The organism is Micromonospora sp. NPDC004551 (assembly GCF_040609975.1).
Classification (GTDB): domain Bacteria; phylum Actinomycetota; class Actinomycetes; order Mycobacteriales; family Micromonosporaceae; genus Micromonospora.
This window is the reverse complement of record NZ_JBEXLM010000011.1, coordinates 56,688-220,296: the sequence shown is the minus strand read 5'-3', so window position 1 is coordinate 220,296 and position 163,609 is coordinate 56,688. Positions and strand designations below refer to the sequence as shown.

Annotated in this window: 144 protein-coding genes (1 of these 144 running past the window's edge); 83 read left to right on the top strand and 61 right to left on the bottom strand. The window is 72.0% G+C overall.

The features are described from left to right. Together ABZW14_RS16165 and ABZW14_RS16160 are read left to right on the top strand one after the other, a co-directional pair. Positions 1-501, top strand: a 501-nt coding sequence (locus tag ABZW14_RS16165; protein ID WP_355346271.1) for a hypothetical protein, incomplete at its 5' end; no start/stop codon positions are given. Between the two features lie 203 nt (positions 502-704). After that, positions 705-1,181, top strand: a complete 477-nt coding sequence (locus ABZW14_RS16160) for a hypothetical protein (RefSeq protein WP_355346289.1) — start codon at positions 705-707, stop codon at positions 1,179-1,181. Between the two features lie 9 nt (positions 1,182-1,190). Here the strand turns inward: ABZW14_RS16160 and ABZW14_RS16155 are convergent, their stop codons facing one another. Continuing rightward, on the bottom strand, positions 1,191-2,192 hold the full coding sequence (locus tag ABZW14_RS16155) for a helix-turn-helix domain-containing protein (protein WP_355346268.1): 1,002 nt from the start codon (positions 2,190-2,192) through the stop codon (positions 1,191-1,193). A gap of 52 nt (positions 2,193-2,244) precedes the next feature. On the opposite strand from ABZW14_RS16155, the gene ABZW14_RS16150 reads away from it, so the two are divergent. Beyond that, positions 2,245-3,540 (top strand): MFS transporter, encoded by a 1,296-nt coding sequence (locus ABZW14_RS16150; protein WP_355346265.1) that lies wholly within the window; start codon positions 2,245-2,247, stop codon positions 3,538-3,540. A gap of 4 nt (positions 3,541-3,544) precedes the next feature. On the opposite strand, the gene ABZW14_RS16145 is transcribed toward ABZW14_RS16150, so the two are convergent. Genes ABZW14_RS16145 through ABZW14_RS16135 form a run of 3 tightly spaced genes read right to left on the bottom strand, consistent with a single transcriptional unit; the run spans position 3,545 to position 5,118 of the window. Continuing rightward, the gene (locus ABZW14_RS16145) at positions 3,545-4,264 is read right to left on the bottom strand and encodes an RICIN domain-containing protein (RefSeq protein WP_355346262.1); all 720 of its coding nucleotides are present in this window, start codon (positions 4,262-4,264) and stop codon (positions 3,545-3,547) included. 58 nt (positions 4,265-4,322) lie between these two features. After that, on the bottom strand, positions 4,323-4,607 hold the full coding sequence (locus ABZW14_RS16140; protein WP_355346259.1) for a DUF427 domain-containing protein: 285 nt from the start codon (positions 4,605-4,607) through the stop codon (positions 4,323-4,325). A 40-nt stretch (positions 4,608-4,647) separates the two neighbouring features. Continuing rightward, positions 4,648-5,118: a YbaK/EbsC family protein gene (locus tag ABZW14_RS16135; protein WP_355346256.1), complete on the bottom strand. Its 471-nt coding sequence runs from the start codon at positions 5,116-5,118 to the stop codon at positions 4,648-4,650. 93 nt (positions 5,119-5,211) lie between these two features. Between ABZW14_RS16135 and ABZW14_RS16130 the strand changes: the two genes are divergently transcribed. The 8 genes from ABZW14_RS16130 (at position 5,212) to ABZW14_RS16095 (ending at position 12,524) form a co-directional block, all read left to right on the top strand. Further along, positions 5,212-6,597, top strand: a complete 1,386-nt coding sequence (locus ABZW14_RS16130) for an FAD-binding oxidoreductase (protein WP_355346253.1) — start codon at positions 5,212-5,214, stop codon at positions 6,595-6,597. Further along, on the top strand, positions 6,594-7,937 hold the full coding sequence (locus ABZW14_RS16125) for a class I SAM-dependent methyltransferase (protein ID WP_355346250.1): 1,344 nt from the start codon (positions 6,594-6,596) through the stop codon (positions 7,935-7,937). Before ABZW14_RS16130 ends, ABZW14_RS16125 begins: the two co-directional genes overlap by 4 nt. A gap of 121 nt (positions 7,938-8,058) precedes the next feature. Further along, positions 8,059-8,580, top strand: a complete 522-nt coding sequence (locus ABZW14_RS16120; RefSeq protein ID WP_355346247.1) for a SigE family RNA polymerase sigma factor — start codon at positions 8,059-8,061, stop codon at positions 8,578-8,580. Continuing rightward, a complete protein-coding gene (locus ABZW14_RS16115; RefSeq protein ID WP_355346244.1) occupies positions 8,577-9,515 on the top strand; it encodes a hypothetical protein in 939 nt (312 codons plus the stop codon). The genes ABZW14_RS16120 and ABZW14_RS16115 overlap by 4 nt, the downstream gene beginning before the upstream one ends. Before the next feature lie 84 nt (positions 9,516-9,599). Then, positions 9,600-10,160: a helix-turn-helix domain-containing protein gene (locus ABZW14_RS16110; protein WP_151465244.1), complete on the top strand. Its 561-nt coding sequence runs from the start codon at positions 9,600-9,602 to the stop codon at positions 10,158-10,160. Then, entirely contained in the window at positions 10,153-11,004 is an 852-nt protein-coding gene (locus tag ABZW14_RS16105; protein WP_355346241.1) for an SRPBCC family protein, read from the top strand. Before ABZW14_RS16110 ends, ABZW14_RS16105 begins: the two co-directional genes overlap by 8 nt. 126 nt (positions 11,005-11,130) lie before the next feature. Then, positions 11,131-11,547 (top strand): hypothetical protein, encoded by a 417-nt coding sequence (locus ABZW14_RS16100; protein WP_355346238.1) that lies wholly within the window; start codon positions 11,131-11,133, stop codon positions 11,545-11,547. After that, the gene (locus ABZW14_RS16095) at positions 11,544-12,524 is read left to right on the top strand and encodes a trypsin-like peptidase domain-containing protein (protein WP_355346235.1); all 981 of its coding nucleotides are present in this window, start codon (positions 11,544-11,546) and stop codon (positions 12,522-12,524) included. The genes ABZW14_RS16100 and ABZW14_RS16095 overlap by 4 nt, the downstream gene beginning before the upstream one ends. 16 nt (positions 12,525-12,540) lie before the next feature. Here ABZW14_RS16095 and ABZW14_RS16090 read toward each other — a convergent pair whose 3' ends face one another. Continuing rightward, positions 12,541-13,743: a sigma-70 family RNA polymerase sigma factor gene (locus tag ABZW14_RS16090; RefSeq protein ID WP_355346232.1), complete on the bottom strand. Its 1,203-nt coding sequence runs from the start codon at positions 13,741-13,743 to the stop codon at positions 12,541-12,543. A 5-nt stretch (positions 13,744-13,748) separates the two neighbouring features. Continuing rightward, complete coding sequence (locus tag ABZW14_RS16085; protein ID WP_355346229.1) at positions 13,749-14,078, bottom strand: YciI family protein; 330 nt, start codon at positions 14,076-14,078, stop codon at positions 13,749-13,751. Between the two features lie 121 nt (positions 14,079-14,199). On the opposite strand from ABZW14_RS16085, the gene ABZW14_RS16080 reads away from it, so the two are divergent. The 3 genes from ABZW14_RS16080 (at position 14,200) to ABZW14_RS16070 (ending at position 17,299) form a co-directional block, all read left to right on the top strand. Beyond that, on the top strand, positions 14,200-14,433 hold the full coding sequence (locus ABZW14_RS16080; RefSeq protein WP_355346226.1) for a zinc-ribbon domain-containing protein: 234 nt from the start codon (positions 14,200-14,202) through the stop codon (positions 14,431-14,433). A gap of 219 nt (positions 14,434-14,652) precedes the next feature. Next, a complete protein-coding gene (locus ABZW14_RS16075) occupies positions 14,653-15,732 on the top strand; it encodes a hypothetical protein (RefSeq protein WP_355346223.1) in 1,080 nt (359 codons plus the stop codon). A 67-nt stretch (positions 15,733-15,799) separates the two neighbouring features. Next, on the top strand, positions 15,800-17,299 hold the full coding sequence (locus tag ABZW14_RS16070; protein WP_355346220.1) for a hypothetical protein: 1,500 nt from the start codon (positions 15,800-15,802) through the stop codon (positions 17,297-17,299). A 4-nt stretch (positions 17,300-17,303) separates the two neighbouring features. On the opposite strand, the gene ABZW14_RS16065 is transcribed toward ABZW14_RS16070, so the two are convergent. Then, positions 17,304-18,248 (bottom strand): S41 family peptidase, encoded by a 945-nt coding sequence (locus ABZW14_RS16065; RefSeq protein ID WP_355346217.1) that lies wholly within the window; start codon positions 18,246-18,248, stop codon positions 17,304-17,306. A 56-nt stretch (positions 18,249-18,304) separates the two neighbouring features. Here ABZW14_RS16065 and ABZW14_RS16060 point away from each other — a divergent pair, with 56 nt between their 5' ends. The 5 genes from ABZW14_RS16060 to ABZW14_RS16040 all read left to right on the top strand — a co-directional run bounded on the left by ABZW14_RS16060 (position 18,305) and on the right by ABZW14_RS16040 (position 23,246). Further along, positions 18,305-18,823 carry an ArsR family transcriptional regulator gene (locus ABZW14_RS16060; RefSeq protein ID WP_355346214.1) on the top strand — a complete coding sequence of 173 codons (519 nt, stop codon included), beginning with the start codon at positions 18,305-18,307 and terminating at the stop codon, positions 18,821-18,823. 137 nt (positions 18,824-18,960) lie between these two features. Next, positions 18,961-21,240 carry an EAL domain-containing protein gene (locus tag ABZW14_RS16055; RefSeq protein WP_355346211.1) on the top strand — a complete coding sequence of 760 codons (2,280 nt, stop codon included), beginning with the start codon at positions 18,961-18,963 and terminating at the stop codon, positions 21,238-21,240. Between the two features lie 128 nt (positions 21,241-21,368). Next, positions 21,369-22,001 carry a hypothetical protein gene (locus ABZW14_RS16050; RefSeq protein ID WP_355346208.1) on the top strand — a complete coding sequence of 211 codons (633 nt, stop codon included), beginning with the start codon at positions 21,369-21,371 and terminating at the stop codon, positions 21,999-22,001. A 151-nt stretch (positions 22,002-22,152) separates the two neighbouring features. Further along, positions 22,153-22,911, top strand: coding sequence for a MerR family transcriptional regulator (locus tag ABZW14_RS16045; RefSeq protein WP_355346205.1), 759 nt, complete (start codon positions 22,153-22,155; stop codon positions 22,909-22,911). A 50-nt stretch (positions 22,912-22,961) separates the two neighbouring features. After that, positions 22,962-23,246, top strand: a complete 285-nt coding sequence (locus ABZW14_RS16040; RefSeq protein ID WP_355346202.1) for an antibiotic biosynthesis monooxygenase family protein — start codon at positions 22,962-22,964, stop codon at positions 23,244-23,246. 48 nt (positions 23,247-23,294) lie between these two features. On the opposite strand, the gene ABZW14_RS16035 is transcribed toward ABZW14_RS16040, so the two are convergent. Beyond that, positions 23,295-24,812, bottom strand: a complete 1,518-nt coding sequence (locus ABZW14_RS16035; protein ID WP_355346199.1) for an SLC13 family permease — start codon at positions 24,810-24,812, stop codon at positions 23,295-23,297. Positions 24,813-24,858: 46 nt separating this feature from the next. Then, positions 24,859-26,400 carry a gluconokinase gene (locus ABZW14_RS16030; RefSeq protein ID WP_355346196.1) on the bottom strand — a complete coding sequence of 514 codons (1,542 nt, stop codon included), beginning with the start codon at positions 26,398-26,400 and terminating at the stop codon, positions 24,859-24,861. A 171-nt stretch (positions 26,401-26,571) separates the two neighbouring features. Between ABZW14_RS16030 and ABZW14_RS16025 the strand changes: the two genes are divergently transcribed. Beyond that, positions 26,572-26,769 carry a hypothetical protein gene (locus ABZW14_RS16025; RefSeq protein ID WP_355346194.1) on the top strand — a complete coding sequence of 66 codons (198 nt, stop codon included), beginning with the start codon at positions 26,572-26,574 and terminating at the stop codon, positions 26,767-26,769. 148 nt (positions 26,770-26,917) lie between these two features. Beyond that, complete coding sequence (locus ABZW14_RS16020) at positions 26,918-28,081, top strand: hypothetical protein (protein WP_355346191.1); 1,164 nt, start codon at positions 26,918-26,920, stop codon at positions 28,079-28,081. A 17-nt stretch (positions 28,082-28,098) separates the two neighbouring features. Here ABZW14_RS16020 and ABZW14_RS16015 read toward each other — a convergent pair whose 3' ends face one another. Continuing rightward, positions 28,099-28,677, bottom strand: a complete 579-nt coding sequence (locus tag ABZW14_RS16015) for a hypothetical protein (protein ID WP_355346188.1) — start codon at positions 28,675-28,677, stop codon at positions 28,099-28,101. A gap of 108 nt (positions 28,678-28,785) precedes the next feature. On the opposite strand from ABZW14_RS16015, the gene ABZW14_RS16010 reads away from it, so the two are divergent. Both ABZW14_RS16010 and yidD read left to right on the top strand, forming a co-directional pair. Then, positions 28,786-29,955 carry an aminoglycoside phosphotransferase family protein gene (locus ABZW14_RS16010; protein ID WP_355346185.1) on the top strand — a complete coding sequence of 390 codons (1,170 nt, stop codon included), beginning with the start codon at positions 28,786-28,788 and terminating at the stop codon, positions 29,953-29,955. Between the two features lie 50 nt (positions 29,956-30,005). Then, a complete protein-coding gene (yidD, locus tag ABZW14_RS16005; protein WP_355346286.1) occupies positions 30,006-30,368 on the top strand; it encodes a membrane protein insertion efficiency factor YidD in 363 nt (120 codons plus the stop codon). A 116-nt stretch (positions 30,369-30,484) separates the two neighbouring features. Here the strand turns inward: yidD and ABZW14_RS16000 are convergent, their stop codons facing one another. The 5 genes from ABZW14_RS16000 to ABZW14_RS15980 form a co-directional block, all read right to left on the bottom strand. Continuing rightward, positions 30,485-34,687 (bottom strand): LamG-like jellyroll fold domain-containing protein, encoded by a 4,203-nt coding sequence (locus tag ABZW14_RS16000; RefSeq protein ID WP_355346182.1) that lies wholly within the window; start codon positions 34,685-34,687, stop codon positions 30,485-30,487. 71 nt (positions 34,688-34,758) lie between these two features. Beyond that, a complete protein-coding gene (locus ABZW14_RS15995) occupies positions 34,759-35,601 on the bottom strand; it encodes a cobalt transporter (protein WP_355346179.1) in 843 nt (280 codons plus the stop codon). A 3-nt stretch (positions 35,602-35,604) separates the two neighbouring features. After that, positions 35,605-36,306 (bottom strand): hypothetical protein, encoded by a 702-nt coding sequence (locus ABZW14_RS15990; protein ID WP_355346176.1) that lies wholly within the window; start codon positions 36,304-36,306, stop codon positions 35,605-35,607. Between the two features lie 274 nt (positions 36,307-36,580). Next, complete coding sequence (locus ABZW14_RS15985; RefSeq protein WP_355346174.1) at positions 36,581-37,315, bottom strand: DUF2071 domain-containing protein; 735 nt, start codon at positions 37,313-37,315, stop codon at positions 36,581-36,583. A 22-nt stretch (positions 37,316-37,337) separates the two neighbouring features. Next, positions 37,338-37,706: a VOC family protein gene (locus ABZW14_RS15980; protein ID WP_355346171.1), complete on the bottom strand. Its 369-nt coding sequence runs from the start codon at positions 37,704-37,706 to the stop codon at positions 37,338-37,340. 138 nt (positions 37,707-37,844) lie between these two features. Between ABZW14_RS15980 and ABZW14_RS15975 the strand changes: the two genes are divergently transcribed. From ABZW14_RS15975 to ABZW14_RS15930, 10 genes are all read left to right on the top strand, one after another. Then, on the top strand, positions 37,845-39,092 hold the full coding sequence (locus ABZW14_RS15975) for an RNA polymerase sigma factor (protein WP_355346168.1): 1,248 nt from the start codon (positions 37,845-37,847) through the stop codon (positions 39,090-39,092). A gap of 77 nt (positions 39,093-39,169) precedes the next feature. Further along, positions 39,170-39,820, top strand: coding sequence for a DUF998 domain-containing protein (locus ABZW14_RS15970; RefSeq protein ID WP_355346165.1), 651 nt, complete (start codon positions 39,170-39,172; stop codon positions 39,818-39,820). A gap of 1 nt (position 39,821) precedes the next feature. Continuing rightward, a complete protein-coding gene (locus ABZW14_RS15965; protein WP_355346162.1) occupies positions 39,822-40,193 on the top strand; it encodes a YciI family protein in 372 nt (123 codons plus the stop codon). A 57-nt stretch (positions 40,194-40,250) separates the two neighbouring features. After that, complete coding sequence (locus ABZW14_RS15960; RefSeq protein ID WP_355346159.1) at positions 40,251-41,024, top strand: PPOX class F420-dependent oxidoreductase; 774 nt, start codon at positions 40,251-40,253, stop codon at positions 41,022-41,024. Positions 41,025-41,065: 41 nt separating this feature from the next. After that, positions 41,066-41,590: a PadR family transcriptional regulator gene (locus ABZW14_RS15955; RefSeq protein ID WP_355346156.1), complete on the top strand. Its 525-nt coding sequence runs from the start codon at positions 41,066-41,068 to the stop codon at positions 41,588-41,590. Next, on the top strand, positions 41,587-42,258 hold the full coding sequence (locus ABZW14_RS15950) for an ABC transporter ATP-binding protein (RefSeq protein WP_355346153.1): 672 nt from the start codon (positions 41,587-41,589) through the stop codon (positions 42,256-42,258). The genes ABZW14_RS15955 and ABZW14_RS15950 overlap by 4 nt, the downstream gene beginning before the upstream one ends. After that, positions 42,255-44,507: an FtsX-like permease family protein gene (locus tag ABZW14_RS15945; RefSeq protein ID WP_355346150.1), complete on the top strand. Its 2,253-nt coding sequence runs from the start codon at positions 42,255-42,257 to the stop codon at positions 44,505-44,507. The genes ABZW14_RS15950 and ABZW14_RS15945 overlap by 4 nt, the downstream gene beginning before the upstream one ends. A 107-nt stretch (positions 44,508-44,614) precedes the next feature. Next, complete coding sequence (locus ABZW14_RS15940) at positions 44,615-47,575, top strand: AAA family ATPase (protein WP_355346148.1); 2,961 nt, start codon at positions 44,615-44,617, stop codon at positions 47,573-47,575. 73 nt (positions 47,576-47,648) lie between these two features. Then, positions 47,649-47,810 carry a hypothetical protein gene (locus ABZW14_RS15935; protein ID WP_355346145.1) on the top strand — a complete coding sequence of 54 codons (162 nt, stop codon included), beginning with the start codon at positions 47,649-47,651 and terminating at the stop codon, positions 47,808-47,810. A 15-nt stretch (positions 47,811-47,825) separates the two neighbouring features. Then, a complete protein-coding gene (locus tag ABZW14_RS15930) occupies positions 47,826-54,014 on the top strand; it encodes a S8 family serine peptidase (RefSeq protein WP_355346142.1) in 6,189 nt (2,062 codons plus the stop codon). Between the two features lie 51 nt (positions 54,015-54,065). Here ABZW14_RS15930 and ABZW14_RS15925 read toward each other — a convergent pair whose 3' ends face one another. After that, positions 54,066-54,419: a nitroreductase/quinone reductase family protein gene (locus tag ABZW14_RS15925; protein ID WP_091269488.1), complete on the bottom strand. Its 354-nt coding sequence runs from the start codon at positions 54,417-54,419 to the stop codon at positions 54,066-54,068. Between the two features lie 173 nt (positions 54,420-54,592). Between ABZW14_RS15925 and ABZW14_RS15920 the strand changes: the two genes are divergently transcribed. From ABZW14_RS15920 to ABZW14_RS15890, 7 genes are all read left to right on the top strand, one after another. Continuing rightward, positions 54,593-55,774 (top strand): L-histidine N(alpha)-methyltransferase, encoded by a 1,182-nt coding sequence (locus tag ABZW14_RS15920; RefSeq protein WP_355346138.1) that lies wholly within the window; start codon positions 54,593-54,595, stop codon positions 55,772-55,774. A gap of 38 nt (positions 55,775-55,812) precedes the next feature. After that, positions 55,813-56,403, top strand: coding sequence for a hypothetical protein (locus ABZW14_RS15915; RefSeq protein WP_355346135.1), 591 nt, complete (start codon positions 55,813-55,815; stop codon positions 56,401-56,403). 152 nt (positions 56,404-56,555) lie between these two features. Beyond that, a complete protein-coding gene (locus tag ABZW14_RS15910) occupies positions 56,556-58,709 on the top strand; it encodes an MMPL family transporter (protein ID WP_355346132.1) in 2,154 nt (717 codons plus the stop codon). A 94-nt stretch (positions 58,710-58,803) separates the two neighbouring features. Continuing rightward, positions 58,804-59,700: a hypothetical protein gene (locus ABZW14_RS15905; protein WP_355346129.1), complete on the top strand. Its 897-nt coding sequence runs from the start codon at positions 58,804-58,806 to the stop codon at positions 59,698-59,700. A 301-nt stretch (positions 59,701-60,001) separates the two neighbouring features. Next, positions 60,002-62,443: a M14 family zinc carboxypeptidase gene (locus ABZW14_RS15900; RefSeq protein WP_355346126.1), complete on the top strand. Its 2,442-nt coding sequence runs from the start codon at positions 60,002-60,004 to the stop codon at positions 62,441-62,443. A gap of 392 nt (positions 62,444-62,835) precedes the next feature. Then, positions 62,836-67,536, top strand: coding sequence for an AAA domain-containing protein (locus ABZW14_RS15895; RefSeq protein WP_355346123.1), 4,701 nt, complete (start codon positions 62,836-62,838; stop codon positions 67,534-67,536). Positions 67,537-68,167: 631 nt separating this feature from the next. Continuing rightward, a complete protein-coding gene (locus tag ABZW14_RS15890; protein ID WP_355346120.1) occupies positions 68,168-68,494 on the top strand; it encodes a hypothetical protein in 327 nt (108 codons plus the stop codon). A 71-nt stretch (positions 68,495-68,565) separates the two neighbouring features. Here ABZW14_RS15890 and ABZW14_RS15885 read toward each other — a convergent pair whose 3' ends face one another. Genes ABZW14_RS15885 through ABZW14_RS15865 form a run of 5 tightly spaced genes read right to left on the bottom strand, consistent with a single transcriptional unit; the run spans position 68,566 to position 78,730 of the window. Beyond that, a complete protein-coding gene (locus ABZW14_RS15885) occupies positions 68,566-71,361 on the bottom strand; it encodes a sigma factor-like helix-turn-helix DNA-binding protein (RefSeq protein WP_355346117.1) in 2,796 nt (931 codons plus the stop codon). A 38-nt stretch (positions 71,362-71,399) separates the two neighbouring features. Beyond that, positions 71,400-73,409: an AIPR family protein gene (locus ABZW14_RS15880; RefSeq protein ID WP_355346114.1), complete on the bottom strand. Its 2,010-nt coding sequence runs from the start codon at positions 73,407-73,409 to the stop codon at positions 71,400-71,402. Next, entirely contained in the window at positions 73,406-74,413 is a 1,008-nt protein-coding gene (locus ABZW14_RS15875) for a PD-(D/E)XK motif protein (RefSeq protein WP_355346111.1), read from the bottom strand. The genes ABZW14_RS15880 and ABZW14_RS15875 overlap by 4 nt, the downstream gene beginning before the upstream one ends. Beyond that, positions 74,410-77,202, bottom strand: coding sequence for a Z1 domain-containing protein (locus ABZW14_RS15870; RefSeq protein WP_355346108.1), 2,793 nt, complete (start codon positions 77,200-77,202; stop codon positions 74,410-74,412). Before ABZW14_RS15870 ends, ABZW14_RS15875 begins: the two co-directional genes overlap by 4 nt. 49 nt (positions 77,203-77,251) lie before the next feature. Beyond that, the gene (locus tag ABZW14_RS15865) at positions 77,252-78,730 is read right to left on the bottom strand and encodes an ATP-binding protein (RefSeq protein WP_355346105.1); all 1,479 of its coding nucleotides are present in this window, start codon (positions 78,728-78,730) and stop codon (positions 77,252-77,254) included. Positions 78,731-79,066: 336 nt separating this feature from the next. Between ABZW14_RS15865 and dcm the strand changes: the two genes are divergently transcribed. Beyond that, complete coding sequence (dcm, locus tag ABZW14_RS15860; protein WP_355346102.1) at positions 79,067-81,016, top strand: DNA (cytosine-5-)-methyltransferase; 1,950 nt, start codon at positions 79,067-79,069, stop codon at positions 81,014-81,016. Positions 81,017-81,033: 17 nt separating this feature from the next. On the opposite strand, the gene ABZW14_RS15855 is transcribed toward dcm, so the two are convergent. Together ABZW14_RS15855 and ABZW14_RS15850 are read right to left on the bottom strand one after the other, a co-directional pair. Further along, the gene (locus ABZW14_RS15855) at positions 81,034-82,404 is read right to left on the bottom strand and encodes an ATP-binding protein (RefSeq protein WP_355346099.1); all 1,371 of its coding nucleotides are present in this window, start codon (positions 82,402-82,404) and stop codon (positions 81,034-81,036) included. Continuing rightward, positions 82,379-82,783 carry a very short patch repair endonuclease gene (locus ABZW14_RS15850; protein ID WP_355346096.1) on the bottom strand — a complete coding sequence of 135 codons (405 nt, stop codon included), beginning with the start codon at positions 82,781-82,783 and terminating at the stop codon, positions 82,379-82,381. The genes ABZW14_RS15855 and ABZW14_RS15850 overlap by 26 nt, the downstream gene beginning before the upstream one ends. A 915-nt stretch (positions 82,784-83,698) precedes the next feature. On the opposite strand from ABZW14_RS15850, the gene ABZW14_RS15845 reads away from it, so the two are divergent. Then, on the top strand, positions 83,699-85,957 hold the full coding sequence (locus tag ABZW14_RS15845; protein WP_355346093.1) for a hypothetical protein: 2,259 nt from the start codon (positions 83,699-83,701) through the stop codon (positions 85,955-85,957). Between the two features lie 91 nt (positions 85,958-86,048). Here ABZW14_RS15845 and ABZW14_RS15840 read toward each other — a convergent pair whose 3' ends face one another. Beyond that, complete coding sequence (locus ABZW14_RS15840; RefSeq protein ID WP_355346090.1) at positions 86,049-86,543, bottom strand: flavoprotein; 495 nt, start codon at positions 86,541-86,543, stop codon at positions 86,049-86,051. Next, complete coding sequence (locus ABZW14_RS15835) at positions 86,540-87,778, bottom strand: helix-turn-helix transcriptional regulator (protein WP_355346087.1); 1,239 nt, start codon at positions 87,776-87,778, stop codon at positions 86,540-86,542. Before ABZW14_RS15835 ends, ABZW14_RS15840 begins: the two co-directional genes overlap by 4 nt. A 249-nt stretch (positions 87,779-88,027) precedes the next feature. Here ABZW14_RS15835 and ABZW14_RS15830 point away from each other — a divergent pair, with 249 nt between their 5' ends. The 3 genes from ABZW14_RS15830 to ABZW14_RS15820 are packed head-to-tail and all read left to right on the top strand — an operon-like array spanning position 88,028 to position 89,654. Next, a complete protein-coding gene (locus tag ABZW14_RS15830; protein WP_355346085.1) occupies positions 88,028-88,249 on the top strand; it encodes a hypothetical protein in 222 nt (73 codons plus the stop codon). A 41-nt stretch (positions 88,250-88,290) separates the two neighbouring features. Next, positions 88,291-89,403: an FAD-binding oxidoreductase gene (locus tag ABZW14_RS15825; protein ID WP_355346082.1), complete on the top strand. Its 1,113-nt coding sequence runs from the start codon at positions 88,291-88,293 to the stop codon at positions 89,401-89,403. After that, positions 89,400-89,654 (top strand): hypothetical protein, encoded by a 255-nt coding sequence (locus ABZW14_RS15820; protein ID WP_355346079.1) that lies wholly within the window; start codon positions 89,400-89,402, stop codon positions 89,652-89,654. Before ABZW14_RS15825 ends, ABZW14_RS15820 begins: the two co-directional genes overlap by 4 nt. 124 nt (positions 89,655-89,778) lie before the next feature. Here ABZW14_RS15820 and ABZW14_RS15815 read toward each other — a convergent pair whose 3' ends face one another. Then, positions 89,779-90,717 carry a replication-relaxation family protein gene (locus ABZW14_RS15815; RefSeq protein ID WP_355346076.1) on the bottom strand — a complete coding sequence of 313 codons (939 nt, stop codon included), beginning with the start codon at positions 90,715-90,717 and terminating at the stop codon, positions 89,779-89,781. 363 nt (positions 90,718-91,080) lie between these two features. Next, positions 91,081-91,854, bottom strand: a complete 774-nt coding sequence (locus ABZW14_RS15810) for a DUF2637 domain-containing protein (RefSeq protein WP_355346283.1) — start codon at positions 91,852-91,854, stop codon at positions 91,081-91,083. Between the two features lie 981 nt (positions 91,855-92,835). Here ABZW14_RS15810 and ABZW14_RS15805 point away from each other — a divergent pair. Then, on the top strand, positions 92,836-93,393 hold the full coding sequence (locus ABZW14_RS15805) for a hypothetical protein (RefSeq protein WP_355346073.1): 558 nt from the start codon (positions 92,836-92,838) through the stop codon (positions 93,391-93,393). Between the two features lie 199 nt (positions 93,394-93,592). On the opposite strand, the gene ABZW14_RS15800 is transcribed toward ABZW14_RS15805, so the two are convergent. Then, positions 93,593-93,925, bottom strand: a complete 333-nt coding sequence (locus ABZW14_RS15800; RefSeq protein WP_355346070.1) for a YciI family protein — start codon at positions 93,923-93,925, stop codon at positions 93,593-93,595. Between the two features lie 172 nt (positions 93,926-94,097). On the opposite strand from ABZW14_RS15800, the gene ABZW14_RS15795 reads away from it, so the two are divergent. Then, positions 94,098-94,961 (top strand): aldo/keto reductase family oxidoreductase, encoded by an 864-nt coding sequence (locus tag ABZW14_RS15795; protein ID WP_355346067.1) that lies wholly within the window; start codon positions 94,098-94,100, stop codon positions 94,959-94,961. Positions 94,962-95,016: 55 nt separating this feature from the next. Here ABZW14_RS15795 and ABZW14_RS15790 read toward each other — a convergent pair whose 3' ends face one another. Both ABZW14_RS15790 and ABZW14_RS15785 read right to left on the bottom strand, forming a co-directional pair. Continuing rightward, on the bottom strand, positions 95,017-95,943 hold the full coding sequence (locus ABZW14_RS15790; protein WP_355346064.1) for an NAD(P)-dependent oxidoreductase: 927 nt from the start codon (positions 95,941-95,943) through the stop codon (positions 95,017-95,019). 364 nt (positions 95,944-96,307) lie between these two features. Further along, positions 96,308-96,673 carry a VOC family protein gene (locus tag ABZW14_RS15785; RefSeq protein WP_355346061.1) on the bottom strand — a complete coding sequence of 122 codons (366 nt, stop codon included), beginning with the start codon at positions 96,671-96,673 and terminating at the stop codon, positions 96,308-96,310. Positions 96,674-96,915: 242 nt separating this feature from the next. Between ABZW14_RS15785 and ABZW14_RS15780 the strand changes: the two genes are divergently transcribed. Both ABZW14_RS15780 and ABZW14_RS15775 read left to right on the top strand, forming a co-directional pair. Beyond that, positions 96,916-97,545: a hypothetical protein gene (locus tag ABZW14_RS15780; RefSeq protein ID WP_355346058.1), complete on the top strand. Its 630-nt coding sequence runs from the start codon at positions 96,916-96,918 to the stop codon at positions 97,543-97,545. Between the two features lie 90 nt (positions 97,546-97,635). Continuing rightward, on the top strand, positions 97,636-98,958 hold the full coding sequence (locus ABZW14_RS15775; RefSeq protein ID WP_355346055.1) for an AAA family ATPase: 1,323 nt from the start codon (positions 97,636-97,638) through the stop codon (positions 98,956-98,958). Between the two features lie 10 nt (positions 98,959-98,968). Here ABZW14_RS15775 and ABZW14_RS15770 read toward each other — a convergent pair whose 3' ends face one another. Continuing rightward, positions 98,969-99,733: an SDR family NAD(P)-dependent oxidoreductase gene (locus tag ABZW14_RS15770; RefSeq protein ID WP_355346052.1), complete on the bottom strand. Its 765-nt coding sequence runs from the start codon at positions 99,731-99,733 to the stop codon at positions 98,969-98,971. Positions 99,734-99,832: 99 nt separating this feature from the next. Between ABZW14_RS15770 and ABZW14_RS15765 the strand changes: the two genes are divergently transcribed. From ABZW14_RS15765 to ABZW14_RS15735, 7 genes are all read left to right on the top strand, one after another. After that, positions 99,833-100,687 carry a helix-turn-helix transcriptional regulator gene (locus ABZW14_RS15765; RefSeq protein WP_355346049.1) on the top strand — a complete coding sequence of 285 codons (855 nt, stop codon included), beginning with the start codon at positions 99,833-99,835 and terminating at the stop codon, positions 100,685-100,687. A 448-nt stretch (positions 100,688-101,135) separates the two neighbouring features. After that, entirely contained in the window at positions 101,136-101,681 is a 546-nt protein-coding gene (locus ABZW14_RS15760; protein WP_355346046.1) for a sigma-70 family RNA polymerase sigma factor, read from the top strand. A 10-nt stretch (positions 101,682-101,691) separates the two neighbouring features. After that, entirely contained in the window at positions 101,692-102,867 is a 1,176-nt protein-coding gene (locus ABZW14_RS15755) for a CU044_5270 family protein (RefSeq protein WP_355346043.1), read from the top strand. Between the two features lie 71 nt (positions 102,868-102,938). Further along, on the top strand, positions 102,939-106,337 hold the full coding sequence (locus ABZW14_RS15750) for a S8 family serine peptidase (RefSeq protein ID WP_355346040.1): 3,399 nt from the start codon (positions 102,939-102,941) through the stop codon (positions 106,335-106,337). Positions 106,338-106,586: 249 nt separating this feature from the next. Next, positions 106,587-107,297 carry a hypothetical protein gene (locus tag ABZW14_RS15745; protein ID WP_355346037.1) on the top strand — a complete coding sequence of 237 codons (711 nt, stop codon included), beginning with the start codon at positions 106,587-106,589 and terminating at the stop codon, positions 107,295-107,297. Positions 107,298-107,310: 13 nt separating this feature from the next. Continuing rightward, the gene (locus ABZW14_RS15740) at positions 107,311-107,571 is read left to right on the top strand and encodes a hypothetical protein (protein WP_355346034.1); all 261 of its coding nucleotides are present in this window, start codon (positions 107,311-107,313) and stop codon (positions 107,569-107,571) included. Then, positions 107,568-107,972 (top strand): hypothetical protein, encoded by a 405-nt coding sequence (locus tag ABZW14_RS15735; RefSeq protein ID WP_355346031.1) that lies wholly within the window; start codon positions 107,568-107,570, stop codon positions 107,970-107,972. The genes ABZW14_RS15740 and ABZW14_RS15735 overlap by 4 nt, the downstream gene beginning before the upstream one ends. Before the next feature lie 3 nt (positions 107,973-107,975). Here the strand turns inward: ABZW14_RS15735 and ABZW14_RS15730 are convergent, their stop codons facing one another. After that, positions 107,976-108,296, bottom strand: a complete 321-nt coding sequence (locus ABZW14_RS15730) for a GYD domain-containing protein (RefSeq protein ID WP_355346028.1) — start codon at positions 108,294-108,296, stop codon at positions 107,976-107,978. Between the two features lies 1 nt (position 108,297). Then, positions 108,298-108,519: a hypothetical protein gene (locus ABZW14_RS15725; RefSeq protein WP_355346025.1), complete on the bottom strand. Its 222-nt coding sequence runs from the start codon at positions 108,517-108,519 to the stop codon at positions 108,298-108,300. Between the two features lie 95 nt (positions 108,520-108,614). On the opposite strand from ABZW14_RS15725, the gene ABZW14_RS15720 reads away from it, so the two are divergent. Together ABZW14_RS15720 and ABZW14_RS15715 are read left to right on the top strand one after the other, a co-directional pair. Beyond that, positions 108,615-108,815, top strand: a complete 201-nt coding sequence (locus ABZW14_RS15720) for a hypothetical protein (protein WP_355346022.1) — start codon at positions 108,615-108,617, stop codon at positions 108,813-108,815. Between the two features lie 199 nt (positions 108,816-109,014). Then, a complete protein-coding gene (locus tag ABZW14_RS15715; protein ID WP_355346020.1) occupies positions 109,015-112,533 on the top strand; it encodes an AAA family ATPase in 3,519 nt (1,172 codons plus the stop codon). Positions 112,534-112,639: 106 nt separating this feature from the next. On the opposite strand, the gene ABZW14_RS15710 is transcribed toward ABZW14_RS15715, so the two are convergent. Genes ABZW14_RS15710 through ABZW14_RS15700 form a run of 3 tightly spaced genes read right to left on the bottom strand, consistent with a single transcriptional unit; the run spans position 112,640 to position 115,086 of the window. Further along, positions 112,640-113,494, bottom strand: coding sequence for an ABC transporter permease (locus ABZW14_RS15710; protein WP_355346017.1), 855 nt, complete (start codon positions 113,492-113,494; stop codon positions 112,640-112,642). Next, positions 113,491-114,504, bottom strand: a complete 1,014-nt coding sequence (locus ABZW14_RS15705) for an ATP-binding cassette domain-containing protein (protein WP_355346014.1) — start codon at positions 114,502-114,504, stop codon at positions 113,491-113,493. The genes ABZW14_RS15710 and ABZW14_RS15705 overlap by 4 nt, the downstream gene beginning before the upstream one ends. A gap of 27 nt (positions 114,505-114,531) precedes the next feature. After that, complete coding sequence (locus ABZW14_RS15700; protein WP_355346011.1) at positions 114,532-115,086, bottom strand: NAD(P)H-dependent oxidoreductase; 555 nt, start codon at positions 115,084-115,086, stop codon at positions 114,532-114,534. Between the two features lie 130 nt (positions 115,087-115,216). On the opposite strand from ABZW14_RS15700, the gene ABZW14_RS15695 reads away from it, so the two are divergent. Further along, on the top strand, positions 115,217-115,723 hold the full coding sequence (locus ABZW14_RS15695) for a GNAT family N-acetyltransferase (RefSeq protein ID WP_355346008.1): 507 nt from the start codon (positions 115,217-115,219) through the stop codon (positions 115,721-115,723). Between the two features lie 183 nt (positions 115,724-115,906). Next, entirely contained in the window at positions 115,907-117,451 is a 1,545-nt protein-coding gene (locus tag ABZW14_RS15690) for a hypothetical protein (RefSeq protein ID WP_355346005.1), read from the top strand. A gap of 77 nt (positions 117,452-117,528) precedes the next feature. Here ABZW14_RS15690 and ABZW14_RS15685 read toward each other — a convergent pair whose 3' ends face one another. From ABZW14_RS15685 to ABZW14_RS15670, 4 genes are all read right to left on the bottom strand, one after another. Then, positions 117,529-117,699: a hypothetical protein gene (locus ABZW14_RS15685; protein WP_355346002.1), complete on the bottom strand. Its 171-nt coding sequence runs from the start codon at positions 117,697-117,699 to the stop codon at positions 117,529-117,531. Positions 117,700-117,716: 17 nt separating this feature from the next. Then, complete coding sequence (locus ABZW14_RS15680; protein ID WP_355345999.1) at positions 117,717-118,793, bottom strand: glycosyltransferase family 2 protein; 1,077 nt, start codon at positions 118,791-118,793, stop codon at positions 117,717-117,719. Positions 118,794-118,966: 173 nt separating this feature from the next. Then, positions 118,967-119,950: an aldo/keto reductase gene (locus tag ABZW14_RS15675; RefSeq protein WP_355345996.1), complete on the bottom strand. Its 984-nt coding sequence runs from the start codon at positions 119,948-119,950 to the stop codon at positions 118,967-118,969. Between the two features lie 64 nt (positions 119,951-120,014). Then, positions 120,015-120,764, bottom strand: a complete 750-nt coding sequence (locus tag ABZW14_RS15670; protein ID WP_355345993.1) for an SDR family oxidoreductase — start codon at positions 120,762-120,764, stop codon at positions 120,015-120,017. 103 nt (positions 120,765-120,867) lie between these two features. On the opposite strand from ABZW14_RS15670, the gene ABZW14_RS15665 reads away from it, so the two are divergent. Further along, positions 120,868-121,704 (top strand): helix-turn-helix transcriptional regulator, encoded by an 837-nt coding sequence (locus ABZW14_RS15665; RefSeq protein WP_355345990.1) that lies wholly within the window; start codon positions 120,868-120,870, stop codon positions 121,702-121,704. A 49-nt stretch (positions 121,705-121,753) separates the two neighbouring features. Here the strand turns inward: ABZW14_RS15665 and ABZW14_RS15660 are convergent, their stop codons facing one another. After that, entirely contained in the window at positions 121,754-122,608 is an 855-nt protein-coding gene (locus ABZW14_RS15660; protein ID WP_355345987.1) for an aldo/keto reductase, read from the bottom strand. Positions 122,609-122,775: 167 nt separating this feature from the next. Continuing rightward, positions 122,776-123,963: an endonuclease gene (locus tag ABZW14_RS15655; RefSeq protein WP_355345984.1), complete on the bottom strand. Its 1,188-nt coding sequence runs from the start codon at positions 123,961-123,963 to the stop codon at positions 122,776-122,778. Between the two features lie 218 nt (positions 123,964-124,181). On the opposite strand from ABZW14_RS15655, the gene ABZW14_RS15650 reads away from it, so the two are divergent. Continuing rightward, a complete protein-coding gene (locus ABZW14_RS15650) occupies positions 124,182-124,685 on the top strand; it encodes a hypothetical protein (RefSeq protein ID WP_355345981.1) in 504 nt (167 codons plus the stop codon). Here the strand turns inward: ABZW14_RS15650 and ABZW14_RS15645 are convergent. Then, the gene (locus ABZW14_RS15645; protein WP_355345978.1) at positions 124,667-125,659 is read right to left on the bottom strand and encodes a LysR substrate-binding domain-containing protein; all 993 of its coding nucleotides are present in this window, start codon (positions 125,657-125,659) and stop codon (positions 124,667-124,669) included. The two genes, ABZW14_RS15650 and ABZW14_RS15645, sit on opposite strands and share 19 nt — an antisense overlap. A 48-nt stretch (positions 125,660-125,707) precedes the next feature. On the opposite strand from ABZW14_RS15645, the gene ABZW14_RS15640 reads away from it, so the two are divergent. After that, positions 125,708-126,589, top strand: a complete 882-nt coding sequence (locus ABZW14_RS15640; protein ID WP_355345975.1) for a serine hydrolase — start codon at positions 125,708-125,710, stop codon at positions 126,587-126,589. Between the two features lie 154 nt (positions 126,590-126,743). Then, a complete protein-coding gene (locus tag ABZW14_RS15635) occupies positions 126,744-127,727 on the top strand; it encodes an MBL fold metallo-hydrolase (RefSeq protein WP_355345972.1) in 984 nt (327 codons plus the stop codon). Between the two features lie 44 nt (positions 127,728-127,771). Here ABZW14_RS15635 and ABZW14_RS15630 read toward each other — a convergent pair whose 3' ends face one another. Continuing rightward, positions 127,772-128,311 carry a DUF1697 domain-containing protein gene (locus ABZW14_RS15630; protein ID WP_355345969.1) on the bottom strand — a complete coding sequence of 180 codons (540 nt, stop codon included), beginning with the start codon at positions 128,309-128,311 and terminating at the stop codon, positions 127,772-127,774. A 370-nt stretch (positions 128,312-128,681) separates the two neighbouring features. Between ABZW14_RS15630 and ABZW14_RS15625 the strand changes: the two genes are divergently transcribed. Together ABZW14_RS15625 and ABZW14_RS15620 are read left to right on the top strand one after the other, a co-directional pair. Beyond that, on the top strand, positions 128,682-130,805 hold the full coding sequence (locus ABZW14_RS15625) for a hypothetical protein (protein WP_355345966.1): 2,124 nt from the start codon (positions 128,682-128,684) through the stop codon (positions 130,803-130,805). Positions 130,806-130,968: 163 nt separating this feature from the next. Then, positions 130,969-132,678: a helix-turn-helix transcriptional regulator gene (locus ABZW14_RS15620; RefSeq protein WP_355345963.1), complete on the top strand. Its 1,710-nt coding sequence runs from the start codon at positions 130,969-130,971 to the stop codon at positions 132,676-132,678. Here ABZW14_RS15620 and ABZW14_RS15615 read toward each other — a convergent pair. The 3 genes from ABZW14_RS15615 to ABZW14_RS15605 form a co-directional block, all read right to left on the bottom strand. Continuing rightward, positions 132,617-133,756, bottom strand: coding sequence for an oxalate decarboxylase family bicupin (locus tag ABZW14_RS15615; RefSeq protein WP_355345960.1), 1,140 nt, complete (start codon positions 133,754-133,756; stop codon positions 132,617-132,619). The genes ABZW14_RS15620 and ABZW14_RS15615 overlap by 62 nt on opposite strands. Positions 133,757-133,889: 133 nt before the next feature. After that, positions 133,890-134,384 carry a hypothetical protein gene (locus tag ABZW14_RS15610; protein ID WP_355345957.1) on the bottom strand — a complete coding sequence of 165 codons (495 nt, stop codon included), beginning with the start codon at positions 134,382-134,384 and terminating at the stop codon, positions 133,890-133,892. Between the two features lie 71 nt (positions 134,385-134,455). After that, a complete protein-coding gene (locus ABZW14_RS15605) occupies positions 134,456-134,998 on the bottom strand; it encodes a heme-binding protein (protein ID WP_355345954.1) in 543 nt (180 codons plus the stop codon). A 294-nt stretch (positions 134,999-135,292) separates the two neighbouring features. On the opposite strand from ABZW14_RS15605, the gene ABZW14_RS15600 reads away from it, so the two are divergent. Continuing rightward, the gene (locus tag ABZW14_RS15600; protein ID WP_355345951.1) at positions 135,293-135,745 is read left to right on the top strand and encodes a hypothetical protein; all 453 of its coding nucleotides are present in this window, start codon (positions 135,293-135,295) and stop codon (positions 135,743-135,745) included. 128 nt (positions 135,746-135,873) lie between these two features. Here the strand turns inward: ABZW14_RS15600 and ABZW14_RS15595 are convergent, their stop codons facing one another. Continuing rightward, complete coding sequence (locus ABZW14_RS15595) at positions 135,874-136,650, bottom strand: D-Ala-D-Ala carboxypeptidase family metallohydrolase (protein ID WP_355345948.1); 777 nt, start codon at positions 136,648-136,650, stop codon at positions 135,874-135,876. A 292-nt stretch (positions 136,651-136,942) separates the two neighbouring features. On the opposite strand from ABZW14_RS15595, the gene ABZW14_RS15590 reads away from it, so the two are divergent. Beyond that, a complete protein-coding gene (locus tag ABZW14_RS15590) occupies positions 136,943-137,584 on the top strand; it encodes a hypothetical protein (protein WP_355345946.1) in 642 nt (213 codons plus the stop codon). Positions 137,585-137,616: 32 nt separating this feature from the next. Next, on the top strand, positions 137,617-138,081 hold the full coding sequence (locus tag ABZW14_RS15585; RefSeq protein WP_355345943.1) for a PPOX class F420-dependent oxidoreductase: 465 nt from the start codon (positions 137,617-137,619) through the stop codon (positions 138,079-138,081). Between the two features lie 2 nt (positions 138,082-138,083). Here ABZW14_RS15585 and ABZW14_RS15580 read toward each other — a convergent pair whose 3' ends face one another. Together ABZW14_RS15580 and ABZW14_RS15575 are read right to left on the bottom strand one after the other, a co-directional pair. Continuing rightward, positions 138,084-138,725: an NAD(P)H-binding protein gene (locus ABZW14_RS15580; protein WP_355345940.1), complete on the bottom strand. Its 642-nt coding sequence runs from the start codon at positions 138,723-138,725 to the stop codon at positions 138,084-138,086. A 68-nt stretch (positions 138,726-138,793) separates the two neighbouring features. Further along, on the bottom strand, positions 138,794-140,026 hold the full coding sequence (locus tag ABZW14_RS15575) for a serine hydrolase domain-containing protein (protein ID WP_355345937.1): 1,233 nt from the start codon (positions 140,024-140,026) through the stop codon (positions 138,794-138,796). A 66-nt stretch (positions 140,027-140,092) separates the two neighbouring features. On the opposite strand from ABZW14_RS15575, the gene ABZW14_RS15570 reads away from it, so the two are divergent. The 6 genes from ABZW14_RS15570 (at position 140,093) to ABZW14_RS15545 (ending at position 144,570) form a co-directional block, all read left to right on the top strand. Beyond that, entirely contained in the window at positions 140,093-140,686 is a 594-nt protein-coding gene (locus ABZW14_RS15570; protein WP_355345934.1) for a pentapeptide repeat-containing protein, read from the top strand. 53 nt (positions 140,687-140,739) lie between these two features. Beyond that, positions 140,740-141,192, top strand: a complete 453-nt coding sequence (locus ABZW14_RS15565; RefSeq protein ID WP_355345931.1) for a pyridoxamine 5'-phosphate oxidase family protein — start codon at positions 140,740-140,742, stop codon at positions 141,190-141,192. Between the two features lie 118 nt (positions 141,193-141,310). Then, positions 141,311-142,651 (top strand): hypothetical protein, encoded by a 1,341-nt coding sequence (locus ABZW14_RS15560; protein ID WP_355345928.1) that lies wholly within the window; start codon positions 141,311-141,313, stop codon positions 142,649-142,651. A gap of 118 nt (positions 142,652-142,769) precedes the next feature. Continuing rightward, complete coding sequence (locus ABZW14_RS15555; RefSeq protein WP_355345925.1) at positions 142,770-143,648, top strand: hypothetical protein; 879 nt, start codon at positions 142,770-142,772, stop codon at positions 143,646-143,648. Positions 143,649-143,728: 80 nt separating this feature from the next. Next, complete coding sequence (locus ABZW14_RS15550; RefSeq protein WP_355345922.1) at positions 143,729-144,166, top strand: nitroreductase family deazaflavin-dependent oxidoreductase; 438 nt, start codon at positions 143,729-143,731, stop codon at positions 144,164-144,166. Between the two features lie 92 nt (positions 144,167-144,258). Beyond that, on the top strand, positions 144,259-144,570 hold the full coding sequence (locus ABZW14_RS15545) for a hypothetical protein (RefSeq protein ID WP_355345919.1): 312 nt from the start codon (positions 144,259-144,261) through the stop codon (positions 144,568-144,570). 43 nt (positions 144,571-144,613) lie between these two features. On the opposite strand, the gene dacB is transcribed toward ABZW14_RS15545, so the two are convergent. Further along, positions 144,614-146,197 (bottom strand): D-alanyl-D-alanine carboxypeptidase/D-alanyl-D-alanine-endopeptidase, encoded by a 1,584-nt coding sequence (gene dacB / locus ABZW14_RS15540; RefSeq protein WP_355345916.1) that lies wholly within the window; start codon positions 146,195-146,197, stop codon positions 144,614-144,616. Between the two features lie 305 nt (positions 146,198-146,502). On the opposite strand from dacB, the gene ABZW14_RS15535 reads away from it, so the two are divergent. Beyond that, positions 146,503-146,784: an iron-sulfur cluster biosynthesis family protein gene (locus ABZW14_RS15535; protein ID WP_091269551.1), complete on the top strand. Its 282-nt coding sequence runs from the start codon at positions 146,503-146,505 to the stop codon at positions 146,782-146,784. Position 146,785: 1 nt separating this feature from the next. Here ABZW14_RS15535 and ABZW14_RS15530 read toward each other — a convergent pair whose 3' ends face one another. The 4 genes from ABZW14_RS15530 to ABZW14_RS15515 form a co-directional block, all read right to left on the bottom strand. Next, positions 146,786-147,889 carry a hypothetical protein gene (locus tag ABZW14_RS15530; RefSeq protein ID WP_355345912.1) on the bottom strand — a complete coding sequence of 368 codons (1,104 nt, stop codon included), beginning with the start codon at positions 147,887-147,889 and terminating at the stop codon, positions 146,786-146,788. A gap of 126 nt (positions 147,890-148,015) precedes the next feature. Further along, a complete protein-coding gene (locus tag ABZW14_RS15525; protein WP_355345909.1) occupies positions 148,016-148,606 on the bottom strand; it encodes a PepSY domain-containing protein in 591 nt (196 codons plus the stop codon). Between the two features lie 59 nt (positions 148,607-148,665). Continuing rightward, a complete protein-coding gene (locus ABZW14_RS15520; protein WP_355345906.1) occupies positions 148,666-149,952 on the bottom strand; it encodes a HAMP domain-containing sensor histidine kinase in 1,287 nt (428 codons plus the stop codon). After that, entirely contained in the window at positions 149,949-150,641 is a 693-nt protein-coding gene (locus ABZW14_RS15515) for a response regulator transcription factor (RefSeq protein WP_355345903.1), read from the bottom strand. Before ABZW14_RS15515 ends, ABZW14_RS15520 begins: the two co-directional genes overlap by 4 nt. A gap of 103 nt (positions 150,642-150,744) precedes the next feature. Between ABZW14_RS15515 and ABZW14_RS15510 the strand changes: the two genes are divergently transcribed. From ABZW14_RS15510 to ABZW14_RS15500, 3 genes are all read left to right on the top strand, one after another. Then, positions 150,745-151,224, top strand: coding sequence for a septum formation initiator (locus tag ABZW14_RS15510; RefSeq protein ID WP_355345900.1), 480 nt, complete (start codon positions 150,745-150,747; stop codon positions 151,222-151,224). A 252-nt stretch (positions 151,225-151,476) separates the two neighbouring features. Then, positions 151,477-152,259: a hypothetical protein gene (locus ABZW14_RS15505; protein WP_355345897.1), complete on the top strand. Its 783-nt coding sequence runs from the start codon at positions 151,477-151,479 to the stop codon at positions 152,257-152,259. Between the two features lie 202 nt (positions 152,260-152,461). Beyond that, positions 152,462-152,854 (top strand): cupin domain-containing protein, encoded by a 393-nt coding sequence (locus ABZW14_RS15500; RefSeq protein WP_355345894.1) that lies wholly within the window; start codon positions 152,462-152,464, stop codon positions 152,852-152,854. Between the two features lie 148 nt (positions 152,855-153,002). On the opposite strand, the gene ABZW14_RS15495 is transcribed toward ABZW14_RS15500, so the two are convergent. Together ABZW14_RS15495 and ABZW14_RS15490 are read right to left on the bottom strand one after the other, a co-directional pair. After that, positions 153,003-154,190: a threonine synthase gene (locus ABZW14_RS15495; RefSeq protein WP_355345891.1), complete on the bottom strand. Its 1,188-nt coding sequence runs from the start codon at positions 154,188-154,190 to the stop codon at positions 153,003-153,005. 8 nt (positions 154,191-154,198) lie between these two features. Then, entirely contained in the window at positions 154,199-155,233 is a 1,035-nt protein-coding gene (locus tag ABZW14_RS15490; protein ID WP_355345888.1) for a DNA polymerase ligase N-terminal domain-containing protein, read from the bottom strand. 118 nt (positions 155,234-155,351) lie between these two features. On the opposite strand from ABZW14_RS15490, the gene ABZW14_RS15485 reads away from it, so the two are divergent. Beyond that, positions 155,352-156,134: an aldo/keto reductase gene (locus ABZW14_RS15485; protein ID WP_355345885.1), complete on the top strand. Its 783-nt coding sequence runs from the start codon at positions 155,352-155,354 to the stop codon at positions 156,132-156,134. 5 nt (positions 156,135-156,139) lie between these two features. Then, a complete protein-coding gene (locus ABZW14_RS15480; RefSeq protein ID WP_355345882.1) occupies positions 156,140-156,424 on the top strand; it encodes a hypothetical protein in 285 nt (94 codons plus the stop codon). Between the two features lie 46 nt (positions 156,425-156,470). Here the strand turns inward: ABZW14_RS15480 and ABZW14_RS15475 are convergent, their stop codons facing one another. After that, the gene (locus ABZW14_RS15475; protein ID WP_355345879.1) at positions 156,471-157,595 is read right to left on the bottom strand and encodes a cellulose binding domain-containing protein; all 1,125 of its coding nucleotides are present in this window, start codon (positions 157,593-157,595) and stop codon (positions 156,471-156,473) included. A 341-nt stretch (positions 157,596-157,936) separates the two neighbouring features. On the opposite strand from ABZW14_RS15475, the gene ABZW14_RS15470 reads away from it, so the two are divergent. Together ABZW14_RS15470 and ctaD are read left to right on the top strand one after the other, a co-directional pair. After that, entirely contained in the window at positions 157,937-159,043 is a 1,107-nt protein-coding gene (locus ABZW14_RS15470; protein ID WP_355345876.1) for an FAD-dependent monooxygenase, read from the top strand. A 128-nt stretch (positions 159,044-159,171) separates the two neighbouring features. Then, complete coding sequence (ctaD, locus tag ABZW14_RS15465; protein WP_355345873.1) at positions 159,172-160,929, top strand: cytochrome c oxidase subunit I; 1,758 nt, start codon at positions 159,172-159,174, stop codon at positions 160,927-160,929. 348 nt (positions 160,930-161,277) lie between these two features. On the opposite strand, the gene ABZW14_RS15460 is transcribed toward ctaD, so the two are convergent. The 3 genes from ABZW14_RS15460 to ABZW14_RS15450 form a co-directional block, all read right to left on the bottom strand. Next, complete coding sequence (locus tag ABZW14_RS15460; protein ID WP_355345870.1) at positions 161,278-162,489, bottom strand: MFS transporter; 1,212 nt, start codon at positions 162,487-162,489, stop codon at positions 161,278-161,280. Between the two features lie 64 nt (positions 162,490-162,553). Further along, on the bottom strand, positions 162,554-163,135 hold the full coding sequence (locus tag ABZW14_RS15455) for an isochorismatase family protein (RefSeq protein WP_355345867.1): 582 nt from the start codon (positions 163,133-163,135) through the stop codon (positions 162,554-162,556). 10 nt (positions 163,136-163,145) lie between these two features. Next, positions 163,146-163,609: the 3' portion of a nicotinate phosphoribosyltransferase gene (locus ABZW14_RS15450; RefSeq protein ID WP_355345864.1), read on the bottom strand. Its footprint extends 823 nt past the window's final position; 464 of the gene's 1,287 nt are visible here — the last part of the coding sequence; its start codon lies beyond the right edge, outside the window; the stop codon is at positions 163,146-163,148.

Below are 163,609 nucleotides of genomic sequence, written 5' to 3'. Positions count from 1 at the left end.
GTCGCCGCTCACGCCGACGCCCGCCCGGTCGAGGGCAAGCCGGCCGCGGTCGCGGTGCAGGGTGACAAGCTGATCCCGCACGGTGTGCAGGGCGCGCAGTCGAAGATCGACCTGAACGGCGAGCAGCTGGCTAACGCGAAGGCGATCATCGCGGCGACGAAGAAGGCTGGTCTGCCGGAGCGGGCCGCGGTGATCTCGATCGCCACGTCGCTGCAGGAGTCGAAGCTGGAGAACCTGGGTCACCTGGGCGACAAGAACGATCATGACTCGCTGGGCCTGTTCCAGCAGCGCCCCTCGAGTGGTTGGGGCACGCCGGAGCAGATCACCGACCCCGAGTACGCCACCCTGGCGTTCGAGAAGGGTCTGAAGCAGGTCGACGGCTGGCAGGACATGCCGCTGACCGAGGCCGCCCAGACCGTGCAGGTCTCGGCCTACCCGGACGCCTACGCCCAGTGGGAGCAGCAGGCCGCCGACATCGTCGGCCAGCACTGGAACAGCTGACCCTAGAACGAACCGCTGGCCGGCACCCCGAACGATGGGGTGCCGGCCAGCGGCGTTTCCGGATCTTGGCTAGTTGTTGTCCGTAGGTGGCGAACGGCAACTTGCCATGATCGCGACACGTCGGCAGCCCCATCCGGGTGAACGCGGCGGCGTACCTGCAGTGGGGGCGTCGCGGGCGGGGGTTGGATGCGGGCATGGACGAGGTGGACGCCGCGGCGTTGCGGCGGGCGTACGAGTCGGTGCTCGCGGAGGTGGACACGGGCGGGTTCGGGCCGCCCCCGGACGGGGAGTTGAGCGCCGAGCAGATCGTGGCGCACCTCGCCGCCAACGACGAGCTGATGAGCGAGGCGACCGAGGCGGTGCTGGCCGGCTCGCCGTTCGCCTACTACGACCTGGAGACGATCCACCGGCCGCAGCTCGACGCGCTGGTCTCCGAGTGCGGCGGCCTGGACGGGCTCGCGGCACTGCTCCGGGCCACCAGCCAGAAGCTGTGCGTCCTCGCCGACCGGCTCGGCCCGGCCGCCGAGACCCCGGTCGACACCGTGCTGCGGGAGGGCTTCGACCTGGACGTGGATGAGTCCCTGCCCTGGGGGCGGGCGCTCGACCTGCACACCCGCGTCCACCTTCCCATGCACCTGGCCCAGCTCCGCGCCCTCCGCCGCCAGCCCCACCTCGCCTGATAACGACGACTAGGCGGGGGCGGGGACCCCGCGGAAGGTGCGGCGGTAGGCCGTCGGGGCGACCCCGACCCGGGAGTGGAAGTGCTGGCGCAGGGCGGCGGTGGTGCCGAAGCCGGCGTGCCGGGCGATCTGGTCGATCGTCAGATCCGTGCTCTCCAGCAGCACCCGGGCGTGTTCGGTGCGCTGCTGGAGCAGCCACTGCGCCGGGCTCAGCCCGGTCTCGGAGCGGAAGTGCCGGGTGAAGGTGCGCACGCTCATCCGCGCGTGTGCGGCCAGTTCCCGCAGGGCTACCGGTTCGTGCAGGCGCTGCCGGGCCCACTCCCGGGTGGCCGCGGTGCCGGTCTCGGCGGTCCGCGGCACGGGGCGCTCGATGTACTGGGCCTGGCCGCCGTCGCGCCACGGGGGCACCACGCAGCGCCGGGCCGCCCGGTTGGCCACGGCACTGCCGTGGTCGGTGCGGATGACGTGCAGGCAGAGGTCGATGCCGGCGGCCACGCCGGCCGAGGTGAGCACGTCGCCGTTGTCGAGGAAGAGCACGTCCGGGTCGAGGTCCACGTGGGGGTGGAACCGGCGGAACCGGTCCGCGTACGCCCAGTGGGTGGTCGCCCGCCGGCCGTCGAGCAGGCCGGCGGCGGCCAGCACGAACGCGCCCGTGCAGATCGACATGATGCGGGCGCCCCGGTCGTGGGCCGCGCGCAGCGCCGCCGCCACCTCCGGGTCCAGTGTCCCGTCGGTCAGTGGCGGGCCGTCGTGGATGCCGGGGACGAGAACCGTGTCGGCGGTGTCCAGCAGCTCCAGTCCGTGGTCGGGCACGACCTGGAAGCCGGCGGTGCTGCGGATGGGCCGGCCGCCCGGGGTGCAGACCTCGACGCGGTAGAGCGGCGTCAGGTCCCCGGTGCGGGCGGTGCCGAAGACCTGGGACGGGGTGCCCAGGTCGAGGCCGACCACGTCGTCGAGGGCGAGCACCGCGATCCGGTGCGGCACGACAGTCATGGCCCGATTATTGCGCATGATGGCTTTCCGGCCACTCGTCGCGCGGGGCCGCCCCGCCGAGACTCGGAACGTGACCCGACACCGTCTGCATCCGGCCTGGCTCGTGGCCGGCGTCTCGTTCGTCGCCCTGGTCGGCGCCGCCGGATTCCGCGCCACCCCGGGCGTGCTGCTGCACCCGCTGCACGCCGAGTTCGGCTGGCCGCTGGCCACCATCTCCGCCGCCGTCTCGGTCAACCTCATGCTCTACGGGCTCACCGCCCCGTTCGCCGCCGCGCTGATGGACCGGTTCGGCATCCGACGGGTGGTCGCCGGCGCGCTGCTGCTGGTGGCCCTGGGCAGCGCGCTGACCGTGGGGATGACCGCGAGCTGGCAGCTGATCCTCTGCTGGGGCGTGCTGGTGGGGCTGGGCACCGGCTCGATGGCGCTGGCCTTCGTGGCGACGGTCACCGGGCGCTGGTTCGTCAAGCGTCGCGGTCTGGTCACCGGCGTGCTCACCGCGGGTGGTGCCGCGGGCCAGCTGGTGTTCCTCCCGCTGGTCGCCGTGCTGGTGCGCGACCACGGCTGGCGGGTGGCGGCGCTGGTCGTGGCCGGGGCCGCGCTGGCGGTCGTACCCCTGGTGGTGTGGCTGCTCCGCGAGCACCCGGCGGATCTCGGGCAGCCCGCCTACGGCGGAACCGAGGTGGTGGCCCCCGCGCCGCCGGCCGGCGGGGCGGCGGCCCGGGCGGTCGGCGCGCTGGCCGCCGCCGCGCGAACCCGGCCGTTCTGGCTGCTCGCGGGAGGCTTCGCGATCTGTGGGGCGACCACCAACGGCCTGGTCGGCACCCACTTCGTGCCGGCGGCGCACGACCACGGCATGACGGAGACCACCGCGGCCGGCCTGCTCGCCCTGGTCGGGCTCTTCGACATCGTCGGCACGGTGGCCTCCGGCTGGCTCACCGACCGGGTGGACAGCCGGCTGCTGCTCGGCGCCTACTACGCGCTGCGCGGCGCCTCGCTGCTGGTGCTGCCGAGCCTCTTCGCCGACTCCGCGCAGCCGAGCATGCTGGTCTTCATCGTCTTCTACGGCCTGGACTGGGTGGCCACCGTGCCGCCCACCGTGGCGCTGTGCCGGGAGTGGTTCGGCGCGTCCGGCGCGGTGGTCTTCGGCTGGGTGTTCGCTGCCCACCAGGTCGGCGCGGCGCTCGCCGCGACTGGGGCCGGCCTGGTCCGCGACCGGCTCGGCGACTACGCCCCGGCCTGGTACGTGGCCGGGGCCCTGTCGATCGGCGCGGCTGGGCTCTCCCTGCTGCTGCGCCGCCGGGGGGACGAGCCCGCGTTCGCCCTGCCCGTCGCGGTCGGCCGCCGGGCCTGGAGCTACCGGGGCTGACGGGTCAGCTGAGCGCCCACTGCTGCTCGGGGGCGCCGTTGCAGGGGGCCTGTTCGAGCTTGCTCCCGGCCTGGGTGCCGGCGTCGTCGACCTGCGCGCACTTGCCGCTGTGCACGGCGACCAGCAGCACCGGGCCGGACCCGGTCGGGTTGAGCTTCCACTGCTGGTTGGCCTGGCCGTTGCAGGACCACTGCACCAGTTGGGTGCCGTCGTCGGTGCCCTGCCCGTAGACGTCCAGGCACTTGCTGCTGGCCGCGTTGACCAGGAAGTAGGTGTCGGCGGCCACCGGGGTGACGACCCACTGCTGCTCCGGCCCGCCGGAGCAGTCGGCCAGCGCGGCGTTCGCGCCCTCCGGGTCCTCGCCGGTCACACCGAGGCAGAGGTTGGAGGGGACCCCGCGGATCACCTTCGGGGTGGCCACGGGTGCCGCCGGTGTGGTCGGCGCGGCGCTCGGCGAGGGCGCGGCCGTGGTGGGGGCGGGCGCCGTCGTGGCCGCGGCCGGGCTCGACTCGCTCGCCGCCGGGGTCGGCACGGCCGCGGCCGGCACCACCGGCTCGTCCCCGCCGCCGCCGAGCACGCCGGTGGCGAAGAACACCCCCAGGAGTACGCCGACCACGGCGACGCCCAGCGCGATCCGCATCAGCGGGTCCTGCGGCAGCCTGCGGCGGGCCGGCCGGCGACCGCCGTAGACGGTGCCGGACGGATCGGAGCGCGGGTCGGTCATGGGGGCATCCTGACCCACCGGACCGCTCGAGAGCCAGTCGCCCCGGCGGCCGGGTGACTCAGTCGACGACCTTTACGTCCTTCCAGAACGCCACCCGGTCGCGCACCATCTCGGCCTCCGGCTTCGGCTCCGGGTAGTACCAGACGGCGTCCGGGCTGGTGGCGCCCGCGTGTTCAAGCGTGTAGTAGGAGGCGGTGCCCTTCCACGGGCAGACCGTGTGGGTGTCGGAGTCGCGGATCAGGTCGTCGCGCAGGGCCGAACGGGGGAAGTAGTGGTTGCCCTCGACCAGCACGGTGTCGTCACTCTCCGCGACGACCAGGTCGTTCCAGACGGCTTTCGGCATGCCCCCAACGCTATGCCGGGGTTCGGGCGGCGGCCACCGCTCAGCGTGCCGGTTCCGGATCGGTGACGTCGGCGACGGTCGCGTCGAGCGCGGCGAGGGCGGCGTCGGCGTCCACCGCCACGGCCACCCCGTGCTCGCCCGCGCCGAGGGTGATCTCCCGCCCGCGCAGCCGTTCGTCGGCGACCACGGGCCACGCGGTGCTGGCGCCGAACGGGGTGATGGTGCCCCGCTCGTAGCCGGTGGCCGCCCGGGCCGCCGCCGCGTCCGGCATGGACATCCGGCTCACCCCGAGCAGTTGGCGCAGCTTCGGCCAGGAGACCACCCGGTCGCCGGGGGTGAGCACGAACAGGTGATCGTCCTGGCCGCGGCGGACCACGATCGTCTTGACCACGTCAGGGACCGCGACGCCGCGTGCCGCCGCCGCCTCGGCGAGGCTGCCCACCGGGCCGTGCCGGATCACCCGGTAGGGCAGGCCGGCGGCGTCCAGGGCGGTGAGCGCGGGGGAGGACATGCCCGCCACGGTAACCCGCGGATCTCCGGGCGGCCTCGAAAAGGCCACCGTGGACATCCCACGAATTGTCGTACCCAGGCGTAAGGTCATCTCATGCACGCTGTCCGTGATCATGAGCGGGCGGTGGGCGCGCTGCGGCGGTCATACGCCGCGGTGCCCGCCGGAGAACCCGTACGGCTGGCCAAGCAGACCTCCAACCTCTTCCGACCCCGATCCGCGCCGCGCACCCCGGGCCTGGATGTGAGTGGGCTCACCGGGGTGCTGTCCGTCGACCCGGATGCCCGCACCGCCGACGTGCAGGGCATGTGCACCTACGAGGACCTGGTCGACGCGACCCTGCCGCACAACCTGATGCCGCTGGTCGTGCCGCAGCTGCGCACGATCACCCTGGGCGGGGCGGTGACCGGGCTGGGCATCGAGTCCACCTCGTTCCGCAACGGCCTGCCGCACGAGTCGGTGACCGAGCTGGACATCCTCACCGGCGATGGTGAGCTGGTCACGGCCCGGCCGGTGGGCGAGCACGCCGACCTGTTCCGGGCCTTCCCCAACTCGCTGGGCAGCCTCGGCTACTCCACCCGGCTGCGCATCGAGCTGCAACCCGTCCGCCGCTACGTGGCGCTGCGCAACATCCGGTTCAGCCGGCTGGAGGAGCTGACCGACGCGATCGCCGAGGTGGTCGCCAAGGGCTCCTGGGAGGGTGAGCCGGTCGACGCGATGGACGGGGTGGTGTTCAGCCCCGGCGAGGCGTACCTGGTGCTGGCCACGTTCACCGACGAGGCCGACGGCCGGCCCAGCGACTACACCGGCCAGGACATCTACTACCGCTCGCTGCGCCGGCGCACCCGCGACGTGCTCACCACCTACGACTACCTGTGGCGCTGGGACACCGACTGGTTCTGGTGCTCGGCGGCGTTCGGGGTGCAGCACCCGGTGGTCCGCCGGCTCTGGCCGCAGCGCTACCGGCGCAGCGACTTCTACCACCGGCTGGTGCGGCTGGAACACCGGCACCAGGTGGCCGCCCGGATCGACCGCTGGCGGGGCCGGCCGGCCCGGGAGCGGGTCGTGCAGGACGTGGAGATCCCGCTCGCCGGCACCGCCGACTTCCTGCGCTGGTTCGCCCGGACGGTGCAGATGACGCCGGTGTGGCTCTGCCCGCTGCGGCTGCGGGAGCCGGCCGGCCCGGGATCCGCCCGGGCCTGGCCGCTGTATCCCCTCCAGCCGGGCGAAACCTATGTGAACATCGGTTTCTGGGGGAGCGTGCCGATCGCCGAGGGCGCCGCCGACGGTGACGTCAACCGGGAGATCGAGCGCGCGGTGTCGGAGGCGGGCGGGCACAAGTCGCTCTACTCCGACGCGTACTACGACCGGGCGGCGTTCGACCGGCTCTACGGCGGGGAGACCTGGCGCGCGGTGAAGGAACGCTACGACCCGGACCACCGGCTGACCGGACTGTACGAGAAGGCGGTAGCGAGAGCATGAGTCTGACCGACCGAACTCCCGGGGCGGCGAGTGCCCCGGCCGGCCCGCCGGCGGGGGGCCGGCGTGGCGGACCGACCGTGGCGGATGTGGTCCGCGCGGTCACCACGGGCGACCTGCCCGTGCGCATCACCGGATACGACGGCAGCGCGGTCGGCCCGGCCGACGCCGGGATCACCCTTGCGATCCGCACCGAGCGCGGGCTGTCCTACCTGCTCACCGCACCGGGCGACCTGGGCATGGCCCGGGCCTACGTGAGCGGCGACCTCGGGCTGGAGGGCGTCCACCCGGGCGACCCCTACGAGGCGTTGCGTGTGCTCAAGGACGAGATGCCGCTGCGGATGCCGCCGGTGGGCGAGGCGCTCGCCCTGGTCAAGGGCCTCGGCTGGGAGCGTCTGCTGCCCCCGCCGCCCCCGCCGCAGGAGGCCGCGCCGCGCTGGAAGCGGGTGGTGAACGGGCTGCGCCACTCCCGGGTCCGCGACAGCAATGCCATCTCCCATCACTACGACGTCTCGAACGCCTTCTACGAGAAGGTGCTCGGCCCGTCGATGACGTACACCTGCGCGGTCTTCCGCAGCCCCACCGACACCCTCGAGGAGGCGCAGCGGGCCAAGTACGACCTGGTCGCCGGCAAGCTGGCGCTGAAGCCGGGGATGCGGCTGCTCGACGTCGGCTGCGGCTGGGGCGGCATGGTCCGGCACGCGGCGCGCGAGTACGGCGTCAAGGCGCTCGGTGTCACCCTGTCGCGGGCGCAGGCCGAGTGGGCGCAGGCCGCGATCGAGCGGGAGGGGCTGGGTGACCTGGCCGAGGTGCGCCACCTCGACTACCGGGACGCCCCGCGCGAGCAGTTCGACGCGATCTCCTCGATCGGGTTGACCGAGCACATCGGGGTGCGCAACTACCCGGCCTACTTCGGGGCGCTGCGCAGCCGGCTCAAGCCGGGCGGCCGGCTGCTCAACCACTGCATCACCCGGGCGGACAACCGGGCCCCGCACCGCTCCGGCGCGTTCATCGACCGGTACGTCTTCCCCGACGGCGAGCTGGCCGGCCCGGGCCGCCTGATCAGCGAGATCCACGACGCCGGGCTCGAGGTGCACCACGAGGAGAACCTGCGCCAGCACTACGCGCTGACGCTGGCCGGCTGGTGCCGCAACCTCGTCGAGCACTGGGACTTCTGCGTGGGCGAGGTGGGCGCGGGCACCGCCCGGGTCTGGGGCCTCTACATGGCCGGCTCCCGGATGGCCTTCGAGCGCAACGGCATCCAGCTGCACCAGGTGCTCGCCACCCACAACGGCCCGGACGGGGTGAACGGCTACCCGCTGCGTCCCGACTGGACGCCCTGACGTACCCCGTTCCGACGAGAGGCCGCGCGGACCGCGCGGCCTTTCGTCGTGAAATCGGCGGTGCGGCCGGTCAACCTTCGGGCGGGTCCCGTCGTCCTTGGTGACGACGAGAGGAGCGCCGGTGTGGCGGAAGAGAAGCTTCGAAGGGCTGGACGCCCTCGTCGCGGAGCGTGGCGGTGCGCTGCTCGCGACGGCGGTGCTGCTGACCGGTAGCCGGGTCGCCGGGGAGGACCTGGTGCAGGCGGCGCTGGAACGGCTGATGCGCAACTGGCACCGGGTGCACGGCGACCGGGAGGGCTACCTGCGCCGCACGCTGTACCACCTGGCGGTGGACCGCTGGCGGCTGCGCCGGCGCCGGCCGGAGGTGCTGGCCGAGGTGGAACCACCGGGCCAGCCGGACGGCACCGAGGCGCTGCACCTGCGGCAGGCGCTCGTGCAGGCGCTGAACCTGCTGCCGCCTCGGCAGCGGGCCGTGCTCGTGCTGCGCTACTGGGAGCAGTTGAGCGAGGCGGAGGCCGCCGAGGTGCTCGGCTGCTCCGTCGGCACGGTCAAGTCGACCGCCTCCCGGGGGCTGACCCGGCTACGTGAACTCACCGCGGACTGGGCGCTCGAAGGCGCCGGGATGAATGGAGCACGCAGATGACCATCGACATCGAGGACCAGCTCGCCGCCGGGATGCGGGAGCAGGCCACCGACCTGACGCTCACGCGCGACGTGCTCGGCGCGGCCACCCGCCGTCACCGGCGGCGTACCGCCCTGCACCGCACCGCGTACGCCGCGGGGGTGGTAGGTGTGGCCGGTGCGCTGACGGCGGCGCTGACCGTCGGTGCCCCCGGCGACACCGGCTCGTCCGGGCCGGTCGCCGGACGGTCGGCACCCGCGGCGGCCCAGCAGTCGCCGCAGCTGCGCCTGGCCGCCGCTGCGGCGGCCAGCGAGAACATCAGCTACCGGGTGAAGGTCACCACCACCAACAAGGACAAGCTTCCGCCGTCGGGTGAACTGCCCGAGCCGGTGCTCAGGAGCTGGGTGACGAAGGGCGCGCTCGATCCGGCGACGGCCACCGGCTACCTGGAGAAGGTGACCACCGGAGGGCTCGTTCCGCCCATGTACACCAGCTTCCCCCACGAGCGCCTGGTCGATGGCGTCAAGTACGTCGGTGCTCCGAACGGCAGCGTGGGAAGCAAGGGCGAGATCGTCTGGACCCGGGAGAAGGGGAAGCAGGACAGCCTCGACTACGACCTTGCGATGGGCGGCAAGCTGGGCGCCTCGGCGGATCCGGGGGAGCTGTTCCGGGTGCTGCGGCAGGCCGGGGCCACGGTCAGCGACAACCCCGGCGGTGGCTACCACTTCGAGGTCACGGTGCATGACACCGCCCAGGGGGTCGCCGACGACAAGCTGGTCGGCGACGTGACGATCGGCGCGGACAAGCGGATCAAGACGGTGGCCTACGACCGTGTGGCGCGGTGGCAACTCAATGGCGACTTCACCTACCACCTGCATGTGCTGGTGGAGTTCTCGGACTACGGTCTCCCGGTGAAGGTCGAGGTGCCGGCGAACGCTCTGGTCCTCGGCAAGTAGCTGCCACGAAAGGCCGCGCGGACCGCGCGGCCTTTCGTCAAACCTATTGACGAAGAAGTTTTGTACGTACAAACTGATTTTGCCATGAGAGACGTCCTGTACCTGGAAGAGCGCGAGCAGGCCGAAGCCCTGCTCAAGCCGCAGCGCATCGAGGTGCTGCGGCAGCTCGCCGAACCCCGCACCTGCACCGAGATCGCGGCCCGGCTCGAGCAGACGCCGCAGCGCGTCTACTACCACGTCAAGCAGCTGGTCGCGGCCGGGCTGGCCGAGCAGGTCGCCGAGCGGCGGGTGCGCGGCATCAGCGAGGGCATCTACCAGGCCGTCGCCCGGTCCTACTGGCTCTCGCCCCGGCTGGTCGGCCGGATCGGCGGCGCACGCCGGGCGCAGGACGAGCTGAGCCTGGGCTACCTGCTCGATCTCATGGAGGAGGTCCAGGCGGACGTGGCCGCGCTGGACCGCACCGCCCCCGAGTTGCCGTCGATCGGTGTCTCCGGCGAGATCCGGGTGCCCGCCGAGCGGCGGCAGGAGTTCCTGCACGACCTGCAGTCGACGCTGCGGGACCTTTTCACGCGCTACGGCGGCGCTGAGGGGGATGCCTTCAAGCTCGCCGTGGCCTGCTACCCGAAGGGCGACAACCATGAGTGACCTGCTGACCGTCCGGGCCCGCCTCGCCGCGCCGGTCGAGACCGTGCGCAACGCGCTGACCGACCCGGCCGAGCTGCGCGTGTGGCTCGCCGAGCACGCCGAGGTCGAGCTGCCCCGGCGCTACGAGTTCTGGGGCCGTTACACGCCCGAGGGCGCCGAGCCGCACCAGCGCCTGCTGCACGCCGACGAGCGGACGCTGCGCTTCGCCTGGACGCTCGACGGGGTGGAGACCACCACCGAGTTCGAGCTGACGCCGGAGGACAAGGACACCCTGCTGACTCTGCGGCAGAGCCACTTCAGCTTCGAGGAGGCGATGAGCGGCAGCAGCATCCGCGGGGTCCTGCAGACCTTCTGGGCGCTCTCGATCGCCAACCTCAACGCCCACCTGGAGGGGCGCCCGCTGCTGCCGCGCACCGACTTCACCTCCGCCGACCTGCGCGGCGAGGTGCTGATCGACGCGCCGATGGACAAGGTGTGGACCTCGCTGACCGACTCGGAGCAGGCCAGCGCCTGGTTCGGCTTCCCCATCGGCATCGAGCCCTGGGTCGGCGGCCGCTACGCCATGGGCGGCTTCGACGCCGGCTACGCGGCCAAGGTGGTCGACCTGACCCCGGGCAAGGCGATCTCCGTCGACTGGGGACCGACCGGGGTCAGCACCTGGGAGCTGGCCGAGTCCGGCGGCCGGACGAAGCTGACCTTCGTGCAGTCCGGCTTCGACCAGGGCAACCCGCCCTACGCGGCCTGGACCGGGAGCGTGGCCGGGCTCGCCGAGCTGCGCCGCTTCCACGAGATGGCCGACTGGCAGCCGATCTGGCTGGCCGAGGAGATGCCCAGCAACGCCTGAGCCGCCGGCGCCCGGGTCCCGCCCCCGACGGCGGGACCCGGGCACACCGGAACTCCACAGGAAGGGCACAAGCCAGCCCCAGATCCCCGCGCGACGGTGGAGCCAGCACCGAAGCGAGGAGGATCCATGCGCACCGACCTGACCGCCCCGACCGTCACCGTACTCGGCGACCCCGGCCCGATCGCCGGGCTCGCCCGCCGGCTGTCCACCGCCTGGCGGGTGCGCCACGCCGCGAGCCTCGACCACGTGCAGCCCGGCGAGCTGGTGCTGCTGGTCCACCCGGTGGTGGCGACCGTCGCGCGTACCCACCGGGAACTGCCGGCCGGATGCGCCCTGGCCGTGCTCGTCGACGGCGGCGCCGACACCGCCACCATCGCCGACGTGCTGCTCGCGGGCGCCGACGTCTGCGTCCGCGACGGCTCCACCGCCGTCCTGGCCGGTCATCTCGTCGCCTGTCACCGGCGGCTGAGCCGAGCGCCGTCACCCGGGGTCGACCGCGACCCGGTCCCGGCCGGTGCCCACCGGGCGGCGGTGGCCCGATGACCGACATGATCGCCCGCCCCACCGCTGCCACGCCCGCCGCGCCGCCGGCCCCGGTCGAGCACCCGGCCACCGTCGGGCACCCGGCAACCGGGCCCGGCCCGGTCGACCAGCCGGCCCCGGCCCTGCGGCCGGCACCCGGTGCGCCGGGCGGGGTGGCGTGGCCGCCCATGGAGCCGTCCCGGACCGCCGGGGCGCCGATCCCGCCGCCGGAGACGCCGGCGACCGCGACCCGGACCCGGCCGTGGCGCCGCCGGGCCGTCGCGGCGGGCGCCGTACTGGCGCTCATGCTGGGCGGCGGCGCCTCCGGCGCGCTGGTCACCGAGCGGCTGCTCGACGACGGGACCGTCGCCACGGCGGTGCGGGTCGTGCCCGCCTCGACCAGCACGATCGACAGCCTCTCGGCGGTGGTCGCCGGGGTGTGGCCGAGCATCGTCACGGTCACCGCCACCGGCACCGGCGGCACCAGCCTCGGCTCGGGCGTCGTCCTCGACACCGACGGGCTGATTCTGACCAACGCGCACGTGATCTCCTCCGGCGGCAGCCTCGCCGTGGAACTGCCCGACGGGCGGACCGCCCCGGCCACCCTCGTCGGCAGGGACACCGGCGCGGACATCGCGCTGCTGCGGGCCGGCGGTCTCACCGGGCTCACCCCGGCGACGCTCGGCTCCGACGCGACCCTGCGGGTGGGCGACCAGGTGGTGGCCTTCGGCAGCCCGCTCGGGCTGGAGGGCACGGTGACCTCGGGCATCGTCTCGGCCCTGGACCGCTCGGTCGACGACATGAGCGGCCTCATCCAGACCGACGCGGCGATCAACCACGGCAACTCCGGCGGCGCGCTGGTCGACACCGCCGGCCGGGTGGTCGGCATCAACGTCGCCATCGCCACCACCGGGCAGGACGAGGGCAGCATCGGGCTCGGCTTCGCCATCCCGGTCGACACCGTCCGCGCCGTGGTCGACCGCCTCACCCAGCAGTGAGGAGGGGGCTGCTACCTCAGGGCGTCAGCTCGGCGGCGCGGCGGAGCAGGGCCCGCCGCTCGGGGTCGGAGCGGACCGCCTCGGCGGCGGCCCGGAACAGCGCGGCGGCGCGTACCGGGTCGCCGTGGCGGGCGGTCAGCTCGGCCTCGGCGGCCACCGCGGGCGGGTAGCCGTCGAGTGCCCCGCCGGCCCGGGCCTCGGCGAGCAGGGCCAGGCCGGAGGCGGGGCCGTACGCGTAGCCGTGGGCCACCGCCCGGTTCAGCCGTACCACCGGGGTCGGCTGGCGCGCGACCAGCGCGTCGTAGCAGCCGGCGATGACCGGCCAGTCGGTGTCGGCGGCGGTCGGTGCGGTGGCGTGCGCGGCGGCGATGCGGGCTTGGAGGGCGTACGGGCCGTCGCCGGCCCGGTCCAGCAGCGCGACGCCCTCGGCGACGGCGGCCCGGTCCCACCGGCTGCGGTCCTGCTGGTCGAGGGTGAGCAGGTCGCCGGACGGGTCGCGGCGGGCCGCCCGGCGGGAGTGGTGCAGCAGGAACAGGGCGAGCAGCCCGGCCGCCTCGGGCTGGTCCGGCATGAGCGTGTGCAGCAGCCGGGCCAGCCGGATCGCCTCGGCGGCGAACGCGGGCTCGCCGTCGGCGTCGTACCCCCGCGTGAAGAGCAGGTAGAGCACGGCCAGCACGCCCGGCAGGCGCTCGACCAGCGCGGGCCCGGTCGGCACCCGGTACGGGACGCCGGCCGCGGCGATCCGGGCCTTGGCCCGGGTGAGCCGCCGGGTCATGGTCGACTCGGTGACCAGGAAGGCGCGGGCGATGTCGGCGGTCGGCACCCCGGCCACCGTGCGCAGGGTCAACGCCACCCGGGCCTCCAGCGCCAGGGCCGGGTGGCAGCAGGTGAAGATGAGCCGGAGCCGGTCGTCCACCACGTCTCCCTCCGGTCGTGCGGGCGCGGGATCGGTCAGCAGTGCCAGGTCGCGCAGCTTGCGGCGTTCCACGCTGGCCCGGCGCAGCACGTCCACGGCACGGTTGCGGGCGGCGGTCATGAGCCACCCGCCCGGGTTGTCCGGCACGCCCTGGCGGGGCCAGCGCTCCAGCGCCGCCGCGAGGGCCTCCTGGGCGCAGTCCTCGGCGAGGGTCCAGTCGCCGGTGACGCGGATCAGGGCGGCCACGATCCGCGGGTACGCCTCGGCGCCCGCGTCGGCGACCGCCCCGGCCGCGTCGGTCATCCGGATCAGTCCTCCACCAGGGGGCGCAGCTCGATGCGCCCGGCGTACGCCATCGGGTGCGCGCGGGCCACCTCGACGGCCTCGTCCAGGTCGGCGCACTCCAGCAGGTCGAAGCCCACGATGACCTCCTTGGTCTCGGCGAACGGGCCGTCGCTGAGCAGCAGTTCGCCGTCGCGGACCCGGACCGTGGTGGCGGCCGACGGGGCCGCGAACCGGCTGCCGGTCAGCCGCTGGCCGTTGGCGTCCCGCTCGGCCACCCACTTCTCGATGTCGGGCGCGGCGTCCGGGTTGCGGTCGGGCTGGGTGTCGGTGCAGACGAGCATCATGTACTTCATCGCTTCACTCCTGTCGGTCGTGCTTCCATCCACCCTGACGAACGGGCGCCGCGCATCCGGACAGCCGTGCCAAGAAAATATCGGTGGTGATTTCCGGGGCCCGCCGGGGTAATGCCGGGCGATGTTCTTCATCTTCGGGCTCCGGACCAAGGTCGACCGGTCCGGCGTGGTCACCCAGGTCTGCCGCAACTGCGGCAACCAGGCCGCCCAGGTCATCACCCGGCGGGCCACGAAGTTCACCCTCTTCTTCATCCCGCTGATCCCGGTGCGCACCCGCTACGCGCAGCAGTGCACCTTCTGCGGCGCGCAGTACGAGGTCTCCCGGGCCGAGGCCGAGCGCCTCCCGGTCGGCTGACCGTGGCCCGCTTCCTCTGCTGGCTGATCGGCCGCCAGCCGGTCACCCCGCCGGCCGCGCCGGTGCACACCGTCTCCCGCCCGCCGTGCACGCCCGGCCGCCGGCACCACCGCCGTACCCGTCCGACGGCGGGCGCCCAGTCCCCCCGCTCACCCTGGAACCGGTCCGCCGGCCGCTGAGAGGTGGCGCAGCGGCGGGCAGCGCCTATCCTGGCGGATCATGACCGACACCGCGCAGCGCCTGGCCGAGATCCGGGGTGGCGTGCCGCCCCGGCGGCACAACGCCCGCACCATCGCCGCGCTGACCGGCAACCCCGGCTGCACCCGCCGTGCCGTGCTGGACGGCGCCGGGGTCGACAAGCCGAAGCTGGCCGAGCGGGTCGGCTTTCCGGCCCGGTTCGGTCAGTCCCGCTTCGCCATCACGCGGGGCAACGCGTTCGAGGCGCAGGTGAAGGCCGACGGCGGGGCGGAGCTGCTGCGCCTGGTCGCGGAGCGGCTGGGCGTGCCGGTTCCGGACCGCGCCACCTGGACCGATCTGGGCGGCGACGAGGACCGGCCGGAGCGGTCCCGCGCCGCGCTCACGGCGCCCGAGGACGGGCCGGCGCTGTTCGACCACCCCCTGCTCGGGCTGGACGTCGCCGGCCGCCGGGTGAATCTGGAGCCGGATCTGGTGGCCGCCCGGCTCGCCGGCCGCTTCCACGTCGTGGAGATCAAGTCCTTCCCGGTCATCGACGGCCAGGCCGACCCGGCCAAGGTCGCGGCTGCCGCGATCCAGTCCGCCGTCTACGTGCTGGCGCTGCGCGAACTGCTCGCCGCCGAGGGGTGGGACCCGGACCTCGTCTCGCACGAGGTGGTGCTGGTCTGCCCGCGCGACTTCGCCAACCGGCCGGTGGCCAGCCTGCTCGACGTGCGCAAGCAGCTGCTGGTGCTGCGCCGCCAGCTCGATCGGATGGCGCGGATCGACGACCTGCTGGCCGCCGTGCCGGCCGGGTTCACCGCCGACCTGAGCGCCGCCCCGGCCGCGCTGGCCGGCGCGCTCACCGAGGTCCCGGCCAACTACGCGCCGGACTGCCTGGCCGCCTGCGAGCTGGCCTACTTCTGCCGCCACGAGGCGCGCGGCCACACCGGCGCGCTGGGCCGGCCGGTCCGCGAGGCGCTGGGCGGTGTCGCGGAGGTGGCCGAGGTGCTGGCGCTCGCCGAAGGCGTTCGCGCCCCGGAGCCGGAGCAGGCGGAGGCCGCCGCCCTGCTGCGCGCCGCCGCGCGCCTGCGCGCCGACGCCCTCGCCGGGCATCCCGCATGAGTACGCCCCGACAGCCTCGCCGGGCACCCCGCATGAGTACGCCCCGACACCCCGCCCGGAGGACCCGGTGAGCACCCTGCGCGCCCTCGCCCAGGCGCAGGCGGTCGCCGCCGGGGTGGCCCAGCCGGTGGCCACCGTCCGGCACCTGCACCTGTCCGACCGCCCGCTGGTGCTGGTGCCGCTCGCCCTGGCCGGCGAGGCCAACGCGCCGCTCGCGGCTCTGGTCGGCGCCGCGCCCGACGAGGCCCGGCTGCTGGTCGTGCCGCAGCCCCGCAACCGGGACCAGCGCTTCGCGTTCGCGGCCGAGCTGGCCGGGATCGTGCTGCCCTACCTGGACGAGTTCCGGGACCGCACCGAGGCGGTGCCGGTCGACCGGGGCCGGGACGTCCGGCAGCGCTACGTCGACGCCCCGCAGGTGCTGGTGCCGAACCCGGCTGGGATCACCTTCCTGCGGCTGTTCGGCCGCTCGACCCGGTTCCGCCGGCCGGACGGCGAGCACCCGGTGCACCCGTCGGTGCCGCTGCTCGGCCGCTGGCTGACCTTCTTCGCGGAGCGCGCCGAGCACCCCGGCTCGGCGGCGCTGGTCGCGCTGACCGAGGCGCTGACCCTGCACTGGGCGACCGGGCAGAGCGCCGTGGAGGACCTGCACCTGCCGGCGCTGCTGGGCTGGCTCGACCCGCCGCCGGGGCTGACCGGGGCCGAGGCGGCCGCCCGCGCCGAGGATCCGGCCCGCTGCCCGCCGGCCGGCCCGGCCACCGACCCGGACTTCGACAACCACCGGCTCGCGCCGGCCATCGAGGCGTACACCCGGGCGGCGGACGATCCGGAGGCCCGCGCGGCCGCGTACGCGGAGCTGGAAGGGCTGCTGCGCGACCAGCTGACCCCCACCTGGGAGCTGATGTGGCGCGGCGTCGGGTTGCTCCGCGCGCTGCCGCCCGGCGCGCGGGTGGCCGGCCGCTGGGACGGCGACAAGGACGCCTTCACGGCGCACGCCGAGCACGTCGACGCCGGTGGCGGCCCGCAGCCGCGCCGGGACGGTGCGGTCGCGGCGGCGGCGCGGCTGCACCGGCTGGAGCGGGCGCTCGCCTCCTACGCGGTCCAGCGCGCCTACGACGACCCGCTGGTGATGGCCGAGCACTGGCTGACCGGGGAGGCGTTCATGGGCGACGTGACCCTGGCCGACCCGAAGCGGGTGGACGACACCGGCAAGCGGCCGGTGCTGCGCCCGCGCATCCAGGTGGTCACCACCGAGCCGGTGCTCGTGCCGGTCGGCGCGACGCTCTACTCACCGGCCCGCCCGGGCCAGAAGGCCAGGGTGGTCTTCGTGACCCCGGCCGCGGACGGCAAGACCGAGGTGGTGCTGGAGCTGTCCGGCGGGATGGGGCGCGGGCTGACCGCCGCCCCGGGCAGCGTGCCGGAGGTGGGGGAGCGGCTGTGCCTCACCACGCTGTCGGACGGCTTCCTGCCGGCCGGCGCCTTCCCCGCGCCCGAGGAGACGCCGTGGACCCATGGCGGGCCCCCGGCCGTGGCACCCGCCCCGGACGCCTCCGCGGAGGAGTGGTCCTGAGGCCTCAGCCGAGGGCGGCCAGAGCCTCGGCCGCCGCCGGCCGCTGAGGGTCCGCCGCCAGCAGCGCCTCCAACGCCTTCCGGTACGCGACCTCGCGCGCCGCCCCGGCCGGCGTCTCGACGTCGGGGACGACCCCGCACCCCTCCCAGTTGGTGCCGCTCGCCGCGTTCACCGGCCGGGCCACCGGCACGGTCAGCTCCAGGTGCGGGTGCAGCTTGTGCCCGACGCGCGGGTGCGCCCCGCCCCGGCTGCGCTCGCCGACCACGGTGGCCCGGCCGAGCTGCTGGAGGTCGTACGCCAGCTCCTCGCCGCCGGAGAACGTCTCCGGGCCGGTCAGCACGAGCACCGGCTTTTCCGGGGCGTAACGGGGCACCGGCAGCCAGGCGGCGCTCCAGTACTGGTGGGTGGCGCCGGCCCGGTCGTGCATGGTGTGCAGGTGGGCCGGCTCGGCGAAGAACCAGCCGCAGACCAGGGCCACCATGTCCGGGCTGCCGCCCCGATTGTCGCGCAGGTCGAGCAGGAGCGCGTCGGTGCCGGCGAGCAGCCGCAGCGCGGCGACCACGAGGTCGCCGGCGAGCTGCGGGGGGAAGAGGTAGGGCGCGATCGCCAGCAGCCCCACGTTGCCGGGCAGCCGTTCCACCCGGGCCACGCCGCCCATGGTGGACGCGGCGAGCTGGACGAACTGCTCCTCGGCCGGGTCGCCGTCGATGTCGGCGAGCGGCGTCTCGTGGTGCTTGAGCCGCAGGTGCAGGTCGCCGTTGACGGACTGGAGGTCGGTGGTGACCCGCGCGCCCAACGCCGCCGCGTCGGTCGCGTCGGCGTAGGCCCCGGCGCGGAGCCGGTCGCCGAGGTGGGCGGCGACCTGGCCGGCCACCTCGGGAAAGACGTACTGCTCGGCGACCAGCTTCGTGGCCCGCTCGACGATGTCGGTGATCTCGTCCTGACGCATGTCCTGAGTAGAGCAGCCCGGTTGACAAAGCGTCAAGAGAATTGGACGCTTTCGGGGTGAACCCCGAGACCGAGCTGGAGGTCCGCACCCCGGCCCAGTTCAAGGCGCTGGCCCACCCGTTCCGGCACCGGCTGCTCTTCGCACTCGGATCCGGGCCGGCCACCATCAGCCAGCTCGCCACCGGGCTCGGCGCGGCCAAGGGCACCGTCGCCCACCACCTCAAGGTCCTCACCGAGGCCGGCATGGTCCGCACCGCGCACACCCGCCAGGTCCGCGGCGGCACCGAGCAGTACCACGAACGGGCCTTCCGCCGCCTGACCGGCGAGACCGTCGACGCCGGCGCCACCAGCGCGATGTTCGGCGCGGTCGCCGAGGAACTGGCCGGCGACCCCGACCCGCTGCTGCACCTGCGCCACCTGCGGCTCACCCCCGCCCAGGCGCAGCGGCTCCGGGCCACCCTCGACGCGCTGGTCGGCGAGGCCGAGGAGGCCGCACCGGACCAGCCCCGGTACGGCGTCCTGGTCTCCCTCTACCGCCGCGGCGACCCCGCCCGCCCCGACCCGTCGGGGCGGTGACCCTGCGCCGAACGGCCCTGGCGGCGGCACCGGGGCCTGGCTAGGCTTGCGCCGTTCGCCGTCCGCAACCGGTCCTCATCGTCGAGGGTGCACGTCTGAGACAGAGCCGGAGCGAATCCGTTGTACCGCAGCACGACGTGAGCCTCGCCGCCGTGGCGCCGGCCCGTCGCCCGCTCTCCGGCCGTGTCGGGCTCGTCGCGGCCGTCCTCGTCGTACTCGCCGAAGCGGTGTGGCTGGTGGCCGGCCTGCCGGGCGCAGCCCTCGTCAGTGACCTCGGCGCGGTCGCGCTGGCGAGCTGGGCGGCGGTGGCCTGCACCCGCGTGGCCCGCCGGCACCCGGCCCCGCTGCGCCGGTTCTGGGCCCTGCTCGCGGCCACCATGGCCCTCGCGGCCCTCGGCCGGACGGTGTGGACGGTCGAGCGCCTGGGCGGACGCGAACTGCCGAACACCGCGCTGGTCGGCGTGCTGTTCACCGCCGGCATCGTCACCGGCACCGCCGCGCTGCTCTGCTCCCTGACCGCCCCCCGCAGCCTGGTCGGGCAGGCCCGCACCCTGCTCGACGGAGTGATCGTCGGGCTGGCCCTCATCCCGATCGGCTGGGTGGTGGTGTTCCGCGACCTCGCCGCCGCCGACCTGGCCGATCCGCTGCGCACCTTCGGGCTGCTCTACCCGATGCTCGACCTGATGCAGCTCACCATCCTGGTGGCGGTCGCCGGGCCGGCCCGTCCGATGTGGCGGGCGCTGACCGTCATCGGGGCCGGCCTCGCCACCCGGGCCGCCGCCGACGCCGTCTACGTCTCGCTCGTCGCGCACGGCACCTACGCCCCCGGCCATCCCATCGACGTCTGCTGGCCGCTGAGCTACCTGCTGATGGGCCTCGCCACCCGCTACCCGCCGCCGCTCACCTGCGAGGAAGAGGAGGAGACCGGCGAGTCGCCGCTGCCGCCGTGGTGGCGGGTCGCCCTGCCCTACCTGCCGGTCGGCGGCGCGATCGTCGCCGTGGTGCTCGCCCGCCGGCCCACCGGGCAGACCCCGCACCTCATCTTCCTCGGCATGATGACGCTGCTCGGTGTGCTCGCGCTGCGCCAGGGACTGGCCGCCAACGAGAACCTGCGGTTGGTCGCCCGGCTGCGCAGGCTCGCCTACTCCGACCAGCTCACCGGCCTGCCCAACCGGCTGACCTTCACCCGGCGGCTGCGCCGGGCGCTGCGCGACGACGGCCCGGTCGCCGTGCTGCTGCTCGACCTGGACGGGTTCAAACAGGTCAACGACCGCTTCGGCCACGCCGCCGGTGACCGGCTGCTGAGCACCATCGCGGAGCGGATGCGCGACGCGACCGGCCCCGACGGCATGATCGCGCGGCTCGGCGGCGACGAGTTCGCCGTGCTGGTCGCCGGCGACCGGCCCGTGCCGCCCGAACGGCTCGCCGGCCGGCTGCTCGCCGCCCTCGAACCACTGCCCGGCGAGGAGGACCTGGGCGTGCACCCCTCGGCCAGCATCGGCATCGCCGAGTACGGCCCGCAGCACGCCTCCCACACCGACCTGCTCCGCGACGCCGACATCGCCATGTACGCGGCCAAGGCGGCCGGCAAGTCCGCGTACCAGACCTGCACGCCGCAGCTGCGGGAGTCGGCCGTGACCCGGGCCGAGCTGATCGCCGACCTGCGCCGCGCGGTCGACGAGGGCCAGCTGCTCATGGAGTTCCAGCCCATCGTCGACCTGTCCAACGGCGCGGTACGCAGCGCCGAGGCGCTGGTGCGCTGGCGGCACCCCCGGCTCGGGGTGCTCCCCCCGGCGCGGTTCCTGCCGCTGGCCGAGGAGACCGGGCTGATCCTGGCCATCGACCGGTGGGTCATCCACGAGGCGTGCCGGGCGGCGGCCACCTGGCGTGACCGGGCGCCCGGGGTCACCGTGGCGGTCAACATCGCCGCCGCCCACCTGCGCCGGCCCGACCTCATCGCCACGGTCACCGAGGCGCTGGGCGCCGTCGGCCTGCCGCCCCGCGCGCTCACCCTGGAACTCACCGAGTCGGCGCTCATCGAGGGCAGCGAGGCCGTGCTCGACCGGCTGACCCAGCTCCGCGACCTCGGCGTCGGCATCGCCATCGACGACTTCGGCACCGGCTACTCCTCGCTGAGCTACCTGCACCGCATCCCGGCCACCGAACTGAAGATCGACCGGTCCTTCGTGGCCCGCCTCGACGCCGACGACGCGCGGGCGTACGCCACGGTGGAGATGGTCAACCGGCTGGCCGGCGCCTTCGACCTGGCCGTGGTGGCCGAGGGCGTGGAGACCGGCGGGCAGCACGCCGCGGTGACCGCGATCGGCTGCCTGCACGGCCAGGGCTGGCGCTACGGCCGCCCGGTCACCCTGTCCGGGCTGCTCGACACGTTCGCCCCGGTCGACGCGGCCCGCTGACCGGCCCGGCCGGCTCAGGGTCGAAGGTCCCGGACAGGACAGGGGGTTCGGCCCTGCTCGCGGTGCCCCGTCCACCGCCACGATGGTGTCGCAAACAACGAACGACACCATCCACACAGGAGATAACCATGAAGCGACGGACGCTCGACCTGTTGTTCAGCATCGGTGGGCTGGGCCTCGCGGTCCTGCTGCTCGTCGTCGGCGTCGTCCTGACGACGAACGCCAACTTCGCCAACCACTACGTGCACGACCAGCTCGCCGCCCAGCACATCAGCTTCACCCCGGCCGACAAGCTCAGCGACGAGGAGAAGAAGTCGGACTGTCTGCGCGAGTACGCCGGCAAGCAGCTCAACAGCGGCAAGCAGGCCGAGTGCTACGCCAACGAGTACATCGGCCTGCACCTGAAGTCGATCGGCGGCGGCAAGACCTACGCCGACCTGGGCGCCCCGCAGACCGCGCTGCGCGAGCAGGTGGCCCAGGCCGAGCAGGCCAAGGCCGCCAACCTGGCCGACCTTCAGAAGCAGCTCGCCGACGTCACCGCCCAGCGGGAGACCGTGTTCAAGGGCGAGACGCTGCGCGGCATGCTGCTCACCTCGTACGGGTTCAGCGAGTTCGGCCGCAAGGCCGAGCAGGGCGCCCTGGCCATGTACCTCGGCGCGGCGCTGCTCCTGCTGCTCTCGGTCGCCGGCCTGGTGCACGCCTTCCGCACCCCGGCCAGCGCGGCGTTCGCCGCCCCGGAGAGGGAGCGGGTCACCACCTGATCCGGTCCCCGATCGCCCCCGGCCCCCCGCATCCCCGGCGGAGGCCGGGGGCGGTCGCCGTTTCCCGCCAGCCGGAGCCCACGGGCCGCAGAATCGGGCTTGACCCTCACGCAACGGGAGGCGGCAGCCTTGGTGGCGGAAGGGAGGAACCATGGCGTACACGGTGGGTCAGGTGGCGCGGGCGGCCCGGGTGACGGTCCGCACGCTGCACCACTACGACGAGATCGGGCTGCTCTCGCCGAGCGGCCGCACGGCGGCGGGCTACCGCCGCTACGACGACGCGGACCTGGAACGGTTGCAGCTGATCCGGGCCTACCGGGAGCTGGGGTTCCCGTTGGAGGAGATCGCCGAGATCCTCGACGACCCGGGCGGCGACCCGCTGCCGCACCTGCGCCGGCAGCATGAGCTGCTGAGCGGACGGATCGGGAAGCTGAAGGACATGGTCGCGGCGATCGAACTCGCGATGGAGGCGAGAAAGTTGGACATTCAGCTCACCCCGGAGGAGCGGTTCGAGGTGTTCGGGGACTTCGACCCGGACGAGCACGCCGAGGAGGCCGAGCGGCGCTGGGGCAGCACCGAGCCGTACCGACAGTCGACCGAGCGGGCCGCCCGCTACTCCAAGGACGATTGGCTCCGCAACAAGGCCGAGAACGAGGAGTGGGGGCGGCGGATCACCGCGCTGATGGCGTCGGGCGCGCCGGCCGACTCGCCGGAGGCGATGGCGCTGGCCGAGGAGCACCGGCAGCTCATCAGCCGGTGGTTCTACGACTGCTCGTACGAGATCCACACCGGGCTCGCGGACATGTACCTGGCGGACCCGCGGTTCACCGCGTACTACGAGAAGATCCGGCCGGGGCTGGCCGCGTACCTGAACGAGGCGATCCACGCCAACGCGATCAGCCGGGCCTGACCGGTCCCGGGTGCCAGGATGGGCCGGACGGCTCACCCTCGGGAGGTCACGTGATCATCGTCGCCGGCACCCTCTACGTCGACCCGGCCCAGCGGGACGCCTACCTGTCCTCCTGCACGGAGGTCGTGCGGGCGGCCCGCTCGGCGCCGGGTTGCGTGGACTTCGCGGTCAGCGCGGACCTGGTCGAGCCGGGCCGGATCAACGTCTACGAGCGGTGGGAATCCGACGAGCAGCTGCTCGACTTCCGCGGCTCCGGCCCGGACGGGGAGCAGGCGGCGATGATCCTTGGCGCCGAGGTGCACCGGTTCCGCATCTCCGGCGTCGAGGCGCCGTGACCGTGGGCGCCCGACCGCCTGGCCGGGCGCCCGCGCGACAGGTTCCTGCTACAAGATCAGGTCGAGCAGGAGGACGCCGGCGAAGCCGACCACCGAGATGATCGTCTCCATCACCGACCAGCTCTTGATGGTCTGCCCGACGGTCAACCCGAAGTACTCCTTCACGAGCCAGAAGCCGGCGTCGTTGACGTGCGAGAAGAACAGCGACCCGCAGCCGACGGCCAGGGCCAGCAGCGCCACCTCGGGGCCCTGGAGGGTGGCCGCGAGCGGCGAGACGATGCCGGCCGCGGTGATGGTGGCGACGGTGGCCGAGCCGGTAGCCACCCGGATGCCGACCGCGACGAGCCAGCCCAGCAGCAGCGGCGACAGGTTCGCGCCCTTGGCAGCGTCGGCGACCAGGTTGCCGACGCCCGCGTCGACCAGCACCTGCTTGAAGCCGCCGCCCGCGGCGACGATCAGCAGAATGCCGGCGATCGCCGGCAGTGAGCCGCCCAGGAAGCCGGAGACCTGGTTGCGGCTGAACCCTGTCCGGTAGCCCAGGAAGATCATCGCGAAGATGACGCCGGCCAGCAGCGCGACGATCGGGGTGCCGATGATGTCGAGCGCCTTGCGGCCGCCGGTGTCCTCGGCCAGGGTCAGCTCGCCGATGGCGCGCAGCAGCATGAGCACCACCGGGAGCAGCACGGTGACCACGGCGGCCCAGAGCGCCGGCTCGCGGCGGGCGCGCGGGCCGACCGGCTCGTCGATCGGGGCGCCGGGGCGGCCGGCGCCCGGGTTGATCAGGTCGTCCTCGGTGACCAGGTCGCCATCGGCGTCGAGGCGGCCCTCGCCGGGGCGGGTCGGCCGCCGGTCTCCGCCGACGGCGAGCGGCCGCCGGGTGGGCAGCAGCGCCTCCGGCGCGGTGGCCGGCACGTACCGGGCGATGAAGTTGCCGAAGACCGGGCCCGCGATGATCACCGTGGGGATCGCCACGAGCAGGCCCAGCGCCAGGGTCTGGCCGAGGTTGGCGCCGAGGGCGTCGATGGCGACCAGCGGGCCGGGGTGCGGGGGCACGAGACCGTGCAGCACCGACAGGCCCGCCAGCGCCGGGATGCCGATCTTCATGAGCGGCACGTCGACCCGGCGGGAGACCAGCAGCACGATCGGCACCAGCAGCACCACGCCGACCTCGAAGAAGAGCGGGAGGCCGATCAGCGCGGCCACGCCGGCCATGGCCCAGGGCAGCGCGCCGCCGGAGACCCGGCCGACCACCCGTTCCACGATGCTGTCGGCGCCGCCAGACTCGGCGAGCAGGCCGCCGATCATCGCGCCGAGGGCGATGAGCAGGCCCACGCCGCCGACGGTGGAGCCGACCCCGCCGCTGAACGAGGTGACGATCTTGTCGGCGCTGACGCCGGCGACCACGCCGAGCACGGCCGCGCCGAGGATCAGCGACAGGAACGGGTGCACCTTGCCCCAGGCGATGAGTACCACGACCGCGGCGATGCCGAGCAGGGCGGCGATGACGAGCTGGGTGTTGCCGGCGTTGGTGAGGGGTTCCGCCGGTGCGGCGAGCAGTGTGACCACGGCAATCACGACCTTCGGTAGTCGTCCGTGCCTCCGGGACGGGCGATCACTGGGGAGGAGCGGTGGGTGGTGGCTCCGGCGGCAGGCTTGGGGCCAGCCGCCGCAGCGACGCGAACGTCGGTACGAGCGCGTCGTACAGCTCGGAGAACAGCGGCAGCAGTGCTGCGTACGTGGCGGCGGAGGCGGGATCCGGGCGGACCGTCTCCTCGATGCGAACCAGGTCAGCGGCGACCTCGATCGACTCGATCAGGCCGAGCGCCTGCATGCCGAGCAGGGCCGCCCCGAAGCTGGAGCCCTCGTGCCCGGCCGGGAAGCGCACCGGCATGCCGAGCGCGTCGGCGAGGATCTGCCGCCACAGCGGGCTGCGGGCGAAGCCGCCGCTGGCGCGGACCTCGCGTACCTCGTTGCCGGCCGCCCGGACCGAGGCGAGGACCAGGGCGAGTTGCTGGCAGACCCCCTCCAGCGCGGCCCGGACCAGGTGTGGCCGCCCGTGCCCGTGGGTCAGCCCCACGTACGCGCCGCGGGGCAGCGCGCTCCAGTGCGGCGCCCGCTCGCTGAGCAGGTACGGCAACATGATCAGCCCGCCGGAGCCGACCGGCGCCCGGGCGGCCAGGTCGAGAAGCTCCTCCTCGGCGTGCTCGCCCAGCTCGGGGGCGAGCGCCTCGTTGGCCCACTGGAGGACGATCCCGCCGTTGTTGATCGCCCCGCCGACCACCCACCGCTGCTCGGTGAGGGCATAGCAGAAGACGCCGCCGAGCGGGTCGACGCCGGGGCGCTCCACCATCACCCGCATCGCCCCGCTGGTGCCGATCGAGCAGGCCACCTCGCCGGGATGCACGGCACCGAGCCCCAGGTTCGCCAGCGGCCCGTCGCCCGCGCCCACCACGATCGGGGTGCTCGCGGGCAGGCCGGTGGCCCGGGCGGCTTCGGCGGTCAGCCCGGGCAGCACGTGGGTGGTGGGGACGAGCTGCGGAAGCTGCTCCTCGGTGATCCCGGCGATGCGCAGCGCCTCGGCGTCCCACGCTAGCCGGTAGATGTCCATGAGGCCGGTGGCGGAGGCGACCGAGTGGTCGGTGACCAGCGCGTCGGCCAGCCGCAGCAGCACGTAGTCCTTGATGCTCACCCAGTGCGCGACCCGCTCGTGCAGCTTCGGTTGCTGCTCGGCGAACCAGACCAGCTTGGGCAGCGGCGCCATCGGGTGCACCGGGGTGCCGGTGCGGCGGTGGATGGCCAGTCCGGAGGGCACGGCGCGCAGCCGTTCGGCCTGCGCGCTGGCCCGGGAGTCGGCCCAGGTGACCGAGGGGGTGAGCGGGGTGCCGTCGGCGTCCAGCCCGATCAGGCTGTGCATCGCGGTGCTGAACGACAGGCCGGCGACAGGCCGGCCCAGCTCCTGGGCCACCGCCCGGATCGACCCGACCACGGCGTCGAAGATCAGTGCCGGGTCCTGCTCGGCGTATCCGGGGTGGGGTTCTTCCAGGGGGTAGCCGATCGAGTGGGTGGCGAGCTGCCGGCCACCGGTGTCGTATGCGACCGCCTTGGTGCTGGTGGTGCCGATGTCCACCCCCACCACGACGGCCGGGTCGCCCACCGGTGCACCTCCTCGCGTCCCGGGGGCCGCGGCGCGTCCCGCCCTGCGGCTGACGTTACCGAGCCGCCCAGGGTGCCGCACGGCGAAAGTGGGAGGCTGGAGACCGGTGATCATCTATGTCGGCCTGACGGCGAGTGCCTGCTGCACGCCAGCCCCGAGGCGCGCTGGGCGGTGTACCACTCCGACTGGCGCAACCACATCGACGAGAACCAGCCGGTGCTCACCGGCTACGGCGAGCCGGTCGACCGGCTGCACCCGGAGCAGGCCACGGCGACCGGGCTGCCGGTGGCCACGCCGCTGGACCTGCGCGACTGGTTCGACGAGATCACGGCCCGCGCCATGACGACCGGAGCCCCGCCACCGGAGTAAGCGCACCCAACGCAGTGGATTCCGCCTAACGTGTCCCGCAATCACCCATTCGGTCAAATCAGCGACTTACGCGTGTCTTGCCACCCCCGCCCCGCCGTTGACATGAAAGACACCCCGATTGGTGGGCTCGCGCGGCGGAGGAGTCGGCGTGGCGATAACTGATTCGACGGGTTCCACATGGCGTTACCGGTGGGCGCACCGGCACAACGACCGGCGGCAGCGGGCCTTCCGCGCGGCCGACGAGGCGTGGCGACACCGCGACGAGGAGCTGCGCCGACTGCGTACCCTCGCCGGCTCCTTCCACGGCTCGCTCGAGGCCGGCGAGGGCCTGCCCATCGAACTGGCCCCCGGCGAGGTGGTCTTCTGGACACTGCCGGCCGCGCAACTGGTCGAGATGCGGCACACCGCCGTGCTGCCGGCCCCCGAGCTGACCGTCGACCCGGAACCTCCGGTGCTGCGCCCCCGCCGCCCCGAAGGGGTCAAGGTCGTCGACGCCGGGCTCGCCGTGCTCACCAACCGCCGTCTCGTCCTGCTCGGCGGGCGCGGCCGGCGCGACTGGACGTACGGGCGGATGACCGGCCTGTCCCACGACCCGGCGGCGCCGGTCACGCTGATCCAGGTCCTGGACCGGCGGCGCACCTCCGGCCTGCTGCTGCCCACCGGCGCAGTGGCCGACTTCCGGTTCAAGCTCGCCCTCGCCTTCGCCGACGCGATCGAGCAGCGCCCCGCGGTCGTCGCCCAGCTCGACGAGCTGATCGCCGAGCACGAGGCGGAGCGGCCGGAACGGCCGGCCGTGCTCACCCCGGCCCAGGCCCGGCTCTCCGGGCTGCTCCCCGGCGGCCGGCGAACCGTCGCGGTCGCCCTGGCCCTCGCCCTGATCGTGCCGGCCATGCTCTTCGAGTCCGACCCGCCGGTGCGCCCCGGCTCGGACCGGGCCGCCGCGGCCACCCCGGACGCCACCGCCACCCCCGCGCCTCCGGCGATCGCCCCCGCCGTCCAGGTCAAGCCCACCCCCAAACCGCAGCGGACCCGGCCCGCGCCGGCGCCGCCGCCGGCCCGGAGCGCCACGCCGCGCCCGGCCGCCGAACGCCGCTGCGGCGCCCCGGCCAACCCCTACGGGTACGACTTCTGCGGCGGCACCCGGATCCGCAAACCGGCCCCGGGAATCTGCGACTGGTTCGACTGCGTGCCCGGCTTCTGGTCCGGCCACGGCTGGCTGGTGCAGTGCCGCGACGGCACGGTGAGCCTGACCGGCGGGCGGCGCGACGCCTGCGCCGGCAACCAGGGCTTCCGCCGGACCTTCTGGACCTGACCGTCCACCCGGGACCGCTAGCCTAGGCGCGGCGCGCGGGCCGTCGCCCGCAGCGGGAGCAGGCCGGCGAGGACCAGGGCCGCGCCGATCGGCAGCAGGTCCAGGTTCACGGCGATCGCCACGAACCCGACCAGCGTCAGCACCGGCGCCCACACCGGCAGCAGCCGCGCCGCGGCGGACCGGTAGAGCAGCACCAGCAGGCCCACCTCGAACAACACCGGCCCGCCCAGCAACACCAGATCCGGCGTGTCCACCGCGTCGGCGAAACGCGGGAACAGGTCGCCCAGGATCACCCAGACGAAGGCGGCCGCGCCGACCAGGCCGGCGAGCGCCGCCACGTCATCCACCGCCCGCAGCCGCGTCGAGCGGGTACGCAGCACCCCGTGCAGGCCCACGATCAGCGCCGCGAACCCGAGAATGCCGAGCAGGAACAGGGTGTGCCCGGTGTTCCACGCCCAGGCGCCCTTGTCGCTGTGCCCGTCCAGGCGGTCGATCAGGCGCAGCAGGCCGTAGCCCAGGAGCAGCAGCGACGCGGTCACGGCCACCGGCCGCAACCAGGGGTACGCGGGACGCGTCCGGATATCGGTGAGGGTCATGGCCTCAGCCTCGTCGCCAGGCCGGCCGGGAACATCCGGGCTCACCCCCGACCGGCCCCCCGGATTAACCGTTCGCGACCCTCAGGGTGCGCGGCTAGCCTCCGGCACGTGTCCCGCACCGTGACCCTGGTCCTGCTCGACGCCGACGGCCGGCCCCTCGGCGCCCTGCCCCCGTACGACGTGCCGGAGCCGTGGTGGCAGGAGGTCGGCTCGATCGTCGACGGGGCCCGCCGCCGGCACGGCGTCGATGTGGCCGTGCTGCGGCTGCTCACCGGCGACCGCCCCGAACCGCCCGGCGGCCACGTCACCTACCTGGGCCAGGTCACCGAGCCACCCGCCGTACCCCTGGCCCCGGCAGCGGTGGACCTCACGCCGCACCCGCTGCGCGCCCCGTACGCCGAGCCCGGCGGCCCGGCCCGCAGCATCGCCTGGGCCACCGGGGAGCTGCGCCGGCTCGGCCGGCCGGTGACCGCCGTGGCGCAGCAGCGCACCTGGAACCTGTCGGCCATCTGGCGGCTCGACGGCCCGGCCGGCAGCGCCTGGCTCAAGCAGGTGCCCCCGTTCTTCCGGCACGAGGCCGCCGTGCTGCGCTGGCTCGGCACCGCCGCGCCCACGGTCGCCCCCACCCTGCTCGCCGCCGACGGCACCGGCCGGATCCTGCTCGACCACGTGCCCGGCGAGGACCGCTACGACGCCGACGAGGCCGAGCGGGCCGCCGTCGCCGCCGAGCACCACCCCGTCCAGCTGCGCGCCGCCGGGGAGGCCGCCGCGCTGGTCGCGGCCGGCGTACCCGATCTGCGCGGGCCGGCGCTGGCCGGCTGGATCCGCGACCGGCTGGCCCCGCACGACACCACGGTGGCCGCCGACCTGCTCGCCGGCCTCGACGACCGGCTCGACCGGGTCCGCGACTGCGGCCTGCCCGACACCCTGGTCCACGGCGACCTGCACCCCGGCAACGTGCGCGGCGACGGCACCCGGCGGACCGTCATCGACTGGGGCGACGCCTTCGTCGGCCACCCCGCCTTCGACATCCTGCGCCTCACCGAGACGCTCGACCCGCCCGTCGCGGCCCGGCTGCGCGACGCCTGGGCGGCCCGCTGGCGGGCCGACGTGCCGGGCAGCGACCCGCAGCGCGCCGTCGACCTGCTCCGCCCGGTCGCCGAGCTGCGGCTGGCCGCCGTGTACGCGATGTTCCTCGCCGGCATCGAACCGAGCGAACACCCCTACCACCGCGGCGACGTGCCGGCCTGCCTGACCCGAGCCGCCGCAGCAGCCTGACGACGGTAGATCGGTCGCTGGCGCGGGTGTCGCATCATGGCGTCGTGATCATGCGGAAGCGGCGCCACAAGAAGAAGGACCGGGACTGGTGCAGCTGCGACCTGCCCGACTGTGACGGCCCCGGCTGCTGCGACCTCGGCCTCTTCTCGCTGCTGCTGACCCTCGGCTCGGTCGCCGCCGGCGTGGTGCGCCGGCCGGCCATGGACCGCGCCGGGCGCGCCGCCATCCTCGGCTACCGCCGCTGGCTGTCGCACCGCTGGCCCGCCCAGTGCCGCTACACCCCCACGTGCAGCGCCTACGGCCTGGCGGCGGTGGAGCGGTACGGCCTCGCGGTGGGCGGGCGGCTGGCCGCCGACCGGGTCCGCCGCTGCCGGCCCGACGTCCCGCGCGGCACCGACGACCCGCTGCGCTGACGGCTCACCACCCTGGTCCACGGCGACCCCCGCCGCGGCGCCGTGCCGTGAGGGGGACGGGAAGCGGGGCCGGCCCGATCGGGCCGGCCCCGCTCAGGGGTGCATGAACCTTTCGATCAGCGGCGGCGCTCGACCACCGTCAGGGTGAAGTCGTCGTACGACGGCGCGTGCTTCCTGTCGCCGCCGTAGACGGCCCGCACCTGGTGCGTGCCGGGGCTGGGCAGCCGGTCGACCGTGCAGGTCGCCGTGCCCTTCTTCACCTGGGCCTCGCACAGCACGTCCTCGCCGATGAGGAACTGCACGGGGCCGGTCGCCGAGCTCGGCGTCACCGTGGCGGTGAGCTTCACGCTCTTGCGCCAGGTGGCCGTCACGTCGTCGGCGCGCACCGACGTCGGGATGCTCACGTCGGTCGGGGTCTTCGTCACGGTGACCACGCGGCTGGCGACCGCCTGGTTGCCGTTGGTGTCGGAGACCAGGTAGGTGAGGGCGTAGCTGCCCGGGGTGCCGGTGTCGACGGTGCCGACCACCTGGATCCGGTCGGTGACGTCGCCGTCGGTGTTGTCGACCGCGGTGACCCCGGCGAGCGGGTCGAAGTCCTTGCCCTGTTCGACCGTGGTCGACGCGGCGACGGTGAGCACCGGCGGGGTGACGTCGGTGCCGGCGGCGGTGGCGGTGAAGAAGCCGCCGAACTGGTCGGCCGAGCCGACCTGGTCGCCGTCGCCGGTGCGGCTGGTGCTGGTCCAGGCGTACAGCTCGCCCTCGGTCAGGCCCGTCCACGCCACGCTGGCCGGCCAGCCCGACTTCGCGGTGGCCGTACCGATCACCGTGTCGGTCGGGGTGACGACGACCAGGCTGTCCGTGCCGAAGCTGGTGGTCCGGCTGGACAGGTCGATCGGCAGCACCATGTTGTCCTCGGCGCCGTTGTAGCGCTTGCGGTCGTCGTACTCGGTGGCGCCGTAGTTGTTCAGCATCGGCGAGTAGGTGTCGATGCTCATCTCGGACCGCTCGACGTCGATCTGCAGCAGGCGCAGGAAGCTGGCGCCGAACTGGAGCAGGTCGGTCGCCTTGTGGTCGACGGTGCCGTCGCCGTTGAGGTCGAGGTTGCCGTTGGCGTCGACCTTCTCCGGCCACAGCTCGCCGGCGGTCATCTTGTAGAACTGGTAGTCCGCGAGCAGCTCGACCACGTCGTGGGACACCGTCACGCCGACCCCGGTCTTGAGGTTGGTGCCGACGCCGTGCTCGTGGCCGGCGAGGACCAGGAACACGTTCGGGTTGGCCCGGACGATGGTCGAGAAGGCCCGGGAGCCGTCGGTGGAGAAGTTGGCTCCGCGGCCGTCCGGCGTCCCGGACGGAGCGAGGTAGGCGTGGGTGAGCAGGATGCCGTTGCGGTCGTGGTACCGCTGGAACACCGAGCTGGCCCAGTCGGCCTCGGCCTGGGTGACGCCGTAGGACAGGCCGACGGCCACGAAGTCCAGCCCGCCGGCGGAGAACAGGACGTAGTTGTTCTGGTTGTCCTTGCCCCGGGTGACCGTGTTGCCCGCCGCGTCGGTGGTCTCGTCCCACGCGTGGTACGACGCCTTGGACACGGCCGGCCACTTCTGTGAGCCGTCGTAGTAGCGGTCCGGCCCGTAGTACTTGTTGAAGCGGGACGCCGGGCCGGTCTCGTTGCCGCCCTGGTTGTCGTGGTTACCCGCGACGACCTGGTTGACCAGGCCCGCGTCATCGAGGGTCCGCTGCGCCTCCGAGGTGAACTGGAACTCGCGGGTCACCTGCTCGTCCAGGCCCGGGTAGAGCAGGTTGCCGTTCGAGTCCTTGGCGAGCGGGTCGGAGTAGTCGTTCTCGATGACGTCACCGGTGTGCGCGGTGTAGGCGATCTTCTTGCCGGAGCCGTTCTCGGCGAGCCACCGGGTGGAGTCCCGGTAGGACTTCTGCCAGAGCGCCCGCTCCTCCATCGTCATCTTGTCGGTCGGCTCGTCGACGCCGTCGAAGTCGTCGTAGGTGCCGCCGGCCGCACCCTCGGCGAGGTACTGGGTGTCGGTGAAGTGGGCGAGCGAGAAGTCGTACGACGCGGGGTCGTCGAAGTGGTCCCGGTTCGCCGGGGCGCCGGCCGAGCCGTCGCGCGGTGCGAGGTCGTCGGCGAACGGGTCCACGCCGACGACCAGGACGTGCACCGTGCCGTTGTCGACGACCTCGGGCCGGACGGCGGCCTTCAGCGTGGTGTCGCCCTCGGCCTGGCCGCGTGCGGTGGCGAGCTCGGTCCACGCCGTGGTGGCGGTGTTCCAGGCGAGCAGGGAGACGGCCCGCTCGGGGTCGACCACGCCGCTCCACAGAATCTGGCGGCGCTCGCCCGACGGCGGCACCTGGACGTCGAACCGCTGGAACGGGATGTTGCCGGTGGACGGGCTGTTCGCGAGCTTGCCGTCGGGGCGCGGGCTCGCGCCGATCTGGCCGCCCTCGGTGTAGGAGAAGTCGAGGGTGGCGGGCATGACCGGGACGACGCCCTGGAAGCCGCCCGCCGGCACGCTCGGGGTGGCCTGCTTGAAGGTGGTGGTGACGTCACCGCCGTCGGGGTTGTGGGCGATCGCCGAGAGGGTGACCCGGCCGCTGCCCTGGCCGACGTCGGTGCCGCCACCGGTCGGGATGGCGTCGGAGGTGAACCGGACGGTCCTGGCGACCGGCTTGCCGAACACGTCGGTCGCCGAGATCTCCAGGGTGTGGCCGCCGGACTTCAGGCCGCCGCCGATCTCCTGGCCGACCTGCACGGGCTGGCCGTCGAGCAGGTAGCGCCAGCCGGTGGCGTTGCCCTGGTTGGCGACCGTCACCTGGAACTCGGTCGGGCGGCTGAGGTGGGCGCCCTCGGCCGGCACGGTCGCGGTGATCGCGACGCCCGCGTCCCGGACGTCACCGAGCGCGGCGACGTTGAGGGCCTGCACCTCGTCCAGGCCCAGAGCCCGGGAGTAGATGCGGGCGTTGCGTACGGTCGCCGGCGCCCAGAACTGGTTGACCGCGTCGGCGCCCACGAAGAAGTTGTTGCGGGCGGCGCCGCCGGGCAGCCCCAGCGGGGCGGGCGCGGCGACCGAGGCGGCCAGGACACCGTCGACGTACAGGCGGGCCGTGGCGCCGTCCCAGGTGCCGACGGCGTGGTACCAGCGGCCGGAGGAGATGGCGACCTGGGCGTTGCGGTACGCGCCGTTGGCGTACACGGCGAAGGTCAGCTTGTCGCCGTACACCACGATCGAGTAGCCGCCGCTCTCCTTCTCCGAGCACACCGAGTGCTCACCGGAGTTGGGCAGCGTGCCGTTGTCCTTGAAGGTGCACTCGATCGAGACCTGGTTGCGGATCTTCGCCCACTGCGCGTCGCCCATCGCGTAGGCGTACGCGTCGTTGGCGCCGTCGAAGGACGCGACCGGCACCTTCACCGCGCTGTCCTGCGCGATGACCGGCTCGCCGACGGTGGTGACGGCGAGGTTCTGCGCGTCGTCCTTCGGGGTGCTGTCGTCGAAGTCGACGTCGAGGACGTCGGCGACGGGCACCTGCGGCGCGAGCCCGTACGCCGAGGCCAGCTCGGCCGCCTCGGCGGCGGCCAGCGACCGGGTCCAGACCTTGCTGGCGGCGAAGGAGGCCGGCGGGGCGACCTGCCCGATGCCGGTGGGGGCCGCGTCGGCGCCGATCACGAACCGGCGCGAGGTCGCGGCGGGCGGGGTGAGCGCGCCGGTGGCCGCGGCGGAGCCGGCCAGCTGGCCGTTGAGGTAGAGGCGCAGCGTCTGGCCGTCCCAGGCCGAGACGGCGTGGTACCAGCGGTTGCCGGTGATCGGCGTCAGCACCGACTTGTAGCCGCCACCGATGTGGGCCATCGTGCCGAGGTTGCCGCCGGTGACGTAGACGGAGAAGCCGCCACCCTCCTTGTCGGAGCAGAGGTCCTTCTCACTGCTGACCGGCATGGCGGTGTCGACCCGGAAGACGCACTCGATGGCGAAGCCGGTGGAGAACCGGCTCCACTGGTCGGCGAAGTCGAAGGAGACCGCGTCGTCGACGCCGTCCACCTTCAGAAGTTCGTGGCCGAACGCGGTGTCGGTGGTGTAGGTCGGAGCGCCCCAGATGGTGGGGGCGAGGTTCTGCGCCCGGTCGGTGGCGGTGCCGCCGGTGAAGGCGACGTCGAGGACGTCGGCGGCCGGGACGGCCGCGGCGGCCTGGTTGACGCGGCCGAGCGTCGGCGCGTCCTGGGCGGGTAACAGCAGCGCACCGGCGGCCACCGCGAGCCCGAGCGTGGACGCGCCGAGCCGGCGCCACCCTCGGGCGATCGCGAGTCGTGTGGTCACGACATCTCCTTTGGTTGGGGGTTCTTCTGGTGTTGGTGGTGGGTCACTGGTCGCCGATCCGCGGGCCCGGGTCAGGTGCCGGGCAGGCCGGCCACGGCGGCGGCGGAGATGCCGAGGCCGATGAGGGTGATGCCGCAGGCGGCCAGCACGGGGGCCACCCGCGCGGCCACGTGCAGGAGGGCGCGGGAGGAGCCGGCGCGTAGCACGAGGGAGCGGCCGGTGAGTGCCAGGAGCCCGACGGTGAAGAGCACCGCGGCGAGCCCGAGGCCGAAGCAGGCCACCAGGACCAGGGCGAACCCGGCCCGGCCGGCGAAGATGCCGGTCGCCAGCACGAGGAAGGCCGCAGGCGACGGCGTCAGGCCGCCGGAGATGCCCAGCAGGAGCAGACCCGGCCGCGAGGTGTGGCCGTGGTCATGGCTGTGGCTGTGCGCCTGGCCGTGGCTGTGGCTGTGGTCATGAGCGTGGCCGTGACCGTGCCCGCGCAGGTGGCGTCGCAGCAGCCAGAGCCCGACGGCGACGACGGTCAGGCCGGCGACCAGCTGGAGCCCGGTGGTCAGGCGCTCCAGGCTGACCAGGTCGGAGAGGGAGAAGAAGGTCCAGGCGACGGCGATGGCCAGCACCGAGACGGTGTGCATGACGGCCACCGAGACTCCCAGCCAGGCGGCGTCGCGGACCCGGCCGCGGGAACCGATCAGGTACGCCGCGGCGAGGCTCTTGCCGTGGCCGGGCGCGAGCCCGTGTGCGGCCCCGGCCAGGAATGCGATCACCAGCGTCACCGGCACGAAACCCGGTGACTGCACCGTCTCGATCAGCCGATCGCCCAGCCCGGCGGCGCCGAAGAGATCACCGATGGCGAGGTGGGCGGCGGGACCGGAACCCGGGAGGACGGTGCCGATGCCGGTGGTCGCATCCATGTGTCAGGCCCTTCGCAGCCGTCGGCGATACCAGAAGATGCCGGCCGCGACGGCGGCCAGCATGACGCCCCCGGCGACGAGGAGTTGCCGGGCGCTCTCGTCCGCAGCAACCGCGGATCGGGTCGACGCAACGTCGGATCGCGTGCCCGGGCCGGCCGAGACGGTCCAGTCGGCCGACTCGTGCCGGGCGTCGTACACGGCCTTCTGGCCGCCGGGGCCCCGCGCGAGTGTCCGGTATGCCTCGTGCAGGTCGGTGAGCATCCGGGACGTCACGGTCACCGTGCTCACCGGTTCGGGGCAGGTGAACAGCACCTCGGCGCCGGCCTTCGTCAGGTCACCGGCGATGCTCACCTCGCCGTCGCAGGACCGTCCGTCCTGGGTCACGTTGATCCGCTCGGTCAGGTACCCGGCGAACTCGGGGGCCTTGGCCAACGCCTCGGCGTCGGAGTCGGAGTAGGTCACCGCACCGTCGAGCATCACGCGGTCCTTCGGCAGCACGCCGAGGTCGATGCCGAGCAGCGTCAGGTCGTCGGTCCCGCCGACGAGCCAGCGGACCCGCACCCGATGATCGCTCTCACCGGCGACCTCGATCTGCTGTGGAGCGCCGAAGGGATGCGCCGAGGCCGGGTCCGGGACCAGCACGCCCACCAGCGCCAGCGCGAGTACCGCCCACAGTCGACGCGGGGCGCGGTGCGTGGAGGACACGATGGACTCGCCGTTCGCTCGGAGGTCGGCCGGGGACGCGGTGATCGTTTCGGCCGCAGGTGACCAACGAGGTCACGGGAACTGAGCGAACGTTGACGGGGAGGTTGCCGTACTTCGAAGACCGGTCCGGCGATCGTGCTGAGCAGGTGCTCGACGCCGACCAGCGGGGCCGTGACGGCCACGGCGCGGTGGGCGGCCGGCTGGCCGCCCACCGAGAGCGCCGCTGCCGGCCGGGCGTGCCGCGCGGCACGCCCGACCCGCGTGCGCTGACACCTCAGCGCAGCGGCGCCGGGCCGCCGAACACCACCGGGATGCCGGGGGAGTAGAGCACGCTGGCCGGCGGCCCGGCCGGTGACGGCAGCCCGGCGGCGGTGACCAGATCGTCATCCAGGTGCAGCAGGTCGGCGCGGTGCAACGGCCACTGCGGATGCCAGTTCGGCAGGTGCCGGGTGCGCCCGTACGCCCGGGTGTGCAGGCCCCAGCGGGCGGTGAGGAAGTGCTCCAGCGGGGTCGGGTCGGCGATCGGCTCACCGACCCGCACCTCCATCCGGCTGGCCGCGCCGGCCGGGCCGGGCCAGCGGCGCCGGCAGCGGTAGGTCAGGCGATCCCCGTCCCGGTCCAGCCGCATCGCCGACCACTTGTAGGGCAGCCGCAGGCTCAGCTGCGCCACCAGCACCGGCACCAGCCGGGACGCGTCCAGCGAGCGGAACACCACGGCCCGCCGCCCGGTGCCGTCGACCGAGTAGAGCCGGACGTTGGTCTCCCAGAAGGTGCCGAAGTACGGCACGCCCGGCCCCCGCCCGAAACCCAGCCCCACCATCCGGAAGCCGATCAGCCCGACATAGCTGAGCCCGTCGAGGGTGTCCGGCCGGGTGCCGGGCGGCAGCAGCGGTGCGACGACCTCGGGCGCGACCGCCCAGTGCAGGAACGTCAAGTCCTGCCAGCGCTGCCGCAGCCAGGCACGCCGGATCGCCCGCACGGGCGCGCAGTCGACCGGCTCGATGTCCACCCCTCCATCGTGCCCCTCCGGGTCACTCCGGCCGGTGGCAGACCGCCTCGACGTTGTTGCCGTCCGGGTCCCGCACGAAAGCCCCGAAGTAGGTCGGGTGGTATTCCGGCCACACCCGCGGCGCGTGCAGCACCTCGGCCCCGGCCGCCACGGCCGCGTCGTGGAACGCCTGCACCGCGGCCCGGTCCGGGGCGGTGAAGGCGATGTGCGACTCGAGCGGCGCGCCCGCGTCGGCGGGCGCGGGCACCAGCCAGAAGTCGGGACTGTCGACGCCGTAGCCGATCGGGCCGGGCTCCATGATCCGGCGGGCGCCCAGCGGGGCGAGCACCGCGTCGTAGAAGGCGGCACTGGCCGGCAGGTCGCTCACCATGACGGAGAAGTGGTCGAGCACGTCGTCTCCCTGCGATCGTCGATGACTGCGCCAGGCTACGAGCCGCCTACGACACTTCCTCCGGCCTCGTCCGTCCCGCCATCGTGCCCGGCCTCACAGGTGGTGGCGGACGGCGGCCTGACCTGCTGTGATGTGGCCGTGGGGGAGTCCGAGGCGCGGCGCACCGTCGAGGCGGTGTGGCGCATGGAGGCCGCCCGGGTCGTCGCCGGCATCGCGGCGCTGGTCCGCGACGTCGGCCTGGCCGAGGAACTGGCCCAGGACGCGCTGGTCGCCGCGCTGGAGCAGTGGCCGCGCGACGGCGTCCCGGCCAACCCGGGGGCGTGGCTGACCACCGTCGGCAAGCGCCGGGCCGTCGACACGCTGCGCCGCCGGCAGACCCAGCAGCGTACGCTCGCCGAACTCGGCCGTGACCTCGACGAACAGGTCACCCCCGACTTCGAGGCCGCCCTCGACGAGCACATCGAGGACGACCTGCTGCGGCTCATCTTCGTGGCCTGCCACCCGATCCTGTCGCCGATCGCCCGCGCCGCGCTCACCCTGCGGCTGGTCGGCGGCCTCACCACCGGCGAGATCGCCCGCGCCTTCCTCACCACCGAACCCACCGTCGGGCAGCGCATCACCCGCGCCAAGCAGACCCTTGCCACCGCGAAGATCCCGTTCGAGGTGCCCGGTCCGGCCGAGCGCGCCGAACGCCTCGACTCGGTCCTCGAGGTCGTCTACCTCGTCTTCAACGAGGGCTACTCGGCCACTGCCGGCGACGACTGGATGCGCCCCGCCCTCTGCCAGGAGGCCCTGCGGCTGGCCCGCCTGCTTCAGGGCCTCATGCCCGGCGAGCCCGAAGTGCACGGCCTCGCCGCGCTGCTGGAGATCCAGGCGTCGCGCACCCGCGCCCGCACCGCCCCCGACGGCACGCCGATCCTCCTCAACGACCAGGACCGCGGCCGCTGGGACCAGTGGCTCATCCGGCGCGGCCTCGCCGCCCTCGACCAGGCCCGCACCGACCACCCCGGCCCGTACGCCCTCCAGGCCGAGATCGCGGCCTGCCACGCGCGGGCGCGTACCCCCGAGGAGACCGACTGGGCGCGGATCGCCGCCCTCTACGCGGAGCTGGCCCGGCTCGTGCCCTCGCCCGTGATCGAGCTGAACCGGGCCGTCGCCGTCGCCCAGGCCGACGGGCCCGCCGCCGGCCTGAAGCTGGCCCGGGAGCTGGAGTCCGAGTCGGCGCTGGCCGGCTACCACCTGCTGCCCAGCGTGATCGGTGACCTGCTGTTCAAGCTCGGCCGACTGCCCGAGGCCAGGGTCGAGTTCGAGCGGGCGGCGTCGCTCACCGGCAACGCCCGGGAGCGGGCGCTGCTGCTCGACCGGGCCGCCGCCTGCGGCTCGTAAAAAATCTTGAGAAGTCATGTCGGATCCCGGTGGGCCCGATCGACGCGTCAGTGAGAACCGATGACGAGGAGATCGCGATGACCAGCACGACGCTCACCCGGGCCGCGACGGCGCGGCGTGTCTCGACCGCCACCCTGCTCACCGCTGGCGCCGCCGCGGGGCCGCTGTTCCTGGGCCTGGGCCTGGCCCAGGCGTTCACCCGCGACGGCTTCGACCTGAGCCGGCAGCCGCTCAGCCTGCTCACCCTCGGCGAGTACGGCTGGATCCAGATCGCCAACTTCGTCGTCTCCGGGCTGCTGGCGCTGGCCGGGTCCGTCGGCTTCCGGCGGGCGCTGCGCGGCGAGCGGGCCGGGACGTGGGGGCCGGCGCTGGTCGCGGTGCTCGGCGTCGGGCTGGTCGTCGCCGGGGTGCTCCGCCCCGACCCGAGCATGGGCTGGCCGGCCGGCGCGCCGGAGGGCAACCCGGAGACGATGAGCTGGCACTCCTACGGCCACGGGGCCGGCGCGATGCTCTCCTTCGGGGCGCTCACCGTCGCCTGCCTGGTCTTCGCCCGCCGCTTCGGGCGGGTGGGGGCGCTGTCGTCGGTCCTCGTCGCCGCGGCGACGGTCGTCGTCATGGCCTGGCCGGACCAGGGCAGCATCAGCGTCCGGTTGGTGCTCGGCTCGGCGCTGGTCTTCGGCTGGCTCACCGCGGTTTCCCTGCACACGATCACCGAGAGGAAGCACTGAGATGCGTTACATGATGATGCACAAGCTGGACGAGGCCGTTCCCGGCAACTTCGAGCCGTCGCCGGAGTTCATGAAGCGGATGGGCGCCTACATGGAGGAGGTCGCCAAGGCCGGGATCCTGGTGGCCGCCGAGGGGCTCTGCAAGAGCAGCGAGGAGTCGGCGCGGATCACCGCGACCAAGGGGAAGAAGACCGTCACCGACGGGCCGTTCACCGAGACCAAGGAGCTGATCGCCGGCTTCGGTCTGGTCGAGGTCCGCTCGAAGGAGGAGGCGGTCGAGTGGGCGAAGCGGTTCGTCGACGTCTTCACCGAGAGCGGTATCGACGTCGAGGTGGACGTGCGGCGGGTCAGTGAGGGCCCCCACGAGGGCTGACGGCGAGGTCCGGGCGCCCGGCGGTCACACCGCCGGGCGCCCGGCCGTCTCACGGACATGAACGCACTGGTACGTGGGACGGCCGCTCTGCTCGGTGCGGCGTCGGTGGTCGTCGGGGTGTGGGCGCTGGCCCGGGCGGACTCGTTCAGCGCGGCGGTGAACTTCCCGCCGAATGAGCACTTCGTGCACGACGTCGGGGCGTTCCAGCTCGGCATCGGCGCGACCCTGCTGCTGGCGCTCATCTGGGCCGACGCCCTGGCGGTCGCGCTGGCCGGCTACGTGGTCGGCGCGGCGGCGCACACCATGTCGCACGTGCTCGACGCCGACCTGGGTGGCAGCGCCGGCCAGACCTGGCTGGTCCTGCTGTCGGCCCTGCTGGCCCTGGCCGCGCTGGTGGCCCGGCTGCGGCAGCTCGGCTGGGTGGTCGGCTACGTCGACCCGGCGCCGGCCTCCGGGTGGGCGCCGCTGGTGCGGCAGAAGACCGTGGTGCTCACGACGTTCAAGCGGGACGGCACGGCCGTGCCGACCGCCGTGAGCGTCGTCGTGTCGGGGGAGCGGGCGTACGTGCGCAGCTTCGAGAAGGCGTGGAAGACCCGGCGGATCCGCAACGACCCGCGGGTGACCCTGGCGCCGTCGACGGCCCTCGGCAGGCCGACCGGGGCGGCGGTCGAGGCGGTGGCGCGGCGGTTGAGCGGGGCGGAGCACCGGGCGGCGAGCCGGGCGCTGGTGCGCAAGCACCCGCTGCTGCACGGGGTGCTCGTGCCGCTGACGCACCGGCTCGGCCGGGGGAGGACCGGCCGCACCGTGCACTTCGAACTGACTGCACGCTGAAGGTATATACGCGGGGTATACCCTCAGTGTATGGTGACGCCATGAGCGTTCCCATGACCCTGCTCGGCCTGCTCGACCGCGAGCCCAGCCACGGCTACGACCTGAAACGCGACTACGACGCCTTCTTCAGCCGCGGCAAGCCCCTGCCGTTCGGGCAGGTCTACTCGACGCTGAGCCGGCTCGCCCGCGACGGCAAGATCGTGATCGGCGAGGTCGAGCCGGGCGTCGGCCCCGAGCGCAAGCGCTACGTCATCACCGAACGGGGCGCCACCGAGGTCGAGTCGTGGCTGACCGAGCCGGTCCCGGCCGAACCCAACCTGCAGACGGTCCTGTTCACCAAGGTGGTGCTGGCGCTGATGCTCGGCCGCCCCGCCGAGGACTACCTCGACCGGCAGCGCGCCGCCCACCTGGGCCGGATGAAGGAACTCACCGCGATCAAGCGCTCGGGCGGCCTCGTCGACGCCATGCTGGCCGACCACGGCCTGTTCCACCTGGAGGCCGACCTGCACTGGATCGACACCACAGCCGCCCGGCTGGACGCGCTCGCGAAGGAGGTGCGGGGATGACGGCCGTCGAGGCGCGGGACGTGAAGCTGTCCTTCGGTGAGACGCCGGCGCTGCGCGGCGCCAGCGTCGCGGTGGACCCGGGCGAGATCGTCGCCATCATGGGCCCGAGCGGCTCCGGGAAGTCCACCCTGCTGCACTGCCTGGCCGGGATCCTCGTGCCCGACGCCGGCGAGATCCACTTCGACGGCCGGCGGATCGACACCCTCAGCGAGAACCGGCGCAGCGTCCTGCGGCGGGACCGCTTCGGGTTCGTGTTCCAGTCCGGGCAGCTCGTGCCGGAGCTGACCGCCGAGGAGAACGTCGCGCTGCCACTGCTGCTCAACGGCGTGAAGCGGGCCGCCGCGCTGAAGGAAGCGCGGCCCTGGTTCGAACGGCTCGACCTGACCGGCCTGGAGCGGCGCCGCTCCGGCGAGCTGTCCGGCGGGCAGGCCCAGCGGGTCGCGCTGGCCCGCGGCCTCGTCGGGCGGCCCGGAGCGCTGTTCGCCGACGAGCCGACCGGCGCGCTCGACTCGCTGACCGGCGAGCAGGTCATGGACCTGCTGGTCTCCTCGGCCCGCGAGGAGGGCACGACCGTCGTCCTGGTCACCCACGACGCCCGCGTCGCCGCGTACGCCGACCGGCAGGTCATCGTGCGTGACGGCAGGGTGAACGCGCTGGTGTCGGCATGATCCGGTTCGCGGTCCGGCTGTCCCTGGCCGGCGGGCGGGAGGCCGCCACCCGGCTCGCCGTCATCGCCGCCGCCGTGGCGCTCGGCGTCGGCATGCTCCTGGCCACCCTCGCCGGCATGAACGCCGTCGACGCCCAGAACCAGCGGTACGCCTGGCTCAACACCGCCGTCGCCCCGGCCTCCGCCGACCCGGCGGCCGAGCCGATGTGGTGGCTGATCCGGGAGGACTACTACCACGGGGACTCGATCGGCCGGGTCGAGGTCGCGGCGACCGGACCGGACGCGCCGGTCCCGCCGGGCATCCCGCGCCTGCCCGGCCCCGGCGAATACTACGTCTCGCCCGCCCTCGGCGAGCTGCTGCGGAGCACCCCGGCGGCGCAACTCGCCGACCGGTTCCCCGGCCATCAGGTCGGCACCATCGGCCGGGTGGCGCTGCCGTCGCCCGACTCGCTGCTGATCGTCATCGGCCGCACCCCGGCCGACCTCGAACCGCTGGGCGCGGGCAAGGTCACCCAGATCATGACCACCTCGCCGGACAGCTGCTCCCGCGGCTGCTACGTCGGCATCAACCACGACGGCATGGCCCTCGTGCTCTCCATCGTCGCGGTCGCGCTGCTGTTCCCCGTGCTCATCTTCATCGGCACCGCCACCCGGCTGGCCGCGACCCGCCGGGAGCAGCGCTTCGCCGCGATGCGCCTGGTCGGCGCCACGCCGCGGCAGATCTCCGTCATCTCCGCCGTGGAATCCGTGCTCGCCGCCGCGGTGGGCACGGCCGTGGGGTTCGGGCTGTTCCTCGCACTGCGCCCGGCGCTCGCCGCGGTGGCGTTCACCGGCGAGCGCTTCTTCACCGCCGACCTGTCCCTGACCGTCACCGACGTCCTGGCGGTCGCGCTCGGCATCCCGCTCGGCGCCGTCGTGGCCTCCTGGCTGGCGCTGCGCCGGGTGCAGATCTCCCCGCTGGGCGTCGCGCGCCGGGTCACCCCGAAACCGCCGCGCGCCTGGCGGCTGATCCCGCTGGTCGCCGGGGTGGTCGAGCTGGCGTACTTCGTCGGCCGGCGTCCGCCGACGACCAACGGGCAGCTCACCGCGTACCTCTCGGGGTTCCTGCTGATCCTGACCGGGCTGGTGCTGGCCGGGCCCTGGCTGACCATGGCCGGCGCGCGCCTGCTGGCCGGGCGGGCGAGCCGGCCGGCGGCGCTCATCGCCGGGCGGCGCCTCGCCGACAACCCCCGGGCCGGGTTCCGGGCCGTCAGCGGGCTCATCGTGGCGCTGTTCGTGACCAGCGTCGCCACCGGCATCATCACCAGCTACGTGGCCAACCGGGGTGAGCCGCGCACCGACTCGGTGGCCGCCACGTCCCTGACGACGTGGTTCCCGCCCGAGGACGGCCCCGCACCGACCGCGGACCAGATCCCGGCCGGGCTCGCGACGATCCCGGGGGTACGCAGCGTGACTTTGGTCCACGCCAACCCCGTCGAGGAGCCGCCCCCGATCGAGGTGCGCGGGACGCCGGTGGGAGACGCCGCCTACCGGGCGTGGTGGCCGAGCGTCATCACGTGCGCCGAGCTGGACCGGCTGGCGGTGTTCGGCGCGTGCCCTGCCGGCGCGAGGGTCGCGGCCGTGGCCGACGACCTCATCGGCGAGCGCGCGTGGGACCTGACCAACGACAACTACGTCTGGCCCGCCGCCGACATGGACCCGGCCCAGGTCGACCGGCGGCCGATCCGGTCGGTGGTCGTCAACACCACCAGCCGCGCCGCGTTCGAGCAGGCCCGGACCATGCTGGTCAACGCGTTCCCGACGAATCGGTTCCCGTCCAGCGTCGCCGAGTGGGAGTCGAACTCCGCCCGGCTGATGGTGCAGTTCCAGCAGCTCGCCAACGTGATCATGCTGGCCAGCCTGCCGATCGCGGGTTGCAGCCTGGCGGTGAGCGTGGCCGGCGGGCTGAGCGACCGGAAACGGCCGTTCAGCATGCTGCGGCTGACCGGCGTGCAGCTGCGTACGCTGCGGGGGGTGGTGGCGCTGGAGACCGTCGTGCCGCTGCTGGCGGTCGCGGCGGTGGCCATCGGGATGGGATTCCTGGCCGCGCACCTGTTCCTGCGCGCGCAGCTCGGCTACACGCTGCTGGCGCCGCACGGCTCGTTCTACCTGATGGTGGCCGGTGGGCTGGCGGTGTCGCTGGGGATCGTCGCCCTGACGCTGCCGCTGCTGCGCCGGATCACCGGCCCGGAGACCGCGCGCAACGACTGAGTTCGGTCGCGGAGGGCCGGGCGAGGAAGCCCGGCCCTCCGCTTCCGTACGTGGATCGCGCCGCGCTGGTACTTGCGTCCGAGCAGCGAAAAGCGAGATCATCACGCATGCTCGACCCCTCGCCCGAGGACGAACGGACCGCACCGACGGTTTCCACGCCGGATTTCGTGGGTCGTGATCGGGAGATGACGGCGCTTCGGGGCGCCCTGGCCCGGCCACCGGCGATCGTGCTGGTGGAGGGCGAGGCGGGGATCGGGAAGAGCCGACTGCTGCGGGAGTGGTTGGCCGGGCCGGACCAGCGCAGGGCCCTGGTCTCGGTGTGCCCGCCGCTTCGCGAGTCGCTGACGTTGGGGCCGATCGTCGACGCGTTTCAGGGGATCGACCGCCCGGTGTCGCGACTGCCGCTCACCGAGCTCGCGGGTGCGTTACGGCCCCTGTTTCCGGAATGGTCCGCGGACCTGCCGCCCGCGCTGCCGCCCCTGGACGATGCGAAGGCGGCACGGCATCGCCTGTTCCGCGCACTGGACGAGCTGCTGCGGGCTCTGCGTGTCGACGTTCTCGTGCTCGAGGACGCGCACTGGGCCGACGAGGTGACCTTGGAGTTCCTGCTGTTCCTCACCTCCCGACAGCAGTCGGACGGGCCGAGCCTCGTGCTCTCCTACCGGCCGGAGGAGGTGGACGACGGATCGCTGTTGCTGCGGCTGACCTCCCGGTTGCCCGCGGGCGTGACCCAGCTCAGGATCGCCCTGGCGCCGATGCGACCCGATGACACGGCAGCGCTGGTGTCGTCGATGCTGGACGGCAACCCGGTGTCGCAGGAGTTCGCGACGTTCATGCACGAGCGCACCGGTGGCGTTCCGCTGGCGCTGGAGGAATCGGTTCGCCTCATGTGCGACCGTGCCGACCTCGTCTTCCGCGACGGGCAGTGGGTCCGGCTGAAGCTACGCGAGCTGCAGGTGCCGCCAACGGTGCGCGACTCCACCCGGGAGCGGGTGGGCCGTCTGTCGCCGACGGCGCAGCAGGCGCTACGGGCCGCGGCCACGTTGGCTGAGCGGTCGTCGCTGGCCACGATCGCGATGACCGCCGGTCTGTCGCCGACGGCGTGTCGAGGCGCCGTCGCGGAGGCGGCCGACGCGGGCGTCCTGGACGGGGACGACCGCGGCCGGTGGCGATTCCGGCATGTGCTGGTTGCCACGGCGGTCTACGAAGCGATCCCGTTGACCGACCGTCGACACTTCCACCTGCTGGCCGGGCGGGCCCTGGAGGTCGTCGAGCCGCCGCCGGTGGCACGCCTTGCCCACCACTTCCGTGAGGCGGGCGAGCGGGAGTCCTGGGCCCGGTACGCCGAGCAGGTTGCCGAGCTGGCCATGGCCTCGGGTGACCACACCAGGGCGGTCGACGTGCTGGTCGATCTGTTGTCGTGGTCCGTGCTGCCGCCGGCGGATCGGGCCCGGGTCGCGCGTATCGCCGGGGTTGCCGCCCTGGGCCGGCGTGAACCGGTCGACGAGGTCTACCACCGTGTGGTCCGTACCCTGCGCTCGGTGCTGGAGACCCCCGGTCTGTCCGCCCGCCAGCAGGCCGAGATCCGCAACCCGCTGGGCCGGCTCCTGATCACCGGGGGTGAGGCGCAGGCCGCACTCAGCGAGCTGGAGCAGGCGGTGGCCAACCTCGACCATGACCCCGTCGAGGCGGCTCGGGCGATGACCTATCTGGGATGGGCGTATGCGGGGCCGTGGCCGGCGTCGACCCACCGGCGCTGGCTGGATCGCGCCGCCGAACTCGCCGCCGCATTCGATTCTCCCGCCGAGCGGTTGAACCTGGCCGGCAACCGAGCCGCGGCGTTGCTCATGCTCGGCGAAGAGGAGGCCTGGGACGTCGTCGCCGGCCTGCCCGTCGACGGCGCGAGCTCGGCGGAGCGTCTCGACGTGGCCCGCATCCACGCGAATGTCGGGACCGGCGCGCTGATCTGGGGCCGGTACGCCGACGCGGAGAACCACCTCGCCGTGGCCATGCGCCTCGCCGAGGCCGAGCAGGCGTCCCGGTTGCAGCACAACGTCCGACTCGAACAGGCCAACCTGGCGTGGTTCACCGGCTGGTGGGAGGGCCTCGCGGAGCGCAGCGCCGCACTCGCCGATGCCGACCGGGACCGGCCGGCGCACTACCTCGGCAGCATTCGCCTCGCCGCCCGGTTGGCAGCCGCAGCCGGACGGCGGCGCGCGGCGGAGGAGCAGTTCCGGCTGGTCCTCGAGGAGTCCGCCCGTCTCGGCGCAGCCGACGACACGATGGAGGCCGCCGCCGCGCTGGCCCGACTGTGGCTGACGGACGGGAACAGCGGCCGGGCGCTGCAGATCACGGACGAGCCGATGGACACCGTCCGGAAGAAAGGCATCTGGGTCTGGGCGACGGACCTCGTCCCCGCCCGGATCGGGGCGTATCTCGCCGCAGGCGACCTGACGGCCGCAACCCGCCTGGGCGACCAGTTCGCCAGAGGACTGCGGGGCCGTACGGCGCCCGCGCCTCGCGCCGCGCTCGCCGTGTGCCGCGCCCTGGTGCTCGCCGCGGCCGGAGACCACGCCCGCGCGGCGACGGCCTACGACCGGGCGGCGCATGCCTGGAGCGCGCTGCCGCGTCCCTACGACGCCATGCTCGCCCGCGAGCGCCAAGCCGAGGCGCTCATCGCGCAGGGCCGGATCGAGCAAGGCCGCGAGCTGCTGGCCGCGCAGTACGAGCAACTGTTCAGGCTCGGCGCCCGCGGCGACGCGGACCGTGTCGCGCAGCGGCTTCGCGAACACGGCGCCGAGGTCCCGCGACTGTGGCGCGGCGGCCGGCGAGGGTACGGCGACCAGCTCTCACCTCGCGAGCTCGACGTGGTCCAACTGGTTGTCGCCGGCAAGACGAACCGGGAGATCAGCCGGATCCTGGCCAAGTCGCCGGCGACGGTGGATCAGCAGCTACGCGCGGCGATGCGCAAGTTGAAGGTGACCTCCCGGACCGCGCTCGCGGTCAAGGCGGTGGAGGCCGGAGTGTTCGCAGAAGAGGAACCCTCGGCGACGCGCCGGGAAAATTGACGTATCCACTGGATAGCGAGCGGTCACTCGTCCGCCGAGCATGACTGCATGATCCATCGCTGTAGGCCAATGCATGGCTGATCGACCTGTCGCGCGTGACGACTCCGCCGGCGAGCACCAGCCACCTCTCGAGCTGTCGCGCGAGCCGCGCGTCAGCGCCCCCGACGTCCTCGACACCCACGACGCCGACGGTGCCGACGAGCACGAGCGCCACGACCCCTACCAACCCCTGTAGGCAGAAGGACTTTGCATGAGACTCAAAGCCCTCGCGGCATCGCTGGCCGCAGCGGTCGGCCTGAGCCTGATCCAGCCGTTACCGGCGTCCGCCGCCGAGCCGGATCCCGGCGCCGCCGCCAAGAAGATCGAGTCGAGCCTGAAGGACCGCTTCCGCGCGCAGCCGGCGTCCGACTTCTGGATCACGTTCGACACCAGACCCGACCTCGGGCCGGCGAAGAAGATCGCCGACTGGACCGCTCGCGGTCAGTTCGTCTACGACGCGTTGACCGCGGCGGCGAAGGACTCGCTGGCATCGGTCTCCGCTGAACTCGACCGGGCAGGCGTCAAGTACACCTCCTACCCGATCGCCAACACCGTGCTCGTCAAGGGCGGCACCGAGAAGCTCGCCCTCGACGTGGCCTCGAAGGTGCAGGTCGCCGAGATCCACGCGACGCCGCAGGTCGCGCTGGTCGATCCCGTGGACGAGAAGGTCCCCGCTGACCAGGCTGCCCGCCCCGCCGCCCCGAAGGCCGCCGCCGAGGCAGGCACCACCACGTGGGGCCTGGACGCCATCCACGCACCCGAGGCGTGGGCCATGGGCGCCACCGGCGCGGGCATCACCGTGTCCAACCTCGACTCGGGCGTGCAGTTCGACCACCCCGCCCTGATGCACCAGTACCGCGGCCTGAAGCCCGACGGCACCGTCGACCACAACTACAACTGGATGGCCACCCGGGGCACGTGCACGGGCGCGCCGTGCGACGACAACGGACACGGCACGCACACCATGGGCACCATGGTCGGCGACGACGGCACCAACCACGTCGGCGTCGCCCCGGAAGCGCAGTGGATCGCGACGAACGGCTGCTGCGACAGCAGCGGCGTCGAGTCGCTGCTGCGGTCGGGCTGGTGGCTGCTCGCCCCGACCGACGTCCAGGGAAACAACCCTGACCCGTCCAAGCGCCCCCACGTCATCAACAACTCGTGGGGCCAGACCGTCGAGCACAACTTCGACGACTTCTTCCGGGCCATCGACGAGGCCTGGAGCGCCGCGGGCATCTTCAGCGTCTGGTCGTCGGGCAACACCACGCCGTACGCGGCCTGCGACACCGTCTCCTCGCCCGGCTCCGCCGAGAGCGCCTACTCCGTCGGCGCCTACTCCTCGGACGGCACGCTCGCGTCGTTCTCCCGCAAGGGCGAGGGTGAAGGCGGCCGGATCAAGCCCGAGATCTCCGCTCCGGGCGACTTCGTCCGCTCGTCCTACCCGGGCAACAGCTACACCGAGATGTCCGGCACCTCGATGGCGGCCCCCCACGTCGCCGGCGCCGTCGCGGCGCTGTGGAGCTACGACCCGACCCTCATCGGGCAGGTCGAGGAGACCCGCCGGCTGCTCGGCGAGTCGGCCGTCGACGTCGACGACACCGAGTGCGGCGGCACCGCCGAGATCAACAACAAGTACGGCGAAGGCCGGCTCGACCTCGTCCGCCTGCTCGAGCTCGCGCCCCGGCAGGGCGGCACCCTCACCGGCGTCGTCACCGCTGACGGCGCCCCGGTCCCCGCCGCCGACGTGACGATCAGCGGGCCGTTCAGCCGGTCGATCGGAACCGACAAGGACGGCCGGTTCACCACGAACCTCCCGGTCGGCGACTACCAGCTCAGCACCAAGGTCTTCGGCTACCTGACCGCGACCGCCAACGTCACGATCACCCTCGGCCAGGACACCTCCGTCACGCTGCCCCTCACGGCCGCCGCGAAGCACGACATCAGCGGCAGGGTCGTCGACGACAGGAAGCGGCCCGTCCCGAACGCCGACGTCTCCGTCAAGGACACGCCGCTGAAGCCGGTACGCACGGACGCCGACGGCGCGTTCACCATCAGCGCCGTCCCCGAGGGCGCGTACGCCCTGAACATCAAGCCCAACGCCTGCTTCTCACCCACGACGGTCCCGCTGACCGTCGGCGCGCAGAACGAGTCGCGCGAGATCCCGGTCGGGCTCGTCGTCGACGAGGGCGGCTACAGCTGCGCCGTGTCCGAAGGCGAGTACCTGCGCGGCACCGAGAAGGTCGCGTTCACCAGCGGTGTGTGGGCGACGGTGAAGCTGCCGTTCCCGATCGCGCTCTACAACGGCAGCCACGACACCCTCGGCATCAGCCTGCGCGGCGTGGTCTCCCCGGACACCAGCACCGGACCCGGCAGCGGCGGTGCGGGCGTCTTCCCGTTCTACGTCCAGACCCCCGTCGAGTTCGCCCCCGGCGGCGGCGTCTTCACGGCAGCCACCAAGGTCGACGGCGAGGACGCGTTCGTCGTCGAGTTCCGTAACGCCAAGATCTGGGCCTACCCGATCCGGTCGGAGTACACGGAGCCGGTCAACTACTCGGCCACGCTCACCCGCTCGGGCAAGGTGATCTTCGGGTACGGCGACGGCATCGGCACCGACGACCCGGTGACCGCCGGCGCCAAGACCATCACCGGCATCCAGGGCTGGGCCGGCTTCGACGGCATCCGGTTCTCCGACAACGCCCCGGTGCTGCACGACGGGATGATCGTCACCTACGACCTTCCCGACTGGGGCTACCTCGACGCGACCGTCGTCGACCAGAACGACGGGCTGCCGGTGGCCGGGGCCAAGGTCTCGTTCACGAACAAGAACGGGCTCGTGGAGACCGTCACCACTGGCGGGACGGGCATCGTGCACCGTCAGCTCCCGGTGGGCGACTACACCATGACGGTCGACGCGCGGAACTACACGACCGCGGCGTACCCCTTCTCCCTCGACAAGCTCTACGCGAATGCCAAGATCGACGCGCGTCTGACCACGGGTGTCGCCGGCCTGAAGGCCGACGGCCTCGAGGCGCTGCTGGGCACCGACCAGAACGGCGTGGGCTCGCTGACGCTGACCAACAACGGCTCCGCGCCACTCACGTACGACCTGGGCGAGGCCGCGCGCCACCCCGAGCTCGACGCCGCCGGCGCCACCACGCGCACCGGGACGGGTGCGGCCAGCACGATCGACCTCACCGCCTGGAAGAGCGGTGCGAGCGGCATGAAGCCGTCGAACGTCGACGGCAAGGCGGCGACGTCCAGCGCCGCGGAAGCACAGGCGGCCGGCAAGGTCGGCCCGACCGCCGGCGGTGAGGTCATCACCCGCATTCCCATCCCGGGCACGATCCAGGAGAAGGAGCCCTCCGGCATCGGCTACGACGGTGACGTCTGGGTCCACGACTACATCGCGCGGACCAACACCGCCTACACGGTGACGGGCAAGCGGACCGGGAAGGTCTTCGACGCGTCGTGGAACCCCGCCTACCGGGCGTTCGACATGGCGCTCGACACCAAGACCGGTGACATGTGTCAGATGGAGGACAGCCCGGCCAGCTACATCCACTGCTTCGACCGGGAGACCGGGAAGGAGACCCGGCAGATCAGGGGTGACTGGTCCACGCTGCAGTTGACCGGTCTCGCCTACAACCCGGCGGAGGACGTGTTCTACGTCGGCGGCCGGGCGAACGGCATGATCGGCACCGTCGCCGGCACGTCGCACGACAACGCGGGGGCGCTGCTGTCCTTCTGCGCACCGCCGCTGCCCGAGGTGATGGGCCTGGCCTACAACCAGGCGTCGGACACCATCTGGTACACCGACCTCACCTCGAACCGGCCCACCCGCCTGCTGCAGGTCGACCCCGACGACTGCTCGCTGGTCAACGCGTGGTGGTTCCCCGGCCAGAAGGCGGGCCAGGGCGGCGGCCTCGAGACCGACTCGACCGGGGCGCTGTGGGCGGCCGACCAGATCGCCGACGACGTCGTGCTGGTCGACGTCGAGGACGACCTGCTCACCGACCTGCCGTGGCTGTCGCTGTCCTCGACCGGCGGCACCCTCGCCCCGGGCCAGTCGACCACCGTCAAGGTCTCGATCTCCTCGAAGGACGCCAAGCCAGGGGTCCTCGGGGCGAACATCGTGGTGAGGTCCGACTCCGGACGCCAGTCCAAGACCTACGTCCCGGTGACGCTCACGACCACGAAGTACCAGGTCGGCGTCAACGCCGGCGGCCCGAAGTTCACCGACGGCTCCGGCTACACCTGGTCCGCCGACCAGGCCGCCGGCAAGACGGCGTGGGGCTACGAGGGGAAGACGAAGGTCGCCTCCACGGAGTCCGGGATCGAAGGCACGACGGACGACGCCCTGTTCCAGTCCCAGCGCACCACGCCGGACAAGGACCTGACCTACCGCTTCCCGGACGCACCCAAGGGCACCTACGCCATCGACCTCGGGTTCGCCGAGATCGAGAAGGCGGCCACGGGCAAGCGGGTGTTCGACGTCCTCGTGAACGGAACGCTGACCGACTACGCGTACGACGCGGCCGCGGCCGTGGGGCCGAACGCCGCCGACTGGCGCACCGCCGTCGTGAAGCACGAGGGCGGCCCGCTGACCGTGGAGCTGCGGGGCTCGAAGGGCCTGAAAGCCCCGACCATCGCCGCGCTGCGTGTCACGCTCGACCCGCGCGCAGACACGGCGGAGCCGGAGCCCCAGCCCGAGCAGCCGGAGCCGGGCCCCGTGCCGGTGGCCCCCGCCGGTCGCTCGTACTCGATGAAGGTGACCGAGGGGCTCTACCGCCAGGGCACGGAGGAGTCCGGGTGGCACGGCGATGACCTCTGCGGCGTGCTGTGGTTCGACTCCAGCTTCCTGTTCCCGTTCTACGACACGGCCTGGGACGGCGTGTGCGTGACGACGAACGGCACGCTGACCTTCGACCGCGCCTACACGTCGGGCAGCAACACGGCACTGCCGTCGCGGTACCCGATCGACGCGATCTATCCGTTCTGGGACGACCTCGTCGTCGACGACGAGGCGGGCATCTACTTCGGCAGGACCGAGGTCGACGGCGTGGCCGCTGAGGTCATCGACTGGCGCAACGTCGCCTTCTACAACGACCGGACGGCTCGCGTGAGCTTCTCGGTCACCCTGATCGCCGACGGACGGATCCAGATCGGGTACGGCGACGGCGTCGGCGGCGACAACCCCCTCACCCGGGGGTCGTCGGCGACGGTCGGCGTGGAGAGCCTGACGCGCAACCCCGCGGGCCAGCACTCCTACAACCAGCCCGTCCTGAAGGCCGGCCTGGGCCTGGAGTACACCCTCCCGGCCGCGGGCACGATCGAGGGCACGGTCACCGACAAGAACGACGGCAAGCCGATCGAGGGCGCGATCGTCACCCTCAAGGGACCGGCCGGGGAGCGGGTCATCACGGCCGACGCGAAGGGCCGGTGGAAGGCTCAGGCGCTGGTCGGCGAGAACACCGTGGAGGTGTCGGCGCCGAACTACGTCACCGCCAGCCACCCGGTGACCATCGCCAAGAAGGATCAGGCCGAGGTGCTTGATACGGCGCTGACCACGGGCATCGCCACCGTCACCGGAGGCGACTTCGACTGGCTCCTCGACAAGGACCAGAAGGCGACGGCCGACGTGACCGTCACCAACACCGGCTCCGCCCCGCTCCAGGTGCGGCTCAGCGAGCAGCAGCGCACCAGCGACGGCGGGCACGAGGCCGCCGACCTTCCGTGGCTGACCCTCACGGGCCCGGCCGCAACCGGCACGGTCACGCTGGCGGCCGGGGAGTCCACCACGGTCACGGCGACGGCCGACAACGCCGGCGTCCAGCCCGGCGTGCTCGTCGGGGACGTGCTCGTGGCGTCGAACGCCGGCAAGGGCGAGGCCCAGCTCAAGCCGGTCCGCCTGGCGACCTCGGCCTACTGGAAGGGCGTCGACGCGGGCGGATCCGGGCACGTCGGTGCCGATGGCTTCATCTGGTCGCCCGACCAGGCGCTCGGCTCGCGGCCGTGGGGCTACGTCGGCGGCACGGCGCGTGCCACCAAGGCCGACATCGCCGGCACCGAGGACGACGCGCTGTTCCGCACCCAGCGGACCGGCGAGACGTTCAGCTACGTGTTCAAGAACGCCCCCGCCGGGACGTACCGGATCGGCCTCGACTTCGCGGAGATCGAGAAGGTCAAGGCCGGCAAGTGTGCCTTCGATGTTCTGGCCGACGGCAAGGTCGTGCTGTACGACCACGACGTGCAGGCGAAGGTGGGTGCGCTGACCGTGGACATGAACACGGTCACCGTCGAGCACGCCGGTGGCGATCTGAAGATCGAGCTTCGCCGCGAGATCGGCGAGAGCGACCCGATCCTCAACGCCCTGAAGGTCCAGGAGGACCCGCGCCTGTGAGATAGCGGTGGTCGGAGCCTCCCCGGGAAAGGATCGCCGGGGGGGCTCCGACTACCCGAGCGGGACCTGGACCGCCACGTCGTGCTTGGGGTAGTAGCTCTCCACCGTGTCGGCGCCGTACTTGGCCTTGAACAGCTCCACCACGTGATTGACCCGGTCGGCCTCGGTGATCGGGGTGGCACTCGAACTCAATGCCGTCCCGTTCGCCGACACCTCGATCATCGGGGTCTGCCGGACGTTCTTGTACCACTGGCTGTCCGAGCCGGTCACCGGAACGAGGAAGACGCTGTCCTCGTCCAGCACGAACCACACCGGGTGGGTGATCTGCCGGCCGGTCCTGCGGCCGGTCACGGTGATCTCGACCTCGCGGACCCCATCGAGGGCGTCCCAGACCGCGTTCGCCACGATTTCCCCCTTGCGCCTTTTTCGCCAGGCTAGGCGTTCGCACGCCGGGCCGTCGGGGGTTTCCGCGACCTCGTCACCGCCGGTTCGCGGTCCACTGAGGAGACTTTGCCGCTGTAAGGTTGGCGGGCGGAGCATGGGGGACCGGTCCGACCTCGCTCGGGGGATGGCACAGCATGGATCAGCAGGCCAGGGAACAGTTGAAGCTTCTTCGCAGGCTCGAGAAGGTCATCTCGGAAACCGAGTTCTCCTGGTCGCTGTGCCTGGTCGGTGAGGACCAGTCCCGCAAGCTCAACGAACTGGCCGCCGAGCTGCAGCGCCCGTTCTCGTCCACCGGTGACGAGAAGCGGATCGTGTCCGGCTATTCGTACTGGGGCATCGAACCGGCGGTCAACTGGCAGCGGGCCTGCACGGACCCCAACTATCCGGTCATGCGGGACGGGATCGAGACCTTCAGCCGGCGCTGGCGCAACCTGCACGCCCGGCACAACGGCCGGCCCTACCACTACATCAGCCTCGGGCCCGGCACCGGGGAGAAGGACGCCGTGGTGCTGGCCGATCTCCAGCAGGCGAACCCGGAAATGTACTACGTGCCCGTCGACATGAGCGCGGAAATGCTGCGCCTGGGCCTGAAGCCGATAAAGGCGCTGCCGTTCTTCCGGCAGTTCCGCAATCAACTGCTGCCGGTGCAACTCGACTTCTCGGTCGAGGAGAACGTGGCCGAGCTCAACGAACTTCGCGGCCGGCTGATCGGCGACGAGCCGGTGCTGTTCTCGCTGCTCGGCAACACGATGGCAAACTTCGACGAGGACGTCGAGCTGGTCGAGCGCCTGAGCCGGCAACTCCTGCGCCCGCAGGACCGGCTGATGATCGAGGTCGCCACCGCCTCCCACCTCGACGACCGGATGGCGCAGCAGGCCGCCCGGGAATACGAGACCAGCTGGGTGTTCCGCGAATTCGTCATCAGCGCACTGCGCCAGAACACCGACCTCTCGGTGAACATGAACTACGTCCGCTTCGAGGGGGTGGTCGAGGAGGGGCGGTCACTGGTCATCAAGGTGATCTACTGCAACAAGTCGGCCGAGGACCTGAAGATCGTGCTCCCGAACCGCAGCGAGGTGCACTTCCCCAGCGGCGACACCATCCGGCTCCTGATCACCCGGAAATATCAGCTCAAGGCCCTGGCGGCCGCCCTGGCCAAGGCCGGCCTCTTCGTCGAGAGCGAGGCGTTCACGCAGTTCCAGGCGTACGAGCGGGCCCGCCGGTTCGGCATGGACCTCATGCTCCTGTCGAGCAGCGAAGGCGGCAACGGCCACGACACGGCCGCCCGGGACGTCTTCCGCCGCCCCGGCACATGACGGGCGGACGGCCTCGCCCAGCGCCCCTGCCGTCCTGGGTGACCGCGCCCCGCACCTGGATCATGCTGGTCACCGCCGGCAGCCTCACGGTGGCCTTCGTCGTCAGCGCCGTCTGGTGGACCCGGTCCACCGGCACGTCGAGCTTCGAGCCGACCGTGCAGATCCTCGGCCTGCTCGGCGGCATCACCGGCATCGTCGCCGAACGGTGGGCCGCCGGCCGGGAGCGACGCGCGGAGGCACTCCAGGCCATCGGGGAGGAGCTGCGGGACAACCGGAAGATCCTCACCTCCCCGCCCTTCTCCGCGGGCGCCGCGCAGCCGGCCCGCCGGCAGGTCTACCCCCGGATGAACCTGTCGGCGGTGAACGCCGTCCTGTCCTCGGCGGTGCTGTCCCCACGCCGCGACGAGGCGCTGGCCGGCATGCTGCACGACTGGCGCAACGACGCGGAGGTCTTCAACCACCAGCTCTCCCTCGCCGAGATCCTGGCCTTCACCAACGGATCCGACGACGTGCTCCACGACCTGCACCAGGGGCTGCACAGCGCCGACGGCCCGCTGGAACGGATGCAGGAACACCTGAACGCCCTGCTGGCCACGCCACCCCTGATTGCGCTGCGTAACCCCCGATAGAGGCCCAGCACAGCGGTGCGGCGTCCGAAAAGGATTGCACCCCGACGGTACGATGCACAGCGGGTAATGAAGGCTGCCGTCACCGTGACGGCCGGGCCCATGGGTGATCTGGGCTCCGGACAGCAGTTGAGCCGAACAATCGGGGGAAGACCATGTTCGAGCGCCTGGGCAGATTCGTCGTGGGCAAGGCGTGGTGGGTGATCGCCGGCTGGGTGGTGGCGGCCGCCGCGATCATCCTCACCACGCCGTCGCTGAGCGACATCACCTCTGCCGACCAGGAGAGCTTCCTGCCCCGCACCTACGAGTCGGTGCAGGCCACCGAGCTCGGGCATAAGGCGTTCCCGCAGCAGGCCACCGCCACCGCCACGATCGTGGTCAAGCGCGCCGACGGGCAGAAACTCACCCCCGCCGACGAGGCGAAGGTCGGTCAGGTCGCCCAGTCGCTCAAGGCCCGCAACATCCCGCGGACGTCCGGCTACATGACCGGCCCGCCGGCCGTCGCGCCCGACAAGTCGGTGCAGGTGGTCAACGTCGGCCTCGACGCCGCCACCCCCGACGACCCGGCGCTGCTCGACGCCGTACGCGACCTGCGCGCCGCCCTCGGCCCGGAGCTGGCCGGCAGCGGGCTGACCGCCGGCGTGGCCGGCGACGTGGCCAGCTTCGTCGACAACGAGGACACCTTCAACAAGGCCTTCGCCGTCGTCGGCGTCGCGACGATCATTCTGATCATCGGACTGATCCTGATCATCTTCCGCAGCCCCATCGCCGCGCTGCTGCCCGTCGTGGTCGTCAGCGCCGTCCTGACCATCACCACCGGGCTGGTCGCCGCCGCCGGCAAGGCGTTCGACCTCAACGTGAGCCAGGACCTGCAGACGATCCTGCTGATCGTGCTGTTCGGCATCGGCACCGACTACATCCTGTTCCTGCTCTTCCGCTACCGCGAACGGCTGCGCGCCGGCGACGACAAGCGCACCGCGATGATCGTCTCCGTCCAGCGGGTCGGCGAGGTCATCACCTCGGCAGCCGGAGCCGTCATCGTCGCGTTCCTCGTGCTGCTCCTCGCTTCCCTGGGCTTCTTCGGCTCGCTCGGCCCGGCGCTCGCCATCGCCGTCGCCGTCATGCTGATCACCTCGCTCACCCTCATCCCCGCCGTCGTCTCCCTGCTCGGCCGGTACGTCTTCTGGCCCTCCAAGGCATGGCAGCGCGCCCCCAAGGCCACCCTGTCGCGCCGCCTCGGCACCACCGTCGGCCGCCGCCCCGCCCTCGTCGCGGCGGCCTCCGGCATCGTGCTGATCGCGCTCGCCGCGGGCGTGCTCAGCTACAAAGCCGACTACGACTTCAGCGCCGGCTTCCCGCAGGACACCGAGTCGGCCAAGGCCGCCAAGGACCTGCAGCGCGGCTTCGCCGCCGGCGCCCTCGCCCCCACCGAGGTCTACCTGACCACCGGCAACGGGACGCCACTGACCGAGCAGCAGGTCACCGACTTCGCCGCCGCCGTGACGAAGGCGCCCGGCGTGGGCCAGGCGCAGCCGCCGGAGCGCAGCAGCGACCCGAGCGTGGCCCGGGTCAACCTGCTGCTGAACGAGAACCCGGTCTCCAACGAGGCGATCACGCTCGTCCGCGATGACCTGCGCGACGCCGTACACGCGGCGGCACCGCCCGGCACCAAGGCGCTGGTCGGCGGGACCACGGCGATCTTCGCCGACATCAACTCGGCGAACAACCGCGACCTGTCGGTGATCCTGCCGGTCGCGGCCGGATTGATCGCGCTGATCCTCGCGCTGCTGCTGCGCAGCCTCGTTGCGCCGATCTACCTGGTGATCGCGGTGCTGCTCAACTTCGCCGCGACGCTGGGGGCGACGGTCTACCTCTTCCAGGGGCTCCAGGGCAAGCCCGGGGTGACCTTCCAGTTGCCGATCATCCTGTACCTGTTCGTGGTGGCGATCGGGACGGACTACAACATCCTCATGATCGCCCGGCTGCGGGAGGAGGCTCGCGAGGGCAACGAGCCGCACGAGGCCGCCGCCATCGGCGTGGAGCATGCGGGGCCGACCGTCGCCGCAGCGGGCCTCATCCTGGCCGGGACCTTCGGGGTGTTGATGCTGGCACCGATCTCGTTCCTGCAGCAGATGGGCTTCGCCGTCGCGATCGGGATCGTGCTGTCGGCGTTCGTCATGTCGATGTTCTTCGTGCCGGCGTTGACGGCGCTGATCGGGCACAAGGCCTGGTGGCCGGGGCATGGCGATGAACGGCCGGCCAACGGGCGGCACGCGGCGCCGGAGCCCGCGACCGTCGCGGAGGCGTAGGCGCAGGACCCGAGGTTCCAGCAGGCCGCCGCCGGTACATCGCGGTTAGGCGCAACCCGGACCGGCGTACGGGCGTCTCAAGGAGGTGGAGACAGTGCGCATGCACCGGCGGCGGGCGCTGGCCTGGATCACGGTCGTGGCCCTGCTCGGTGGTTGCGGGTCCGCCGGGAACAGCCCCGCCGCCGACCCGCGCGACGGGCTGCGCCAGCAGGCAGACGGCGCCCTGACCCGGTACGACCAGGCGGTTCGCGCCGCGGGAGGTGCGCCCTTCGTTCCGGTCGGGGAGCTGACCCGCCAACTCGGCGACTGGGAACCGGCGAACGGGTCCTATAAGGAAGCCCTGTCGGCCGGCCGCGTCGAGGCCGCCTCGACCCTGCCCGGGGCTCCGACGTCGGCGGGCACCATCGTCTGGGCCGACGGCAACCGTCGGGACGTGCCGTTGATCTCGGCGGACAGGGCGTTGGCGCAGCTGCGTGCCGCGGGCACGGGCGACTGTTCCGGCTGCACGCCGCTCAAGCTCACCGGGGCTCGCCTGACCACGATGACGGTCCCGACCACCCGCGGCCCGGCGACCGCCCCGGCGTGGGAATACACCCTCGCCGGAACGGCCGTGCGGCTGGCGCGGGTGGCGGTGGATCTCTCGGCCATCGTCCGGGTGACCCCACCGCCCTGGGACGCCGAGCACCCGCACGAGGGGCTGGCGATCGAGTCGGCGACCACCACGACCGCGCGCAGCGAACTGACCGTCACGTTCACCGGCGTACCCGGCCCCGGCAGCAAGCCGTGCGGGGCCGACTACAGCGCCGAGGCGGTCGAGTCGGACCTGGCGGTCGTCGTGATCGTCATCGAGTACCGGCACGCCAAGGACGAGGCATGCGGGGACATCGGAGCGGAGCGCAGCGCCACCCTCACGCTGTCGCGGCCACTGGGGGAGCGGGCAGTGCTGGAGGTGACGCAGGGCCGGCCGGTGCAGCTGACCATCACCGGCTGACCGTCACGCTGTCCCGGCTCGGCCCCTCCCCGCGTCGACCTCGTTCACGTGCTGGACGCCGGCGTGCGGCGGGGTGGCGGTCCAGTTCGACGCAGGCGGCGTCAAACTGGACGCCACCTCTGCCGACCACGCTGCAGCCACCATTTGCGGGTGGACGAAATCCGAGCGGACGCGGGCCACCATAGATCTTGACTGACGGTGAGACGGCGACGACCCTTTGTGTAGCTGCGGCAGCCGGGGGTGACCTACCCCGACGCCTCGACTGCGCGGCCTTCTGGATCGCCTCGCCGGAAGGACTCTCATGAGGAGTGCAAGAAGGTCCAATCACCCGCGTCGACTCCTGGCCCTGCTCGCCCTACCGCTGGCGCTCGCCGTCAGCGCCCCCGGCCTCGCCAACCCCACGACAGACAACACCGTCGCCCCCGACCGGTCCTCGACCGGCGAACAGAACGGCGTCGGCCTCATGCGCATCGTCGTCGCCGACAAGTCCGGCATCGACCGCCTCAACCAACTCGGCGTTGACCTCGCCGAGTACGTCAAGCCCGCCGACAACGGCATCGAGGTGCACGCCATCCTCAGCCCCGAGGAGAGCCAGGCGCTGCGCGACAAGGGCTTTGACGTCCAGGACGCCATCTCCGACCAGAGCGACTACGCGCAGAACATGGCCGAACGGTCCGCCGCCATCCGCGCCGCGACGGCGGCGACCGCCACCACCGACACCCTGACCGTGCTGCGGGCCGAATGGTTCACCAGCCTCGACAACCAGCTCTTCCTCAACATCGAGGTGAAGTCGAGCGCCGGCACCGACTCGACGACGGTGCTGACGGCCAGCTGGGACAGCGGATCCGGCACGGCCATCGGCTCCGGCGGCACCGCCACCATGTCGCGGTTCACCGACGCCGGCCAGTACATGTACCACCGGTTCAGCAACCCGGTCCCCATCACCGCCGCACCGGCCAAGGCCACCATCACCAGCAACAAGGGCGCCTCGGTCACCGTCGACGTCGCCAAGTGGCTGGGCAGCCCGCGCAAGGACCCCGGCAAGCACCCGTACGTGTCGGACTTCGTCGACCACTACATGGACCCGACCGAGGTCACCGCCCGGTTCACCGGCCTGGCCGCCGAGTTCCCGAGGCTCACCGAGCTGATCAACCTGCCGTACAAGACGAACGGCTACCGGCGCCAGGCGCAGGCGCAGTTCGGCACCGCCGCGGCCAGCACCGTCTACGTCACCTCCACGGCGTACGGCTCCGAGGGCGGCAACGACATCACCATGGCGCTGGTCAACCCGGGCACCGCCAACGCCCCGTTGACCGTCAGCGTGTCCGGCAAGGCCGTCACGGTCAGCCTGGCCACCAACGGCTCCGGCGCGATCACCAGCACGGCCGCGCAGGTCGTCGCCGCGGTCAACGCCAACGCCGACGCAGCCAAGCTGCTCACCGCCAGCACGTACCGGGGCAACGCCGGCACCGGCGTGGTGGCCGCCGCTCCGGTGACCCAGCTGACCGACAACCTGAAGGCGCCGGCGAGCGTGTCCCGCGAGCCGTTCCAGATGAAGGTGCTGCGCATCGGCAAGCACCGCGACGGCTCGAAGGTCGGCGTCTTCCTCTACTGCCAGGAACACGCCCGGGAATGGGTCACCCCGCTGGTCTGCGTCGAGTCGGCCGAGCGGCTGCTGCGCAACTACGCCAAGGACCCGGACACCCGCAAGATCGTCGACGACCTGGACATCTTCATCCTGCCGGTCGTCAACCCCGACGGCGCGCACTACAGCATGTACGACTACAACATGCAGCGCCGGAACATGACCAACTACTGCCCGGCGGCCAACGCCGACCCCGGCCGCCGCAACGCCTGGGGCGTCGACATCAACCGGAACTTCTCCGTCGGCTCCGTCTTCGACGGCTACGTCGGCGCGTCGGCGACCAGCTGCACCAGCGACACCTTCGCCGGGCCGAATGAGCTGTCCGAGCCGGAGGCGCGCAACGAGGTCTGGCTGGTCGACACCTTCCCGAACATCAAGCTCTCCATGAACACCCACTCCTACGGCGGGTACTTCATGTGGCCGCCCGGGGCGTACAAGGCCGAGGGGCGCGAGGTGCTGCCGCGGGTCGACCAGGGCACCGAGGCATACTTCTGGACCTCCTCGGACTACATCCTCTCCCGGGTCCAGGAATACCGAGGCACGGCGATCTGGCCGGGCCGCACCGGACCGGTGACCGACGTGCTCTACTCGGCAGCCGGCAACAGCGCCGACGAGCACTGGTACAACCGGGGCATCATCGGCTGGGACTTCGAGGTCGGCGCCGACATCTACAACCCGGAGACCGGGCGGTTCAGCGCGGTCGGGTTCCAGCCGCCGTTCGCCGAGGGGCACGAGGAGGCGATGGAGTTCGCCAACGGCAACATCGCCATTCTCGAGGTGGCCCGGGCGTACGCGACGGACAAGATCCAGCCGAAGACGTCGCTGAAGATTGTCAAGCAGGAGGCTGGGTCTACCGCCTTCACCTTCAGCACTAGCGAGCCGGCGAACGTGTACTACACGCTTGATGGGAGTCGGCCTACGTACAGCTCGCCGAAGGTGGCCCTGGCGGGGATGCGTGAGGGGGTCCAGAGCATCACGGTGAACAGCGACACGACCGTGAACTGGTTCTCGATCGACATCGCCGGCAACGTGGAGGGCAACTACAAGCCGGACGGCGAGGGCAAGAACTACAACAAGCAGACGGTAGGCGTCCAGTAGGCAATGCGCCGCTTGAACGCTGGTGGCCGCCGACCACGGGTCGGCGGCCGGCAGCGTGCGGACGGCGGCCCCATACGAAGTGCTGACGCATCCGGGCGCAAGCGATCATGCCCGATCGGTCTGGCAGCCGTCGTCCGGCTGTCGCTGCGTTCGAGCTCCGGATGACAATTGTTGTTGCGGGCACTATTGCCTGTGCAGGTTCTTGACAGGTATTGACTGGCCGACGGAGCCGCCCGATCGGGTGAACGCTCGGGGTCCCGGTGGCTGGCGTGCCGCAGGTAGTGTTTCGGATACCGCCGGTGGGGAGGTGGTAGTGCCGCATCACGTGTGCTGACATCGGACCAGACCTCGTCACCGGGCCAGTCCGACCCGCCAGAACGCAAGGGTGCCACATGCTCTCCCGCTCACCGTCCACCACGGAATCACCGGCGCTGATCCTGGACCGTGCCACCTCCCTGGTCGACTATCTGATGGCCGTCCGCGCCCAGATGGAGAAGCCCGGCCGGACGGTGCCGCAGGCCGACGCGTTCTGGCAGCACGAACTACCTGCCCACGCGGACTGCCAGGTGGGTGTCTCGCCCGACGGCAGCACCTGGCTGCGGGTCGGTCTCCCGACCGCGCCGAAGCAGCTTCGGCCACCCGCGGAATTGAGCCCGTGTGTCGCCGGACCGCTGTCGTACGAGACCGAACCGCAGCTGGCTGGCGACGAGGAGACGGTCGAGCGTCTGCGTGAGCGGTTCGAGCAATGGCGGGAGCGAGACTGGCGCCCGTGGGCCGAGGAGGCTCGGCGTACGGAGGCTGTACGTCGGCTGCACCGGAGCCTGTTCGACCTCAAGCACCGCGTCGACATGAACGCGGCCACCCACGAGCTGGTGTGGGGGCATGGCGTCCTGCGCACGGACGTGGGCGCAAACCGCGTGCAGTACCCGCTGATCGTGACCCCGGTGGCCATCGAGTTCGACGCCGACCGGTCGATGATCACGGTGGTGCCGCAGGGCGCCGGACGGCTCCAGGCCGACCCGCTGACCGGCCTCGACGAGCGGTACCTCAGCCAGCTGCTCGACCTCGCAGGCTCCGGCGGTCAGCTCGACCTCGACGTCTGGGACGACTTCACCCGTCAGGAGTTCCTCGAACGGGCGCTGCGCCGACTCGGGCTCGACCCGACCCTTCGCGCCGCCGACGCTCTCGCCCCCGCCAACTCGTACGTCCACGACACCGGAGTGCTCTTCGTCCGGCCTCGGCAGCGGATGCTGCGCCGCTTCCTCGAGGAACTGCGTGCTCGCTTGTTGAGCGGTGACACGGCGAGCATCGGTGCGCTTGCTGCCATCCTCGCGCATGAGCCGAGCCGCCTGGAGATGCCGCACGACCAGCCGGCCCGGTGGACGCCGCTGGGTGAGCGGCTGCTCATGCCGCTGCCCACCAACGAGGCGCAGGAGTCCATCGCCCGCCGGCTCGCCCAGCACCGCAACGTGGCCGTCCAGGGCCCGCCCGGCACCGGCAAGACCCACACCATCCGCAACCTGATCTGCCACCTGATGGCTCACGGTAAGCGGGTGCTCGTGGTTGCCCAGAAGGAGGACCCGCTGCGTGTCCTGCGCGACGGTCTGCCTCAGGAAATCCAGTCGCTCTGCCTGGCCGTACTCGGCCGCTCCACCGACCAGCTCGTCCAGCTCCAGCTCGCCGCGCGGGAACTCTCCGACCGGGGCGCAACCCTGGACCGGCCCAGCGAGCAGCAGCGGGTGGACCGGCTGCGACGGCAGCTCGAGGAAGCCGAACGGGACCTCGGCCAGGCGCTCGGAGCGCTGCGCAGCCTCGCCGAGAACGAGTCCGCACAGTACGAGATCGACGGGATTCGGCTGTCGCCGAGCGACGTCGGCAGCTGGCTGCGAGACCGCGCCGGCCGGTACGGCGACATTCCCGACGAGATCCCGCCGCACCTCGACGCCCCGCTCACCGTCGAGGAGTTCACCGACCTGCTCGACATCGCCCGCCGTACCGTCCGTCAGGACCGCACGCAGTCGCTGCGGCACCTGCCGACGGCGGCCGCGCTGCCGACCGCCTCGGCGCTCCTCGCCGCGCGGCGGGAACTGGCCGCCACCCGCGCCGAGCTCGACCGGCTGATCGCGGACGGGGTGACGCTCGCGGAGGTGCGGGCGTTCGGGCGGCCTGCGCTCGACGAACTGGTCGGACACTTGCGCGAGGCGCTCGCGGTCCTGGCCTCCCGCGAGGGCGCCTGGACGGACAGGCTTGCCAGGCTGCTGCAGGCCGATCCCAACTGGCGGGCGATGTGGGAGGATCACGTCGCGGCCTGCCGGCGCGCGCTCGCCGAGATCGCTGCGTCGACCCGGGTGGTTGCCGGGCACCGGGTGACCGTCTCCGATCCGCACCTCGCCGAACCGCGCTGGCTGCTGGCGCAGCTCGGCGAACTGCGTCAGCGCTTCGCCGCCGGCAAGGGCGTCAGCAAACTCTTCCAGGGGACCCTGGCCAAGCTCGCGGCCGACTGCCGTATCGACGGTGAGATCCTGCGTACCACCCAGGATGTCGATGTCGTCCTCGCGTACGTCAACCGCCTGCGGCTCCGGCAGGAAGTGGCCACCCGGTGGACCGAGTGGGGGAGCCGGCTCAACCTGCCGCAGGAAACCGGCGAACCCGAACTCTGGGCCGGCCGGCTGCTCACCGACGCGGCGACCGCACTGGACTGGGACCGCCGGCGCTGGCCCACCCTGCACGCGACGATCCGCCGCCTGGTGCCCCGGGTTGAGCTGGCTGTCGACGTACGCCGGCTGGCGGCGCTCACCGACACGGTCGCTCGTTGCACGGCGGTCTTCGAGTACGACCGGCTGGTCACCGACGAGCAGAACCTCGGTGCGCTGCTGCAGCACGGCATGTCGAACGCCGAGGCGAGCGAGCTGTGGCGGCTGCTTGACCAGAGCCGCCAGCGGGCCGACGTCGAAGGCTGGGACGGCCTCCTGGACGAGGTGCGGCGTCTGGCCGGACTACGCCCGGATGCGCAACGGTTCGTCGACCTCGCTGAACGGCTCCGCCAAGCGGCCCCCGCATGGACCACCGAGATTGACGCTGGCGAGGCGTCCGCCCTCACCGGCTCCGGCGGCGAATGTTTGCACCGGTGGCAGTGGCGCCGCGCCCAGACCTGGTTCGACGCCGTCGTGGGCAGCGTCGACCCGGTGGCGCTCGGGCGGCGGGTCGAGCAGACGCGGGACCGCATCCGGCGGCTCACCCAGGAACTCGTCGTCGCCTCCTCCTGGCTCGAGGTTTCCCTTGCGCTCGACGACCGCCGGCGGGCCGCGCTCGCCGACTGGACCACTGCCCTTCGCAAGATCGGCAAGGGCACGGGAAAGAACGCCGCCCAGTGGCAGGCGCACGCCCAGCGGGCCATGAGCGCCGCCGTCGACGCCGTGCCGGTCTGGGTCATGTCCGTCGACCGGGCCATCGAGCAGTTCGCCGGCGGGGCGCACTTCGACGTCGTGATCGTCGACGAGGCGTCGCAGGCCGACATGTTCTCCCTGCCCGTCCTCAGCCTGGCCGAACGGGCCGTCGTCGTCGGGGACGACCAGCAGATCGGCCCGCAGCTGTCGTTCGTAGGCACGGTCACCGGCCTGATCAACTCGCACCTGGTCGACGTGCCCTCCGCGGAGCATTTCGACCCGGAGAGCAGCCTCTACGACCACGCCGTCCGACGCTCTCCGGAGCGGATCCTGCTCACCGAGCACTTCCGCTCCGTGCCCGCGATCATCGGGTTCTCCAGCGAGACGTACTACGGCGGGGAGATCGAACCGCTGCGCACCGACCGGCCCGCCGGTATCGGCGACCCCGTCATCGCCGTGCATGTGCCGGAGGGCATCCGCCAGGGCGTTCTTGGCTACGGCGACGTCAACGTCCCCGAGGCCGAAGCCCTCGTCGCACGGGTCGCGGCGATCGTCGCCGACCCCGCGTACGAGGGACGCAGCATCGGGGTGGTGAGCCTGCTCAGCACCAGCGGCCAGGCCCTCTACCTGCTCACCCGCCTCCGCGAGGAGATCGGCGAGGAGGAGATGGAACGGCGCCGGCTTCGCGTCGGTGACTCGTACACCTTCCAAGGCGACGAGCGGGACATCGTCCTGGTGTCGATGGTCGTGGAGCCCCACCACGGCCCGGTCTCCGCCTTCACCAAACGTGACCATCACCGGCGGGTCAATGTCGCCGCCTCCCGGGCAAGGGACCAGCTGTGGGTCTTCCACTCCGTGCAGCCGGCCGACCTGCGCGAGGACGACGCGCGCGGGCTGCTGCTCACCTACTGCCGGAACGTCACCGCCGCCGACGAGGCGTATGACGACATGGAGAAACGCTGCGACAGCGACTTCGAACGCGAGGTGCTGCGCCACATGCTGCGCCGCGGGTACCGACCGTTGCCACAGTTCCGCATCGGCGCGTACCGGATCGACTTCGTCCTGCCCGCGCCGGACGGGCGGCGGCTCGCCATCGAGTGCGACGGTGACGCGTACCACGGGCCGGACCAGTGGGAGAGCGACATGCGCCGGCAAGCAGTGCTGGAGCGGGTTGGCACCTGCGTCTTTGTGCGGATCCGGGGGAGTGTGTTCAGCCGGGATCCGGAGGCCGCACTGGAGCCGCTCTGGCAACGTATCGAGGAGCTGGGGATAACGGTGCCGGAGCCTGCCGTTCCACAGCCCCGGACCGAGGCACCAGCGACCGTGAAGGCTGAGATCGGCGAGGCGTATAGGAGTGAGTTGTCGGCAAGTGCCACCGAAGCTGCCGCCGCCGATGACGAGCTGATGACATCCGTTCAGGATTCGCGAGCCGACGGTCGCGCTGCGACCGTGGCCGGGGGGGGTGGCAGAGCAGCAGCTGCACGACCGGCACGTCACGGGCAGGGTCGAAACATCAGACGAGCCCGTTCAGACCGCGCCCGCCGCGGGCGGTGGCGCTTCGGCCTCGATTTCGAGCAGTACGGTGATGTCCGCGGCCTCCGAAAGGCCGACGAGCCCGAAGAAGGAGGTCGATTCTTCGCCTGCCGAATCGGCCGCCATAAGCGGCAGTACGCGAACGGAACGTTCCCAGGCGCAGAAGGTGTCTGAAGCGACGGCCGAAGAGGCGGACGAGCACCAAGACGAGGATGCTGCCGACGAATGGGTGCCTCCCGGCTACCGCAGCGTTGCCTGGCTACGTCCCTACGAGGCGATGGCCGCTCTCGAAAGCTATCGACGGAGCTGTGACGTTCCGATCCGACATGGGGGCAAGGTCCTGGGCTGGGCTCGATACCAGCAGGATGCCTCCGCCGCAGATCGCCCTCATCGGGCTGATGTGAGGATTGACCGGGCAGAGGCAACTGGCCCGCGAGTCGTCTGCTGGGTGCGTCATAGCGAAGCCGAGGCCGTTATTCAAACGGCGAGCACCAGGAAGAGCAGCCCGTGCAACGGCGATGGCGGCCGGCGGGAGGGCATGGTCCAGTACTTTGCGCCCAACAGCTCGGCTGCAATTCGCAACCGTAGCGTCACCCGCCTGCTGCGATCTTCCTGGGAGAGCGGATCGCCCCGTCAGGCTCAGAAGGCGCCAGCCGAGCAGCCCACTCTGCCGACAGATACGGAGTTAAACGCCGCACGCGCGGCCGAGCCCGAACCAGCGGCTCGGCCCGGATTCTCCCAGCGTCAACGGGAGGCGGAGCCCCGACAGGTGAGCCAACGGGTGCAAGTAGCTACGGGCTCGTCGATGGCTCGTACGAACGGGGCGGTCGACCCCCCGAGCCTCGAAGCGCTGTTTCATCGCGAGATGGTTCGCATCTGCCAGCGGTCACGAGACGAGGCGGGCTACCACCCAGGTCTGTTGCTACGCCTCGTGACGGAAAAGGGGGGCCTGGCAACCGCACAGCAGTTGCTGCGCAGCCCTTTGGTGTCCGACGGCTTCACTGCTCTATGGGAGCGAGGCCGTGTTGATCTCACGGCGGAGGCCCTCGTGCTTCGCCCTGAGTTCCGGGTTCTGTTCACCGAGGAGGAGTTGGCGGCCGCCCGCAGCCGCTTGAACGCCGCATCGTCGTGATCCCTAAGGGCAACTGAGGCGGCCGTCGTCTCCACGCTGTGAAACCGACGGCCGCCCGAGGATGCATCTCCTTAGCTTGTATGCGGGCTGTTGACGCGAAGCAGCCTGGTTGGGCTTCTGAAACGCTCAGCCGCCTCGCTGCCTGGCGTGTGGTACTCCACGAGTCCGAGCGTCTCGCCGTTGAGCCCAGTCACCGTCACTGCGCGCCCCTCAGCACAGGCCTGGGTGATGCCAAAAGCTTCAAGCTCCCTGATCCAGCCAACATTTTTCTCTCCGCGGGCGCGGGTTCTCACCAGCATTACGTTGGCGGGGTACTCGGAGACGTTCTTGGAGTCCTCATCAACGTAACGAGCCCAACCCGCGAGCTCGTCACCATCCTGAACGGGCACGTCGGTGTGAAGTTGATAAGCGAGGACGGCTGCTTCCGCCTCATGAGGGCGGATCCAACCGGCGCTCCGGAAACCGGCTGGCACCGGCAACCAGGATGAGCTTTGCTCCTCCTCCGGCTCCAACTGAGCAGTGGGAGCCGGATCCCGGACGGCCCCATCCTCAACGCCCAGATCGTCGACGTCATCGGCCCGATTCGTGGTGGAATCTTGCACCTGCCGTGGCAGACCGGTCTGGGAGGTTGCCGTTTCGGCTTGGCCGTCGACGCCGACCTCCTGACCCGTCCATGGGTGCCGCTGACGCGTCCAGACCTGTTCGAGAAGGGCTGAGACGTCGTCATCGCCGCGCTGGCGGTAAGTCGCCAGGATGCGACGGGGCTTGGCGTCGGGCGGTAGGTCGACCGCTGCGGCGAGGGTTGCCTTCGCGGCCTCAGCGTCGCTGACACGCTCGGCGCCGACGAGTGCCAAAGCCTGCACCAACGGGTGCGCCCCGGGATCGAGCGGCTGGTTGAGCGTCAGGCCGAAGCGGCCGTATGGACGGAACTCGAGAAAGGCCGTCCGGCCTTCCCAGGCCCGCATCTGGTCCAGGAATCTCTTGATCGTGCCGCTTGCCGGCTGCAGCCCCGTCCAGCGAATGGTCTGAGTACCGAGCTCCGAATCCAGCTCGACCACGTCACCTTGGTTGCAGCCAACCAGGCTGGCGACACCAGATGGCAGGGGGAAGCCGGAACCGCGAAGGTGATCGCGAGTGACTGTGATACGGAATTTCCAGACGTCGCCGTGTCGGAAGAGTCGGCGCGTAGCGCTGGGAGCCTTGCGAGGTGCCGCGGGTGCTTCCCGTCGCCGTACGACACCATCAACAATCTCGTAGTCCCCATTGCCAGCGTAAGCCTGGACGCTGCTTGGCGACACGTTGAAGCGGCTTGTAATCGACTCCACCAAGCGGCTGATCTCGATGTGTCCACCAGCGGCGGCGAGTTCGAGTCCGATCTGCTGTTTGATCGACGTGTACTCCTCCACGTCCCAGCTCGCCAGCCCCCAAGTGGACCGGTCCGTCCGGATGAATCGATCGTCTGCTGCCAGAGCGTTGGCGAGACTGCGGATGGTGGTTTCCCGTCCCATCTCCTGGTGCAGCTCCTCGGTCTTGAGGGGCTCGCCCGTAGCTGCCAGGAGACCCGCCGCATGGTCGTTGAGTGAGCGCGTGCGAGTGAGAATCTGATCGTTGTGCAGCACGTAGCCGCACCAACTGAGCCATGCGACCAGCTCAGCCTTCGGCATGGCTGTGGAAGCGGTCACCGCAGCAAGGTCCACAAGTCCATGCTCGGTTGCGAAGTCCTCAAGCAGGATCCGAGTCTGCTCGCGGGCCGCGGTGACGTCGGGAGCGGCCGCCCACCCGTCCGTCACCTCGAAGTAGTCGTCTAGACGGTCGAGGACGAGCCACAGGGGCGCGTCCACACCAGGCACATCACGGGCGAGGTCTGGGTGCAGGGTGATGAGGCGGTCCAAGGCCGCGATCGGTTGGATCTCGGTGCGGAGACTGGCGAGAAGGTTGCCAATTCCTGTGCCGAAATGGAATGTGCGCCCGAGAAGCTCTTTCAGTTTTCCTTCGACTTGGCGGACACGCTCGCGTGTGACCTTGAACTCGCTTGCCAGCTCGGCGAGAGTTTTCGGCGGCCTGCCGAGGAACCGGTCGCGCAGGATGCGTACTTGCCGGTCGTCAAGCTCGGATAAAAGCGCAGTGAACTCCAGTACCGGATCGGCGCTTCCACTCTCCGCAGAGATGTCTGCAGCGGTGAGTGAGTTGAGTCGGAGAGCCACCTCTTGGATCTGCTCGGGCACCCCGTCCTCAATGAAGACCTTCAGCAGCGGCTCTTTTCCACGCCGCCGGATGTGGTGCCACGAGGCCAGCTGACTGAGGTCTTCCAGCAGTTGAAGCTGGGCCGGTGGCAACTGCACCTCCGGTGTGGCGGCGTCTGACTCTAGGTCTTCTCCCGCGTGTTCCCACTCGACCAGCTCACCGGATCGGACGATCGCGGCCGAGACCAAGGCGGTGACTGCATCCTCAACCGTGCCCTGTCCCGTGCCGCGGACATCGTAAAGATCCCTGACCGACAGTTGCCCGAGGTCGGCGACGGTCTGCACCTGCAGGCGCTGGAACGCGGTCCCAACCCTGGAGCTGGTCGCGATCGTGGACAGGGGCAGCTGGCGGGGGACTGAGGGGAAGCTGGGACCGAAGGCGGCCGTCGGATGACGGACTACGAACAGTCGGGCGAGGTGACGGCACAGCGCCTCGTGTTCAGCCGTCATCGTCGTGAGGGCCGGCGACTCCGTGAGCCACCAGTCAGGCGAAGGAGTCAGGTCCGTGAGCTCGCGCGCTGTCGCGGGCGTGTACGGGGCCAGCCACGGCAGCAGCCGGGTCCAGGGCGCGTCGTGATACGCCTCAGGAGGTAGGTCTCCGAGTGCTGCGCTGGTCACAGTCATCCCCTCATGTGCGCGCTCGACGCCGAGCCAATTGCTTATCAGGAGGCGGCGTGGAAGCCCAGCCGCTTCGCCTCTTCGATGAGCCGAAGGGCTTGGGCCGCCTGCTTCTCCGTGATGTCCCAGCTGTTGTTGACGTAACGGCCCACGTTGTCGGCCAGCTGGCGCTGCCACAGCTGCAGGTTGCGCGTCTCCTTTGCCCAACGCGCCACGGCGAACCACTCTGCCGCGGTAATGGCCATGACCGCTGCGACGTCGCCAGTGGTGTCGTTGTCCAGCCCGGCGGGGCTGCTGTCCTCGACCGGCTGGTCAGCCAGCTCTGCGGTGAGATCATCTGGCACCGTCCACGGGATGCCGAGGACGGCTTCCCAGCAATCCGGACGCTTCGCCCACTCACCGATGTTGGTGCCGCCCCGAAGAGGGTTGACGATGACCTCGCGCACGGGCACGCACAGCTCCTCCAAGGCGGCGGCGAGCGCGGGACTGAGGCGCTGCTCCCGCCAGATACGGTCCAGGTCAATCCGGCGATTCGTCGCCTCGGCGAGGCGAGCGATCGAGTAGGAGGTAATGTTGATCTTGTATCCGCCGAAGTCCTGAGCAGCGATGATCTTGTCCGTGGCCTTGAACAGGACGGCCTTCGCGATCAGTCGCTGGCCGAAGCTGACGTTCACGTCCGGCGTGTTGTCCCCCATGCGCACCATCAGCTCGCGGAAGTTCTTTTCAGCTCCTCGACTGACCAGGTATGGGAGACCGGCCCAGGAATGGATGTACTTTGCGGCGTCGGCCTTGGTGAACTTCTGAGCGAGGGGGTGGAGAGCCTTGAACTTGCGCTGGTTGGCCGGTGTGCGTTCACGGGCCAGCGCGTCCGTGTATTGACCCCGCGCGCGCTCATAGAACCAGCGGGTCTCCTGTCCACTGCCGTCCAGCGCAGGAGCCCAGAGCGATCGTGTGACCTTCTCGATGCCCACATGGAATGGGTGGTTTGAGCTGAAGTCGACGACCGTGACCTTGTTCTGAGTGTTCGAGTACTTGGAGATCTCAGGGACGATCTCCGGCAGTCGATCTTTGGAGACTCGGGTCAGCTTCATCTGGACGTGGACCCTGCTGAGGTCCGCTCTGTCCCTGGTCTGCGCATAGTGGATCGACGCCGTGGTCTGGCCGCCATTGACGATCTGGAGTTCGTGGACCCTGCTTATCGCTTGGCCGCCGCCGGGGAGCTGGGTGAACTCCACCGTGGAGGCAGTGGCGGTGATGCCGTTGTTGTAAGCCAGGAAACGATCTGGGTTGTGCAGCAGGGTGTCGCGGATGCCTCGGTTCACGCCGCCCTTGGTTTGGAGGAAGGAGCGAACGTTGAGCTCGAGCAGGCGTGTGCCGTGTTTGCCGTAGAGGTTGGCCAGCTCCTGCCCGGGGATGATGGCCAGGAACACCGAGTAGTTGCGGTCTGTTTCCGGGGTAGCTAGGCATGGCAGCGGCGGATCGAACTCAACCACGATCGGTTCGCTGAGCGTGCCGGAAGAGGCTAGCCGATGAAGGCGGTTCAGGTCCCAGATCTCGTGGCTGACCTGCAGGCCGTCCAAGTCGCCGGGAGGGATGGCGGAGACAGCGCTGACGACGTCGGTGAGAAGGAAAAGGCGGATTCGGGGAGCATCCGGCAGGGCCTTTTCGACCGCGGCACACATGTCATGTACATCGGAGGACTCGTCGATGTCGCGCGCAAGACCGTCACGGCATCTACGGACGAAGGTCAACAGCCGCTTGAACAACGTGTCGACCTGGGCCCGCGCCAGCCGCTCTTCCTCGGGCTTCAGGCTGAAATGGGTGATGAAGAGGTCGAGGGTCCCTAGGGACTCGTTCGTGCCGTAGCCGTTGACCTCCAGCCCGTGGGCCCGGTGATACGCACTGAATGTGTTCTCGATCTCGCCGGCCTGCTCAAGTTCGTCGAGCACGCGACGGGTGAAGGTGTCCGGAGCGGTGGAATTCTCTGCCTCGGCCGTCGCGAGCACATCGGCGATGAGATCTTGGGCATAGACCGACAGTTCGTTCTGGCTCACGCCTCCCCCTTCATGATGCCGGCGACCCGCTCGGCGGTGACACCGTACTTGTCCAAGCCGACGAGACTGATGCGGTAGCTGCAGCTGCCAACTCCTGGGCGGAGGTCCGACTCCACGATGCGGGGGAACTCGCCGGTGACGTGCCAGAAGTCGGTCCGCAGGATGGAGTAGCGTGGCTCGTCGTACAGGTGCCGATGCTCAGAAAGGTAACCGGCACAGACGAGCAGGTCGGAGAAGTCGCTGCCAGCCTGCCCCGTCCCCAAATCTCCGAGCAGATCCTCTACAACGTCGTTGAGTGACTTCCCCGGACCACCCTGCCGCTCGTCAACTGACAGATGAGCGAGGAGCAGCTGTCCCGCAACTGTGTCGTCGAGCTGACGCTCACTTGCGATTGCAATGCTTCGCGGGTTCATTCCAGCTCCGGTCTTAACCTCGACTGCACACGTCGACAGTTGGAAGTCCTGGTCAGAGCCGGTCGGCCCACGCCATGCCGAGACCGCGGCTACGGCGCCGGCAACGGGCAGCACTTGATCCCGGAGGATGATCAGCTCGCCGAAGAGGCCACGGCGAGCTTCGGCACCGAGCCCGCTGTCGCCGATCGACTGCAGCAGCCGGCGCCAGTGCTCGAAGCGTTCGATGGCCGCTCGGACGGCTCCCTCTGGCCCGTCTTGCGCAGCTGCAGCGGCGGCGATATCGGTGATAAGAGGGTTGAAGACCTCTCGCCGCTCCTTGGCGGTGAGTACCACCTGAAGCTCGTTACTTCCATCGCTGGTCGGGGCGAGCTGGAGCGAGAGACCCTTGGTTCGTGGCAGGACTGGGTGCTGGCGCAGAAGTTCTTCGGCGGCGGTGGCCGAAACGGTGAGCAGCAGCATCCGCATGCCGGCCGGCTGCTGAACAGCAAGGAAGATGTCATGGTCTGAGCGTGGAAATAGACGGCGCTTGACGATCCCGTACGGATGTTGCTCCGCCTCGAGCGGAGCCCAGTCGCTCTCGCTGAACCTCACTCGGCATCTGCCTCGTCGTAAATGTCGAGCCCCTGCTGTCTCCAGATATCATTGACCACGTACTCGGTTTCAGTGGGGTGCGCCGAGAACGGGAAGCTGATGGCGAAACCGACCAGCGGGGGAAGTTGCTTGTCGGGGGCCCAGTTCGGGTGCTTGATTGGGTAGATCAGGAGAAGGGGCTGGTCCACGGGCCTGAACCTCCGGAGCGGTTCGCCGGTCGGCACGGTGGGAATCGTAAGTTCCTTGCCTGTGCGTTCAGCCTCGCGGAGGCGCGCGAGCTTCGTCGCTTCAAGCGCTTTGTTGAACAAGCTCCGAGCAAGGTCCCGGCTTTCGTCCGGAGGGCTCAGCACCCGCTTGATGGTGTGCCGGTCCGCCTCGTCCACATGGCCCTTGGGGCTGGAGCGTTTGACTAGGGCAACTGTATAGGCGCCTACCTTCAAGGGCGTTCCGTTCGGCGTGCCAACAAGCCGTACGGTCCAGCGGGAAAGCTCTCCGAGTGCGGCGCACCGGCGGACGTACTCCGCGATTAGGGCCGGCCTGACGCGGTAGGAGCCGCGGTCAGGAACGTAGCCCTCAAGGAAGTTGTCGATGATGTCGGCTGCCGGAATTTTCTTCCACACAAGGCTGGTCAGGTCATCATCTGCGTTGGTCCGCTCGTCCAAGGACGTGACAAAGCGTTCGAGGTTGTCGAAGTTCCGTTGAACGACGTCCGGCCGGAGGCTGAAGGTGGTTGTCTCCGGAAGCTCTCCTGAATAGCTCAGTCGCACCTTGACGCCACGTCGCATCTTGTTGGCAGCGGTCACGGTCAAGCCGGCGGAGGAGGTTCGGACCCGAAGGCCAAAGCTTTCCGGCGTAGCGCCCATGTCCGCCATAGCCGCGAAGTCGCTGCGCAGCTCGTTGTCCGCCGCAGTGATCTCGGCGTAGGCGTTCCACAAGTCCCAAGTGGTGTACAGCCGGCAGAGATCCTCGTAGCCCGGGCGGTAGCCGAACCAGCGCCCCATCTGCAGGAGAGTGTCGTAGGTGTTCGAGGCGCGGAGGTAATAACTGACACTCAGGCCTTCGAGGGTCAAGCCGCGGGAGAGCCGGTCGCCACCGACGGCGATCACAGACAGGCCCTTTTTGCGCTGCTCGTAGTACTCGAGGGCATCACGGGAACTGCCGTTGATCGCCCGCACCTGGATCTTCAGCAGCGCAGCTCGCAGGCTCTTCTCGACGGCGTGCCACGGCGTGGACGGACTGGCGTCTGTTCCGCACTTCTCGCTCGTCGGCACGAAGTCGCTCTCCCAGAGGTCACGAAGCTCAGTGAGAACCTTCGTGGCTTGGTCGCTCATCGTGTCGCGAAGGCGGTCGCGCATCAGGCCGATGTAGTCGTCGATCTGTTCGCGGGCCCGGTTCTGCACGTTCACCAGCCGGGTCACATGTACCAGCATTGAGTTGTGCTGCTTGTCCTGTCCCCGCGCCGCGCGGGCGGCGCAGGTGAGCACGAAGGCGTGAAGTGCCTCGCGAAGCGATTGAGGAAACTTCTCCTCCGGCGGCGCCCAGTCCTTTTTGTGCTTCTGTGGCATCCAGGACTCGTGGTCTCCCACCGGACGGAAGATGGGGAGCGGTTCAACGTCCTCGTCGTCCGTACGACTGAGGCCGAACACCCGCTCGGGGCCAAGGTAGTTGGAAGGGGCGGAGAGGCTCTCGATGAAGCTCTCGGGAAAGAGGTCCAAGCCGAAGAGGTCGTGGTCGGCCTTTGGCTTGATGTAGATGTTGGCGAACGGGGTGGCTGTGTATCCGACGTAGGCAGCCTTCTCGAAGCTGCTGAGCAGGTGTCTGATCCCGGCGTTGATCTTTGTCGGGTCGGTCTCGTCATCCTTGCTCGTGTCGACGGAGGCGTGGTCCGCCTCGTCGTCGATCACGAGAAGTGGGACGTCACGGACGACTTTTGTCTTGCCGTCGCCTTTCAGCTCACCGTCGACCTCGACGATCCACTTCCGTACATACTCGAGGATGCTCTTGTGCTTCTTGATAACGAGAACCACCGGGTAGTCCCCGATAGGCAGGTTGATCTTGGTGGCGATGTCCCGCCGGAAGTCTCCGTTCTCGGCACTGTTCGTGAGCGAAGCGATCTTCAGCCGCTTCACGCCGGGCATCACACCTACGCCGATCCGTGCCGTCTTGGTCGCCTCGTCGTAACGGTGCTGGTACTGGGTATCGAACCCGAGGAGGCCTTCGTCAACCCGCAGCTGGGTCTGGCTCCGCAGACTGTTGTGGATGCCTGCCAGGATCACGATGAGCTTGTAACCGGCATCGGCAGCCTTGCAGGCCAGCCCGATGAAGTTGCCGGTCTTGCCCGACTGGACCTGCCCGACAACCATGCCGGTCCGCCGCCACGGCCCTGGGCGCCGAGGATCCTCCAGCTGGCGAAGCACCCGCGCCGTGCTTTGGTCGAGTTTCCTGACTACGCGTGGCGGCATGAGACGAACATCCTCGAGGTACCGACGGTAGCGGTCCCAGAAGTCCCAGCTGCGCTCTAGCTGTGCCTCGGTCAGCCACTCGACGTGGTTGCGGTCGTCCTTCAGCCCGACGGAGTCGTCTTGCCATACCACAACCCGCGACTGAATCTCCTTGAGCAGGATTTCCTTCTCAAGCACCAGCCCCTGGGAGCCCTGCATGGCCCAGACCATGTCGACGCCCTTGGCAACCTCCGTCGGGGTCGCCTGCCGATCCTGGGGCAGGAACGCGAGAACGAGCCTGATGGCCTGCTCAAGGGCGCTGTCCTGCTCATGGCTGCTGGTCGTCACTGCGCCCTCCGCAGATAGGTCCGGTTGCGTCATGAGATGTGGTGCGTTGTCAGCGGTGCTGCCAGAAGCCGTCGAACTGATCGAAGGGCGGCATCAGAGCAAGTCGCTCCCTCGCTTCCCGCGGCGTACGCCCTTGGGCGACGAAGGCTGCGTAGATCCGATTGGCCACGTCGCTCACCTCCTTCGAGGGAGCGCCCAGGAAGGGTTCTGGGTCGTCCGTCACGTCGCCTTCGTGCATGATCCGGAGCGCGGCAACCGGGACGGTCTCCTCGAGCAGGCGGATGAGCGCTTTGGCGTCGATCGCTGCATCCGGGCCGCCGTGTAGCACCTCTCGCACAAGTGGGTGATCCCGATTGATGCGGCAGCGGATGTTGCCGTCTCTTTTGTCGACACGCCAGGCGTAAACGAACTCCGCACCGTGCTCGCGAGCAGCAATCCGTCCCCGGTGGCTGAGCACCTCGGCCGCTCGGCTCCGCGCGGCTGTACCGATTCGTTGAAGGTGCCGTCGAACACCGACAGGGGGCACCGCAGTGGACTTTCGCACGTCGATGGCCCAATCGGCGTCGGCCTCAGCCGGGACGTCGACGATGATGCGCGCCAGGTTGTACCGCTCGTCCCGTCGGAAACCGCGGACGCCCAGCCAGTCGCCGGCCAGGATCAGTCGGTCCCGCCGATACACGTAAAAGCCCTGCTGGTCCAGCCAGCCTCCCGGGCCAGCAGCCTGTTGCTGCTGCTCGGGATCGAGCTTCTTGGGGTGCGGCAGGATGAACGGCTCGATGCGGACCGTGTGGTTGCCGACGGGCAGCTCCTCTGCCGGTAGTCGCTGGACCGACGGGTGGCCGCTCAGGAAGGGATCCCAGGCTTTGACCGGTGTGCCGTTGACGGTCATTGCGATCCGGTTCCTGCCCACGAGGAACCGCGCGAACACCATGCCCAAGTGCTCCTCGACTCGGGTCGCCTCCGCGTAGAACTGTTTCTGCGCCCGCGGGTCCTCTGCGGTCAGGCCGTCCACGGCGAACCGGTGCAGGTCTCGCCAGATAACGGTCGTTCCGGCATAACCATCGGGCCGGAGTTGCTTTAGAACCGTGCCGGTCTCCTCGTCGGTTCCGTGCAGCAGCCGCCACTCACTGGTCTCGGAGACCACTGACAGGTCCCACGTCCGGACTGCCTCTCCCGAGTCGACTCCCGCTTTCGTGCCTACCGTGAGGCGGGCCGCCTGCGAGAACGAAGCGCTCTTCAGCCCCATGCCGAAGCGTCCAAGGTCCTCCGACGGCCGAGCCTGGAAAGAGCCCCGGGCCGCGACGGTCATCGCAGTGACCAGTTCCTCAGCTGTCATCCCCCGGCCATCGTCCACCACTGCGACCCATGAGGCGGGGCCCGCCCAGGTGAAAAAGACGCCGATGTGGCGGGCGCCGGCGGAGACGCTGTTGTCGACCAGGTCTGCCACAGCCGCCTCGACGCTGTAACCGAACGACCGCAGTGACGTGATCGTGCCCGCGGGATCGGGGTTCGCGATGTCGTAGCTCAAGGCAGGTCGGCTCCAGTCGGTGCAGGAACCTTGTCGGTGCCGCACAGTCACGTTCGTTGCCGCCTAGTCCAGCCAGCAGTAGCCGGATCTCGGCGCACCTCGATGCTTGGGGCGGAGGTCACAGTATAGGTAGTTGACGCTGCTCTCAGTCAGCCCCGCAGGATCGCGTGCGGTCGGCTTTGCCGAGTTTGCCCAGATTCCTTCTCCAATTTTCGGCCGTATGGGCAATAGTTGCCTCCGGTCAAACGGTGGTGCGGCGTCGGTAGGAGCAACTGTGGCGGTGTGTCGGCACCGGTGGTCGCTGACTTGGGCGGCGGGACGGTAACCTCCCTGACCGTGACCAGTGAAGGCCAGCCCACCGCCCGTGTCCGTCGCCGTGGGTACGGGGTCAAGCTGGTTCGCGGTCCTTTCCTCCGGCTGGCACCACATCCCGAGGCGTGTTCAGAACCAGATGAGCTCATCCCCCTCGCGGCGAAGATCCGCGGTGAGGGAGGTCGTCTGGCCGCCGATCTGTTCAGTGGTGCCGGAGGGCTGAGCCTCGGCCTCGACGCTGCTGGCTACAAGGTCGTGCTCGCGGTTGATCACGACGAGGAGGCGGTCGAGACTCATCGCCACCACCACCCGGGGCTGAGCGTGAATTGGGACCTCGGCGACCCGGACCGGGTTCGGCGGGTCGGCGAGCTCATGAGGGCTGCCGAAATCGAGCTGCTGGCGGGTGGCCCACCATGTCAACCCTTCTCAAAGGCGGGGCGGTCGAAGATCCGACACCGGGTCCGGCATGGCCTCCGCGACCCGTACGACGAGCGCCGCGACCTGTGGAGATCATTCCTGGAGATCGCTCGAACCGCCCGTCCGCAGGCCGTGCTCATGGAAAACGTGCCAGACATGGCGCTTGACAAGGAGATGTTTATCCTCCGGACGATGGTCCACGAGCTCGAATCGATCGGGTACTCGGTCGAGGAGCGGTCGGTGGAGACCTTCCGTTACGGAGTTCCGCAGTTCCGTCAGCGCCTCATCCTGGTGGCGCTACGAGACGGCGTCCAGTTCGCCTGGCCGCAGGAACAGCCTGAGCGGGTCACGGTCTGGAACGCCATCGGTGATCTTCCCCCTGTGGAAGGGGGATGGCGGCCGGAGGGCGGCGCCGAGGGCTGGAGTGATTACGACTGCCCTGTGAGCGAGTTTCAGCGCCGGATGCGCGAGGCGGTGTCGGTCAGCGACAAGCACAAGGTCTTCGACCACATCACCAGGCCAGTCCGCGAGGACGACGTGCGTGCCTTCGAGGCCATGGATCACACCACGCGCTACAGCGACCTGCCGGACGAGGTGAAGCGGTACCGGGACGACATCTTCGACGACAAGTACAAGCGGCTCGACGAGAACAACCTGTCCCGGACGATCACCGCGCACATCGCCAAGGATGGTTACTGGTACATCCATCCTCGGCAAAATCGCACAATCACTGTTCGCGAGGCGGCCCGCCTGCAGACCTTCCCGGACTGGTTCCGCTTCGCCGGGCCGCCGTCGGCGGCGTTCCGCCAGATCGGCAACGCCGTGCCGCCGCTGCTCGGCGAGCACCTCGCCGGTGCCGTGCGGGCATCGCTCGGCGACCCGCATCCGGTGGCGGCAACGACGCAGGACATCGCGGCGATGCTCGCCGGGTGGTTCAACACCGCCGTCGTACGGGGTCTTCCCTGGTTGCGGGCCGAGTCGCGCTGGCAGGTGATCCAGGCCGAGATGTTGCTGGACCGGGCTCCGGCTGAGGTCGTGCGCTTCATCTGGCCGCTACTCGCTCGGTGGCGGGAGCCTCAGGACACGGTCCTGGCGGAGAGTGAGCTCGTCGAGATCAGCAAGTGGGCGTCGCGACCGCAGCGCGCTGGGACGATTCTGGAGCTGGCGGGCCGGCTTGCGGAGAATCCCGAGCTTCTGAACGACGATGACGAGCTGCGCCAGGTGCCCGGGCTGACCGAGGCGGTGGCCGATCTTGCAGTCCTGGTTGTGCCGGCCCACGGCGATGAGGATTCCGAGGAGCCCGTCCTCGTGACCAAGGGCGTGCTTCGAGTAGCGGCCCGCTTCAGCGGTGATCCCGTGAATCGCCGGAACCGGCTCACCGACGGGCGGCTCGAGATCGCTCGGATGATTGGCGCAGACAGCGACGCCCGGCGGGCACACCTCGGCTTGGTGGAACTGGCAAACACGCTCTGCCGTCCGGTGGAGCCCGAGTGCAACGCCTGCCCGCTGCAGAAGCTCTGCGCCGAGTCCCGCGCCGACCCGCAGCGGCTCTTTTGAGCAGTGCTCCTGACGGTTCAGCCGTCGAGGCCCAGCAACGCAGAGATCTCGGGCGCCTCCCGACACAACGAGGCGACGATCCGCTGCCATGCGTCCCACTCGCCGGACTGCATGGCCGCCGCTCGCAGCGCGAGCCCGGCGGTGGCCGCCGCCTGCGTCGCCGCACGGACATCGGCGGCGGCGTTGAGGTCAGCGGGGACCGGCTTGGGCTTGGGCCGTGAGCTCCGGCGGTAGGCGTCGTTGGCGTAGATGCACAGTTCGTTCACCGGCGCTTCGAGCATCTGACGTAGCTGAGCAGGTAGCGAGACTCTCATCTTCGCCACATTGATGTTGAATGCGGAGTCGAGGTCGGTGCTGAAGTCGAGAGAGGCCCGCGCCATCTTCGTGTGCTCATCGATGCCCCGGATGCCGTTCCATCCGCCCCACTGCACCAGTCGGTTCGCCCGGTAGACGTACAGGCCCTGCTGCCGGTTCCAGTTGAGCGGACCGGAGAGCCGCTCGAACTCGCCCGAGCTTGAGAACTTGTCGCGTGAGGGGAGTATGAAGCGTTGGAGGTTCACGTGACCCGTCACGTCACCGACTGTGACCTCGAAGCGCTGCGCCGGCAGCTCGGACAGCCCAGGCTCCTCGGGTGCAAAGGGGTTCCAGGGCCTCACCTTCTGGCCATTGACCGTGATAACCAGCGGCCCTTTGCCGTCAACACCCTCGAGAAAACGGTGGAACACAATTCCCAGGTGCTCCGCGGTCTTTGTGACAAGGTTTTCGAACCGGCGACGAGCCCAACCTCCCTCGGGTTGCTTTTCTGGCAGCACCCGGTCGAGCTGGCGCCAGAGAACGACCGTCCCGGTTCCTTCGGCCAGCCACTGCTTGGCTCGGGCGACGTCCGGATCAGCACCCGGATCCACCACGACCCACTGGTCCCATTCCTCCACCACGTCGAGGTCGAGGACCCGGGCTGATGTCCTCACCACGTCCGGATTGCTTCGGGAGACCACCGCGACTGAGCGGCACTGGGACAGAGAGGCGGTCTTGAGACCGAGCCCGTACCTACCGAGATCGCCCCTCATGTAGGGGCGACGCGTGCCGAGTCGGAGGCCCTCAAGCAATGCGCCGGGCGACATGCCGTGGCCGTCGTCAGCGATATAGACCCGGGACTTGGATCCCGCAAACTCGATCATCACCTCCACCCGCGTAGCTCCGGCAGCCACGCTGTTGTCGACGATGTCCGCCACAGCGGTCGGGAAGTCATAACCGATGTCGCGAAGCGAGCTGGTCAGGCGTGCAGCCGACGGTGCGACATCGAACCAGGCCTTACCGGGCATCCGGCCACCTCCATCAACTCGTGAGACGACCACCAGGATGTCACACACCACTTCGTGATCTTGCATCAGGCGCGCCTTCGGACAGCAGGCGTCGCCACAGCTGCACGATCTCTTCCGCGACCTTTCCTGGATCTTCGTGCTCCCAGAAGTGCCGAACGTGCCAGCCCAACGCCGACAGTGCCGCGTCCTTCTCGCGGTCTCGCTCCACGTTGCGGCGCAGCTTTGCCTCCCACCACTCGCGGTTGTTCTTCGGCATGACGCCGTGGTTAGGGCACCGGTGCCAGAAGCAACCATCGACGAAAATGGCAAGACGGGCTCTGGTCAACGCGATGTCAGGTCGCCCGGGCAAACTGGGGTGATTCACGCGGAACCGGAGACCGCGACGATGAAGCTCCTTGCGGATGAGCAGCTCCGGCTTGGTGGAGGCTCGGCGCACGCGCTTCATCTGGGACGAGACGGCTTCGCTTAGCGGGACAGGTCGACGAACCGAGGAGTTGCCTCTGGCGCCTCCGCTCATCGCCATCAAATCACCGCCTCCTTCCCTATTGGCCTTCCCTCTGCCATCCCCCGGCTTCAGTCAGGCAACCGCACTCTGTCAGATGCCGGACACTTGCCGCTTCGGTCGGCGAACGATCTTTCGGCTTGCGAAGGCAAGGGCTTGGACGCCGCCAGCCGTTGAAGGCTACTGGTTCCGCAGGTCATAGGTGTCGTCCGGGACCAGCCGTCAGCTCCCTTGCTGCTTCTTGCTAGGAATCTCCTCAATCGGCGATCGCGGCTCCTGACGCCGCTCCCGCCCGGACAGATGCCGTCGGGGATCCCGTCGGCAGGACTCTTGTCGTAGGGTCCGAGGACACCTTGTGGGGAGGTGGTGCCGATAGCTGCTGAGCTGCGAGTATCGCCCGCAGTCGAAGCGGGGGCTCCGGGCTGGCGGAGCTGGCCATCTGCGAACAGATGGTCGACATTCAGTGCTGGCAGCTTGGTCGCCGTCGAGCTGCTCGTCGCCGTCGAGCCGTTGATCCTCCCTCTCGCAGACCAACCGCGCGGTCGCCGAGGTCATCGACCGCTTGGCGCAAGTCGCCGGCGGTGGCCGTGGCGGGCGCTATCCGCGACCGATTCCAGCGATGAGCTGGCGGCGTCAAGCCGTTACGGGGCAGGCGCTTGACCAGAAGCGAAACAGGCCCAGCCTATCGTGAATCTTCAACGGCGAAAGGGAGCCATGGTACACATTGCAATGAATGTAGATGATCTTGCTAACCGCTACCCTGACGATGAGTTCCGTCAGCGACTGATGCAAATGCTAAATCTGCGCATTCTTCTCACGGAGTGTTACATTGGTACGGACTATCGAATCTCAAAGGAGATGTACGAAACGATCTGCTTGACCGAGCATGGCGAACGAATTGCGAAAGCCTTCATGAAAGTGGGTATGCCTTATCCCGAGGCTCGGTTTCTGTGCTTCCTGAGAATGCTGCACGTGGATTTGCTCGTCAACGTTTACGACAGCGACGTCGGTGGCCTTGCTGAGATAGTCAACCAGCAGGTTAGAGATCGCGAAATCCTTTTTCCGTACACCTATGGGCGCCTCCTTTATGACAAGAATCTTTCGACTTCGGTAAGCGAAAACAGGGAGGGCTTCACCGCTGCCGAGACAAGGGAATTCCTTGCTGGCACTCCGCAGGGGGTCTTTCAGGTCGGGAATTTCGTGACGGGGCCGTTCGGCCTTCTGAAGAGTGGCTCTAGGCGGTCCATTCTGCCCTCTTCTGATGTCCGCTTTCACTGCTCCGACATGACATGCGATATTATGCACACAAGGAAGCTTGTAACCGATCGAGACGCGCAGATCAATAAGAATCGCGAGGCCGCCCGTAAAGTACTTGAGAAGGACAGCAAGGAAATTAGCGACTGGACAGGTTATTTTGAAAGGTTCGACGTCACCGTAGGGCGGCCCTACGATGACCTCTCCGGTGATCCGGTCGTCTATTTGTTGGGCGACGCGCTGACTTTGCAGGAGCTGCAGGCGGTGCTCGCATTCTTGCTCGATAACACCCAAGGGCAGCTGCGGCAGATTGCAAGCCAGCTAGGTATCACGGGTGGCCAGGCGGCGCGGATGGTGGGACCGCTTAACGAGGCTGAGCTACTGCAGCTTGCCCTAATGACCTCCAACGAGCATATCTTCGCTGCACTCGACACTCTGGTGGCGGAGCAGGACATCAGGGTGCCGCTGGGAGAGATCCGTCGGCCGATGACTAACAGGGGGAGGGGGTGGGGCCCCTTCAGACTGCAACCCGAGTTGGGAAGGTTCGGAATACGTCTCCGGTCCTCTGAACAAGCTCTGGGTCCCCTCCGGCTTCGGCGACTAGTTACTCAGATGTACGAACTTACTGATCCGGATGATCGTGAGGAACTGCGCTGGCAGCTTCGGGACGAAGAGGCTCCATCCCTTGAGGGCCAAGTTGAGCAATACCTGCAGATGCGTACTGCACGGGAGTCTGTAACCAGCCTCCTCCTTGCTAGGAGGAGAAACTTCGATGTCGCGGCTCGTAACTTGAGTTTGGGGGTGGACATCTTTAAGAACGACAGCGACAGGGTAAATGCTGTTATGTGGAAGCTTGGCTTTTCGGTCGAGGATATCCTTGACCCGCACGCTGGTTTCTGGTCCATCCATGACAGGATGACCCAAGTTACGCGGCAGAGCCCAATAAATCCGGGTGCGGTTGATGCAGAGCAAGTTCGCCGCCACGCTAACAGCTACTTTGTAAAGCTGGAGGACTTGCTCAGGGATTCGCTGCTTTATACGACTTGGGCCCTCACGAACGACCATATCGCCAGCACTCGTCCGTTCCTGTATCGTCCTACTGTTGACGAAACTAAGGCCTTGGGCACCTTGCGCAGCTTCTCTAGTGCCGAGGAGGCGGGTGCCGAGCATCAGCTGGTTCTCGATGAAAAGCTTACAATCTATCAGCTTTCCCGCGGCTTTCAGATTCTCGCAGACCTCCTATCTTCGTTTTGTGGGGAGTCGGACAAGTATTTGCGGCCTCCAATGGACCTGCCATCTTGGCGCAGCCGTCAGTCACTGCAAGATTTTGTGTTCCTCCACACCGTTCCCTTCTTGGATTTGCTGGATGAGAGTCGAGCATCAATCATTCAGCAGCTTCGCGAAATTAGCCGACGCTTGGTGGGCGCTGAAGTCAACGAGGCGCGCAATGAGTGGTTTCATGCCAGACGCAGTCCACTGGATATCAACAGGCTGCGTTTGAGCTTGGAGGCTGTCCGCGACGCGGTCTCATGGATTGAGGATGGCGGCTACTCGCGGCACACCTACCGGCGTGTCAGAATCGAAACCGATGAGGCTAACCGTCGGACTTTCGTTCTTGCTGACTCGCGAGGTCAGGAGGTTGTGTTCTTTCGGCCGTCACGTTTCACGTGGATGAGTTTGCCAGCTCTCGAGGTACCTCAACATGTGATGCTTTCGGCGCGATTCGCCGATCCCACTGAAACACTGCGGTTTGTCTCTGAGGTGGACTCTCCTTACTCGGAGATGTGGCGTGATTTCCCTGTCCGCATGGCAAAGTCAGCGAGCCTGCTTACCACACGACACCATCCTGTAAGCGCAAGTTAGGCGGCACGTTCGGTTACTTGACTGGTAGTTGGCGCGGTGGCGCTAGCCTCAGACGGTGGCGGGGTGAGATTGTGCTGGCGGCTTCGGGCCCTTATTCCGAAATTCGGAGCCGGTCCGTGGTAGTCCGCCAGTCCAGCTTCGCGCTGAGTGGAACCGCAATGACGCCGGCGCCCCGAAGTGACCGGAGATGGCTTTCATAGCCCGGATGGGCGGCAAGCTGCGCCTTGACGTTCGGAAACGCGTACACGGGAACCCCAGCGCCGAGCGCCTCGTGCAAGACGCCGAGCGCCATGGTGTCGTTGATCCCTAGAGCCCATTTGTTGATCACGTTGAAGGTCGCCGGCACCACGGCAACGACATCCGCCGGCGGATGCGGCTCCGGCTCGCCGGGCATCCGCCACTCCACCCGCACCGGATACCCCGTTTGCCTAGCCAATGCCTCCCGATCGATCCAGGTTGCCGCAGTCGGCGTAGCGGTGACGCAGACGGTCCACCCGTCTGCGAGCAGCAGTTCAATCAGCTCACCGATCCGCAGCACCGGAGGAGCGGCACAGACCACCAGAGCCAGCACACCCCGTTGAGTCATGCCAGCAGCCCAGCCCGCTCCGCCAGCGGCCGCAGCCCTGGCGGAGGCGCCCGCCGTTCCTTGGCCAGCAGGTCCAGCAGCAGCGCTCGCGCCTGCACGTTGGCGTAAACGGCCTCGGCGCCCACCCGCTCGGCCTCAAGAAGGTGCAGCACGGAGACTGATCGATCGCCGGAGGACATGAACGCCGCTGCCGCCAAGTCGACGTGTACCTGGGCCCGCCGACCGACCAGCACCGCCGGCATCCGCGACGGGTCGAGCCGCAACCCGATCTCCAGCGCCTGATCTGCATTGCCGGCTCGAACCGCAGCGGAGACCGCGTGGATGACGACATTCGTCGGACCAAACCCAGTCCACAGCCAGTTGCGATCTGAGCCGAGTGCCGCCGCTAGGTCTCCGGCCTGCGCAAGGAACTGGCCCGCTTGCTTATTGCGGCCCTGTCCAGCGGCCATCACGGCAGCCAGCAGTACCAACGCTCCCTGCGCAGACAGCAGGTCCGGGTCATCAACGGCACCGAGGCGGTTAACGCTGGTGAGCACGATCTGTTCGGCATCGCCCGCTCTCCCGGGCAGCCGCATGAGCCCGCATGCCGCCTGATAGGCGGCCACGGCTGCCATGGCCTGGTCGTCCGCCAACCGGGCGGCAGTGGAAGCCCGATCGGCGGTTAGCAGGGCGGTGTCACCGTCACCGACCTTGGCTGCCAGCTTCGATGCCGCGATGTAGGCGGCAGCGAGCAGCCGTAAGGCGCTGCTGCGATGCAGTCCGCTGGCGTTGCCAGTCAGGGCTGTCGCCTGGCTGAGCACGTCCGGCAGCAGGCGAGCGGCCGACGTGTAGCTCGTCCGCTGGTAGAGGTTGTGTACCCGGCCAACGCCCCGCCGCACGTCGGCGAGCGATGGCATCGGCCCGTCAGACGCCGTCAGGTAGCTGGTGAGGAAGGTGCGTAGGCCGCTTAGCAGTTCCGGCCGTGCGGCGCCGGAGGCGGCACTACGAGCGTCATCTCCCATGGCCTGCCCTCGATGTGCTGCCACCGACACGTCAACAAGCATGTCGTCGAGCTGTTCGAGCGTAACTCCCAGCGCGGTGGCGATCCGGGTTCGGTGCCACGGCTGGGGGTCTGTTTCGACGTTCTCCCAGCGGACCACGGTCGACCGTTCCACGCCGAGAAGTTCGGCTAGGCGCTCCTGGCTGAACCCGAGGGCCTTGCGTCGCTGGCAGAGCCGGTGCCGTTTGAGGGCCACGCCCGATCTCCCTCCGTTCTGTCGCCACTGTAGTAAACCCCCGTCGATCCGGCGGGCGCGCAGACGCGTCACTTCTGCGTCATTGAAGCTCCTCCGGCGCTGTAGTTCCGGATCGGCACGAACACGAGGCTGATCGCATGGCCCGGGGCGGGTGCTGGGCTCCGGCCGCGTCGTTCCCCCGTGCGGCGGCGGCCGTCTCCGCCCGCCCCGGCGCCACTCCACGCAGCCCACCGCCGGAGGCGCCCACCGATGTCCGTCGTACTCGCCGACTTTCCCGTGCTCGCCCCGGTCACCGACGAGGCCCTGGCCCTCGCCGCCCACGCGGTCCGCGTCCACGCCCCCGAGCCGTGGCCGCAGGGCCTGCTGTGCCGCAGGGAACGGGTCCCGTACCCGTGCCGCCTGGCCTGCTGGGCCCACGCCACGATCCACGCCGCCGGCCTGACGGAGGAGCAGCTCGGGGAGTCGGCGTAACGGAAGAGAAGACACGCGAGGCGGTCGCCCGCTGGCTCAGCTTGGTCGCGGCGGACGCGGAGCTGTCCCCGTACCTGATCGGGGCGGACCGGGACCGGCTGACGGAGCAGGTGGCAAGAGCGTTGGCCTCCGGCACCGATCTGCCGTACCTCGGCTGGTCGGAGACCGAGCAGCGCCGCGCGGAGAGCTATCTGCGGCGGCGCTCGTTCTGGGAGGAGGCCGAGGACCGCTGCCCGGGCCTGCTGCCCGAGCGGGACGCGCCGCTGATCGAGGCCGCCCTGCGCCGGCTCATCGACCGGCCGGATCGCCCCGAGAACCTGGCGCTGCTGAGCGTCCTGGGCCGCGCGTATCGCCGCTTCGGCCTGCGACCAGAGCATCAGACGGTCATCGACGACGCGCTACGGGCCATCGTGCCCTGGCAGGAAGTCGAGTCGGCTGCCGCAAAAGCGGGGGACGGCCCGGCTTGGTGGCCGGTGGAGGTGCTCGACCACGACCTGGCCTGTGACGGAGTCGCCGTCATCACGGCCCGGCCGTGGCGGCGGCTGCCCTACCGGCCGGGCCAGGCGGTGCCGGTCTGCACGTCGCGCCGGCCCGGTCGGTGGTGTTGGCTGTGCCCGGCGAACGCGCCGCGCCCGGACGGCACTGTCGAGTTGCACGTCCGCGCGGTCCGCGGCGGCGCCGTCTCCACCAGCCTGGTCCATCAGGTACGCCCCGGCGAGCTGCTTCACCTCGGTCCGCCGACGGACACCGGGCTGAGCCTGCACGACGGGAATCTGCTGCTGATCGCCGGCGGTACCGGGTTGGCGCCGCTGCGCGCGATCGTCGAGCAGGTCGCCGCCGCCCCGGACGGCCGGCAGGTGATTCTGATCGCGGGAAGCCGTGACGTGGCGGGTCTGTACGACGCGATCACCCTCGACAAGCTCCAGCAGGCGCACGACTGGCTGACCGTCGTGCCGGCGTTCTCCCACGACCCGCTCGCCGAGCCAGGGGAGCGGGGCGACGCACTGACCGTCGCCCTCGACCACCATCGCCCCGACCAGCAGGTGTACGTGTGTGGTCCGCCGGAGATGCTGGCCGGGTCGCGGTTGCGGCTGCTCGCCGCCGGGATACCCGGCGAACGGATTCACCTGCCGGATCGGATCCCGTGGCGATGAGCGTCTACCGCAGCCGGCACGCGCTGCGCGGCCCGCTCACCCAGGACCGGATCGCCGCGTTGGCGTTGCCGTTGACCCGGCGATGGTGGCGCGGCTACCAGGTCGACGAAGTCGACGCCCTGCTGCACCGCCTTGCCTTCGAGTTGCAGCGGCGTACTCGCGAGCGGGACGAGATGCGGGCGGAGAACCAGCGGATCAAGGGTGCCCTACGGGCGTGGCAGTCGGAGCAGCGGAGGTGCCAACCTTCGTGACCTCACGGCCGGCTCGCCGCTCGGTCGCAGGTGCCAGCCCGGCTTCCCGTCTCACCGCACCCGGCGGCGCGGAACAGACGGTGTGAGCAGCCCGGGCACCGGGCTGCTCACACCGTCCGCGCCATCAGGATGCTCGCCCGTGCAGGCCGGGCGCGGTGCCGGTGGGGAACTCTTGGTCGTGGCGGTTGTCGATGTAGGGCAGGTCGATGAGGCGGCGACGGCCGACGCCGGCACCGACGAGCTGCCACACCTCTTCGGCGGGGCTCGCCCCGGTGGCGGCGCGTAGGTCGGCGGTGGTGGTGGCGATGACCGCTCGTGGCGTGGTGCCGGTGAGGCGCTGGTGCAGGTGCGCCTCACGTCGCGCCGACGGTAGGTGAAACAGGACCGGCCATGCCCAGGTGCTCATCGCGTACAAGCGTTCGTACTTGGCGATCTTCTCGGTGAGGATGTCGAGGCGTTCCCGGCCGGTGTCGTATTCGAGGAAGAACGGCACCGAACGGTCCTGCTCGGTCCACACCCCGGCGCCGTCCGGGCGGGGAAAGCCGCTCGGACCGTGGACCATGATCTGCGGGTCCCCACCCCTGCGGTAGAGCACGCCCGGGTCGTGGAAGGCGGACGCTGGCTGCCAGCGGTCCAGACGGCTGTTGGGGTGGGTGCGGGCACGGCAGGCGAGGTCGATGAAGACCTGGTTGCCGCCGAGTAGATGGGGCAGGTCCGGGCGCGAGGTGAGGGATTGCTTGCGGCGGCGGGCCTGGTCCCGGCGTGGCGGCCCGAGGCCGCGTTGGGCGCGGACGTGGCTGTAGCCGAGCTGGTCCAGGACGTAGTGGTACGGGTAGGAGCCACCGTCGGGTTTGTTGGGTCGGAACCGGTCCACCGCGCGAAGCATGGTGAGGCGGCGCAGCCGGCGTTGAGCGGAATCCAGGGACGGGAACAGGGCGGCGGCGATCTGGTCGGTGGTCAGCAGTCCGTGGTCGTAGAGCCAGCCGAGGAGGCGGTCGTCGCGGGCGGTGATGCTGGCCTGCAGGCGCAGCAGCGGATCCGGTGCCGGTAGCGGCTTACGCATGGGCGGCCCCTGGGGGGACACCCCACACATGAGGGTGTGTATGGAACCGGTCGGCGCCGTGGACAGCGGGCCTGACCTGGGCTGTCAGCGAGAACGGGGGGTCGGCTTGGGGGTCAGTATCAAGGCGGACGGTGAGACGGAGATCGACACCGACACCGGCACGCCGGTCACAACGTTAGACCGCAGGTGTGCGAGGGCGGGTGATGCGGATCGGGGGCAGCGCTGGTAGCGCGGGCGAGGGTCGTTGACCTGAATCAGCATGCTCGTTGCTCCTTTGAGGATCGGGATCCGGCTGAAGGGGCAGCAGGTGCACCGGCTGCTGCGCTGCGGCGGCCGGACCGGTGTTCGCTCTGACAGATCGGGTCAGGTCCGGTCAGGCGGGCGGCTTCCTGACAGGGCGTCGATCTGACCGGGGCGGCGCGGTCTGACAGGAGCCACCGGTTGTCGGTCTGTCAGGCGGCCTCCGGCTGTGACAGGTTCGGCGGGGCCGGGGCCGGTGGGGTGGCCTCGGCGCGGAGGACACGCACGAGTGCTGACGCGGTGGCGTTGGAAAGGTGGTGCCCGTCCGCGCGTAGTTGCCGGGCGAGTTCCTTGCGGGACAGCGGTGTCCCGTGGGTGGCGAGCGTGTGGGCGGCGGTCCGGGCGGCCGGGACCAGCGCAGTGATCTCCGGGCCCAGGTCCCGGACCGGCGGACCGCCGCGGCGGCGGTCCGGGGACCGGTTCTCCGGTGTCCGGGACCGCGACGTCCACGATCCGCCGTGGTCCAGGCTCGCCCGGTGTGGGCCGGGCGGTGTGGCCGGGTGGGGCGGGGTCGGCGCGGCCGAGGGCGATCTTCACCATGGTCAGGAAGCCGAGCGCCGGGAGCGCGGCGGCGACCCAGCCGATCACCGACGCTTCGGCCTCCACGACCTGGGCCGCGAGAGACAGGAACACCGCCACGGTCAGCACGGTCGCCGGGAAGGCGACGCTCTTGCCCCAGCGCCGGTTGCGGCGCAGTTCCAGGCCGGCGGCAATGGAGGCCAGTTCCAGGACGACAGCGTCGGCCCAGGCGAGCCAGCCCGGCTGGCCGTGCGCCGCCGCGACGTCGTGGACGTGACGGAACGAGGCAGCGCCGGCCGCGCCGCCGATCAACAGCATGATCAGCACCTGGATCCGGTTCTCCAGCCGCTCCCGCCCGGACCGCACCTCGTTGGGCAGGTCAGGCGTCCGCTGCTCACGTGATGGCAACGGCCCACCACCTGTCGACGCGTCGCCCGGTTAGAGCCTCGGATGGCACCGCCCCGGGCAGGCGGACCGACAAGGCAACCGCCGACCTAATTGCATTGATGATGGTTGAGGTCATGTTCGTGCTCCAGCTTCGTCTTGTAGAGGTTCGGGCGATGGACGGTGTCGTCGAGGTCGCGCCTGCCCACCCAGAGCCAGTCCTGGGGCAGGTGTGACCATGCCTGGGGACGCCCGGCTAGGACGGACCGACCCCTGGTCGGCGATACGTCACTGCGGTCGAGTCGACGCACGAACCAGACCCCTTGGAGGCAGGGCAGGCAGCCGGGCAGCAGACGTCGCCGCAACCCGTACTGCAGGCTGAGGTCAACGGACGGACGCGGGGGCAGACGGCCAAGCCGAGCCACAAGGGGCCGGGACTCTCGCCACCGGCAGCGCTCAACAAGCGCCAACAGTGGTGCGGCTCAACTCGCCGACGAGTGATCCTTCATGCGGGACCTCCCATCTCTCCATGTCCTCCGCAACGCCAGCGCGAACAACAGCAGGCACCCCGTCCTGAGAGCGCCCGCGCTCGTCTTCCTGGCCGCACGCGCCAGCCGGTGGTGCGGGAACGTGTATCGAGTACGCCCCGGGAACGCCCGCCGAGTCAACCCCGATTTCCGTGCGGCTCAATCACCGGACCATGACGCCAGTCCAGTGCAGTGCAATCCGCCGTCGCCGTAGAAGAGGAACCCGAAGCCGGCCTGACCGCCGACGGTCCCGACGCCCCTGACCGCCACCTCGCAGGTTGGCGAGACGACGAGCCATTCGAACCCGGTGGACCATCGCGACCTGCGAGCGGGCTCGCCGCACCACAAGGTGCTCCGGTGACGACCGCACGGGCGTAGGGTCGGTGCCGTGGAAGGCGCGGGGCGTCGATACCGGTACGTCGGCCCGGCTGACGTGCGGGCGTCGGTCGCCGACGCTCCCGAGGGCTGGCCCGTCCGGTCACCGCACGATCTCGACACCTGCCTGGCGGCCGCGGATCCGCGCGACCGTGACGAGCCGTTCACGTACGTCATCGACACTTCCGGCACGTTGCGGCTCGCGCCCAGACGCAGCGAGCATGTCGCCTGCGCCGGCGGTGGAGAGGTCCTCGGCGCGGGGGAGATCGCCTTCGGCGGCGAGCGGGACGGCTGGGTCGTGACCGAGGTGAGCAACCTGTCCACCGGCTACTGCCCCGATCCGGCGACATGGGCGGCGGTGGCGGGCGCCCTCGACCGGGCGGGTATCGGCCGCCCGGAAGGCTTTACCGAGGCCGTCGTCTTCCGGCGCTGCCTTGACTGCGGCGAGCGTAACCTCGTCCGCGACGACGACTACATCTGCGCGCTGTGTGGTGCTGAGCTGCCGGAGGATGTGGAGCCTCGGCTCACGGCCCAGCTGCCGAGCGTGCGCGCTGACGACCGAGCCGGCTGATCGTCACTTCCGGCAGGCAGGCGTTGGTGCCGCCCCGGACGGGCGCAGACCCGGGGGTGAGCCAGGACCGCTGCGGCAGTGCCGGCCGCGCCCTCAGCGGGCCGTCAGGTCTGCACCTCGAGCAGGCTGCGCTCGGGGTCGCGCAGGTAGGCCGAACGCACACCCCCCAGGCCCGTCGGCCGCGGCCACCACCTCGGCCTTACGAAGCCTCCCGCAACGGCCAGACCTCGACGACTCCCTGCGCGACCGCGCATGGCGTCCTCGACGCGATCTGGGTGGCTTCCTCCAGCGTGTCCGCTTCGATGATCGCGAATCCCGCCACCGGCAGGGCGGAGGACAGGAACGAGCCGCTCTGCACGGTCATGCCGGCCCCGTTGAGGTTTCGCACCTGTACGGGGGAGTCGGCGATACCCATCACGGCCCCCGCCTCGCGCAGGCGCGCGTCATGGGCGTGCGCCTCGTCGAGTACCGCAGCGTCGGTACTGTCGTAGCCTTTCTGATCTCCGTATCCGATCGTCACGAATCTCGCCACCACAGGCTCCCTTCGGGTTGCCACGGACATCGTCACACCTTCAGTGCCCATCATGGCCACGGCCAACCAGGACAACGTGGTCGGCACCCGCCTCGCCGTCCGCGCCGCCGGGGTTTGGCGGCCGGGCCGGCGGGAAACCCGCGGGTTTGTCACCACAGGGAGAGGAAGCCGTATGACGTCGACCAGCCTGCCCGGCGGCACGTTCCGCATGGGAGATCTGACCGTCACCCGGATGGGGTACGGCGCGATGCAGTTGGCCGGCCCGCACGTCTTCGGGCCACCGGCCGACCGCGACGCTGCCATCGCCGTGCTGCGCGAGGTCGTCGACCTCGGGATCAACCACGTCGACACGTCCGACTACTACGGCCCGTACGTCACCAACGAGATCATCCGAGAGGCCCTGCACCCGTACCCCGACGACCTGCACATCGTCACCAAGGTCGGGGCGCTGCGCGACGCCGAGGGCAACTGGCCGCAGGCGCTGGCCCCGGAGCAGCTCCGCCAGGCCGTACACGACAACCTGCGCCGCCTCGGCCTCGACGTGATCGATGTGGTCAACCTGCGCGTCGGCGGGTTCGACCGGCCCACCCCCGGCTCGATCGAAGAGCCGTTCACGGTCCTCGCCGAGCTGCAACAGCAGGGGCTGATCAAGCACCTCGGGCTCAGCACCGTCAACGCCGAGCAGGTCGCCGAGGCGCAGACCATCGCGCCGGTGGTGTGCGTGCAGAACTTCTACAACATCGCCAACCGCGACGACGACCCGCTCGTCGACTCCCTCGCGGCGCAGGGCATCGCCTTCGTGCCCTACTTCCCGCTCGGCGGCTTCACCCCGCTGCAGTCCGAGGAGCTCAACGCCGTCGCCGCGCGCCTGGAGGCCACCCCGCTGGCGGTCGCGCTGGCGTGGCTGCTGCACCGGTCCCCGAACATCCTGCTCATTCCCGGCACGTCCTCCGTCGCGCACCTGCGCGAGAACGTCGCCGCCGCCGCGCTGGCCCTCCCCGACGATGTCCTGACCGAGCTGAACGTCATCGACTGACGGGCCACGCCAGGTGCGCCGCCGCCTCGGCGACGCCAACCCTGGCGTCAGATGCTCAACGGGCCGCCCTGGCGATCACGGGGATGCCCTCGCGGTAGGTCGGGACCGCAGGAGCCCAGCCCAGCTCACGCTTGGCCTTGGCGTTGGACACGCGCATCGAGGTCGTCATCATGGCGTGCGCGTACGGGATGGGCCGCAGCATCCAGGTCGGGACCCGCCACGGCCGGCGCGCCCCGAACGCGGCAGCGAGGGTGTCCAGGTAGTCGCCCCAGCGCACCGGCTCGTCGTCGACGATGTTGTACGCCTGCCCGGCCCGCCCCTTCTCCAACGCGGCCACGGTCGCCGCGGCGGCGTCCTCCAGGTAGATGAAGTTGGCGAAGCCACCCCCGGAGGGCGCCGGCAGCCGGCGCTTGCGCACCAGGTTCACCATCATGCTGGTCATGCTGTCCTGCCCGTAGAAGAACCCGTAGCGCAGCGCGACACCCTCCATCTCATCGGCCGCGAACACCTGCTCCTCCGTGGAGCCGATCGCCGCCACCGCCTCGCCGAGCTTGCCGCCCACCGGCTCGGCGAACGGATCGTCCTCGGTGATCACGCGCGGGCCGTGATCGCGGTAGCCGTAGCCCAGCACGATCGACTGGGTGACGAAGCGGTGCGCGCCGACCGCCCGGGCCGCCGCGAGCAGGTTGGCCGTTCCGGTGGTACGCAGGGCGTTCGTACCCTGAAGCGCCTCGCTCATCTTCGTGGTGCCGAGCGCCGTCAACTCGTGGACGACCGCGTCGGCCCGCACGTCCCGTACGGCGGTGAGCAGGTTCTCTCGATTCATCACGTCGGCCACCACGGCCTCGGCGCCGGCGTCGCGCAGCCGCTCGGCGTTGCTCTGGCTACGGCTGATCCCCACCACCTCGTGACCGGCGGCGACGAGCTGGCGGGTCAGCGGCCGACCGACAGCGCCCGAGGCGCCCGCGAGCAGAACTCTCATGGCTGGGGTTCCCATCTGTAGGTGTCACCCCGTAGACGAGCGACCGGCCGGGAATGTGATGACCCGTCGGTGAGTCGTCCGACACAGCCGGCGCCCGCCCCGGCCGGTGTCGGCTACCGCTGGGTACGCCACGGCATCCGTTGCTGACAGCCGTCGAGCCCAGCTCGGATGGCTCCACCGGCGGGCAGACCCTCGACTCGCAGTCCGCCCACCCCAAGAGATCACTACGACCGCGCGCCCCTGAGCTGCCGGACGATGTGGGCTCCCGGCTGACGGCCCAACCGTCGACCGACCCTTCGCGCCGAAGACCGAGACCAGTGCCCGGCCGGATCGATGGCGGCTGCGGGCGCAGTCGGTCGCAGCCTCAGCGGGCCGTCCAGGTCTGCACCTCGACCAGGTTGCCCTCCGGATCGCGCAGGTAGGCCGAGCGCACGCCCCACCCGGGGCGGTCGGCGGCCTCGGCCACCACCAGCTCGGCCTCAAGAGCGGCGACGGTGGCGTCCACATCGGGCACGGGAACCACCACGAGCACCCCGCCGTCGCCCCGGCCCACCGGCATAACAGCCTCCGCCGCGCGGCGACCGAGGATCGCGAGGACGGTTTCGCCGTCCTGGTCGAAGCTGGCGTACTCGAAGTCCCGGACAACCGTCTCCGGCTCACCGAGCAGGCCGGTGTAGAAGCGCAGGGTGGCCGGAAAGTCGTCGGCGACGACACGGGCGTGCACACTCACGCACCCGACCCTAGTCCTGCGGGCGCCGGCGCAACTCGCCCGGTCCGCCGCGAGGAGTCCGGCGGCCCGGTCGGCGTTTCGGCGGCAGAAAGCCGGGGTCGGCGGCCCGGGGCTCGCTCGAGTGGATACCGCCATCTGCCGGTTCCGGCGCAGCGGGCCGCCCATTCCCGCGGAAAGCTCCTGAGCATCGGTCCGCAGCCCCCGCAGAGGGTACGTGGCCGCCAGGGAGCAAGGAGGACGCCGTGACCCAGTCGCTGCCCGGAGAAGTCACGCCGATCACCGTCCGGACCGCACTCTGGCGGGCGGCTCTACCACCTGACGCGTGGCCGGATGGGTTTCCGGAGACGGGGGAGGTGTGGCGGCGCGACGTCTTCACCGTCGCCGAAGCCTGGCACGCCGGCGAGGCGAGTCCGCGACAACTGCTCAGCGCGGTGCTGATGTGGGGCTACGGCCCGATCGGCTACGGCCCCTGGCGCACGCTGCGGTCCCTGGAAGGCGATTCGCACGGCAAGCGGCTGGCGCACGCGCTCGACGGCCTGCGCGTGCCCGCACCGGACGAGGACGCGCTGCGAACCGCCTACCAGCGCCTGCGGAACCCGAAGGAGTCACGGCTGCCCCGGCTCGGCCCCGCGTTCTTCACCAAGCTGCTGTACTTCGCCGGCTACCGCCGTGGGGCGGGCGGCCGGCAACCGCTCATCCTCGACAGGATCGTTCGGAGCCGGTTGCCCGCCGAGGCCGGTGTACGACGCGAGTCCGGCTGGGTGTCGGAGGAGTGGCTGGCCTACCTGGCCTGGGCAGCGGATCAGGCGCACCGCCGGGGCATCGAGCCGGACGAGGTGGAGATGGCACTGTTCCACGACCGGTGGGCTTGACGCCCGGCCGCCGGGTGGGGGAGCGCCGCCGTTGACGGACCTGGCTCGTAAGGTTGCGGGGCGCGGCAGTCGGCTGGGGGAGGGTGGCACATGCTCGCGGAACTGGCAGCGCCGCCGGCCGTCGCGGCCGAGCGGGTCATCACCGCCGTCCTGGCCGACCTGCGCTCCGGCGACCACCGCGGCGTGGTGGTCGACTCCCCACCAGGCGCCGGCAAGTCCACCCTCGTCGTCCGGGCCGCCGTCGAGCTGGCCGCCGCCGGCGAGCCGCTGATCATCGTGGCGCAGACCAACGAGCAGGTCGACGACCTCATCGACCGGCTCGCCCGCAAGGCCCCCGAGCTGCCCATCGGCCGGCTCTCCGCCACCGACTACCAGCCCACCGACCGGGTGAAGGGCCACGAGACGGTCCGGGTCGCCGCCAAGGTCGCCGACCTCGGCGGCGCGGCCGTCATCATCGGTACGGCCGCCAAGTGGGCCACCGTCGCCGAGGGCGGCTGGCCGTGGGCGATCGTGGACGAGGCGTACCAGATGCGGTCGGACGCCCTGCTGCGCGTGGCCGGGCGGTTCGAGCGGGCGCTGTTCGTGGGCGACCCTGGCCAGCTCGACCCGTTCTCCACCGTCGAGACCGCGCGGTGGACCGGGTTGACCTGGGATCCGATGCAGTCGGCGGTGGCCACGCTGCTGCGGCACAACCCGGAGCTGCCGGTGCACCGGCTGCCGGTGTCGTGGCGGCTGCCGGCCACGGCCGCGCCGGTGGTGGCCGCCGCGTTCTACCCGTTCACCGGGTTCCGCGCCGGCACCGGGCCGGCCGACCGGGCGCTGACCCTCACCGAGCCGGGGTCGGGCGACCGCTTCGACGCGACGGTCGAGGTGGCGGCCGCGACCGGCTGGGCGCTGCACGAGCTGCCCGCCCGGCACACGCTGCGTACCGATTCCGAGGCCGCGGCGGCCTGCGCCGCCCTCGCCCTGCGCTTCCTTGACCGCAAACCGGTCGGGTTCGACGAGCATGCGCCCGGCGGCGCGCCGGTGACCGCGGACCGGATCGCCGTCGGGGCCGCGCACCGCGATCAGGTGGCGGCCATCCGGTCACACCTGGGCGCGGCCGGCGCGGGCATCACCGTCGACACTGCCAACCGGCTCCAGGGCCGGGAGTACGACGTCACGATCGTCCTGCACCCGCTCTCCGGCCGGCGGGACGCGACCGCGTTCCACCTGGAGTCCGGGCGGCTCTGCGTGCTGGCGTCCCGGCACCGGCACGCCTGCGTGGTGGTGGCCCGGGCCGGGATCGCCGAGCTGCTGGACGCCCACCCGTCGACCGAGCGGGTGCACCTGGACGTCCCGGTGAAGTTCCCGGACGGCTGGGAGGCCAACCACACCATGCTCGCCTACCTCGGCACTCACCGGGCAACCTGACCGCCGGAGCCTACTTCCCGTGCGGGTCGGCGGTGTTGAGGGTGGCGACGACCTGGTCGTAGTCGCCGCGGGCCTCGCCGTACCGGAGGAACTTCACCCGCTCGACCTGGATCTCCCGGGCCTCCGGCTGGGCCTCGATCAGCGCGACGACCTCGGTCACGAACTCGTCGAGCGGCATGGCGAACTCGCTGGTCTCCTGCCCGGGCATCAGCGCGGTACGCACCGACGGCGGTTCCAGCTCCACGACCTTCACCGTCGTGTCGGCGAGCTGGAGCCGGAGCGACTCGCTGAGCATGTGGATCGCGGCCTTCGACGCGTTGTAGCTGGGGGTGATCTTGAGTGGCGTGAACGCCAGGCCCGAGGAGACCGTCATGATCGTGGCGTCCGGTCGGCTCTGGAGGTGCTCGACGAACGCGGCGATGAGGCGGATCGGGCCGAGCAGGTTCGTCGTCACGGTCGCCTCCGCCGTAGCGAGGAACGATTCGGGCCGGTGCCAGTCCTCGATGCGCATGATCCCGGCCATGGTCACCAGGACGTTGAGGTCGGGGTGCCGCGCCAGCACGTCCTTCGCGGCCGAGGCGATGCTCGCCGGATCCGCTGTGTCGATCTCCACGGTGTCGATGCCGGGGTGCTCGGCGGCGATCGTGTCGAGCAGGTCGGTACGCCGGCCGCCCACGATGACCGTGTTCCCCTTCGCCCGCAGTTGCAGCGCCAGGGCCAGACCGATCCCGCTCGTGGCGCCGGGGATGAAGATGGTGTTTCCGGAGATGTTCATGACCCGAGCCTGGCCCGCCCGGCGGGGCGGATGAAGAGACCGGTTGTCGGGGGATCGGCAATCCCTGGTTGGCCCGGGCGACGGGCGGATACTGGGATCATGGACCGCGCAGCCCTGGCCGACTTCCTCCGCCGCCGCCGCGAGGCGCTGCAGCCCGGGGACGTCGGGCTGGCCACCGGCGTACGCCGCCGCGCGCCTGGGCTGCGGCGCGAGGAGGTGGCCGCCTTGGCCACCATGTCGACCGACTACTACACCCGCCTGGAGCAACAGCGGGGTCCGCAGCCGAGCCCGCAGCTGCTCGGGTCGCTGGCCCGGGCGCTGCGGCTGACCCGCGACGAGCGTGACTACCTGTTCCGGGTGGCCGGGCACAACGCCCCGGCCTCGGTCTCCGCGGCGACGCACGTGGCGCCGGCGCTGCTGCGGGTGCTGGACCGGCTGGCGGACACTCCGGCGCTCATCCTGTCCAACCTCGGCGAGGTCCTCGTGCAGAACCGGATGGCCGATGCCCTGTTCGGGGACCGGTCCGGGCACACGGGGCTGGCCCGCAGCGAGATCTACCGGTGGTTCACCGACCCGGCCGAGCGGTCACGGTATCCGGAGGAGGACCGCGACCGGCAGAGCCGTGCGCAGGTCGCCAACCTGCGCGCCGCGTACGGGTCGATGGGGCCGCAGTCGCGGGCCGGTGAGCTGGTGCGGGCGCTGCAGAAGGCGAGCCCCGAGTTCGCCGAGCTGTGGGAGCGGCACGAGGTCGCCCAGCGCTTCGCGGATCACAAGACGCTGATCCATCCCGAGCTCGGCCCGATCGAGCTGGACTGCCAGGTGCTGTTCACCGAGGACCAGTCCCAGGCGCTGCTGGTGCTCACCGCGCCGCCGCGCAGCGAGGGCCACGAGAAGCTCCAGCTGCTCGCCGTGCTGGGCACCCAGCGCTTCCCGGCCGACACGACGCCCGGTTAGCCACCGCAGACATCGGCCGATCTGCGCCGATCAGCCGTACCGGTCCCTGCCCCCGCCAAGCGGAGGGAACGGCACAGACACGATGCCGTCCTTGCTCGAATCGGGCGAGAACCCCGAATAGGCGAGGACATCGGGGTCCGCTTCGGTGGCGCGTCGCGCGGCACCGTCGCGTTGACCGCGGACCTTGCGTCTCTCGGGAGCCGGCCGGATGCTGAACACTGAGCCGGTACGGCTGTCACCGCCGCCGCTCGACACCTCCGTCTGAAGCAGATATTGCGCGGCCGCGCCAGCCGCGACACCGCCAGCACAGAGACGGCTAGGGGACCGGTGACCCGACCGGTCCCCGTGGGGTCTTCCCCAGCTGCTTCCCGGATTTCCCGCACCGCCCCTGTAATCCGGGGCGCTGACGCTGACAAGTACCCGCGACAGGGCGATCTGCGGAGGTGCCATGCAAGGACGCACAGAGCGGGTGACCGAGCTGTTCCACCGACATGCCGACGACATCCACGCGTACGCGACCTGGCGGGTCGGCAAGCAGGATGCCGCCGACGTGGTGAGTGAGGTGTTCCTGGTGGCCTGGCGGTCACTGGACAAGGTCCGAGCGGGCGAGGAGCGGGCCTGGCTGTTCGGGGTGGCACGGAAGGTGGTGCTGGCCCGCCGCCGGCAAGGGGCCGCCGCCACCGCCCTGGACGAGCGGATGGCCACCTCGCACGTCCCGGAGGCCGGGCCGGATCGGCTCGCCGACGACGTCGCGCTCCGCGACCAGGTAAGCCGGGCACTGCAGGCGCTCGCCGTGCGGGACCGCGAGGTGCTGGTCATGGCCGCCTGGTTCGACCTGACGCCGGCGCAGGCGGCGCGGGCGCTCGGTGTCTCGCGCCCGACCTACGCGGTCCGGCTGCACCGGGCCCGCAGCCGGTTCCGCGCCGCCTACGAGCAGGTCGTCAAGAGCGAGTACGAGGCCTCGCCGGCCATCGGCAATCCAGTGGCAGTGTGAAGGGGACACGATGAACATCGATGACTTGCTGCGTCGGGGGCGACCGGACTCGACCGGGTGGGCGCGCAGCGACGTGGGACGGCGGGCACTGGACGGGGTCGTCGCGGCCGCCCCGGCCGCCGACGCGGCCGACCGCGCCGTGGCCGGCCGGACCAGGACCTCGCGACCGGCGCTGCGCTGGTCCTTCCTCGGTACCGGGCTGGCCGGGGCTGCGGCGGCCGGGGTGCTGGCGGTGTCGGTTGTCGCGGCGCCGCCGGACGCGCGGACGGACATCCCGCCGCTGGCCGGCGGGCAGCCGGGAGCGGCGGACAGCACCGGCGCGAGTGCGACGCCGCTGACGGCGCGCGACATCCTGCTCGCCGCGGCGACCCGGGCGGAGCAGGCACCCGCCGAGACCGGCAGGTACTGGCACGTCAAGACGATCGACGTGTACGGGCCGGTGCGCGTCGGCACCGGCGCGAGCGCCTACTCGCTGCTGCGCAGCAGCATCAACGAGAGCTGGGACGCCGGTGACCCGCGGGAAGCCAGCTGGAGCGGCCAGCGGGATCTCGGGGCACGCCCGCGCAGCGCCGACGACGAGCGGGCCTGGCGCGCGGCCGGTTCCCCCACCACGTGGAACGTCGAGGTCGACGGCCCGGCGAGGCTGGTCCTGTCGATCCGGCCGGGCAAGGGCAGTCTCTCCCGCGAGCCCGAGCCGCCCCGGTTCCTGGAGAGCCTCGGGGAGCTCACGCTGGAGCAGGTCCGGCAACTGCCGGACGAGCCGGATGCGCTGCGCGCGTGGGTGACCGACCGGATCCGGACCGGCAAGGACATGGGGTTCGCCGCAGGCAGCGCCGAGAGCAACAGCCTGCTGTTCGGCTACCTGAGCCGGCTGCTGCTCGACACGCCGGCCCCGCCGAAGGTACGCGCCGCGGCGTTCCGGATTCTCGCCGACATCTCCGGCGTGCGCAGCCTCGGCCTCGTCCAGGACGCGCGAGGACGTTCCGGGCAGGGCGTGGAGTTCCGCAGCGGCGCCGAAACCGAGTGGTTGATCGTCGACATGGCGACCCATCGGTTGCTCGCCAGCAAGATCATCTCGCTCCCGAAGGGCGAGCCGGTGTCCGGCGGCAAGGAGCGCAGCACCCTGGTGCTGACCGCGGAGTGGTCCGATGCCGCACCGCAGGCGCCGACCCTGCCGCAGAAGTAGCGCGTCTGTCGCACCTTCGACGGCCGGCCGCGCTCAGGCGGCCGGCCGTCGTCGTCCCCTGAGGAGGTTCTGTGAAACGTCTACGGTGGCTGGCGATCCCCGCCTGCCTCGCCGTCGTGTCCACCATCAGCCCATCCACCCCGGCCGCCGCGACGGGCGTGGTGACCGTCGCGACCACCCCACCGGGTGCGGCGGCGGAGGCCGCACCACGCTCCGTCACGCTCATCACCGGAGACCTTGTCGAGCTGCGCGGCGGCGGGGTCATCTCCGTACGGCCCGGCGCAGGGCGGGAACACGTCGGGTACCTGCGCCAGCGCTATGACGGGCACGACCTGGTCATTCCCGGCGACGCCGTCGGCCTGCTCGCCGCGGGCCGGCTGGACCGGCGGCTGTTCGACGTGACCACGCTGCTCGCCGCCGGCTACGACGACGCGCGGCGCGACAACATCCCGCTGCTCGTGCGCTACCGCGACCCGGCGGCGCGAGCCGGCACCCGCGACTGGATGCGGCGGCACCACACGCAGCTGACTGGTGAGGCGGCGGCGGTCAACGCGCTGAGTGCCCGCGCCGCCAAACGAGACACCGTTACCTGGTGGTCCAACCTTGTGGGCGCCTCCCGCAAGTCCGCCGGCGGCAGGCCGGTGACCCTGGCCGGCGGTGTCGAGTCGATCTGGCTGGACGGCAAGCTGACCGTCAGCCTGGACCGCAGCGCCGCCCAGATCGGCGCACCGGCGGCCTGGCAGGCCGGGCTCACCGGGCGCGGGGTGACCGTCGCGGTGCTGGACACCGGCGCGGACGCCGGCCACCCCGACCTCGTTGGCAAGATCCGGGAGAGCCGCAACTTCACCGACTCCGCCGAGAACGGCGACGTGATCGGGCACGGCACCCACGTCGCGTCCACCGTCGCCGGCACCGGCGCGGCCTCCAACGGTCAGTACCGGGGCGTCGCTCCGGACGCCGAACTGCTCATCGGGAAGGTCTGCGCCGACCGGTCGTGCACCGAGTCGGCCATGCTGGCCGGCATGCAGTGGGCGGCCGAGCAGGGCGCCGACGTGGTCAACATGAGCATCAGCGGCCCGGACACCACTGGCGTGGACCTGCTCGAGGAGGCCGTCAACCGGCTCACCGAGCAGTACGGCACGCTCTTCGTGGCGGCGGCCGGCAACGAGGGCGGCGCGAGTTCGGTGGGCACGCCCTCCACCGCCGAGGCGGCACTGTCGGTGGCCGCCAGTACCCGCGACGACGCGGTGGCCGACTTCTCCAGCCGCGGTCCCCGCCTCGGCGACGGCGGAACCAAGCCGGAGATCGCCGCCCCCGGTGTCGACATCGTGGCCGCCCGCTCCGGCCAGGCGCCGCCGGAGGCGATCGACCCGGTCGGTGACCGCTACGCCCGCTCCAGCGGCACATCGATGGCCGCACCGCACGTCGCCGGGGCGGCGGCGCTGCTGGCCCAGCGGTACCCAGCCTGGACCGGCACGCAGCTCAAGGCGGCGCTCATCGCCACCGCGACGGGGCTGCCCGGCGTGGACACCTCCGCGCAGGGAGCGGGCCGGGTCGACCTGCGTACGGCGCTGGCGGCGAGCGTCGTGCCGGACACCGGCAGCATCAACCTCGGGGCGCAGGAGTGGCCGCACGAGGACGACGCACCGGTGACCCGGACGGTGACCTACCGCAACGACGGGTCCGCGCCGGTGACGCTGGACGTGGCGGCCACGCTGGCCGGGCCGGACGGGTCACCCGCGCCGGAGAAGATGATCACTGTCAATCCGCAGCGGATCACCGTGCCGGCGGGCGGGACCGCGGCGGCGACCGTCACGGTGGACACCTCGGTCAGCGCGCCGGACGGCCGCTACGCCGGGCGCGTCACCGCCACGCCCAGCACCGGGACAGCCGTCTCCACGCTGCTGTCGGTGACGCGTGACGTCGAACGGTACGCACTGACGACGCAGGTGCTGGACCGCCACGGCGCGGACGCCGCCGACTACACCAGCATGGTCACCTCCTGGGCCGACCACTCCAGCATCGTCGAGTGGACCCCGGGCGAGCACACCACCCGGCTGCCGGCCGGTGACTACACCGTCGGCGCGTTGGTCTTCACCGACCCGTACCAGGACGCGGAGACGATCACCCTGCTCGCCCAGCCGAAGCTGCGCCTGAGCAGGGACACCCGCGTCGTGCTGGACGCCCGAGCGGGCCGGCCCATCACGGCCACCGTCCCGGATCCGAGCGCCAGATTCACCCATGCCGACATCGGCTACCGGGTCGACGCACCCTACCCTGCCGAGGACACCCTGCTCGGCTGGACGAACCTGCGCCGGGGCTTCGACAACCTGTTCACCGCGCAGATCGGGCCGGCGGCGACCGGCGAGACCTTCCAGTCCGACATCTCCGCCGGCTGGGCGCGGCCCGACGCCGACGGCAACTTCACCGACAGCCCGTACGCGTACCACCTGGGCTGGATCACCCCGGGCGCGTTGCCGACCGGCCTGACCCGCCGCATCCGCCCGGCGGACGTGGCGACGGTCGTGAACACCTACCACGGGCCGGTGGGCCGCTACGGCGCGGCCGGTTCGGCGGCGAAGGGCTCCACCGGGTTCGTCGTCACCCAGGACGTGCGGCTGCCGGGCAAGCGCGTCGACCACTACCTCGCCAACGGCGACACGGGCTGGTTCCGGCTGCTCATCCAGATCGACGATGCGCGTGTCACGGAGCTCACCCTCGCGGAGTCCGTGGACGGCTACCGGCCGGGCAGGACCTATCGGGACACCTGGAACGGCGCCGTCCTCGCCCCAGGCTTCGGTGACTGGCCGACGGACGCGCCAACGGGGGTGCGGCGCACCCGGACCGGCCAGGTGATCGTCGACGATGGCCTGCTCGTCGACCCGTCACCGGGGCGGGGCAGCCTGGCGGGGGCGAAGATGCGGCAGGACAGCGGGCGCACCGCGCTCTACCGTGACGGTGAACTGGTCGCCGAGAGCACGCGTTACGGCTGGCTGCGTGCCGACGTACCCCCGCAGGAGGCGACGTACCGGCTGGAGGCGGCAGTCGACCGGGGCAGCTACGCGGACGTCACGACGAAGGCCTCGACGGTGTGGACCTTCCGCTCCCGGCACCAGGAGACCACCCTGTCGGTGCCCCTGCCCCTGCCCCTGCCGCTGCTGGCGCTCCGCTACACCCCCGCCCTGCACGAGGGGCGCACGGCCCCGGCCGGGAAACCCTTCTCGATTCCGATCCGGGTCGAGCACCAACCCGGATCCACCGGCGGCACCGTCACCGGCCTCACCGTGCAGGTGTCCTACGACGACGGGGCGACCTGGCAGGCCGCGCCGGTCGTCGGCTCCGGCGGCAGATGGACCGCAACGGTGATGCATCCGGCCGACGCCCGCCACGTGTCGTTGCGGGCCACCGCCACGGACAGCCAGGGCGGTCAGGTCGAGCAGACCGTCATCCGGGCCTACCTGCTCCGTTAGCGCTCCGACTGGTGCGGACCGGTCGCCCCGGCGACCGGTCCGCACCAGGGCACTCAGCACGCGCAGCGTCCTCGACCGCAGGCTCGCGGCCGCCGCGATCCGGGCCGCGGACGTGAATCCGGCACAGGAACGGTCATTCACGCCGCCGGGGATTCCCGGTTTTCCTGTCGGCCTCCCGTCACGCGGAGTGTTCAATCGATCCGTCTCGGTCGATAGCGTCGGTGCACTGCCGTCGACGAAAGGCCGACGATGAACGACAACCCGTACCCGTTCTCGCGCCGGCGCCTGCTCGCCGGCGCGGCGGCGGCCTCGGCGGTCACCGTGACCGGCGTGGCCACCGCCCCGACCGCCGCCGCCGCGGCGGCCCCCGTCCGCGCCACCACGCCGCTGGTCACCCGGGACCGGATCGCCACCGCGGCGCTGCGCGCACCCGACGGCGCCGCGGTGGCGGTCGCCGTCCAGGCCGACTTCCACGCCCGGCTGGCCGCCTGGCTGGCCTTCTGGTCGGCGAACTCACCCCGCGCCTGGAGCGCCCCGGTCCAGGTGGTCGGCCGGGTCGCCCCGGCCGGCGACGCCCTCACCCTGCACGCGATCCGCTACCGGAGCGACGACGAGCTGCGCTCGGGCTTCGCGGCCGGGCGGCGCGAAGCCGGCCACCTGGCGACCGTGGCCAGCCTGCACCACCACTTCCCGAGTGTGTGCGTCCTGCCGGACGGCACGGTCCGGGTCGGCGACGGGCTCGCCGGGTTCACCGGCGCGCCGGGCCAGGTCGCCTTCGCGGTCGCCGCCTGCCGGGAGCTGTGGGGCGACGGCGCCGCCACCACCGCCCGGTGGGCGGAGCACGCCGGCCGGGTTCTCGCCCGGGCCGGGCAGCCCAGCGACGCCGCCTCGCACGCCGGTTGGGCGGCCTTCACCCGGATCAGCCTGCGTCGCGGGCTGGGCACCGAATCGTACGAGTGACCGGAGGTAACACATGTCCCGCAACGAGTTCCGGTTCGTGGTCGACGGCGTCGACCTGACCCCCGAGCAGCAGACCCTGATCGCCGGCGAGATCCAGAAGGCCGGCCTGGCCGCCCTGGGCACCGCCAACGCCAAGCTGACCAACCCGCTCACCCTCGGCCACGGCAACATCAAGCTGCGCCCCGAGTGGTACGGCCTCTGGGTGCTCGACGGCCCGTTCGCCCAGGACCTCGGCCAGAAGATCAACGACATCGGCTTCTGGATGCAGCGGTGACCGACGTCGCCGGACGTACCGGCCCGCCGGAGCGGATGTGTCCGAGCACGCCGGCGGCGAACGCCACCGTGTTCCTCGGCATGATCACTCCGGCGGGGCGGGTCGCCTACGTCACGCCGGCCGTGCCCGCCGAGGTGGCGCTCGCCGCGGCCGGCGAGTCCGACGCCCCGGTGGAGTCGCGCGTCCGGCTGGCCGGCCCCTGTGTCACGTCGTCCTGCGGCTTCTGGACCGGTGAGCACTGCGGCCTGGGCGCGCGGATGGCCGCCTCCTACGCGGAGACGGCCGAGCCGGGCGAGGAGCAGTTGCCCAAGTGTGCGATCCGGCGTACCTGCCGGTGGTTCGCCGAGCAGGGCCCGGCGGCCTGTCCGGCCTGCTCGCACGTGGTCACCGACGCGCGTTGAGGCTCAGACGCCCGGGGCCGTGTAGTCCGTCGGCGTCCGGGTCGCCTCGTCGACCTCGGCCGGGGTCAGCAGCGGGGTGACCCGGGTCCGCACCCCGCGGGCCGCGCCGATGCGGATCGCCAGCGCGGCGGCGGTGCGGTGATCGGGCAGGACGCAGAGCACGTAGGTGTCGTCGTCGGCGAAGGCGAAGTGCAGCGAGAGCAGCTGCCCGCCCGCCTCCTCGACGAGCTTCCGCACCACCTCCGCGCGTCTGGTGCCGCCGTCGCGCGTCAGCCCGTCGATCCCGTCCACGGTGAAGACGGAGCGCAGGAGGAACGCCGGCATCTCAACTGTCGCCCTGCCGCTGCACCCGCTGGGCGCCCTGCACCTTGGCCCGGCCCTGGTCCCGCTCGCTGCCTCCGGCGCCGGTGGCGGTGTGCAGATCGTGCCGCTTCCCCGGCCGCTCCATCCCGCCGCCCTGGCGGCCCGGCGCGCCGCTGCCCGGGTTTCGCCCCGCCCGCGCCGACTGGCCGCCCGGATCGTGCTTGTTCTGCTTGTGGCTACCCATGCGCCGCGGTTACCCGCTGCCTCCACCGCTAGTCATGGCCCTTGACCCGGCCTGCGCACACTGGGGGCAGGCAACTCACCTCCGGGGAGGCCGACATGCGCTGGCTCGTGATCCTCATCGTCGTACTCCTGGTCCTCGCAGCCCTGGCACTGTGGCGCCGCAGCCGCCGGACGGCCGACAGGGACCGCCAGGTCCGCGACCTCGCGGCTTCCGCCGAGGCCCGCCGCAGGCTTGACGACCATCGCAATCCCACGGACGGCAGCAACCTCCGCAGCAGCGGAGGCGGAAGCCTCTGACCGGCCGCGGCGCCCGACCATCACGAGCGCCGCCGACCACCTGTGGCAGCGCCGCGGCGAGAGCATGAAACCTCTCGGGTACGCGGGGAAGCGCGCTGCCACCCGCCGGATCCCCGGCCAGGGCAACGAGTCGACGTGCTGATGCGCCGACGCGCGGGTGCTCCCCGTTGTCGGACCGGTCGACTACCGTCGGGACGTCATGGAGCCGCGGTTCGGCGAGGCGATCATCGGGCGGGAGCACCCCGCGGCCCTGCTGCGCGCCGAGGTCGACCGGGTGACCACCAGCCACGGCGGTCTCGTCCTGGTCGCCGGCGAGCCCGGCATCGGCAAGACCACATTGGTGAGCGCCGCCGCCGACGAGGCCCGGCGGCGCGGGGCGCTGGTGCTCGGCGCGGCCTGCTGGGACTCCGACAGCGCCCCCGGCTACTGGCCGTGGGTGCAGGTGCTGCGCCGCCTGGGCCGCTGGCCCGAGGACTGGGCGCGGGCGCAGGAGGCCGCCGGGCCCGGGCTCGCGGCGCTGCTCGGCGAGCGCACCGGCACCGACCCGGCCGGCGAGGAGCCGGGCGACGACGGCGGCCGAGCGGAGTTCGCCCTGCACGACGCGGTGACCACCGCGCTGGTGGCCGTCGCCCAGCACCGCCCGGTCGTGGTCGTCCTCGACGACCTGCACTGGGCCGACCGAGCCTCGATGCGGCTGCTCCAGTTCGCCACCCAGCACACCTGGTTCGAACGGCTGCTGCTCGTCGGCACCTACCGCGACGCCGAGGTCGAATCGGGCGACCACCGGCTCCGGCCGCTGCTGCTGCCGCTGACCGCCAAGGCCACCACCATCACCCTCACCGGCCTGGCCCGCGACGAGGTGGCCGCGCTGATCCGCCGCACCGCCGGCCGCGAACCGGGCGCCGACCTCGTCGACGAGGTGCACCGGCGCACCGGCGGCAACCCGTTCTTCGTCGAGCAGACCGCCCGGCTCTGGCACACCGACGGCCTCACCACCACCATCGCCCCCGGCGTGCGGGAGGCGGTGCGCCGCCGGCTCGACCAACTACCCGCCCCGGTGGCCGAGGCGCTCACCGTGGCCGCCGTGCTCGGGCGTGACTTCCACCGGCAGGTCCTCGCGGCGTGCGTACCCGCTCCGGTGGCCCAGGTGGACCGGCTGCTCGACCGCGCGGCCACCGCCCGGCTCGTGCGGGCCCGCGGCGGCGGGCGGTTCGCCTTCGCCCACGACCTCGTGCGCGAGACCCTCTACGACGGGTTGACCGACGCCGAACGGCGCGCCCGGCACGCCGCCGTGGTCCGCGCCGTCGACCGGTCGGCGGTGCTCGCCGAGCGGCTCATCCCGGCCGACCTGGCCCGCCACGCCTGGCTCGCCGGCGCCGACCTCGACGCGTCGCGCACGGTGGAGCTGCTGGTCGCCGCCGCGCGGGACGCCGGCGGCCGGCTGGCCGTGGAAGAGTCCGTCCAGCACTTCCGCCGCGCGCTGGAGGTGGCCCAGGAGCCGGCCAGCCGGGTCAAGCTGATGCTGGAGCTGGCCCAGCTGCTGCAGCATGTCGGCACGCAGGCCGAGGGCGAGCGGCTGCTCGTGGACGCCGCGGCGCTGGCCCGCACGCTCGACGAGCCGGCCGTGCTGGCCCGCGTCGCGCTCACCGCCCACCGCCAGGACACGCCGGTCCGCCACCGCATCGAAGCCGGCGCGCTGGTGCGCGAGGCGTACGGGCGGTTGATCGGCGAGCCCGAGCCGGGGCGGGAGACGAGCGCGCTGGTCACCGACCTGATCACCGCCACCGAGACCCTCGCCCGGCACGGCCGCGACGACGAGGCGCTCACCTTCAGCCTCTGGGCCCGGCACGACACCACCTGGGGTCTCGGCACCGCCGAGGACCGGGCGGTGGTCACCGCGGAGATCCGGGAGGTGGCCCGCCGCACCGGCGACCGGGAGACCGAGCTGTGGGCCACCTCGCTGCGCTGGGTCGCGCTGCTGGAACTCGGTGACCCGCGCTACCACGACGAGCTCACCGCGTTCGTGACCGGCTGCCGGCAGGGCGAGGTGGCCCGCCAGCGGATGGCGGCGGCGATCGACAGCGGCATCATCGCCGGCTTCCGCGGTGACTTCGCCGCCGCGGAGGCGCACTTCGCCGAGATGGACGGCTACGGCGAGTGGGAGCAGTCCGATCACGCCTTCATGGGCTCGCACCTGCGCTGGTGCCTGCTGCTGCTCCGGGGCCACCTCGCCGAGGCCCAGGCCCTGCTCGACGGGCCGGACGCCGCCGGCCACCCCCAACTGGAGCTGCTCCAGGCGATCACCGCCGCCGAGCGGGGCGATGCCGGGACCGCCCTGCGGCTGACCGCCGGGATCGAGGCGGCCGGCACCACCTACCCGCGACCGGTGTCGCCGTTGTGGCTGCGGCTACGGGCACAGGCGGCGGCCGCCAGCGGGGATCCCCGCCGCTGCGCCGAGGCGCGGGCCGCGCTGGAGCCGCACCGGGGCCGATGGATGGCCGCGTTCTTCGGCTGCGACATCTGCGGCCCGGTCGACCTCTGGCTGGCCGCCGTCGTCGCCGCCGAGCAGCGCTGGGACCACGCGATCGCCGGCTACGAAGCCGCCCGCGACTCCGCCGACCGGATGGGCGCCCGGCCGTGGTCGCTGCTCAGCCGGGCCGGCCTGGTGGCCGCCCTGACCGCACGCGACCGGCCCGGCGACGCGGCCGCGGCGGCCCGGCTGCGCGCCGACACGGCAGCGGAGGCCCGGGCGCTCGGCATGACCCAGGTCCTGCACCGGCTCGGCGAGCAGGATCTCCCGGCTCCCGTCCCTCGTGGACCCGCGGCACGACCGGCGGGTGCGGGCGTGGCCGGGGCGGTGCCGGCGGAGGCGGGTCACGCCGTCGGGGCGCCGGTGACCGCCGGAGCCGATTACGGCGTCAGCGTGCCGACGACGGCCAGAGCAGACCAGGCCGTCCCGGTGCCGGCATCCACCGGAGCGGGTCAGGCCGGCGGGGTGCCGGCGACGGCTGCCGATCCCGTCGCTGCGATCTCGACGACCGCCGGAGCCGATCTCGCCGTTGCGGTGCCGACCGCCGGAGCCGACCATGCCGGCGCGGCGCCGGCACCACTCGGAGCAGGCCCGGCCGGCGGCTCGGTAAGCGGTGAACGGGCCGGTGATGTGGAGGCCGCCGCGCCGGAGTTCCGGAGGGACGGGGCCGTGTGGCGGCTCGCGTACGCCGGGGTGGTCACGCACCTGCCCGATGCCAAGGGCCTGCACGACCTGAGGCTGCTGCTGGGCCGCCCCGGCGTCGACGTGCCCGCGGTCGAGCTGCTCGACCCCGCGGCCGGCCCGGAACTCGTCGCCGCCCGCCGCCTCGGCGGGGATCCCGTGCTGGACGACGAGGCGAAGGCCCGCTACCGGCAGCACCTGCGGCGCCTCGACGACGAGATCGACCGCTCCGCCGTACGCGGTGACGAATCAAGGCTGGCCGCCCTCGACGCCGAGCGCGCCGCGCTGCTCGACCAGTTGCGTGCCGCCGCCGGACTGGCCGGACGCAGCCGCCGCCTCGGCGACCAGGCCGAGCGGGCGCGCAAGGCGGTGACCGCGCGGATCCGGGACACCCTGCGCCGGATCGACGAGCGCCACCCGGCGCTGGGGGAGCACCTGCGCGAGTCCGTCGCCACCGGCAGCACCTGCCGCTACCTCCCGCCCGAGCCGGTGCCCTGGCGGCTCTGACCACCGCCCGGGCCGGTGCCGTAGCCGTGGCGTGGCGTCCCGGAAAGACGAGCCGGGCCGGGGGCACCGAACACGGCAGCCCCGACCCGGCTCATGTCGCCGGCGGTCAGCGGCGGTTGTAGCGGTTCATGGTCAGCGTGCCGAAGACGACCACGAACCCGGCGCTCCACAGCAGCAGCCACATGGTGTTCGTGGCGTCCGTCGACCCGGCCATCGCGGCGCGGACGGCGGCGACCAGGTGGGTGATCGGGTTGGCCTTGACGAACGCCTGGAGCCAGCCCGGCATGGTGGCCGGGTCGACGAAGACGTTGCTCAGGAAGGTCAGCGGGAACAGCACCATCATGCTGACGCCCATCACCGACTTCTCGCTGCGCAGCACCAGGCCGAAGAACGTCCACACCCAGGAGAACGCGAACGAGAAGACCACCAGCAGGCCGATGCCGGCGAGCACACCGACCGGCCCACCGGCGGGCCGGAACCCGAGCGCCAGGCCCACGCCGAGGATGACCACCGCGGCGAGCACGTAGCGCAGCACGTCGCCGAAGATCATGCCGACCAGGGCGGCCGGCCGCCACACCGGCAGGGTGCGGATCCGGTCGAAGACGCCCTTCTCGATGTCGTTGTTCAACCCGACGCCCGTGTACATGGTGATCATCACGACGCTGGTCACCATGATCCCGGGCAGGAAGAACTGCAGGTAGTCACGAGGGCTGTCGGCGAGCGCGCCGCCGAACAGGTACGTGAACATCAGCACCATGATGATCGGGAAGGCGGTCACGTCGAACAGCTGCTCCGGCACGTGCTTGATCTTCAGCAGCGCCCGCCAGCCGAACGTGAGCGACGCGGACAGCGCCCCCGGCCTCGGCGGCCGCTCGCCGGGGGCGAGGACCGTGGCCAGCGCCTCGGCGGACGGCACGTAGACCGACGGCGGCCGCCCGGTCGTGGTCGCGGTGTCGCTCATCGGGCCGCCTCCAGTTCGTCGTCCCGCTCGTCGGCCCCGACGGCGGGGTGGTCGGTGAGGGCCAGGAACACCTCGTCCAGGCTCGGCTGGCCGAGGGAGAAGTCATCCACCACGATGCCGGCGCGGGCCAGCTCGCCGAGGGCGCGCGCGGCCTGCTCGCCGGCCTCCAGGTCGGTGCCGTCCTCACCGACGCGGGCGGTCAGCGCCACCGGGTCGGCCTCCAGCTGCACCGGCACGCCCAGCGCCGTGCGCAGCACCTGCTCGGCCCGGGTGCGTTCCCCGGCGTCGCGCAGTCGCACGTGGACGGTGCCGGAGCCGACCGACGACTTCAGCTCGCCCGGGGTGCCCTCCGCGATCACCCGGCCGTGGTCGACCACCGCGATGCGGCCGGCGAGCTGGTCGGCCTCGTCCAGGTACTGCGTGGTCAGCAGCACCGTGGTGCCGTGCGCGACCACCGCCCGGATGATCTCCCACACCTGGTTGCGGCTGCGCGGGTCCAGCCCCGTCGTCGGCTCGTCCAGGAACAGCAGGTCCGGGGTGTTGAGGATGCTCGCCGCGATGTCGATGCGCCGCCGCATCCCGCCCGAATACTTCTTCACCTGCCGCCCCGCCGCCTCGGTCAGCCCGAACGCGGCGAGCAGATGCTCGGCCCGCTGGCGGGCCGCCGGCCGGCCCAGGCCGAGCAGCCGGCCCAGCAGGACCAGGTTCTCCGCCCCGGTCAGGTCCTCGTCGAGCGAGGCGTACTGGCCGGTCAGGCTGACCCGGGCGCGGACCGCGTCCGCCTCGGCGAGCACGTCGTGGCCGAAGACGCGGGCCCGCCCGCCGTCCGGGCGCAGCAGCGTGGCCAGCACCCGTACCGCGGTGGTCTTGCCGGCGCCGTTCGGCCCGAGCAGGCCGTAGACGGTGCCGGCGGGGACCCGCAGGTCCAGGCCGTCGAGCGCGCGGGTCGAGCCGAACGACCGGACCAGGCCGTCGGCCTCGACGGCCGGGCCGGTGTTCCGGTTACTCATGATCACTACCTCTCGTCGTCGGTGTTGTCAGGAGACGTACGGGCGCGCCGCGCGACCGTCGCGCAGCGCCAGGCCCCACCAGCAGAGTTCGTCGAGGAGCACCCGGGCGTCCTGCCGGAGCTGCTCCTCGACCCGCCCCGTCGGCTCGCCGTCGAGCAGGTCGACGCCGACGGTGTCGCGCACGGTCGTCGCGTGCAGGGCGGTGAACACGGTGCGCAGCTGGTCGACCGCGTGCAGGCCGACCGACCGGCAGCCGTACGACACGAAGCCGACCGGCTTGGCCTGCCACTCGTCGTAGGCGTAGTCGATCGCCTGTTTCAACGACGCCGGGAAGCTGTGGTTGTACTCCGGGGTGACCACCACGAACGCCTCCGCGCGGTTCACCTCCCCGGCGAACGACCGCATCGCCACGGTGGGCTCGGCGGGCAGGCTGGCCGGGAAGTCGTACCCGGCGAGGTCGAGCACGGTCACCGCCAGCCCTTCGCGGCGGCGTGCCTGCGCGACGAACCAGCGACCGATCCGGTCCCCGATCCTTCCCTCCCGGGTGCTGCCGATGATCACGGCGAGCCGTAACGGCGTCATGCTCCCCTCCCGCTGGTGTCGGGCCTCACCCCGCAGGCGCCAGACGCCGAGCGGCGGCCCGCCAGATCGAATCTGGCGGGCCGGTGTCGGGGGTGGCTGCTTCAATCGGCGCCGGAGGAGAGGAGACGGCATGACCGAGGTACGCCTCGCGCGGTGGAGCGCCGACGACCTGGCGCTGCTCCGGCAGCTCAACGCGCCGGAGGTACGCGCGCACACCGGCGGCCCGGAAACCGACGAGCAGGTGCTCGCCCGGCACGAGCGCTACCTGCGCGGCCCGGGCCCGCGAAGCGGGCACATGTTCACCGTCGTGCTGCCCGACGGGACGAAGGTGGGCAGTGTCGGCTACTGGGAGCGGGAGTGGCGCGGCGAGCCGGTCTACGAGATGGGCTGGGCGGTGCTGCCGGCGTACCAGGGGCGGGGGCTGGCGAGCGCGGCGGTGCGCGCGGTGATCGCGCAGGCCGCGGCGCACGGTGACCGGCGCTTCGCGCACGCCTACCCGTCGGTGGACCATCCGGCGTCGAACGCGGTGTGCCGCAAGGCCGGGTTCACGCTGCTCGGCGAGACGGAGTTCGAGTACCCGCCTGGACGCCTGATGCGCTCCAACGACTGGCGGATCGAGCTGACGCGAGAAGGGTGAATCGGGCACGACCGATATGCCTGTTCGCGCGGGAAGTGCGGCGCCGCTGCCGGCTGCCGGATCGCGGACAGTGCGCCACCGGCTGATCGCTCTACGCTTCCGTCGGCTCATGACGCACGGGGGGCGTGTCTCGTCAGCTGCCACGCGGGTCCCCGTCGCGCATTCACCGGAGAGGGGCCCATCTTGTCCATCGCACGTCGCACTCTCGCCACGTTCGCCGTCGCCGCGCTGGCCGCCGCGTTACCGGCCACCGCCGCCTCCGCCGCCCCGGAGCCCGACGTCGGGCTGCTGCGGCTCACCGTGACCCAGCCCGACGGCACCGCCGCCCGCGGCAGCGTCGACCTGGTGGCCGCCGACGACAGCCACTCCGACTTCCTGCAACTCGACGAGTCCGGGCAGCTCAGCGTGGAGGTGCCGGCCAACGACTACAAGATCAGGGTCACCCCGGCGTACGTCGACCCGGACCTGCCGGACGAGGGGCTGCGGCAGTGGGTCCACGGGAAGACCGGTTACGGCCTTGCCGAGACGTTCCGCGTGACCGCGGGGGGCACGACGGACGTCGCCGAGCGGCTGCTCCCGCCGAGCCCGCTCACCGTGCGGGCGCGCGACGCGCTCACGGGCGCGCCGATCACCCGGGTCTGCGCGTACGCCGACGGCCGCGGCGGCAACTGCGACGACACCGAGCTGACCATTGCCCGGCTCGTGCCCGGCCCGCAGACGATCCGGGTCTACACCGAGAACGGCGACCACCTGGCCACCGACGCCGAGGTGACCGTGGTCGAGGGCGATGCCGCCGTCGCCGTGGTCGACCTGACGCCCGCCGCACACGTGGAGACGACGGTGGTCGACGCCGCCACCGGGGCGCCGGTCTCCGGGGCCTGTGCGACCGTCGCACCGGCCGGCACCGGCGAGCTGCCCAGCGTCGGCCCGCTGGCCTGCTCCGACAGCACGGGACGCCTGCGGCTCGACAACGTCGAGGCCGGCTCCTGGAACCTGTTCGTCCGTCCCACCGACGGCTCGCCGTACGGGGCGCAGTGGGTCGGCGCCACCGGCGGCACGGGCGACCCGGCGAGTGCCCGCACGGTCACCCTCGCCGCCGGCCGGACCGTCACCGTCCCGCCGATCCGCCTCGACCGGGCCGGGACCATCACCGGCACGGTGACGAGCGCCGCCACCGGCGCGCCGGTGACCTCGGGCGAGGTCTCCCTCGCCCACTCCGCGGGCCTGTCCTACCTCCGCTGGGGCACCTACCTGGACGGTCAGGGCACCTACCGCATCGACTGGCTCGGCCCCTACCGCTGGCCGCTGCTGTTCACCACATCCGACCATGCCCTCCAGTGGTCGGGCGGGGTCGCCACCCGCAGCCAGGCGAGAACGGTGACCGTCCGGGCCGGTCGCAGCACCACCTACAGCCCGGCCCTGAAGCGCGGCACCCTCGTGACCGGCGGGCTGACCGACCCCGAGGGGCGCCCGGTCAGCGCGACGCTGACCTTCCACAACGCCGCAACCGGCGAGGTGGTCGGATCGGTGTGGGACTACGACGGCCGGTACGAGGCGCGGGTGCTCGGCGGGCAGGCCGTCACCGTCGCCTGGCAGTGGGGTGGATTCGCCAGCTACGCCGGCTGGTACGACGGCGCCGCCGACCCCACCGGCGCGAAGCGGGTCCGGGTCCCGGCCACCGGCACGCTGACGCTCGACCTGCGGGTGAGCCGGATCCCGGCGACCTGAGCGGGCCGATGGTCCTGGTCGGGTGTGCCGAGGCGCGCCCGACCAGGACCGGCGCCGCCGCCCTGCGGCGGGGCGGATCAGCTGGCGCGGGCCTTGCGGCTCCGGATGCTCGGGGCGAGCCGGAGCAGGGCCATGCCGGCGATCAGGAGCGTCGCGCCGGCCACCAGCGACCACGTGATGCTGACGCCGGTGACGGGCAGGGTGGCCGAGCAGCCGGCGGCGGCCGCGGCGCATCCACGCTGGTGCATGTTGAGTGCCTTTCTTCTCAGGAATTGATCCATACGCGGTCACTCCCGCGCACGGTCTCGGCCAGCGCTCGCCAGTAGGCGAACGACCTGACCTGCTCGTAGCCCCACTCGGGGAGCAGCGCGGCGGCGGTGAGCAGCGCCCACCGGCCCTGCCGGCGGACGGTGAGTGCGCGTTCGAGCACGAACACCGCGGTGAGGGCGAGCCAGCGGGGGTCCCACGGGACGAAACCGATCAGGAACCACCCCACGATGAGGCTGGCCAGGTAGAGCGGGACGAGGAGCGAGGTGGCGTAGATGCCGACCTGCCGCAGCCAGTTGCCGGCGTTCCACCGGCGAAAGCCGTACAGGCGCAGGGAGTCGAGCATGCCGCGCTGCCAGCGGATTCGCTGGGTGACGAGGGCCTGGACGGTCGGCATGGAGTCGGTGACGGCCTCGAAACCGGGGGCGACCCGGGGGCGGTAACCCAGCGACCGGACCGCGAAGGTCATCTCGATGTCCTCGGTGGCCGGGTCGCGGTGGTAGAACTCGCCCCGGTAGCCGGGCAGGTCACCGACGGCGCGGGCGGCCAGGATCCGCCGGACCACCGGGACGGGGAAGAGGGTGGCCACCCCGGACAGGACGACGGCGTGGCCGCCCCTGCGCCAGACCCAGCGGGAGAAGCGGGCGTACTCGTTGGCCTGCAGGACGTCCAGCAGCCGGGGCTGGCGGTCCAGCCGGTAGTCGGCGCAGACCGCGCCGACGCGCCGGCGCTCCAGGCCGCGGACGGCGGCGGCGACCGCGCCGGGCGCGAGGATGCTGTCCGCGTCCGTGACCAGCAGCATGTCCTGGTCGTGCAGGTGCGGCAGCAGCAGGTTGATGGCCCAGTTGAGGGCACCCGCCTTCTTGTGCGGGTTCCGGCCGGGCATCTCCCACACCTCGGCCCCGGCCGCCCGCGCGACCTCGGCCGTGTCGTCGGAGCAGTTGTTCGGCACCACGACCAGCCGGTCCACGGGCCGGGTCTGCGCCTGGAGGGCGCGGATGGTCTCGCCGATGGTGCCCGCCTCGTTGTAGGCGGGCACCACCGCGAAGACCCGCCTGTGGTGATAGGTGCTCATGGGGCGGACACCCCGGAAATCGTCCACATGCGCGTGTGGGCCCCGTTTCCCGTCGCTGGACAGTCAATTCGTCCAACGAGAGACATTGTCGGGAGCGATACTCAATTTTGGGGCGTACCAGGCAGGCGGACGGTTGACAGAAAAGCGCCGAACGGCGGAGGTTCGCTACCCGCCTACCGGGCCGCGTCCAGCCGGGCCCGCTGCTCCGGCGTCAGCTCCAGCTCGACCGCCGCGAGGCTCTCCTCCAGTTGCGCCACCGAGGAGAAGCCGACCAGCGGGATCGCCGGCACGTCCCCGCCCAGCAACCAGGCCAGCACCACCTGGTTGAGCGTCGCCCCGGTCTCGTCGGCCACGGCACGCAGCGCGGCCAGCCGGGCCGGGGTGCTGGGCAGGGCGTACTCCTCGCCGAGGCGCTCCGGCTTCGCGTACGCCCCCTTGAGCAGCGGCGAGTACGCCACCAGCGTGAGCTGCGGCTCGGCCCGCAGGTAGCTCGCCAGGTCGGGGCCGACCCAGCCGACGTCGCCGTCCGGGTCCAGGTCGCCCGGCAGGTCCACCCGCGCGGGCAGGTAGCTGCGGTGGTACTGGAGCACCTCGTACCCGGGCAGGCCGGCCGCGGCGGCCAGCGCCCGCGCCCGCTCGACCCGCCAGGCGCGGTGGTTGCTCGCGCCCAGCAGCCCGACGGTGCCCTCGGCGACCAGGTCCGCGAAGCCCTGGACCGTCTCCTCCAGCGGCACGGTCCGGTCCTCGATGTGCGCGTAAAGCAGGTCGAGCCGGTCCACCCCGAGCCGTTCCCGGCTGCGCTCGGCCGCCTCGCGGATCACCTTGGCGGACAGGCCCTCCGCGTTGTCCACGTAGCTGGTGCCCGGGGCGAGGGGACGAGCGCCGAGCTTCGTGGCGATGACCACCTCGCCGCCGACGCCCCGGCTGCGCCGCCAGCGGCCCAGCAGTTCCTCGCTCTCCCCGCCCTGGCCCCCGTTCTGCCAGAACGCGTAGTTGTCGGAGGTGTCGATGAAGGTGCCGCCGGCCTCGACGTAGCGGTCGAGGATGGCGTACGAGGTGGCCTCGTCGGTGGCGGTGCCGAAGAGCATCGCGCCGAGGCTGAGCACGCTGACCTCGCGCCGGGTGGCCGGATCGGTGCCGATGGTGCGGTATCGCATTCTGTCCTCCCCGTCGGTGCGGTGCCACCACCCTCCACCTTCGAGTGCGCGCGAAGTCAAACTCTCACCAGGGCAGCACCCCGTAGCCGCCGCCGGCGTCCATCTGGTAGCCCCAGAGCAGGCCGCTCGGCCCGTCCGCCGGCAGGGTCGCCAGGTGCACGCTCACCTCCGCGCCCTCCTCCGGAGTGCGGAAACCGCCGTGGTGGTTGAGGTCGGTGGCGCAGTAGCCGGGGTTCGCGGCGTTCACCTTGATCGGGGTGTCGCGCAGTTCCTTGGCGTACATGGCGGTGATCATGTTCAGCGCCGTCTTCGAGGACGGGTAGGGGATCGAGGTCAACGCGAACAGGGCGCCCTCCGGGTCGGTCATCACCGCGATCGAGCCGACCTCGCTGGAGACGTTGACGATCCGGGCGGCCGGCGCCCGGCGCAGCAGCGGCAGCAGCGCGTTGGTCACCGCGACCGGGCCGAACACGTTCGTCTCGTACACCTCGCGCAGCGAGTCGAGGGTGGTCTCGCTGGGCAGCCCGGCCCCGTCGGCCCGGATGATGCCGGCGTTGTTGACCAGCACGTCCAGGTGGCCGTACTCCCGCTCGACCAGCCCGGCCGCGGCGGCGACCGACGCCGCGTCGGTGACGTCCAGCGGCACGAAGCGGGCGTCGGTCCCCTCGGCGCGCAGCTTGTCCGCCGCCTCCCGGCCGCGCTCGGCGTCCCGCGCGCCGACCAGCACGGTCATCCCGCGCGCGCCGAGCTGGCGGGCGGTGGCCAGGCCGATTCCCTTGTTGGCCCCGGTGATCAGGGCGATCGTCGTCGTCATGCGGTCGAGGTTGCCGCCCGGCGCGGGCCGGCGGGAGAGGCCCGCCGAACCTGGTACCGGTGGTACCAGCCTTGGTGGCCGGTGGTGCGGCAGGCTTGGGGGCATGAGCACGTTGCGGCGCGAGGAACTGGCGGGCTTCCTGCGCACCCGCCGCGCCCGGTTGCGCCCCGCCGAGGTCGGCCTCCCCGAGGGGGTACGCCGCCGCACGCCGGGCCTGCGCCGCCAGGAGGTCGCGCAGCTCGCCGGCATGTCGATCGACTACTACATCCGGCTGGAGCAGGGGCGGGGACCGCACCCGTCCCGGCAGGTGCTGGCCGCGCTGGCGCGGGCGTTGCTGCTCAGCCGCGACGAGCGGGCCTATCTGTTCCGGGTCGCCGGGGAGAGCCCGCCGGACGCGACCGGGCCCGGCCGGGAGGTGTCGCCGGGGATGCGGCACCTGCTCGACGCGATGTCGGAGACACCCGCGTACCTGGTCGACGCCGCCTACGAGATCCTGGCCTGGAATCGGCTGGCCGCCTGGTTCGTCGGCGACCTGTCGGCGGTGCCGGCCGGCCAGCGCAGCATGGTGCGCTGGATGTTCGGCGCGACGGTGCCCGAGTCGCACTGGGCGGACCCGGAGGTGTTGCGCTTCGCCCGGACCACGGTGGCGGACCTGCGGGCCGCGTACGGGCGCTACCCGGCCGATCCGGCGCTGGCCGCGCTGGTCACCGAGCTGCTCGGGCTGTCACCGCGGTTCGCCGCGCTGTGGGCCGAGCACGAGGTGGGGGAGCGGCGCCCGACGGTCAAGCGGGTCGCCCATCCGGAGCTGGGGCCGCTGGAGTTCGAGTGCCGGGTGCTGCACGTGCCGGAGACCGACCAGCGGCTGATCGTCTACGTCGCGGCGCCGGGGTCGCCGACGCAGGCGGCGTTCCGCGGGCTCGCCGAGCGGGTCGGCTCCTGAGCCCGCGACCGGGGGCCGGCGGCCCGGCCCCCTCGGTCGCGGTGGCGGCTCAGTCCGGGATGTAGTCGAAGGTGTCCGGGTTCGGCCCCTGCCGGCCTGCCTCGCCCTGGTTCAGGCCGTTGATCCGGTCCATGGTCGCGTCGTCCAGCTCGAAGTCGAAGATCCGGAAGTTCTCCTCGATCCGGCCCGGGGTGGTCGACTTCGGGAAGATGATGTCGCCGCGCTGCACGTGCCAGCGCAGCACCACCTGGGCCGGGGTCCGGCCGACCTCGTCGGCGATGTCGACCAGGGTCGGGTCGTCCAGCACCTTGCCCTGCGCGATCGGGGACCACGCCTCGGTGAGGATGTTGTGCGCCCGGCCGTAGGCGCGCACCTCCTCGTTGCCGAGGTACGGGTGCACCTCGATCTGGTTCACCGCCGGCGTGACCTCCGCCTCGGCGGCCAGCCGCTCCAGGTGGGGCACCTGGAAGTTGGAGACGCCGATCGACCTGACCCGGCCGTCGCGCTGCAACTCCTCCAGCACGCGCCAGGTCGAGACGAAGTCGCCGTCGTAGCGGGTCGGCAGCGGCCAGTGGATCAGGAACAGGTCGAGGTAGTCGAACTTCAGCTCGGCGAGGGTCGACTCGAACGCCTTGCGGGCGTCGTCGGGGCGGTGGAAGGCGTTGTTGAGCTTGCTGGTGACGAAGACCTCGCTGCGGTCCAGCCCGGAGCTGCGTACCGCCTGGCCGACCTCGGCCTCGTTGCCGTACATCTCGGCCGTGTCGATGTGCCGGTAGCCGATCTCCAGCGCCCTGCCGACGGCCTGCGCGGTGTCCTTCGGCTCGATCTGGAAGACCCCGAAGCCGAGCTGCGGGATGGTGTTGCCGTCGTTGAGCGAGATGTTCGGAACGCTGTTCGGGGCCATGGAAGCCTCATCTCCGATCGTCCGGATGCCCGGGAACGCTTCCACGCGCGGCGCCGGGCCCTGCCATCCGGCTTCTCTACCCGCTCGGCCCGGCTCCTCACGGCCCCGGCCGGTGATCTGCGCCAACCGGCCGCCGGCGCGGGTCGGGCCCGCGCCGGCGGTGCGGGTCAGCCCCAGATCGCCCGCGCCCACTCCGGGTGGTCGACGAACGGGTTCCGGTTGCCCTGCCAGCGTTCGTAGATCCGCTGGTTGCGTCGCCGCTCGAAGGCGTCCGGCGGGTCGAGGTCGTTCCAGGCGAGCAGCTTGGAGATCCGCCCCAGGTAGGGGGCGCTGCCGTTGCTCACCGAGTCGTTCGGCTCCAGGTTCGGCCAGCCGTCGTCGCCCTCGTACCGGATCGCCATGTAGAGGATCATGCGGGCCACGTCGCCCTTGACCGCGTCGCGCGGCTCGAAGGAGTCGGCGTCGGTGTAGCAGCCCGGCGCCTCGGCGACCGTGCTGCCGCCCGAGTCGAAGTCCTTGTTGCCACGCAGCGAGTTCACCGACACGTCCTCCGGACGCAGGTGGTGCACGTCGGTGCCCGGGCCGGTGGCGGTGCCGAAGTCGCCGTGCGACTTGGCCCAGACGTGCTCCCGGTTCCAGTCGTTCACCCCGCCCCCGCTGCTGCTCTTGCTCTGCGAGCGCCCGCTGTAGAGCAGGATCACGTTGGCGGAGTTCGCCGGGTCCTGGTCGGTGTCCTTGAGTGCCTCCCACACCTGGTCGTAGGTGAGGGTGGTCTGCACCTTGATGATGGTGTGCAGCGAACCGCGCAGGGCCGTCCCGGTCCTGCCGATGGCGGCGGCGTAGTAGGTCGAGTCGTACGGGCCGCCGGTGCCGGTGGGGCTGGGGCTGGGGGAGGCGGTCGGCGACGGGGTGGTGCCGCCGCCGAGGCTCATGGTGCTCGGGTCCTTCAGCCCGCCGTGGCTGAAGTACGCGGTGAGCGTGCCGGTCGCGGTGATCTGCCGGCCCCGGAGCGTCGGATTGGTGAGCAGCCCGAAGCTGCTCCGCCAGGCGGCCGTGACCTGGACGTAGAGCATCCGGCCGGTGCTGGTCTCGGTGGCCGCGTCGGCGATCGCGATCGCGGTGTCCGCGGTGTAGTTGGCGGTGATCACGGTGTTCGTGGCGGTCGGCTGGCCGATCACGTAGCCGGTCACGGTGGCCGTCCGGCCGCCCTGGGCGGCCAGTGCCTGCCCCACGGTCAGGGTGGTCGCCGCGGACGCCGTGCCGGTCACCACCAGCGGGGTCACCACGGTGACGGCCAGCACGATCGCCGCGATCAGCCGCCCGGGTCGCGAGCGGGTGACGCTCTTCATATTCATGAACGGCGATGCTAGCGGGCCGGCGGTGAACTCGGGGACATCGGGAGGGCAACGTTCGGCCCCGGCCGGCCGTCCACGGCGCAAGGTCCGTCACGCACATCAATGGGCATCGATCAATGAGGTGGCGACACATATCGATCTCAGTAAATGGGAGGCAAGAATCCGGCAAGTCGTTCCACCGTCTCGCCGGACTCCAACGTCACAGGAACGGGAGCGTCATGTCGTCCATCCGAACCGGTCTGCGTCGTCGCCTGCTCACCCTGCTCACCGCCACCGTCGTCACCGTCGGCGCCGCCCTCGGGCTGGCCGCCCCGGCCTGGGCCATCAGCCACTCCAGCGCCACCTCGCAGCTGCGCGCCGCCGGCATCTCCTGGACCTCCAGCGGCAACTGCAGCGACCGCTACGTCGCCACCTGCACCTCCTTCGAGGGCATCCGCCAGGCCACCATCGACGGGATCATCACCTTCAAGCGCGCCAGCGGCTGCGCCATCACCATCACCGCCGGCACCGAGGTCGGCCACGCCAGCGGCACCTACAGCCACTGGAACGGCTACAAGGTCGACATCGCCCCGAGCACCTGCATCCAGAACTACATCTCCGCGGCCTACACCTACGTCGGCTACATCTCCGGCTTCGGCTACCAGTACCGCGCTCCCTCCGGCAACCTCTACACCCTGGAGGGCAACCACTGGGACATCCTCTACTACACCTGCGGCTGCTGACCGGGGTCGCTTCCGCCCTGGCCGGCCTCGAAGAGCACCGGCCAGGGCCGGGCGGCCGCCGCGAGCGCCGCGGTCGCCGGTGGCGGTTCCGCGACCGCCAGCACCTCGGCGGCGAGCTGCCCGAACATGGGGGCCGCCGGGTGCCCGGCCCGCGCCGGCCAGGCCGCGGAGGTCCGCTTGACCAGCGGCGCGTCGACCAGCGGCCGCCAGGCCACCCGGGGCTCGCGGCGGGCCACCGACTCCGGTTCGAGGGCGACCGCGCCACCGGCCAGCAGCAGTCCCAACAGGAACTCCGGGTTGCGGGCGGGCCGGACCCGGGCCGGCACGAAGCCGTGCCGGCGGCAGACCGCCAGCAGGTGCCCGTGCCAGCCGGGTGCGGTGGCGGGCGGCGCGGTGATCAGGTCCAGGCCGGCCAGGTCGGCCAGCCGCACCTCGCGGGCCCGGGCCGCCGGAGCGCCCCGGGGCAGCAGCGCCCCGACCGGCGCGTCGACGGCCGGGCCGAAGCGCAGCCCGGCCTCCTCCACCGGATGGTGCAGCAGGCCCACGTCGAGCCGTCCCTCGGCCAGCATCCGCCGCTGCTCCGCGCTGGTCAGCTCGTGCAGGTCCAGGTCGAGCCCGGGCGCCCGGGCCGCGAGCCCGTCGAGCAGCGCGCGCAGCGTCACGGCCGGGGTCTCCGGGGGTACGCCGGCGCGCAGCACGCCGAGCGCGCCCCGGCGCACCTGGTCGACGAGGTTGCGCAGCCGGCGTTCCCCGGCGAGCAGCTCGTCGGCCTCGCCGAGCAGGAGCTGGCCGGCCGTGGTGAGCCGGACCTGACGCTGCGACCGGTCGAAGAGGGTGGCGCCCAGCTCGCGTTCCAGCCGCTGGATCGACTGGCTCAGCGGCGGCTGCGCCATGCCCAGCACCTCGGCGGCCCGCCCGAAGTGCAGCTCCCGGGCGACCACCACGAAGTGCCGCAGGTGTCGCAGCAGGTCCACGACGGGCACCCTACGCCCGCCCCGGCCGCCGCTGGTTAGCGTGTCGGGGTGAGCGGGGAGCGGATCGGGGAGATCTTCGAGCGGGCCGGGATCAGCGGCTGCCTGCACGTCGAGGACGTCGACGCGCCGGGCCGGGAGGTCGCGCTGCGGGCCGACGAGCAGGTGGTGATCGCCTCCGTGTTCAAGATCCTGCTGGCGCTGGAGTTCGCCCGGCAGGTCGTCGCCGGGCAGCTCGACCCGGTCGAGCGGGTGCTGGTGGGAGCCGCCGACCGGCTCGGCGGCTGGGGCGTCGCGGGCTGCGCCGACGACGTCGAGGTGTCCCTGCGTGACCTGGCCTACTTCGCCATGTCGGTCAGCGACAACACCGCCGCCGACCTGCTGCTGCGCCGGGTCGGCCCGGACGTGCTGCCGATGCTCGCCGCCGAGCTGGACCTGCCGCGTACCCGGATCGTCGGGGGCCCCCGGCAACTGGTCGAGACGATGCTCGCCGACGTGGGCGCCCGCACCGAGGCCGACTTCGCCCGGATCTTCCCCACCCTGCCGCCGGAGCGGGTCCGGGCCATGCGGGTCTTCGACCCGGCGCACACCACCTCCAGCACGGCCCGGGAGATGACCCGGCTGCTCGGCCTGATCTGGCGGGACGAGGCGGGACCGCCGGCCGCGTGCGCCCTGGTCCGCGAGCTGATGTCCCGGCAGCTCTTCTGGACCCGGCTCGCCGCCGGCTTCCCGCCCGGCGTCCGGGTCGCCGGGAAGACCGGCACCCTGCCCGGCCTGCACCTGGAGGCCGGGGTCGTCGAGTATCCCGACGGCGGCCGGTACGCGGTCGCGGTGTTCGCCCGCACCGAGCGGCTGAGCACCCGCCGGATCGACGTGGACCTGGCCATGGGCGAGGCCGCCCGGGCCGCCGTCGAGGCGCTGCGCGCCGGCTGATTTCCCGACCGCCCCGGCCCGCGGTCGGGCCCGTGACCTGCGGTGATATCCAGACGCGTATCGGTCGTGCCGCCGGACGATCTTGGACATCGGCGGGCGGCCGGTGGTGGGGTGGGCCTACCGATCAACCGGTCCCGTACGGGGAGGACGCTCCATGCCCGACAAACGGTCCTACGACCGCCGCCGTTTCCTGCGCGATGCCGCCGTCGGCACCGCCGCCGTGTCGACCGCCGGCCTGGTCGCCGGCGTATCGGCCGCGCCGGCCCAGGCCGCCGCCGCTCCCGTTGCCGCCGCGCCCCGCCGCTCCGGCGCGGTCAGCTTCCGCTGGTGGGGCACGTCCGGCTGGCGGATCGACATCGGCGACCGCACGGTGCTGGTCGACCCGTACCTGAGCCGCTACGACACCGGCCTGTTCAAGGGTGCGTTCAACGAGGACACCCCGCTGACCGTGACCCCCACCGTGATCGACCCGCTGGTGGACCGGGCCGAGAACATCCTGGTCACGCACACCCACTGGGACCACTTCAACGACGTGCCCCATATCGCCGAGCGGACCGGCGCCCGGGTGCTCGGCACCCTGACCGCCTACCACCTCGGGCTGGCCTACGGGCTGCCGTCCGGGCAGCTCGCCCCGGTCAAGGGCGGCGAGGTGCTCGACTTCGGCGCGTACACGGTCGAGGTGGTCAGCTCCCTGCACAGCCGCAACGGCGCCTGGTCGATGGCCTTCCCCGGCGTACGGGTCAGCCGGCCACCGAAGCCGGAGAAGATCTCCGACCTGCCCGAGGGGGACACGCTGGCGTACCAGATCCGGGTGGCCGGCGGCCCGTCGGTGTTCTTCATGGGGGCGAGCGACTTCACCGAGCGCAACCTCGTCGGGCTGGCCCCCGACGTGGCCATGGTGGCCTCCGCCGCGACCACCGCCACCGCCGACTACGTGCCCCGGCTCATGGCCGCCCTCGACCACCCGAAGGTCGTGGTGCCGGTGCACTGGGACAACTTCGAGACCCCGCTGACCAACCCGCCGACGGTGGCGCCGAACGACCGCAAGCGCCTCGACGACCTGATCGCCGCGGTGCGGAAGGCCTCGCCGCGCAGCCGCGTGCTGGTGCCCGAGTACCACACGGCGTACCACTTCTGAGCCCGGTCGCGGAGGGGCCGGGCCACGGGGGCCGGTCCCTCCGCTCAGCCGGCGGTCAGGTCCCGCAGGGCCAGCACCGACTTCCAGTTCCGGGTGGTCGCCACCACGCCCAGCTTCTTCTCCAGGTGGGCGTTGGTGAACTTGGTCCGCCCGTAGCCGCCGTCGGGGAAGTGCAGGTGGATCTCGCGACCGTCGACCGTGAACTCCAGGTTCTCCCCGGCCGGGGCGGCCAGCTCCTTGACCCGGGCCGCCGTGGGCTTGGCGGCGAGGAAGGCCACCAGCACCCGGGTCGGGTCGTCCTGCTTCCCGGCGTACGGGCTGGCCGCCACGACCGCCGCCAGCTCGTCACCGCTGCGCACCAGCACCGGCACCCGCAGGCCCAGCTCGTCGGCGAGCCGGCCCGCGATGCCCTCGGCCAACAGGTCGTCCTTCGTGGGCGGACTGCTGAAGACGACGTTGCCGCTCTGCAGGTAGGTCTTGACGTCCTCGTGCCCGAGGTCGCTGACGAGGCGGCGCAGGTCGGCCATGGCGAGCCGGGTGGTGCCGACGTTGACACCCCGCAGCAGGGCGGCGTAGCGGTTCATCCGGGCCTCCTCGCCTCCGCGTCACTCGACCACCAGAGCCTAGAACGGGAACCGGCTCCGCGCCCGAACGGTCGTCGGCGCGGGCCCGTCGGGACGAGCCGGCCGCCCGGCCGGACGGGGGCTCCCCGGCCGATCCGCCGGACCGGATCGGCCGACCGCCGACCGGGGTCCCACGTGCGGGCAGGTGACCCGCGTTCGTGACGAATTCGTGACCTGCGGTCGCCTCCCCGACCACCGTCCGAAGTGGTTGCCTGAACTCAAAATTCCCCTGGTCAGCTGCCGCCCTGCGCGGCGCCGACGGGGCAACTGCTCACCCGACGGCGGTGGCCGGAGCTGATCACCGCCTCACAGCAGGAGGCACCACGTGCGAATGAGACGACCGAGCCGGATCGCGGCCGCGGTGGCGGGCGTGACGGCGCTCGCCTTCACGGTCTCGGCCCCGGCCCAGGCCAACGACCACGAGAACCTTCCCGGTGAACCGACCATCACGCTGCCGATCAACGACAGCGCGGCGGGCGGCACCTACAACCAGGACTTCACCCGGGTCTACGCCAACACCACCCCCGACGGCACCCCGGTCTACATCTACGTACCGAAGGGCACCCCGCTCGACGGCACCGCGCCGGTCGGCGTGGCCAGCCTCGACCCGCAGTTCGACCACAACCCGGGCGACGCGTTCACGCCGTGCGCCACCGCGACGGCGGCGCAGTTCGTCCTCACCCAGGCGCAGATCAACTACGTCGGCGACAAGCTCGCCAACCAGATCGTCGCCGTGGACGAGGAGCACTTCGGCCCGATGGACGCGGCCGACCCGGACGAGCCGGCCAGCGACTCGCTGGTCATGGTGCTCTACAACATCCAGGACGACGCCTACTACGACTGCGCGCAGACGTCGTACACGGCCGGCTACTTCGCGCCGGACTTCATCGACAGCAACGGCATGAACGTCATCGTGGTCGACGCCCTCGACTGGGCGAACCGGGTCGGGCCGAACGACTCCCCGTGGCGCGACGCCAACCCGGCCAACGACCGCCCCGAGCTGTACGAGGGCACGGTCGCGCACGAGCTGCAGCACCTGCTGCACAACTACAGCGACCCGGGCGAGCTGTCCTGGGTCGACGAGGGCCTGGCCGACTTCGCCATCTTCCTCAACGGCCTGGACGCCGGCGGCTCGCACCTGAGCAACCAGCAGGTCTTCTACGAGGAGACCTCGCTGACCCGGTGGGGCAGCACCCTGGCCAACTACGGCGCCTCGTTCACCTACTTCCAGTACCTGTGGGAGCAGGCCGGCGGCAACGGCGACGGCACCTACACGCCGGACAAGCAGTACGACGGCAAGGCCGGTGACCTGCTCATCAAGAAGATCTTCGAGGAGCAGGCCGACGGCATGGCCGGCGTGCAGAACGCCATCGACTCGTTCAACGCGCAGACCGGCGCACACCTGCGCAGCGCGGCCGACCTGTTCCGGGACTGGTCCGTGGCGGTCTACCTGGACGACGAGGACTCGCCGATCTACGACATCAAGGCCTTCGACTTCGGCAACCCGGCGGACACCAGCTGGACCATCGACATCGCCGACGACGTGTTCTGGAGCGGCCGGGGCCGCTACCAGGGCGCCACTCCCGAGGCCAAGTGGGCGCGGCTGAAGAACCGCCAGGACACCACCGCCGTGCCGTTCGGCATGTCGGTCGAGCGGTTCCGCAACCCCGGCCCGACCGTGGCGCTGGCCTTCGACGGCGACGACGAGACGGCGATCGCGCCGCACACCGGCACCACCCACTGGTACGGCGGCTACGAGAGCCAGGACGACAACATCCTCGACGTCACCACCTCCGGCGCGGTCACCTCGCTGGACTTCTGGAGCTGGCACTTCATCGAGGAGGGCTGGGACTACGGCTTCGTCGAGGCGCTCGTCGGCGGCAACTGGGTGACCGTGCCGCTGCGCACCGACGCCGGTCAGGTCGTCACCACCAACGACGACCCGCACGGCAACAACGAGGAGGGCAACGGCCTGACCGGCACCTCCGGCGGCCGGTACTTCGTCGACGACCCGGTCTACCAGCACCTGACCGCCGACCTGCCCGCCGGCACGACCGACGTGCGGTTCCGCTACTCCACCGACGCCGCGTACATGGACACCGGCTGGTTCGTCGACGACGTGAAGGTCAACGGCGCCGACGCGAGCCTCACCTCGGCGGCGGGCAACTGGATCGCCACCAGCGGCGTGCAGGACAACAACTGGACGGTCCAGGTGGTCAGCCACTGCGACCTCACCCCGGGCGTCACCTCGCCGGGTGAAACCACCGACGGCGCGGGCAACTGGGTCTACCGCTCCACCGGCGACCAGTTCACCGCCGGCGGCCTGCAGACCAGGTGCGCCAACGGCAACCAGGACGACTTCGCCGTCCTGATCTCCAACCTGCCGACCGGTGACCTCACCTACCTGGACGCGGACTACACCTTCCGGGTGAACAACACGGGCAACAGCAAGTAGCTCACCTGCCCCGTCGGGCCCGCGCCGCACCTCGGCGCGGGCCCGACGCCGTCCGGGACCGGGTCACCATCCTGAGCGGCTTTCACATGAACCTCCCTCACGGGCACCAGGCGCGTGGTTGATTCGGCGGGACCCGACCAAGCCCGCGCCGAGGGGGTGCCGGATGACCGAACCCACGCCACGGGTGGCGCCACGCCACCCCACACCATCGACCTGCGCCGAACGGCTCGTCGCCGACGACGCGGTCGACCCCTCGGCCGGGGCGGACCCGCCGCTCGCCGCGCTCCCCGGCGCCGACGCCGCCACGCGCACCCGCCGGCTGCTCGCGGCGGCGGACCTGCTCGTCGCGGCCGGACGGGGCGACGAGGCGGCCGATCTGCTCGCCGCCGAACTCGCCGCCGACCGCACCGGCGCAGCCGACCGCGGGCTGCTGCTCGGCCACCTCGGATCCTGGCAGGCCGGCCGCCGGCCCTCGGTCGCGCTCGACCAACTCGACCGGGCCCGCCGCCTGGCCGGACCCGAGCACCACGCCCTCATCGCCGCCACCGCGGCCGGCGTGGCCGCCCGCGCCGGCCATCCGCGCGCCGACGCCCTGCTCCGCGAGGCCGGCCGGGCCCAGGCCGCACACCCGTCCACCCGGGCCGGCGTACGACTGGCGCTCGCCCGGGCCGCCCGGGCACTCGCCCTCGGCGCGGTGCCCGGCGCCCGGGACGTGCTGGCCACCGTGGACCCCGGCCGGCCCGCCCTGCGCGCCGAGGCCGCCGCCGTCCGCGCCGAGCGGATCGCCGTACGGCTCGCGCTCGGCGAGTACCCCGACGCCGCAACCGCGGTCCGGGCCGCGTACGACGACCTGCCCGCGCCCGTCACCCCGGCCGTGCTCGCGCTGTCCTGCCTGCGGATGCTGGCGGTCGGGGAGCTGCCGGAGGCCGAGGCGCAGGCCCGGCTGGCCCTGGACCGCCCACCCGGCCCGCTCACCGACGAGGTACGCGCCGCGCTGCTGTCGGTCGTCGTCGAGGTCGCGTACCGCCTCGGGCGTCCGGCGGCGGCCCGGGCCGTGCTCGACCGGGACCACCCCGACCTCTCCTGGCCCGACCGGACGCCGTGGACGCTGCTGCGCTGTGCCGCGGCCGCCGACCCCGAGCCGCTGCGCCATCCCGGGCTGATCCGGTGCGCCGCCGCCGACGTGACCCGCTCGGTACGCCCGCTGCTGCTGGTCGCCCAGCACGGCCCCCGGCTGGTCCGGGCCCTGCTGCTGATCGGGGACGCGAACCGGGCCCGGGCGGTCGCCGACCGCCTCGCGGCGGTGGCCGAGCGGACCCCCGTACCCCTCTGGCAGGGGCTGGCCGGGCACGCGGACGCCCTGGTCCGCCGCGACCCGTCGGCGCTGCGGGCGGCCGTGCGGGCGCTGCGCGCCACCGGCGCCGGCCCGGCGCTGGCCGACGCGCTGCTCGACCTGGCCCGCTCACCCCGGGTGCGGCTGGCCGAGGCCCGGCCCGCCGCGCAGGAGGCCGCGGCACGGTACGGCCGCCTCGGCGCGGTCGGTGACCAGGAGCGGGCCGAGCGCTGGGACCGGCGGCTCGGCGCGACCCGCCGCCGCCCGGCGCCCGGCCTGCCCCGGCACGGCCTGGCGGCGCTGACCGCCCGGGAGGCCGGCATCGCCGAACTGCTCGCGGCCGGCGCTACGAAGCAGCAGGTGGCGGGGCGGTTGTACCTGTCCTTCCACACCGTCGACACGCACCTGCGCGCCATCTACGCCAAGCTCGGGATCCGCAGCCGGGTGCAGCTGGCCCGGGTGTGGGACGCCCGGCCGGTCAGCGCACCACCGGACGCTTCTCCTTCGGCAGCGCCTCGATCATCCCGCGCGGCAGGTTGATGGTGTCGGCGATCACCTCGGCCGGCATGTTCGCCATCCACTGGGCCAGCGAGATGTCCTCGAACCGGGGCTTGCGGAACATCTCCAGGAAGACCAGCGGCTCGTCGCCGATGTTCTCGATGTAGTGCCCGTAGGCAAACGGCACGTAGCCGACGTCACCGGCCTGGAAGTCGAAGGTCCGGGCCACGCCGGAGCTGGCGAACACCCCCATCCGGCCGCGCCCGGAGATCCAGTACTGCCACTCGTCGTCGGTCGGGTGCCAGTGCAGCTCGCGCAGACCGCCCGGCTCGATCTCCACCATCGCCGCGCAGATCGCCGTCGACGCCGCGAAGTTGGTGGAGTCGGCGATGCGTACGGTGCCGCCGGGGAAGCGCTGCGGCGCCTGGGCGTGCAGGCGGTGCTTGAACGTGCGGGGCACGTCGCCGGTGGGGCTGACCACCCGGTCCTGCTCCAGCGGCGGCGGCACCTGCCCGGGGAAGATGTACTTCTCCTTCTCCGGCAGGTCGGCGAGCTGGTCGACGGTCCAGCCGAAGTTCTTGGCCAGCACGCTCTTCGGGGTGCGCGCGAAGAAGTCGCTCATCAGGAAGGTGCTGTTCTCGGAGAAGCCGCCGTCGTCGAAGACCAGCAGGAACTCCACCCCCTCGCCGAGCGCCTGGATGTGGTGCGGGATGCCCTTGGGGAAGAACCACAGGTCACCCTGCCGCACGTCGTCCAGGAAGTTGCGGCCCTCCTGGTCCACGGCGCCGATGCGGCAGCTGCCCTTGAGCACGTACGCCCACTCGGCCTCCTTGTGCCAGTGCAGCTCCCGGTAGGCGCCCGGCTCCAGCGCCATGTCGACGCCGGCCAGCTCGGTGGCGATCGGCAGCTCGCGCTGGGTCACCTCGCGGGTCCAGCCGCCCCGCTCGATGCGGGTGTGCGCGTTGGAGAAGGAGAACCGGAGGTTGGGCACGGTGCCCGAGTCGGTGGCCGGCGGCGTGAGCAGGTCCGGGTTCTGCCGGTCGAGGTTCACGTTGCGCGGGCCGAGGTCCGGTCCGCCCGCGCCCGCGCGTACCGGCTGCGGTACGGGTTGGTCGGTCATGGTCGGCTCCTTGCGTCGGTCGGTGCGGAACCGCGAATCGCGGTCACCGCAACCGATCCTGCGGCGGGGCCCACCGCCGGCACATGGCGCGATCGCGGGATCTCCGATTCGCGACGCGGGGCCGCCGTGTCGGTCAGGACTCCCGGTAGACCGGCAGGCCGAGGCTGCGGCGCACCTTGTCGGCCTGCGCCCCGCCGTCGTGGGCCGCGGCGGCGCGGATCTCCCGCATCAGCGCCGCGGCGCTCCCGGCCTCCGCGGCGAGCTTCCAGTGCCGCAGGGCCACGTCGTTCTCCTTGAGCAGCGCGGCGACCGGGGCCTGCGTCGCGGCCGGCCAGGCGGTGGCGCGGAGCTGCTCGGCGTGCGCGGCGCTGGTGGTGGCGACCGTGCCGGCCAGCTTGCGCACGGCCTGCCACGACCGGCGCGCCGTCAGCGCCTCCTCCAACTCCTCCAGCGCCGTGTTGTAGGGCGCCACGATGGCCAGGTAGCGGCCCTTCGCCTCCTTCGCGCTCAGCGGGGCGGGCGCGGTCGGCGACGGCGTCTCCCAGGCCGGCATGACGGTCGTCCCGCCGCCGCCACCGCGACCGGCGAGCAGCAGCACCAGGACCAGGGCGGCGGGCCAGCGGCGCACGGGGTCTCCCATCCGGTGGGCAGCGGGGTCACCGAGTCTAGGGGTGGCCCGGCGGCCGTACCGGCCGCCGCCTATTCGGCGACCGGGAGCACGACCTCGTTACGGCGCAGGAACCAGGGCTTCCACGGCGGGTCGAAGCGGGCGTACCGGACCGCGCCGGCCGGGCGCAGGCCCGCGGCGGTGACCGCCCGGCCGAGCGCGGTGGCCCGGCGCTCGAACGCCCGCGCGGTCCACCGCCCGGAGAACCGCATCGCCGCCGCGAGCTGCGCGGGGATCTCCCGGGTGGTGACCAGCGGGTCCGCCGGCTCGGGAAGCGTCGCCGGGGTGAAGCCCGCCGGCATCACGAACCGCACCAGCCAGCATCGCGGCCGGTCGCCCTCCTCCTGGAGTACGGGCGCCGTCATCGCGATCCGCTCCGAGCCGGCCGGCTCCGGCGCGGCCCGGCGTGATCGGTTCGCCCCGGCGAGGTACCGGGCCAGCGGCCGGAACGCCGTGCTGCCCGCGGACTCGAACGTGCCGTCGACCCGCACCTCGGCGACCATGTGGGCGGGGTAGCGGCGCAGCTCGAACCCCGGGTGACGGGCCACCACGCGGTACGGCTGCCGCTCGGTCATCGCGCGCCCTCCCCGCACTCGGTGGTCCCACCGCCGACGCTACCGCCGCGCGCCGTCCCGGTCCGGCGGACCGGGGACCAGCCACCGGGACCGCACGACGGCCGGACCGAGCGGGAGCGGGAGGTCGCCGTGGCGCTCGGGAGAGGCCGGATCGCCGCGGAGCTGTTCCCGAGCGGCGGCGACCGTTCGACCGTCGGGCGGGATTGAACTGCTGCCGTCGCGGGGCCGTACCAGTGGGCGAGGATGTGGTGCGGCCGGTCCGCCGCACCGCTGCCGAGCTGCGGGAGGCCTGCCGTGCGAGTTGGTGAGCAGTCGACGGATCCCATCGATCAGATCCTGGGCGAGGTGCCGGTGCCGGCGCCGCTGACCCCCGAGGATGTCCGGCTCGCGGTCCGGGCGGTGGTGGTGCATGCCGCCGAGGAGTGGCCCGCCGGACCGAAGTGCCGCAACGACGGTGCCTCGTACCCGTGCCGGCTGCACCGGTGGGGGCGGCGCGTGCTGGAGGCCCACGGCCTCAACGAGCGTCAGATCGACGCGCTGGTGCGCCACGGCAACCCGTTCGTGCACGTGCCGTTCCCGTTCGTGCTGACCGGCTCGTCGGCCGGCCGGCCGACGGCGCCCCAGCCCCCGCGCGGCCCGGCCGGTCGGGTCGCCGCACCTCCGGTGCGGCCCGCCCTCCGGCCCGGCGTTACCGGCCGGCCCGTGGCACCCCCCGCCACCCGGCCGCGCTGGCCCCGGGCGAGCTGACGACCATTCCGGGTCGCGGCGTGGCGAAGACACGCCGAGCCGGAATGGTCGCAGCTCCCGGGGTCGTCGACGGCGGCCCGGCCGCAGGGAGCCCCCACCCCTGCGCCGGGCCGCCGTCGATTCCCGGCTCAGCTCACCCCGCAGTTCGGGGCGGACCAGGTGGTGGTGTTCGCCGACCGGTCGCGGTTGTTCTCCCGGCGGGAGTCCACGTGGACGTGGTCGCTGTGGCCGGGGTAGCCGGGGCCGAAGATGCCGCTGAAGCCGTGGTTGCGGGCCGACTGGGCCACCTGGCAGAGCGAACGGCTGCGGGAGATCACGTCGGCCGCGGTGCCGTAGAGGTGCTGGCTGTCCGAGGCGCCGCCGACCTGCTGGTTGCAGGCGATGCTGCGGAAGGCGCTGTTGACGTAGAGCGGCTTGTCGCCGAGGCTGCGGCGCAGCGCCTCCAGCTTCCACATGGTGCGCACCGCGTTCTCCCGGGTCGCGGTCGACGAGAGCGGGCCCCCGCTCCACCCGCCCTTGCCGCAGCCGTTGTCCAGTTCGCTGTAGCTGAAGTGCTTCGGCGTGCAGTCGTTGTCCTGGAGGTCGTAGATCTTGGCGAAGGTCTGCGGGCCGGCGATGCCGTCGACGCGCAGCCCGTAGGCGGACTGGAAGCGACGGACCGCCGCCGCCGTCTCGGGCCCGTAGATCCCGTCGACCCGGACGATGTCCCGGTAGGCGGCCCAGCCGGCCACGCGGATCTGGAGTTGCCGCACGTCCTCGCCGGAGCGCCCCTGATAGAGGTCCCGGTTCCAGGTGTAACAGCCGTCGGCGTGAGCCGCCGGCGCGGCGACGACCGTGGCGATGGCGGCCCCGGGCAGGGCCAGCGCGAACGCGACGGCCGCTCGCTTGAGCATGTTGACGCGCACAGAATTCCTCCCGGTTAGAGAGTGATGTGGGGTTGCAGCGGGACATCGACCAGAGAGTCCCGTACCTCCACCGTGACAGCCGTCCTGGCGGTTCGTGGCGAATAACGGGAATTGCTCTCGCATTGGGCGGACTGCTGGGCGTTACCTGTGAATTGCGGCGAATACGAAAGGCCCATCGACGCCCGGGAGCCGCGTGTCGGTGACGGAATCCGCCATTCCGTGACACCGAGGGTGATGTCGCCGTGTCACCCCCGCCCGGTAACGTCTGCCTCCGAGGCCGGGGAGGTGGGCGTTGGCGCGCGGGGGGATCTTCTGCATCGAGGGTCAGTGGCACCGGGACCTCAACGAGCGCGGCTCCGTCCTGCCCACCCTCGAACTGCTCGAACGGCTGGGCCGGATCCGCTTCATCCACAAGGACGCCGCCACCCGCGACGAGCTCTTCTACTTCCTCGACCGCTGGCTGCTCAAGCAGTACGCCGACTACCGGGTCGGATTCTTCGCCATGCACGGCGAGCCGAGCCGACTCTGCCTCACCGACTGGGACTCGGTCGAGCTGTCCGACGTCGCCGAGCGCATGGCCGGCCGCTGCGAGGGGCGCCGCCTCTACTTCGGCAGCTGCTCTGTGCTGCGCGCCTCCGACGCCGCGCTGCGCGACTTCCTCGACGTCACCGGGGCCGCGCTGGTCTGCGGCTTCACCCGCGAGGTCGACTGGGTCGAGTCCGCCGCGTTCGAGACCGTTCTGCTCGACGTGCTGGCCAACGGGCAGCGGCACAACGCCGCCGAGCTGCGGATGGGCTCGGCGCACTGGGCGCCGCTCGCCTCGTACCTCGGCTTCCGGGTGATCTACGCCAACGGCCGCGCCTGGCGGCCCAGCGCCCGGCCCCGCGTGCCGGCACAGGCGTCCCCCCGCCGGGCGGCCGGCCGTCCCCGCTGAGGCCCGCCCGGCCCGCCTGGTAGAACCGAGTCATGGCACGCAGCATCGCGACCAACACCCGGGTCGACCGGGACGCCCTGATCGAGTTCCTCCGCCCCCGGCACCGGGTCGTGCTCATGACGACCCGCGCCGACGGCCGCCCCCAGTCCTCCCCGGTCTCCTGCGGGGTCGACGCCGAGGGACGGCTGGTGATCTCCACCTACCCCGAGCGGGCCAAGGTCACCAACATCCGCCGCGACCCCCGCGTCTCCGCGTGCGTGCTGTCCGACGACTGGAACGGGCCGTGGGTCCAGGTCGACGGCACCGCCGAGGTGCTCGACCTGCCCGAGGCGATCGAACCGCTGGTCGACTACTTCCGCAGCATCTCCGGTGAGCACCCGGACTGGGACGAGTACCGCGAGGCGATGGTCAAGCAGGGCAAGTCGCTGATCCGGGTGACCATCGACGGCTGGGGGCCGATCGCCACCGGCGGCTTCCCCGCCCGGCTGGCCGACTGACCTCAGTACGCGGCCGTGAAGCGGGCGTTGCCGAACCGCGGGTTCTCGATCTCGTCGACGATCGCCACGGCCAGGTCCTCGTAGGTGAGCACCGACCGGCCCTGCGCGTCGGTGACCGGGTGGTCGGTGCCGGTCCGGTAGTGGCCGGTCCGCTCGCCGGGGTGGAACTCCAGTGGCGGCGGCGAGACGTAGGTCCAGGTCACCCCGTCGGCCGAGGAGCGGTAGATCTCCAGGGCGTCGGCCTGGCCCTCGGCCGAGTCCCGGTACTCCTCCGGGAAGTCCGGCTCGTCGAGGTACCGGGTGCCCTTCGGCGTCAGCAACGTCGCCCCGCCCCCCACGTGGATCACCCGCGGCGGGTCGGGCAGCCCGCGCAGCGTGTCGACCACGGTCCGGGCCGCGTCGCCCCACAGCTCCCGCTCCCCGCCGCCGATGGCCACCACGAACACGTCGGCGTCCTCGGCCAGCTCCCGTACGCTGCGGGCCGAGGTCGCGTCGCCGGTCACCGTGCGGACCCCGGGCGGCAGGTAGCTGGTCGCCTCCGGGCGGCGCACCGCCGCCGTGACCCGGTGCCCCCGCTCGACCGCCTCGGCGGCGATCCGCGAGCCCGCGGTGCCGCCGGCGCCGAACACGACGATGTCGCTCATGCTCCCCAGGCTAGGGAGCGGGCCGCCCGGCCGGTGCGGTTCCGGCGAACCGGCCCGGCCTCGGGTGATCAGTCGACCAGAGCCGAGTAGACGAGCTGGCGCAGCTGGGGACGGAGCGGGTGGGTGCTCGACGGCATGAGCTGGGTGAACAGCAGCGCGGTGACCTCCTCCACCGGGTCCACCCAGAATGCGGTGCTGGCCACGCCGCCCCAGTAGTACTCGCCCACGCTGCTCGGCACCCGGGCCGGCACCGGGTCGAGCACCACGGCGAAGCCCAGCCCGAAGCCGACCCCGTCGAGGATGGTCTCGGCGAAGCCCTCCGGGGAGAACGAGCCCAGGTCCCGGTTGCCGGGCAGGTGATTGCGCGTCATGAAGCGCACCGTCCGGGGGCCGAGCAGGCGGACCCCGTCCAGCTCGCCGCCGCGCAGCAGGAACTGGGTGAACCGGTGGTAGTCGGCGGCCGTGGAGACCAGCCCGCCGCCGCCGGAGAGGCAGTCCGGCGCGCTGAGCGCGCCCCGCCCGAGCGCGTCGGCGCGGACCGCCTGGCCGGTGGCCGGGTGCGGCACGTAGAGCGCGGCGAGGCGCTTCGCGTCCGGCTCGTCGACCCACCAGCGGGTGTCGGTCATGCCCAGCGGCCGGAAGATCCGCTCGGCGAAGAACGCGTCCAGCGACTGCCCGGAGACCACCTCGACCAGCCGGCCCAACACGTCGGTGGAGACGCCGTAGTTCCAGCTCGTGCCCGGCTGGAAGAGCAGCGGCAGGCGGGCCATCCCACGGGTCGCCTCGGCCAGGTCCGCCCCGGCCGGCACACCCAGGTCGAAGCCCGCCGCCCGGTAGAGGCCGTCGACGACGCTGACCTGGGCGAAGCCGTAGGTCAGGCCGGCGGTGTGGGTGAGCAGGTGCCAGACCCGGATCGGCTCGACCGCCGGCACCGTGAACGGCTTGAGCACCGAACCCCGGTCGTAGACCCGGACGTCGGCGAACTCCGGCAGCCAGCGGCTGACCGGGTCGTTCAGCTCGATCCGGCCCTCCTCCCAGAGCATCATGGCGGCGACCGAGGTGATCGGCTTGGTCATCGAGTAGATGCGCCAGAGGGTGTCCGGCTCGACCGGCACGCCGGCCTCCCGGTCCCGCAGCCCGTACGTCGAGGAGTGGGCGATCTCGCCCCGGCGGGTCACCACGATCTGCCAGCCGGCGAGCCGGCCGTCGTCGACGTACCTGCCGAAGTGCTCGTCGATCCGCGCCAGCCGGGCGGGGTCGAAGCCGATGCGGTCCGGGTCGGTGCTCACTGCGACGCTCACGAAGCCGAACCTACCGGCCGGTACGGCGAGCGGGAAGTGTCCGCCGGTCACACTAGTCTCGGCCACATGCCCGAAGCCGTCGAGGACGTCACCTACCGCCACGAGGACTGGTACGCCGAGGAGCTGGTCGACCGGCACTTCGTCCGGTGCGAGTTCTTCCACGTCGACCTCACCGAGGCGGTCAGCCAGGGAGCCACCTTCACCGAGTGCGTCTTCGGCAACGTGGCCCTCAACGCCTCCCGGCACACCGACTCGGCCTTCACCCGCTGCACCTTCAAGCGCTGCAACCTCTTCGAGGCCGAGTTCACCGGCTGCAAGCTGGTCGGCAGCACCTTCGAGCAGTGCGACCTGCGCCCGCTTAGCATCGACGGCGGCGACTGGTCCTTCGTCGCCCTGCCCGGCGCCGACCTGCGCGGCGTACGCATCACCGACGCGCGGCTGCGGGAGGCCGACCTGACCGGCGCCGACCTGACCGGCGCGGTGCTCACCGGCCTCGATCTCTCCGGCGCCCAGTTGCACGCCGCCAAGCTGATCCGGGCCGACCTGCGCGGCAGCGACCTGACCTCGCTCGACCCGACGGCGGTGGAGCGGGCCGGGGCGATCGTCGACGCCGAGCAGGCCGTCGTGCTCGCGCAGGCGCTGGGCTTCGAGATCCGCTGATCCGCGCGGGAAAGGCGCCGCGGGTTGTCAGGTTTCCCGGCCAGACTGGCCGGATGACATGGTGGTCCGACCTGGTGGCGTCCGAACCCGACTTCGCGGCGCGGGTGCGTGCCCGTTTCGGCGTGCGCAAGCACGGCACGATGGCGACCCTGCGGCGGGACGGCTCGCCGCGGATCAGCGGCACCGAGTTCGACTTCGGTGACGACGGGCAGCTCCGGCTGGGCAGCATGGCCGGCGCGCTCAAGGCGCTCGACCTGCGCCGCGACCCGCGGGTCGCGCTGCACTGCCCCACCGAGGACGCCTCGGAGGACGACCCGACCGCCTGGGGCGGCGACGCGAAGATCGCCGGCCGGGCGCACGAGGAGCCGGCCGGCGAGGACGGCTCGCACCTGTTCCGCATCGAGCTGACCGAGGTGGTGCTGACCCGGGTCGGCGACCCGCCGGACCATCTGGTGATCGAGAGCTGGCACCCCGACCGTGGCCTGCGGCGGCGCGAGCGGCGCTGACGGGCGCTGTCGGGAAGATGCCTGCGGCCGACGGCTTCTCGACGATCGAGGTGTGTGTCATCCTCCCTGCGGCGGGCCACGGGACGGCCGCCGGCGCCGGTGGCCGAGGGAGGGGTCGGTGGCTGAGGACGAACTCACGCAGACCGGTATCCGGGTCGGCGGGTGGTTGCCCGCCGTGCCGGCCGGGCCGACCCGCCCGCCCGAGCCGCCGCCGGGCCCGCGCCGGCTGCCCGGCGACCCCGACGCCCCGGCCGGACCGCCCATCCCTCACCCGCCGTTGGCCGCAGGCGAGCGGGCCGTGCCGGACGCCCTCACGCTCCCGCCGCACCCGGCGGGGCCGCCCCCGGCCCCGGAACCGGGCGCCGGAACGCCACCGGCCGCCGCGCCAGGCCCCGACCGGGGCGCCGGAGCGTCACCGGCCGCCGCGTCGGGCCCCGACCGGGGCGCCGGAGCGCCACCGACCGCCGTACCGGGCCGCGACCCGGGCGCCGGAGCGCCACCGACCGCCGTGCCGGGCCTCGACCCGGACCTGCCCGCCCCCGACGATCCCGACGCGCCGCCGAAGGCCGGACCGAAGCCCGCCGTCCCGGTGCGGCACTCCGCCCCGGAGGGCGTCGCGGCCCGGCTCGCCGGGCTGGTCGGCCCGGCCGCGGCCCGGGTCCGCACCGCCGTCGGCGTCGCCCCCGACGGCCCGGCCACCCGGGTCGGCGCCGCCCGGGCCCGGCGTCGCCGCCGGCGACTGGTCCTCGCCGGGGCCGCGCTGACCGCGTTGGTGCTGGTACTGGCGTACACCGGTCGGGACACCGGACCGGACGGCGGCCCGACCGTGCCGGCGACCGCGCCCACCCTCCCGGCCCCGGCGCCGACCGCGGCGGCGGCCACCGTGGTGCCGGTGACCGGTGACCCGGCCCTCCCCGGCGGGCCGCTGCTGAACCTCGACCAGGAGCCCGTGCCGGCCACGGTGTCGCTCACCGCGCTCGGCACCCGGGACTGGCTGCACTGGGGCGGCACCGGCGCGGCGAGCGTGCAGCGCAAGCAGCGCGGCACCGGCGAGATTGGCGACCCGGGCGGCGACCGCCTGGAACACAACGCCGGCGTCTCCGCGCTCACCTGGACCGACGGCACGCCGACGGCCCGGCAGGAGGGAACCCGATCCGGCGTCTTCCAGCGGGGCGCGGGGAAGAGTTTCGAGCTGAGCGTGTCCGGCAGCGACGACCTGCGGACCGTCCGGCTCTTCGTCGGCGCGTTCTCGGCCGGCGCCCGCCTCGACGTGCGGCTCTCCGGCGGCGGGGACCCGGCCGTCCGCGCGGTCGCCCTCGCCGCCGGGGACCGCTTCTTCCAGTACGTCGTCCACTTCCGCGCACCGCGCGGCCAGCGGCTGCTGATCACCTGGCGGGCGCTGACCGTGGTGGGTGGGGAGAACGACGGGGTGACGCTGGAGGCGGTCACGGTGAGTTGAGCCGCCGTCGCTACCGATTGGTAACGAAGTGGAAACTGCCCCCCGCCGACATATGGCGCACCGACGCCCATGATGGAAACGTGAACCGGCGGCCGGAGCGGCGGTGAGCGGAGGTTCGGTGGGGCAGCAGGACCACGGTCGGGTCGGTGGCCGGACGTCGTACCCGTACGGGCAGACACGGTCGGCGCTCCGCCGGCTCGCGCGGGCCCGGCAACGGCGGCGCTGGCTGCTGGAGGCGCTGGCCGCGTTCGCCTGCCTGGCCGCTCTGGTGGCCTACCTGGGCACCGAGCGGCACGACACGCCCCGCGAGGAGAGCGCGGTGCTGCCGGTCGCGCCGACCGGTCGCCCCGTGCTGCCGCCTCCGGGTGGCGCGCAGGCCGGTGCCGTCACGCCGGGGCTGAACCCCCGCCAGCGCCCGCCCTCGCCCAGCCCGTCGCCGTCCCGGCCCGCGGTGCCGCCGACGCTGACCGTGAGCCAGTCCGACGTGCCAGCGCGGGTCGACCTCAGCGCCGTGGGCACCCTCGACTGGGTCCAGTGGGGACACCTGGGCGCCCGGACGCCGGTGCGCAAGCGGCACGGCTCCGGCGGCATCCGCGACGAGGGCGGCCGGGGCGAGCGGCAGAGCTACAGCAACAACCCCGAGGCGTACGCCTGGCACGACGGCACGCCGGTCGGGTCGGTCGACGGCACCCTGTCCGGTGTGTACACCTGCGACCGCGGCAACGGCTTCACCCTGGCGGTGACCGCCGACGGCCAGCTGCGCACCGTGCACCTCTACGCCGGGCTGTGGATGGCCCGTGGCCGTCTCGACCTGCGGATCTCCGGCGGCGGGCCGGTCAGCACGCTCCGCATGGAGGATCCGCACACCGCGCACACCGCCGACTTCGCCATCCGGTTCCGCGCCGCGCCCGGCGCGAAACTGCTGATCAACTGGACCGTGGAGGAATCGCTGGGGGACTGCGGCAACGTCAGCCTCCAGGCGGTCGCGCTGCGCTGACCGCCGATCGCCGGGTGCCCGGGACCGCCCGGGGGTAGCGTGGGCCCGGCGGGCCGGCCGACGATCCGGGAGGGACACCGATGACCACGAGCGAGCAGGTGCTGGACAGCCCCGAGGGCTGGGTCGCCGAGCACATCCGGCGATACGTGGAGACCGGTGGCGCCGAGGGCCACGAATGGCGTCCCGGTGTCTTCACCCTGCTGCTGACCACCCGCGGCCGGCGCTCCGGCAAGCTGCGGCGCACCGCGCTGATCTACGGCCGGGACGGCGACGCCTACCTGGTGGTGGCCTCGCAGGGCGGCGCCCCGCAGCATCCCGCCTGGTACCTCAACCTGCTCGCCGACCCCGAGGCGCAGCTGCAGGTCGGCCCGGACACCTTCCCGGTCCGGGCGCGCACCGCGACGGCGGAGGAGAAGCCGCGGATGTGGCAGACCATGACGGCGATCTGGCCGGCGTACGACGAGTACCAGACGAAGACCGAACGGGAGATCCCGGTGGTGGTGCTGGAACGGGTCTGACCGCCCTGGGACAGTTTGTCCGTCGCGGCCGTCGGGGGGCGTCGTAGGTTTCCGATGTTCCCGTCCGACCATCCGCTGTGGAGGCTCGACCGATGAGCAGCAGTGCCCGCGTCATCCGTTCCGTCCCGCCGTCCGACGGCGACGTGCTGCGGGAGATCCCGCTGCCGCCGTACGTGACCGGCGAGGACGCCCAGTTCGCGGTGCGGGCGGTGGTGGTGCACGCGCCCCGGCGCTGGTCCGGCGGGACGATCTGCCGCAACGACGCGAGCCCGCACCCGTGCCGGCTGCACCGCTGGGGGCGCCGGGTGCTGGCGCTGCGCGGCCTGCCGCCGGCCGAGATCGACGCGCTCATCGAGCGCGGCGACCCCGCCGCCGAGCCGCGTCCGCCGCGGCCCGGCGCCTGACCGGCGGCCGCCGCCCCGGTTCCCGGGTCGGGGCCGCCCGGGCTCAGCAGACCGCCGGTTTCACCCAGGAGCACTCCAGCCCCTCGGGCACCCGCGGCGACTCCGGCGCCACCGGCACCGACAGCCGCGCCGTGGTCGTCGTCTTCTCGGTGTACGAGGCCAGCGCGATCGCGATCTGGTCCTCCAGCCCCTTGACCGACGAGGTCAGGTAGTTGTTGAGCACGACGGAGAAGGCCAGCACGTGCCCGTCGGCGTCGGTGGCGTAGCCGGAGAGGCTGGACGCCCCGGTCAGGCTTCCGGTCTTGGCGTGCACGTTGTTGGCCGCGGCGGTGCCGCCCATCCGGCTGCGCAGCGTGCCGCCGACGAACCGCTCCGGGTTGCCGGCCACCGGCAGGGCCGCGTACCAGCTGTCGAACCACGGCTCGGCGCGGACCGCCGAGAGCAGCGCGACGAACTGGGCGGGCGGGATCATGTTGCGCCGGGACAGCCCCGAGCCGTCGCGCTGGCGCAGCGTGCTGGTGTCCATCCCCGAGTCGCCCACGTACTCGCTGATCGCCGACAGCCCGGCGGCCCAGGTGCCGGAGCCGGAGAGGACCCGGCCCAGTTCCTTGGTGAGCACCTCGGCGTGGCCGTTGTTGGAGAGCTTGAGGAACGGCACCATCAGGTCGGCCAGCGGCATCGAGTCGTGCCGGGCGACCGGCTCGGCGTCCTCCGGGGTGGCCTGGCCGAGCACGGTCCGGCCGAGGACCCGCACCCCGTGCCGGCGCAGCGCCGACCGGAAGACGTCGGCGGCGTACCCGGTCGGTTCCCAGACCGTCATCCAGTCGCTCTCCTCGGCCTGGCCGACCGCGATCTGGCCGGTGACCACGATGGTGTTGCCACCGTGCTCCCGCTCGAAGGAGATCGTCGTCTCGCCGGTGGCGACGGTCTCGGCCCGGTTGTCGATCCGCAGCCAGCCGTTGGCCGGCGTCATGGTGACCGTGGGCCGCGCGCCGGCCTGTGCGCCCGGCGCGGCGTGCACGATCACCGTGCCGGCGTCGTAGTCGGTGTTCGGCGCGACGGTCAGCGCGGAGACCTGTGCCGCGTAGTAGTAGGACTCGTCGTCCCAGGTCCAGTCCGGGCCGAGCCGGGTCCGGTCGTAGCGGGTGTCGTCGGCGACCAGGTTGCCGGTCACGACCCGTACGCCCGCGGCGGCCACGTCGGCGGCCAGCCGGTCGTAGTCCTCGGCCAGCATGGTCGGGTCGCCCCCGCCGCGCAGGTAGAGGTTGCCGGAGAGCAGCCCGGCCCGGCGCACGCCGTCGCCGGTCACGTCGGTGGTGAAGCGGTGCCCGGGCCCGAGCAGTTCCATGGCCGCCGTCGAGGTGAGCAGCTTGGTGTTCGAGGCGGGGATGAGTCGCCGGTCCCCGTTGCGGTCGTAGAGGGTCTGCCCGGTGGTGGTGTCCACGACGACCACGCCCGCCTGCGCGCCGGCCAGCCGGGAGTCGGCGAGGACCGCGTCGATGGTCGCGTGCAGCCGGGTCTGCGCGGGGGTGGGCGCTTCGGCCGTGGCGGTGGGGGCGCCGGCGGTGGCCGCGGTGGCGACCAGTGCCAGCACCGCGAGCGCCCGGGGAAAGAGACGACGATGCATGTGCCGATGCTGCCATGGAGCTTTCCTCCAGAGAAGACTCCACAGCGAAAGTTATTGACGAACCGGCTGGATTACCCGCCGGGCGGCGGAACAAACATTCCCCGCGGCCGCCGCGCCGGCCCGCTGTCGACTGACCCGGCTCTATTTGACGGATGCCCGGGCAGGGGGCACCGTAGGCCAAGAGGGGCGTTCGACCTGCCCCGGTTTGCACGGCGAAGCCTGATTCGCCTTCCCGGGGTCCCGGCCGGCCACGTGGGCCGCACCGACCCGCCCGCGATTCCCGAACCAGCCAGAGGAGTTCCGCCATGCTGACCATGACCGACAACGCCGTCCTGGTGATCCGCGACCTCGCCAACCAGCAGGACGTCGCCGAGGCGGGTGGCCTGCGCATCGCCGCCGACACCGACGCCGGCTCGCTCTCCATCGAGCTGGTCGAGCAGCCGACCCAGGGCGACCAGGTGATCGACGACCAGGGGGCCCGCATCTTCCTCGACGCCGACGCCGCCGAACTGCTCAACGACACCTCGGTGGACGCCACCGTCGACGACGAGGGCATCGTGCAGTTCGGCTTCACCGAGAAGGAGTGACTCACCCGGCGCGGCGGGTCTCACCGCCGCGCTGCGCCCGGCCCGCGCGCCCTCGCTCGGGGACGTCCTGACCGGCCCGCCACGGCCCGCCGCGCTGCTCCCGCTCCGGCCGGAGCAGCGTGGCCAGCACGTGTGCCAGATGGTGCGACGTGCTCCAGGCGATCCAGTTCGCCGGCGAGCCCGCGCCCGCGCCCCGCCGTGCCCGGCGCACGATCTCGTGGTCGCCCCAGGAGAAGCTGGCCCCCGCGGCCGGCCAGTGCGCGGCCGCGACGAGCGTGCGGCACAGGTCGGCGAAGCGGTCGTCGCCCCGGCCGCCCCGGCGCGACCACCGGTAGACCCACCACGCCCCGGTCGCGGTGTAGCGCAGCGTCGGCAACCGGTCGCCCGGCCCGTCCGTCCCCGGCACCGCGCAGTCCACCCCGTAGTCGCCGTAGCCCACGCCGAGGTCCGCGAGGCGCTCCCAGAGCTGCCAGTCGAAGCGGTCCAGGCGGGCCGGCTCGTCGGTCGGCAGCCGGGCCAGCGTCGGCGGCATCCCGCCCGCCGCCACCGTCACCGAGCGCCAGGCGTGCCGCCGGGCCCACTCCGCCAGCCGCCGGACCCGGGGCTCGGCCAGCCGGACGTCGGCCGGGCAGCACACGTCCCCCGCGTCGACGAGCAGGTCGCACTGCTCCGGCACCAGCCGGGTCAACCGCCAGATCCGTTCCACGGCCGCGGTGGTCGCGTCCGGGCCCGCCCGGTCCTGCGCGGCCCGCAGGCGGACCACCGCCCGCCGCGCGTACTCCCGGGCGGCCACGCCGTGCGCCACCAGCCGCCGGTCGCCCTCCGCGAGCCCGATCACCGGCACCAGCGGTACGCCCCAGCGGACCAGCTCGCCCTCCGGCGACCCGGGCAGCGCCGACACGTCGACGGCGGGAAGGAGACCGGCCGGCAGCCGGCCGATCAGGTCCACAGTGCACGGATCCACCGCGTGGACGTCGATGACCGGGGCGAGCAGCGGAGCGGTGACGTCGTCGAGATGGGCCAGCGCCTCCAGCTCACCCCGGCGACCGGCCAGCACAGGGCGGTAGACCGGTTCCGCCGCCCGACCCCCGTGGGCGGGCACCATACTTCAATGTAGCGATCCGATCGCGTTCCGCCACAGGCTTTCCGGACCTCGTCGACGGTCCATCCGTCCTGATGATGGTCGGGTCCGGGCGGACCTCCCGTCCGCCCGGACCCCGTGGACCGGCACTCAGTCGTCGTCGCCGGACCGGTCCCCGCCGTGGTCGTCGTTCCGGTCGTCGCCCCCGTGGTCGTCGCCGCGGGTGCTGCCGTGGTCGTCGGTGTGGCGTCCGTCGTCCGTGCGGCGGGCCCCGTCGGCCCGCCGTTCGACCTCGACCACCGCGCCGTCGCCCCGGTCGACCTTGACCTCGTACGTCACGCCGGCACGCGTGACCTTGACACTCCACACCGGACGCGCGTGCTCGGTCTCCGCCTCGATCTCCACGATCCGGCCCCCGCCGAGCCGGGCCAGTGCCACCCGGCCGGCCCGCTGCCGATCGACGACCCCACTCGCCGGGGCGCCGCGCGTCGGGGCCGTGCCCGCGGTCGCGGAGTCGTCCGCTCCCGGGGTGTCGTCGGCCCCCGGGTTGTCGTCGGCCGTCCCCGGGGTGTCGTCCGCGCCGGGGTTGTCGTCGGCCGGGCCGGTGACGTCGGCGCTCACCGCGACCGGCGCGGTGGCCGGACCCGGCCCGTCCGCCGTGGTCACGCCGATGGCCACGCCGCTGACCGCCAGCGCCGCGGCCCCGCCGATCGCCGCCAGGACCAGGGAAGTTCGTCGCATCGTCTCCACCTCTCCTCGGGTTGTGTGTCGAGGATCGGTCCGGGCCGGCTAGTGCCGCGCTACCCGAGGTCTAAGGCCCGGTTAAGGCCGAGCCGGAGCGTCACCGCCGCCCCGCCGCCGGGGCCGCCACCCAGCTCGAGCCGCCCGCCGCTGGTCCGGGCGGCCCGGTCGGCGATGTCCAGGCCCAGCCCGGTCGACCCGGCCCCGCTGGCGCCCCGCCGCACCGACCCGGCCGGCAGGCCCGGGCCGGCGTCCACCACGGTCAGCACCGCCTGCCCGGCGTCCGGCACGAGGCGAACGGTGAACGGCGTGCCGTCGGGCGTGTGCGCGAACACGTTGCCCAGCAGCGCATCCACGGCGGCGGCCAGGTCGTCGCCGCTGACCCGCACCGGCAGTGGTCCGGGCGCGAGATCGAGCGTCACGGCCCGCCCGGTGTCCTCGGCCAGCACCGACCAGAACGCCACCCGCTCGGCGACCACCGCCGCCGCGTCGCAACCGCCGCCCTCGGCCGCCGTACGGCGCCAGCGCGCCTGCCGGATCACGCCGGTCACCGCCCGTTCCAGGCCGTCCACGGCGGTGGTCAGGCGCGCCGCGTCGTCCGGATCGCGCAGCGACTCGGCCTCCAGCCGCAGCACCGTCAGCGGCGTACGCAGCCGGTGCGACAGGTCGGCCACCTGCTCGCGCTCCTCGCGCAGCAGCACCTGGATCCGCTCGGCCAGGTGGTTCAGCGCGCCCGCGACCTCCCGCAGCTCGGGCGGTCCGGCCGGCTCGACGCGGGCGTCCAGCTCGGCGTTGGCGAGCCGGTGGGAGACCGCGCCGAGGTCGGCGATCGGCCGGATCAGGGCGCCGGCCAGCCGGTCGGCCACGGCCAGCCCGACCAGCACCAGGAGCAGGCCGAGCAGTGCCAGCACGAGCCAGGCCCGGGTCACCCCGGCGGTCAGCTCCGCCCCGGGCACGACGGTGCGGATCACCGCCGTCCCGTCCGGCCGGCCCTGCACCGCGATGACCACCTCCCGGCCGGCGGCGGACTCGACGGTCAGGCTCTGCCCCCGCGCGGCGAGGTCCACCGCCGGGGTACGCGCCACCGGCGCGCCGAGCACGGTGCCGTCCGGCAGGAACACGCTCACCTCGCGGCGCGAGTCGGCGGCGAACTGGTCGACGGTCAGCCGGACCGTGTCCGGTGCGGCCGTGCCGACCAACGGCACCAGGCTCTGGGCCTCGGCGGCGGCCCGGACGGTCGCCCGGTCCGCGGCGACCGTGCGAACCAGCACGGCCAGCGGGACCAGGAACGCGACCATGACGAGCACCCCGACGGCGGCGACCAGCAGCGCCAGCCGGCCCCTCACCGGCTGCTCTCCGGTGCGTTCAGCCGCACCCCGACACCGCGGACGGTGTGCAGGTAACGCGGTTCCTGGGCGCTCTCCCCGAGCTTGCGGCGCAGCCAGGACAGGTGCACGTCGACGGTCTTGTCCGCCCCGCCGTACGGGATCCGCCAGACCTCGGTGAGCAGCTCGCGCTTGGTGACCACCTGCCCGGGCCGGCCGGCGAGATGGTGCAGCAGGTCGAACTCGCGGGGCGTCAGCTCGACCGGTGCGCCGTCCAACGTGACCTGCCGCGCCCGCGGGTCGACCCGCAGCCCACCGACCACGAGCACCGGATCCGTCGCGGGGTCGGCCGCCGAGCGGCGCAGCACCGCCCGCGCCCGGGCGTCGAGCTGGGCCGCCGTGAAGGGCTTCACCAGGTAGTCGTCGGCGCCGGCGTCGAGCATCCGGACGATCTCGGCCTCGTCGTCGCGGGCGGTCGCCACGATGACCGGCACCGAGCTGACGGCGCGCAGCATCCGCAGCAGCTCGCCACCGTCCAGATCGGGCAGTCCCAGGTCGAGGACGACGAGGTCGGGCCGGTCGTCCAGCGCGTCGCGCAGCCCGTCCAGCGCGGTCGAGGCCGCGGCGACCGCGTGCCCGCGCTCGCGCAGCGCCCGGAGCAGCGGGGCGCGGATGGTCAGGTCGTCCTCGATGAGCAGCAGCCGGGCCACGGTTGGCAGGCTAGCCCCTCGCGCCGCCCGGTCCCGCACTCGTTAACCCGGCCTTAGCGTTCCCTGGAGCTCGGCACAACCCGGGATCGGGGAGACTCGGGGCATGGGCCGTCGTCCGATCCTCGCCGCCGCCGGGTGGCTGGCCACCACCGCCGCCGCCACCCTCGTCGGGCTGGCCGCGATCCAACTGGTCGGCACGGGCATCACCGGCACCCCCGGGGGCGTACGCGACCAGGCGGAGGTGGCGCGTGCCCTCGCCTCGACCGCGCCGGTGGCCACGACGCCGGGTGCGAGCGTGACGCCGGATGCGGGCGCGACGCCGACGGCCACCGCCGCGAGCGTGCCGCCGACGGCGAGCGGAACCGAACGCACCTTCCGCACCGCCGGCGGCACGGTGATCGCCGGGTGCGGGCCGGACGGGGTGCGCCTGGTGTCCTGGTCCCCGGCGCCGGGCTACCGGGTGAAGGATTACGACCGGGGGCCGGACGAGCACGTCGAGGTGCGCTTCGTCGGCGCCGAGGGGGAGCACGAGCTGCGCGTCCGGTGTCGCGGCTCCGAGCCGGTCATCACCCCGCACGACTGATGTTTTCCCAGCTCAATGAGGTTGACTGCCCTTGATCGGACAGTGCTGTCGCTGGTTGGTCGGCGGTGGCCCGGCATAGCTTCGGGAGCATGCCGCCGCCCCGCAGGGCGCGATCACCGTGGCGCCGCGCACCGGCATCCCCAACGCGGTCTTCCTCGAGACGTACGCCGCCAGCGGCCACACCGACCGCCCGTTCCACCTGGCCGTGCTGGCCTGACCCACGCGCGCCACCTCCTGTGGCAGCATCGCGCGGTGCGTCCCCACCGCCTGCTCGTCGCGGCCGCCGCCCTGCTGGCCCTCGCCCACCTGGTCGGGCTCTGGTACGCCCAGCCCCTGCTGCCCGCCGCGCAGGCGCTCGCCTGGTGCGCCCTGGCCGGCGCCGCCCTGACGGCGCCCGGCCTGCCGGCGCGCGCCCGGTACGGGCTGACCGTCGCCGGCCTCGCCGTCGCCGTGGCGGCCCGGCCGGGGCGGGACGACCGGAAGTTCCTCTGGGCCGGGGAGCCGCCGGTCGAGCCGGGATGGACCGGGGACCGGTTGCTGTGGGCCGTGGTCGGGATCGGGCTCGCGGTGGCCGTGGCCGCCCTGCCGAGGCGGGCGCCGGACCGGCGTCGTACCGCGATCGCCGTCGCGCTGGGCGGGCTGGCCGTGCTCCTCGCCGTGGCCCGTGACTCCGCGGCCCTCCTGCCCCCGTACGTGCTGCCGCCCGAGGCAGCCGACGTGCTGCCGGCGTACCTCGTGCTCGTGGTTCTGGCCCTGGTGGCGCTGGTCCGGTCGGGGGCGGTGCCCGTCACCCTGGGTCTGGGCCTGGCGGCGGTGGCCGCGCTCGGGGTGGCGCTGCCGGCCTGGACGTGGGGCGGCGCACCGGAGCCCGGGCTGACCTTCTACAGCGCGGAGGAGTACCGCGTCCGGGTGACCGGGGGTGGGTTCTGGGCGGACCTGCTGGGATTCCTGGCCGCGGCGCTGGTGCTGGCCGGCTGCCGGTGGGCGGAACGGGTGCACAGACGAGCGCACGGCGCCGCCCGACCTGGGTCGTAACGTCGCCGCGCTCTGGCCGTCTCCCACCACCGCAGCCGTACGGCGGTACGAAAGCGGGGACCTGGCTCGACCGGCCCGGCGTGCACCGGTCTTGTGAGCAGCAGATGCCCGTCCAGAGGGGATCCAAACCGGGCGCGGGTGGGGAATTCCACCATTTGCGAGTCCCGGCGTGAGCGGCGCGGGGACCGGGTATGAGCGGGCCATGGAGCATTTCACGATCGCGACCGTCGCCGAGAAGAGTCCCGACTTCCGCCGCGTGCTCTGGACCGGGCAGCACACCCAGCTGGTGATCATGACGATCCCGCCGGGCGGGGAGATCGGCGAGGAGGTCCACGAGGGCATCGACCAGATCCTCACCTTCGTCAGCGGGACCGGCGAGGCGCGGGTGGCGGGGGAGAAGAAGGACGTCGTGGCGGGCGATCTGGTGGTCGTGCCGGCCGGCACCAAGCACAACTTCGTCAACACCGGCCCCAACCCGCTCGTGCTGTACACGGTGTACGGCCCGCCGGACCACGCCGACGGGGCGGTGCACCGGACCAAGGAGGAGGCCGACGCGGCCGAGGCCGCCGGCGAGGACGAGCCGCCCACCTCCTGACCGCAAACTTCCTGCACATCGCAAGCATCGACGTTGATCTCTGCACGGGCCTAGCCTGGCGCCGACGGGGTGAACTTCCTCTACTCGGCCTCGGACATCACCTACCGGTAGGGCGGCCCGGCGCGGGCCCCCGGTCCGGGGGCCCGCGTCAGACCGTCGGCAGGCCGGAGACGTCCACCGTCTCCGGGTACTTGATGCCCGCGCCGGTGTTCAGCACCACCACCCGCTCGCCGGGGCGGATCCAGCCGCCGGCCCGCAGCTGCCGGGCGGCGGTCAGGCAGGCCGCCCCCTCGGGGCAGAGCAGCAGCCCCTCCCGGGCGGCGAAGTCGCGCAGGTCGGCGAGGATCTCCGCGTCGTCGACGGCGATCGCGGTGCCGCCGCTCTCGCGCAGCGCGGTCAGGATCAGCTCGTCGCCGAGCGGGGCGGGGACGGTGATGCCGAAGGCCACGGTGTGCGCGTCCGCCCACGGGGTGGCCCGCGCCTCGCCGGCCGCGAACGCCCGGACGATCGGCGCGCAGCCGGTGGACTGCACGGCGACCAGGCGGGGCAGCCGGTCCTCGACCCAACCCAGCTCGCGCAGCTCGTGCAGCGCCTTGTGGATGCCGATGAGCCCGACCCCGCCGCCGGTCGGGTAGATGATCACGTCGGGCACCTGCCAGCCGAGCTGCTCGACGATCTCGTACCCCATGGTCTTCTTGCCCTCCAGGCGGTACGGCTCGCGCAGCGTGCCGGCGTCGAAGACCCGCCCGCCCGACTCGGCGATCAGCCCGGCCACCCACCGGCCGGCATCGCTGATCAGGCCGTCCACCAGCCGCAGGTCCGCCCCGGCCGCGACGCACTCCCGCCGGCAGATGGTGGGCGCGGACAGCGGCATGGCGATCGTCGCGCCCATCCCGGCCCGGGCCGCGTACGTCGCCCAGGCCGCACCGGCGTTGCCGTTGGTCGGCATGGCGATCCGCTCGACGCCCAGCTCCCGGGCCCGGCTCACCCCGACCGCCGCGCCCCGGGCCTTGAACGACCCGGTCGGGGTCAGCCCCTCGTCCTTCACGATGAGGTCCGGGATCCCGATCTCGTGCCCGTACGCCGGCGCGCGCAGCAGCGGCGTCCAGCCCTCGCCCAGCGTGGTGACGAAGCGGGGATCGGCCACCGGCAGCAGCTCCCGGTAGCGCCACAGGTCGGCCGGGCGGAGCCCGAACTGCTCGGGGGTGACCGTCGCGGCCACCGCGGCCAGGTCGTAGCGGGCCAGCAGCGGCGAGCCGCACCCGCACAGGTTCTGCAACTTGTCGGCCGGACGCCGCTCGCCGCAGCGCGGGCACTCGAGGTGCGTCAGGTGCACGGTGCTCCTCAGCTCGGGTCGAGGCTCAGCCAGTGCCGGCTGCGCCGGCCCGGCTCGTAGGGGGAGTCCAGGCGCTTGGCCACCACTCCCGGGAGCCCCTGTTCGCGGGCGGTCCGCAGGGCGTCCGCGCCGACCCCCGGGAACCACGGCGGAGTCTGCCAGTGCGGGCCGGTGAGCGCCAGACCGTCGAGCAGCTCCCGGCGCTGGGCGTACGGCACGTCGAGGCTGGTCACGCCCTCCAGCCAGAGCAGATCGACGGCGAGGAACTGCCCGTCGCGCTTCGTCGGCGGCTTGACCCGCCCGCCCGGGTCGATCCGCACCAGCACGCCGTCCAGCACCGCCTCCACCGGGGCCAGTTCCTCGGCCATCGCCCGCAGCCACGGGTACGCCCCGCTGACGTCCTCGTCCGCCGAGTCGAGCAGCCGCAGACGGCCCCCGGAGACGTACGCCATCGCCCGCACCCCGTCCCAGCGCAGCTCGTAGCCCCAGGCGGCCTCGTCCTTCGGCAGGCCCTTGCCTGCGGTGGTGTGCATCGGGCGGACCAGCTCGGGCATGGGCGTCCAGCCCTCCGGGGCCGGGTCGGTGCGCCGCACCATCCAGTCACGGCCCCGGCCGCCGGTGGCGAAGAGCACGTACCGCCCCTTCGTCTTCCGGCCGTCCAGGACCACGATCACCTCGTCGTCGCGCCACTTCTCCAGGCGGTAGGTGCCGGTGTCGTGGACGGTCATCCGCCCGCCGCCGTACTCGCCGGCCGGGATCTCGCCGTGGAAGGTGAGGTACTCCATCGGGTGGTCCTCGGTGTGCACGGCGAGGTGGTTGCGGCTCGGGTCGCGGGGCAGCCCGCGCGGCACCGCCCAGGAGGCCAGCACGCCGTCGTGCTCCAGGCGCAGGTCCCAGTGCAGGCTGCGGGCGTGGTGCTGCTGGATCACGAACCGGGGCTTGCGCCGCGCGGCCCGCTTCCGCTCCGGGGTCCGTTCCGGCACCGGCTCCGGGGTACGCGCCGCGTCCCGTTTGCGCCGGTACTCCTCCAGCCGGTCAGCCACTCCCGCATTCTCCGGCAGGTCCGGCCCGATCGCCCGGTTCCCGCCTCTTCTGTCCCGTTCGGCCGCCGCCCGGCGGGTCGACGGCATGGTGGGGGCGATCACGGGTAGAAGCGTCGGTATGGACCTCGACCAGCCCACCGTCCCCCTGACCGGCGATGTCCGGATGCCGCTGCTCGGCTTCGGCACCTGGCAGGCCACCGGCAACGCCGGGTACGACGCCGTGCTCGCCGCCCTCGACGCCGGCTACCGGCACATCGACACCGCCACGATGTACGGCAACGAGAAGGAGGTCGGCCGGGCGATCCAGGAGAGCGGGCTGCGCCGCGAGGACCTCTTCATCACCACGAAGCTGCCGCCCGACCGGGTGGGCCGGGAACGGGAGACCATCGAGGCGAGCCTGGCCGCCCTGGAGACCGACCACGTCGACCTGTGGCTGATCCACTGGCCGCCGTCCTCACCCGCCGACAGCATCCCCGTCTGGCGCGAGATGCTCGCCGCGCGGGACGAGAACCTGGCCCGGACCGTCGGGGTGAGCAACTACAGCATCAGCCAGATCGACGAACTCATCCAGGCCACCGAGGAGACCCCGGCGGTCAACCAGATCCGCTGGAGCCCGTCGCTGTACGACCGGCAGGTGCACGCCGCCCACCGGGACCGCGGGGTGGTGCTGGAGGGCTACAGCCCCTTCAAGACCAGCGACCTCTCCGACCCGGTGCTGGTCCGGATCGCCCAGGCGCACGACGTCTCGCCGGCCCAGGTGGTGCTGCGCTGGCACATCGACCACGAGATCGTGGTCATCCCGAAGTCGGTCACGCCAGACCGGATCCGGGCCAACGCCGACGTGTTCCGCTTCTCGCTCACCGCCGAGGAGATGCGCGACATCGACGCCCTCGGCCACTGACCTCCATGACGCTCCACCGACGCGGGACGGCGCGACGGCGGCCACGGCCGGAGCGGGAGTACCTCCTGGTCCCGGGACTGCCGGAGATGTCCCCGTCGCTGAGCTGGATCTGCCGGGTGGTGGCCATCCCCGCGGGCGGCGCGCTGGTCGCCCCCGGCGAGAAGCTCTGGTACACCCTGCTCGACGTGACCCCGGCGGATTTCCGCCGACTGCCGCGGGTACGGCGGCGCCGGCGGGACGAGTTGCTGCACTGGCTCGTCCACGCCGCCTACGAGCGGCGGCGCGCCTGAGGCGGGGCGCGGCCCGTGCGGACCGCGCCCCGGGATCAGGTGGGCGTCACACCTTCGTGCAGGTGCTGCCGTTGAGGGTGAAGCTGGTGGGCGTGGAGAAGCCGCCGCTCAGCGTCGCCTGGTAGCCGAAGCTGGTCGAGGCGCCGGGTGCCAGCGTGCCGTTGTAGCTCAGGTTCCGCGCGGTCACCGCGGACCCGCTCTGCGTCACGGTGGCGTTCCACGAGCCGGTGATGGTCTGCCCGGAGGGCAGGTTGTAGTTCAGGGTCCAGCCGTTGACGGTGCTGGAGCCGGTGTTGGTGACCGTCACGTCGGCGGTGAAGCCGTTGTTCCAGACGTTGGTCGTGTACTTCACCGAGCAGGCGGCGTTGCCCGGCGGCGGGGTGGTGGCCGGCGGAGTGGTCGGCGTGGTGCCGCCGGTGTTGACGCTCTGCGAGAACGAGTTGACCGCCAGGCCGACGCCGCCCTGCCACGGCTCGAAGCCGGCCTGGATGCTGGTCAGGTACCAGTCGCTGGTGATCGCGCCGCGGTTCTTCGTGTCGTTGATGAACGCCATGGCGTCGAAGCTCAGGCTGGGGATCGCCGACGGCGCCACGTACGAGATGACGTTGTTCGAGCCGTTGCTGCCCCGCCAGACCTCCCAGGTCCGGCCGGCGACGCTGGCGGTGCCGACCACGGAGCCGATCGGCTGGATGGGGCCCTGCCGGTTGAACCAGATCATGATCTCCATCTGGCTCACCCCGTCCTTCTTCGGCGTGGGGTCGAGCCAGATGTCGTACGCGGCGTCGTAGACCGCGCCGCTCACGTAGGTGTAGCTGATGCTGCTCGGCGCGCTGCTGATGCTCTTCACCTGGACCGGCAGGTTGGTGCCGGGTGAGCAGTTCGTGTAGTGGCAGCCCACGAAGATCGACGGATACGACACCGGCGCGCCGCTGGTGTTCCCCACCCCGTCCTGGCGGGTGATGGAGAAGCCGGTGGAGGTCACGTTGATGCACTGCTGCGCGCTGGTGCCCCAGCGGTTGTTCTGTACGACGTACTTCCCGCCGATGGTGGTCGAGCCGTACTGCTCGCAGATCTGGGTGTCGGCGGAGGCGGTGCCGCCGAGCGCGACGGCGACGATCGAGCCGGCGGCCAGCAGGCCGGCCACGGCGAGGGCCCTCAGTGGACGCTTCATGATGCTCCTTGGCTCGGCGCGGGGGCGCCGATTCGTGTCGGGGGGTCGGGCCGGGAGCGCTCCCATGGTTCGCCCAACACATTTACATGTCTGAAACTCCTGCGCAACCGCACGGACGGAGTCGATCGATCCGAACACGGTGCGTGAGTGATCGATGGCTGCCTGCTGGGGCGGGCGCCGGGCCGATCCCCCGGTCGGGGTGGGATTCCCGCCGGTGGGAGGGCTCCCGGAGGCTGACCGGGCGTCCACGCCAGGGCCGATGGACACTTCCGCCCGTTGGTTGCGGCGAGTAATGTCTTGCCTCCAACGCGTTCCGATCCCCTCCGGAGGCGTACCCCACGATGGGTGGTTCCCCCCTGCGCATCCTCGTCGTCGGCGCGGGCATCGCCGGTCTCGCCGTGGCCCGGGCGCTGCGCCTCGCGGGATTCCGGCCCGACGTGACCGAGAGGCTGCCCCCGACCGAGCGCGCCGACATCGGTCTCTACCTCCCGGGCAACGCCGCCCGCGCGCTCCGCCGGCTCGACCTCGACGGCCCGGTACGCCCCCTCGGCGAGGTCATCCACCGGCAGCGCTTCCTGGACGCCACCGGCGCGCCGCTCTGCGAGGTCGACCTCGACGCGCTGTGGGCCGGAGTGGGGGAGTGCCGCGCCCTGCCCCGCGCCGAGCTGCACCGGGTGCTGCTCACCGGTGCCGGCGGGGCCGTCCGGCACGGCGCCGAGGTGAGCACCGTCGAGCCGCTGCCCGGCGGCGTCGCGGTCGGCTTCACCGACGGCACCAGCGGCGAGTACGACCTGGTCATCGGCGCCGACGGGCCCCGCTCAGCGGTGCGCACCCTGGCCGCGCTCGGCGGGCCGCCCCGCCCCGCCGGCCAGGTGGTCTACCGCAGCGTGGTGCGCGGCGGCCCCCGGGTGGCCGACTGGACCGCCCTGCTCGGCCGGCGCGCCGGCTTCCTGGTGGCGCCGCTCGGCGCGGGCCGGCTGCACTGCTACGCCGACGAGGCCGGCACCAGCCTGCCCGCCGATCCGCTCGCCCGGCTGCACGAGCTGTTCGGCGACTACGGCGGCCCGGTGCCCGAGGTGCTCGCCGCGCTGGAGACCGTGGACGTGGAGCTCACCACGGAGGTCGAGCTGGGGCGCTGGTTCCACGGCCGGGTCCTGCTCGTCGGCGACGCGGCTCACGCCACCGCGCCGACGCTCTCCCAGGGCGCCGCCATGGCGCTGGAGGACGCCGTGGTGCTCGCCGAGTCGCTGAAGGCGGCCGGCAGCGTCGAGGCGGCCCTGCTCGCATACGAGAGCCGCCGCCGCCCGCGTACCCGCTGGGTGCGGGACCGGACCCGGGACCGCAACCGCACCCGCGACGTGCCGCCGGCGCTGCGCGACCCGTTGCTGCGCGGACGCGGCGGGCGGATCTTCCGGGAGCACTACCGGCTGCTGACCGGCCCGCTCTAGAGCGGCGGTGATCGTAGCCGCCCACCCCACGCGGCGGGGCCCACTACCGGGGACTATCCTCCTTGCGGATGACGGCTGCGCAGATGAACAGCGCGCCGAGCGGGACAACCCAGAACCGGAGGCCACTCGTGACCACCGTCGCACCCAAGCCGGTCGTGACCCGGCCCTGGCCGGTCCGCGAGCCGGTCAAGGGGTCGGCAATCGCGCGGCTGCTGCGCACCACGGACGCGAAGCAGATCGGGATCATGTACATGGTCACCGCGTTCGCGTTCTTCATGATCGGTGGGCTCATGGCCCTGATCATGCGCGCCGAGCTGGCGCGGCCGGGCCTGCAGTTCCTGTCGCCCGAGCAGTACAACCAGCTCTTCACCATGCACGGCACGATCATGCTGCTGTTCTTCGCGACGCCGATCGTGTTCGCCTTCGCGAACTACGTGGTGCCGCTGCAGATCGGCGCGCCCGACGTGTCGTTCCCCCGCCTGAACGCCTTCGCCTACTGGCTGTACCTGTTCGGCGGCACCATGGCCACCGCGGGCTTCATCGCCCCGGGCGGCGCGGCCGACTTCGGCTGGACGGCGTACACGCCGCTGAGCACCGCCGAGCACGCCCCGGGCGTCGGCGCGAACATGTGGGTGGTCGGCCTGGCCATCTCCGGTCTGGGCACCATCCTCGGCGCGGTCAACCTGATCACCACGATCCTGACCCTGCGCGCCCCCGGCATGACCATGTTCCGGATGCCGATCTTCACCTGGAACATGCTGGTCACCAGCCTGCTGGCCATCCTGGTCTTCCCGCTGCTGGCCGCCGCGCTCTTCGCGCTCGCCGCGGACCGCCTGATCGGCGCCCACGTGTACGACCCCGCCACCGGCGGCCCGATGCTCTGGCAGCACCTGTTCTGGTTCTTCGGGCACCCCGAGGTCTACATCATCGCGCTGCCGTTCTTCGGCATCATCACCGAGATCATCCCGGTCTTCTCCCGGAAGCCGATCTTCGGCTACAAGGGCCTGGTCGCCGCGACCATCGCCATCGCCGCCCTGTCGATGAGCGTGTGGGCGCACCACATGTTCGCCACCGGCCAGGTGCTGCTGCCGTTCTTCAGCTTCCTGAGCTACCTGATCGCCGTGCCGACCGGCATGAAGTTCTTCAACTGGATCGGCACCATGTGGCGGGGCCAGATCACCTTCGAGACGCCGATGCTCTTCGCGGTCGGCTTCCTGGTGACCTTCCTCTTCGGTGGCCTCACCGGCGTGCTGCTGGCCAGCCCGCCGCTGGACTTCCACCTGCACGACTCGTACTTCGTGGTGGCGCACTTCCACTACGTGCTCTTCGGCACCATCGTGTTCGCCGTCTTCGGCGGCATCTACTTCTGGTTCCCGAAGATGTTCGGCCGGATGCTCGACGAGCGGCTCGGCAAGATTCACTTCTGGCTGACCATGATCGGTTTCCACACCACCTTCCTGGTGCAGCACTGGCTCGGCGCCGAGGGCATGCCCCGCCGCTACGCCGACTACCTGCCCGGTGACGGCTTCACCTTCCTGAACACGCTGTCGACGATCGGCGCGTTCATCACCGGCATCTCGACCCTGCCGTTCATCTGGAACTGCTGGAAGTCGTACAAGACCGGTCCGGTGGTCGAGGTCGACGACCCGTGGGGCCACGGCAACTCGCTCGAGTGGGCCACCAGCTCCCCGCCGCCCCTGCGGAACTTCGACCGGATGCCGCGGATCCGCTCCGAGCGGCCGGCGTTCGACCACAAGTTCCCGGAGCTGGCCGCCGGCCAGACCCTGGCCGGCCCGCCGGAGGGCGGCGCGAAGCCGCTCACCAGCGAGTCCGACGGTGGCGCCAGCTACCAGGAGGACACCGAGGGCCGGCTCGAGAAGAGCTGACCCAGGCAGACCGAAAGACGGGCGCCGCACCCCCTCCAGGGGCGCGGCGCCCGTCGCGTTTCCCGCCTCCAGCCGCCCCCACCCGGGTCGCGACCGTCCCACCGCGTTGATCAAGGAGTTTGCGTCAGGAACAGGCCCGGAGCCGACGCAAACTCCTTGATCAACCCCGCACACTGTCGCGCCGACAGGGCTGGGAGGGGCCCGGCTGGGGCCGCCCGCCGGACCCCGGTCCGCCCGCGGGGGTTGATCAAGAGGGTTGCGTCCGGAATCGGCCTGGAGCTGACGCAAACTTCTTGATCAACCCTGCCGTGCGGGCGGGGGAGGGAGGGAGGGAGGGAGGGAGGGAGGTCAGTGGGTTGCGGGGGCCAGGTCGGGTTGCGGGGTGGGGATCTGCTCGCGGCGGTGGCGGAGTTCGATCGGGAGGACGGCCAGGGTGACCAGCAGCCCGATCGCCCCGGTCACCGCGAACCCCCAGGCCGGCGCCGAGGCGTCGATGACCGCGCCGGCCAGCGGCGCCCCCAGCGCGATGCCGACCGTGACGGCCGAACCGTGCAGGCCCATGGCCTCGCCGCGTACGCCGGCCGGGGCGAGCCGGCTCACCGCGTCCGAGGTCGAGGCGATGGACGGCGCGCAGAGGGCACCGGCGGGAACGAGCGCCAGGCAGAGCAGCCACCAGTGCGACCCGCCCAGCCCCACCGGGATGGTGGTCACGCCCAGCGCCGCGACGAGGGCCAGCGGGGAGAGGGAGCGGGTGACCGCCCCGTACGCGAAGCCGCCCACCAGCGAGGCGACCGCCCACATGGCCAGGACGGCGCCGGTCCAGCCGACCTCCCCGCCCTCGCGCAGCACGGCGACCACGGCCACGTCGGTGCCGCCGAGCACCAGGGTGGCGGCCAGGCTGACCGCCAGGACGGCGAGCAGCCGCGGGGTGAGCCACTCCCGGCGGGGCACCTTGCGGGCCGGCCCGACCGGCTCGTCGGCGGCGCGGGTGGGCGGGTCGAGCAGCCAGAAGCAGATGCCGGAGGCGACGATCCCGGCGCCGACCGCCCACATGGTGAGCCGGGGCGACACGGCGGCGGCCATGGCCACGGCCAGCGCGGGGCCGACCATGAACGACAGCTCCACCGACATCGAGTCGAGCGCGTACGCGGGGCGGCGCCGCTCGGCCGGCACCAGCGCGGCGACCGACTGGCGGACCACCGAGAAGACCGGCAGCGCGAACAGGCCGGCCAGGAACGCGGTGGGCAGCAGCACGGGGTACGACAGGGTCGGCGCGCTGGCCCAGAAGACGCCCTCGGCGACCGTGGTGAGCAGCAGCACCGGGCGCAGCCCGCGCCGGTCGACCAGCCGGCCGAGCAGCGGGGAGCCGAGCGCGGCGCCGACGGTGGAGGCGGCACCGACCAGCCCCGCCGCGCCGTAGCCGCGACCGAGGTCGAGCACGACGTGGAAGGTGAGCGTCACGCCGGTCGCGGTGAGCGGGATGCGCGCCAGCACCGAGATCAGCAGCAACGACCGGAGACCGGGCAGGGCGAGCGCCTCCCGGTAAGGCTTCAAGTTCACGACGGTCCGTACCTCCGGCCGACATCCTCGACCGGGGGTACGACAGCCGCAACCAATTACCTGCTCAAGCGGCCCTGATCACAGGGTCGCCGACCATGGTCACCCCGGCGCCCTCGAAGGCCCGCAGCGCCACGTCGAGGGTGTCGGGCGCGACGGCGGCGGTCAGGTCCAGCAGCACGGTGGTCCGGAAGCCCTCCCGGGCGGCGTCCAGCGCGGTGGCCCGGACGCAGTGGTCGGTGGCGATGCCCACCACGTCGACCCGGTCGACGTCGTGCCGGCGCAGCCAGTCGGCCAGGCGCTCGCCGTCGTCGGCGTGTCCCTCGAAGCCGGAGTACGCCGCCGCGTGCTCGCCCTTGTGGAAGATCGCCTCCACCCGGCCGGTCGCCAGGTCGGGGTGGAACTCGGAGCCGGCGGTGCCCACCACGCAGTGCCGCGGCCAGGAGTCGACGTAGTCCGGCGGGTTGCCGAAGTGCGCGCCCGGGTCGATGTGGAAGTCCTTCGTCGCGACCACGTGGTCCCAGCGGTCCGGCTCGGCGTCGAGCAGCCGGGAGATGCCGGCGGCGACCCCCGCCCCGCCGGTCACCGCCAGCGAGCCGCCCTCGCAGAAGTCGTTCTGCACGTCCACGATGATCAAGGCGTTGGCCATGTCGGTCCTCTCAGCTCGCGGGTACCACGGTCACCGGGACGGCCGGGTCCCCGCCGGAGAGCTTGAGGCCCTCCCACGGGATGGAGATCAGGCACTGCCGCAGGTGCTCCCGGGACTCGTCGAGGGTGGGCCGCGCCACGGGCTCGCCCTCGACGACGAACGAGTGCTGGAGCAACCGGTCGTTGGGCTGCCGGTCCGGCACCCCCTGCGGCACGATGACCTCCTCGGTGGCGGTGCCGGTCGGCTTGTGCCGGCGGACGGCCACCTTCCGGCCGCCGATGGTGGCCTTGTGCTCGGAGCGTTTGACCACCGGTCGCCCCTCCACCTCGACCAGCTTGTAGACCAGGCCGGCGGTGGGGGCGCCCGAGCCGGTCACCACGGCGGTGCCCGCGCCGTACATGTCGACCGGCTCGGCGGCGAGCGAGGCGATGGCGTACTCGTCGAGATCGCCGGAAACGATGATCTTGGTCTCGG

Excerpts from the sequence above, each read along its gene's own strand:
- ABZW14_RS15850 (WP_355346096.1), bottom strand. The coding sequence starts at position 82,783 with ATGAAGCGCGTGCGCCGAGCCTCCACCAAGCCGGAGCTGCTCATCCGC.
- ABZW14_RS15695 (WP_355346008.1), top strand. The coding sequence starts at position 115,217 with ATGACCGAGGTACGCCTCGCGCGGTGGAGCGCCGACGACCTGGCGCTG.
- ABZW14_RS16125 (WP_355346250.1), top strand. The coding sequence starts at position 6,594 with ATGAGTCTGACCGACCGAACTCCCGGGGCGGCGAGTGCCCCGGCCGGC.
- ABZW14_RS15965 (WP_355346162.1), top strand. The coding sequence starts at position 39,822 with ATGCGTTACATGATGATGCACAAGCTGGACGAGGCCGTTCCCGGCAAC.
- ABZW14_RS15700 (WP_355346011.1), bottom strand. The coding sequence starts at position 115,086 with ATGACGCCGTTACGGCTCGCCGTGATCATCGGCAGCACCCGGGAGGGA.
- ABZW14_RS16050 (WP_355346208.1), top strand. The coding sequence starts at position 21,369 with ATGAAGCGACGGACGCTCGACCTGTTGTTCAGCATCGGTGGGCTGGGC.
- ABZW14_RS15920 (WP_355346138.1), top strand. The coding sequence starts at position 54,593 with ATGGATCAGCAGGCCAGGGAACAGTTGAAGCTTCTTCGCAGGCTCGAG.
- ABZW14_RS15955 (WP_355346156.1), top strand. The coding sequence starts at position 41,066 with ATGAGCGTTCCCATGACCCTGCTCGGCCTGCTCGACCGCGAGCCCAGC.
- ABZW14_RS15635 (WP_355345972.1), top strand. The coding sequence starts at position 126,744 with ATGCCCGACAAACGGTCCTACGACCGCCGCCGTTTCCTGCGCGATGCC.
- ABZW14_RS15830 (WP_355346085.1), top strand. The coding sequence starts at position 88,028 with ATGTCCGTCGTACTCGCCGACTTTCCCGTGCTCGCCCCGGTCACCGAC.
- ABZW14_RS15960 (WP_355346159.1), top strand. The coding sequence starts at position 40,251 with ATGAACGCACTGGTACGTGGGACGGCCGCTCTGCTCGGTGCGGCGTCG.
- ABZW14_RS15755 (WP_355346043.1), top strand. The coding sequence starts at position 101,692 with ATGAACATCGATGACTTGCTGCGTCGGGGGCGACCGGACTCGACCGGG.
- ABZW14_RS15705 (WP_355346014.1), bottom strand. The coding sequence starts at position 114,504 with ATGAGTAACCGGAACACCGGCCCGGCCGTCGAGGCCGACGGCCTGGTC.
- ABZW14_RS15910 (WP_355346132.1), top strand. The coding sequence starts at position 56,556 with ATGTTCGAGCGCCTGGGCAGATTCGTCGTGGGCAAGGCGTGGTGGGTG.
- ABZW14_RS15485 (WP_355345885.1), top strand. The coding sequence starts at position 155,352 with ATGGACCTCGACCAGCCCACCGTCCCCCTGACCGGCGATGTCCGGATG.
- ABZW14_RS15900 (WP_355346126.1), top strand. The coding sequence starts at position 60,002 with ATGAGGAGTGCAAGAAGGTCCAATCACCCGCGTCGACTCCTGGCCCTG.
- ABZW14_RS16065 (WP_355346217.1), bottom strand. The coding sequence starts at position 18,248 with ATGCGTCAGGACGAGATCACCGACATCGTCGAGCGGGCCACGAAGCTG.
- ABZW14_RS15950 (WP_355346153.1), top strand. The coding sequence starts at position 41,587 with ATGACGGCCGTCGAGGCGCGGGACGTGAAGCTGTCCTTCGGTGAGACG.
- ABZW14_RS15720 (WP_355346022.1), top strand. The coding sequence starts at position 108,615 with ATGCGCTGGCTCGTGATCCTCATCGTCGTACTCCTGGTCCTCGCAGCC.
- ABZW14_RS15605 (WP_355345954.1), bottom strand. The coding sequence starts at position 134,998 with ATGACCGAGCGGCAGCCGTACCGCGTGGTGGCCCGTCACCCGGGGTTC.
- ABZW14_RS15940 (WP_355346148.1), top strand. The coding sequence starts at position 44,615 with ATGCTCGACCCCTCGCCCGAGGACGAACGGACCGCACCGACGGTTTCC.
- ABZW14_RS15535 (WP_091269551.1), top strand. The coding sequence starts at position 146,503 with ATGCTGACCATGACCGACAACGCCGTCCTGGTGATCCGCGACCTCGCC.
- ABZW14_RS16110 (WP_151465244.1), top strand. The coding sequence starts at position 9,600 with ATGAGAGACGTCCTGTACCTGGAAGAGCGCGAGCAGGCCGAAGCCCTG.
- ABZW14_RS15855 (WP_355346099.1), bottom strand. The coding sequence starts at position 82,404 with ATGCAAGATCACGAAGTGGTGTGTGACATCCTGGTGGTCGTCTCACGA.
- ABZW14_RS16135 (WP_355346256.1), bottom strand. The coding sequence starts at position 5,118 with ATGTCCTCCCCCGCGCTCACCGCCCTGGACGCCGCCGGCCTGCCCTAC.
- ABZW14_RS16145 (WP_355346262.1), bottom strand. The coding sequence starts at position 4,264 with ATGACCGACCCGCGCTCCGATCCGTCCGGCACCGTCTACGGCGGTCGC.
- ABZW14_RS15570 (WP_355345934.1), top strand. The coding sequence starts at position 140,093 with ATGCCCGAAGCCGTCGAGGACGTCACCTACCGCCACGAGGACTGGTAC.
- dacB (WP_355345916.1), bottom strand. The coding sequence starts at position 146,197 with ATGCATCGTCGTCTCTTTCCCCGGGCGCTCGCGGTGCTGGCACTGGTC.
- ABZW14_RS15475 (WP_355345879.1), bottom strand. The coding sequence starts at position 157,595 with ATGAAGCGTCCACTGAGGGCCCTCGCCGTGGCCGGCCTGCTGGCCGCC.
- ABZW14_RS15795 (WP_355346067.1), top strand. The coding sequence starts at position 94,098 with ATGACGTCGACCAGCCTGCCCGGCGGCACGTTCCGCATGGGAGATCTG.
- ABZW14_RS15885 (WP_355346117.1), bottom strand. The coding sequence starts at position 71,361 with ATGACTGTGACCAGCGCAGCACTCGGAGACCTACCTCCTGAGGCGTAT.
- ABZW14_RS15715 (WP_355346020.1), top strand. The coding sequence starts at position 109,015 with ATGGAGCCGCGGTTCGGCGAGGCGATCATCGGGCGGGAGCACCCCGCG.
- ABZW14_RS15810 (WP_355346283.1), bottom strand. The coding sequence starts at position 91,854 with ATGCTGTTGATCGGCGGCGCGGCCGGCGCTGCCTCGTTCCGTCACGTC.
- ABZW14_RS15545 (WP_355345919.1), top strand. The coding sequence starts at position 144,259 with ATGAGCAGCAGTGCCCGCGTCATCCGTTCCGTCCCGCCGTCCGACGGC.
- ABZW14_RS15760 (WP_355346046.1), top strand. The coding sequence starts at position 101,136 with ATGCAAGGACGCACAGAGCGGGTGACCGAGCTGTTCCACCGACATGCC.
- ABZW14_RS15565 (WP_355345931.1), top strand. The coding sequence starts at position 140,740 with ATGACATGGTGGTCCGACCTGGTGGCGTCCGAACCCGACTTCGCGGCG.
- ABZW14_RS15765 (WP_355346049.1), top strand. The coding sequence starts at position 99,833 with ATGGACCGCGCAGCCCTGGCCGACTTCCTCCGCCGCCGCCGCGAGGCG.
- ABZW14_RS16130 (WP_355346253.1), top strand. The coding sequence starts at position 5,212 with ATGCACGCTGTCCGTGATCATGAGCGGGCGGTGGGCGCGCTGCGGCGG.
- ABZW14_RS15945 (WP_355346150.1), top strand. The coding sequence starts at position 42,255 with ATGATCCGGTTCGCGGTCCGGCTGTCCCTGGCCGGCGGGCGGGAGGCC.
- ABZW14_RS15550 (WP_355345922.1), top strand. The coding sequence starts at position 143,729 with ATGACCACGAGCGAGCAGGTGCTGGACAGCCCCGAGGGCTGGGTCGCC.
- ABZW14_RS16155 (WP_355346268.1), bottom strand. The coding sequence starts at position 2,192 with ATGCGCAATAATCGGGCCATGACTGTCGTGCCGCACCGGATCGCGGTG.
- ABZW14_RS16095 (WP_355346235.1), top strand. The coding sequence starts at position 11,544 with ATGACCGACATGATCGCCCGCCCCACCGCTGCCACGCCCGCCGCGCCG.
- ABZW14_RS15710 (WP_355346017.1), bottom strand. The coding sequence starts at position 113,494 with ATGAGCGACACCGCGACCACGACCGGGCGGCCGCCGTCGGTCTACGTG.
- yidD (WP_355346286.1), top strand. The coding sequence starts at position 30,006 with ATGCGGAAGCGGCGCCACAAGAAGAAGGACCGGGACTGGTGCAGCTGC.
- ABZW14_RS15930 (WP_355346142.1), top strand. The coding sequence starts at position 47,826 with ATGAGACTCAAAGCCCTCGCGGCATCGCTGGCCGCAGCGGTCGGCCTG.
- ABZW14_RS15935 (WP_355346145.1), top strand. The coding sequence starts at position 47,649 with ATGGCTGATCGACCTGTCGCGCGTGACGACTCCGCCGGCGAGCACCAG.
- ABZW14_RS15585 (WP_355345943.1), top strand. The coding sequence starts at position 137,617 with ATGGCACGCAGCATCGCGACCAACACCCGGGTCGACCGGGACGCCCTG.
- ABZW14_RS15655 (WP_355345984.1), bottom strand. The coding sequence starts at position 123,963 with ATGAATATGAAGAGCGTCACCCGCTCGCGACCCGGGCGGCTGATCGCG.
- ABZW14_RS15670 (WP_355345993.1), bottom strand. The coding sequence starts at position 120,764 with ATGACGACGACGATCGCCCTGATCACCGGGGCCAACAAGGGAATCGGC.
- ABZW14_RS15895 (WP_355346123.1), top strand. The coding sequence starts at position 62,836 with ATGCTCTCCCGCTCACCGTCCACCACGGAATCACCGGCGCTGATCCTG.
- ABZW14_RS16015 (WP_355346188.1), bottom strand. The coding sequence starts at position 28,677 with ATGACCCTCACCGATATCCGGACGCGTCCCGCGTACCCCTGGTTGCGG.
- ABZW14_RS15620 (WP_355345963.1), top strand. The coding sequence starts at position 130,969 with ATGACCGAACCCACGCCACGGGTGGCGCCACGCCACCCCACACCATCG.
- ABZW14_RS15580 (WP_355345940.1), bottom strand. The coding sequence starts at position 138,725 with ATGAGCGACATCGTCGTGTTCGGCGCCGGCGGCACCGCGGGCTCGCGG.
- ABZW14_RS15650 (WP_355345981.1), top strand. The coding sequence starts at position 124,182 with ATGTCGTCCATCCGAACCGGTCTGCGTCGTCGCCTGCTCACCCTGCTC.
- ABZW14_RS15820 (WP_355346079.1), top strand. The coding sequence starts at position 89,400 with ATGAGCGTCTACCGCAGCCGGCACGCGCTGCGCGGCCCGCTCACCCAG.
- ABZW14_RS16115 (WP_355346244.1), top strand. The coding sequence starts at position 8,577 with ATGACCATCGACATCGAGGACCAGCTCGCCGCCGGGATGCGGGAGCAG.
- ABZW14_RS15480 (WP_355345882.1), top strand. The coding sequence starts at position 156,140 with ATGACGCTCCACCGACGCGGGACGGCGCGACGGCGGCCACGGCCGGAG.
- ABZW14_RS15680 (WP_355345999.1), bottom strand. The coding sequence starts at position 118,793 with ATGAGCACCTATCACCACAGGCGGGTCTTCGCGGTGGTGCCCGCCTAC.
- ABZW14_RS16140 (WP_355346259.1), bottom strand. The coding sequence starts at position 4,607 with ATGCCGAAAGCCGTCTGGAACGACCTGGTCGTCGCGGAGAGTGACGAC.
- ABZW14_RS16045 (WP_355346205.1), top strand. The coding sequence starts at position 22,153 with ATGGCGTACACGGTGGGTCAGGTGGCGCGGGCGGCCCGGGTGACGGTC.
- ABZW14_RS15845 (WP_355346093.1), top strand. The coding sequence starts at position 83,699 with ATGTACGAAACGATCTGCTTGACCGAGCATGGCGAACGAATTGCGAAA.
- ABZW14_RS15725 (WP_355346025.1), bottom strand. The coding sequence starts at position 108,519 with ATGGGTAGCCACAAGCAGAACAAGCACGATCCGGGCGGCCAGTCGGCG.
- ABZW14_RS15525 (WP_355345909.1), bottom strand. The coding sequence starts at position 148,606 with ATGCGACGAACTTCCCTGGTCCTGGCGGCGATCGGCGGGGCCGCGGCG.
- ABZW14_RS15660 (WP_355345987.1), bottom strand. The coding sequence starts at position 122,608 with ATGGCCCCGAACAGCGTTCCGAACATCTCGCTCAACGACGGCAACACC.
- ABZW14_RS15840 (WP_355346090.1), bottom strand. The coding sequence starts at position 86,543 with ATGACTCAACGGGGTGTGCTGGCTCTGGTGGTCTGTGCCGCTCCTCCG.
- ABZW14_RS16075 (WP_355346223.1), top strand. The coding sequence starts at position 14,653 with ATGACCGACACCGCGCAGCGCCTGGCCGAGATCCGGGGTGGCGTGCCG.
- ABZW14_RS15530 (WP_355345912.1), bottom strand. The coding sequence starts at position 147,889 with ATGGTGCCCGCCCACGGGGGTCGGGCGGCGGAACCGGTCTACCGCCCT.
- ABZW14_RS15740 (WP_355346034.1), top strand. The coding sequence starts at position 107,311 with ATGTCCCGCAACGAGTTCCGGTTCGTGGTCGACGGCGTCGACCTGACC.
- ABZW14_RS15630 (WP_355345969.1), bottom strand. The coding sequence starts at position 128,311 with ATGAACCGCTACGCCGCCCTGCTGCGGGGTGTCAACGTCGGCACCACC.
- ABZW14_RS16090 (WP_355346232.1), bottom strand. The coding sequence starts at position 13,743 with ATGACCGACGCGGCCGGGGCGGTCGCCGACGCGGGCGCCGAGGCGTAC.
- ABZW14_RS15730 (WP_355346028.1), bottom strand. The coding sequence starts at position 108,296 with ATGCCGGCGTTCCTCCTGCGCTCCGTCTTCACCGTGGACGGGATCGAC.
- ABZW14_RS15455 (WP_355345867.1), bottom strand. The coding sequence starts at position 163,135 with ATGGCCAACGCCTTGATCATCGTGGACGTGCAGAACGACTTCTGCGAG.
- ABZW14_RS16080 (WP_355346226.1), top strand. The coding sequence starts at position 14,200 with ATGTTCTTCATCTTCGGGCTCCGGACCAAGGTCGACCGGTCCGGCGTG.
- ABZW14_RS15500 (WP_355345894.1), top strand. The coding sequence starts at position 152,462 with ATGGAGCATTTCACGATCGCGACCGTCGCCGAGAAGAGTCCCGACTTC.
- ABZW14_RS15775 (WP_355346055.1), top strand. The coding sequence starts at position 97,636 with ATGCTCGCGGAACTGGCAGCGCCGCCGGCCGTCGCGGCCGAGCGGGTC.
- ABZW14_RS15510 (WP_355345900.1), top strand. The coding sequence starts at position 150,745 with ATGGGCCGTCGTCCGATCCTCGCCGCCGCCGGGTGGCTGGCCACCACC.
- ABZW14_RS15890 (WP_355346120.1), top strand. The coding sequence starts at position 68,168 with ATGGCTCGTACGAACGGGGCGGTCGACCCCCCGAGCCTCGAAGCGCTG.
- ABZW14_RS15685 (WP_355346002.1), bottom strand. The coding sequence starts at position 117,699 with ATGCACCAGCGTGGATGCGCCGCGGCCGCCGCCGGCTGCTCGGCCACC.
- ABZW14_RS15615 (WP_355345960.1), bottom strand. The coding sequence starts at position 133,756 with ATGACCGACCAACCCGTACCGCAGCCGGTACGCGCGGGCGCGGGCGGA.
- ABZW14_RS15745 (WP_355346037.1), top strand. The coding sequence starts at position 106,587 with ATGAACGACAACCCGTACCCGTTCTCGCGCCGGCGCCTGCTCGCCGGC.
- ABZW14_RS15790 (WP_355346064.1), bottom strand. The coding sequence starts at position 95,943 with ATGAGAGTTCTGCTCGCGGGCGCCTCGGGCGCTGTCGGTCGGCCGCTG.
- ABZW14_RS15815 (WP_355346076.1), bottom strand. The coding sequence starts at position 90,717 with ATGCGTAAGCCGCTACCGGCACCGGATCCGCTGCTGCGCCTGCAGGCC.
- ABZW14_RS15665 (WP_355345990.1), top strand. The coding sequence starts at position 120,868 with ATGAGCACGTTGCGGCGCGAGGAACTGGCGGGCTTCCTGCGCACCCGC.
- ABZW14_RS16105 (WP_355346241.1), top strand. The coding sequence starts at position 10,153 with ATGAGTGACCTGCTGACCGTCCGGGCCCGCCTCGCCGCGCCGGTCGAG.
- ABZW14_RS15675 (WP_355345996.1), bottom strand. The coding sequence starts at position 119,950 with ATGCGATACCGCACCATCGGCACCGATCCGGCCACCCGGCGCGAGGTC.
- ABZW14_RS15625 (WP_355345966.1), top strand. The coding sequence starts at position 128,682 with ATGAGACGACCGAGCCGGATCGCGGCCGCGGTGGCGGGCGTGACGGCG.
- ABZW14_RS15470 (WP_355345876.1), top strand. The coding sequence starts at position 157,937 with ATGGGTGGTTCCCCCCTGCGCATCCTCGTCGTCGGCGCGGGCATCGCC.
- ABZW14_RS16085 (WP_355346229.1), bottom strand. The coding sequence starts at position 14,078 with ATGAAGTACATGATGCTCGTCTGCACCGACACCCAGCCCGACCGCAAC.
- ABZW14_RS15970 (WP_355346165.1), top strand. The coding sequence starts at position 39,170 with ATGACCAGCACGACGCTCACCCGGGCCGCGACGGCGCGGCGTGTCTCG.
- ABZW14_RS15995 (WP_355346179.1), bottom strand. The coding sequence starts at position 35,601 with ATGGATGCGACCACCGGCATCGGCACCGTCCTCCCGGGTTCCGGTCCC.
- ABZW14_RS15770 (WP_355346052.1), bottom strand. The coding sequence starts at position 99,733 with ATGAACATCTCCGGAAACACCATCTTCATCCCCGGCGCCACGAGCGGG.
- ABZW14_RS16100 (WP_355346238.1), top strand. The coding sequence starts at position 11,131 with ATGCGCACCGACCTGACCGCCCCGACCGTCACCGTACTCGGCGACCCC.